Source organism: Pseudomonas sp. NFIX28 (assembly GCF_900107395.1).
GTDB lineage: Bacteria > Pseudomonadota > Gammaproteobacteria > Pseudomonadales > Pseudomonadaceae > Aquipseudomonas.
On record NZ_FNPW01000010.1, the window covers coordinates 1 to 228,914 of the forward strand.

Annotated in this window: 211 protein-coding genes, 1 tRNA gene and 2 pseudogenes (1 of these 214 running past the window's edge); 122 read left to right on the forward strand and 92 right to left on the reverse strand. The window is 62.2% G+C overall.

The window, feature by feature from the left end; all coding sequences use genetic code 11:
• On the forward strand, nt 1–248 hold a 248-nt coding region (locus BLV20_RS31585), incomplete at its 5' end, for a hypothetical protein (RefSeq protein ID WP_256577832.1).
• A gap of 87 nt (nt 249–335) precedes the next feature.
• Here BLV20_RS31585 and tyrS read toward each other — a convergent pair.
• Nucleotides 336–1,535: a tyrosine--tRNA ligase gene (gene tyrS, locus BLV20_RS19120; protein WP_092304058.1), complete on the reverse strand. Its 1,200-nt coding sequence runs from the start codon at nt 1,533–1,535 to the stop codon at nt 336–338.
• 211 nt (nt 1,536–1,746) lie between these two features.
• Here tyrS and BLV20_RS19125 point away from each other — a divergent pair, with 211 nt between their 5' ends.
• Nucleotides 1,747–3,177, forward strand: coding sequence for a peptidoglycan DD-metalloendopeptidase family protein (locus BLV20_RS19125; RefSeq protein WP_092304059.1), 1,431 nt, complete (start codon nt 1,747–1,749; stop codon nt 3,175–3,177).
• Between the two features lie 2 nt (nt 3,178–3,179).
• Nucleotides 3,180–4,271, forward strand: coding sequence for an anhydro-N-acetylmuramic acid kinase (locus BLV20_RS19130; protein WP_092304060.1), 1,092 nt, complete (start codon nt 3,180–3,182; stop codon nt 4,269–4,271).
• A 67-nt stretch (nt 4,272–4,338) separates the two neighbouring features.
• Here BLV20_RS19130 and erpA read toward each other — a convergent pair whose 3' ends face one another.
• Nucleotides 4,339–4,689 (reverse strand): iron-sulfur cluster insertion protein ErpA, encoded by a 351-nt coding sequence (gene erpA / locus BLV20_RS19135; RefSeq protein ID WP_007906865.1) that lies wholly within the window; start codon nt 4,687–4,689, stop codon nt 4,339–4,341.
• A 167-nt stretch (nt 4,690–4,856) separates the two neighbouring features.
• Entirely contained in the window at nt 4,857–5,891 is a 1,035-nt protein-coding gene (argC, locus tag BLV20_RS19140) for an N-acetyl-gamma-glutamyl-phosphate reductase (protein WP_092304061.1), read from the reverse strand.
• Nucleotides 5,892–6,025: 134 nt separating this feature from the next.
• On the opposite strand from argC, the gene hemJ reads away from it, so the two are divergent.
• From hemJ to coq7, 6 genes are all read left to right on the forward strand, one after another.
• Nucleotides 6,026–6,457: a protoporphyrinogen oxidase HemJ gene (hemJ, locus tag BLV20_RS19145; RefSeq protein WP_092304062.1), complete on the forward strand. Its 432-nt coding sequence runs from the start codon at nt 6,026–6,028 to the stop codon at nt 6,455–6,457.
• Between the two features lie 35 nt (nt 6,458–6,492).
• The gene (locus BLV20_RS19150; protein WP_092304063.1) at nt 6,493–7,461 is read left to right on the forward strand and encodes an NAD(P)H-dependent flavin oxidoreductase; all 969 of its coding nucleotides are present in this window, start codon (nt 6,493–6,495) and stop codon (nt 7,459–7,461) included.
• A 95-nt stretch (nt 7,462–7,556) separates the two neighbouring features.
• On the forward strand, nt 7,557–8,414 hold the full coding sequence (locus tag BLV20_RS19155; RefSeq protein ID WP_092304064.1) for a DUF805 domain-containing protein: 858 nt from the start codon (nt 7,557–7,559) through the stop codon (nt 8,412–8,414).
• A 127-nt stretch (nt 8,415–8,541) separates the two neighbouring features.
• A complete protein-coding gene (locus BLV20_RS19160) occupies nt 8,542–9,330 on the forward strand; it encodes an SDR family NAD(P)-dependent oxidoreductase (protein WP_092304065.1) in 789 nt (262 codons plus the stop codon).
• Nucleotides 9,331–9,408: 78 nt separating this feature from the next.
• Nucleotides 9,409–9,747 (forward strand): histidine triad nucleotide-binding protein, encoded by a 339-nt coding sequence (locus BLV20_RS19165; RefSeq protein WP_092304066.1) that lies wholly within the window; start codon nt 9,409–9,411, stop codon nt 9,745–9,747.
• 123 nt (nt 9,748–9,870) lie between these two features.
• Entirely contained in the window at nt 9,871–10,518 is a 648-nt protein-coding gene (gene coq7 / locus BLV20_RS19170) for a 2-polyprenyl-3-methyl-6-methoxy-1,4-benzoquinone monooxygenase (RefSeq protein WP_092304067.1), read from the forward strand.
• A gap of 81 nt (nt 10,519–10,599) precedes the next feature.
• Here coq7 and BLV20_RS19175 read toward each other — a convergent pair whose 3' ends face one another.
• Nucleotides 10,600–11,022, reverse strand: coding sequence for an OsmC family protein (locus tag BLV20_RS19175; RefSeq protein WP_092304068.1), 423 nt, complete (start codon nt 11,020–11,022; stop codon nt 10,600–10,602).
• A gap of 231 nt (nt 11,023–11,253) precedes the next feature.
• Here BLV20_RS19175 and crp point away from each other — a divergent pair, with 231 nt between their 5' ends.
• Entirely contained in the window at nt 11,254–11,898 is a 645-nt protein-coding gene (crp, locus tag BLV20_RS19180) for a cAMP-activated global transcriptional regulator CRP (RefSeq protein ID WP_092304069.1), read from the forward strand.
• On the opposite strand, the gene BLV20_RS19185 is transcribed toward crp, so the two are convergent.
• The 4 genes from BLV20_RS19185 to BLV20_RS19200 form a co-directional block, all read right to left on the reverse strand.
• Entirely contained in the window at nt 11,895–12,596 is a 702-nt protein-coding gene (locus tag BLV20_RS19185; protein ID WP_092304070.1) for a lipoate--protein ligase family protein, read from the reverse strand. The genes crp and BLV20_RS19185 overlap by 4 nt on opposite strands.
• A gap of 67 nt (nt 12,597–12,663) precedes the next feature.
• Nucleotides 12,664–13,500 carry an indole-3-glycerol phosphate synthase TrpC gene (gene trpC / locus BLV20_RS19190; protein ID WP_092304071.1) on the reverse strand — a complete coding sequence of 279 codons (837 nt, stop codon included), beginning with the start codon at nt 13,498–13,500 and terminating at the stop codon, nt 12,664–12,666.
• Complete coding sequence (trpD, locus tag BLV20_RS19195; protein ID WP_092304072.1) at nt 13,497–14,546, reverse strand: anthranilate phosphoribosyltransferase; 1,050 nt, start codon at nt 14,544–14,546, stop codon at nt 13,497–13,499. Before trpD ends, trpC begins: the two co-directional genes overlap by 4 nt.
• 9 nt (nt 14,547–14,555) lie before the next feature.
• Nucleotides 14,556–15,149, reverse strand: a complete 594-nt coding sequence (locus tag BLV20_RS19200; protein WP_092304073.1) for an aminodeoxychorismate/anthranilate synthase component II — start codon at nt 15,147–15,149, stop codon at nt 14,556–14,558.
• Between the two features lie 408 nt (nt 15,150–15,557).
• Here BLV20_RS19200 and estP point away from each other — a divergent pair, with 408 nt between their 5' ends.
• A complete protein-coding gene (gene estP / locus BLV20_RS19205) occupies nt 15,558–17,468 on the forward strand; it encodes an esterase EstP (RefSeq protein WP_092304074.1) in 1,911 nt (636 codons plus the stop codon).
• 66 nt (nt 17,469–17,534) lie between these two features.
• On the opposite strand, the gene trpE is transcribed toward estP, so the two are convergent.
• From trpE to BLV20_RS19255, 10 genes are all read right to left on the reverse strand, one after another.
• On the reverse strand, nt 17,535–19,016 hold the full coding sequence (gene trpE / locus BLV20_RS19210; RefSeq protein WP_092304075.1) for an anthranilate synthase component I: 1,482 nt from the start codon (nt 19,014–19,016) through the stop codon (nt 17,535–17,537).
• Nucleotides 19,017–19,087: 71 nt separating this feature from the next.
• Complete coding sequence (locus tag BLV20_RS19215; RefSeq protein WP_092304076.1) at nt 19,088–19,906, reverse strand: phosphoglycolate phosphatase; 819 nt, start codon at nt 19,904–19,906, stop codon at nt 19,088–19,090.
• Nucleotides 19,903–20,577, reverse strand: a complete 675-nt coding sequence (gene rpe, locus BLV20_RS19220) for a ribulose-phosphate 3-epimerase (RefSeq protein ID WP_092304077.1) — start codon at nt 20,575–20,577, stop codon at nt 19,903–19,905. Before rpe ends, BLV20_RS19215 begins: the two co-directional genes overlap by 4 nt.
• A 79-nt stretch (nt 20,578–20,656) precedes the next feature.
• Nucleotides 20,657–21,805, reverse strand: a complete 1,149-nt coding sequence (locus tag BLV20_RS19225) for an iron-containing alcohol dehydrogenase (protein ID WP_092304078.1) — start codon at nt 21,803–21,805, stop codon at nt 20,657–20,659.
• Between the two features lie 132 nt (nt 21,806–21,937).
• The gene (locus BLV20_RS19230; protein ID WP_092304079.1) at nt 21,938–22,762 is read right to left on the reverse strand and encodes an ABC transporter permease; all 825 of its coding nucleotides are present in this window, start codon (nt 22,760–22,762) and stop codon (nt 21,938–21,940) included.
• Nucleotides 22,763–22,775: 13 nt separating this feature from the next.
• Nucleotides 22,776–24,023, reverse strand: a complete 1,248-nt coding sequence (locus BLV20_RS19235) for an ABC transporter permease (protein ID WP_092304080.1) — start codon at nt 24,021–24,023, stop codon at nt 22,776–22,778.
• Between the two features lie 68 nt (nt 24,024–24,091).
• Nucleotides 24,092–25,153, reverse strand: coding sequence for an ABC transporter substrate-binding protein (locus tag BLV20_RS19240; RefSeq protein ID WP_092304081.1), 1,062 nt, complete (start codon nt 25,151–25,153; stop codon nt 24,092–24,094).
• 44 nt (nt 25,154–25,197) lie between these two features.
• Nucleotides 25,198–26,322 carry an ABC transporter ATP-binding protein gene (locus tag BLV20_RS19245; protein WP_092304082.1) on the reverse strand — a complete coding sequence of 375 codons (1,125 nt, stop codon included), beginning with the start codon at nt 26,320–26,322 and terminating at the stop codon, nt 25,198–25,200.
• Nucleotides 26,323–26,669: 347 nt separating this feature from the next.
• Nucleotides 26,670–27,299: a response regulator gene (locus BLV20_RS19250; protein ID WP_025807370.1), complete on the reverse strand. Its 630-nt coding sequence runs from the start codon at nt 27,297–27,299 to the stop codon at nt 26,670–26,672.
• Between the two features lie 53 nt (nt 27,300–27,352).
• The gene (locus tag BLV20_RS19255) at nt 27,353–29,746 is read right to left on the reverse strand and encodes a PAS domain-containing sensor histidine kinase (protein WP_092304083.1); all 2,394 of its coding nucleotides are present in this window, start codon (nt 29,744–29,746) and stop codon (nt 27,353–27,355) included.
• Between the two features lie 75 nt (nt 29,747–29,821).
• On the opposite strand from BLV20_RS19255, the gene BLV20_RS19260 reads away from it, so the two are divergent.
• A complete protein-coding gene (locus tag BLV20_RS19260) occupies nt 29,822–30,820 on the forward strand; it encodes an alpha/beta hydrolase family protein (RefSeq protein ID WP_092304084.1) in 999 nt (332 codons plus the stop codon).
• Nucleotides 30,821–30,954: 134 nt separating this feature from the next.
• Here BLV20_RS19260 and BLV20_RS19265 read toward each other — a convergent pair whose 3' ends face one another.
• From BLV20_RS19265 to BLV20_RS19275, 3 genes are read right to left on the reverse strand one after another with little or no spacing between them, the layout of a single operon-like run.
• Entirely contained in the window at nt 30,955–31,722 is a 768-nt protein-coding gene (locus BLV20_RS19265) for a TerB family tellurite resistance protein (RefSeq protein WP_092304085.1), read from the reverse strand.
• 1 nt (nt 31,723) lies between these two features.
• On the reverse strand, nt 31,724–32,395 hold the full coding sequence (gene murU, locus BLV20_RS19270; RefSeq protein ID WP_092304086.1) for an N-acetylmuramate alpha-1-phosphate uridylyltransferase MurU: 672 nt from the start codon (nt 32,393–32,395) through the stop codon (nt 31,724–31,726).
• Nucleotides 32,392–33,417, reverse strand: a complete 1,026-nt coding sequence (locus BLV20_RS19275; protein WP_092304087.1) for an aminoglycoside phosphotransferase family protein — start codon at nt 33,415–33,417, stop codon at nt 32,392–32,394. The genes murU and BLV20_RS19275 overlap by 4 nt, the downstream gene beginning before the upstream one ends.
• 130 nt (nt 33,418–33,547) lie before the next feature.
• Between BLV20_RS19275 and BLV20_RS19280 the strand changes: the two genes are divergently transcribed.
• From BLV20_RS19280 to BLV20_RS19330, 11 genes are all read left to right on the forward strand, one after another.
• Nucleotides 33,548–36,349, forward strand: coding sequence for an LPS-assembly protein LptD (locus BLV20_RS19280; RefSeq protein WP_092304088.1), 2,802 nt, complete (start codon nt 33,548–33,550; stop codon nt 36,347–36,349).
• Nucleotides 36,330–37,646: a peptidylprolyl isomerase SurA gene (gene surA, locus BLV20_RS19285; RefSeq protein ID WP_139192717.1), complete on the forward strand. Its 1,317-nt coding sequence runs from the start codon at nt 36,330–36,332 to the stop codon at nt 37,644–37,646. The genes BLV20_RS19280 and surA overlap by 20 nt, the downstream gene beginning before the upstream one ends.
• On the forward strand, nt 37,643–38,632 hold the full coding sequence (pdxA, locus tag BLV20_RS19290; protein WP_092304090.1) for a 4-hydroxythreonine-4-phosphate dehydrogenase PdxA: 990 nt from the start codon (nt 37,643–37,645) through the stop codon (nt 38,630–38,632). The genes surA and pdxA overlap by 4 nt, the downstream gene beginning before the upstream one ends.
• On the forward strand, nt 38,629–39,447 hold the full coding sequence (rsmA, locus tag BLV20_RS19295; RefSeq protein ID WP_092304091.1) for a 16S rRNA (adenine(1518)-N(6)/adenine(1519)-N(6))-dimethyltransferase RsmA: 819 nt from the start codon (nt 38,629–38,631) through the stop codon (nt 39,445–39,447). The genes pdxA and rsmA overlap by 4 nt, the downstream gene beginning before the upstream one ends.
• A 123-nt stretch (nt 39,448–39,570) precedes the next feature.
• Complete coding sequence (apaG, locus tag BLV20_RS19300) at nt 39,571–39,951, forward strand: Co2+/Mg2+ efflux protein ApaG (protein WP_092304092.1); 381 nt, start codon at nt 39,571–39,573, stop codon at nt 39,949–39,951.
• On the forward strand, nt 39,951–40,832 hold the full coding sequence (locus tag BLV20_RS19305) for a symmetrical bis(5'-nucleosyl)-tetraphosphatase (RefSeq protein WP_092304093.1): 882 nt from the start codon (nt 39,951–39,953) through the stop codon (nt 40,830–40,832). The genes apaG and BLV20_RS19305 overlap by 1 nt, the downstream gene beginning before the upstream one ends.
• A 32-nt stretch (nt 40,833–40,864) precedes the next feature.
• Nucleotides 40,865–41,194 (forward strand): thiosulfate sulfurtransferase GlpE, encoded by a 330-nt coding sequence (gene glpE / locus BLV20_RS19310; protein WP_092304094.1) that lies wholly within the window; start codon nt 40,865–40,867, stop codon nt 41,192–41,194.
• 296 nt (nt 41,195–41,490) lie between these two features.
• A complete protein-coding gene (locus tag BLV20_RS19315; RefSeq protein WP_025807357.1) occupies nt 41,491–43,413 on the forward strand; it encodes a PrkA family serine protein kinase in 1,923 nt (640 codons plus the stop codon).
• 185 nt (nt 43,414–43,598) lie between these two features.
• Nucleotides 43,599–44,870 carry a YeaH/YhbH family protein gene (locus tag BLV20_RS19320; RefSeq protein ID WP_092304095.1) on the forward strand — a complete coding sequence of 424 codons (1,272 nt, stop codon included), beginning with the start codon at nt 43,599–43,601 and terminating at the stop codon, nt 44,868–44,870.
• Nucleotides 44,867–46,429: a SpoVR family protein gene (locus tag BLV20_RS19325; protein WP_092304096.1), complete on the forward strand. Its 1,563-nt coding sequence runs from the start codon at nt 44,867–44,869 to the stop codon at nt 46,427–46,429. The genes BLV20_RS19320 and BLV20_RS19325 overlap by 4 nt, the downstream gene beginning before the upstream one ends.
• 64 nt (nt 46,430–46,493) lie before the next feature.
• On the forward strand, nt 46,494–47,723 hold the full coding sequence (locus tag BLV20_RS19330) for a multifunctional CCA addition/repair protein (protein ID WP_092304097.1): 1,230 nt from the start codon (nt 46,494–46,496) through the stop codon (nt 47,721–47,723).
• An 82-nt stretch (nt 47,724–47,805) separates the two neighbouring features.
• Here the strand turns inward: BLV20_RS19330 and folK are convergent, their stop codons facing one another.
• Nucleotides 47,806–48,324 (reverse strand): 2-amino-4-hydroxy-6-hydroxymethyldihydropteridine diphosphokinase, encoded by a 519-nt coding sequence (gene folK, locus BLV20_RS19335; protein ID WP_092304098.1) that lies wholly within the window; start codon nt 48,322–48,324, stop codon nt 47,806–47,808.
• The gene (folB, locus tag BLV20_RS19340) at nt 48,315–48,668 is read right to left on the reverse strand and encodes a dihydroneopterin aldolase (protein ID WP_007926118.1); all 354 of its coding nucleotides are present in this window, start codon (nt 48,666–48,668) and stop codon (nt 48,315–48,317) included. The genes folK and folB overlap by 10 nt, the downstream gene beginning before the upstream one ends.
• A gap of 74 nt (nt 48,669–48,742) precedes the next feature.
• On the opposite strand from folB, the gene plsY reads away from it, so the two are divergent.
• Nucleotides 48,743–49,312, forward strand: coding sequence for a glycerol-3-phosphate 1-O-acyltransferase PlsY (gene plsY, locus BLV20_RS19345; RefSeq protein ID WP_092304099.1), 570 nt, complete (start codon nt 48,743–48,745; stop codon nt 49,310–49,312).
• A 41-nt stretch (nt 49,313–49,353) separates the two neighbouring features.
• Here the strand turns inward: plsY and tsaD are convergent, their stop codons facing one another.
• Nucleotides 49,354–50,379 (reverse strand): tRNA (adenosine(37)-N6)-threonylcarbamoyltransferase complex transferase subunit TsaD, encoded by a 1,026-nt coding sequence (gene tsaD, locus BLV20_RS19350; protein WP_092304100.1) that lies wholly within the window; start codon nt 50,377–50,379, stop codon nt 49,354–49,356.
• Nucleotides 50,380–50,579: 200 nt separating this feature from the next.
• Here tsaD and rpsU point away from each other — a divergent pair, with 200 nt between their 5' ends.
• From rpsU to BLV20_RS19375, 5 genes are all read left to right on the forward strand, one after another.
• Entirely contained in the window at nt 50,580–50,795 is a 216-nt protein-coding gene (rpsU, locus tag BLV20_RS19355; protein WP_002551877.1) for a 30S ribosomal protein S21, read from the forward strand.
• Nucleotides 50,796–51,263: 468 nt separating this feature from the next.
• The gene (gene dnaG, locus BLV20_RS19360) at nt 51,264–53,228 is read left to right on the forward strand and encodes a DNA primase (protein ID WP_092304101.1); all 1,965 of its coding nucleotides are present in this window, start codon (nt 51,264–51,266) and stop codon (nt 53,226–53,228) included.
• 67 nt (nt 53,229–53,295) lie between these two features.
• Nucleotides 53,296–55,143 carry an RNA polymerase sigma factor RpoD gene (gene rpoD, locus BLV20_RS19365; protein ID WP_092304102.1) on the forward strand — a complete coding sequence of 616 codons (1,848 nt, stop codon included), beginning with the start codon at nt 53,296–53,298 and terminating at the stop codon, nt 55,141–55,143.
• Between the two features lie 122 nt (nt 55,144–55,265).
• Nucleotides 55,266–59,009, forward strand: a complete 3,744-nt coding sequence (locus BLV20_RS19370) for a bifunctional diguanylate cyclase/phosphodiesterase (RefSeq protein WP_092304103.1) — start codon at nt 55,266–55,268, stop codon at nt 59,007–59,009.
• A 15-nt stretch (nt 59,010–59,024) separates the two neighbouring features.
• Nucleotides 59,025–59,101, forward strand: a tRNA-Ile gene (locus tag BLV20_RS19375).
• A gap of 105 nt (nt 59,102–59,206) precedes the next feature.
• Here the strand turns inward: BLV20_RS19375 and BLV20_RS31060 are convergent.
• Genes BLV20_RS31060 through BLV20_RS19390 form a run of 3 tightly spaced genes read right to left on the reverse strand, consistent with a single transcriptional unit; the run spans nt 59,207 to nt 62,042 of the window.
• On the reverse strand, nt 59,207–60,766 hold the full coding sequence (locus tag BLV20_RS31060; protein WP_218190306.1) for a hypothetical protein: 1,560 nt from the start codon (nt 60,764–60,766) through the stop codon (nt 59,207–59,209).
• An 11-nt stretch (nt 60,767–60,777) separates the two neighbouring features.
• Nucleotides 60,778–61,803, reverse strand: coding sequence for a phage integrase (locus BLV20_RS19385; RefSeq protein WP_092304105.1), 1,026 nt, complete (start codon nt 61,801–61,803; stop codon nt 60,778–60,780).
• Nucleotides 61,804–61,805: 2 nt separating this feature from the next.
• Nucleotides 61,806–62,042, reverse strand: a complete 237-nt coding sequence (locus tag BLV20_RS19390) for a helix-turn-helix domain-containing protein (protein WP_092304106.1) — start codon at nt 62,040–62,042, stop codon at nt 61,806–61,808.
• A gap of 92 nt (nt 62,043–62,134) precedes the next feature.
• Between BLV20_RS19390 and BLV20_RS19395 the strand changes: the two genes are divergently transcribed.
• From BLV20_RS19395 to BLV20_RS19415, 5 genes are all read left to right on the forward strand, one after another.
• Nucleotides 62,135–62,371, forward strand: a complete 237-nt coding sequence (locus BLV20_RS19395; protein WP_092304107.1) for a hypothetical protein — start codon at nt 62,135–62,137, stop codon at nt 62,369–62,371.
• Entirely contained in the window at nt 62,372–65,062 is a 2,691-nt protein-coding gene (locus tag BLV20_RS19400; protein WP_256577835.1) for a bifunctional DNA primase/helicase, read from the forward strand.
• 468 nt (nt 65,063–65,530) lie between these two features.
• A complete protein-coding gene (locus BLV20_RS19405) occupies nt 65,531–65,824 on the forward strand; it encodes a hypothetical protein (RefSeq protein WP_092304108.1) in 294 nt (97 codons plus the stop codon).
• An 8-nt stretch (nt 65,825–65,832) separates the two neighbouring features.
• Entirely contained in the window at nt 65,833–66,084 is a 252-nt protein-coding gene (locus BLV20_RS19410) for a hypothetical protein (protein WP_092304109.1), read from the forward strand.
• 62 nt (nt 66,085–66,146) lie between these two features.
• Nucleotides 66,147–66,428, forward strand: a complete 282-nt coding sequence (locus tag BLV20_RS19415) for a hypothetical protein (RefSeq protein WP_092304110.1) — start codon at nt 66,147–66,149, stop codon at nt 66,426–66,428.
• A gap of 347 nt (nt 66,429–66,775) precedes the next feature.
• Here the strand turns inward: BLV20_RS19415 and BLV20_RS31065 are convergent, their stop codons facing one another.
• Nucleotides 66,776–67,843: a hypothetical protein gene (locus tag BLV20_RS31065; RefSeq protein WP_139192719.1), complete on the reverse strand. Its 1,068-nt coding sequence runs from the start codon at nt 67,841–67,843 to the stop codon at nt 66,776–66,778.
• Nucleotides 67,844–68,459: 616 nt separating this feature from the next.
• Between BLV20_RS31065 and BLV20_RS31460 the strand changes: the two genes are divergently transcribed.
• Nucleotides 68,460–68,675, forward strand: a complete 216-nt coding sequence (locus tag BLV20_RS31460) for a hypothetical protein (RefSeq protein ID WP_175540232.1) — start codon at nt 68,460–68,462, stop codon at nt 68,673–68,675.
• Here BLV20_RS31460 and BLV20_RS19420 read toward each other — a convergent pair.
• The 3 genes from BLV20_RS19420 to BLV20_RS31785 form a co-directional block, all read right to left on the reverse strand.
• Nucleotides 68,648–68,911 carry an ogr/Delta-like zinc finger family protein gene (locus tag BLV20_RS19420; RefSeq protein WP_092304111.1) on the reverse strand — a complete coding sequence of 88 codons (264 nt, stop codon included), beginning with the start codon at nt 68,909–68,911 and terminating at the stop codon, nt 68,648–68,650. The genes BLV20_RS31460 and BLV20_RS19420 overlap by 28 nt on opposite strands.
• A gap of 80 nt (nt 68,912–68,991) precedes the next feature.
• Nucleotides 68,992–69,858, reverse strand: coding sequence for a phage portal protein (locus BLV20_RS19425; RefSeq protein WP_256577841.1), 867 nt, complete (start codon nt 69,856–69,858; stop codon nt 68,992–68,994).
• Nucleotides 69,770–71,818 carry a terminase large subunit domain-containing protein gene (locus tag BLV20_RS31785; protein ID WP_092304113.1) on the reverse strand — a complete coding sequence of 683 codons (2,049 nt, stop codon included), beginning with the start codon at nt 71,816–71,818 and terminating at the stop codon, nt 69,770–69,772. Before BLV20_RS31785 ends, BLV20_RS19425 begins: the two co-directional genes overlap by 89 nt.
• A 163-nt stretch (nt 71,819–71,981) precedes the next feature.
• On the opposite strand from BLV20_RS31785, the gene BLV20_RS19435 reads away from it, so the two are divergent.
• The 25 genes from BLV20_RS19435 (at nt 71,982) to BLV20_RS19550 (ending at nt 91,339) form a co-directional block, all read left to right on the forward strand.
• Entirely contained in the window at nt 71,982–72,899 is a 918-nt protein-coding gene (locus BLV20_RS19435) for a GPO family capsid scaffolding protein (protein WP_092304114.1), read from the forward strand.
• A gap of 1 nt (nt 72,900) precedes the next feature.
• A complete protein-coding gene (locus tag BLV20_RS19440; RefSeq protein ID WP_092304115.1) occupies nt 72,901–73,920 on the forward strand; it encodes a phage major capsid protein, P2 family in 1,020 nt (339 codons plus the stop codon).
• Nucleotides 73,917–74,639: a phage terminase small subunit gene (gene gpM / locus BLV20_RS19445; protein ID WP_092304116.1), complete on the forward strand. Its 723-nt coding sequence runs from the start codon at nt 73,917–73,919 to the stop codon at nt 74,637–74,639. The genes BLV20_RS19440 and gpM overlap by 4 nt, the downstream gene beginning before the upstream one ends.
• A gap of 98 nt (nt 74,640–74,737) precedes the next feature.
• Nucleotides 74,738–75,199, forward strand: a complete 462-nt coding sequence (locus BLV20_RS19450) for a head completion/stabilization protein (RefSeq protein WP_092304117.1) — start codon at nt 74,738–74,740, stop codon at nt 75,197–75,199.
• Entirely contained in the window at nt 75,196–75,651 is a 456-nt protein-coding gene (locus BLV20_RS19455; protein WP_092304118.1) for a phage tail protein, read from the forward strand. The genes BLV20_RS19450 and BLV20_RS19455 overlap by 4 nt, the downstream gene beginning before the upstream one ends.
• Entirely contained in the window at nt 75,641–76,321 is a 681-nt protein-coding gene (locus BLV20_RS19460; protein WP_092304119.1) for a phage virion morphogenesis family protein, read from the forward strand. The genes BLV20_RS19455 and BLV20_RS19460 overlap by 11 nt, the downstream gene beginning before the upstream one ends.
• 11 nt (nt 76,322–76,332) lie before the next feature.
• Nucleotides 76,333–77,448, forward strand: a complete 1,116-nt coding sequence (locus BLV20_RS19465) for a DUF2586 domain-containing protein (RefSeq protein ID WP_092304120.1) — start codon at nt 76,333–76,335, stop codon at nt 77,446–77,448.
• 3 nt (nt 77,449–77,451) lie between these two features.
• Nucleotides 77,452–77,901: a phage protein gene (locus BLV20_RS19470; protein ID WP_092304121.1), complete on the forward strand. Its 450-nt coding sequence runs from the start codon at nt 77,452–77,454 to the stop codon at nt 77,899–77,901.
• A complete protein-coding gene (locus BLV20_RS19475) occupies nt 77,901–78,113 on the forward strand; it encodes a TraR/DksA C4-type zinc finger protein (RefSeq protein ID WP_092304122.1) in 213 nt (70 codons plus the stop codon). The genes BLV20_RS19470 and BLV20_RS19475 overlap by 1 nt, the downstream gene beginning before the upstream one ends.
• Nucleotides 78,110–78,316, forward strand: coding sequence for a hypothetical protein (locus BLV20_RS19480; protein ID WP_075117374.1), 207 nt, complete (start codon nt 78,110–78,112; stop codon nt 78,314–78,316). Before BLV20_RS19475 ends, BLV20_RS19480 begins: the two co-directional genes overlap by 4 nt.
• A complete protein-coding gene (locus tag BLV20_RS19485) occupies nt 78,313–78,846 on the forward strand; it encodes a lysozyme (protein WP_092304123.1) in 534 nt (177 codons plus the stop codon). The genes BLV20_RS19480 and BLV20_RS19485 overlap by 4 nt, the downstream gene beginning before the upstream one ends.
• Entirely contained in the window at nt 78,843–79,310 is a 468-nt protein-coding gene (locus BLV20_RS19490; RefSeq protein WP_092304124.1) for a lysis system i-spanin subunit Rz, read from the forward strand. The genes BLV20_RS19485 and BLV20_RS19490 overlap by 4 nt, the downstream gene beginning before the upstream one ends.
• A 33-nt stretch (nt 79,311–79,343) precedes the next feature.
• Nucleotides 79,344–79,631 carry a putative phage tail assembly chaperone gene (locus tag BLV20_RS19495; protein WP_092304125.1) on the forward strand — a complete coding sequence of 96 codons (288 nt, stop codon included), beginning with the start codon at nt 79,344–79,346 and terminating at the stop codon, nt 79,629–79,631.
• Between the two features lie 23 nt (nt 79,632–79,654).
• Entirely contained in the window at nt 79,655–79,798 is a 144-nt protein-coding gene (locus tag BLV20_RS32105) for a DUF6890 family protein (protein WP_371914329.1), read from the forward strand.
• A gap of 5 nt (nt 79,799–79,803) precedes the next feature.
• Nucleotides 79,804–82,164 (forward strand): phage tail tape measure protein, encoded by a 2,361-nt coding sequence (locus BLV20_RS19500; RefSeq protein ID WP_092304126.1) that lies wholly within the window; start codon nt 79,804–79,806, stop codon nt 82,162–82,164.
• Nucleotides 82,164–82,481 carry a DUF2590 family protein gene (locus tag BLV20_RS19505; RefSeq protein WP_045881029.1) on the forward strand — a complete coding sequence of 106 codons (318 nt, stop codon included), beginning with the start codon at nt 82,164–82,166 and terminating at the stop codon, nt 82,479–82,481. The genes BLV20_RS19500 and BLV20_RS19505 overlap by 1 nt, the downstream gene beginning before the upstream one ends.
• A complete protein-coding gene (locus BLV20_RS19510) occupies nt 82,478–83,650 on the forward strand; it encodes a baseplate J/gp47 family protein (RefSeq protein ID WP_092304127.1) in 1,173 nt (390 codons plus the stop codon). Before BLV20_RS19505 ends, BLV20_RS19510 begins: the two co-directional genes overlap by 4 nt.
• Complete coding sequence (locus BLV20_RS19515; RefSeq protein ID WP_092304128.1) at nt 83,647–84,171, forward strand: phage tail protein; 525 nt, start codon at nt 83,647–83,649, stop codon at nt 84,169–84,171. The genes BLV20_RS19510 and BLV20_RS19515 overlap by 4 nt, the downstream gene beginning before the upstream one ends.
• A gap of 9 nt (nt 84,172–84,180) precedes the next feature.
• Nucleotides 84,181–86,667 (forward strand): phage tail-collar fiber domain-containing protein, encoded by a 2,487-nt coding sequence (locus BLV20_RS19520; RefSeq protein WP_092304129.1) that lies wholly within the window; start codon nt 84,181–84,183, stop codon nt 86,665–86,667.
• Between the two features lie 8 nt (nt 86,668–86,675).
• Complete coding sequence (locus tag BLV20_RS19525) at nt 86,676–87,386, forward strand: DUF4376 domain-containing protein (protein ID WP_092304130.1); 711 nt, start codon at nt 86,676–86,678, stop codon at nt 87,384–87,386.
• Nucleotides 87,383–88,306: a hypothetical protein gene (locus BLV20_RS19530; RefSeq protein ID WP_092304263.1), complete on the forward strand. Its 924-nt coding sequence runs from the start codon at nt 87,383–87,385 to the stop codon at nt 88,304–88,306. The genes BLV20_RS19525 and BLV20_RS19530 overlap by 4 nt, the downstream gene beginning before the upstream one ends.
• Nucleotides 88,303–88,851 (forward strand): baseplate complex protein, encoded by a 549-nt coding sequence (locus BLV20_RS19535; protein WP_092304131.1) that lies wholly within the window; start codon nt 88,303–88,305, stop codon nt 88,849–88,851. Before BLV20_RS19530 ends, BLV20_RS19535 begins: the two co-directional genes overlap by 4 nt.
• Complete coding sequence (locus BLV20_RS19540; protein WP_092304132.1) at nt 88,848–89,552, forward strand: hypothetical protein; 705 nt, start codon at nt 88,848–88,850, stop codon at nt 89,550–89,552. Before BLV20_RS19535 ends, BLV20_RS19540 begins: the two co-directional genes overlap by 4 nt.
• On the forward strand, nt 89,525–90,502 hold the full coding sequence (locus tag BLV20_RS19545) for a hypothetical protein (protein WP_092304133.1): 978 nt from the start codon (nt 89,525–89,527) through the stop codon (nt 90,500–90,502). The genes BLV20_RS19540 and BLV20_RS19545 overlap by 28 nt, the downstream gene beginning before the upstream one ends.
• Before the next feature lie 405 nt (nt 90,503–90,907).
• Complete coding sequence (locus BLV20_RS19550) at nt 90,908–91,339, forward strand: DUF4760 domain-containing protein (protein WP_256577836.1); 432 nt, start codon at nt 90,908–90,910, stop codon at nt 91,337–91,339.
• Between the two features lie 70 nt (nt 91,340–91,409).
• Here the strand turns inward: BLV20_RS19550 and BLV20_RS31070 are convergent, their stop codons facing one another.
• Together BLV20_RS31070 and BLV20_RS19555 are read right to left on the reverse strand one after the other, a co-directional pair.
• Nucleotides 91,410–91,628 (reverse strand): hypothetical protein, encoded by a 219-nt coding sequence (locus tag BLV20_RS31070; protein WP_139192720.1) that lies wholly within the window; start codon nt 91,626–91,628, stop codon nt 91,410–91,412.
• 991 nt (nt 91,629–92,619) lie between these two features.
• Nucleotides 92,620–93,174 carry a serine acetyltransferase gene (locus BLV20_RS19555; protein ID WP_218190307.1) on the reverse strand — a complete coding sequence of 185 codons (555 nt, stop codon included), beginning with the start codon at nt 93,172–93,174 and terminating at the stop codon, nt 92,620–92,622.
• A 355-nt stretch (nt 93,175–93,529) separates the two neighbouring features.
• On the opposite strand from BLV20_RS19555, the gene BLV20_RS19560 reads away from it, so the two are divergent.
• The 11 genes from BLV20_RS19560 (at nt 93,530) to BLV20_RS19610 (ending at nt 105,585) form a co-directional block, all read left to right on the forward strand.
• The gene (locus tag BLV20_RS19560) at nt 93,530–94,309 is read left to right on the forward strand and encodes a lipopolysaccharide biosynthesis protein (RefSeq protein ID WP_256577837.1); all 780 of its coding nucleotides are present in this window, start codon (nt 93,530–93,532) and stop codon (nt 94,307–94,309) included.
• 188 nt (nt 94,310–94,497) lie between these two features.
• Nucleotides 94,498–94,959: an Lrp/AsnC family transcriptional regulator gene (locus BLV20_RS19565; protein WP_075122096.1), complete on the forward strand. Its 462-nt coding sequence runs from the start codon at nt 94,498–94,500 to the stop codon at nt 94,957–94,959.
• A gap of 232 nt (nt 94,960–95,191) precedes the next feature.
• Nucleotides 95,192–96,874 carry a flavin monoamine oxidase family protein gene (locus tag BLV20_RS19570; protein WP_092304137.1) on the forward strand — a complete coding sequence of 561 codons (1,683 nt, stop codon included), beginning with the start codon at nt 95,192–95,194 and terminating at the stop codon, nt 96,872–96,874.
• Between the two features lie 99 nt (nt 96,875–96,973).
• Nucleotides 96,974–97,768 carry a carbon-nitrogen hydrolase family protein gene (locus BLV20_RS19575; RefSeq protein WP_092304138.1) on the forward strand — a complete coding sequence of 265 codons (795 nt, stop codon included), beginning with the start codon at nt 96,974–96,976 and terminating at the stop codon, nt 97,766–97,768.
• Between the two features lie 48 nt (nt 97,769–97,816).
• Entirely contained in the window at nt 97,817–100,273 is a 2,457-nt protein-coding gene (gene pqqF / locus BLV20_RS19580) for a pyrroloquinoline quinone biosynthesis protein PqqF (RefSeq protein ID WP_092304139.1), read from the forward strand.
• A 156-nt stretch (nt 100,274–100,429) separates the two neighbouring features.
• Nucleotides 100,430–100,504, forward strand: a complete 75-nt coding sequence (gene pqqA / locus BLV20_RS19585) for a pyrroloquinoline quinone precursor peptide PqqA (protein WP_009045898.1) — start codon at nt 100,430–100,432, stop codon at nt 100,502–100,504.
• A 71-nt stretch (nt 100,505–100,575) separates the two neighbouring features.
• Nucleotides 100,576–101,487: a pyrroloquinoline quinone biosynthesis protein PqqB gene (gene pqqB / locus BLV20_RS19590; RefSeq protein ID WP_092304140.1), complete on the forward strand. Its 912-nt coding sequence runs from the start codon at nt 100,576–100,578 to the stop codon at nt 101,485–101,487.
• Nucleotides 101,488–101,609: 122 nt separating this feature from the next.
• A complete protein-coding gene (gene pqqC, locus BLV20_RS19595) occupies nt 101,610–102,362 on the forward strand; it encodes a pyrroloquinoline-quinone synthase PqqC (protein WP_092304141.1) in 753 nt (250 codons plus the stop codon).
• Nucleotides 102,359–102,634 carry a pyrroloquinoline quinone biosynthesis peptide chaperone PqqD gene (gene pqqD, locus BLV20_RS19600; protein ID WP_028684206.1) on the forward strand — a complete coding sequence of 92 codons (276 nt, stop codon included), beginning with the start codon at nt 102,359–102,361 and terminating at the stop codon, nt 102,632–102,634. The genes pqqC and pqqD overlap by 4 nt, the downstream gene beginning before the upstream one ends.
• Complete coding sequence (gene pqqE, locus BLV20_RS19605; RefSeq protein ID WP_092304142.1) at nt 102,606–103,778, forward strand: pyrroloquinoline quinone biosynthesis protein PqqE; 1,173 nt, start codon at nt 102,606–102,608, stop codon at nt 103,776–103,778. Before pqqD ends, pqqE begins: the two co-directional genes overlap by 29 nt.
• Nucleotides 103,744–105,585 (forward strand): S9 family peptidase, encoded by a 1,842-nt coding sequence (locus BLV20_RS19610; RefSeq protein ID WP_092304143.1) that lies wholly within the window; start codon nt 103,744–103,746, stop codon nt 105,583–105,585. The genes pqqE and BLV20_RS19610 overlap by 35 nt, the downstream gene beginning before the upstream one ends.
• 51 nt (nt 105,586–105,636) lie before the next feature.
• Here BLV20_RS19610 and BLV20_RS19615 read toward each other — a convergent pair whose 3' ends face one another.
• The 5 genes and pseudogenes from BLV20_RS19615 to BLV20_RS19635 all read right to left on the reverse strand — a co-directional run bounded on the left by BLV20_RS19615 (nt 105,637) and on the right by BLV20_RS19635 (nt 108,851).
• The gene (locus BLV20_RS19615; protein ID WP_003228885.1) at nt 105,637–105,795 is read right to left on the reverse strand and encodes a YqaE/Pmp3 family membrane protein; all 159 of its coding nucleotides are present in this window, start codon (nt 105,793–105,795) and stop codon (nt 105,637–105,639) included.
• A 131-nt stretch (nt 105,796–105,926) separates the two neighbouring features.
• Nucleotides 105,927–106,247, reverse strand: coding sequence for a helix-turn-helix domain-containing protein (locus BLV20_RS19620; RefSeq protein WP_092304144.1), 321 nt, complete (start codon nt 106,245–106,247; stop codon nt 105,927–105,929).
• Nucleotides 106,225–106,595: pseudogene (locus tag BLV20_RS19625) on the reverse strand (type II toxin-antitoxin system RelE/ParE family toxin). The gene BLV20_RS19620 and the pseudogene BLV20_RS19625 overlap by 23 nt, the downstream one beginning before the upstream one ends.
• A gap of 277 nt (nt 106,596–106,872) precedes the next feature.
• Entirely contained in the window at nt 106,873–108,156 is a 1,284-nt protein-coding gene (locus tag BLV20_RS19630) for an aspartate aminotransferase family protein (protein WP_092304145.1), read from the reverse strand.
• The gene (locus BLV20_RS19635) at nt 108,153–108,851 is read right to left on the reverse strand and encodes an MOSC domain-containing protein (protein ID WP_092304146.1); all 699 of its coding nucleotides are present in this window, start codon (nt 108,849–108,851) and stop codon (nt 108,153–108,155) included. The genes BLV20_RS19630 and BLV20_RS19635 overlap by 4 nt, the downstream gene beginning before the upstream one ends.
• Before the next feature lie 102 nt (nt 108,852–108,953).
• Here BLV20_RS19635 and BLV20_RS19640 point away from each other — a divergent pair, with 102 nt between their 5' ends.
• Nucleotides 108,954–109,862 carry a LysR family transcriptional regulator gene (locus BLV20_RS19640; protein ID WP_092304147.1) on the forward strand — a complete coding sequence of 303 codons (909 nt, stop codon included), beginning with the start codon at nt 108,954–108,956 and terminating at the stop codon, nt 109,860–109,862.
• 237 nt (nt 109,863–110,099) lie between these two features.
• On the opposite strand, the gene BLV20_RS19645 is transcribed toward BLV20_RS19640, so the two are convergent.
• The 10 genes from BLV20_RS19645 to bioB form a co-directional block, all read right to left on the reverse strand.
• A complete protein-coding gene (locus BLV20_RS19645) occupies nt 110,100–111,878 on the reverse strand; it encodes an acyl-CoA dehydrogenase C-terminal domain-containing protein (RefSeq protein ID WP_092304148.1) in 1,779 nt (592 codons plus the stop codon).
• Nucleotides 111,879–112,079: 201 nt separating this feature from the next.
• Complete coding sequence (locus tag BLV20_RS19650) at nt 112,080–113,876, reverse strand: acyl-CoA dehydrogenase C-terminal domain-containing protein (protein WP_092304149.1); 1,797 nt, start codon at nt 113,874–113,876, stop codon at nt 112,080–112,082.
• 90 nt (nt 113,877–113,966) lie between these two features.
• The gene (locus tag BLV20_RS19655; RefSeq protein WP_092304150.1) at nt 113,967–115,259 is read right to left on the reverse strand and encodes a GGDEF domain-containing protein; all 1,293 of its coding nucleotides are present in this window, start codon (nt 115,257–115,259) and stop codon (nt 113,967–113,969) included.
• 218 nt (nt 115,260–115,477) lie between these two features.
• Nucleotides 115,478–117,283 carry a phenylacyl-CoA dehydrogenase gene (locus tag BLV20_RS19660; RefSeq protein WP_092304151.1) on the reverse strand — a complete coding sequence of 602 codons (1,806 nt, stop codon included), beginning with the start codon at nt 117,281–117,283 and terminating at the stop codon, nt 115,478–115,480.
• Nucleotides 117,284–117,584: 301 nt separating this feature from the next.
• Nucleotides 117,585–117,881: a pyrroloquinoline quinone biosynthesis protein PqqE gene (locus BLV20_RS19665; protein WP_092304152.1), complete on the reverse strand. Its 297-nt coding sequence runs from the start codon at nt 117,879–117,881 to the stop codon at nt 117,585–117,587.
• 107 nt (nt 117,882–117,988) lie between these two features.
• Complete coding sequence (gene bioD, locus BLV20_RS19670) at nt 117,989–118,669, reverse strand: dethiobiotin synthase (protein WP_092304153.1); 681 nt, start codon at nt 118,667–118,669, stop codon at nt 117,989–117,991.
• On the reverse strand, nt 118,666–119,478 hold the full coding sequence (bioC, locus tag BLV20_RS19675) for a malonyl-ACP O-methyltransferase BioC (RefSeq protein ID WP_092304154.1): 813 nt from the start codon (nt 119,476–119,478) through the stop codon (nt 118,666–118,668). The genes bioD and bioC overlap by 4 nt, the downstream gene beginning before the upstream one ends.
• Nucleotides 119,471–120,202 (reverse strand): alpha/beta fold hydrolase, encoded by a 732-nt coding sequence (locus tag BLV20_RS19680; protein ID WP_092304155.1) that lies wholly within the window; start codon nt 120,200–120,202, stop codon nt 119,471–119,473. The genes bioC and BLV20_RS19680 overlap by 8 nt, the downstream gene beginning before the upstream one ends.
• Entirely contained in the window at nt 120,195–121,373 is a 1,179-nt protein-coding gene (gene bioF / locus BLV20_RS19685) for an 8-amino-7-oxononanoate synthase (protein WP_092304156.1), read from the reverse strand. Before bioF ends, BLV20_RS19680 begins: the two co-directional genes overlap by 8 nt.
• A gap of 133 nt (nt 121,374–121,506) precedes the next feature.
• The gene (bioB, locus tag BLV20_RS19690; protein WP_007926062.1) at nt 121,507–122,562 is read right to left on the reverse strand and encodes a biotin synthase BioB; all 1,056 of its coding nucleotides are present in this window, start codon (nt 122,560–122,562) and stop codon (nt 121,507–121,509) included.
• Nucleotides 122,563–122,653: 91 nt separating this feature from the next.
• Between bioB and BLV20_RS19695 the strand changes: the two genes are divergently transcribed.
• The 5 genes from BLV20_RS19695 to rarD all read left to right on the forward strand — a co-directional run bounded on the left by BLV20_RS19695 (nt 122,654) and on the right by rarD (nt 128,559).
• Nucleotides 122,654–123,394 carry a ComF family protein gene (locus BLV20_RS19695; protein WP_092304157.1) on the forward strand — a complete coding sequence of 247 codons (741 nt, stop codon included), beginning with the start codon at nt 122,654–122,656 and terminating at the stop codon, nt 123,392–123,394.
• A 64-nt stretch (nt 123,395–123,458) separates the two neighbouring features.
• Nucleotides 123,459–124,223 carry a TOBE domain-containing protein gene (locus BLV20_RS19700; RefSeq protein WP_092304158.1) on the forward strand — a complete coding sequence of 255 codons (765 nt, stop codon included), beginning with the start codon at nt 123,459–123,461 and terminating at the stop codon, nt 124,221–124,223.
• A gap of 202 nt (nt 124,224–124,425) precedes the next feature.
• The gene (locus BLV20_RS19705; protein WP_092304159.1) at nt 124,426–126,327 is read left to right on the forward strand and encodes a PhoX family protein; all 1,902 of its coding nucleotides are present in this window, start codon (nt 124,426–124,428) and stop codon (nt 126,325–126,327) included.
• Between the two features lie 149 nt (nt 126,328–126,476).
• Nucleotides 126,477–127,451, forward strand: coding sequence for a serine/threonine protein kinase (locus tag BLV20_RS19710; RefSeq protein ID WP_092304160.1), 975 nt, complete (start codon nt 126,477–126,479; stop codon nt 127,449–127,451).
• A 220-nt stretch (nt 127,452–127,671) separates the two neighbouring features.
• On the forward strand, nt 127,672–128,559 hold the full coding sequence (gene rarD, locus BLV20_RS19715) for an EamA family transporter RarD (RefSeq protein WP_092304161.1): 888 nt from the start codon (nt 127,672–127,674) through the stop codon (nt 128,557–128,559).
• A gap of 224 nt (nt 128,560–128,783) precedes the next feature.
• Here the strand turns inward: rarD and BLV20_RS19720 are convergent, their stop codons facing one another.
• Complete coding sequence (locus BLV20_RS19720) at nt 128,784–129,302, reverse strand: glycine cleavage system transcriptional repressor (RefSeq protein ID WP_092304162.1); 519 nt, start codon at nt 129,300–129,302, stop codon at nt 128,784–128,786.
• Nucleotides 129,303–129,852: 550 nt separating this feature from the next.
• Between BLV20_RS19720 and BLV20_RS19725 the strand changes: the two genes are divergently transcribed.
• Nucleotides 129,853–132,030 carry a malate synthase G gene (locus tag BLV20_RS19725; RefSeq protein WP_092304163.1) on the forward strand — a complete coding sequence of 726 codons (2,178 nt, stop codon included), beginning with the start codon at nt 129,853–129,855 and terminating at the stop codon, nt 132,028–132,030.
• A 112-nt stretch (nt 132,031–132,142) separates the two neighbouring features.
• On the opposite strand, the gene BLV20_RS19730 is transcribed toward BLV20_RS19725, so the two are convergent.
• A complete protein-coding gene (locus BLV20_RS19730; RefSeq protein ID WP_092304164.1) occupies nt 132,143–132,589 on the reverse strand; it encodes a response regulator in 447 nt (148 codons plus the stop codon).
• A 254-nt stretch (nt 132,590–132,843) separates the two neighbouring features.
• On the opposite strand from BLV20_RS19730, the gene BLV20_RS19735 reads away from it, so the two are divergent.
• The 7 genes from BLV20_RS19735 to BLV20_RS19765 all read left to right on the forward strand — a co-directional run bounded on the left by BLV20_RS19735 (nt 132,844) and on the right by BLV20_RS19765 (nt 141,259).
• Entirely contained in the window at nt 132,844–134,784 is a 1,941-nt protein-coding gene (locus tag BLV20_RS19735) for a putative nucleotidyltransferase substrate binding domain-containing protein (RefSeq protein WP_092304165.1), read from the forward strand.
• Nucleotides 134,781–135,488 (forward strand): 3'-5' exonuclease, encoded by a 708-nt coding sequence (locus tag BLV20_RS19740; RefSeq protein ID WP_092304166.1) that lies wholly within the window; start codon nt 134,781–134,783, stop codon nt 135,486–135,488. The genes BLV20_RS19735 and BLV20_RS19740 overlap by 4 nt, the downstream gene beginning before the upstream one ends.
• 276 nt (nt 135,489–135,764) lie before the next feature.
• On the forward strand, nt 135,765–136,283 hold the full coding sequence (locus tag BLV20_RS19745) for an RNA polymerase sigma factor (protein WP_092304167.1): 519 nt from the start codon (nt 135,765–135,767) through the stop codon (nt 136,281–136,283).
• A complete protein-coding gene (locus tag BLV20_RS19750) occupies nt 136,280–137,266 on the forward strand; it encodes a FecR domain-containing protein (RefSeq protein WP_092304168.1) in 987 nt (328 codons plus the stop codon). Before BLV20_RS19745 ends, BLV20_RS19750 begins: the two co-directional genes overlap by 4 nt.
• 180 nt (nt 137,267–137,446) lie before the next feature.
• Nucleotides 137,447–139,876: a TonB-dependent siderophore receptor gene (locus BLV20_RS19755; protein WP_092304169.1), complete on the forward strand. Its 2,430-nt coding sequence runs from the start codon at nt 137,447–137,449 to the stop codon at nt 139,874–139,876.
• 64 nt (nt 139,877–139,940) lie between these two features.
• Entirely contained in the window at nt 139,941–141,074 is a 1,134-nt protein-coding gene (locus BLV20_RS19760; protein ID WP_092304170.1) for a PepSY-associated TM helix domain-containing protein, read from the forward strand.
• Nucleotides 141,071–141,259, forward strand: coding sequence for a hypothetical protein (locus BLV20_RS19765; RefSeq protein WP_092304171.1), 189 nt, complete (start codon nt 141,071–141,073; stop codon nt 141,257–141,259). The genes BLV20_RS19760 and BLV20_RS19765 overlap by 4 nt, the downstream gene beginning before the upstream one ends.
• Here BLV20_RS19765 and BLV20_RS19770 read toward each other — a convergent pair.
• A complete protein-coding gene (locus tag BLV20_RS19770) occupies nt 141,237–141,659 on the reverse strand; it encodes a hypothetical protein (RefSeq protein ID WP_092304172.1) in 423 nt (140 codons plus the stop codon). The two genes, BLV20_RS19765 and BLV20_RS19770, sit on opposite strands and share 23 nt — an antisense overlap.
• Before the next feature lie 110 nt (nt 141,660–141,769).
• On the opposite strand from BLV20_RS19770, the gene BLV20_RS19775 reads away from it, so the two are divergent.
• On the forward strand, nt 141,770–142,399 hold the full coding sequence (locus BLV20_RS19775; RefSeq protein WP_092304173.1) for a glutathione S-transferase: 630 nt from the start codon (nt 141,770–141,772) through the stop codon (nt 142,397–142,399).
• Nucleotides 142,400–142,408: 9 nt separating this feature from the next.
• On the opposite strand, the gene BLV20_RS31075 is transcribed toward BLV20_RS19775, so the two are convergent.
• The 5 genes from BLV20_RS31075 to BLV20_RS19795 form a co-directional block, all read right to left on the reverse strand.
• Entirely contained in the window at nt 142,409–142,591 is a 183-nt protein-coding gene (locus BLV20_RS31075) for a hypothetical protein (protein ID WP_139192721.1), read from the reverse strand.
• Nucleotides 142,584–143,957, reverse strand: coding sequence for a cell envelope integrity protein CreD (gene creD / locus BLV20_RS19780; protein WP_092304174.1), 1,374 nt, complete (start codon nt 143,955–143,957; stop codon nt 142,584–142,586). Before creD ends, BLV20_RS31075 begins: the two co-directional genes overlap by 8 nt.
• 621 nt (nt 143,958–144,578) lie before the next feature.
• Complete coding sequence (gene creC / locus BLV20_RS19785; protein WP_092304175.1) at nt 144,579–146,000, reverse strand: two-component system sensor histidine kinase CreC; 1,422 nt, start codon at nt 145,998–146,000, stop codon at nt 144,579–144,581.
• The gene (gene creB / locus BLV20_RS19790; protein WP_092304176.1) at nt 146,000–146,680 is read right to left on the reverse strand and encodes a two-component system response regulator CreB; all 681 of its coding nucleotides are present in this window, start codon (nt 146,678–146,680) and stop codon (nt 146,000–146,002) included. Before creB ends, creC begins: the two co-directional genes overlap by 1 nt.
• Nucleotides 146,681–146,749: 69 nt before the next feature.
• Nucleotides 146,750–147,250: a retropepsin-like aspartic peptidase RloA2 gene (locus tag BLV20_RS19795; RefSeq protein WP_092304177.1), complete on the reverse strand. Its 501-nt coding sequence runs from the start codon at nt 147,248–147,250 to the stop codon at nt 146,750–146,752.
• Between the two features lie 330 nt (nt 147,251–147,580).
• On the opposite strand from BLV20_RS19795, the gene BLV20_RS19800 reads away from it, so the two are divergent.
• Nucleotides 147,581–148,468, forward strand: a complete 888-nt coding sequence (locus tag BLV20_RS19800; protein WP_092304178.1) for an acyltransferase — start codon at nt 147,581–147,583, stop codon at nt 148,466–148,468.
• On the opposite strand, the gene BLV20_RS19805 is transcribed toward BLV20_RS19800, so the two are convergent.
• Nucleotides 148,469–149,041, reverse strand: coding sequence for a DUF2780 domain-containing protein (locus BLV20_RS19805; RefSeq protein ID WP_092304179.1), 573 nt, complete (start codon nt 149,039–149,041; stop codon nt 148,469–148,471).
• 206 nt (nt 149,042–149,247) lie between these two features.
• Between BLV20_RS19805 and BLV20_RS19810 the strand changes: the two genes are divergently transcribed.
• On the forward strand, nt 149,248–149,814 hold the full coding sequence (locus tag BLV20_RS19810; RefSeq protein WP_092304180.1) for a hypothetical protein: 567 nt from the start codon (nt 149,248–149,250) through the stop codon (nt 149,812–149,814).
• Between the two features lie 61 nt (nt 149,815–149,875).
• Here BLV20_RS19810 and fdhA read toward each other — a convergent pair whose 3' ends face one another.
• The 8 genes from fdhA to BLV20_RS19850 form a co-directional block, all read right to left on the reverse strand.
• The gene (gene fdhA, locus BLV20_RS19815; protein WP_092304181.1) at nt 149,876–151,075 is read right to left on the reverse strand and encodes a formaldehyde dehydrogenase, glutathione-independent; all 1,200 of its coding nucleotides are present in this window, start codon (nt 151,073–151,075) and stop codon (nt 149,876–149,878) included.
• Nucleotides 151,076–151,256: 181 nt separating this feature from the next.
• Nucleotides 151,257–152,114, reverse strand: coding sequence for a formyltetrahydrofolate deformylase (purU, locus tag BLV20_RS19820; RefSeq protein ID WP_092304182.1), 858 nt, complete (start codon nt 152,112–152,114; stop codon nt 151,257–151,259).
• 114 nt (nt 152,115–152,228) lie between these two features.
• A complete protein-coding gene (locus BLV20_RS19825; RefSeq protein WP_092304183.1) occupies nt 152,229–152,861 on the reverse strand; it encodes a sarcosine oxidase subunit gamma in 633 nt (210 codons plus the stop codon).
• A 156-nt stretch (nt 152,862–153,017) separates the two neighbouring features.
• The gene (locus BLV20_RS19830; protein ID WP_092304184.1) at nt 153,018–156,035 is read right to left on the reverse strand and encodes a sarcosine oxidase subunit alpha; all 3,018 of its coding nucleotides are present in this window, start codon (nt 156,033–156,035) and stop codon (nt 153,018–153,020) included.
• Nucleotides 156,032–156,361, reverse strand: a complete 330-nt coding sequence (locus BLV20_RS19835; protein ID WP_092304185.1) for a sarcosine oxidase subunit delta — start codon at nt 156,359–156,361, stop codon at nt 156,032–156,034. Before BLV20_RS19835 ends, BLV20_RS19830 begins: the two co-directional genes overlap by 4 nt.
• A 15-nt stretch (nt 156,362–156,376) precedes the next feature.
• A complete protein-coding gene (locus tag BLV20_RS19840; RefSeq protein ID WP_007926378.1) occupies nt 156,377–157,627 on the reverse strand; it encodes a sarcosine oxidase subunit beta family protein in 1,251 nt (416 codons plus the stop codon).
• Nucleotides 157,628–157,650: 23 nt separating this feature from the next.
• Nucleotides 157,651–158,904 carry a serine hydroxymethyltransferase gene (gene glyA / locus BLV20_RS19845; RefSeq protein ID WP_009045942.1) on the reverse strand — a complete coding sequence of 418 codons (1,254 nt, stop codon included), beginning with the start codon at nt 158,902–158,904 and terminating at the stop codon, nt 157,651–157,653.
• A 461-nt stretch (nt 158,905–159,365) separates the two neighbouring features.
• Nucleotides 159,366–160,109, reverse strand: a complete 744-nt coding sequence (locus BLV20_RS19850; RefSeq protein WP_092304186.1) for a TraX family protein — start codon at nt 160,107–160,109, stop codon at nt 159,366–159,368.
• 223 nt (nt 160,110–160,332) lie between these two features.
• Between BLV20_RS19850 and BLV20_RS19855 the strand changes: the two genes are divergently transcribed.
• Both BLV20_RS19855 and BLV20_RS19860 read left to right on the forward strand, forming a co-directional pair.
• Complete coding sequence (locus BLV20_RS19855) at nt 160,333–161,373, forward strand: threonine aldolase family protein (RefSeq protein WP_092304187.1); 1,041 nt, start codon at nt 160,333–160,335, stop codon at nt 161,371–161,373.
• Between the two features lie 150 nt (nt 161,374–161,523).
• Nucleotides 161,524–162,348 carry an SDR family oxidoreductase gene (locus BLV20_RS19860; RefSeq protein WP_092304188.1) on the forward strand — a complete coding sequence of 275 codons (825 nt, stop codon included), beginning with the start codon at nt 161,524–161,526 and terminating at the stop codon, nt 162,346–162,348.
• A gap of 191 nt (nt 162,349–162,539) precedes the next feature.
• Here the strand turns inward: BLV20_RS19860 and gbcB are convergent, their stop codons facing one another.
• The gene (gbcB, locus tag BLV20_RS19865) at nt 162,540–163,640 is read right to left on the reverse strand and encodes a glycine-betaine demethylase subunit GbcB (protein ID WP_092304189.1); all 1,101 of its coding nucleotides are present in this window, start codon (nt 163,638–163,640) and stop codon (nt 162,540–162,542) included.
• Between the two features lie 282 nt (nt 163,641–163,922).
• Here gbcB and gbcA point away from each other — a divergent pair, with 282 nt between their 5' ends.
• Nucleotides 163,923–165,218 (forward strand): glycine-betaine demethylase subunit GbcA, encoded by a 1,296-nt coding sequence (gbcA, locus tag BLV20_RS19875; RefSeq protein ID WP_092304190.1) that lies wholly within the window; start codon nt 163,923–163,925, stop codon nt 165,216–165,218.
• Between the two features lie 851 nt (nt 165,219–166,069).
• Here gbcA and BLV20_RS19880 read toward each other — a convergent pair.
• From BLV20_RS19880 to BLV20_RS19905, 6 genes are all read right to left on the reverse strand, one after another.
• The gene (locus tag BLV20_RS19880) at nt 166,070–166,840 is read right to left on the reverse strand and encodes an electron transfer flavoprotein subunit beta (RefSeq protein WP_092304191.1); all 771 of its coding nucleotides are present in this window, start codon (nt 166,838–166,840) and stop codon (nt 166,070–166,072) included.
• A gap of 16 nt (nt 166,841–166,856) precedes the next feature.
• Nucleotides 166,857–168,077: an electron transfer flavoprotein subunit alpha gene (locus tag BLV20_RS19885; RefSeq protein WP_092304192.1), complete on the reverse strand. Its 1,221-nt coding sequence runs from the start codon at nt 168,075–168,077 to the stop codon at nt 166,857–166,859.
• Nucleotides 168,077–170,026: a dimethylglycine demethylation protein DgcB gene (dgcB, locus tag BLV20_RS19890; RefSeq protein ID WP_092304193.1), complete on the reverse strand. Its 1,950-nt coding sequence runs from the start codon at nt 170,024–170,026 to the stop codon at nt 168,077–168,079. The genes BLV20_RS19885 and dgcB overlap by 1 nt, the downstream gene beginning before the upstream one ends.
• Nucleotides 170,027–170,188: 162 nt before the next feature.
• On the reverse strand, nt 170,189–172,249 hold the full coding sequence (dgcA, locus tag BLV20_RS19895; RefSeq protein WP_092304194.1) for a dimethylglycine demethylation protein DgcA: 2,061 nt from the start codon (nt 172,247–172,249) through the stop codon (nt 170,189–170,191).
• 14 nt (nt 172,250–172,263) lie between these two features.
• Complete coding sequence (locus BLV20_RS19900; protein WP_003177589.1) at nt 172,264–172,794, reverse strand: 4-vinyl reductase; 531 nt, start codon at nt 172,792–172,794, stop codon at nt 172,264–172,266.
• Between the two features lie 156 nt (nt 172,795–172,950).
• On the reverse strand, nt 172,951–173,928 hold the full coding sequence (locus BLV20_RS19905; RefSeq protein ID WP_092304195.1) for a dipeptidase: 978 nt from the start codon (nt 173,926–173,928) through the stop codon (nt 172,951–172,953).
• A gap of 227 nt (nt 173,929–174,155) precedes the next feature.
• On the opposite strand from BLV20_RS19905, the gene BLV20_RS19915 reads away from it, so the two are divergent.
• From BLV20_RS19915 to BLV20_RS19930, 4 genes are all read left to right on the forward strand, one after another.
• On the forward strand, nt 174,156–174,557 hold the full coding sequence (locus BLV20_RS19915) for a lysozyme inhibitor LprI family protein (protein WP_092304197.1): 402 nt from the start codon (nt 174,156–174,158) through the stop codon (nt 174,555–174,557).
• Nucleotides 174,558–174,782: 225 nt separating this feature from the next.
• Nucleotides 174,783–175,037 carry a type II toxin-antitoxin system RelE family toxin gene (locus BLV20_RS19920; RefSeq protein ID WP_092304198.1) on the forward strand — a complete coding sequence of 85 codons (255 nt, stop codon included), beginning with the start codon at nt 174,783–174,785 and terminating at the stop codon, nt 175,035–175,037.
• Entirely contained in the window at nt 174,976–175,344 is a 369-nt protein-coding gene (locus BLV20_RS19925) for a helix-turn-helix domain-containing protein (RefSeq protein WP_092304199.1), read from the forward strand. The genes BLV20_RS19920 and BLV20_RS19925 overlap by 62 nt, the downstream gene beginning before the upstream one ends.
• A 33-nt stretch (nt 175,345–175,377) precedes the next feature.
• Nucleotides 175,378–175,794, forward strand: a complete 417-nt coding sequence (locus tag BLV20_RS19930) for a DUF3010 family protein (RefSeq protein WP_092304200.1) — start codon at nt 175,378–175,380, stop codon at nt 175,792–175,794.
• A 304-nt stretch (nt 175,795–176,098) separates the two neighbouring features.
• On the opposite strand, the gene BLV20_RS19935 is transcribed toward BLV20_RS19930, so the two are convergent.
• The gene (locus BLV20_RS19935; protein WP_092304201.1) at nt 176,099–177,046 is read right to left on the reverse strand and encodes a GlxA family transcriptional regulator; all 948 of its coding nucleotides are present in this window, start codon (nt 177,044–177,046) and stop codon (nt 176,099–176,101) included.
• Between the two features lie 194 nt (nt 177,047–177,240).
• Here BLV20_RS19935 and BLV20_RS19940 point away from each other — a divergent pair, with 194 nt between their 5' ends.
• The 7 genes from BLV20_RS19940 (at nt 177,241) to aac(6') (ending at nt 183,240) form a co-directional block, all read left to right on the forward strand.
• Nucleotides 177,241–178,185, forward strand: coding sequence for a choline ABC transporter substrate-binding protein (locus tag BLV20_RS19940; RefSeq protein WP_092304202.1), 945 nt, complete (start codon nt 177,241–177,243; stop codon nt 178,183–178,185).
• 73 nt (nt 178,186–178,258) lie between these two features.
• Nucleotides 178,259–179,146: a 3-dehydrocarnitine:acetyl-CoA trimethylamine transferase CdhC gene (locus tag BLV20_RS19945; protein WP_092304203.1), complete on the forward strand. Its 888-nt coding sequence runs from the start codon at nt 178,259–178,261 to the stop codon at nt 179,144–179,146.
• A gap of 199 nt (nt 179,147–179,345) precedes the next feature.
• Nucleotides 179,346–180,311: an L-carnitine dehydrogenase gene (locus tag BLV20_RS19950; protein ID WP_092304204.1), complete on the forward strand. Its 966-nt coding sequence runs from the start codon at nt 179,346–179,348 to the stop codon at nt 180,309–180,311.
• A gap of 146 nt (nt 180,312–180,457) precedes the next feature.
• Nucleotides 180,458–180,934 carry a thioesterase family protein gene (locus BLV20_RS19955; protein ID WP_092304205.1) on the forward strand — a complete coding sequence of 159 codons (477 nt, stop codon included), beginning with the start codon at nt 180,458–180,460 and terminating at the stop codon, nt 180,932–180,934.
• A gap of 24 nt (nt 180,935–180,958) precedes the next feature.
• Nucleotides 180,959–182,122 carry a gamma-butyrobetaine dioxygenase gene (locus tag BLV20_RS19960; protein WP_092304206.1) on the forward strand — a complete coding sequence of 388 codons (1,164 nt, stop codon included), beginning with the start codon at nt 180,959–180,961 and terminating at the stop codon, nt 182,120–182,122.
• Nucleotides 182,123–182,472: 350 nt separating this feature from the next.
• Nucleotides 182,473–182,733 carry a hypothetical protein gene (locus BLV20_RS19965; RefSeq protein WP_007925996.1) on the forward strand — a complete coding sequence of 87 codons (261 nt, stop codon included), beginning with the start codon at nt 182,473–182,475 and terminating at the stop codon, nt 182,731–182,733.
• A gap of 60 nt (nt 182,734–182,793) precedes the next feature.
• The gene (aac(6'), locus tag BLV20_RS19970) at nt 182,794–183,240 is read left to right on the forward strand and encodes an aminoglycoside 6'-N-acetyltransferase (protein WP_092304207.1); all 447 of its coding nucleotides are present in this window, start codon (nt 182,794–182,796) and stop codon (nt 183,238–183,240) included.
• Here the strand turns inward: aac(6') and BLV20_RS19975 are convergent, their stop codons facing one another.
• The gene (locus BLV20_RS19975) at nt 183,241–184,335 is read right to left on the reverse strand and encodes a choline metabolism transcriptional regulator GbdR (protein WP_092304208.1); all 1,095 of its coding nucleotides are present in this window, start codon (nt 184,333–184,335) and stop codon (nt 183,241–183,243) included.
• A gap of 539 nt (nt 184,336–184,874) precedes the next feature.
• The gene (locus BLV20_RS19980) at nt 184,875–186,251 is read right to left on the reverse strand and encodes an L-serine ammonia-lyase (RefSeq protein WP_092304209.1); all 1,377 of its coding nucleotides are present in this window, start codon (nt 186,249–186,251) and stop codon (nt 184,875–184,877) included.
• Nucleotides 186,252–186,678: 427 nt separating this feature from the next.
• On the opposite strand from BLV20_RS19980, the gene BLV20_RS19985 reads away from it, so the two are divergent.
• From BLV20_RS19985 to choV, 3 genes are all read left to right on the forward strand, one after another.
• On the forward strand, nt 186,679–187,626 hold the full coding sequence (locus tag BLV20_RS19985; RefSeq protein ID WP_092304210.1) for a choline ABC transporter substrate-binding protein: 948 nt from the start codon (nt 186,679–186,681) through the stop codon (nt 187,624–187,626).
• A gap of 70 nt (nt 187,627–187,696) precedes the next feature.
• Nucleotides 187,697–188,542 (forward strand): choline ABC transporter permease subunit, encoded by an 846-nt coding sequence (gene choW / locus BLV20_RS19990; protein ID WP_007925985.1) that lies wholly within the window; start codon nt 187,697–187,699, stop codon nt 188,540–188,542.
• A complete protein-coding gene (gene choV, locus BLV20_RS19995) occupies nt 188,539–189,717 on the forward strand; it encodes a choline ABC transporter ATP-binding protein (RefSeq protein ID WP_092304211.1) in 1,179 nt (392 codons plus the stop codon). The genes choW and choV overlap by 4 nt, the downstream gene beginning before the upstream one ends.
• Before the next feature lie 289 nt (nt 189,718–190,006).
• Here the strand turns inward: choV and BLV20_RS31465 are convergent, their stop codons facing one another.
• Together BLV20_RS31465 and BLV20_RS20000 are read right to left on the reverse strand one after the other, a co-directional pair.
• Nucleotides 190,007–190,357, reverse strand: a complete 351-nt coding sequence (locus tag BLV20_RS31465; RefSeq protein WP_175540233.1) for a hypothetical protein — start codon at nt 190,355–190,357, stop codon at nt 190,007–190,009.
• A 44-nt stretch (nt 190,358–190,401) separates the two neighbouring features.
• Nucleotides 190,402–191,947: pseudogene (locus BLV20_RS20000) on the reverse strand (BCCT family transporter).
• Nucleotides 191,948–192,429: 482 nt separating this feature from the next.
• Here BLV20_RS20000 and betI point away from each other — a divergent pair.
• From betI to yccS, 9 genes are all read left to right on the forward strand, one after another.
• Nucleotides 192,430–193,023, forward strand: coding sequence for a transcriptional regulator BetI (gene betI, locus BLV20_RS20005; RefSeq protein ID WP_092304265.1), 594 nt, complete (start codon nt 192,430–192,432; stop codon nt 193,021–193,023).
• Nucleotides 193,024–193,136: 113 nt separating this feature from the next.
• The gene (betB, locus tag BLV20_RS20010) at nt 193,137–194,609 is read left to right on the forward strand and encodes a betaine-aldehyde dehydrogenase (protein ID WP_092304213.1); all 1,473 of its coding nucleotides are present in this window, start codon (nt 193,137–193,139) and stop codon (nt 194,607–194,609) included.
• A 144-nt stretch (nt 194,610–194,753) separates the two neighbouring features.
• Entirely contained in the window at nt 194,754–196,457 is a 1,704-nt protein-coding gene (gene betA, locus BLV20_RS20015) for a choline dehydrogenase (protein WP_092304214.1), read from the forward strand.
• Nucleotides 196,458–196,853: 396 nt separating this feature from the next.
• Complete coding sequence (locus tag BLV20_RS20025; RefSeq protein WP_092304215.1) at nt 196,854–198,296, forward strand: TldD/PmbA family protein; 1,443 nt, start codon at nt 196,854–196,856, stop codon at nt 198,294–198,296.
• Entirely contained in the window at nt 198,296–199,633 is a 1,338-nt protein-coding gene (locus tag BLV20_RS20030) for a TldD/PmbA family protein (protein WP_092304216.1), read from the forward strand. Before BLV20_RS20025 ends, BLV20_RS20030 begins: the two co-directional genes overlap by 1 nt.
• A gap of 136 nt (nt 199,634–199,769) precedes the next feature.
• Nucleotides 199,770–201,257: a multidrug transporter subunit MdtD gene (mdtD, locus tag BLV20_RS20035; protein WP_139192726.1), complete on the forward strand. Its 1,488-nt coding sequence runs from the start codon at nt 199,770–199,772 to the stop codon at nt 201,255–201,257.
• Nucleotides 201,258–201,520: 263 nt separating this feature from the next.
• On the forward strand, nt 201,521–202,858 hold the full coding sequence (gene dbpA / locus BLV20_RS20040; RefSeq protein WP_238437657.1) for an ATP-dependent RNA helicase DbpA: 1,338 nt from the start codon (nt 201,521–201,523) through the stop codon (nt 202,856–202,858).
• Nucleotides 202,859–203,002: 144 nt separating this feature from the next.
• The gene (locus BLV20_RS20045; RefSeq protein WP_092304218.1) at nt 203,003–204,181 is read left to right on the forward strand and encodes a BaiN/RdsA family NAD(P)/FAD-dependent oxidoreductase; all 1,179 of its coding nucleotides are present in this window, start codon (nt 203,003–203,005) and stop codon (nt 204,179–204,181) included.
• A gap of 803 nt (nt 204,182–204,984) precedes the next feature.
• Nucleotides 204,985–207,177 carry a YccS family putative transporter gene (gene yccS, locus BLV20_RS20050; RefSeq protein WP_092304219.1) on the forward strand — a complete coding sequence of 731 codons (2,193 nt, stop codon included), beginning with the start codon at nt 204,985–204,987 and terminating at the stop codon, nt 207,175–207,177.
• A gap of 108 nt (nt 207,178–207,285) precedes the next feature.
• Here the strand turns inward: yccS and BLV20_RS20055 are convergent, their stop codons facing one another.
• On the reverse strand, nt 207,286–208,023 hold the full coding sequence (locus BLV20_RS20055) for a substrate-binding periplasmic protein (protein WP_092304220.1): 738 nt from the start codon (nt 208,021–208,023) through the stop codon (nt 207,286–207,288).
• A gap of 273 nt (nt 208,024–208,296) precedes the next feature.
• Here BLV20_RS20055 and BLV20_RS20060 point away from each other — a divergent pair, with 273 nt between their 5' ends.
• On the forward strand, nt 208,297–208,749 hold the full coding sequence (locus BLV20_RS20060) for a GNAT family N-acetyltransferase (protein ID WP_092304221.1): 453 nt from the start codon (nt 208,297–208,299) through the stop codon (nt 208,747–208,749).
• Nucleotides 208,750–208,815: 66 nt separating this feature from the next.
• On the opposite strand, the gene BLV20_RS20065 is transcribed toward BLV20_RS20060, so the two are convergent.
• From BLV20_RS20065 to BLV20_RS20075, 3 genes are read right to left on the reverse strand one after another with little or no spacing between them, the layout of a single operon-like run.
• Complete coding sequence (locus BLV20_RS20065; protein ID WP_092304222.1) at nt 208,816–209,112, reverse strand: winged helix-turn-helix domain-containing protein; 297 nt, start codon at nt 209,110–209,112, stop codon at nt 208,816–208,818.
• Nucleotides 209,113–209,132: 20 nt separating this feature from the next.
• The gene (locus BLV20_RS20070; protein WP_092304223.1) at nt 209,133–209,645 is read right to left on the reverse strand and encodes a M48 metallopeptidase family protein; all 513 of its coding nucleotides are present in this window, start codon (nt 209,643–209,645) and stop codon (nt 209,133–209,135) included.
• Between the two features lie 42 nt (nt 209,646–209,687).
• Nucleotides 209,688–211,811, reverse strand: coding sequence for a putative bifunctional diguanylate cyclase/phosphodiesterase (locus BLV20_RS20075; RefSeq protein WP_092304224.1), 2,124 nt, complete (start codon nt 211,809–211,811; stop codon nt 209,688–209,690).
• A 320-nt stretch (nt 211,812–212,131) separates the two neighbouring features.
• Here BLV20_RS20075 and BLV20_RS20080 point away from each other — a divergent pair, with 320 nt between their 5' ends.
• Entirely contained in the window at nt 212,132–212,803 is a 672-nt protein-coding gene (locus BLV20_RS20080) for a polysaccharide lyase family 7 protein (RefSeq protein WP_092304225.1), read from the forward strand.
• Nucleotides 212,804–212,880: 77 nt separating this feature from the next.
• Here the strand turns inward: BLV20_RS20080 and BLV20_RS20085 are convergent, their stop codons facing one another.
• From BLV20_RS20085 to BLV20_RS31085, 8 genes are all read right to left on the reverse strand, one after another.
• Complete coding sequence (locus BLV20_RS20085; protein ID WP_139192722.1) at nt 212,881–213,846, reverse strand: WaaS/CpsH family glycosyltransferase; 966 nt, start codon at nt 213,844–213,846, stop codon at nt 212,881–212,883.
• A 195-nt stretch (nt 213,847–214,041) separates the two neighbouring features.
• The gene (gene fba, locus BLV20_RS20090; RefSeq protein WP_003229012.1) at nt 214,042–215,106 is read right to left on the reverse strand and encodes a class II fructose-bisphosphate aldolase; all 1,065 of its coding nucleotides are present in this window, start codon (nt 215,104–215,106) and stop codon (nt 214,042–214,044) included.
• 255 nt (nt 215,107–215,361) lie between these two features.
• Nucleotides 215,362–215,691 (reverse strand): MliC family protein, encoded by a 330-nt coding sequence (locus BLV20_RS20095; RefSeq protein WP_092304227.1) that lies wholly within the window; start codon nt 215,689–215,691, stop codon nt 215,362–215,364.
• Nucleotides 215,692–215,751: 60 nt separating this feature from the next.
• On the reverse strand, nt 215,752–215,970 hold the full coding sequence (locus BLV20_RS20100) for a hypothetical protein (protein WP_092304228.1): 219 nt from the start codon (nt 215,968–215,970) through the stop codon (nt 215,752–215,754).
• Nucleotides 215,971–216,001: 31 nt separating this feature from the next.
• Entirely contained in the window at nt 216,002–217,165 is a 1,164-nt protein-coding gene (locus BLV20_RS20105; RefSeq protein WP_092304229.1) for a phosphoglycerate kinase, read from the reverse strand.
• A 42-nt stretch (nt 217,166–217,207) separates the two neighbouring features.
• Complete coding sequence (gene epd, locus BLV20_RS20110; protein WP_092304230.1) at nt 217,208–218,263, reverse strand: erythrose-4-phosphate dehydrogenase; 1,056 nt, start codon at nt 218,261–218,263, stop codon at nt 217,208–217,210.
• Nucleotides 218,264–218,424: 161 nt separating this feature from the next.
• Entirely contained in the window at nt 218,425–220,422 is a 1,998-nt protein-coding gene (gene tkt / locus BLV20_RS20115; protein WP_092304231.1) for a transketolase, read from the reverse strand.
• Nucleotides 220,406–220,600 (reverse strand): hypothetical protein, encoded by a 195-nt coding sequence (locus tag BLV20_RS31085; protein ID WP_139192723.1) that lies wholly within the window; start codon nt 220,598–220,600, stop codon nt 220,406–220,408. Before BLV20_RS31085 ends, tkt begins: the two co-directional genes overlap by 17 nt.
• Before the next feature lie 95 nt (nt 220,601–220,695).
• Here BLV20_RS31085 and BLV20_RS20120 point away from each other — a divergent pair, with 95 nt between their 5' ends.
• From BLV20_RS20120 to BLV20_RS20135, 4 genes are all read left to right on the forward strand, one after another.
• A complete protein-coding gene (locus BLV20_RS20120; protein WP_092304232.1) occupies nt 220,696–221,691 on the forward strand; it encodes an ArsR/SmtB family transcription factor in 996 nt (331 codons plus the stop codon).
• 19 nt (nt 221,692–221,710) lie between these two features.
• The gene (gene metK, locus BLV20_RS20125; protein ID WP_009045984.1) at nt 221,711–222,901 is read left to right on the forward strand and encodes a methionine adenosyltransferase; all 1,191 of its coding nucleotides are present in this window, start codon (nt 221,711–221,713) and stop codon (nt 222,899–222,901) included.
• A gap of 223 nt (nt 222,902–223,124) precedes the next feature.
• Nucleotides 223,125–224,810, forward strand: coding sequence for an NAD-dependent DNA ligase LigB (gene ligB / locus BLV20_RS20130; RefSeq protein ID WP_092304233.1), 1,686 nt, complete (start codon nt 223,125–223,127; stop codon nt 224,808–224,810).
• Nucleotides 224,811–224,906: 96 nt separating this feature from the next.
• Nucleotides 224,907–225,302, forward strand: a complete 396-nt coding sequence (locus tag BLV20_RS20135; protein WP_092304234.1) for a DUF1090 domain-containing protein — start codon at nt 224,907–224,909, stop codon at nt 225,300–225,302.
• A gap of 52 nt (nt 225,303–225,354) precedes the next feature.
• Here the strand turns inward: BLV20_RS20135 and BLV20_RS20140 are convergent, their stop codons facing one another.
• A complete protein-coding gene (locus BLV20_RS20140) occupies nt 225,355–225,804 on the reverse strand; it encodes a c-type cytochrome (protein ID WP_092304235.1) in 450 nt (149 codons plus the stop codon).
• A gap of 128 nt (nt 225,805–225,932) precedes the next feature.
• On the opposite strand from BLV20_RS20140, the gene BLV20_RS20145 reads away from it, so the two are divergent.
• Nucleotides 225,933–227,108, forward strand: coding sequence for a murein transglycosylase A (locus tag BLV20_RS20145; RefSeq protein WP_092304236.1), 1,176 nt, complete (start codon nt 225,933–225,935; stop codon nt 227,106–227,108).
• A gap of 44 nt (nt 227,109–227,152) precedes the next feature.
• On the opposite strand, the gene BLV20_RS20150 is transcribed toward BLV20_RS20145, so the two are convergent.
• Together BLV20_RS20150 and BLV20_RS20155 are read right to left on the reverse strand one after the other, a co-directional pair.
• Nucleotides 227,153–227,539 (reverse strand): MAPEG family protein, encoded by a 387-nt coding sequence (locus tag BLV20_RS20150; RefSeq protein ID WP_092304237.1) that lies wholly within the window; start codon nt 227,537–227,539, stop codon nt 227,153–227,155.
• 42 nt (nt 227,540–227,581) lie between these two features.
• Complete coding sequence (locus BLV20_RS20155; RefSeq protein ID WP_092304238.1) at nt 227,582–228,415, reverse strand: EamA family transporter; 834 nt, start codon at nt 228,413–228,415, stop codon at nt 227,582–227,584.
• Nucleotides 228,416–228,626: 211 nt separating this feature from the next.
• Here BLV20_RS20155 and BLV20_RS20160 point away from each other — a divergent pair, with 211 nt between their 5' ends.
• Nucleotides 228,627–228,914: the 5' portion of an MFS transporter gene (locus tag BLV20_RS20160; protein WP_092304239.1), read on the forward strand. 882 nt of this gene lie beyond the right edge of the window; the window shows 288 of its 1,170 coding nt (coding positions 1–288); its start codon is at nt 228,627–228,629; the stop codon falls past the right edge of the window.

Sequence of the window (228,914 nt, forward strand, 5' to 3'; positions counted from 1 at the left end):
ATCTGTCAAGCGGTTATTTTAAGAAGTTTTCAAAGTTTCCTTTGCAACTTCAACCACTTGCGCTTCCGATCTCTCGTCAGCGGGAGGCGAATTCTACAGCGTTACACGCTGCTGTCAACACCTCTTCTTCTCCGCTTTCGACCGAGAAGATCGAACCGTCAACAAGGCGAAAACACAACACCTTATCAACTCCTTCGGACCTCGATGAACTGAAGCGTACCGCTGTCGAAAACCGTGTAACTCGTTGAATCTCAAGGAGTTTTCCGTTTCGACTGCGCCGGAAGTGGGGCGAATTATAGAGAGATATAATTCGCCGTCAACACCTATTTTCAGTTTTATTCGGATTTAAGCGTAATACGTGCAAAAGCCTTCTTTCCGGCTTGGCAAACATGAGTCGAGCCCATTGCCCATATAAAGGAACGCTCAACCACTTCACCATCTACACGCACACCACCCGAGCCGAGCAGGTCACGCGCCATGGCCGAGTTCTTCACCAGGCCTGCCTTATTAAGAACAGCCGCGATCGGCATATCCTCAGTGGCCACAAGCTCGATTTCAGGCAGATCGTCCGGCAGCTCGCCATCCTTCATACGGTTGCCCGCTGCACGATGAGCATTCGCTGCCGCCTCTTCACCATGAAAACGCGCGACGATCTCTTCAGCCAGCTTGATCTTGATGTCGCGTGGATTCGCGCCCGCCTCGACATCCGCCTTAAAGGAAGCAATCTCCTCCATGGAACGGAAGCTCAGCAGCTCGAAATAGCGCCACATCAAGGCATCTGGAATGGAGACCAGCTTGCTGTACATGACACCCGGCGCTTCCTGGATACCTACATAGTTACCCAGCGACTTGGACATCTTCTTGACGCCATCCAATCCTTCAAGCAACGGCATCGTCAGAATGCACTGAGCCTCCTGACCATAACCGCGCTGCAGCTCGCGCCCCATCAGCAGGTTGAATTTCTGGTCGGTACCGCCCAATTCCACATCGGCACGCAGCGCCACCGAGTCGTAGCCCTGAACCAGCGGATAGAGAAACTCGTGGATGGCAATCGGCTGATTGGTGGAATAGCGCTTATCGAAGTCGTCACGCTCGAGCATGCGCGCAACGGTGTATTGGGAAGTCAGGCGAATGAAGTCTGCCGGCCCCATCTTATCCATCCAGGTGGAGTTGAAGGCCACCTCGGTTTTCGCCGGATCGAGAATCTTGAACACCTGGCTCTTATAAGTCTCGGCATTCTCGAGGACTTGCTCACGTGTCAGCGGCGGGCGGGTTGCACTCTTGCCACTCGGATCACCGATCATCCCGGTGAAGTCGCCAATCAGGAAGATGACCTGATGCCCCAGATCCTGGAACTGGCGCAGCTTATTAATAAGCACGGTATGACCCAGGTGCAAATCCGGTGCCGTTGGGTCGAAGCCTGCCTTAATACGCAACGGCTGGCCGCGCTTGAGCTTTTCGACCAGCTCGGACTCGACCAACAACTCTTCTGCACCACGTTTGATCAGCGCTAGCTGCTCTTCAACCGACTTCATAACAGACCCGCAAGGCTCAGATTCAAAGGGAACCAACCATACAAGATCAGCGCCCAAATACAAGTTTTGCCCGGCGTACGGATGGCTTTCCACGAGCAGGACGCCCGCAGACTTGCTTAACAGATGATTTGGTTATATTTTATACAGTTATTTCATCTTCATCATGTCATTCATCTTTTCCAATTCATCTTTTTCAAAGTCAAAATTACCTATGACCACAGAACCGCCTAAAGCCCCGCCGCTTTATCCGAAGACCCACCTGCTCGCCGCAAGTGGTATCGCCGCCCTCCTCAGCCTGGCGCTCCTGGTATTCCCTTCCAGTGATGTCGAAGCCAAAAGAACAACCCTGAGTCTTGATCTGGAAAGCCCGACCGAGCAACTGACACAAGATCAAGACGCTGCAGACGCCGTACAAGCCACAAACGAAGCCGTAGCATCCCCGTTCGCACAAATCGAAAATAGCCCCGAAGATTCTGCAAATACCGCTGAAACCGCTCAAGAACAGCCCACTCCGGCCGTCGCCGAAGAAAAACCTGCGCCGAATCACCGGGAAGTCGTTGTTGCCAAGGGCGACACCCTTTCCACGCTATTCGAGAAGGTCGGCCTGCCTGCCACCTCAGTGCATGATGTGCTCGCCAGCGACAAGCAAGCCAAGCAGTTCACTCAGCTGAAGCGTGGTCAGAAACTTGAGTTCGAACTAGGCCCTGACGGCCAGCTGAACAACCTGCATACCAAGCTCAATGACCTGGAAAGCATCACCCTTACCAAAGGTCCAAAAGGCTTCGCCTTCAGCCGTGTCACCACCAAACCGACGGTACGTACAGCCTATGTTCACGGCGTGATCAACAGCTCGCTGTCACAATCTGCAGCGCGGGCCGGCCTCTCTCACAGCCTGACAATGGATATGGCCAACGTCTTTGGCTATGACATCGACTTCGCCCAAGATATTCGCCCGGGTGACGAGTTTGACGTGATCTACGAGCAGACCGTCGTCAATGGCAAGGCCGTGGGTTCGCGCAATATTCTCTCGGCCCGTTTCACCAACCGCGGCAAGACCTACACCGCAGTGCGCTACACCAACAAACAAGGCTCGAGCAGCTACTACACCGCTGACGGCAATAGCATGCGCAAGGCCTTTATCCGCACCCCGGTGGACTTCGCACGCATTAGCTCGCGCTTCTCCATGGGCCGTAAGCACCCGATCCTGAACAAGATCCGCGCTCACAAAGGTGTCGACTATGCCGCGCCTCGCGGTACGCCAATCAAGGCTGCCGGCGATGGCAAGGTGCTTCTGGCCGGCCGCCGCGGCGGATACGGCAACACAGTGATCATCCAGCACGGCAATGCTTACCGCACGCTGTACGGCCACATGCAGGGCTTCGCCAAAGGCGTCAAGACTGGCGGTAGCGTCAAGCAGGGCCAGGTAATCGGCTATATCGGCACCACGGGTCTTTCCACCGGCCCGCATTTGCATTACGAATTCCAGGTCAATGGCGTACACGTCGATCCACTGGGCCAGAAGTTGCCAATGGCCGACCCGATCGCCAAAGCCGAACGCGCGCGTTTCCTGCAACAAAGCCAACCGCTGATGGCCCGGATGGATCAGGAAAAAGCCACCCTGCTCGCTTCGAACAAGCGTTAAGCATGGCGCTTTATATAGGTGTGATGTCCGGGACCAGCCTCGATGGCCTGGACATCGCACTCATCGAGCAAACATCGGCGATCAGGTTGATCGCCACGCACTACATTCCCATGCCCGAATCCCTGCGCGCCGAGCTGCTTGGCTTGTGCGCCAGCGGCCCCGATGAAATCGCCCGCTCCGCCATCGCCCAGCAGAACTGGGTAAGGCTGGCCGCCCAGGGCATTCATAGCCTCCTTGCCCAGCAGAAACTTGAGCCTGCGGACATTCGCGCCATCGGCAGTCATGGCCAGACCATCCGCCATGAGCCCGCCCGCGGCTTCACGGTCCAGATCGGCAACCCGGCACTGCTGACAGAACTGACCGGAATCACGGTCGTCAGCGACTTCCGTAGCCGCGATGTAGCCGCCGGCGGCCAGGGCGCGCCGCTGGTACCAGCCTTTCATGAAGCACTCTTTGATCGAAGCGCTGGTAAGCGTGCGGTCTTGAACGTCGGTGGCTTCAGCAACCTGAGCCTGATCGAAAGCGACAAGCCGGTGGCCGGCTTCGATTGTGGCCCGGGCAACGTCCTGCTGGACGCCTGGATTCATGCACAACGCGGGGAAAACTTCGACCGCGACGGTCAATGGGCCGCCAGTGGCCAGGTTGAGCCAACGCTGCTGAACGCGCTGCTCAGCGATCCGTTCTTTGCCACTCAAGGCCCAAAGAGTACCGGGCGCGAAGTATTCAACCTGGAATGGCTACAGGGACATCTGGCTCGCTTACCAGCCTTTGCCCCTGAGAACGTACAGGCAACGCTCCTGGAACTGACAGTATTGACCATCGTCGAGTCGCTGCAAGTCGCGCAAACCGGCACTGAGGAATTGCTGGTCTGCGGTGGCGGCGCCCACAACTCAGCCTTGATGAATCGCCTGTCCAGCCTGCTACCCAACACCAAGGTCAGCAGTACCGCCACCCACGGCGTCGATCCGGACTGGGTCGAAGCCATGGCATTTGCCTGGCTGGCCCATTGCTGCCTGGAAGGCATAGCGGCCAACCGCCCAAGCGTTACCGGTGCTCGCGGCCTGCGTATATTGGGCGCGATCTACCCCGCCTGACAGCCAGACAGCAAAACGCCGCAGAGTCCGAAAACCCTGCGGCGCCTGATAAAACCTGAAACAGCGATCAGATCGAGAACGAAGAGCCGCAACCACAGGTGGTCGTGGCATTCGGGTTCTTGATCACGAAACGCGAACCTTCCAGACCTTCCTGATAATCCACCTCTGCACCCGCCAGGTACTGGAAGCTCATCGGATCGACTACCAGGCTGACGCCCTCGCGCTCGACGATGGTGTCGTCATCCGCGACTTCTTCATCGAAAGTGAAGCCGTACTGAAACCCTGAACAACCGCCGCCCGTAACGAATACGCGCAGCTTCAAGCGATCATTACCCTCTTCATCGACCAGGCTCTTCACCTTGTGCGCGGCACCGTGGGTGAATTGCAAAGCCGTGGGGGTGAAGGATTCGACGCTCATGCTGACTATCTCCCGGCGTTACGCCGCCATAATGCGTGATGACGCGCATTATCCGCTTCTCCCAGAAAAGCGGTCAACTATTGTTACGGTATATCAATAAGCCCAGGCCCCACCGCAGAATGCAAAAAAGGCCCGTAAAGGGCCTTTTATCGAAGCGGGCAGACGCCTTAAGGCAGCATGCCGGCGTGGGACAGGCCCAGGCGCTCATCCAGCTCGAACAGAATGTTCAGGTTCTGTACGGCCTGGCCCGAAGCGCCCTTGACCAGGTTATCGATCACCGACAACACAACCACCAGGTCGCCATCCTGCGGACGGTGCACGGCAATCCGGCATACGTTGGCGCCCCGCACGCTGCGGGTTTCAGGGTGGCTGCCCGCCGGCATCACATCCACGAACGGCTCGTTGGCATAACGCTTCTCGAACAACGCCTGCAGATCCACCGACTTGTCCACGACAGTGGAATAGAGCGTCGAGTGAATGCCACGGATCATTGGCGTCAGGTGCGGCACGAACGTCAGGCCGACATCCTTACCCGCCGCGCGGCGCAGGCCCTGGCGGATCTCGGGTAAATGACGATGACCTTTGACCGCATAGGCCTTCATGCTTTCCGAAGTCTCGGAATACAGGGAGCCGACACTGGCCCCGCGACCAGCGCCGCTGACGCCCGACTTGCAGTCGGCGATCAATCGCGAAGTATCGGCCAGCCCTGCCTCGAGCAGCGGCAGGAAGCCAAGCTGGGTCGCCGTCGGGTAGCAGCCCGGAACAGCGATCAGGCGCGCCTTCTTGATCTGCTCGCGATTGACTTCCGGCAAGCCATAGACCGCTTCGTCGAGCAATTCAGGGGCGCCATGGGGCTGGCCGTACCACTTGGCCCACTCATCGGCGTCCTGCAGGCGGAAATCCGCCGACAGGTCGATAACCTTGGTACCCGCGGCCAGCAACTCACCCGCCAGCGCATGGGCAACGCCGTGCGGTGTCGCGAAGAACACCACATCGCAGGCGCCCAGGGTCTTGACGTCCGGAACACTGAACGCCAGGCCGTCATAGTGGCCGCGCAGGTTCGGGTACATATCGGCAACAGCAAGGCCTGCCTCGGATCGAGAAGTGATGACCACCACCTCAGCTTGCGGATGCTGTGCCAACAGACGCAGCAGTTCGACACCGGTGTAACCCGTGCCGCCGACGATACCGACCTTGACCATAAAACTGCCCTCAACGAACCCACTGGAAAGCCGTCGATAATAGGGGCCGCGCGCCCCTGCGACAACCGTCAAGGTGACGTGCGGACACTCCTGCCTCTACTATCTTCGCCACCGTGAACCTGGGAATAACCAAAATGCTCTATCTGTGGCTCAAAGCCTTTCACATTGTCAGTCTGGTCTGCTGGTTTGCCGGGCTGTTCTACTTGCCGCGCCTGTTCGTTTATCACGCGCAAAGCGAAGACACGATCAGCAAGGAACGCTTCAGCGTCATGGAGCGCAAGCTATACCGCGGGATCATGGGGCCGGCGATGATCGCCACGCTGGTTTTCGGTATCTGGCTGCTGAGCCTGAACCCCAGCGCCTACTTCGGCCAGGGTGGCTGGATGCATGCCAAGCTGACGCTGGTGGTCATCCTGATTGGCTATCACCACATGTGCGGCGCCCAGGTAAAACGTTTTGCCCGTGGCGAAAACACCCGCAGCCATGTCTTTTACCGCTGGTTCAATGAAGTGCCAGTTCTGGTATTGCTGGCTATCGTAATTCTGGTCGTCGTCCGGCCGTTCTAACTTCTACTGGCTGTCCATTATTCGGGGTACTTCCAATGTCGCTGCCCGCTCTGCTCGAACAACGCTTGCGCCTGCCCGTCGTGGCTGCGCCGATGTTCCTGATCTCCAACCCGCAATTGGTCCTGGCTTGCTGCCGCAACGGTGTAGTCGGCAGTTTCCCTGCTCTCAACCAGCGTGAAAGCAGTGGCTTCAAGGCCTGGCTGGAGGAAATCGAAGCCGGCCTGGCGCTCCTGGAGGACCCCGCGCCCTATGCCGTCAACCTGATCGTGCATCACAGCAACCCACGCCTGAATGCCGACCTGGAGATCTGCATCGAACACAAGGTGCCTATCGTCATTACCAGCCTGGGCGCGGTGAAGGAACTGGTCGATGCGGTGCATGGTTATGGAGGCCTGGTCTTCCATGACGTCACCACCCGGCGCCATGCGGAGAAAGCCGCCGAGGCTGGCGTCGACGGTTTGATCGCCGTGGCCGCCGGCGCCGGTGGCCACGCCGGGACGTGGAGCCCGTTCTCCCTGATCGCCGAAATCCGCCAGTTCTTCGACAAGACGCTGCTGCTCGCGGGCTGCCTGAACCACGGGCACGAGATTCTTGCCGCACAGTTGCTGGGGGCCGATCTGGCCTATTTCGGCACGCGCTTTATCGGCACCACGGAAAGCCACGCGCCGGAAGCCTATAAAGAGATGCTGCTGAGCGCCAAGGCCGCCGATATCGTGCACACCGCGGCAGTTTCCGGGGTTCCGGCAAGCTTCATGCGCCAAAGCCTGGAAAACGCCGGTTTCGACTCCGCCACCCTGCAAGGCAAAGGTGAAGTCAACTTCGGCTCGAAGCTCAAGCCCGTCAGCGACGAAGCCAAAGCCTGGAAAACCGTATGGTCCGCCGGACAAGGCGTGGGCGAAATCGATGATTTGCCGAGCGTCGATCAACTAATCGCCCGCCTCGACGCCGAATACCGCGCAGCCCTGGAAGTGGCCGCACAGCTGCCGAAACGCTGGCCACGCTGAATCGCTGATGTTTTTTGGCCAGCAACGGATGGCTGGCTTTAAACTGTCGCCCCGCAAAACCCTCTCTTTATATAAAGCCGACAAGGAAGCCCTGCATGAGCGAAGACCGTTTCAAGATCGTATTTGACGGGGCTCTGCTTCCAGGTGTCGACCTCGAACTGGCCAAGCAGAAAATCGCCAAACTGTTCAAAAGCGATATCGCCGCGATCGAGCCTCTGTTCAAAGGGCAAAACATCACCCTCAAGCGCGATCTCTCACAGCAGGATGCGAACATTTATCTCGCGGCGCTGAACCAGGCCGGGATCGATCCGCGTGTCGAACCGGACCTCGCCCCCGGCACCAGCCAGCCACCCGCTCAACCTGCTTCCATGACTCCGTCGCCTTCGGCCGACTCGTCTCCGGTAGAACCCGCCGCGGCCAATGACTGGCAACGTCAGGCAGCGATACCAGAACCTGTAGCCGATGCCGGCACTTCGCCCTATTCCCCGCCCCACGCAACAGTGGGCGATCCGCTTCCCGAGTTTGGCGAACTTAAGTTCTACAGCGTCGATGGTCGCATCGGACGCCTGCGTTACCTTGCCTGGACCCTGGCGCTGATCCTGCTGACCACCCTTGCGGGCGGCTTCCTGACCGCCGCACTGGTCGGCAATGGCCTGCAGGTTACGGGAATGATCTTCCTCGGCGCCGCGGCGGTGGTCTTCATGTATCTGAACATCACCATTTCTGTGCAGCGCCTGCATGACCTTGGCTGGTCGGGCTGGCTCTGGCTATTGAACTTGCTGCCTTTTGTGTACGCGGTGTTTCCACTGGTGCTGGCGGTCCTGCCAGGCAATACCGGCGCCAACCGCTACGGTGCGCCCCCACCGCCGAACACTGGAGCGGTCAAGGGATTCGCCGCGTTGTGGCTCATTATCCTGCTGCTGTCCTTTATCGGTGGGTTCAGCTCGATCTAGGAGCACCCTGTGCAGAAGCACTGAAAGCAGCAAGCCCACCCTGGCCACCTGTAGACTATCGGATTGAATTAACGCGCCGATGCCTGGACCGCCCTACAGGCGACCGGCCGTTGCAATGGAGAACCGCATGACCCGTTACGCTCTGATCACCGGCGCATCCAGCGGCATAGGCCTGGCCTTGGCCGAAGCGCTGGCCCGGCGCGGCCGTAGCCTGATTTTGGTGGCCCGTCAGCGTGATCAGCTGGAAAACATCGCCATCGAGTTGACCCAGCGCTTTGGCGTGGAAGTGCTGTTCCGCGCCTGCGATTTGTCCGAGCCTTTGCGGCTTTCGGGTTTTCTCCTGGAACTGGAAGAAGGCGACCGACAGATCGATCTGCTGGTGAACTGCGCCGGCATCGGCACCTGTGGCCCGTTCCTCGCCCAGGACTGGATGACCGAACAGGACCTGATCGAAGTGAACATTCTCGCCCTCACCCGGCTTTGCCATGCACTGGGCAACAGTATGGCCTTGCAGGGCGGCGGGCAGATTCTCAATGTCGCCTCGATTGCCGGTTTTTATCCCGGCCCCTGGATGAGCACTTACTACGCCAGCAAGGCCTATGTGCTGCACTTCTCCGAAGGGCTGCGAGAAGAACTGAAAAACAACGCGGTGAAGGTTTCCGTGCTCTGCCCCGGCCCGACCCGCACCGGTTTCTTTGATACCGCCCAGTTGAACACTGGCAAACTTAACGACAGCAAGCTGCTGATGAGCCCGGAAGAGGTCGCGCTGTACACCGTGCGCGCCCTGGAAAAGAATCGTGCCATCATCATTCCGGGCCGGCGCAACCGCTGGTTCGCGTTCAGCCCGCGGCTGGGTTCGCGCTGGCTGACCCGAAAGATTTCCGGTGCCGTCAACAAGGCCTACTGCCCGCGCTGACCGGCAACCATCTAAGGCTGGGCGCACTCGGCTTGCCTGAGTACACTCAGCCCGGACCAACACAACGGAGAAACAGCTGTGGATACTCTGTTCACCAAGATCATCAACCGGGAAATACCCGCGAAGATCATCTACGAGGACGACCAGGTTCTGGCCTTCCACGATATCGCCCCACAGGCGCCCGTGCATTTCCTGGTAGTCCCGAAAAAGCCGGTGCGCACCCTCAATGACCTGACCGAAGACGACAAGCTGCTGGCCGGGCACATCCTGTTCACCGCCCAGCGCCTGGCCAAGGAACTGGGTTGCGAAGAAGGCTTCCGCGTCGTCATGAACTGTAATGAATTGGGCGGCCAGACCGTTTATCACATTCATATGCACGTTCTGGGTCAGCGCCAGATGCACTGGCCTCCGGGCTGATTCCTGTCCAAAAGGCGCGACAGCACGCTTCTGGCCCGGTTGCCATGAGTGTGCTGATCCAGCGCAGGCCTCTGCCCATCGATTGGGGTAAACTGGCCGCCGTGATTCTTCCCGGAGGTAAGCATGACTACCCAACGTCACTACTCGCCGATTGACCGTCTACTGCTGCAGGCAGATGCGGCAATGCGTACCTTGCTGCCCTTCAGCGGCCAGCCTTATCGCCCTTCCCCTGCCATCGTGCAGCCGGACGCGCAGATGAGCGAAGAGGACACCAAGCATGTCGCCGGCCTGATGCGCATCAACCACACCGGCGAAGTCTGCGCCCAGGCGCTGTACCAGGGCCAGGCCCTGACCGCCAAGCTGCCGCATGTGCGCGCCGCCATGGAGCATGCCGCGGAAGAGGAAATCGATCATCTGGTCTGGTGCGAGCAGCGCATTCGTCAACTGGGCAGCCACACCAGCGTGCTCAACCCCCTGTTTTATGGCATGTCGTTCGGCATTGGCGCGGTGGCCGGGCTGATCAGCGACAAAGTCAGCCTGGGCTTCGTGGCCGCTACTGAAGATCAGGTGTGCAAACACCTCAACGAACACCTCGAGCAGTTGCCGGCCGAGGACGAAAAGTCCCGGGCGATTCTCGAGCAAATGCGCATCGACGAAGAGCAGCACGCCGAAAGCGCGCTGGATGCAGGCGGCTTCCGCTTTCCGGCGCCCGTGAAGTTCGGCATGAGCCTTTTGGCCAAAGTCATGACCAAGAGCACTTATCGGATCTGAGCAGCACACATCGCAGGCAAAAAAAGGGCGCTTTTCAGCGCCTTTTTTTGTGCCGCGAATCCAGGAAGATTGAAGGAAGCTTCAACCCAGCTCGACGATTTCGTAATCGTGGGTGATGGCAACCCCGGCCGCACCGAGCATGATCGATGCAGAGCAGTACTTTTCCGCCGACAGTTCGATGGCGCGCTTGACCTGGGCTTCCTTCAACCCACGGCCCTTGACCACGAAGTGCATGTGGATCTTGGTGAAGACCTTGGGATCCTCGGTGGCACGCTCGGCGTCGAGGAAGGCTTCGCAGCTTTCAACGGCCTGGCGGGACTTTTTCAGGATGCTGACTACGTCGAAGTTGCTGCAACCGCCCATACCGAGCAGGAGCATCTCCATCGGGCGCACGCCCAGGTTACGACCACCGGCTTCCGGCGGGCCATCCATTACCACCACATGACCGCTGCCCGATTCCCCGAGGAACATGGCTTCGCCAGCCCATTGGATGCGTGCCTTCATCGCCAAGACTCCACTGCTAAAAAAGGGTCGCCAGCTTAGCACAGGCCCTTGAATGGCAGCGTCCTAGCTGTTGAGGCACCCCACTCGCGATAGGAAAATTCTTAATTACCCAGAGGATGTGTCTGTTAAGCTGGCGCCAAATCGCTGGCGCATTGCCAGCTATCGGCGATCCTGATTGACCGCCCCATAAAAAAACCAAATCACACCGTGCTGTCTTTTCGGGATACAACCATGGTTGCTATTGCCCCTACACCCAAGATCAAGAACCTCGACAAGCTGTTGATGCATTGCCAGCGCCGCCGTTATCAGGCCAAGAGCAACATCATCTGCGCCGGCGACCAGTCGGACACGCTGTTCTTCATCATCAAAGGCTCGGTCACCATCCTGATCGAAGACGATGACGGTCGGGAAATGATCATCGCCTACCTCAATGCCGGGGACTTTTTCGGTGAGCTGGGCCTGTTCGAGCAGGCTGGACATGAACAGCAACGCAGCGCCTGGGTACGAGCCAAGGTCGAATGCGAAGTCGCGGAGATCAGCTATGCGAAATTCCGCGAGCTGTCCCAGCAGGACCCAGACATTCTGTATGTGCTCAGCGGCCAGATTGCCCAGCGCCTGCGCAACACCACGCGCAAGGTCGGCGACCTGGCGTTCTTCGACGTCACCGGGCGCGTGGCCCGCTGCCTGCTGGAATTGTGCAAGCAGCCGGACGCCATGACCCACCCGGACGGCATGCAGATCAAAGTGACTCGCCAGGAAATCGGGCGGATAGTCGGTTGCTCGCGCGAGATGGTCGGACGAGTGCTCAAGGACCTCGAAGAACGCAACCTGGTCCACGTCAGAGGCAAGACCATGGTGGTATTCGGCACTCGTTAGAGCACCAGGAACTGCGCCAGCATCTGCCGATACAAGGCATCCAGGCGCTCGATGGCATTCGGCGCGGCGAATGCCTCATGCAAGGCGATATGACTTTCGGCGCGGCAACGCTGCTCCAGGTCACAGGCCTGGTTGAAACGATTGACCGCCGCCACCATGGTTTCGCGCTCGTCATCGAGCAACAGCGCGCCATGCACCAGCCCGACCGGACGCGTCCCGCCCTTGCTCTGGCGCCAACGCTGGGCGGTGCCGACCATCTTGCGCCCGTTGAGATTGACGTTGAACCGACCGTCGCAGAAAGCCCCCTCGACCTCCCCCAAAGAAGGTTCGCCTCCCAGTTCGGACAGTAGGTCGCAGATCGGCTGGCACAAACGGCGATAGCCGGTTTCGATCCGATTCTGATCGCCTTCGCTACGAGGCGGCGCATAGACCAGCGCGATATTGACCGTCGCCGCCGACTGCGGCACCGGCTCCCCACCGGTTTCCCGCAGCAACACTGGCCAACCACTGGTCGCCAGCGCCTGGCAAGCCTGCTCGAAGCCCGGCAACCGACTCAACCGTCGCGGCATCACCAAGGCCCTGTCGCTCGGCTGCCAGAACAACAAGCCGTACTCCTGATCACCGCTGCATACCTGGGCGAGCAAATCCTGTTCGGCCTGCAGGCCGGCTTCGACGGTCAAGGAAAGGGGCTGGGTCATGGCAGTAAAAGTCCTTTGCGATAGGTATAAAAAAGCCGGCGGCGCCGGCTTCTTCATCAACTCAGGTTCAATCCAGGGTCGAGCCGCTCACCGGCACGCCGCGCTCCGGGAAGAACAGACGCTGCAGTTCCTGGCCCGGACTTTCCGCACGCATGAAGGCTTCACCTACCAGGAAGGAATAGACGTCGCTGATTTCCATCAGCTCGACATCGGCCCGGTTGAGGATGCCGCTCTCGGTAATCACCAGGCGATCGCGCGGAATACGCGGCAACAGATCGAGGGTGGTTTCCAGGTTGACCTCGAAGGTGTGCAGGTTGCGGTTGTTCACCCCGACCAATGGCGTGTCGAGGGTTTTCAACGCACGCTCCAGCTCATCGCCGTCATGCACCTCAACCAGCACATCCAGCCCCACGCCTTTGGCAACCGCCGCCAGTTCGGCCATCTTGGCATCATCCAGCGCAGCAACGATCAGCAACACACAGTCGGCGCCCAGGGCGCGAGCCTCGACGATCTGGTAAGGATCGATCATGAAGTCCTTGCGGATCACCGGCAGCGAACAGGCGGCCCTCGCCTCTTGCAGGTAGGCGTCGGCGCCCTGGAAATAATCGACATCGGTGAGTACCGAGAGGCAGGTCGCGCCGCCCTTCTCGTAACTCTTGGCGATCTCCGCCGGCACGAAATTCTCGCGAATCACGCCTTTGCTCGGCGAGGCTTTCTTGATTTCGGCAATCACCGCCGGCTGCTTGAGCTTGGCCTGGCCGAGCAATGCCTTGGCGAAGCCACGCGGTGCATCCGCGGAGCGGGCCAGGTTTTCAAGTTCGGCCAGGCTGACCCGTGCGCTACGCTCAGCCACCTCTTCGACCTTGCGGGCGAGGATCTTTTCCAGAACCGTCGGCACACTCATCCCTCATTCTCCTGCTTGAATACCGCGGTAAAGGCGCCCAATTCTTCTAATTTCTCGCGGGCCAGCCCAGTGTGCAAAGCATCGTGGGCCAGGGCCACGCCCTCTTTCAGGCTGCTGGCATGGTCCGCCGCATACAGCGCGGCACCGGCATTGAGCACGATCATCTCCGCGGCCTTCTGCCCATGTTCGGTCTTGCGCCGCCCCAGGGCATCGCGAATCAGCTCAAGCGATGCCGCCGGGCTTTCGACCACCAGCCCAAACAGACTCTGACTCTTCATGCCCAGGTCTTCCGGCTGCACCCAGTATTCAGTGATCTGGTCGTCCTTCAGTTCGGCGACAAAGGTCGGCGCGGCGAGACTGAACTCGTCCAGGCCATCCTGCGAATGCACCACCAGCACGTGCTTGCTACCCAGACGCTGCAAAACCTCGGCCAACGGCCGGCACAACGCTTGAGTGAATACACCCACCACCTGATGTTTCACGCCGGCCGGATTCGTAAGCGGGCCGAGCATATTGAACAGGGTGCGCAGGCCGAGATCGCGGCGCGGGCCAGCGGCGTACTTCATGGCCCCATGATGGGACTGGGCGAACATGAAGCCGATGCCGACGTTGTCGATGCAACGGGCGACCTGTACCGGCGTCAGGTTCAGGTAGATGCCGGCGGCTTCGAGCAGGTCGGCACTGCCGCTTTTGCCGGAGACAGCACGGTTGCCGTGCTTGGCTACGGTGCAACCGGCTGCGGCGACCACAAAGGAGGAAGCCGTGGACACGTTGAAGATGTTCGCCCCGTCACCGCCGGTGCCGACCACATCGACGACGCCATCGAGGGTTTTCAGCTCGACCTTGTCCGCCAGCTCGCGCATGACCGAAACAGCGCCGACGATTTCGTCGATGCTTTCGCTTTTCATGCGCATGGCCATCATGAAGGCGCCGATCTGCGCATCGGTGCACTGGCCGGTCATGATTTCACGCATGACCTGACGCATTTCATCGGTGCTCAGATCGAGATGGCCGACGATACGGCTCAGGGCAGTCTTGATATCCATGGAAAGTCCTTAGCGTGTGCCGCCGCTCTGTTTGAGGAAGTTGGCGAACAGCTCGTGACCCTGCTCGGTGAGAATAGATTCGGGGTGAAATTGCACACCCTCGATGTTCAGCGTCTTGTGGCGCAGCCCCATGATCTCGTCGACGGAGCCGTCTTCCAGCTGGGTCCAGGCGGTCAGTTCGAGGCAGTCCGGCAAAGTCTCGTGCTTGACCACCAGGGAATGGTAACGAGTCACGGTCAGCGGATGGTTCAGGCCGGCGAATACGCCCTTGTCCTGGTGAAATACCGGGCTAGTCTTACCGTGCATCACCTGCCGCGCACGCACTACATCGCCGCCAAAGGCCTGGCCAATGGACTGGTGGCCCAGGCAGACACCCAGGATCGGCAGCTTGCCGGCGAAATGCTTGATCGCTTCGATGGACACACCGGCTTCGGTCGGCGTGCAAGGACCGGGCGATACGACAATCCGCTCAGGGTTGAGCGCTTCGATTTCAGCCACGGTCAGTTCGTCGTTGCGCACCACCTTGACCTCGGCACCCAACTCGCCAAGGTATTGCACAACGTTATAGGTAAAAGAGTCGTAGTTATCGATCATCAGCAACATGGGAATTACAACCTCTTGAATTCACTGACTTTTAATACAGCCTTCAATGGATTGCCCGCTGGTAGGCCCGCCGGAGGTTGCAATCACTCAACCAGCACAAGCGGCATCGAACAGGGGTAAAGAAGGCAAAGCGGTACAGGTCCGGCCGGGCCGGCAGAGAAAAGTTAGGCGCGCCAACGCCAACGGGCGTGTGCCTTAACAACTCGCATCAAGAGTTTGCTGACGATCAACACGGGGAAGGTCTCATTCATACGTTCGGGCACAGTAACTTAGCTGAGCAGAGGGTGCAATATGGCGCGACCGCCCCCCATACAAACAAGCGACATAGCCTTTAGCCATAGCTAAAACGCAAAAGTTTTTGGTACTGTCATTTCGTTCTCTACAACAATAAATAAAGCGAACTTGCTCATGATCAAAAAGACGTTGTTCGTACCGCTCGCCAGCAGTCTTTTGTCCCTGGCCTGCGCTCAAGCGATCGCAGCCTCCTCCCCCTACTCCAGCTTTATCGTGTTCGGCGACAGCCTCAATGATGCCGGGCAGTTCGCCGATCCCGGCGGCCCCGCGGGAGCGACCCAGCGTTTCACCAACCGCACCGGGCCAGTCTACCTGGATGGCAGCGGCGAAGTCCGCTCCGCCAACTCCACGCAATTGCTGGGCGCCAGGCTGGGGTTTTCCGACGACCAGCTCGCCGCATCCACCTCGGCAACCCGCGCCAGCGAAGGCCTGCCCGATGGCAACAACTGGGCAGTTGGCGGTTATCGCACCGACCAGATTCTCGACTCGATTACCACCACGTCGACCGCCGGCAGCCGTAGCCGCCCCGGCTATCTGGTGGCCAACGATTTCCGCGCCGACCCGAATGCCTTGTATTACCTGTCGGGCGGCGGCAACGACTTCCTCCAGGGCCGCGTCACCAGCCTTGACCAGGCCAATGCTGCCGCCGGCCGGCTGGTGGACAGCGTGCAAACCCTGCAACAGGCCGGTGCTCGCTACATCATGGTCTGGCTGTTGCCGGATATCGGCCTGACGCCGGCGATCAACGGCAGCCCGCTGCAGGCGTTCACCTCCCAGCTCAGCGCCCAATTCAACTCAGAACTGGTTCGACAGCTGCAAACGGTCGATGCCGAAGTCATTCCCCTCAATATTCCGGTGCTGTTGAAGGAAAGCTTCGCCAACCCGGCGCAGTTCGGCCTGGCCACCGATCAAAACCTCACCGCCACCTGTTTCAGCGGCAACGGATGCACGGAAAACGCCCGCTACGGCATTAACAGCGCCACACCGGATCCGAGCAAGCTGATCTACAACGACTCGGTCCACCCCACCGAAGCCGGGCAACGGCTGATCGCCGATTACGCCTACTCCTTGCTGGCGGCCCCCTGGGAAATAACCCTGCTACCGGAAATGGCCCACGGCACCCTGCGTGCGCATCAGGATGAGCTGCGCAACCAATGGCAAGCCGACTGGGAAAACTGGCAGGGCGTTGGCCAATGGCGGGCGATTGTCGCCGCGGGCGGCCAGCATCAGGACTTCGACAGCCAGCGCAGCGGCGCCAGTGCCGACGGCAACGGTTTCAACCTGAATATCGGCGGCAGCTACCGGCTCGACGAGGCCTGGCGAGTCGGCGTGCTGGCCGGCGCCTATCAGCAGAAGCTCGAAGCGGGCAGTAACGATTCGGACTACAAGCTCAACACCTACCTGGGCACCGCCTTCGTCCAGTACCAGCAAAACCGCTGGTGGGCCGACGCCGCGGCTACCGCCGGGCACCTGGATTACGACAACCTCAAGCGCAAGTTCGACCTGGGCGCCAACGAGCGTGGGGAAAAAGGCGACACCAGCGGCGACGTCCTGGCCTTCAGCGCTCGCCTGGGCTACGACATCGCGCAGCAGGCCAGCAGCCCGTGGCACCTGTCGCCATTCATCAGCGCCGACTATGCGCGGGTCAAGGTCGATGGCTATTCCGAGGACAGCAACGACTCCACCGCACTGACCTTCGACGACCAGAAGCGCACCTCACGGCGCCTGGGCATCGGTTTGCAGGGCAAATACCAGATCACCCGGCAAACCCAGGTATTCGGCGAGATCGCCCACGAAAAGGAATACGAGGACGATACCCAGACGCTGACCATGGCCCTCAACAGCCTGCCGGATAACCACTACACTCTGGAAGGCTACACCCCACAGACCAACCTCAACCGCCTGAACCTCGGCGTCAGCCACAAGCTCACCCAGGACCTGGCCCTGCGCGCCAGCTACAACATTCGCAAGGACGATGACTTTACCCAGCAAGGCATCAACGTCGGGGTCAGCCTCGACTTCTAAACCGCAGGCCATAAAAAACGCTGCCCCCCGGCGAGGAGGCAGCGTTTTTTATGGGCCGCAGTCCACTCAGCTATCGGGCGTCTGCTCGGCCAGGGCCACCGCGCGGAACATGGCGCGACGCTTGTTCAGGGTTTCTTCCCATTCCAGCACCGGCACCGAATCGGCGACGATGCCGCCACCGGCTTGCACATGCAGCTCGCCGTCCTTGATCACCGCGGTACGAATGGCGATGGCCGTGTCCATGTTGCCGTTCCAGGCGAAGTAACCCACCGCCCCGCCATACACGCCACGCTTGACCGGCTCCAGCTCGTCGATGATTTCCATCGCGCGGATCTTCGGCGCGCCAGACAAGGTGCCCGCCGGCAGAATCGCCCGCAGCGCGTCCATCGCGGTCAGCCCGGCCTTCAATTGGCCAGTGACGTTGGAAACGATGTGCATCACGTTGGAATAACGCTCGATCACCATCTTCTCGGTGAGCTTTACCGAACCGATTTCGGAAACCCGCCCGGTGTCGTTGCGCCCCAGGTCGATCAGCATCAGGTGCTCGGCGATTTCCTTTTCATCCGACAGCAGGTCCACTTCCAGCGCCAGATCCGCCTCTTCGTTGGCGCCACGCGGGCGGGTACCGGCGATCGGGCGAACGGTGATCAGGTTGTCTTCGACCCGCACCAGCACTTCCGGCGAACTACCGACCACATGGAAGTCGCCGAAGTTGAAGAAATACATGTAAGGCGTCGGGTTGAAGCAACGCAGCGCGCGATACAGGTCGATCGGCGCCGCCTTGAAATCGATGGACATGCGTTGCGACGGCACCACCTGCATGCAGTCGCCCGCCAGGATGTACTCCTTGATGGTATCGACGGCACGCTCGTAGTCGCCCTGGGTGAAGCTGGAGCGGAACGCCAGGTCGCTCGCCTGCTGCTTGCTGAAGTCCAGGCCGGGACGCGGGGCGATGGGCTGGCGCAGCTTTTCCAGCAACGCCTGCAGGCGCGCCTGGCCTTGCTCGAAGGCGTCGTCCCGGGACGGGTCGGCGAGAACGATGGCGTGCATCTTGCCGGCGAGGTTATCGAACACCACCACGGCGTCGGAGACCATCAGCAGAATGTCCGGCACACCGATCGGATCCGGGTTCGGGCATTTGCCCAGGCGCTTTTCCACGTAACGCACACAGTCGTAGCCGAAGTAACCGACCAGGCCACCGTTGAAACGCGGCAGGCCGGCAATGGTCGGCACGTTGTAGCGGGCCTTGAAGGATTCGACGAAAGTCAGCGGGTCTTCCACGTCATGGCTTTCGGTCTCGACGCCATCGACGGTGATGCTGACGTGATGATCGTGCACCCGCAGCACGGTGCGGCAGGGCAAGCCGATGATCGAATAACGGCCCCACTTCTCGCCGCCCTGCACCGACTCCAGCAGATAGGAGTTGGGCTGGTCAGCCAGTTTCAGGTAGATCGACAGCGGCGTGTCGAAGTCGGCCAGGGTTTCGCAGGCAAGCGGGATGCGGTTGTAGCCGGCAGCGGCCAAACGCAGGAATTCTTCGCGGATCATGGGGTGCCTCGTGGCTTGAGGTTCTGACAGTCAGGTATGCAAACGCGCCGGGGGACCGGCGAGGGAACAAGTCAGGCGCGCCAACGCCAGCGGGCCAGGGCCTTGATGACTTTCATCCAGAGTTTGCGAGTGACCACCACGATGGCGTTTCCAGGAGGGGGTTGAACAGCGTCGGGCAACGTTATCTCAGCGGCCGGATCCAGGCAACCGGGAATTAACTGACGCAGATCGTCGATCACCAGGGCCGGCAATTCCTCGGCAATCGGCCGTCCGTGATTGTAGCCATAGCTCAATGCCACGCACTTCACGCCCGCGGCTTTTGCCGCTTGCACGTCGCTGCGCGAGTCACCGACAAACAGCGATTGCGAGGCCGGGATACTGGCCATTTTCATCACGAAGAACAGCGCGGCCGGGTCGGGCTTCTTCTGCGGCAGGGTATCGCCGCCGATGATCCAGCGGAAATAACGGCCGATCTTCATTTGATCCAGCAAGGGAGCGACGAAACGCTCCGGCTTGTTGGTGATCAGCGCCATTTCGACGCCCTGCTTGCGCAGCCACTTGAGGGTGTCACGCACGCCGGGGTAGACCACGGTCAGTTCGTGGCCATCTTCATAAGCGCTGTTGAACAGTTGCAGGGCATGTTCGGCCTCGACATCGTCGACGCCCTGCGCCGCGATGTCGTTGGCCAGGGCCCGGCGCACCAGCATCGGCGCGCCATTGCCGACCCATTCGCGCACCGCCTCGATACCGGCGGGCGGGCGCCCCAGCTTGAGCAGCATATTGTCCACGGCCGCGGCGAGGTCGGGAACCGAATCGACCAGGGTGCCATCCAGGTCGAACATCACCAGCCGCGGCAGACGCCCCGGGAACAGCTGCTCAAAACCGCTCATGGACGAGCCAGCGCCAGTTCGGAACGCATCTTCTCGATCACGTCCTTGTAGTTCGGCGCATTGAAGATCGCCGAGCCCGCGACGAAGGTATCGGCGCCCGCCGCGGCGATTTCGCGGATGTTGTTCACATTCACGCCACCGTCTATTTCCAGGCGGATATCGCGACCGGAAGCGTCGATCAGGGCACGGGCCTCACGCAGCTTGTCGAGGGTGCCAGGGATGAACTTCTGGCCGCCAAAGCCCGGGTTGACGCTCATCAGCAGGACCATGTCGACCTTGTCCATGACGTACTTGAGCACATCCAGCGGAGTGGCCGGGTTGAACACCAGGCCAGCCTTGCAGCCGCCTTCGCGGATCATTTGCAGGGAACGATCGACGTGCAGCGTGGCTTCCGGGTGGAAGGTGATGTAGGTTGCGCCGGCCTCGATGAAGTCGCCGATGATGCGGTCTACCGGGCTCACCATCAGGTGGGCGTCGATTGGCGCGGTGATGCCGTACTTACGCAGGGCGGCACAGACCATCGGACCGATGGTCAGGTTCGGCACGTAATGGTTGTCCATGACATCGAAGTGCACGATATCGGCGCCAGCGGCGAGAACATTGTCCACTTCCTCGCCCAGGCGGGCGAAATCGGCGGAGAGGATCGACGGAGCAATTGCGAAGGGCTGCATGACGCACCTTTTTGAGCGGAATCACGGTGGCGCGCATTGTATACCTCATGCTTTGGCGCGCGCACCGTGACCGCGATGATCAGTACGCCGCGCGATAGATCTTCTCAATATCGCCAGGGCTCAGTTTGCGCGGGTTGTTGCGCATCAGGCGCTCGATCCCCGCAGCCTCCACGGCCATGGACGGAATGGCCTCCTCCGGCACCCCGACACTGCGTAGCCCCGCTGGAATCTCCACCGCGGCGCAGAGTTGGCTCATGGCCTCGACGGCCTTGTCGGCGGCCTCGGACGCGCTCAGATGAGCGGTCTTGACCCCCATGGCCTCGGCTATATCGCGCATCCGCTCGACACAGGCCATCTTGTTCCAGGTCATGACGTACGGCAGCAGCAAGGCATTGCTGACGCCATGGGCGATGTTGAAACGCCCGCCCAGCGGATAGGCCAAAGCGTGCACCGCGCCGACCCCGGCATTGCCGAAGGCCATGCCGGCCATCAGGCTGGCGGTGGCCATGTCTTCGCGGGCCTGCAGGTGCGCGGGGTTGGCATAGGCCTTGGGCAGCGCCTGGGTAATCAGCCTGATCGCGCCGATGGCCAGCGAATCGGTGATGGGCGAGGCATTGAGCGACAGATACGACTCGATGGCGTGCACCAGGGCATCGACACCACTGGCGGCCGTCACGCTGCGCGGGCAGGTCAGGGTCATCTGCGGGCTGACCAGCGCCACATCGGGCAACAGGTAGTCGCTGACAATGCCCTTTTTCAGCTGCGCGACCTTGTCCGAGAGAATCGCCACATTGGTGACTTCGGAGCCGGTGCCCGCCGTGGTCGGAATGGCAATCAGCGGCGGCCCCTTGCGCGGCACCTGGTCGATCCCGAACAGGTCTTCCAGCGCCCCGTGATAACCGGCATAGGCCGCGACGCTTTTGGCGATGTCGATGGCGCTGCCGCCACCCAGGCCGATCAACCCGTCGTGCCCGCCTTCACGGTAAACCTGCATGCAGTCTTCGACGATGGCGATTTCCGGGTCAGGCAGCACCCGGTCGAAAATCTCGTAGTCGCGCCCGCCCAGTTGCGCCAGCGCCAGCTCCACGGTGCCGGACTTGACCAGCGCGGCATCGGTGACGATCAGCGGGTTATCGATATCCAGGCGGCTCAGTTCGGCGGACAGTTGCTCGATGGCGGCAGAACCGGTGAGCAGTTTGTGGGCGATCTTGAAAGAGGAAAGACTCATGTGCGCGGCCTCTTATAAAGGTGAGAGCTGGCACAAGAGTAGCTGGGGATTGGGTGTTGTCTGCTATTTGAGCGATGAATACCGCGACGAAGCGCTCCCGCAGCTGGCGCGGGAGCGCTCCGAACGTGGCGATCAGACCGGCGCGGTACGCAGTTTTTCGCTGCGGCCACGCAGCCATTCCAGGGTCAGCAGCAGAATCACCGAGAAGGCGATCAGCAGCGTCGCCGCGGCGGCGATGGTCGGGCTGAGGTTTTCGCGGATGCCGCTGAACATCTGGCGGGGCAAGGTGGCTTGCTCGGGGCCGGCGAGGAACAGCGTGACCACGACTTCATCGAACGAGGTGGCAAAGGCGAACAACGCCCCGCTGATGACCCCAGGGGCGATCAACGGCAGGGTCACCCGACGGAACGTCGTCAGCGGCGAAGCGCCCAGGCTGGCCGCCGCTCGCACCAGATTATGGTTGAACCCCTGCAAGGTGGCCGAGACCGTGATAATCACGAACGGCACGCCCAGCACGGCGTGGACGACGATCAGCGAGAAGAAGCTGTTACCCATGCCCAGGGGCGCGAAGAACAGGTAGCTGGCCACGCCGATGATCACCACCGGCACCACCATCGGCGAAATCACCAGCGCCATCACCAGCGCCTTGCCGGGAAAGTCGCCACGGGTCAGGCCGATGGCCGCCAGCGTGCCGAAGACCATCGCCAGCACGGTGGCCGCCGGGGCGACGATGATGCTGTTCTTCAGGGCGCGCATCCATTCCGCCGAGGCGAAGAAGTCGTGATACCACTGCAGCGAGAAGCCCTGCAGCGGATACACCAGGAAGCTGCCCGAGTTGAACGACAGCGGAACGATCACCAGCACCGGCAGGATCAGGAACAACAGGATCAAGCCGCAGAGAATCCGCAAGCTGTAGAACCAGACCCGCTCGACGGGCGACATGTAAGGGCTCAGCATTTCGATTCTCTCCTTAGCTCAGGCGCAGGCGGCTGGCGCCCACCAGCCAGCTGTAAATCAGATACAGCACGATGGTCGCCAACAGCAGCAGGCCGCCCAGCGCGGTCGCCATGCCCCAGTTGATGCTGGTGTTGGTGTAGAAGGCGACGAAGTAGCTGACCATCTGATCGTTCGGGCTGCCCAGCAGCGCCGGGGTGATGTAGTAGCCGATGGCGAGAATGAACACCAACAGGCAACCGGCGCCGACACCGGCATAGGTCTGCGGGAAATACACCCGCCAGAAACTGGCGAACGGATGGCAGCCCAGGGAAATCGCCGCGCGCATATAGGTCGGCGAGATGTTTTTCATCACGCTGTAGATCGGCAGGATCATGAACGGCAGCAGGATATGCACCATCGAGATGTAGACCCCGGTGCGGTTGAACACCAGCTCCAGCGGCTTGTCGATCACGCCCATGGCCATCAGCGCGCTGTTGATCAGGCCACCCGATTGCAGCAGCACGATCCACGCTGCCACGCGCACCAGGATCGAGGTCCAGAACGGCAGCAGCACCAGAATCATCAACAGGTTGCTCTGGCGGGCCGGCAGGTTGGCCAGCAGGTAGGCCAGGGGATAGGCCAGCACCAGGCAGATCGCGGTAATCACCAGGCCCATCCAGAATGTCCGGGCGAAGATATCCAGGTAGATGGCCTGGTCAGGGGTCGCCGGGGCGATTTCCCCGAGGTCGTCGATCCGATGGTCGACCGCGGCCAGCAGGTAGAACGGGGTCAGGTTGCTGGTGTTGCGGCGTACCGCCTGCCAGTAGGCGGGGTCGCCCCAACGCTCGTCGATGGCTTCCAGCGCTTCTTTATAAGAGGCCGGCTGCTCCTTGAATGGCAGGGCACGGGCGGTTTTGGTCAGCAGGCTGCGATAGCCGGCCAACTCCATGTTCAGTCGCTTGGACAGATCGCCCAAGGTTTGCTGCTTGCGCGCTTCGGCCAGGTCTTCGCTCAGCGCCTTGTACACCGGCTCGGCAGGCAGACCGCGTCCGTCCCAACCGGCGATGGCGACCACGGTGCGCGGCATGCCTTCGACCACCTCCGGGTTACCGACGCTCTTGTACAGCAGCGCTGCGATAGGCACGAGAAACACCAACAGCAGGAACAGCACCAGAGGCGCGATCAGCGCTTGTGCCTTCCAGCGGTTGACCCGCTCGGCACGCGCCAGGCGCTGCTTGAGGCTGGGGCTGGTGACCTCGTTCAGGGGAACGCTAATGGCCATGACGAACTCCGCAAATCTTTAAACGGTAGCGGCGTCACCCGCAGGTGACGCCGCCGATGCATGACGCCTTACTTGGCCGCCCACGAATTGAAACGCTGCTCCAGCTGCTCGCCGTTGTCAGCCCAGAAGCTGACGTCGATCTGCACCTGGTTGGCGATGTTTTCCGGGGTGGTCGGCATGTCTTTCAGGATGTCCTTGGCCAGCAGCGGAACGGCCTGGGTATTGGCCGGACCGTAGGCAATGTTTTCCGAGTAGGTCTTCTGCTGCTGCGGCTGCACGGTGAAGGCGATGAATTTCTTTGCCGCTTCGGCGCGGGTCTTGTCCAGGCCCTTCGGAATGGCCCAGGCATCGAAGTCGTAGATACCGCCGTTCCACACGACCTTCAGGTTGCTTTCCTTCTGTACCGCGGCGATCCGGCCGTTGTAAGCCGAGCTCATGACCACGTCGCCACTAGCCAGATACTGCGGCGGCTGGGCGCCGGCTTCCCACCACTGGATGCTTGGCTTGAGTTCGTCGAGCTTCTTGAAGGCGCGATCCTGGCCGTCCTTGCCGGCCAGCACCTTGTACACATCCTTGGGCGCCACGCCGTCCGCCATCAGGGCGAATTCCAGGGTGTACTTGGCGCCTTTGCGCAGGCCACGCTTGCCCGGGAATTTCTTGGTGTCCCAGAAATCCGCCCAGCTGGTCGGCGCGGTTTTCAGCTTGTCGGCGTTATAGGCCAGGACGGTCGACCAAACGAAGAAGCCCACGCCGCAAGGCTGGATCGCGCCCTTGACGTAATCATCTGGGTTGCCGAACAGCTCGGGATCGAGTTGCTCGAACATGTCTTCGTCACAACCGCGGGACAGCTCCGGCGACTCGACTTCCACCAGGTCCCAGGACACGCTCTTGGTGTCGACCATGGCTTTGACCTTGGCCATCTCGCCGTTGTATTCGCCAGCGATGATCTTGCCGTTGCCCGCCGCTTCCCACGGTGCGTAGAAGGCTTTGACCTGGGCCGCCTTGTTCGCCCCGCCAAAGGACACCACGGTCAGGTCCGGGCCCGCCGCCATCGCGTGCGATGCGCCCATCAAGCCTAATGCCACAGCGATAGCGCTAAGAGGAGCGGTGAATTTCAAGGATCTCAACATTTATTGTTCTCTCCACGTGCAGGGTTGGTGAAGCAAGGGGGCGATCAATGCGCCTCTAGAAGTGGGTCGAGCGCGCGAACGTGCTCGACCTGCCAGCCAAGCGGAACCACATCGCCCACCGCCAGCTCCGGATCGAGCTCGGCAATCGGCTGTTTCACGAAGAAGTCGGTCTTGCCACAGACTTCCAGGCGAACCCGGACGTGGTCGCCCAGATAGATGAATTCCGCCACCCTCCCTGAGAAGCGGTTGACACAACTTTCGCTGGAGCCGTTGAGGCTCACGCGTTCCGGACGAATCGACAGGGTCACCGGCTCGCCGGTCTTGCCGACATTGACCGCCAGCGCCTCGACCTTCTCGCCGCGCCCCAGCTCGACCACGCAGCGATCGCCGCTATGGCTGTGCAGGCGGCCGTTGAGACGGTTGTTCTCGCCGATGAAGTTGGCGACGAAGGTGTTCTTCGGTTCTTCGTAAAGGGTTCGTGGCGGGGCGATCTGCTGGATTTCGCCCTGGTGGAACACCGCGACCCGGTCAGACATGGTCAGGGCTTCGCCCTGGTCGTGAGTCACGTAGACCACGGTCACGCCGAGGCGTTGGTGCAAGTGCTTGATTTCCATCTGCATGTGCTCGCGCAGCTGTTTGTCCAGCGCGCCGAGGGGTTCGTCCATCAGCACCAGCTGCGGCTCGAATACCAATGCCCGGGCCAGCGCCACCCGCTGCTGCTGGCCACCGGACAGTTGCGCCGGATAACGCTGGGCGAAGGATTCGAGCTGGACCATGCTCAGCACGCGTTTGACCCGCTCGCTGATATCGGTCTTGCTCAAGCCGCGCACCGACAGCGGGAACGCCAGGTTCTCGGCCACGGTCATGTGCGGGAACAATGCATAGTTCTGGAACACCATGCCGATGTCGCGCTTGTGCGGCGGCACGTTGTTGATCGCCCGCCCGGCCAGCTGGATTTCCCCGGCAGTCGGGGTTTCGAAGCCGGCCAGCATCATCAGGCTGGTGGTCTTGCCGGAGCCGGACGGCCCGAGCAGGGTAAGGAATTCGCCTTTGCGAATGTCCAGGTTGAGGTCTTTGACGATCAGGTTTTCGCCGTCGTAGCTCTTTTGCACACCACGGAAACTGACCAGTACATCGTTCGCCCCAGCGCTTGAATCGACCTCGCTCATACCCACACCTTTTGTTTTTTGACGGCTGTGGACTAAGCCTAGTGGAGGCCACAAGCCGCGCAAATCGGGGGGTATGAGAGATTGGCCTCAGTCGGATGGAAGGTTCCTTGTAGGGATCGCCCTACAAGGATGGCGCGATTGGATAAGTCCTGACAGAAGCCCGGCGAAGATCATGGCCATAAGCCGGTTTTCGTGTCGCAAATGGGTATGTAGCCGCTGCCGCAGGCTGCGATCGAGGGCGAAGCACTCGTGATCCAGGCAGCTCGATTGAGCTGGAAATCCTCAGGACCAGGTTTAGCGACAGCTGCGCTGTCGATCGCAGCCTGCGGCAGCGGCTACAGGTCCATTCAGAGCAGCTTGTGCTCCATCGCGTACTTCACCAGTTCGGCCAGGGACGTGATGTTGAGTTTCTGCATCAGCCGCGCCTTGTGGGTACTGATGGTCTTGCTGCTCAGGGCCAGCTGCTGGGCGATGTCGTTGACGTTGGCGCCCTGGGCCAGGCGTTCGAACACGGAAAACTCACGTTCCGACAGCAGCGAATGCAGGGGCCGGGTATCCGTCAGGCCGACCTCGAAGACCATCCGGTCGGCCAGCTCCGGGTCGATATAACGCCCGCCCGCCGCCACCTTGCGGATCGCCGTCAGCAGCAATGCGGGGTCGCTGTCCTTGGTGGCATAACCGGCGGCGCCCACCTTCAGGGCACGGGCCGCCATCTGCGCCTCGTCGTGCATCGACAGCACCAGGATCGCCGGCGGATTGTTCAGCGCGCGGATCCGCGGAATCGCCTCCAGGCCGTTGACGCCAGGCATGGAGATATCCAGCAGCACCACCTCGCAAGGCACATGGCGCAGGGTTTCCAGCAACTGCTCGCCATTACTCGCCTCCCCCGCCACCGTCAGGTCCTTGGCCAGGCCGATCAATTGCTTGATGCCTTCGCGAACGATGGTGTGGTCTTCGGCTACCAGTACACGGATCACAGCTCGTACCTCTTGTTATGAGTGATATCTCTGCAGTGGCGAGTCGGCTCACGCTACAGGTCCAGCGGAACCGTCACGCTCAGGGTGGTGCCCTCGCCCAGCTGACTGTCCAGCGTCAGGCTGCCGCCCATGATCAACACCCGCTCGCGCATGCCCACCAGCCCGAAGGAAGTCGGCCGTCCGGTCTCGACTACAAACCCCTGGCCATCGTCGCTGATGGTCATGCACAGCTGGTCGCGCTCGAGGCTCAGGGTCAGTTCGACAGTATGCGCCTGCGCATGGCGCATCACGTTGGTCAGCGCCTCCTGGAGGATGCGGAACAGACCGATGGCCATGGCGTCGCTGAGCACCGGCAGGTTATCGGGCACTTGCACCAGGCAGGGAATCTGCGTGCGCGCTTCGAAGCGCCGCGCCTGCCATTCGATGGCCGACGCGATCCCGGCATCGAGAATCGGCGGGCGCAAGGCCGTGGCCACATCCCGCACCAGCTGGAACAGCTGGGCAATCAGGCGCTTCATGCTGTTCAAGCGTTCGTGCAGCCCCGGGTCGAGCTGTGCATACGCCAATTCGCACATCGAGGTTTCCAGTTTGAGCACCGTGAGCATCTGCCCCAGCTCGTCGTGCACTTCGCGGGCGATGCGGGCCTTTTCTTCCTCGCGCACGCTTTCCAGGTGCGCCGACAGCTCGCGCAACTGCTCCCGCGAGCTGGCCAGCTCCAGCTCGATGCGCTTGCTTTCGCTGATATCCCAGACGATGCCGTCCCAGACATAGGCGCCGTCGTCGAGCTGGCGGGTGATGGCCTTGATTTCCGCCCAACGCTGCTCGCCCTGACGGGTCAGGATCCGCCCCTGCCAAGACCAATCGCTGTCGGTGTCCAGGGCATGGTCCTGGGTCTGGTGGTAACTGGCCTTGTCTTCGGGGTGCACCAGGCTGCGCAGCCCGATGTCGCGATGGCTGAGGGTCGCCGGGGAATACCCCACCAGGCTCTCGCTGCCTTCGCTGATATAGGCGAAATCGATCTGCCCGGTCACCGGCGCCCGCTCCAGGCGGAACACCAGCCCCGGGACATTCGCCGCGATCCCCTGCAACCGCGCTTCGCTTTCCTGCAGGGCCGCCAGGGCGCGCCGGCGCTCGGTGACGTCATTGAGATAGACCACCAGGTATTCGCCATCGCGAAAGCGCAGAAAGCTCAGCGACACATCGGCCGGCAGGATGCTGCCGTCGGCGCGGACGCACTGGGTCTCGAACGTCGGAGGCGCATCCTCGCTGGCCCGGGCCCGCTTCCACAGGCCCAGCCAACGGTCCATGTGCAGGTTGGGTTCGAAGTCGCTCAACGGCCGATCGACCACCGCCCCCGGCGCATAGCCCAGCATGTTCTCGGCCGCGCGGTTGGCGTAGCGCACATGGCTGTCCCAATTGACCCAGAGGATGCCGACCGTGCTCTGGTCGATGGAAAACTGGGTCAGGCGCAAGGCCTCCTCACTGGCCTCGCGTCGTGCCAGGTCCTCGCGGGTCGTCAGCAGCCGCTGCTCGAGCGCCTGCTGCTGGCGCCGCTGCCAGATCACAATGGCCATGCTCGCCAACAGCAGCACGGCCAGCAGCAGGCTGAGGTTCTGCCAGAAACCGCGGGACTCGCTCAGCCGCGGATACTTGGGCTGTAGCCAGCGATTGTGCAGCTGCTCCAGGTCCTTGGCGGCGATACCGTGCAAGGCGCGCTGCACGATATCCGCCAACTCGGGCCAGTCGCGCCGGGTTGCCACCCGCAGCAGCTGTGGCAGGCCGATATCGCCCACCACCGTCAGGCCGGCAAATTCCGGCTCTGCTGACAGACGGCTGAGCTGCGCCGCGTCGATCACTGCATAACGCGCCTGCTGACTGAGCAACAGTTGCAAGGCCTGGCGCTCCTGGGGCACGCCCTGCAAGTTGAGGTTGGAATAGGTCGCACGCAGGTAATCCGCCACCGCACTGGGCATGCGCACCGCAACGCGGGTCTGGCTGTCGAGCTTTTCCAGTTCCACCGCGCCGGCGCCTTTCTGCTCGCCGACCACCAGCTGCGGGACGCGCATATAAGGATCGGAAAACTGCCAGAGCCGCAGGCCGGCCGGGGTCTGGCTCAGGCCTGGGGCCATGTCGACCTCACCGGCGCGCACCGCCGCTTCCAGCTGCGTCTGATCGGTAAAGTTGCGCCAGCTCAGCTCGACCTTCATCGCCCGGGCCAGCCATTGCATCAATTCGACATTGGCCCCGGACAACCGCTGCAACCGCCGGTCGTACTGGGCGTAAGGAGCCTGGAGCACCACGCCGACCCGCAACTCCCGGTGCTGCTCCAGCCACTGCTGCTGGGCAGGGCTGAACGGCGTCTGGGCGATATGCGGCGCAGGTACTGCCCAGGCCATCAAGGGAAGGCAGATACAGCCGATAACCAGCAGGCAGCGAAAACGCATCATCTGAAAATCTCGCACACTGACAAATACTGACCAACCCATTAGGCTGCCGGGATTAATTCTGGCCTGGAAAAACCGATGCCCCTTGTCCACCGCTCGGCACTGCCCGCATTGTGCCTGTCGCTGATCCTGCCTTGTGCTTTTTCGGTCGAGGCCGCCGATCCGCAACCCGCCCCGGCAGAACAGGCTGCCGCGGAAAAACCGCCTGAGCGCCAGCCGCTCCTTGAGCGTAGCCAGGAAGACGCCGCGGCCCTCGAACGTGTCCTGCCAGCCGGCGAACAACAATCACTGCAGGCCGGCAGCGAGAGCTTTCTGGCCTTGTGGAAACCGGCCAACACCAGCGATCCCCAGGGCGCGGTGATTATCATCCCCGGCGCAGGCGAAACCGCTGACTGGCCTCAAGCAATCGGCCCTTTGCGCAACAGATTGCCGGATGCCGACTGGAGCAGCCTGAGCCTGACCTTGCCCGACCTGCGGAGCGAGGCGGCGCAGCCCCGCGTCGTCGAGGCCGAGCCGGCGCCCGCGACCACCGACACTAGCAGCAAAGATGCGGCCACGGCAGCACCCAAGCCGATCGAACAGGCCGCCGGAGGCGAAGCCGAGATTGCCGATCGCGCGGTGGTCGAAAGTAGCGAAGAACAGGCCAAGGCCGATGCCGAGCGAATCTTTGCCCGTATCGATGCCGCGGTAACCTACACCCAGCAGCAGAACGCCCGCAGCATTGTGTTGCTCGGCCATGGCAGCGGCGCCTACTGGGCCACGCGCTACCTGAGCGAAAAACAACCGCCGGAGATTCAAAAGCTGGTGCTGGTGGCGGCCCAGACTCCGTCCATCGGCAAACCCGGGCTGGCGGAACTGACCCCGACCCTGAAGCTGGCGACTGCGGACTTTTTCTACAAGGACACCGCCCAAGCTCGCAAGAGTGCACTGGAGCGTTTGCAGGCGAGCAAGCGCCTGAAGAATGCCCACTTCACCCAGATATCGCTCAACGCCCTGCCGGGAAACAGCGCGGCTGAAAACGAACAGCTGTTCAGACGCGTACGCGGCTGGCTGAGCCCGCAACCGACACAAGACTGAACCCGTCGCACCCGGCCCCGTTCCTGTTTTGACAGGGTTTGGGGCCAGGCGCGGGGTACCTTGTTCTTCAGCGAAGCCCGCTAACGAAGCCTGTTAACGGGTCCTGCCAGCGACTCTTGATTAACGACTCTTGACTAACGAAAGTCCCGACGCTCGCGAATCAGTGCGTAAGCGCTGTGCAACTCGCGGGTTCTCTCCGTGGCTTCACGCACTTGCAACGGGCTTGCGCCGCTGCCGGCGATCTTGTCCGGATGATGGCGGCTGAGCAGGCGCCGATAGGCGCGCTTGATCTGCGAGGGCTCGCTGGTCGCCGAGACACCGAGCAGGCGCAACGCCTCCTGGTAGGTGCCACTGCTGTTGGCCAACGGCTTTTTGCTCGGCTCATAGTCTGCCGCCAACGCTTGCACCTGCTGTGGGGTCCAGCCCAGCCACTTGCCCCAGAGCTGGAGCAACTCCCGCTCGGCGGTGCTGGCCCGGCCATCGGCCCAGACCATTCGCCAGCACGCGCGCAATACCCCTTCGGCGGCATGCGGCTGCGCCGCCAGGCGTCGCAGATAGCCGCGCAAGCGGTCGTTGCCCGACTTGCCGCGATTGAAGGCGGCAATGGCGCGGCGCTGGGCGGCCTCGCTCATGTCCAGCGAGCGCATTTCCAGGCGTGCCTGCTGGATATGCCCATCGACCACCCGGCCATCGCTTTTCGCCAGCCGCCCCAGCAGCACAAACAGCAGTTCATCGTTGCGCAGCGCCGGCCGGCCGCCCAGGCGCTCTCGCACCTGGGCCCAGTTATGCAGCTGCAGGCGCCGGTCCAGCGCCTGCCCCAGCAACGCTCCCAGCATGGCCCCCGGAATACTGGCTATGGCAAAGCCAGCCCCGGCTCCGATCAGAGTCCCTGGCCACAACATATCAGCGACTCGCTTCTAGCAAGGTTTCGACTTCAGCCAGGCGCTCATGGGTGCCGACATCGACCCAGTGGCCCTGCAAACGCTCGCCGCTGACCTGTCCATCAGCCATCGCCTTGCGTAGCAAAGGCGCCAGCTTGAAGGCCCCCGGCGTGCAACCCTTGAACAGCAGCGGATGCAGCACGGCGATGCCGCTGTAGGTCAGGGTCTGTGCACCCGGCTCGGCGTCCCGCACCTGGGTATCGCTGAGGATGAAGTCCCCGGCGGTGTGGTGAGTCGGGTTTTCCACCAGCACCAGATGCGCCAGCGTATCCAGCGGACGCTTCAACAAGCGGAAGTCGTAATCGGTCCAGACATCGCCATTGACCACCAGAAAGGGCTCATCGCCCAGCAATGGCAAGGCGCGGAAAATACCGCCACCGGTTTCCAGCGGCTCGCCTTCGGGCGAATAGCGGATGCTCAAGCCAAAGCGCGAGCCATCGCCCAGGTGATCCTCGATCTGCTGTCCCAGCCAGGCGTGGTTGATGACGATCTCGGTAAAGCCCGCCCGGGCCAGTGCCTGCAGGTGATACTCGATCAGCGGCACACCGGCGGCGCGAATCAATGGTTTGGGCGTGGTCAGGGTCAAGGGGCGCATCCGTTCCCCCTTGCCCGCGGCCAGAATCATTGCCTTCATACACAGGCTCCGACTGGTTGCCGCAGGCTGGCCAACAGCTCGCCCAACTCCGCCAGTTCCGGCCGACGAGCCAGGACGGCTTCTATATAAGCAAAGAAACGCGGCACGTCGCCCAGGTAGCGCGGCTTGCCATCGCGGTGGCAGATGCGCGCAAAGATCCCGATCACCTTGAGGTGGCGCTGTACGCCCATCAGGTCGCTGGCACGCAGGAAATCCTCGAAATCGGGCTGTACCGCGATCCCGAGCCCGGACGCTTGCCGCCAGTAGTCTTCCAGCCAACCGCGCACCCGCGCCTCGGGCCAGCTGAGAAAGGCGTCCTTGAACAGGCACGTGACGTCATAAGTTACCGGGCCGTAGACCGCATCCTGGAAATCCAGCACGCCCGGGTTGGGCTCGCTGAGCATCAGGTTGCGCGGCATGTAGTCGCGGTGCACCAGCACCTTGGGCTGGGCCAGGGCACTTTCGATCAACAGGTCGCTGACCCGCTGCCATTGGCCGCGCTGGCGTTCATCCAACTCAAGGCCCAGCTCGCGCCCCACGTACCACTCGGGAAACAGTTCCAGCTCACGACGCAGCAAGGCGACGTCATAACTGGGCAGCGGCGCATCCATCGGCAGCTGCTGGAAAGCCAGCAAGGCTTGCAGTGCATCCTTGAACAGAGCGTCGGCATTTTCGCCGTCGATCACGTCCAGATAGGTCTGGTTGCCCAGATCGTTGAGCAGAAGAAAGCCGCGCGGCAAATCCTCTGCATAAATTTTCGGCACGTTAATCCCGGATTTCGCCAACAGATGAGCGATATCCACGAAGGGTTTGCAGTTTTCCCGTGGCGGCGGAGCGTCCATCACGACAAAGCTGCGGCCCTCGCCTTCCCAGCGGAAATACCGCCGGAAACTCGCGTCGCTGCTGGCCGCGGTCAACGTGGCGGGGGGCACGAGACCCCAACCGTTAGAGGCATAAACAATCGACAACTGCTCATCGAGCCAAACTTTCAGGTGTTGCAAGCGTACATCTTGGTCAGGCATTGCAAGGGTCTCCGACGGCGCTAGCCGTCAAGCGGGTCATGCTTTATTATCCAGCATCTTTTTCAGACCATCGAGAGGCGTGCGGCCCACACCGCGGGCAGATGGCACGCAGGAAGCCCGGACTAATAAGATGGCATTGAAATCCCCCGCGTTTCGTAAAAAATTTCCGTTGTTGGTTACCGGCAGTCTGCTGGCCCTGCAGCCCCTAGCCACTTCGTTCGTGGTCGCCGCAGAACAGTATGACTGCTCAGTCTCTGCTTCGGGTGGCTGGGACTGCGCGCCGAAAACCAGTGCCGCCCAACTGCCTCCGCGCCCCGTGCATGACGCCAGCGCGGTCAGTTCGAGCACCGCCACACAGGCCGAAGGCAGCGAAACCAGCGAAGACACCGGCGCCAAGCCGATGCTGGTTACCGAGTCCAAGGGCCGTGGCCTGAAGTCCCGCAGCGAAGACTACAGTCACCTCGACTGGGTTCCGCGCGAGAACCTCACCGCCGCCCAATTGGCCGAGACCGGCCCTTACTGTGCTGGTGCCTATATCGAACCCATTCGTCCTGGCATGAATGACAAGACGAATAAAAGTGACGCCCCGACCTTTATCGGCGCCAAGGCTTCGCGTTACCAGCAGGAGCAGCAGATCGCGACCCTGGCCGGTGATGTGGTCATGCGCCAGGGCAGCATGCAGGTCGAGGCCGACGAGGCCAACCTGTACCAGGCCGAGAATCGTGGCGAGCTGAGCGGCAACGTCCGCTTGCGCGACAACGGCGCCCTGCTGGTCGGCGACCATGCCGATGTGCAGTTGGACACCGGTGAGGCCAAGGTCGACAACGCCGAATACGTGATGCACAAGTCGCGCATCCGCGGTAATGCGCTGTACGCCAAGCGTGCCGAAAACGCGATCATCCGTCTCAAGGACGGTACGTACACCACGTGCGAACCAAGCAGCAACGCCTGGCAGCTCAAGGGCAACAACATCACCCTGAACCCGGCGACCGGCTTCGGTACCGCGACCAACGTGACGCTGCGCGTCAAGGACATTCCAGTCCTGTATACGCCTTACATCTACTTCCCGATCGACGACCGTCGCCAGTCCGGCTTCCTGCCGCCGACCATCGGCAGCGGCAGCGATACCGGCTTCATGCTGGTCACCCCGTACTACTTCAACCTGGCACCGAACTACGACGCCACGTTGTATCCGCGCTACATGAGCAAACGCGGCCTGTTGATGGAAGGCGAATTCCGCTACCTGACCAAGTCCAGCGAAGGCCAGTTCGGTGCGGCGTATCTCAACGACGACAACGATGACCGCAAACTGCAGTCGGACTACGAAAAAACCCGCTACATGTACAACTGGCAGCACAAGGGCGGGCTCGATTCGCGGGTAATGACCGAGGTCGACTACACCAAGATCAGCGATCCGTACTACTTCCAGGATCTGCAGAGCGACCAGATCGGCGTGGAAAGCCGTGACTACATCAACCAGCAGGGTGCGGTGACCTACCGCGGCGATACCTACACCGCGCGACTCAATGCCCAGGCTTATGAACTGGCCACGGTTTCCAACATCACGCCTTACAACCGCCTGCCGCAAATCACCTTGAATGGCTTCTTGCCGCAGCATCCGGGCGGGTTGGACTTCACGTATGAAACTGAAATTGTTCGTTTTGATCGCGACCTGCAGAACGGTACGTTCTTTGATGAGAATGGCGTTGGTGCGCCGCGACTCGATACTAACGTCGTAGGACTAGCTAGAGCGAACGGCAATCGCCTGAACCTTGCGCCGTCGGTAAGCCTACCGCTTAATTGGACCTATGGTTTCCTGAAGCCGTCCCTCAAGTACCAGTACACCCAATACGATCTGGATCTGGATAGCATCGGCAAGAGCCAGGTTGCCGCACAAACCGCAGAACAAGATCGTCTGAATGGCACTTACAGCAGCAATCAGAACCGCGGCGTGCCAATCGCCAGTATCGACAGCGGCCTGTACTTCGACCGCAACACCCAATGGTTCGGCAATAACTATCGTCAGACCCTGGAACCACGCCTCTACTATCTCTATGTACCGGAGAAAGACCAAAGTGACATTCCGGTATTCGACACCGGCGAAAGCACTTTCAACTACTCGTCGCTGTTTCGTGACAACCGCTTCACCGGCTCCGACCGTGTAGGCGACGAGAACAAACTGTCGCTGGGCGTCACCAACCGCTGGATTGAAGAAAACGGCTTTGAACGTCAGCGCATCAGCGTCGGCCAGGCTTTCTACTTCAAGGACCGCGAAGTCCAATTGCCCGGTATCGATGCAAAAACCCGCGATGACGCGCACTCCAGTGTTTCGCCTTATGCCCTGGAATACGAATATCGCTGGAACCGCGACTGGCGCACCACTGCCAACTACAACTGGGATCCGGATACCCGCAGCCCACGCTCCGGTAGCGCGATGTTCCACTACCAGCCGGAAGATAACCCGAACAAGGTCATCAACGCTGGCTACCGTTACCGCAACGATCTGGTTCGTTACGATCAGTCCACGGGTAAATGGTCGGTGGGTGGCGGTGACTATGGCACTCCAGGACAACCTGACTACGTGAAGGACTACTACAAGATCAAGCAGCACGACTTCTCGGTGATCTGGCCGATCGTGCCGCAGTTGAACCTGATCAGCCGCTGGCAGTATGACTACAACCGCAATCGTACCCTCGATGCCTTCGGCGGTTTCGAATACGACAACTGCTGCTGGAAACTGCGCCTGATCAACCGTTACTGGGTTGACTATGACGAAACCAGTCAGGACGCCCCGCAGAACGAGAAAGGCGACCATGGCATCTTCCTCCAAATCGTCCTGAAAGGACTCGGCGGCCTCACCGGCGCCAAGGTAGAGAGCTTCCTCGACAAAGGCATTCAAGGTTACCGTGAACGTGAAGACCAAGCTTTCTGATTGTCTGCGCCCGCTGATGCTGGGCGCGCTGTTCCTGGGTACCGCGGCGAGCGCCGCGGTACAACCCATCGACAAAGTGGTAGCCATCGTCGATAACGACGTGGTCATGCAGAGCCAGCTGGACCAACGGGTTCACGAAGTTCAGCAAACCATCGCCAAGCGCGGCGGCGGCACACCACCCGCCGAAGTCCTGAACCAGCAGGTGCTGGAACGCCTGATCGTCGAAAACCTGCAGCTGCAGATCGGCGAGCGCTCCGGCATTCGCATTACCGATGAAGAACTGAACCAGGCCGTCGGCACCATTGCCCAGCGCAACAACATGACGCCTGATCAATTCCGTGCGGCCCTGTCGCGCGATGGCCTGTCCTATCAGGACGCCCGTGAGCAGATTCGTCGCGAGATGATCATCAGCCGCGTGCGTCAGCGCCGCGTCGCCGAACGCATCCAGGTGTCCGAGCAAGAGGTGAAAAACTTCCTCGCCTCCGACCTGGGCAAGATGCAACTGTCCGAAGAGCTGCACCTGGCCAATATCCTGATTCCAACTCCGGAAAGCGCCAACTCCGAAGCCATTCAGAGCGCCGCTCGCCAGGCCATGGAGATCTATCAGCAGCTCAAGCAAGGCGCCGACTTCGCCCAGCTGGCAATCGCCCGCTCGGGCAGCGACAACGCCCTGGAAGGCGGTGATATGGGCTGGCGTAAAGCCGCTCAACTGCCTCCTCCGTTCGATCGCGAGCTAAGTGCCATGGCCGTCGGCGACATCACCCAGCCAGCCCGTACTCCAGGTGGTTTCATCATCCTGAAGCTGCTGGACAAACGTGGTGGCGGCAATCAGGTGCGCGACGAAGTGCATGTCCGTCATATCCTGATCAAGCCAAGCGAAATCCGCAGCGAAGCAGAAACCAAACGCCTGGCCCAGAAGCTCTACGAGCGTATCGAAGCCGGCGAAGACTTTGCCGAGCTGGCGAAAAGCTATTCGGAAGACCCGGGTTCCGCCCTCAACGGTGGCGACCTCAGCTGGATCGATCCGAACGCCCTGGTGCCCGAGTTCCGCGACGTCATGGCCAAGACCCCGCAAGGTCAACTGTCCAAGCCGTTCCAGAGCCCATATGGCTGGCACGTACTGGAAGTCCTTGGCCGCCGCGCCACTGACAGCACCTCCCAGGCTCGTGAACAGCAAGCGATGACCGTGCTGCGCAATCGCAAATACGACGAAGAGCTGCAAACCTGGCTGCGCCAGATTCGCGATGAAGCCTACGTCGAGATCAAACTTCCTGGCGCCGACCAGGCGGCACAGTGAAACCCAAGCGTTTCGCGCTCACCCCCGGCGAGCCAGCCGGCATAGGCCCCGACCTGTGCCTGTTCCTCGCCTCGCAACAACAGCCCCACCCCCTGATCGCCATTACCAGCCGCGACCTGCTTACCGAGCGGGCCGCGCAGTTGGGTGTGGCCGTCAACCTGATTGCAGTCGGCCCCGACAGCTGGCCAAACCAGCCTGCCGCTGCCGGAAGCCTCTACGTCTGGGATACCCCGCTGGCGACCAAGGTCGTCGCTGGTCAGTTGGACAAGGCCAACGCCGCGTTCGTCCTGGAAACCCTGACCCGGGCCGGCCAGGGCTGCCTGGACGGGCATTTCGACGGAATGATTACTGCCCCGGTGCACAAAGGCGTGATCAACGAATCCGGCATCGCCTTTTCCGGCCACACCGAGTTCCTGGCCGACCTGACGCATACCGATCAAGTCGTAATGATGCTGGCCACCCATGGCCTGCGCGTGGCACTGGTGACCACTCATCTGCCCCTGCGGGACATCGCCGACGCCATAACCCCGGAACGCCTGGAACGGGTCACACGCATCCTGCATGCCGACCTGCGCAACAAATTCGGCATCGCTCGGCCACGCATCCTGGTATGCGGGCTCAACCCGCATGCTGGCGAAGGCGGACACCTGGGCCATGAAGAAATCGACATCATCGAACCCACCCTGGAGCGTCTGCGCAACGAAGGCATGGACCTGCGTGGCCCTCTGCCCGCCGACACTCTGTTTACCCCCAAATATCTGGAGCACTGCGATGCAGTGCTGGCGATGTACCATGACCAGGGGCTGCCCGTGCTGAAATACAAAGGTTTCGGCGCTGCGGTCAACGTGACGCTGGGCTTGCCGATTATCCGCACTTCAGTCGACCACGGCACCGCCCTGGATCTGGCCGGCAGTGGCAAGATCGATACCGGCAGCCTGAAAGTCGCCCTGGAAACCGCCTACCAGATGGCCGAGACCCGTTTATGACCGAGCAATACCAGCACCGGGCGCGCAAGCGCTTCGGCCAGAACTTCCTGCATGACGCCGGCGTGATCGACCGCATCCTGCGCTCCATCAATGCCAAGTCCGGCGATCGCATGCTGGAAATCGGCCCGGGCCAGGGCGCACTGACCGAGGGCCTGCTCAACAGCGGCGCCCAACTGGATGTGGTCGAACTGGACAAGGACCTGGTGCCAATCCTCAACCAGCAGTTCGCGGGCCGGGACAATTTCAGCCTGCATCAGGGCGACGCCCTGAAGTTCGACTTCAACAGCCTGAATGCCGCCCCCGGCAGCCTGCGCGTAGTGGGCAACCTGCCCTACAACATCTCCACCCCGCTGATCTTTCACCTGCTGCAAAACGCCGGGCTGATCCGCGACATGCACTTCATGCTGCAGAAAGAAGTGGTCGAACGCCTCGCCGCGGGCCCGGGCGGTGGTGACTGGGGCCGTCTGTCGATCATGGTCCAGTACCACTGCCGCGTGGAGCATCTGTTCAATGTTGGCCCTGGCGCGTTCAATCCGCCACCGAAAGTCGACTCGGCGATCGTCCGACTGGTGCCACACACCGTGCTGCCGCATCCGGCCAAAGATCATCGCCTGCTGGAGCGCATCGTCCGCGAAGCCTTCAACCAGCGCCGCAAGACCCTGCGCAATACCCTCAAGGCCCTGCTCAGCAGCGCCGAGATCGAGGCCGCCGGCGTCGATGGCAGCCTGCGTCCGGAACAACTGGACCTGGCAGCCTTCGTTCGCCTGGCCGACAAGCTCAGCGAACAGGCCGCGGATAGCGCCAGCGCCAGCTGACACGCCACCAGCGTTATCGGGTAAGACGCCAGGCTCCATGTCTGGTTTACTACCCGATACTTGGCCTAGACTGACCTCCATCAGTTTTTGTCCCGCGTCCCGCTTTGTTTTAAGGCCTCTTGCATGTCCGATCCTCGCTACCAGATCGACGTCAGCGTCGTCACCCGCTTTCTCGCAGAACAGTCGCAACCCGAGCAGAACCGCTTTGCCTTTGCCTACACCATCACCGTACAGAACAATGGCCTGCTACCCGCCAAACTGCTCTCTCGGCACTGGGTGATTACCGATGGCGATGGGCATGTCGAGGAAGTTCGCGGCGCCGGCGTGGTCGGCCAGCAGCCATTGATCCCTGCGGGTAAAAGCCACACCTACAGCAGCGGCACGGTGATGACCACCCAGGTCGGCAATATGCAGGGCAGTTATCAGATGCTCGCCGAAGACGGCAAACACTTCGACGCCATCATCGCCCCCTTCCGCCTGGCCGTGCCCGGAGCCCTGCACTGATGACGACTTACGCCGTCGGCGACCTGCAGGGCTGCCTGGGGCCTTTGCAGTGCCTGCTTGAGAAGGTCGCCTTCGATCCGGCCAAGGATCGCCTGTGGCTGGTCGGCGACCTGGTCAACCGTGGGCCGCAGTCGCTGGAAACCCTGCGTTTTCTGTATGCCATGCGCGATTCCCTGGTGTGCGTGCTGGGCAATCATGACCTGCACTTGCTGGCCGCCTGGCGCAACATCGAACGCCTGAAGAAGGCCGACACCCTGAGCGAGATCCTCAACGCCCCGGATTGCGAGGAGTTGCTCCAATGGCTGCGCCAGCAAAAGCTGATGCACTACGACCAACAGCGCGACGTCGCCCTGGTGCATGCCGGGATACCGCCCCAGTGGTCGCTGAAAAAGGCCCTGAAATACGCCGCCGAAGTCGAAGAGGCGCTGCGTGACGACAACCGCTTCGAGCCTTACCTGGACGGCATGTACGGCAACGACCCGGTCAAATGGGACAGCGAGCTCAAAGGCGTGACCCGCCTGCGGGTGATCACCAACTACTTCACCCGCATGCGCTTTTGTACCAGCGACGGCAAGCTTGACCTCAAGGGCAAGGAAGGACCGGACACCGCCCCGCCAGGTTATGCCCCTTGGTTCGAGCACAAGGAGCGCAAGACCAAAGAGGTGAAAATCATCTTCGGCCACTGGGCCGCCCTCGACGGCAATTGCAACGAGCCCGGTGTCTTTGCCCTGGACACTGGCTGCGTCTGGGGAGGCGCCCTGACCTTGCTGAACGTCGATACCGGTCAACGCCTGGAATGTGAATGCGACGCCCACGGCCACATCAAGCCCCAGGCCAATCAACCTATCCCCGAACCCATGCCAGCCACAGCCAAGCGCTAGATCGCGCTTCCAACCTGGCCCAGGAGCCCGCCATGAGCGAATTCAAACGCATCCCCCCAGAACAGGCCCAGGCGCTGCGCGAGCAAGGCGCCGTGGTGGTCGACATCCGCGACCCGCAGACCTATGCCCTGAACCACATCAGCGGCTCCTTGCATCTGGACAACCACTCCATTTCCGATTTCATCCGCAATGCCGATCTAGACGCGCCGCTGGTGGTCGTCTGCTATCACGGCAACTCCAGCCAAAGCGCGGCGGCCTACCTGATCAGCCAAGGCTTTTCCGACGTCTACAGCCTGGACGGCGGTTTCGAACTGTGGCGGAACACCTATCCCACGGAAATTGCCCAGGGCGGCACCGAATAATTTTTTTTGGCGCTCTAGCCCGCGTCATTCGCGGGCTGGCGCCACGACCGACGAACGGTCACTTGAACAAATTGTGTATTCCACCTTTACCTCCCCGATTCCGAACTATCCTTAGCCTCAGGCCATCCAAACAGGGGAGAGCCGGTACACCGGCGTGCGGGTCATCGGTACTAGCTTTCAAGGTCGATAGCTTTGAAAGTGTTCTGGGGGGTAAACAGCAACCGGGCTCTCGGTTGCATGCCAGCACTTGACTGACTGATCCGGCGTCGGCTCCACGTATCGAGCGAGGTGACGTCATGAGTATTTTTAGCCACTTCCAACAACGCTTCGAATCCACACGCCAGGAAGAGTTCTCGCTACAGGAGTACCTGGAACTCTGCAAAAAGGATCGCAGCGCCTACGCGTCGGCTGCCGAGCGCCTGCTACTGGCTATCGGCGAACCGGAGCTGCTGGACACTTCGACCAATTCGAGACTGTCACGGATCTTCTCCAACAAGGTGATCCGTCGCTATCCGGCCTTTGAAGACTTCCATGGCATGGAAGAATGCATCGACCAGATCGTCTCCTATTTCCGTCATGCCGCTCAGGGCCTGGAAGAGAAGAAGCAAATCCTCTATCTCCTCGGCCCCGTCGGCGGCGGTAAATCGTCCCTGGCCGAAAAACTCAAGCAACTGATCGAGAAGGTGCCCTTCTACGCCATCAAGGGCTCTCCGGTATTCGAGTCGCCTCTGGGGTTGTTCAACGCCACGGAAGATGGCGCCATCCTCGAAGAAGACTTCGGCATTCCACGACGCTACCTGAACACCATCATGTCGCCCTGGGCCACCAAGCGCCTGTCCGAGTTCGGCGGCGACATCAGCCAGTTCCGGGTAGTGAAACTCTACCCCTCGATTCTCAACCAGATCGCCGTCGCCAAGACCGAACCGGGAGACGAGAACAACCAGGACATTTCTGCGCTGGTGGGCAAGGTCGATATTCGCAAGCTGGAGGAATTCCCGCAGAACGACGCCGACGCCTACAGCTACTCGGGCGCACTGTGCCGGGCCAACCAGGGCCTGATGGAGTTCGTCGAAATGTTCAAGGCACCGATCAAGGTGCTGCACCCGTTGCTGACCGCCACCCAGGAAGGTAACTACAACAGTACCGAGGGCCTGGGCGCGATCCCGTTCACGGGCATCCTGCTGGCCCACTCCAACGAGTCGGAATGGCACACCTTCCGCAACAACAAGAACAACGAAGCCTTCATCGACCGGATCTATATCGTCAAAGTCCCGTACTGCCTGCGGGTCAGCGACGAAGTCAAAATCTACGACAAGCTGCTGTTCAACAGCTCACTGTCGAGGGCGCATTGCGCTCCCGATACGCTGAAGATGCTTGCGCAGTTCACCGTGCTCTCGCGCCTCAAAGAGCCGGAGAACTCGAACATTTACTCGAAAATGCGCGTCTACGATGGCGAGAACCTCAAGGACACCGATCCTAAAGCCAAGTCGATCCAGGAATACCGCGACGCGGCCGGCGTGGATGAAGGCATGAATGGCCTCTCGACGCGCTTCGCCTTCAAGATCCTGTCGAAGGTCTTCAACTTCGACCCCCACGAGATCGCGGCCAACCCGGTGCACTTGCTCTATGTGCTCGAACAACAGATCGAGCAGGAACAATTCCAGGCGGAAACCCGCGAGCGTTACCTGCGCTTCCTGAAGGAATACCTGGCTCCGCGCTACATCGAGTTCATCGGCAAGGAAATCCAGACGGCGTACCTGGAGTCCTACAGCGAATACGGCCAGAACATCTTCGACCGCTATGTGCTCTATGCGGACTTCTGGATTCAGGATCAGGAATACCGCGATCCGGAAACCGGCGAGATCCTCAACCGGGTCGCGCTCAATGAAGAACTGGAGAAAATCGAGAAACCGGCCGGCATCAGCAATCCGAAGGATTTCCGTAACGAGATCGTCAACTTCGTACTGCGCGCCCGAGCCAACAACAACGGCAAGAACCCAACCTGGCTCAGCTACGAAAAGTTGCGGGTGGTCATCGAGAAGAAAATGTTCTCCAACACCGAGGACCTGCTTCCGGTCATCAGCTTCAACGCCAAGGCCAGCAAAGAGGATCAACAGAAACACAACGACTTTGTTACCCGAATGGTCGAGCGCGGCTACACCGACAAACAGGTACGACTGCTGTCCGAGTGGTACCTGCGGGTCAGAAAATCGCAGTAACCCGCCGGTTGCACCGGTTGTCGTTAGCCAGGAGCCTGTCTTAGCGATTTCTGCTACACAGGCTTCAGGAAGTGCGTTTGAACGTTCGCAGCGAGGTTCGGACAGAGCACCGGCGGTAAGGCCCTTACCGCCCCTCCCCCGTCCGGCCCGCTTGCGAGCTTCAAGACCGCTTCTAAGGAGCAGTCATGAGTTATGTGATCGACCGACGTCTCAATGGCAAGAACAAAAGCACGGTAAACCGCCAGCGTTTTCTGCGGCGCTATCGTGACCACATCAAGAAGGCTGTTGAAGAGGCCGTCAGCCGCCGCTCCATTACCGACATGGAGCATGGCGAACAAATCAGCATCCCAGGCCGGGATATCGACGAACCGGTGCTCCACCATGGGCGCGGCGGCAAGCAGACCGTCGTGCACCCAGGAAACAAGGAGTTCACAGCCGGTGAACACATCGCGCGCCCTCAAGGCGGGGGTGGCGGAGGTGGCCGAGGCAAGGCCGGCAACTCCGGCGAAGGCATGGATGAGTTCGTTTTCCAGATTACCCAGGAAGAGTTTCTCGAATTCATGTTCGAGGACCTGGAACTGCCGAACCTGGTCAAACGCAACCTGAGCGGAACCGACACCTTCAAGACCGTCCGGGCCGGGATCAGCAACGAAGGCAACCCTTCGCGTATAAACATCATCCGGACCCTGCGCTCAGCCCATGCCCGGCGCATCGCCCTGTCCGGCAGCAGCCGGGCAAAACTGCGTGAAGTCAAAGAGCAACTTGAGCGCCTGAAACGCGAAGAACCCGACAATTTCGGCGACATTCAGGAAATGGAAGCGGAAATCGAGCGTCTCAGCGCCCGCATCCATCGAGTGCCGTTTCTCGACACCTTCGACCTCAAGTACAACCTCCTGATCAAGCAGCCCAACCCCAGCTCGAAGGCCGTGATGTTCTGCCTGATGGACGTTTCCGGCTCCATGACCCAGGCCACCAAGGACATCGCCAAGCGCTTCTTCATCCTTCTGTACCTGTTCCTCAAGCGCAACTACGACAAGATCGACGTGGTGTTCATCCGCCACCACACCAGTGCGCGTGAAGTGGACGAGGAGGAGTTCTTCTATTCCCGGGAAACCGGCGGCACCATCGTCTCCAGCGCGTTGAAACTGATGCAGGAGATCATGGCCGAGCGCTATCCGAGCAATGAATGGAATATCTATGCCGCCCAGGCTTCCGATGGCGATAACTGGAACGACGACTCGCCAATCTGCCGCGACATCCTGATCAACCAGATCATGCCCTTTGTGCAGTACTACACTTACGTGGAGATTACCCCGCGCGAACATCAGGCCTTGTGGTTCGAATACGAGCGCATCGCCGAAGCCTTTTCCGATACTTTCGCCCAGCAGCAACTGGTCTCGGCCGGAGATATCTATCCGGTCTTCCGTGAACTCTTCCAGCGCAGGTTAGTGACATGACCGCCAGAGAGCAGAAACGCCAGCCTATCTCCACCGGTTCGGAATGGACGTTCGAGCTGATCCAGGCCTACGACCGCGAAATCAGCCGTATCGCAGCGCGTTACGCTCTGGATACCTACCCCAACCAGATTGAAGTGATCACCGCCGAACAGATGATGGATGCCTACGCCTCCGTCGGCATGCCCCTGGGTTATCACCATTGGTCCTATGGCAAGCACTTCCTCAGCACCGAAAAATCCTACAGCCGTGGCCAGATGGGGTTGGCCTACGAGATCGTGATCAACTCGGACCCATGCATCGCCTACCTGATGGAAGAAAACACCATCTGCATGCAGGCGTTGGTTGTGGCCCACGCCTGCTATGGCCACAACAGTTTTTTCAAGGGCAACTACCTGTTCCGCACCTGGACGGATGCCAGTTCGATCATCGATTACCTGGTGTTCGCCAAGCAGTACATCATGCAGTGCGAAGAACGCCACGGGATCGATGCGGTGGAAGACCTGCTGGACTCCTGCCACGCCTTGATGAACTACGGCGTTGACCGCTACAAACGCCCTTATCCGATTTCCGCGGAAGAAGAACGGCGCCGGCAAAAGGACCGTGAAGAACACCTGCAGAAACAGATCAACGATCTGTGGCGCACGATTCCCAAGGGCACGGACAAACTCAGCGACAAGGACAATGCGCGCTTTCCTGCCGAACCCCAGGAAAACATTCTGTATTTCATTGAGAAGCACGCGCCACTGCTGGAGCCGTGGCAGCGGGAAATCGTGCGCATCGTGCGCAAGATTGCCCAGTATTTTTACCCGCAACGCCAGACCCAGGTGATGAACGAAGGCTGGGCGACGTTCTGGCACTACACCCTGATGAACGACCTGTATGACGAAGGCCTGGTGACCGATGGGTTCATGATGGAATTCCTCGCCTCCCACACCAGCGTGGTGTTCCAGCCCGGCTTCGACAGCCCCTATTACAACGGCATCAACCCCTACACCCTGGGTTTCGCCATGTACCGCGATATCCGGCGTATTTGCGAAGAACCGACCGAAGAGGACCGCCGCTGGTTCCCCGAACTGGCCGGGACCGACTGGCTGCCCAGCATCAAGTTCGCCATGAGCAGCTTCAAGGACGAAAGCTTCATCCTGCAGTACCTGTCACCCAAGGTCATTCGCGATCTCAAGCTGTTCAGCATCCTGGACGATGACCAGAAAGACGACTTGCTGGTGCCTGCGATTCATGACGAAAGCGGCTACAGAATCATCCGTGAAACCCTCGCCGCCCAATACAACCTGGGCAATCGCGAGCCTAACGTGCAGATCTGGAGCATCGACCGAAGAGGGGACCGCTCGCTGACCCTGCGCCACCAACAGCACGATCGCAAGCCATTGGGCGACTCTACCGACGAGGTCCTCAAGCACCTGCATCGGCTATGGGGATTCGACATCCACCTGGAAACCCTGCAGGGCGACCAAGTGATGAAAACCCATCACGTACCGCCCAAAGGCGATCACAACGAAGGGGATTACGGTCGCCTGGACCTGGCTGTCATCCATCTCTGAGCGCATGACAAACCTCCGAAAGCTCGGCGCAAGAGTTATTCTGTCGGGCTAACGGAGGTTTTTTATGCAGATTTACAAGGTCGGCGGTGCGGTACGCGATCGCCTGCTGGGCAAACCGGTAACCGACATCGACTGGGTGGTAGTCGGCGCCACGGCTGAAGAAATGCTCGCCAAGGGGTTTCGCCCGGTCGGCTCGGATTTCCCGGTCTTTCTTCATCCCCGCAGCGGTGAGGAATATGCCCTGGCGCGCACCGAGCGCAAAAGCGGTCGTGGTTATGGCGGCTTCACCTTTCACGCCAGCCCCGAGGTCACTCTCGAAGAAGACCTGATCCGTCGCGACCTGACCATCAACGCCATGGCTGAAGACGAGCACGGCGTCCTCACGGACCCGTATCATGGCCAGCAAGACCTGGAAGACCGCCTGCTTCGCCACGTTTCGCCGGCGTTCGCCGAAGATCCCTTACGCGTCCTGCGCGTCGCCCGCTTCGCCGCTCGCTATGCAGGCCTCGGCTTCCAAGTAGCTGCGGACACCCTCGAACTGATGCGCCAGCTCAGCGATTCCGGCGAGCTGGAAGCCCTGACGCCGGAGCGCAGCTGGAAAGAAATCTCCCGCGCGCTAATGGAAGATCACCCCCAGGTATTCGTCCAGGTACTGCGTGACTGTGGCGCGCTCAAGGTCCTGCTGCCCGAGGTGGATGCGCTGTTCGGCGTCCCACAACCGGCCGCCCACCATCCGGAGATCGACAGCGGCGTGCACACCCTCAGCGTTCTCGAACAGGCGGCCCTGCACAAGCAGCCCTTGAGCGTGCGCTGGGCGTGCCTGTTGCACGATCTGGGCAAGGGCCTGACGCCACAAAGCGAATGGCCGCAGCACATCGCGCATGAACACAAAGGCCTGAAGCTGATCAAGCAGGTCAACGAGCGCTTCAAGGCACCGCGCGATTGCCAGGAACTGGCGCTCCTGGTGGGCCAGTATCACACCCACGGCCATCGGGCCCTCGAGCTGAAACCTTCGACATTGGCGGAGCTGCTGCAAAGCTTTGACGTGTATCGTCGGCCGCAGCGTTTCGAGGAATTTATCGCCGCCTGTGAAATGGATGCCCGTGGCCGGCTTGGGCTGGAAGAGCGCGCCTATCCCCAGGCGGACTATCTGCGCGGGGCGGCCGCCGCAGCGCGAACGGTCGCAGTCCAGCCACTGCTGGAGCGGGGACTCAAGGGGCCGGAGCTGGGAGAAGCACTGAAACAGGAGCGACTGAAGGCGCTGAAGGCCTACAAGGAACAGCAGTCGGCGTAAGGAACCTCACGGACAAGCTCTCCTGCAGAGGCGAGCTTGCTTGTGATCTGCCCGCAGCCGCCCCGAACGACACCAGTAGCGGCTAGCCCAGCTCCGGCGGCGTCAGTTGCCTGCCCTGCCACTCAAACGCCATAGGCGCCAGCACCTGATCGATCCGTGCCTCGCGCCAGAGGGTGGCGAAATCCTGCCCAGCCAACGGATGAACCCGCTCTGGAGCCATCAGCGACAAGGGCCAAAGTACAAAGGCATTCTTGAGAATTTCTGCGCGCGGCAGGATCAAACCGTCGAAATTGCCCACCAGATCACCATACAGCAGCACATCGATATCCAGCGGCAGGCCTTTGCGGTCCGGGGCATAACGACCGTTGTCCGCCTCGATGAACTTCAGTCGGCGGTCCAGCTCCATCAATGGCAAGTCGGTAAAAGCCGAAACTACCAGATTGAAAAATGGCCCACTCTTGATCCCCACCGGCTGGCTTTCAAATACCGGCGAGCAGCGCATGTCCTGCAGGAAGCCCGCCAGGGCATCGAGCCCGGCCAGCAAATGAGTTTCGCGCTCGATATTGCTGCCGAGCCCAAGAAATACCTGAGTTAGCGACATCCGCGCTCGATCTCCACGCCAACACCTTTGGCGGCCGCAACAGCACCGGGCTTGGTCAGCTTGAGGTGCAACCAGGGAATATGGAACTCGCTCATCAGAACCTCGGCCAGGCGCTCGGCAAACGTCTCGACCAGCTGGAACTGCGCCTGCTCGGCAAACGCCTGAATCCGCGAAGACACGCTGGCATAGTCGAGCGCCAAGGTCAGATCGTCGCCGGCAGCGGCTGGGCGATTGTCCCAGGCGAAGCTCAGGTCAAGGCGCAGGCACTGCCGGATGCCTCGCTCCCAGTCGTAGGCACCGATCACCGTGTCGACTTCCAGGCCCTCGATAAACACTCTGTCCAAGCACTCTTCTCCGCAGCACGACAAGGGCGCAATGCGCCGTTAGAATCAGGGCGTCCTCGCCCGGAATAGTTAGCATGTTTTGGTTACTGGCGATCTTCGCCTACCTGCTCGGCTCTCTGTCCTTCGCCATCTTGCTCAGCCGCCTGACCGGTAAACCCGACCCGCGAATGAGTGGCTCGGGCAATGCCGGCGCCACCAACATGCTGCGCCTGGCCGGCAAGAAACTGGCGATACTGACCTTGCTCGGCGACCTGCTCAAAGGGCTGTTGCCCGTACTGATCGCCAGTCTCGCAGGCCTTTCGCTCCAACAACAGGCCTGGATCGGGCTCTACGCCGTACTGGGCCACCTGTTCCCGGTGTATTTCCGTTTTCGCGGCGGCAAGGGTGTTGCCACCGCCGCCGGGATGCTGCTGGGGCTGTATCCGCCAGCCGCGCTCCTGGCCATAGCCGCCTGGCTCCTGACCTTCTACCTGACCCGCACCAGCTCGCTGGCAGCCTTGATCGCCACGCCCCTGACCTTGCCATTGCTGGCCTGGCAGGCACCGGCGGCGCTGCTGCCGATGAGCGTACTCACACTGCTCATCGTCTGGCGCCACCGCGGCAATCTACGCGACCTGTTTGCCGGGCGCGAACGGCATTTCTGAATCCTGAAGATGAACCCGGCTCAGGCCAGAGGGTTACCGACTCACAACGGCGACAGCTGCTCCATCGGCCAACGCGCCTGCACACTGATCGCCAGGCTCTCCTGCTGGCCTGCCTGCAAACGCTGGCAACCGGCAAACGCGATCATTGCGCCATTGTCGGTACAGAACTCAGGACGGGCGTAAAACACATTCCCTTTCATCTCGCCGAGCATTTTCTCCAGCGATGCGCGCAGAGCCTTGTTGGCACTCACGCCGCCAGCGATGACCAGACGCTTGAGTCCCGCTTGCTTCAAGGCGCGCTTGCATTTGATGGTCAGAGTTTCCACCACCGCCTGCTGGAAGGCGAGCGAGATGTCGCAACGGGTTTGCTCGCCGTCGTCTCCAGCGCTAACGCATTGTTGCCAGGTGTTCAGGGCGAAGGTTTTCAAGCCGCTGAAACTGAAATCCAGCCCCGGACGATCGGTCATCGGCCGCGGGAAGACAAAACGGCCAGGCACACCTTGCGCGGCCAGACGGGCGATTTCAGGGCCGCCCGGATAATTCAGGCCGATCATCTTCGCCGTCTTGTCGAAAGCTTCACCGGCAGCATCATCCAGGGTTTCCCCCATCAATTCGTACTGCCCGATGCCATCGACTCGTACCAGCTGTGTGTGGCCACCGGAAACCAACAAAGCGACGAACGGAAACTCCGGCGGTTGCTCTTCCAGCATCGGCGCCAGCAAGTGGCCTTCCATATGGTGCACACCCAGCGCCGGGATGCCCCAGGCGAAGGCCAGCGCCTGGGCGCAGGAAGCGCCCACCAGCAAGGCCCCGACCAGGCCAGGGCCCGCGGTATAGGCAATGGCGTCGATCTCGGTCGGCACGCAGTCCGCCTCGGCCAGGACCTGACGGATCAGCGGCAGCATGCGCTTGACATGATCGCGAGAGGCCAGCTCCGGCACCACGCCACCATAAGCCCGATGCAGGTCGATCTGACTGAACAGCGCATCGGCCAGCAGGCCACGTTCGCTGTCGTAAAGCGCGACGCCGGTTTCGTCGCAGGAAGTTTCTAATCCCAGTACTAGCATGGGTTTGCGCCTTGTAGAGGCTAAATTCGAAGGCGCGCATAATAGTCGCCACTCCTTCGCCCGACCAGCGGTTTTCGATCAGAGGCTTTGCATTCCGAGCGATGAGGGGTTAACATCCGCAACCCTTAAAAACCGACGACCTCAGCCGCGATTTTTGCGACGAGAACGTTGACCCCGGTAATGAATGAAGGTAGCTCTGGATGCCAGCCGTCAAAGTTAAAGAGAACGAACCCTTCGACGTAGCTCTGCGTCGTTTCAAGCGCTCCTGCGAAAAAGCCGGTGTTCTGGCTGAAGTTCGTAGCCGCGAATTTTACGAGAAGCCGACTTCTGAGCGTAAGCGCAAAGCAGCTGCTGCTGTTAAGCGTCACGCCAAGAAAGTTCAGCGCGAACAGCGCCGCGCCGTACGTCTGTACTAATACATAGACGTTCGCTGCAAGCTTCTGCCAAGCCCGGCCCTCAGCCGGGCTAATGGCATTTGCGGACAACGCTTGATGCTTCACCGTCAACGCCGCCCATGCGACCGAGACAATCCGCTTCACCACGTCAGACCTGGCTTCCTGCCAGCGGTGCACGTCTCTTCTGACGAGCCTTCCAAGGCTACTGACGAGCACACTTTATTCTGATTCCTCAACAGACTCAGCCCAAGGCGCCTTCTCCAACGCCCGCTTGTGAGCCATCCGAGACCTGTCGGACTCAGAGCAATATCTTCAAATAGTCGAAGACTGATCGAAGCTAACGTCAGTGGACTTTCGGCAGATACACTTCCCGATAGCGATCAAGCCGACGACAGATGGTCGAACGCACAGCCGTTGCGTCTCGAAACACCCCACTTTCGAAGCCTTCGCATTGATCCAATTCTTTCGCGCAGTGATGATGAGAACGCCATGGCCGGGCTGATTCCCCAGAGCTTTATTGACGACCTTCTGAACCGCACCGACATCGTCGATGTTGTCAGCTCGCGCCTGCAGATGAAAAAGGCCGGCAAGAACTACACCGCCTGCTGCCCGTTCCACAAGGAAAAAACCCCCTCTTTCAGCGTCAGCCCCGACAAGCAGTTCTATTACTGCTTCGGCTGTGGCGCGGGCGGCAATGCCCTCGGCTTCATCATGGACCACGACAACCTGGACTTCCCCCAGGCAGTCGAGGAACTGGCCAAAGCCGCCGGCATGGAAGTCCCGCGCGAAGAAAGCGGGCGCTCGCACAAGCCCCGGCAGCCGACCGATTCACCGCTTTACCCACTGCTTACAGCGGCCGCCGACTATTATCGCCAGGCCCTGAAAAGCCATCCGGCTCGCAAGGCGGCGGTCGATTATCTCAAGGGACGCGGCCTGACCGGCGAAATTGCCCGCGATTTCGGCCTCGGCTTCGCTCCACCCGGCTGGGACAACCTGTTCAAGCATTTGAGCAGCGACACCCTGCAGCAAAAAGCCATGATCGACGCCGGCCTGCTGATCGAAAACGCCGAAACCGGCAAACGCTACGACCGCTTCCGCGACCGGGTGATGTTTCCGATCCGCGACAGCCGTGGCCGCATCATCGCCTTTGGTGGCCGGGTACTGGGCGACGACAAACCGAAGTACCTGAACTCGCCGGAAACGCCGGTTTTTCACAAGGGCCAGGAGCTTTACGGCCTGTTCGAAGCCCGCAAGAACAACCGCAACCTCGACGAAATCATCGTCGTCGAAGGCTACATGGACGTGATTGCCCTCGCTCAACAGGGCTTGCGCAACGCCGTTGCGACCCTGGGCACAGCCACCAGCGAAGAACACCTCAAGCGCCTGTTTCGCATCGTGCCCAGCGTGCTGTTCTGCTTCGACGGCGACCAGGCCGGGCGCAAGGCCGCCTGGCGCGCGCTGGAGGCGACCCTGTCCAGCCTGCAGGACGGTCGCCGGGCGCGCTTTCTGTTTCTGCCCGAAGGGGAAGACCCGGATACCCTGGTCCGCTCCGAGGGCACAGACGCCTTTCGCGCCCGTATCAACCAACACGCCCAACCGCTGGCCGATTACTTCTTCCAGCAACTGACCGACGAAGCCGACCCGCGCTCGCTCGAGGGCAAGGCCCACCTGGCCACCCTGGCTGCGCCGCTGATCGACAAGGTCCCCGGGGCCAACCTGCGGACCCTGATGCGCCAGCGCCTCAGCGAAATTACCGGGCTCAACAACGAGGCCGTCAGCCAGTTGGTGCATAGCGCCCCACAAGAAGCGCCTCCAGCTTACGACGCCGGCATCGATTACGACGCCATGCCGGACTATGCCGACTACCACGAACCGCAAGAGGCCTACGTGCCGCAGCAGGAGTGGACGCCGAAGAAAAGCGGCGCCGGCGGCAAGAAGTGGGAAAACAAACCCTGGGACAAAAAGGGCAAGCGTAACGGTGATCGCGATCAGCCACGTGCCCCGCGCGTCCCGGCCGCCGTCGAACCACCAACACTGTCAGCCCTTCGAACATTGCTGCATCACCCGCAACTGGCCGAAAAAGTTGAAGACGCCGGGCATTTCGCCGCCGATGACAACACCAACACCCAGTTGCTGGTCGCCCTGATCGAAGCCGTGCAGAAAAATCCTAAGCTACGCTCTATTCATCAACTGATGGCGCGCTGGCACGGTACCGAACAAGGCCGCCTGATCAAGGCGCTGGCAGAAAAGGAGTGGTTGATTGAGGGCGATAACCTTGAACAACAGTTTTTCGACACCATTAAAAGCTTGTCCGCTCGTCAACGTGAGCGTGTTTTGGAACAACTTCTCAGGAAATCGCGTCAAAGCGAATTGAGTGGCGAAGAAAAAATTCAGCTACTTGAGCTTTTAAAACGCAATGTTCCCGCATCAAACCCGACCTCAACTGGCGCGTGAGGTCATAGCTCGGGTATAATCCTCGGCTTGTTTTTTGCCCGCCAAGACCTTCAGTGGATAGGGTGTTATGTCCGGAAAAGCGCAACAGCAGTCTCGCCTCAAAGAGTTGATCAGCCGTGGTCGTGAGCAGGGTTACCTGACTTACGCGGAGGTCAACGACCACCTGCCGGAGGATATTTCAGATCCGGAACAGGTGGAAGACATCATCCGCATGATCAACGACATGGGGATCAACGTATTCGAGAGTGCTCCGGATGCGGATGCCCTTTTGTTGGCCGAAGCCGATACCGACGAAGCAGCAGCTGAAGAAGCCGCCGCAGCGTTGGCGGCTGTGGAAACCGACATTGGTCGCACTACCGACCCAGTGCGTATGTATATGCGCGAAATGGGTACGGTAGAGCTGCTCACACGTGAAGGCGAAATCGAAATCGCCAAACGTATCGAAGAGGGCATCCGTGAAGTGATGGGCGCGATCGCGCACTTCCCTGGCACGGTTGAGCACATCCTCTCCGAATACACTCGCGTCACCACCGAAGGTGGCCGCCTGTCCGACGTCCTGAGCGGTTACATCGACCCGGACGACGGTATTGCGCCGCCTGCCGCCGAAGTACCACCGCCTGTCGATGCCAAGGCCGCAAAAGCGGACGACGACACCGACGACGATGACGCCGAAGCCAGTGACGACGAAGAAGAAGCCGAAAGCGGTCCGGATCCGGTCATCGCAGCCCAGCGCTTTGGCGCCGTTGCCGACCAGATGGAAATCACCCGCAAGGCGCTGAAAAAGCACGGTCGCGAGCACAAACAGGCCCTGGCAGAAATGCTGGCCCTGGCTGAACTGTTCATGCCGATCAAACTGGTTCCGAAGCAATTCGAAGGCCTGGTTGAACGTGTTCGTAGCGCCCTGGATCGCCTGCGTCAGCAAGAGCGCGCGATCATGCAGCTCTGTGTTCGTGACGCCCGCATGCCCCGCGCCGACTTCCTGCGCCAGTTCCCTGGCAATGAAGTAGACGAAAGCTGGTCCGACGCGCTGGCCAAAGGCAAGGCCAAGTACGCCGAAGCCATCGGCCGCCTGCAGCCGGATATCATCCGTTGCCAGCAGAAGCTGAGTGCACTCGAGGCCGAGACCGGCCTGACGATTGCCGAGATCAAGGACATCAACCGTCGCATGTCGATCGGCGAGGCCAAGGCCCGTCGCGCGAAGAAAGAGATGGTTGAAGCCAACTTGCGTCTGGTGATCTCCATCGCCAAGAAGTACACCAACCGTGGCCTGCAGTTCCTCGACCTGATCCAGGAAGGCAACATCGGCTTGATGAAAGCGGTAGACAAGTTCGAATACCGTCGCGGCTACAAATTCTCGACTTATGCCACCTGGTGGATCCGTCAGGCGATCACTCGCTCGATCGCCGACCAGGCCCGCACCATCCGTATTCCGGTGCACATGATCGAGACGATCAACAAGCTCAACCGTATTTCCCGGCAGATGCTGCAGGAAATGGGTCGTGAACCGACGCCGGAAGAGCTGGGCGAACGCATGGAAATGCCTGAGGACAAGATCCGCAAGGTATTGAAGATCGCTAAAGAGCCGATCTCCATGGAAACCCCGATCGGTGATGACGAAGACTCCCATCTGGGTGACTTCATCGAAGACTCGACCATGCAGTCGCCTATCGATGTCGCCACTGTTGAGAGCCTTAAGGAAGCGACTCGCGAAGTACTTTCCGGCCTTACCGCCCGTGAAGCCAAGGTACTGCGCATGCGCTTCGGCATCGACATGAATACCGACCACACCCTTGAGGAAGTCGGTAAGCAGTTCGACGTTACCCGCGAGCGGATTCGTCAGATCGAAGCCAAGGCGCTGCGCAAGCTGCGCCATCCGACGAGAAGCGAGCATCTGCGCTCCTTCCTCGACGAGTAAAACCAAAACCCCCAGCCCTGCTGGGGGTTTTGTTTTGTGCAGTTTAAAAACGCCATCACGCCTCCCCCCTCTGGATTGCCCGTCTACACTCGAAACATTCCCCGTGCCATAACGAGACCGTTATGCCCAGACTGCCGACCGTGCTGGTGCTGTCGCTGCTCGCCTGGGCCGCAACAGCTGGCGCGCTGCCCCTCACCGATGAAGAACGTGGCTGGCTTTCGGCTCATCCGGAACTGCGCCTGGGCGTCGATGCATCATGGCCTCCCTTCGAATATCGCGATGAAGAGGGCCGTTACCAGGGCCTTGCGGCGGATTACATCCATCTGATCCAGGATCGCCTGGCGATCACGCTCAAGCCGATAGAGCCCGCCAGTTGGAGCGAAGTGCTCGAGTCTGCGAAAAAAGGCAAGCTGGACCTGCTGCCAGGCATCATGTCGACCCCGGAACGGCAAAATTACCTGGCCTTCACCCGCCCGTACCTCGACTTCCCTATTGTGATCCTGGCCCATAAAGGTGGCGCACAGCCTCGCAAACTCGCGGATCTGTATGGCCTGAAGATCGCCGTCGTCGAAAACTACGCCCCCCACGAACTGCTGCGCACCCATCATCCGGATCTGAACCTGGTCGCCCTGCCCAACGTGAGCTCGGCCTTGCAGGCACTGGCCCTCAACCAGGTCGATGCCGTGGTCGGCGACCTGGCTTCCAGTGTGTGGAGCCTGCGACAGTTGAAGCTGGACGGGCTCTACGTCAGTGGCGAAACGCCTTACCGCTATCAATTGGCCATGGGCGTGCCCCGCGACAGCAAGATACTGGTCAGCATTCTCGACAAGGTACTGGCCGACATAAGCCCGGCGGAGGTCAGCGAAATCCAGCAGCGCTGGGTTGGCAATGTGCTCGACCATCGCTCGTTCTGGTCGGACCTGCTGTTCTACGGCCTGCCGGGGCTGCTACTGCTGTTTGCCGTGCTGGCGGCGGTGATCCGCATCAATCGCCGGCTGAGCTCCGAGATCGCCCGGCGCGTGGCCCTGGAACAGGAACTGCGTAGCAGCGAATACCATTACCGCGGCCTGGTCGAAAGCCTTTCGGCGATCGCCTGGGAGGCGCGTATCAGCGACTTCACCTACAGCTACGTGTCGCCCCATGCCGAACAGTTATTGGGCTATCCCCTTTCGCACTGGCTGATTCCAGGGTTCTGGCGAAACATCATCCACCCCGCCGATCTCATTCGCGCGCAGAACTTCTGCGACCACGAAGTGCTGGCCGGGCGCGATCACAGCCTGGATTACCGCGTGATCACCGCCGATGGCCGCTGCCTGTGGGTTCGCGACATCGTCAGCCTGATCGAGCATGGACATGAACCAATCATGCGCGGCCTGATGATCGACATCAGCGAAACGAAACGCACCGAAGAGGCCCTGCGGCTCTCGGAACAGAAATTCGCCTCGGTCTTCCAGCAATGCCCCGACATCCTGGTCATTGCCCGCCTGTCGGATGGCTGCCTACTGGAGGTCAACGAGGCGTTCGAAGAACAGATCGGCCTGAGCGCGGGGCAAGTCGTGGGGCAAACGGCCACCGAGCTGAATATCTGGGGCATCCAGGGCGTCGGCCCGGGGCTGCTGCAACGCTTGCAGGCCGGCAGTATCCGCAACCTGGAGATGCCTTTCCGCCGCAGCAATGGCCAGTTGTTCACCGGGCTGATCTCCGCCGAACCCTTCGACCTGGAAACCACGCCCGCCCTGGTCGTGGTGGTTCGCGACATCAGTCAACTGAAGGAAACCCAGCAGCAGCTGCAAACCTCCGAAGAGAAGTTCGCCAAGGCTTTTCATGCATCGCCCGACGGCCTGCTGCTGAGTCGCCAGCGCGACGGCCTGCTAATAGAGGTCAACGAGGGTTTCAGCCGCATCACCGGCTTCAACAGCGCCATGTCTGTCGACCGCTCGACACTGGACCTGGGCATCTGGGTCAACCTGAATGAACGCCGGCAGATGCTCGACCTGCTGCAGCGCGATGGCTTCGTACGCGACTTCAGCTGCCATATTCGCCGCAACGACGGCCAGATCCGCCTCTGTGAGCTCTCCAGCCGGCCGCTGCCGATCGGTGACGAAGATTGCATGCTGACCATTGCCCGCGACATTACCGAGCGCCACCTGATGCAAGAGAAACTGCAACAGGCCGCCACGGTGTTCGAGAGCACCGCCGAAGGCGTACTGATCACCGATACCCAGCAACACATCAGCGCGGTCAATCGGGCGTTCAGTGAAATCACCGGCTACAGCGAAACCGAAGCCCTGGGGCACACGCCGCGCCTGCTGGCTTCCGGCCTGCATGACAGCGCCTTCTACGCCGCCATGTGGCACCAACTGACCGCCGAGGGCCATTGGCAGGGAGAGATCTGCAATCGACGCAAAAATGGCGAGCTGTACCCCAGCTGGTTGACCATCAGCGCCGTGCGCAACAAAGACCGGTTCATCACCCATTTCGTCGCGGTGTTCGCCGATATTTCCAGCCTCAAGCACGCCCAGGCCAAGCTCGACTACCAGGCGCACCACGATCCGCTGACCGGCTTGCCCAACCGCACCCTGTTCGAAAGCCGCCTGCTGACCGCGCTCAACAGCCAGCAGGAGAATGGTGGCCAGGGTGCCGTGCTGTTTCTCGATCTGGACCGCTTCAAGCACATCAATGACAGTCTCGGCCACCCGGTCGGCGACTTGCTGCTCAAGGGCATCGCCGTGCGCCTGAAGGAGCAGCTGCGGGATATCGACACCGTGGCCCGCCTGGGCGGCGACGAATTCATCATCCTGCTGCCGGGGCTGCAGCAGCCCAGCGATGCCGACCACATCGCCAACAAGCTGCTGAACTGCTTCACCGCGCCATTCCAGGCGGGCGAGCATGAGTTTTTCATCAGCGCCAGCATCGGCACCAGCCTCTATCCCCGGGACGGCTGCGACGTGGCCACACTGGTCAAGAACGCCGATGCCGCCATGTACCGCTCCAAGGCCAAGGGCCGTAACCGGGTCGAAAGCTACACCCGCGACCTGACCGCCCAGGCCAGCGAGCGCGTGGCCCTGGAACATGAACTGCGGCGAGCCATCGAGCGTAACGAGCTGTATCTCTACTACCAGCCCAAGATCAGGCTCAAGGACCAGGAGCTGGTGGGCGCCGAAGCCTTGATTCGCTGGCATCACCCGACCTTTGGCGATGTCCCGCCCGAACACTTCATCCCCCTGGCCGAAGAGAACGGCATGATCTTGCAGATCGGCGACTGGGTGCTGGAGCAAGCCTGCCAGCAATTGCGCGCCTGGAACGAGTGCTACGAGAGCTTCGGCCCGCTCTCGGTCAACCTCGCCGGCGCCCAGTTGCGCCAGCCGAACCTGCTGGGACGAATTGAGCAATTGCTGAAGGAAAACCGCCTCAAACCCGGCCTATTGCAGCTGGAAATCACCGAAAACTTCATCATGAGCCAGGCCGAGGAAGCCCTGGAGGTCCTGCACCAGCTAAAGCACCTGGGCGTTCAGCTGGCCATCGACGACTTCGGTACCGGCTATTCCTCCCTCAGCTACCTCAAGCGTTTGCCGCTGGATTTCCTGAAGATCGATCAATCTTTCGTCCGCGGCCTGCCCGATGACCCCCACGATGTAGCCATTGTGCGAGCCATCATCGCCCTGGGCCGCAGCATGCAATTCACCGTGATCGCCGAAGGCGTGGAAACCCATGACCAGCAGGTATTCCTCGGCAACGAAGGCTGCGAACAGATCCAGGGCTACATCATCAGCCTGCCGCTGAGCGCCGACGAATTCGCCGCGACCTTTCTACGCTTTCCCGTTTCCGATTTTTCGGATAGCACAGCCGAGAAACCGTCGCTATAATCCGCCGCCTACTGAGGGCCTATAGCTCAGTCGGTTAGAGCAGAGGACTCATAATCCTTTGGTCCACGGTTCGAGTCCGTGTGGGCCCACCACCTTGAAAGCCGCGCATTGCGCGGCTTTCGCGTATCTGGCATGTGAACTCAAGCAGCCCAAACCGTTCTTGTTACGGCGGTAATGTCCACAAAACGTCCACATCCCTATTCAAAGCTCTGAAGCAGCTGGTCCCTAAACCTACTGAAAGCCCGCATGTAGGTGACTGGATGCTGGCTCGTCCAATAGCGTTTATTCCCCCCTAAAAGCTCCTGCATCTCGTCGTGGGTCTTCTCTAAGGTACTTCCTATCCCTACTGCTCCTATCACGTCAGGACCGACCTTCTCATTGATATGCTGCGAGAGACTGAACCTTGAGCCACCAGGTTGTTTTTCTGCCTCTTCAACATCACGAAAGAGAGCAGATAGTGAACCAATGGGCTTATCCTTTAACCACTCTGTAAGAGTATTGAGATCTTTCAGTGTCATATAGATCACATCTTGCATTGGCACCGGCAAACTTCCATATGTAACTTTGAGCTCCTTTTCTAAATCTGGCCTAATGTAACTCCCCAGATATTCACCACCATAAACAAAGAAATCTTCCAAAGTTACAACTACGATCCTAGCCTTCATCCCTTTAAACCTCTCAGAGGCTAAAAGCTTGAAAGCCGTCTCCTGACCTTGCTCAACTCCCTTTATGAAACATTCCTCTAAAAGCCTAGATAGCCAATCTGGATCATAGACGCACTTCATTAAGACAGTAGGTATTATCGCCTTCGACTCAAAGATAAATAATTCATCACCATCAACAACAACATAATCAGCAATCTGTCCTACTTTTACAGGAATAACCCCATTAAGATCCGACATAGAATAAACATCCATAGGAGTTATTCTTAACCGCTCACCTATATATGCCTCAACATCATGTCCGAATTTGACAGAGAACGGCTTACAGGCTTTCAAGGTTTCCATCGCAATACTTCTCAAACCGGAGATACATAAACCAGCATTGAAGATTACCAGACCTTCATTCTCTATTATTATCGGTTTATTTTTTAGAGGTGTTTCCTGATACAGCTCCACTGAGTTAGAGTCTTCAACTACAAAGCCCTGCATAAAGTCGTGAAGCTTAGGGAATGTAATTGATACCAATCTTAGAAATTTAATTAACACATCATCTGAAAGCGCAGGTGACAAGTGACTATAGAAGCATGACAGACTCCACTTAACCACACGATTAGATTCAGCTTTACCTGCAACAGTTAAAAGGTAAAACGATATCTTATAATAGTCATCTAGCCCAATACCTGTCTTTTCCAAAAACAGTTGATTATTAGTATCAAAGGAGCGCTCAAATAATGCTCTCTGTAAAATCACATGACGCAAAGAGTCAATAAAGCCTATTTGATACCAAAGCTGTTGGTTTAGCATAGACCGCACCATCAGCATAAAACTTCCATTATTAGGACCTAGCAACTTGCTGGAAAGATGATAAATCTTGTTGGCCACCGACCAAAACTCACGCGCCTCCATTTTTAGTGGTCCATCGCGCCCCTGCAAAGACAGCTTCAACAGGAACATAATTATCCACGGCATACCTTCAACCCCCTTAGTATTCTTATCCAAGTGAGTCAAAGCACAATTAAATGTGGAGATATGAGAATACCGGGAAAGCTCAGTCTTAATACTGGCCAGCTCTCTGGAATATGACTGAACTATCAACTGGCATCTCCTTACTTTTCATGTCCGATATTTGCGAGTGGGTTTAACCTCACTACCTCAGCCATGTGACCAGGACTGAAGTGAGCATACTTCTGTGTCATAGCCAAGGTCGCGTGGCCAAGCACTTTTTGAAGGGTGATTATGTCGCCGCCATTCATCATGTAATGGCTGGCGAAGGTATGTCGTAAAACGTGGGTCAGTTGTCCAGCTGGTAGATCTAGCTTTGCAATTTCGACAGCCCGCCGGAATATGTCATAGCAAGGCTTGAACGGTAGCGCCTTCAACAGACGCCGCTCCAGCGCCTTGGTGATTGGCACGGTGCGATTCTTGCTCGACTTCGTCTTGTGGTACTGAATACGCTGTTGGCGCACCTGGCGCGGCTGTAGCCCCTCTGCCTCGCCCCAACGGGCTCCGGTGGACAAACACACCTCGGCGATCAGCAGCGTGTCACTGTCCAAGGCTTGCACGCACTCCAGAAAGGGGCCGATCTGCTCAAGAAGCAGATACGCCATCTCAGTTTCATCAAACCGGAGCCCGCGAACATTGCCCAGCGGGTTGTCCCCATCCCATTCCCCTAAACGCTTCAGCTCGTTGAACAACGCACGCATGTAAGCCAGCTCATGGTTGAGCATGTTCGCGCTTACAGGCCTGCCTGGCTGCCCTTCCTTGGTGTACCTGGAGTGCTTACCCTCGGCACGCTCTGCACGGTATTGCGCAAAGTGCGAGGCGCTGAACTGCGAGGCCTTGGGGTTGCCCATACGCTCGGCCATCAGATCCAGCAGATCCCGACGCTGCTGCCCACTCTTTAACGTCTTGCCGTGGAGCGTGTACCAACGATCGATCAGGTCCGTCAGCCGGCGAGGGTCTGCCTTGGGCTTCTTCTCGAACTCCCCCCGCGCACCATCGCCCATAACGCGATTCTGGTAATGGAGCGCCTCGTTTTTGCTTCGGAACTTCTTACGAATGCGCGGCCCGTCTCGCCCGTCTGGCCTGCAATCCACCAGCCATTCGCCGTCCGCCAGTTTCTTTATAGACATGGTTAGATCGGGCTGACCTGGCCGGACTCTGGGGCAACATCACCAGTCACCAGCCATAGAGCGTATTTCTTGAAGCGTGGGTGGTTTGCGACCTTGAGGAATGGTGCAAGTCCCATATCTGTTATGCCCGCGTCGTACTTCTTCCAACTGCTGATGCTGATTTCCAGCATTTCGCAGAACTCACTCTGAGTGAGGCCTTCCTTAGCTCGTATGGCTTTCATTTTTGCCGGCAAATCCAATGTGCACCCCTCTTGACAGGTTCCAATCTTGGAACCATCATGGTTCCATTCTTGGAACTTTGATCCCCAATATCCCGACAGAGGTTAGCAGAATGCAGATCACCATCGACACGCCCTACGTCACTGTAGGCGAATATGCCAAGCGCTCAGGACAGTCAGATTCCGCCATCCGGCGCGAGATCGAGCTGGGCCGCTACATCATTCGCCCGAAGACCGAAGGGTCCAAATCCGCTGTGCTTATCAACATGGTGCATATTGCCCTGGAGGCAGCCGAGCAAGCCGAGCGCGCACGCGGCGGTAAGAGCAGCAAATCCGCGGGCGAGGTGTAAGTGGTCAACGTGACAAACCGCCGCCGGCCTGATTTCGACAGCATCTATAGCAACGAGGTTGTCGAGGCCCTGAAAAATGACCGGGAACTGGACTTCAAGAGCATCAGCGAAAAGTCCATGCAGAAAGGTATTTGCCCCAACTGCGGCGAGCGCCGGCTGTTCATCAGCGTCAAGAAACCATGGGTGCTGATGTGCAATCGGGAGAACGAATGCCGTTTTACTGAGAAGACCCGCGAGCGCTACAGCTACCTGTTCGAAAACCTCAGTGAGCGTTTCCCCAAGACACGGGAGAACCCCAACGCTACAGCCGATGCGTACCTGCAGCGCAACCGCGGCTTTGATATCAGCAAGCTGTCTGGCTGGTATGAGCAAGGCCGCCGCCAGTTGCCCAATGGCACCTGGGCCGACACGGTGCGATTCGCACTGTTCAATGGCCATTGGGAACGCCTGATCGACGCCAAGGCTGTAGAGCTGCACGAAGGCAAGAAAGCCCACGTCAAGTACGGCACCGACTACCAGGGCAAAGGCTGGATGCCGCCTGGCATGACCATCGAGAAAAGCGATCGAGTGTATGTCGTGGAGGGCTTCTTCCACGCTATCGCTCTGTACCTTGCCGGGTTTAAGGCCATCGCCTCGATCAGCTGCGTCAACTTCCCTTGGGAAGTAGTCGAGGCAAATAAAGGCAAGTCGGTCACCTGGGTAATCGGTCTGGATGATGACAAGGCCGGCCACAAGTACATTCCCAAGTACCTGCGCCAGCTCCGCGACATGCGCGAGATTGGCTGGGTTGCCCTGGCCGGCGAGCAAGATTGGGATGACGTGTACCGCGAAGGCAAGCTGGACGAGACTTTCATGGATGACGCCTGTTATCGCGGGCGCCTGTTCACTGCAGAGAGTTCCCGGAAACTTGCCTATCTGGTCTACCTCCGTCGCCCTTCCGGGTTCTACCTGGTGGAGTTTCGCAACCAGTTGTTCTCTGTTCGCGTCAACCAGGCCGAGCTGACTAAAGCGCTAGGCGATGACAAGTTGGAGGGCAATCGAGAGATTTTCTACAGCACGTCACGCATTGACCAAGTATCCAACTGCATTCCAGATCTGGACTACCTGGAAAAGGACAGCATCACTGGCGAGCAACGCTACCACTTCAGCTTTGCGTTTCCGGATCAGAGCAGGAACTGCCAGGCCGCCTTGTCGTCCGGAGCGATCGCGGATCCCCGCGGCTTCATCAAGGGCATGCTCGACTTCACACCAGGCGGAAACTTCGAAGGTGGCGCGCGCGAGTTGGCCATTCTCAAGGCGAAGTGGCTCAACGACGTGCGACGGCCTGTACGCACCGTTCGCAGCCTGCCTTTCCTGGGCTACGACGAGGACACCGGTACCTACTGTTTTCCTGAGTTTGGGTTCCAAGGCGGCCGCGAGTTGCCGGTGAACAACCATGGCTTTATCGAGGTAAAAGGCCGGGGCATCAAGACGGCGCTATCCACCATCAAGTTCGAACGGGGCGAAGACTTCGATCCGTCCTGGTTCCCTGACTTCCTGGCGGTGAACGGCATGAACGGCCTGGGCGCATTGTCCTGGTGGACGGCTTCCCTGTTCGTCCAGCAGATCGCCAGCGAACAAGCATCGTTCGGTTTCCTGGAGCTGACCGGCGAACCTGGCGCGGGTAAATCGTCCTTGCTGCGCTTCCTGTGGCGATTGCTGGGTCGCGAGAACATGGAAGGCACCAAGCCCAGCGGCTCAGGTGCAAGCGCGGTGGGTTTGCTCCGAGCGTTCGCCGAGGTGAGCAATCTACCCATGGTGCTGATCGAGTCTGACCGGACCTATACAGACGCCCAGGGCCGCACCGTGACAGTGCAATTCACCTGGGACGACGTAAAACCCATGTTCGACTATCACGCCCAACTGCGTGTGACCGGCGTAAAGACTGGAGGCAACGAGAAACGGGTGGACATATGGCGCGGTGCGCTGGCGATCTCGCAAAACGCGAGCGTGACGGGCGACGAAGCCACCCTGTCCCGCATCGTCCACTTCCATTGCACCAAGGAGGGACACAGCCTGGCCCTCAAACCTATGGCTGACCGCCTCAGGGCAATGAAAGCAAAGGAGCTGGGTGGCTACCTACGTCACTGCTTGACCAATGAAAAGCTGTGGCTGGAACGCTACTTCGACGCCTTCCCCCGGTATGAGAGTCGGCTGATGGCGAATCCAGCAATCAAGGAAATGAGGATCTATCAGTCTCATGCCCAGGTCATGGCGGCTGCCTACGCCACGCAGGCTTTCTTTCCGGACTGGACCGATCGGGACACCGACAACCTGGCCAAACACATTGAGGCGCGCGCCATCGATCGCCAGCAGCGATGCAAGTCCGAGGATCCCACGGCCGCGAAATTCTGGCAGATCTATCACTACCTCAATGAGGACCTGGTGGCGATCAGCGACCGCGACGGTGACCGCGAGGAGGTCCGCGAGACGTTGAATCACAGCATCGACAAAGAACTGATTGGCATCAACATCGAGCACTTCCAGCAGCGCTGCAAGCTGGCCGGCCAAGAAATCATTCCGGATGCCCTGCTACGTCGCGCCTTATCCAGCAGCACCACGCACAAATTCATTGAGATACGCAAAGCACGCTCTCGCATAGAAAAGCGGTCGCTGAACTTGTGGTTTTTCAGCAAGCGTGAGGGGGGCTGAAAAGTGTGGGTCAGCTATGGCCAGAGGGGGTCACTTAGGGATCCATGGTTTTTGTGCGAAGTCCCGAGTTCTGTCCGGAACATCCGGAACATTTCTAAATTAATAATAAAAATATCAATAAACACAGATAGTTAAGCAATAAAAAATGTTCCGGCAGTACCGGAACACACTGGAACACACCGGAACAAAATCCGTTCCGGCATGTTCCGGCAATGTTCCGGCTGGGACCTTTCACCAGAACATGGCTACAGCCCTTATTCCACGTGGCCTGCAGCCATTTTCAGCAAAAACCATGTTCCGGCATGTTCCGGTAGTACCGGAACATTTTGAATTCGCTGGAGGCCCCGTGAATCAAGGGCTCCAGCAAACCAACTTTCAGATGTTCCGGATGTTCCGGACGTAGGAAGGGACTACACACTTTTTTGTTTCCGCGGGACTTCCGCGTCACCACCAGAGAGAGGTAACACCATGCAAGTTCAAGTCATAAGCGGCCCGAGGATGACCGGGAAAACAACGCGGCTCCGTGCCATTCAGGCCGAGCTAAAACGCCAGGGCTTACCCGCTGAAATCCACGTCGGGGCGAACTGCACCACTCCCTACTTTGTGAACCTGGTCCGCAACAAGGCCATAGCCGGCGCCAAGCACTTCCTGGCCGACGACTGCACACAGTTTCAGATCAAGGCCGTTATGGAGCTGAAAACCCAGGGCCTGCACTCCGGCATTCCATCCGACTTTGTGCTGCACCTGGTGCGCCAGGCGTAGGGGGAGAAATGATTATTCGCTACAGCGCCAACGCACTGGTGGGCCAGCTTTCGTTGCCGTCGGGCTACGTCGATATGCGTACACCCGAGGACCTGGCGGAACTGGCCGCCGTGGCTCACTGGCAGGACCACCCCGAGGAAACCCCGACGTTCATAACCATCGTGCACCTGCAGGACGTGGACGGCCACGACTTGGGGCTGTTTGAAGTGCGCTGTGAACAGCGCCCGGTATTCACCGCCAGCCAGTTGCGGCAGGCGTGAAAAGAGACGGTGTCGAGGAGTTGCAGCTCCCCGACACCTACCACCACAAAAGGAGCAACACCATGCAAGCACAGCACCCAAGCAGCAGCGAATGCAAGGCTATCACAGCATCTGCTGGTGATCGCGGCTGCTTTAAACCAACCCGCCCAATGCTCGCCAATGCGTTGATAGGTGCCGCGCTAATTGGCTACCTAGTCCATAAAACCCCGGACGCTCGTGTTCGCCTTGAATGTCTGACCAATATGGCTCGAACAATGGGTGATTTGACTGAACGTGATGCAGAGTTAATTGCACAACAGATGCATCTTACAGATTTAAAATTGCAGGAGACGATCAGATGCTAATAGACGGCCGACTCATTACTATCAATGCCACCCAGCAACAGAGTGCCCGGCGGCAATTGGAACTACCCTGTGATTATATGTTGGTCGCGGCTACCGGCCTGCTTGTACACGATACTGGAAATGCTTGCATTCAGATCCCGCTACCAACAGGTTACGTGGTGGGAGCATTTGAAAACACGAGAGGGCATCGATGTTTTGGAGTGATATTTCTTAACTTTATCGAGGAGTAACCGATTTTGTAGTTAGCTGCAGGTATTTTTGTTGCAGTAGCTTTTTTAGCGAGATTTCTTTTAACCCCTGGTTATCCTCGGCTTAACCCAGGATAACCAGACAGGTATAGCCTGAATTTAATTTACTACAACCTCTTGGTGCACTCTTATTGAATCAAGAGCGGCTTGCTGCTTCTTTAGCAAGTCGCGGCGAGTTGCTTTATAAGCATCCAGCATTTTAGTTTTTGATGACTTGATCGAACTTAATGCAGTTTCAAAGGAAACCACCAAATCAGCGGCGTGGGTATTTTGCGCTTGATTGTACGAGGCGGCTATAGTCGACTCTATACCTTCGATTTTTGTATAGGCCTCGCGAATTTTTTCTCGCAGTTGATTTCTCTGACATGCAAAAGCACCGACTATCAGTCCTTTGCTTACAGATGAAACCTCTGCATTTAGGGCTTTTGATATTGCGTCAGAGCCAGACTTTGCCTTGTTACTGAGTTCTAGCGATTCTTGTTTTTGTGTGCTGGCAACAACCTCAATATTTTTAACGACTATATCTGGTATGTTGACTTTTACTGTCTCTGTTTTCATGGTTATTTCGGGGATATCAAGCACCCAGTCTGTACGAGCCAGCGTCACCTCTGGAACATGTAATTCAATTTCCTGACGGCGATTAACTGCCACGGGATTGCCATAGCAGACATCTTTTCCGCGCACAGTACGCCACTCATCACAAGGATAGTCGAAAGAGGGCCAGTCATTATGGCAAGTCTTACTTTCTCTCTTAAGTTCGTCGATCCCCCCATGGCACTCTTGTCTTATCTCAATTTCTGGAGCATCCCAAGACCATGCTTGGAGTCTCATAGTGACTTGAGGTAAGTCCATGGCCATTCTTTGGCTTTTCATGGTTATATTCGGCAAGTCCAACTTGAACTCTCGAATGTTATCACGAAGTTCAATATCCGCACCTACATAACTATCAGGTCCGGTTGTATCTGGCGACTCGTCCATTATTGACTTAGCTTGAGCCTTTATCGCTTGTTGTTGATCTGCAGCGATCTTGGAGTATTTCTCTTTTATAGCCTCAATCTGTGCAGCCGAGCTTGCTGTCGCGTTAGTACATGATGCCTCCTCTTCAGCATTAACCATGTGGGTAGTCAGCACAAGTAGAGTGGCAACCATCGCGTGTTTTATGTTCATATTCATCTCCAATGTTAAAAGCGGCTTTCTGCTCTTAACAGTACAGACCCAGCGGACAACCCTTGCCGCCCTCCAACTTCCAAGCAATGAAAGTGACCAGTCACCCAATACACAACATCACTTAATAGAGATACTCACTTAACGACGGCACCCTCAGGCTACATAATCTGTCTTGAGCAACAAATGAAGCATAGCTACGAATTAAGCGGGGAGATTTTTTTGTTTTTGAGACTTTCCCCACGCACTTCGCCCCATTGGCACATGGAAACAGATGATTGGTTATAAAAAATAGCGCGCCCACATTTCTTATAGATATTGGATATAGTAAGCATAGCGACCAAGCATAGAGGGTCTTGGAGAGCAGAATGAAAACATCTATACACAAGTGAGAAAGCGATGCTCCTTGATTATCTTTAAGCCCACCCCTCCAAAAGTATACATATCAAAATTAATACCCTGCTGCTTACTTTATAGAATTTCACTCTGCTTCCGGAGTGAAATAAATACAATTCGCATGTTTTATCGGGCATTTCAAGCAATAAAAAACAGCTTGACGCAGCAAAAAACCACTAACTAAAATTCTGGCCATTGAGATGTATTTGATATGGAGTTGTTAATGATTAATGCCAAGATTGAGCTGGACGAATTGATAGATGATCAGGAGAGACTCAGTCACAAGTTTTGCTTTCTAATTGGTGCGGCCACATCGGACTTGCCTCTATCTGAAAGCGCCAGAATAGGTCTTTTAGAATATGGGATTGAAAGTGTTCGTGACTTGAATTCCTTTGGCTTAAAATTGAAGACTTATAGGGAAAGCCGCGCGCCTAATTGATCGAAAAGTTCGCGTTGCTGAGCGCGGGGCATTTCTCGGAGGCGGTCGAACAGCAGCCGATCGACCGCCTGCGCCGAAGGGCTCAAGGTATGGGAGAAGGTAAGATTGGCTACCCAGGTATGCCCGCAGGTCGCGGCATTCGTGCACTGACAATAGAGCTTCGCAAACTCCTTCGACAGATCCTCACGTGACACAATCCGCCCCTTGCTCTGACACTCCTTGCAGTACACCCGCATTCTCTCCCCTCCCCAAGGTTCCGTTTAAGGCACCATTTTGGCACAATATCTTGTGTCTTCAGTAGGTTAAGCTCTCTAAATCAAGGATTCTCTCCGGACGCCGCGGGCTCTCTCCAAGCAATCCGACGATCCTCGTGCAGCCGCTCATTGAGCTGGTCGAACAGCTGGCAGATCGGCCGGATCTCGTTGTTTGTGTAGACCCGATCGATCTTTTCAATGTCGCCAAAGCCCCCGCTGTTCTCCGGGATGATTCCGGCCAGGGCCGGGTTCATGCGCCAGGCCGCAATCACGTCGTTGCGGGTGATGTTCTTCACCTTTTCCAGCTCGTCCTTCGCCTGGAAGTCCCCCACGGGGATGATCTGGATCGCATTTTCCTTGCCGTTGGGGATGTTCACGAACATTGAGCGGAAGTTGCCCACGCCCTTGCTTGCGCTGATCTGTGCGCGCAGGTTTTCTTCGTCTTCTTCGGTCAGGTCAGGGTCGTTGGTGTAGAAAATGTATCCAGCGTGCGCGCCGTTGCTGTAGTAGCGCCGGCGAAAGAGGGTCGCGGCTTCATTCAACAACAGCGCCTGCATGCCGCCCAGGTAGTCAGGCACGCCGTAGATGTTCTGTTCTACGTCGTAGTCCAGGACGTGCTCGATCTCGTCCTGGTCGAAGTCCTGATACTTGTTGTCGGGCAACAGCATCCTGAAACCACCGTCCACCTTTACCCGCATGTTGATCGCCGGCGTGTGCTGCAGCTCCAGGACCTGGCCAAAGGCATTGGGGACGCGATAGAAGTAGGCTTCGCCAAACACCATGTAATCCAGGCCGGCCCGGCCCATGGTCTGCGTGCTGCAGCCGGCCGACGGGATGAACTCACGCAACAGCAGGTTGCGCTTGAACTTCGGAATGGCGCCGTGGTGCGCGTTGGCACGCAGCAGCTTGGCCAGGCCCGGCCGCGACACCGGCGGTTTGTAGATCTCGCCGTCGTCGCTGGGAAACACCCCGAGGTATTCGCCGATGTTGCCGCTCAGCACCTGCTCCGGTTCCCCGAAGGTGAATGCCCGCATGGGTTGCTGCTGTCGCGCCTGCTGGGTTACCTGGTGCTTTCTGTGTCGCTTGGACATTGCTTCCGCTCGTGACGTAGCGGCTACGGCGCCGCTTGTTGGTGTTTAGGGGTTCGTGGGCCAAGGCATGCATGATTGCCCAGGCGATATCGGCGTGGCCGGTGGCGTCGGTGCGCGATGCGCTGTAGGTGACCTGGCCGCTGCCGGTCGTGCCGCGCTTGATTGTGAGGAATGCCTGGGCGATATCGGTCCAGCCGGCGTCCCATTCGATGCGGCTGCCCTGGATGGTGTCCTGGGCCTTGAGCACGAGGGTGTTCTTGGTTTCCAGGCTGTAATGGATCGAGGTCGCGCGTGGGTAGAAGTCGCGCACTAGGTCGAAAACCCCGTAGCCGATTCCCGTGGTGTCGATACCAATGTGCTGGACGTTGAAACGCTCTGTGAGCTTCTTGACTTGCTCGGCCTGGTACTTGAACGACTGCCCACGCCAACTGTGCTTTTCCAGAATCCGGAACTTGGCCCCAGGTTCGAGCGGCGGCGCTATAACCACACAGGTGGCGTCGTCGCGGGTCCGGCTCGGGTCGTACCCCAGCCACACCGGGCTGTTGCCGAAAGGTCGATCCAGCTCGGGGTCGTAGTCCTCCCACAACGTCAAGTCGGAGTAGCAGCGTTCCAGGTCTTTCAACCCGAACGCGCTCTGTGAGCTGTCGATGAACTTGCAGTAGAACAGCTGCTGGAACTTGTCCTCGTCGTACTCCAGTTGCAGCTGCTCCAGGTCGAACAGATCGCAGCCGCCGGCGATCGCGTCGTCCAGGGTGATGGTCTTGCGCCATTGGCCATCCGGGCACAGCGCGCCCTGCGTATAGGCCGCCTCGCTCGGCCAGGTGCCGCCAGCCTTCTTGCCGCGCTTGCTGTTGCGGAACTCTTCTCCGGACCAGAACGGGTACGCCTGGTGCGACACCGCGCTGGGCGTCGAGAAATAGGTTTTGCGCCATTTCTTATGCGTGCCCATGGCACTGGCCACGGTGCTGAGTTTGTCGAAGTCGCGGATCCAGAAATATTCGTCGACGTAGACATGGCCGTGATAGCCCTGGGCGGTGCTGCTGTTGGTGCTGAGAAAGCGCAGCTCGGCGCCGTTGCTCAGCACGATGGGGTTGCCGGTCAGCTCGATGCCGAACCACTGCTGGGCGAACTGGATGATGTAGCTACGGAAGATCTCCGACTGCGATCGGCTGGCCGACAGGAACACCTGGTTGTCGCCGCTCAACACGGCGTCCATGAAAGCCTCGCCGGCGAAGTAGTAAGTCAGGCCTACCTGGCGGCTTTTCAGAATGTTCCGGACCCGTCGCGTCAGCGGGTTTTGCTTGGCCTCGAACAGCTCCTGCTGGTAGCGGTACATTTTGGAGATGAACTTATCCAGGAAGTCCACTTCCGTGAGGCCGCTAATGTCGTTCTTGGCCTTCTTCTCGCGCTTCCTGCCGCCACCCTCGCCACGGCCCAAGCGTTCGCCTCGCGAGCCTGGGCGGCGCTCCTGGGGCTCGGCCGAGGATTCGCCGATCGGTGCCGGCGATGGCTTGGCCGCCTGCTTTAACAGCCGTTCGCGAACGGTGGTCAGCCGGTCCAGTTCGTTGAGCTCATCCTTGGTCAGGCTGGTGGCTTTGTCCAGGAGCAAGGTGATTCGCCGCCCTACGGCGGTCAGCGGTTCTTCATCCGACAGCATGTCTTCCCAGCCGCCCTGGCGGATCCAGTAATAGACAATCCGGATGTTCGGCAGGTTGAGCTGCGCCTGAATTTCCTTGGCCTTACAGCGGCGCAGAAATAGGCGTTTAGCGGCTTCTTTAACTTCGGTCGAGTAGTACATGGGCCGCAGTCTATGCGGCGAAAACGCTAGAAACGCGGGGTTAAATTCCGCGATCCACCTATATTTCGAATCTAGGAGGAACGCGCAGTGGAACCGTTTGTTCGGGGGCGAACGGCTCCCTATCGTGGCGGCTCATTCAACCGATTGAGCGCAGTTACCCCCTATGCCCCGTTCCCTTGTTTCGTATTGGAAACGTGTAGCCACCAGCGGCCCGACCGTCGATGGCCGCGAGATCCTGCCCCAGGAACTGCGCGACTGTGCCGAAACCTACGACCCCGCGCTGTACACCGCCGTTATCTGGTGTGAGCACGAGCGTTGGTTCGGTTCGTTCGGGACGGTGTATGCCCTTCGCTTGATTGAGGGCGCCGAGGACCTGGAAGCAGGCCAAGTCGCCCTGGAAGCGCAGTTGAAGCCCAACGACAAGCTGCTGCGCCTGAACGATGCCGGGGAAAAACTCTTTTCCAGCGTCGAGATCCTTCCGAACTTCCGCGGCCGTGGCAAAGCGTACATGACCGGCATGGCGGTAACCGATGAGCCCGCCAGCACGGGCACCCAGGAACTCTACTTTTCCAACAAGACCAACCGCGCCGCTTACTACGCCGCCTCGGTTGAGCTGGGTTCTTTCCACGACAACGAACCCAAGGGCGAGTTGGGCAAGCTCGCCGCGCTGCTCACCGGCTTTTTCAAGCGATTCAGCGTTGAAGCCCCCGCCACTGACACCCCCACCACACCAGAGAGCAAACCCCCAATGGATGAAGCTACCGCAACGGCTTTAAAAGCCCTGCTGGCCCAGCTGCTGGTCGTCGCTGCCGGCATTCAGGCCGTGATCGAGCCCGCCGCCGAAGATGCACCAGAACCCGACCAGGCCCCGATCGATGACGTGAGCGCCGCTGTAGACGAGATCGTCACCACGGCCGAAGAAGAGCGCGAATTCCGCCGCAAGGGCAGTTCTAACACTGCTGTACTGGCCGCGCTGTCGAGCCTGCAAAAGCAGTTCAGCGCGATTCAGAACACTCCTACCGGCCGCCAGTTGCCGCGCAATGCCGGCCCTGTAACCACCACCAAAAAGCGGGTGCTCTGACATGGCCCAGCCACTAAGCGCCCGGGGCGCCAAACAGTACGCCGAGCTGCAGGAAGCGATCGCCGAAGCATATGGCATCGACAACTCGACCCGCATGTTCAGTGTGGAGCCGACCATCGCCCAGGAACTGAACGACGCAATCACCGCCAAGGCCGACTTCCTGGAGCGTATCAACGTCGTCCCTGTCAGCGAGATCAAGGGTGAGAAGGTCTTCATTGGCGTGAACGGCCCGGTTACTGGCCGTACCAACACCAAGACCACCGATCGCGAAGCAAAGGACGCGTCGGCGTTGGACAACACCACCTACGAGCTGGCTGATACTCAGTCGGACGTAGGCCTGCCGTACGCCAAAATTGACGCCTGGGCGAAGTTTCCAGACTTCAAAGAGCGCTATTCCGCTGCCGTGCAAAAGCGCATTGCGCAGGATCGGATCGTTATTGGCTTCCACGGTAAGCAAGTGGCTGTGCAGACCGACCTGGCAGCGAATCCCAAGCTGCAGGACGTGAACAAGGGTTGGCTGCAGCAACTACGCGAGCAGGCCCCGCAGCAGGTGCTGAAAGAGGGCGCCGCCGCTGGCAAGGTCACGTTGGGCGCCGGTGGCGATTACGCCAACCTTGACGCCTTGGTGCACGACACCAAGCAGATGGTGGACGAGATCCTGCGCGAAGACGGCGACCTGGTCGCGATCATCGGCACCGACTTGCTCGCTTCTGACAAGGCCAAGCTGTACACGAAGCAAGGCGATACACCGACCGAAAAGGAGCGCATCGAAAACGCCCAGGTCATTGCCACCTACGGCGGCCTGCCGGCGTTCAGCGTACCGAACTTCCCGGTCAACGCGGTGCTGGTCACCAGTTGGGACAACCTTTCGATTTACTACCAGGACACCAGCTGGCGTAAGCAGACGATCGAGAACCCGAAACGCTCCCGCGTCGAGGACTACAACAGCCGGAACGAGGGCTATGTGATCGAGCAGCTGGAGAAAATCGCGCTGACCGAGAACGTGGAGCTGGTGGCATGAGCCTGGCCTTGGCGCACAAGCGCCGCATCCTGGCCCTGGGTAGCGCTGCAGTAGCCGCTGCCGCAGCTGCACCGGTGGCGTATTCGCCGGCGGAAGCCCTGAGCAGCCCGGCGAATGCCCGTAAGCACTTGCTGCTGCAGGAAGCCGCCCTGGACCAGGATCTGGAGCGCCTGAGCGCGCTCAAGAACCTGGCCAGCAAACAGGCACTCAAGCGCGATGAGCTGCTGCCCAAGTACCAGGACTTTATTCAGCGCTACATCGAGTCGGGCCTGGTGATGCCGAACCGTGTCCTGGTGCAGGTGATGGTTTGGCTGTTCGACACCGAGCAATTCGAGGACGGCCTGGAGCTGGCCGACTTCGCCATTGCCCAGGGCCAGGAAATGCCGGAGCGCTTCAAGCGCCGCGACATCCAGACCTTTGTCGCCGACGCGGTGATTGAGTGGGCCCTGGCCGAGTACACCGCCAAGCGCAGCCCGGAGCCGTACCTGTCCAACCTGTTGCCCCGCGTCGATGGTGAATGGCAGCAGCTGCCCGAGCAGATCCCGGCCAAGTACCACAAGTTGATCGGCATCCGCGCCCAGGAAGCCGAGCAGTGGGAAACGGCGATCCGGCACTTTGAACGTGCCACGGAGCTGTATTCCAAAGTCGGCGTGGAAACCCGCCTTGAGCGCTGCCGCAAGTCACTGAAAAAACAACAGCCCACCCCGGCTTCCGAATAACCCGACTACCCCCCCCAGCGGGGAACTGTGGACGTATGCCGACCATTTATGGCCCGACCTGCGAGAAACAGTCTCCCCGCCCTTTTCGAGTGGCCAGCATGAGTTTTTCAGGCAGAACCAACACCGTGGTGGACCAGACCATCGAGAACAACGGCTTCTGGCCGGACCTCTCGCTGGCTGAGTTCCAGAAGGCTTACCGCCTGCCCGGCGAGCTTCTGACTGAATTGCTTGTCACTCACCTAAACATGGCCATGTACGCCGTGAACCGCGACCTGCAGCGCTTGGCGGCCAGCTGGCAATCCCTGGGAGTCACCAACGTGGCCACCGCTGACCCGCTCTTGCTGCCCGAGCGTTCGCACCAGGTGAACCTGTACAAGCGCGCCACGTACTGCCGGGCAAAGGGCACCGTCCTGACTGACTTTGCCACCGTCACCCGCCGCGAGGTTGCGGAAAACACCGGCAAGGAAGCCCCTGAGCGTGCGGAGCAGTTCCTGGAGTTCAGCCAGCAGGCTGTCCGCGCCCTGCAGGGCCGCAGTCGCATCACGGCGGCCCTGCTGTGATCCAGTTGAAGAACCTGAGCGCGTTCTTGAAGGAACGCCTGCAGCTGATGCCCGACCAGTTCGACAGCTGGAGCGAGCAGGTGGACCTTGACCTGGTGTGGCGTGAGAGCGAGCGCGGCCTGCACATGAGCAATATGCGCTATCGCGCCGTGTTCAGTCTGGAGCGCTTCGACGGCTCGCCGCCGCGCCTGATGGCCCTGGTAGGCAGTTGGTTGGAAACCCACGACCCCGAGCGCGACCGGTACGGCCTGCAAGCCCCGGTTTTCAGCATCGAGCCGCTGGACCTGGACAACGATCTGTTCGACGTGGACCTGGTCCTGGAGTTCGTCGAACCGCAGTACCTGGCCGAAGATCCAGACGGCGAAATCGAGGCGTTCGGCAAGACCTGGTCGTTTATCCCGTTCGATCTGTGGATTGCCGAAGAGGGCGAGGTGGTCAGCCGTGACGCGTAGCGCTTTCGACCTCGACGCCCGGGGGCTGCTCGGCGTCCGCGAGCAACTGGCCCTGCTCAGCTTGCCACCGCAGCTGCGCCGGCGGCTGCTCAACAACGTGTCCAAGCGCGTGCGCACCATGAGCCGCAAGCGTATCCGCGAGCAGAAGAACCTCGACGGCTCGCCCTTTGCCCCTCGCAAAAGCGCCGACAAGGGCAAGAAAAAGATGGAGGCCGGCCTGGGCAAGCTGCTGCAGGTCACCAGCGTGTCACCCGATCAAGCCGTCCTGGGCTGGCGTAACGGGCTGACCAGTTGGGTAGCTGCCCAGCAACACAACGGAGCCAGCGAGCGCCGCACGGCCGCGCAGATGCGCCGCTGGAACAAGACGCCGCCCGGCCTGGCTTCCACCGAAAAACAGGCCAAGCGCCTGCGCCGGTTGGGCTTTCGCACCCGCCAGGCGGGGAAAAAGCGCCTCACCAGGCCATCCGTGGCGTGGATTCAAGAACACGTCAACTACGCCCAGGCCGGCTTGCTGATTCGCATCCTGGGCGAGCAACAGGCCGAGTCCACCGGTGCGCAGAGCTGGGAAATCACCCTGCCCAAACGCCAGTTTCTCGGGGTCAGTACCGACCGAGACACCAGCCTGCTGGTGAACCAGGTGCTGCAACAAATCCTCAACTCACCCCGCTAACGAGGCACCACATGGCACTCGGACAAGTCAGCGTAAACAATCTCAACCTTGGCCAAGGCGAAGTGACGGAGATCGAACGCTATTTCCTTTTCATCGGCCCCGCGGCCAAGAACGTCGGCAAGTTGCTGGCACTGAACACCGACAGCGACCTGGACGGCGAGCTGGGCCTGCCGGCCAGCGACCTGAAAACCCAAATCACTGCAGCCCGGGCCAATGGCGGCAACCGCTGGGCGTGCCTGGCCGCGCCGATCGGCCCCGAGGGCGAATGGGCCGCCGCGCTGAAAACTGCCCAGGAACAAGGCTTTTCGGTCGAGGGCATTTTCATCACCAAGCCAGTGACCACCGGCGCCGAGCTGGAGGCGATGCACGCTGCAGCCGAGGCGCTGAACAACAAGTACGGGCGCCGCGCCTTCGTCGTTGCAGCATCCGCGGGCCTGCATCCTGTTCAGACCTGGGACGAGTACCTGGTGGAGCAGAAAGCGATCCCCGCCGGCATCGCCGCCCCTCGGGTCGTGCTGGTGAACCAGTTGCACGGCAATGACCTGGGCGTTCTGGCCGGACGCCTGGCCAATGCTGCCTGGAGCATCGCCGATACCCCGATGCGCGTGGCCAGCGGGCCGCTGCTGGGTCTTGGGCCTGTGCCTGCAGACAAGGACGGCGTACCGCTGCCCTCGGCCATTCGCGCCGAGCTGGACAAGGCCCGTTTTTCCGTCTCGCAGACCTACCCGGACTATGAAGGCGTGTATTGGGGCGATGCCAACCTGCTGGACACCGCCGGTAGCGACTTCCAGGTCCTGGAGCATCTGCGCCTGGCGGACAAAGCCGCCCGCCAGATCCGCCCGTTGCTGATCCGTCGTATCGGTGACCGCCGCTTGAACAACAGCCCCAACAGCATGGCCGTCAACACCAATGCCCTGATGGCCCCGCTGCGCCGCATGGCCAAGGCCGCCAAGTTCGCCGGCGAAGTTTTCCCGGGCGAGATCGAGGCGCCGAAAGACGGCGACCTGGTGCTGGTCTGGAAGAGCCGCACCAAGGTTGAGGCCTACCTCAAGATCCGGCCGCTGAACTGCCCGAAAGACCTTACCGCAAACATCGCACTCGACCTTTCCCAGGACGACCAGGAGTAACCCATGGCCAAGATTGGCGGCATGAATTTCGACATCAACCTGGGCGACCTGAAAGTCCACGTTGAAACCGCAACCCTCGATATCACCGACAACAGCGCCGTGGCGCTCACCCGTGGCGTGCCTGACGGTTACGTCGCCGGCGACGTGGCAGCCAGCGGCGAGATGGAGCTGGACACCACCAATTTCAACTTGTTGATGGAGGCCGCCGGCCGCGCTGGCAGCTTCCGCAAGCTGGAGCCGTTCGACGTGCTGTTTTTCGCCAAGACCCCGACCGACGAAGTCCGAGTGGAGGCCTTCGGCTGCAAGGTGAAGATCTCCAGCCTGCTGAACATCGACTCCAAGGGTGGGGAGAAGTCCAAACACAAGGTGCCGTTCGACGTCACCAGTCCGGACTTTATCCACATCAACGGCGTGCCGTACCTGGATGCCACCGAGATCGAGGGCCTGAGCTGATGGTCTGCCCGTTCGACCGCGCCCAAGCCCTGGAACAGCGACAGCGTGACCAGGCGATCGCCGCCCAGCTCGCCCGGGCGCGCTCGACGGGCCCCAGCCTGACCCATTGCGAGGACTGCGACTGCGAGATCCCCCCAGCGCGCCGCGCCTTGGGTGGAATGACCCGGTGCGTACCTTGCCAGACCAGTTTCGAGAAAGGGGGGCAGCGATGAGTGCAAACCAAGCTGCCCAGGACACCGCAATCGCCGTAGCCAAGGCCGCGCCAGCCATAGGCGTGGCCGCCACCGGCGCTACAGGCGCCGTCGATTGGTCGGCGGTCGCCTACATGCTGACCGCACTGTACATGGTGCTGCAGATCGTTCTGCTGGCCCCCAAGTACCGTCAGATGCTGAGCGACTGGAAGGGAAAGCGATGAGCCTGCGTAACAAGATCCTGACGGGCTCAATCGCCTTGGTGCTGAGCAGTAGCACGCTGATGGCGTTCCTGGGCAAGTGGGAAGGCGAAGGCCAGAACGTTGTTTACGCGGACAAATTGGCCCGAGGCCTGCCGACCGTCTGCATGGGCATCACCCGGTACACCAGCCCCTATCCGGTGGTGGTCGGCGACTACTGGTCGCCGGAACGCTGCGCCGAAGTGGAGCAAATGGTGGTCGAGAAGGGCCAGTTGGCCCTGGCCGACTGCCTGGACAACCCACGGATCAGCCAGAACACCTTCGACGCCCTGAGCAGTCATGCCCACAACGTTGGCGTGGCCAACACCTGCGCGAGCCGGGCCGTAGGCCTGGTTAACGCCGGCCGCATCGCTGACGGCTGCAAGGCAATCGCCTGGGCTCCCGATGGGAAAACGCCGGTATGGGCCTTCATCACCGACGCCCAGGGCCACAAGCGGTTTATCCCGGGCCTGCACAACCGCCGGCTGGACGAGATGGGGCTGTGCCTGAAATGACCATTACCCCTTTCCGGTTCGTTCTGGCGGTCTGCCTCACCGCACTGATACCGCTTTTCTGGTTCGTCCAGGTTGTCCAGGAGCGCGACGACGCCCGGCATGAGCGCGACCTGGCGCAAGACGAGCGGGACGGCCTGCGTGAGGCGGCACGCATCAGCGCGGAACGACTGGCCGCCCGTGACGAAATAGACCTCCAACGAACCCAGGAACTGACACATGAACGCAATCAAAACCAGCTGCTGCGGCGTGCTGTTGATGCTGGCAATCAGCGGTTGCTCGTCAACGCCACCTGCGCAGCCAGCGCAACCGCCACTTCCGGAGCCAGCGGCGTGGCTGATGCAGGATCCGCCGAACTCTCTCCAGACGCTCGATCGGATTATTTCACCCTCCGCGATCAGCTCGCCCTCAGCCGGCAAATGATCCTCGGCCTGCAGGACCACGTCCGCCGTGTCTGCAGGCGCTGATTCACACCTTTCAATCCAATAGGAGCAACACCCATGACCGACCGCACCGAAATCACCCTGACCGTAGGCAACGACGACTTCGACTTTGTCGTGGGTCCGGCCGTAATGACCAAGTACATCAACAGCCTGACCCCCGCCAACAAGGTAGCCCCGGGCAACAACCTATTGGTCAACACCGTAGTGCCGGCACAGAAGGACAAGCTCAAGCCACTGTTGGCCAACCCTATGACCGTGCTGCAGATCGCCGGCGCCCTGGTGGAGGAATACGCCCCGACCGTTGAGGTCACCGTAAAAAAGCGCTCGGCCACGCTGAACGCCTGACTGAAGACGGCCTGGGCCAGTTACTGGCCCTCGCCGATCGCTGGCTGCCTGGTGCACCGCCTACGGCTGACACCCTGGGCACAGCCAAATGGCTGGAGGACGAGCACTGGCGGCGAATGGAAATCGCCATAGCCAACGGCATATCACGAGCATTCAACGGTAACTGACACCCATGAGCGCGAAAGCATCCAGCCACCTGGACTTTATCCTGAGCCTGACCGACAAGGTCAGCGCGCCCCTGGCCAAAGTTTCCAAGGGCTTCAACGACCTGGCCGAGCAGGGCGAGAACAACATTAAGCAAATGGGCCTTGGCCTGGGCGGCTTGATTGGTTCGGCCAAAGGCATCACCGAGTCGATGCAGCCTGCGCTGGAGATGAACCGCGCCCTGGGCGAAGTTCGCTCGCTGGGTGTTGCCGAGGACGCCCTGGACGCGCTCAACAGCAAGTCGCTGGAATTCTCGGTGGCCTATGGCGAGAACGCCCAGGAATTCGTCACCTCGGCCTACAAGATCGAGGGCGCGATTAAGGGCCTGGCCGGCTCGCAACTGGCCACCTTTACCAACACCAGCAGCGTGCTGGCCAAGGCCACCAAGTCCGACAAGGAGGTGATGAGCGAGTACGTCGGCACGCTGTACAACCTGCAGAAACAGCAGGCCGACGCCATGGGTAAAAGCCAGTGGGTCGAGAAACTGGGCGGGCAAACGGCCCTGGCCGTGCAGCTGTTCCGCACCAGTGGCGAGCAGATGAAAGAGGGCTTCAAGGAGGCCGGCGCGATCGCTACCGCCGCCGGCGTCGATCTGGCCGAACAGATGGCGGTGATTGGCAGCCTGTCCAGCACCATGGAAGGCGGCGATGCCGGCGGACGCTACAAAGCGTTTTTCGAGAACATCGAGAACGCATCCGAAAAGCTGGGGATGAAGTTCACCGACACCAACGGCAAGGTCATGCCGATGCTGGACATCCTGGCCAAGCTGCAGGGCAAGTTCGGTGATCTGCGCGGCGCTGCAGCCAATGCCAAGCTCATGGAGGCCTTCGGTGGTGAAGGCGCCCAGGTAATCGGCGCGCTGGCTCAGGATACCGACCGACTCAAGAACGGCATAGACAAGCTGGGCAAGGTCCGTGGCCTGGAGCAGGCCGAGAAGATGGCCAAGGCCATGGTGGATCCGTGGCAGCAGTTCGGCGCCGCTGTGCAAGCACTGCGTATTGCCTTCGGGCAAGCCCTGATCCCGATCCTGCAGCCACTGATGGATCGCCTGGTCGGCATCGGCAAAACGCTGGTGTACTGGACTCAGTTGTTTCCGAACATCACCCGCGTGATCGGTATCACCGTGCTTTCCGTCCTCGGCATCGTCGCCGCCATGAGCGCGCTTACCCTGGTTGTGGGCATCAGCAAGATGGTTTGGATGGCCGCGACCATCGCCTGGAACCTGTTCACCTGGGCAGGCTGGCGCAGCATCGCGATGTTCCTCTATCATGCTGTGATGGTGACCGCTTTCGTCGCGGGCCTGGTCCTCATGTACACCGTCATGGGCCTGGTTCGCGTGGCCATGCTGCTTTGGCAGGGCGCTATCTGGCTTGTGAACGCGGCCCTGATGGCCAACCCCATCGGCCTGGTCATTGTCGCCATCGTCGCCCTGGTCGCGGCCGTGGTTGCGATCGTTGCCTATTGGGACGAGTTGACCACCGCGCTGATGAAGACCGCCGCGTTTCAATGGGTCGCTGACCAGGTGCAGGCCCTGGGCGACTGGTTCAGCACCATGGGCGGCTGGACAGGCCTCGCCCGGGCCGCGTGGGACGGCATCGTCTCCGTCTTTCAGAAGGCCATCAATGGCCTGATCGAGATGCTGAACAAGATCCCCGGCGTGAACATCGAAACCCGGTTCGGCGACCTGCCGCAGCCGCCCGACGTGCCGGAGATCCCCGGCCAGGCCGTCCCGATCGGCGTCACTCCAATGAACCAGCAGGCGCTGCAGCCTGTGGCGAAAACCTTGCTGCAGGTACAGCCGCCGGCGCCCCTGGTCACGCCCATGGCTCGCTCGATCGTGCCACTGCCCCCGGTGGCCACGCACCTGGAACAGCCCAAGCCACCTCTGCAGCTGGTCGCACCAATGGCCAACGCGATGTTGCCGCCGGCGGTGGAACGCACAGCCGCCGCCCCAACTGCGCCGGCGCTGAAACTGGTCTCGCCGGTGGTACAGCCGCTGGCCCAGGCGCCGGCCTCGATGCCGGCCCAACCTGAGCCGATCGGCGCCACGCTCAAGACCCTGGCCGCGCTGCCTCAGACGCCCGTCAAGGTCGAGGTGGCCGGGCCGGTGGACCAGGTCGAGCGCAACCGCGAACGCCTGACCCAGGCCGCCCCGAGCCTATCGCCGGCACGCCCTGCAGCAGTGCCCCAGGGCGGACTGCTGAGCAGCATTCAGAGCCATACCCAGAACCAGAACCGAGGCATCCAGGTGCAAAAAGTAGAGATCCACACCAGCAAGCCTCTGACCCCGTTGGAGCTGGAAAACATGATCGACATGGCGGTGGGCTGATGAGCGATTACATAGACCTGCTGATCGTGGGCAACGACCTGGTGCTGGACCCTTCTCGACAGCCGCTGCTGATCGAGGACCGGGCCAGCATCGCCCAGGACATTGCGCACATGATCCGCGAAAGCGGCCTGCTGGTGACCCTGGTTGCCGAGCGCAGCCGCAACCGCCAGGCCGATTGCATCCTGCAGCTGGAGCTGCTGGTGGAGGCTGACGAACGCCTGGTGCCGGGCACAGCCAGGATTACCCAGGACAAGCCGGGCCAGTACCTGGTGACCGCCAAGACCCTGAAATATGGCGCTATCGAGGTGTTTTTGTGAGTAACGTAGATTTTCGCCAGACGCTGATCGATGCCGGCATACCGACTACCGAGAACGACCTGCGTAAGGCCTGGGAAAAGGAAGTGACCGCCCAGGGCAGCAAGCTGAGCAACACCAGCGCTTACTCGCCGTTCTGGCGCCTGGTCACCGCCCTGGTGACTAAGCCGGTCATGTGGCTGATCAATTTTGTCAGCGACACCGTCTTGCCCAACTTTTTTGTAAAGACCGCCGGCGGCCGCTGGCTGGAGATGCTGGCCTGGGCGGTGAACGTCGAGCGCAAGGGTGCGACCAAGACCCGCGGGGCCTTGCTTTTCACCCGAGAAACCACCGGTGGAGCGCTGGAGATGCCCGCCGGCGTGCTGGTGCAGTCCGCCGCAATCAACGGCCATATCTATCAACTGGTGACCACCGAGGACGCGGTTTTTGACGACGGCCTACTGCAGCTGTCGGTGCCGGTGGAAGCTCTAGAGGTCGGCAGCGGCTACAACCTGGCGCCCGGGTACTACGCCATTCTGCCGGAGCCGGTGCCCGGGGTCGCCCAGGTGGTGAACGCTGACGGCTGGATGACGGCACCGGGTGCAGATCCTGAGCCCGATGACCAGCTGCGCCTGCGCACCCGTAACCAGTTCAGCGCGGTGAATCAGTGGCACACCGACGCCGTATATCGGGCGATGATCTCGGCATTCCCCGGCGTGCGGCCGGATGGTGTGTACTTCTTGCACGGTGCGCCCCGAGGCCCAGGCAGCGCCAATGCCTATGTGCTGTTCGATGCCGACGTGCCGGCGCAAACGTTCCTGGAACAGATCAACGCCCATGTGCGCGACGGCGGCAACCATGGCCACGGCGACGATCTGCTGGTCATGGTGATGCCGGAGACACTGCACGCCCTGCGCGTGACCTTCTGGCCACGCCCCAACCTGACCGCCGAGAAGCGCGACGGCCTGCAGGCGGAAATTACTCTCTTCATCCGTGCTGCGTTCCGCGAGAGCACCGCCAGCGACTACCAACCGACGCTGACCTACCCGCAGTCGCGCTTCTCTTTCAGTCGCCTTGCTGAGGAACTGCACCAGGCCTTCCCCAGCATCGAGTCGCTGCACTTCGACAATGACGACATCGTTTCAGAGCTGACTATCCCGCGCATCCAGAGCCTGGAGGTGGTCGCCGCATGATCCGCTTGAGACTGCCGTTTTGGCTCGACGGGCCCGAGCTGGCCAAGCTCAAGGCCGCCGCGCAGACCTGGTGGGAAAAGATCGAGGGCTGGCTGCAGTGGCCGCTGCTGCAGATGGACGCTGAAACCTGCCATTTGACTGTGCTCGATCTGCTGGCCTGGCAACGGGATATCAACCGTTTCAAGGACGAGCCTGAGAGCCTTTACCGCCTGCGCGTGAAATTCGCCTTCATCAACGCCGTGGACGCCGGCAGCACCGCAGGACTCAAACGCATCCTGCACCGCCTCGGCGTGGGTTACGTCGAGATCGAGGAGCGCCTGGAAGGGCGGGATTGGGACGTGGTGCTGCTACGCCTCTCCGACTCGCAGTTGTCGGAAAACCCCGAGTTGCTGCGCGTGCTGATCCAGCAATACGGCCGCACCTGCCGCCGCTATGACTTCGTGACCATCACCCCTGTGACGCTGCGCATTGTCGCGGCTGACTTCAACGACGACCAGCAGACGCTGGTCGCCAGCTTGTAGGAGCCCTCTGTGGCCAGAATTACCCTTGCCGGCGAAAGCCTGATTGCCCAGAAACAGGGCACCCAACAAGTCTTGAACGTTGCCCGATTCATCTTTGCCAACGTCCCAGGGCTGGACCCGCAATCGCCGATCGATCGGGCGGCGCCCAAACCGCCGGCCAACCAGATCATGCACACCTACACGATCCCGCCAGGAAACAGCGGATACGTGAACCCTAACCAGGTGGTCTACAGCTCGATGCTCGGCAGCGATATCGGCGACTTCGACTGGAATTGGCTCGGCCTGGAAACCGCCGAAGACGTGCTGTTCGCCGTGGCCTACGTGCCCCTGCAGCAGAAGCGGCGCAATATTCCGCCGCTACAGCTGGGCAACAACGTCACGCGCAATATCCTGGTCGAGTTCACCGGCGCCCAGGAACTGACCGGCATCACGATTGACGCCAGCACCTGGCAGCATGACTTTACCGTTCGCCTCAAGGGCATAGACGAGCGCGAGCGCCTGAGCAATCGGGACGTGTACGGCCGCGCCTGCTTCTTCGACAGTGGGCTGCAGCTGGAGAAAGTCGGGCAGGTCTATCGGCTCAAGCCTGGCCAGGCGTATATCGAGGGCGTCCGGGTGTTGCTGCCGGCGGCGGTGAACATCACCCCGACCAGCCTGCCGAGCACCGCCTGGCTCGACGTTGCCCTACAGCGTCAATCCAACGACGTGGTGGCCAGCTGGCAGGTCGTGTTCGCGGCCAACAAGGCAGACTACGTGGACAGCGCCGGCGTCCAGCATTACTGCGTGGTCCTGGGCGACCTGACCACCGACGCCATCACCGATCGCCGGATAGTGGAGCCGATCAAGGGGCCGCTGCTGCAGCACCTGGCTGCCCGCGTCGGCACTTATCCAGAGCTGCGCGCCCAGGCCACCACCAAGGACGACGTGGACCTGGGTAACCTGCCCAACGCCAAGAGCGACGACGCATCGAGCAACAGCAGCGAGATCCTGGCCACGACGAAAGCGGTCAACAGTGTTCAGGTCAATGTCGCGGCCCTGGTCGATGGAACCATGCCGGCGGGCAAGGCCAAGCAGCTGGCCACCGCCCGCAAGATCGCGATCAGCGGGGCCGGTACAGGGAACACCAGCTTCGACGGTAGCCAAGACGTGACCCTGGCGCTGACCCTGGCGGACAGCGGCGCGACAACAGGGACGTACACGAAAGTTACGATCGACGCCAAGGGCCTGGTGACCGCTGGCGGGTCGCTTGCTGCTGCTGATATCCCGAACCTGGCCTGGAGCAAAATCACCACCGGCAAGCCTACGACGCTTGACGGCTACGGCATCACTGACGCGATCCCGACCGGTTACACCGACAAGCGCCCGCGACTTTATGCGCCGGCAGCGGGTCGGCAATACGACAAGGGCGCGCTGGAAATCCGCGAAGCAATGCTAGTTCAGGATGCCCAGAACCATATCGACTACGCCCCGCGCATCATGTTTCATTGGGGGACGGTTACCGCTGGCGACCTGGCGATGGATGCCACCGGCGCCCTACTTTGGAATGCCAACACCATCTGGCACAGCGCGAACTTCAACCCGGGGTACAAGGCCGACAAGGCCACGACGTTGGCTGGCTACGGCATCACGGACGGCCTGAAGATCGGCGATTGCGGTCTGGGTTCCAGTGATTCGCAAGTGCCCCCCGCACCCGATGCGTTCAGGCAAAAAGGCGGGTTCAGCACCATCTACGATGCGCCCACCAGTTTTGTCGGGCATGCCTCGGTCGTGACCATGCCCTACGTGGGTGGTGATTATTGCGGGCAAATCGCGATGCAGCAGGGGGTACCGGTACCGAAGATCTTTGCACGCTCAGTCGCGGAAGTAGGCAAGTGGACGCCAACCGTCCAGCTGTGGCACTCCGGCAATCTGGAACCGAATGACATTGTTCCCGCTGGAACGCTGGTCCAGTCCTTCTGCCGAACCGTACCCACCGGCACCTTGCGTTGTAACGGAGCGGCAGTGAGCCGGACCACCTTTGCAGCTCTGTTCGCAACGATCGGCACGCTGTACGGCGCAGGTGATGGGGCCACGACCTTCAACCTCCCAGACACACGAGGGCTGTTCATCCGGGACGTTGACGACGGCCGTGGATTTGACGCCGGCCGGGGTCAAGGAACTTTTCAGGACAGCCAGAACCGGTGGCACGCGCATGCCGCCTCGGCAAGCGAAGCGGGCTGGCACTACCACCCAGGCAGTTATGTCGCCGAAGCGGGTGCACACGTCCACACCGCGCCGCGAGCGCAGAACAACAACGTCGGCGGCGGCAGCCCCAACTTCACCACAGCAAATTATGAGGCCGGCACCACAGCGGCTACCCACGCTGCCGGTGCGCATACCCACGGGCTGGGAATCGTAGGAGATGGCGCGCACACCCACGCGATAGCTATCGCCGGTGACGGCAGCCATGAATCGCGGCCTGTAAACATGGCCTTGTACTCCTTCATCAAATACTGAGGTGCCCGATGGCAAAAACAAAGACGGTCTATCAAACCTCCCCATTGGGTCTATTCACCAGCATTAGCGAGGCCGACGAGTCGCCGCTGGAACCTGGGGTGTTTTTGATCCCTGCTGGCTGCGTAGAAACACCACCGCCACTGATCCCCGAGAATAAGGCTGCCCACTGGAACGGTCAGGCCTGGAGCTTGGTGGACTACTACCAGGGGCTAGTGGTCTACAGCATCACCACCGGCGAGCCACGAACGCTGAATGGTATAGAGCCGATTCCATCGGGCTACACGACAAAAAAACCCGGCCCCGACCAGGTCTGGAAAAACGGCGAGTGGGTGGACGATATTGGCGCGGTTCTGGATTCGCTCTACAGGCAGAAACTGCAGGCGATCAATAGCGGCTGCAGCCAGTACATCAAGAGCGGTTTTACTTCCAGCGCCCTGGGCGCGCCGTACCGCTACAGCAGTGCAATGGACGACCAGTTGAACCTTACCAGCCTGATTATCAGCGGCCTGGACTCCGAATACGCCTGTCTCGACGTTGACCAGGTGCGCGAATTCCGGCCGCACACGGCCCAGCAACTGCGCGAGGTCGGCCAGGACCAGGTGCGCTTTAAACAGGCCGCCCTGCAGCACGCCAACGACTTGAAACAGGCGCTGGAAATCGCTCTGAAAGATAAGAAATTGAAGGCCATGCAGGCGATCGAATGGACGCCGCCGGCATGACCTGGCCAGCCGTATCGATGCGCTGGCCCGAGCAGGCCACGCAATGGATGGGGCAGTTGTCCGCCGCCCAGGATCTGGCCGGTAGCGAGCTGGCCAGCACTGGTCTACGCCTGGCCGGTCTGCAGGGCCTGGCCAGCACCAACCCCGGGCCGGTGGGCAACGCCGCCCAAGGCGCGATCGCCGCCGGACGTGCTGCGCTGTCCGAACAGATGGGCGAGGCGCCGGCCTGCCTGGTAGTCACTCCTTTCCAAAGTGGAGTTGGCCAGGGTCGCGGCTACCAGCGTTTTCTGTCCGCGCCCAATTTGCTGCAGCAGCTGGGCAACAAACTGGTGGACGCGAGCGACCCCGGCCGGCCCGCCCAGGAACAGTACGCCTTGTGCCTGCTGTTCCTGGCCACGCGCTTCGACCAGCTCGCCGCGAGCCTGGCACGCTTCAATGCGCTGCTACCGATGCCGGACCTGGTGCGAACCGAGCGCCGCGCCCGTCACCTGTCGAAGCTGGAGGCTGAAAAGTGGGAGATCTCGACCCCAGGCACGCTGCCGCGCTGGCAGGCGCTGCCCCTGGAGCGCTGCACCGTGTTGAAAGCTGCTCAGCAGTCCATGGCCGGCCAGCTCGCCGTGCTTGAGAGCTACGCGGCCGATGGGTCACCGATGGGCGATCTGGCCGCGCTGGCCAGCCGTAAGACCGCACAGCAGAAGGGCCGCGATCAGCAGCTGAACGACCTGAAAGCCCTACTCACCGGCGGCAGCAGCGACAGCAGCATGCGTGCCCGCCTGATCGGTCCAGGGAATGCGGCCGAGCTGCGCCGCAGGCTTCTGGAGGGAGAGCCGCCCGGGCATGAATGGGTATTGAGTGCCGGCGCGCTGCTGGTGGGCTCTGAAAAGGGCCTGAGCTTCGTTCGTGAATTGGTGGGTCTATGACGCTGCTGCTCGATGGGGAACAGGTGCAGGGCAAGTTCCTGAAAATCACCGCCAACCTGCGCATAGAAAGCGACGACATGTCTGGGCAGACCAGCAACACCGAGAAGGCCCACAAGGGCTTCAAGCCCAAGACCCTGACCGTCTCGCTGACGATCCCGTTTGTCGATCACTCGCAGCTCAGCGACCTGATGCGCCTGGCCGAGGCCACCGCCGGCGGTGGCCAGCTCAAGACCTATAGGGTGGTGAACGACACCGCCGCCGCGTTCGGTATTCGCCAGGTGCAGTTCGCCGAAGGGGTCAGCGCCCGCGAGGACGACACACTCAGCGCCTGGCGGATTCAGTTCACGCTCACAGAGAAGGTATCGAACCCCGAGAAAGTCGAAGGCCGGCGCCCAGGGAACAAGGTCACGGCGCAATCGGGCCCAGGCGCAGCCGTCGGCAGCAGAGGCGGTGCCGAGGGCACCGGCGGCTCTCAAGAGCTTTCCGGCTTCGAAAAGACCCTGAAAAAGCTGGACGACTATATTGGCGGGGTGGGCACGCCATGAAATTGCATAAGGTGTTGGCCGTTGCCGGCCAGCGCTATGTCCTGGTCAAGGACGAGGTGCGCCTGGACCTGAAAAACCCGGGCCGCGCCACGTTCACAATCCAGGCCAGCGCCCCGGTCAAAGGGCTGGTAACGCTCGATATCGGGTACAACGAAAGCACCCTGCAGCGTCACTTTATCGGCTACGTGGAGCGCTGCACCGCCGCCAACAGCGTGCAGCAGGTGCTGTTCTGCAGAGAGGTGGCCGCGATCCTGGGCAACCCGCTGCCGCTGAACCTGCGCCACGTCGATTTACGCGCCGTCCTGGGCGAGATCAGCGAACAGACCGGGCTGCGCTTCCGTGTTCCGGAACGGCCCTATGCGAGCGTCAAGGCCCCGTTTTTCTACAGCCTGGCGGCCGGCTACCAGGCCATGGACAGCCTGGCCCGGGTGTTCAACATCCCCGACTTCATCTGGCAGCAGCAGGGCGACGGCGAAGTTTTCGTGGGCAGTTGGGCGGATAGCTTTTTCGGCGCCCGGCCGTCGCTGGAGCTGCCCGTTGAGCTGTTCGACGGCTACCAGGGCAACCAAAGTGCGATGGTCGCGGCCCTGCCGGGGTTGCGACCAGGTGCAACAATCAACCAGGGCGAGCGCATCACCAACGTGACGCTGGTTCACAGTCAAATGGCGATCAAATGGACGACGCAATCCGTCGCAGCGTAGAGCGGCAATTTCCAGAACTGACCGGCGGCTACCACCTGCCGCGCTTTGCCCGGGTGGTCGGCGTTGCCGATGCGCCGGCGGCTGCGGGGATCTGCGACGACTTCCGGCCGCGCTATGCGGTGGATATCCAGGTCCTGGGCCCGGATGGCGAGCCCGACACGTCGTTGCCAACACTCGCCGGCGTACCGCTGCCATTGCCCACGGGCGGCGAGGAAATGGGCATCTATGCCTTCCCCGAGGAAAACACCACGGTGGTGGTGTGCTTCGCCTACGGGCTGCCGCACAAGCCCTACATACAGACGATTTTGCCGCACGGGCTGAGCATGCCCCGGGTTCCGAAAGGCGACCAGGTCTGGCAGCACAGTGAGGCCTGCCAGCAGCGCGTCGATGCGGATGGCAACTGGTTACGCCAGACCGATGGCAAGATTCAGGACAAGGCGATCGAGCGCGAAGTGGAAGCCCTGGGCAACACTGAGCGCTACCAGAACCACGCGCAGACAATCGACGACCATTCGACCGAGTCAGTAGGTGGGATTAAGACGATCGAGGCGCTGGGCGCGCTCAAGCTGCTGTCGGGCGGATCCGCGAGCCTCGCGGCCGTGGACGATCTGCACCAGGCGACGGGCCGGGATCTCAACTTGGTGGTGGGGCAGAAGCATAACGCCGCGATCGGCGGCGACATGCAGGAACAGATCCAGGGTCTGCGCCGGAGCGTGGCGAATGTTAGCCAGCGCCTGCAGGCGCCAAAAACGTGGATAGGGTCAGAAGGCGTGAATCTGTTTCAGGTGGTGTGCGAAACGCTAGACTTGCTGCAGCAGATGAACACCCAACTGGCAATGCACACACACGTACCGGGTCCTACCCCCAGTTCTGCTGATGCGAAGACATTTGTGGGCAACGCAGCGAAAGCAACAATGCTCTATGGACAACTGAAAACAATAACCCTATGAAATCAAAAAGCTTTCATGCCGAGCAAATTCCCATTCGGCCCCTATCGCTCGCTATCGAAAACTGGGAACGATTTCTCTGAAAAACCGTCTACTCTATGGAAACGGGGATTTGGGGGCTCAGTAAGCCTCGGAGGAAAGAGGCTAAGGGCTTGTTGACTGGCATCAAGCCAGTGCTATATAACGCACGCTCAAATTCGAAACCTCAGAAAAGCACAAGGAGAGGGATAAATATGAACGTATTGTCCGTACGAGCCAACGAAGAGTACGAAGGCTTCTAAACCGCTGCTTACAGATTCTGAATGGAGACCATTGGTCTCCATTTTTTATGGGTAAATCAAAAAAATGGATATTTGTACGTCGGTTACCTCACAGCTTGCGTCTGAGGCCTTTCGAAATTTACTGCTCATGACCGGCGTGCTGGTTGCTATTATTTCAGTCATCAAGGTGCAGTCGACTGCCAAGAAGAAACAAACAGCTGACCTGATGTTTGGATGTCGAATGGATGAGCAGCTGCGCCTGGGCAATGAGATGGTCGCTGCAATGCATGACCCGGCTGGATCAATCAAAGACTTGCTGCAGCCTGAAAAGGCGGATGGCGATGAAGCCCGCTCAGTAAAGTACGTCCTGAATCATTGGGAACGAATCTGTGTCGGCATCAACGAAGGTATTTATCACGAAGAAATGCTTCGTCAGGCAAATCGGACGAACGTTGTGACTTTATATCGAAAGGCCAAACCATTTATCGACGCAGTCCGACACCAGACCGGAAAGCAGACGTTCTACAAAGACTTCGAAAAGCTTGCATTGAAGTGGGAAAAAAAACCTCTCAAGGTTTAAGTACTTTTGCCCTACTGAAAAGCCCCGCCATAACTGGGGGGCTTTTTTTCAGCTACAGACCGCTTTCGTATCAGGAACGACTGTTGGCCAACGCCCTTCCGAGAGCCTCTGCAGCAGCGGTACGCTCTTCCGCTGTCCGGCCCTCTATCAGCGCTTCACGTAAGGCAACGATTGCTTCGGCACCAGTTGCATAGCCAAGACCACGAGCCGCACCTGATCGCTCCTCAGCCGTTCGACCATCTTTCAGGACACTAATCAAGGTCGCGATAAGTCCTCTTTCATCAATCATCGTTACATCCTCTTGTCTAATGGGTAGATGCTACGGCATCCATCAGCCGTGCGGCAAAGACCACTGCGCTTTAGAAACTCTCGATCAAAGAAAAATAGAGCAGAAATGCACTTATCCCCCTCCCGCCGGCGGGCTTTGTGTCCCTTTTTTGTGCAAACCAGTGGGGTGGTGCAAACCAAGCCCTAGCCCAGGCCCGCCACGGGGTCTGTAAGGCGTTTGGCAACTGCATGGCGTGTAAGGTTGTGCAAAGAAATGTCATGCGCTTTCACAGCGTGCTGTGGCGTCCTGGGTCAGCCTGAGAAATCCCCGGGCACCGGCCCGCCTGGGCGGGAGTCTGGAAAACAGAAGTAGACCGCAGTTTTCAAAATCAGCGCGGCTCTAGAAGTTGTGTATCAGGTCGGGTTCGGTCAGCCCTCGACGAGGAGCTGAAAGCCAGGCAGGCTGGGGACTGCAGCCCAATTATTGAGCCGGCGAGAATTGCACAGCACGTCATCGGGCTCAGAAGGCATGAGACAACGGGACGGACAAACAATCCTGGATCGGGTGAACAACACTCTAACCGCCTGCCAATGTCCACAAAGTGTCCACACCCGTTCGACATACCCACCGCCAATAAACCCAAATATCCCTTTAAACATTGGCCATAACCGCAACACCCAATGATTACAGGTGTTTTATTAGGGCTCATAATCCTTTGGTCCACGGTTCGAGTCCGTGTGGGCCCACCACCTTGAAAGCCGCGCATTGCGCGGCTTTTGCGTATCTGGCAGATGGGCTCCGTTCATCCAGGTTTCGATCAAAACTGCTGAAGCGCGTACAAAATGTCCACGTTGAAATATTCAGGGCTGGAATTGACGGCATCCGGGCCTGAAACGAGCCTGATCCTGCGCCAGGATCGAATCCCATAGCCTGGCATTTTTTATATCCAGGCCGTGATTGCTTAAGTTTGAAGTTGTCGTATTAACAACCTAACAAAGCCCGTTGAAGTTCTTTACTTCTGATTGATTATCGCTACGTGCCGGGTATAGCAAGTGCTGTTATCGGGAATGTCCTTATTGATAAAGGCCATTGCGCCGATGGTTACATTGTCCCCAATGCGTATGTTGTCGCCGATGATGCAAACGTTGGCGCCCAACTCAACATTGTTACCCACATAGATCAGCCCTTTCTGGCCACTGGCTCGCACGCCGATAGTCGTGTTTTGGCGAATAAACAGGTTTTCGCCTATTCGCGCCGCATCCGCGATGACTATTCCGACGCGGTGAGCGAAGCTCAGGCCGGGGCCAATCTCTGCCGCCAGCATGATATCGATCCCATGGGTACGAACTAAGCTGGCGTGAATTCGCCGGGCCATCTTGGGGTAGTTAAAAATTCCTTTCGGACGTCGATGAAGATGCTGTGCCAGTCTGAACCAGAACAAATAATGCTCTTGTTCTTTCTGACGAAGGCGCCGATACATCCTTTTGAAGTTGAAGTTCTTTTCCTCACCGCCCATGACTTCGATGCGCCAGAATCTCTTGAGACTCTCCCAATCCATGTATTCCACTTGCAACTCTCTCCGGGATAGACCCGCGAATTGTAACGCACCTGAAATAATGCCGACGAATCGGCAGAGGCCAGGCGCCGCATGAGAAATCGGCGCTGCATCAGCCGCTGGGAGATGACATCATTGTCGTCTGGGATCAGCCATCTGGCGGTCGACAAGGCGGCAGAGCCTCCAAAATCGACGCGTTGCACAACTATTAAAACCGCTGATGGTCATAGCTGCGCGGAAGTCGTGCGTGATGCCTGTTTGGCCCTAGACTGCGTTTTAAATTGCGGGAGGTTGTTCTTCCCCCGTCATGTACAGCACCTAAGCCACCCCCTAATAATCAGAGTGGCCTGATGATTCGGACAAGCACATGGAAGTAGTACCCACGGCGCCTTCGCCTGGCCAGGTAACGGGGTTCGCCCGTTGCCGAAATATTCAGCAAGGCCCTGTTTTCATCATTGCATCCGGTAGTTCCGCAAAGGACTTTCCCATCGAAGCCTTTGCGAACATCCCGATGATCACCATGAACGGGGCCATCTCGATGTTCCGGGGGACCGCTATACGGCCCTTTTTCTATGCCTGCACCGACTCCAGCTTCCCCCTCCAGCAACCCGAACTCTTCGCCCAGGCGATGGCTGTCAGTCAGCGGGTGGCGCTTTGGGAAGAAAATGCGCGGACCAGCCAGCCCAGCGGCGAGCTGTATCTGCTGAAGAAAGTACCGCGACAGACCTGGAAGGAACGCTTGTTCGGGAGCCACCGCGATCTGGTTCGCCCTCCCCTGCTCAGTGGTAACAGGAGCCGGACCATCGGTTTCAGCAAGAACCTCGAGCTGGGTTATTTCGACGCCCGCACGGTGGCTTATCTGGCGCTTCAGCTGGCCTATCACGCCGGTTTCAACACAGCGATCCTGGTGGGAGTCGACCTGACTCCTGCCATGGGGCGTTTTTATGAAACAACGGATGCCTTCAAGTCGCCTTGCGGCCTGGACCAGCATCTGCAATCGCGGATCCTGCCGTCCTTGAAGCTGATGTCGGACAAGGTCATGGGCAAGGATTTCGCGGTGTACAACCTGTCCCCCACGTCGAGCATCCCGACCTCGATCATTCCCAAGATCAGCCTCGACGAACTCGACAAGCTGGTTAATCGCTGAGCTTTCCATGCTCGGACAGGCGGTATGCGCCCACAAGAAAACCGCGCCCTGCGCGGTTTTTCTGTAAGGCCGGGATCAGCCTGGCCGTCGTGGCGCCGCCGCAGCCAACAGCCGACGCCATGCCACAAGCATCGCCTGGAGCAAGCCTGTAACATGCTCGGCCACCGTTGCCCGCGCCGGAGCTCACCTTGTCTGACAGCCGCCCTCCCGTCCTCGACGAAATCGACCGCCAATTGATCGCGGCCCTGCAGATCAATGCCCGCGAAAGCGTGGCCATGCTCGCCCGGCAGCTGGGGATCGCCCGCACCACCGTGACCTCGCGCCTGGCGCGGCTGGAAAAGGCCCGGGTGATTACCGGTTACGGCGTGCGGCTGGGCCAGCGGGTCATCGATGGCGGTTTGCAGGCTTACGTGGGAATCAAGGTGCAGCCGCGCTCCGGCAAGGAGGTGCTGCGGCGCCTGAGCGCCATGGCCCAGGTCCAGCAGCTCTGCGCGGTGAGTGGCGAATTCGATTATGTCGCCTGGCTGCGCACCGACTCGCCGGAACAACTCGACCAGTTGCTCGACCAGATCGGCAGCGTCGACGGCGTGGACAAGACCACCACCTCGATCATCCTCAGCAGCAAGATCGACCGCGGACAGCCCGTCTGAAGCTTCTCCAGGCGCGGTAACCCGATTGCGGGCGCTTCGCGCTCGATCGCAGCCTTTTGGCAGCGGCTACAGAAAGCCGCTCGTCAGTTAGTAAAAAAACATCGTCAGATTGAACCAAAATCATCCAGATCGACGACACTTTGCGTCTTATTAACGTGCGCAACGCTCCCTAAAATGGCTGCCATCTTTTCCTATACTCAGCGCTCTGCTCGAGTTGCCAGCAAGGTCAGCCATGAACAAGAACAATCGCCATCCTGCAGACGGTAAAAAACCCATCACCATTTTCGGCCCGGACTTCCCGTTCGCCTTCGACGACTGGATCGAGCACCCAGCCGGCCTGGGCAGCATCCCCGAGGCCAACCATGGCGCTGAAGTGGCGATTGTCGGCGCCGGTATCGCCGGGCTGGTGGCGGCCTACGAGTTGATGAAGCTGGGCCTCAAGCCGGTGGTGTACGAAGCCTCGAAAATGGGCGGACGGCTGCGCTCCCAGGCGTTCGAAGGCGCCGAAGGAGTCATTGCCGAGCTGGGCGGCATGCGCTTCCCGGTGTCCTCCACGGCCTTCTATCACTACGTCGACAAGCTCGGCCTTGAGACCAAACCCTTTCCCAACCCGCTGACCCCGGCTTCCGGCAGCACCGTGATCGACCTCGAAGGCCAGACGCACTACGCCCAGAAACTCGCCGACCTGCCGGCGCTGTTCCAGGAAGTGGCCGACGCCTGGGCCGATGCCCTGGAGGACGGTTCGCGCTTCAGCGAAATCCAGCAGGCCATTCGCGAGCGCGATGTGCCGCGTCTCAAGGAACTGTGGAACACCCTGGTGCCGCTGTGGGACGACCGCACCTTCTACGACTTCGTCGCCACCTCGAAAGCGTTCGCCAAACTGTCGTTCCATCACCGCGAAGTGTTCGGCCAGGTCGGCTTCGGCACTGGCGGCTGGGATTCGGACTTCCCCAACTCGATGCTGGAAATCTTCCGCGTGGTGATGACCAATTGCGACGATCACCAGCACCTGGTGGTCGGCGGCGTGGAACAGGTGCCGCTGGGCATCTGGCGCCATGTACCGGAGCGTTGCGCCCACTGGCCGCAAGGCACCAGCCTCAGCTCGCTGCACCATGGCGCGCCGCGTCCCGGGGTAAAACGTATCGCCCGGGCCGCCGATGGCCGTTTCAGCGTCACCGACAACTGGGGCGACACCCGCGAATACGCGGCGGTGCTGACCACCTGCCAGAGCTGGCTGCTGACCACCCAGATCGAGTGCGAAGAATCGCTGTTCTCGCAGAAGATGTGGATGGCCCTGGACCGCACCCGCTACATGCAGTCGTCGAAGACCTTCGTCATGGTCGACCGGCCGTTCTGGAAGGACAAGGATCCGGAAACCGGTCGCGACCTGATGAGCATGACCCTCACCGATCGCCTGACTCGCGGCACGTACCTGTTTGACAATGGCGACGACAAGCCGGGGGTTATCTGCCTGTCCTATTCGTGGATGAGCGACGCCCTGAAGATGCTGCCGCACCCGGTGGAAAAACGGGTCAAGCTGGCCCTCGACGCCCTGAAGAAGATCTACCCGAAAGTCGATATCGCCGGGCGCATCATCGGCGATCCGATCACCGTGTCCTGGGAAGCCGACCCGCACTTCCTCGGTGCATTCAAGGGCGCGCTGCCCGGCCACTACCGCTACAACCAGCGCATGTACGCGCACTTCATGCAGGATGACCTGCCTGCCGAACAGCGCGGGATCTTCATCGCCGGCGACGATGTGTCCTGGACTCCGGCCTGGGTCGAGGGCGCCGTACAGACCTCCCTCAATGCGGTCTGGGGCATCATGAAGCACTTCGGCGGGCGGACTTACGCCGAGAACCCGGGGCCGGGCGACGTGTTCCACGACATCGGCCCGATCGCCCTGGCCGACTGAACCTGAGCCTCTGCCGCAGGCTGCGATCGAGCGCGACGCTCTTGAGCCGCCCGCGGCAACGGCTACAGTGACAGCCCAGTGCACAGAGGAGTCATCACCATGCGTGTCGCGCTTTATCAATGCCGCCCTTTACCGCTGGATGTCGCCGGCAACCTGCAGCGCCTGCAGAAAGTCGCCATGGAAGCTTCCGGCGCCGACCTGCTGGTGCTGCCGGAGATGTTCCTCAGCGGCTACAACATCGGTGTCGAAGCCGTGGGCGCCCTGGCCGAGGCCCAGGACGGACCGTCGGCGCAACATATCGCCAACCTCGCCCGGTCGGCAGGCATCGCAATCCTGTACGGCTACCCGGAGCGCGCCGACGACGGCCAGATCTACAACGCCGTGCAACTGATCGACCGCAACGGCCAGCGCCTGTGCAACTACCGCAAGACCCACCTGTTCGGCGATCTCGACCGCTCGATGTTCAGCGCAGGTCCGGACGATTTCCCCCTGGTGGAACTCAACGGCTGGAAGCTCGGTTTCCTGATCTGCTACGACATCGAATTTCCGGAGAACGCCAGGCGCCTGGCGCTGGCCGGGGCCGAGTTGATCCTGGTGCCCACCGCCAACATGCTGCCTTACGACTTTGTCGCCGATGTCACCGTGCGTTCGCGCGCCTTCGAAAACCAATGTTATGTGGCCTATGCCAACTACTGCGGTCATGAAGACGATATCCACTACTGCGGCCAGAGCAGCATCGCCGCCCCCGACGGCCAGCGGATCGCCCTCGCCGGGCTGGATGAGGCCTTGATAAGCGGCACGCTGGACCGCCAGTTGATGCTCGAGTCGCGCGCGGCCAACCGCTATTTCCATGACCGGCGTCCGGAGCTTTACGACGACCTGAACAAGCGCTGATCCAGGGTTATCCGCTAGCATGGGCGCTTCACTGTTCTGGAAGTGCTCATGCCCGCGCTGAACCATCCCTTGCCTCATCAAGAAACCCTGGCCAACGGCCTGCGGGTTTCACTGTTCCACGCCCCTCGATTGACGCGCTGCGCGGCGGCCTTGCGAGTCTCGGCCGGCAGTCACGATGTACCGCTGGCCTGGCCCGGGCTGGCGCACTTTCTCGAACATCTGTTGTTTCTCGGCACCGAGCGTTTTCCCGCGGAGCAGGGCCTGATGGCCTATGTGCAACGCCACGGCGGCCAGGTGAACGCCAGCACCGGCGAACGCCACACCGACTTTTTCTTCGAGCTGCCCCCTGCCGACTTCGCTGCCGGCCTGGAGCGCCTGGCCGACATGCTTGCCCACCCGCGCATGAGCCAGGAAGACCAGCTGCGCGAGCGCGAAGTGCTGCACGCGGAGTTCATCGCCTGGTCGCGCGATGCCACGGCACAAAGGCAGTTCGCCTTGTTCGACGGCCTGTCGGCGGAGCATCCGCTGCGGGCATTCCACGCCGGCAACCGCTACAGCCTGAACGTGCCGCGTCCGGCATTCCAACAGGCGCTGCAGGATTTTTATCAAGCGCATTACCACAGCGGGCAGATGAGCCTGAGCCTGGCCGGGCCACAGCCTCTGGACGAGCTGAAAGCCCTGGCACAGGGTTTCGGCGCCGTCCTGGCCGTGGGTAAAACGCAACCGCAAGCCGCGCCCGTGCCCTTGCTGGCCTCTGCGCCGCAGCATTATCAGCAGCTCGAGGGTCGCCACCTGAGCCTGTTGTTCGCCTGCGAGCAATTGCCCGCGGCCACACGCCAAGCCCTGGATTTTCTCTGCACCTGGCTGGCCTCCGGCAAGCCCGGCGGGCTGCTGGCCACGCTCCAGGCACGCACGTTGGTCGAAGGCTTGAAGGCCGCGCCGCTGTATCAATTTGCCGGCCAGGCGCTGCTGCATATCCAGTTCGACTTGACCGAGCAAGGCGCCCAACAGCCGGAGCAGGTCAGCGAGTTGCTCTTCGATTGGCTGGCCTTTTTCCGCAACCAGGACGATTGGCCGACGTTGCGCGACGAATATGCCCTGCTACAACAGCGCCAATGCCAGGTGGCCGGCGCGCTGGCGTTGGCACGACTGGCCAACGAACAGTTGGAGCCGTACCTGTCCGAGCGCGGTGTCACGGCTCTCAAGGCGCTGCTGGCGCAACTTCAACCCTCGACGGCAACCGGCAGCGCTATCCCCTGGCAACTGCCTGCGTCCAATCCATTCCTGCGCAGCGCGACGCCAGCCGCCCGGGCCGGCTTGATTCGCGGGCAAACCAGCGCTCACCGTGGCTTGCGGACCTTCGCCCAGGATCGCTTGCGACAGCGTCGCGAATCGTCGGCCATGACCTTCAGCCAGGCTATCGCCGACGACTCCGGCGAGGCCGCCCTGTACCTGCGCTGGCGCCTGCCAAGTGCAGTGCCGCAGGCTCTGCGTGGCCGCTTGCAGAACCGTCTGCGCAACCTGCGGGAGGACGGGCTGCAGGCGGGGGTCGAGCTGTCTTTGGCTGCGCTGGGCAACCAATGCCTGTTGACGTTGAAGGGACTTGCCGACCCCATCCCGGCGATGCTCCAACAGGCATTGCTGGAACTGGGCCAAGCCGGCGCGGAGCCTGGGCCGGTGTCGCCGGAGGCTGCCGCGCCGTTGTCGCCGATCCGGCAATTGCTCGAGGAACTGCCCGAACGTTGCCTGGACATACCTGCGTTGCATCCGTTGGATGAGCAAGGCTGGCAAACGCCATGGGATGACGCCCATTGGGACGGCCTGGCCATCGGCCTGGGCCAGGCCCAGAGTGCAATCAGCACTGCATTGGGCAAAGCCCCGGGAACCGCCGACAGCCAGCTGTCTGCGCCACCCTCGATAGCCGCGCAGCAGCATTGGCATGAGATCGCCACCGGCCCCGGCGAGCAGGCCTTGCTGCTGTTTTGCCCGGCACCGGGCGCCGCCCTTCAGCAGGAAGCCGCCTGGCGGCTGCTGGGGCAGCTCGGCCAGATGCCGTTCTATCAGCGCCTGCGGGTCGAGTTGCAGCTGGGCTACGCGGTGTTCAGCGGCGTGCGGCAGATCAATGGCCAGGCCGGCCTGCTGTTCGGCGTGCAATCGCCCAGCGCTTCGCTGAACGAGATTCTCGAACATATCCGGGCGTTTCTTGCGCAACTGCCAGAGCTGGTCGGGGCGCTGGATGAGGCCTCGCTGGACGACCTGAAAACCAATCTCGCCGCCCAGTTCGACGCCCGTGCGTTGCCCGTGGCACAGCTGGCCGAACTGCTCTGGCAGGGCCGGCTGGCCGGCCATCCGTCGGATTACCTGGCGCAATTGCAAGGGCAGATCATGGCATTGACCCGGCCACAGCTATTGCTCGCGGCCGAACAATTGCAGCAGGCACAAGGCGGCTGGCGCTGCCTGGCCAACGGCGCATGCCCGGGCGAACCCTGGCAAGCGGCCGAATGATCTTTACCCCGGCTGCAATGAGCTTTCTTCAACAATTGCGGTCATTCCCCGGGGGGAATTTAGTAAGATAGCCCCCTAAGCATCTGAACATCTCCGGTTGGAGGTGGACTATATGTATAGATCTCAACCGTCCCACCCACCTGAAGGAGCATCTCCATGTCCTGGTCCAAACCTGCCTACACCGACCTGCGTATCGGCTTTGAAGTCACCATGTACTTCGCCAGCCGTTGATTGCTCGCGCAGTGCAACGCCTCGGCTCGCCGGGGCGTTTTTATTTTCAGCCTTAACCTGATGGAGCGGCCATGTTTGTCCAGATTCTAGGTTCCGCCGCCGGTGGCGGTTTTCCGCAGTGGAACTGCAACTGCGCGAACTGCGCGGGTTTTCGCGACGGCAGCCTGCGGGCCCAGGCTCGCACCCAATCGTCGATCGCCATTTCCGATGACGGCGTGAACTGGGTCCTGTGCAACGCCTCGCCGGACATCCGCGCCCAGCTCCAGGGCTTCGCTCCGATGCAGCCGGGCCGCGCCCTGCGCGACACCGGGATCAGCGCGATCATCCTGATGGACAGCCAGATCGACCACACCACCGGCCTGCTCAGCCTGCGCGAAGGCTGCCCGCATCAAGTCTGGTGCACCGACATGGTCCATGAAGACCTCAGCACCGGCTTCCCGCTGTTCACCATGCTTACCCACTGGAACGGCGGGCTGAACTGGAACCGCATCGAGCTCGACCAGAGCTTCACCATCCCCGCCTGCCCGAACCTGCGTTTCAGCCCGCTGCCGTTGCGCAGCGCCGCGCCGCCCTATTCGCCGCACCGCTTCGACCCGCACCCGGGCGATAACATCGGCCTGATCGTCGAGGACCTGCGTACCGGCGGCAAACTGTTCTACGCCCCCGGGCTGGGCAAGGTCGATGATGCGCTGCTGGAAATCATGCGCGGCAGCGACTGCCTGCTGGTGGACGGCACCCTGTGGGAAGACGACGAGATGCAGCGCCGCGGCGTCGGTACCCGGACCGGGCGGGAGATGGGCCACTTGGCGCAGAACGGCCCTGGCGGCATGCTGCAAGTGCTGGAGCAACTGCCAGAGCAGCGCAAGGTGCTTATCCACATCAACAACACCAACCCGATCCTCGACGAGGACTCCGCGGAACGCGCGGAACTGGCGCGGCGTAACGTTGAAGTGGCTTACGACGGCATGAGCATCGAGCTGTAACCACAGCAGCTATCGCGGGCAAGCCGCGCTCCTACGGACAGCGCTACCCGCAGGAGCGAGGCTTGCCCGCGATGAGGCCCGATCAGGCAACACTATCCACGGTTGTTCCCCGGAGAACCGCAATGACTGACACAGCAATGTCCCCCGTCGAATTCGAGCAGGCCCTTCGGGCCAAGGGCGCCTATTACCACATCCACCACCCGTACCACGTGGCGATGTACGAAGGGCGGGCGACCCGCGAGCAGATCCAGGGCTGGGTCGCCAACCGCTTCTACTATCAGGTGAATATCCCGCTCAAGGACGCGGCGATTCTCGCCAACTGCCCGGATCGGGAAATTCGCCGGGAATGGATTCAGCGCCTGCTGGACCACGACGGCGCCCCCGGCGAAGACGGTGGCATCGAAGCCTGGTTGCGCCTGGGGCAAGCGGTCGGTCTCGACCCGGACCAACTGCGCTCACAAGAACTGGTGCTGCCGGGGGTGCGTTTCGCCGTCGACGCCTACGTCAACTTCGCCCGTCGCGCCAGTTGGCAGGAAGCCGCCAGCAGCTCGCTGACCGAACTGTTCGCGCCGCAGATCCACCAATCGCGCCTCGACAGCTGGCCCCAGCATTACCCCTGGATCGACCCGGCCGGCTACCAATACTTCCGCACCCGCCTGGGCCAGGCGCGGCGCGATGTCGAGCACGGCCTGGCGATCACCCTGCAGCACTACACCACTCGCGCCGGCCAGGAGCGCATGCTGGAAATTCTCCAGTTCAAACTGGACATTCTTTGGAGCATGCTCGACGCCATGAGCATGGCCTACGAACTCAATCGCCCGCCGTATCACAGCGTCACCGCAGAACGGGTCTGGCACAAAGGAATCACGCTATGAGCTTCGATCGCAGCAAGACCCCGACCTGGCGTCCCGGCTACCGCTTCCAGTACGAACCGGCGCAGAAAGGCCATGTACTGCTCTACCCTGAAGGCATGATCAAGCTCAACGAGAGCGCCGCACTGATCGGCGGATTGATCGACGGCGAACGGGATGTCGCGGCGATCATCCAGGCACTGGAAGTGCAGTTCCCCGACGTGCCCGAGCTCGGTGACGACATCGAGCAATTCATGGAGGTCGCCCGTGCACAGCACTGGATCGAACTTGGCTGACTCGCCAGCGCCGATACCGCCCAAGCCCGAAGTCGGCCTGCCGCTGTGGCTGCTGGCCGAGCTGACGTACCGCTGCCCGCTGCAATGCCCGTACTGCTCCAACCCGCTGGATTTCGCCGAGCAGGGCAAGGAGCTGAGCACCGAGCAGTGGCTCAAGGTGTTTCGCGAGGCGCGGGAAATGGGCGCCGCGCAGCTGGGCTTTTCCGGTGGCGAGCCGCTGGTGCGCCAGGACCTTGCCGAGCTGATTGGCGAGGCGCGCAAGCTGGGGTTCTATACCAACCTGATCACCTCCGGCATCGGCCTGACCGAACAGAAGATCAGCGACTTCAAGAAAGCCGGGCTCGACCATATCCAGATCAGCTTCCAGGCCAGCGACGAACAGGTGAACAACCTGCTGGCCGGCTCGAAGAAGGCTTTCGCCCAGAAGCTGGAAATGGCCCGGGCGGTGAAAGCCCACGGCTACCCGATGGTGCTGAATTTCGTCACCCATCGGCACAATATCGACAAGATCGACCGCATCATCGAGCTGTGCATTGCCCTGGAAGCCGACTTCGTCGAACTCGCCACCTGCCAGTTCTACGGCTGGGCCCAGCTCAACCGCGTCGGCCTGCTGCCGACCCAGGAACAACTGCTGCGCGCCGAACGCATCACCAACGAATACCGTGCCAGGCTGGAAGCCCAAGGGCATCCGTGCAAACTGATTTTCGTCACTCCGGATTACTACGAAGAACGCCCGAAAGCCTGCATGAACGGCTGGGGCAGTCTCTTCCTCACCGTCACGCCGGACGGCACCGCCCTGCCCTGCCACGGCGCCCGGCAATTGCCCGTGCAGTTCCCCAATGTGCGCGAGCACAGCATGCAGCACATCTGGTATGACTCCTTCGGCTTCAACCGCTTCCGTGGTTATGACTGGATGCCTGAGCCCTGCCGCTCCTGCGATGAAAAGGAACAGGACTTCGGCGGCTGTCGCTGCCAGGCCTTCATGCTCACGGGCGATGCCAGCAATGCCGACCCGGTGTGCAGCAAGTCGCACCATCACGGCGTGATTCTCAAGGCCCGCGAAGAAGCCGAGCACGCTACCCAGACCATCGAGCAACTGGCCTTCCGTAATGAACGAAACTCACGCCTCATCGCCAAGGGCTGAATCTTTCAGCGCCGCCAAAGCCGTCGCCGCCGGTATCGATTTCGCCGAGCTACGGCTCGGCGCCAACGGCCTGTTCTGGAACGAATACCGCCCCGAAGACGCCGCCTGCCGGATCTGGCACTGGCGCGACCACCAGGCCCGCTGCCTGACGCCACAAGGTTTCAGCGTGCGCAGCCGGGTCTATGAATACGGCGGCGGCGCCTTTTGCCTGAGCGAAGATGGCTTGGTATTCGTCAACGAAGCGGACCAGCAGCTCTACCGGCAATCGCTGCTGGGCGAAACGCCGGTAGCCCTGACATCGGGCGATTGCCGTTATGGCGACCTGCAATTCGCCGCCGGCCAGGTGCTGGCGGTGGAGGAATACGACAACCAGCATCGCCTGGTGGCCATCGACCTCGCCGATGGCAAACGCCAGCTGCTGGCCGAAGGGGCGGACTTCTACGCCGCCCCTACCTTGAGCCCGGACGGTCAGCGCCTGGCATGGATCGAATGGGACCGCCCCCACCAGCCCTGGACCTCGACCCGCCTGATGGTCGCCGAACGCCTGGCCGATGACCGTTGGGCTAAGCCACGGTGCCTGGCCGGTGACGGCGCAGAAGAGTCGCTGCAACAACCCCGCTTCGATGAAGCCGGGCTCCTGTATTGCCTGACCGACCGCGCCGGCTTCTGGCAACCCTGGGGGGAAGCGCCGGGCGGCCTGCACATGCTGCCTTGCGCCGCTGCCGATCACGCCCCGGCGCCCTGGCAACTGGGCGGCTGCACCTGGTTGCCGCTGGGCGGCGACAGCTGGCTGGGTACCTGGACGCAAGCCGGCTTTGGCCGCTTGGGGCTGCGCCCGGCCGAGGGCTCGCAACAGGACTTCAGCGGCGACTACAGCCGCTTCCGCAACCTGGCGCTGGATGAACGGTTTATCTACTGCATCGCGGCCTCCCCTGTGAGCCCATCCGCGGTAATCGCCATTGACCGCCAATCGCAGCAGGCCAAGGTCCTGGCTGGCGGCGTGGCGCCCCTGCCGCCCGAGCAGATCAGCCGCCCGCAAACCCTGCGCTACCCCAGCGGCCAGGGCGAGGCCCACGGCTTTTTCTACCCGGCCATGAGCGACGACGCCCGCCCGCCACTGGTGGTGTTTATCCATGGCGGCCCGACCTCGGCCTGCTATCCGATACTCGACCCGCGCATCCAGTACTGGGCGCAGCGGGGTTTTGCCGTGGCCGACCTGAACTATCGCGGCAGCACCGGCTATGGCCGCGAGTACCGGCAAGCCCTGCACCTGAGCTGGGGCGAAGTGGATGTGGAGGACGCCTGTGCGGTGGTCGCCTATCTGGCCCGGCAGGGCCTGGTCGACGGCGAGCGGGCGTTCATTCGCGGCGGCAGTGCCGGCGGCTACACCACGCTCTGCGCGCTGGCCTTCGCCGATGTATTCCGTGCCGGCGCCAGCCTGTATGGCGTCAGCGACCCGGTGGCCCTGGCGCGAGCGACCCACAAGTTCGAGGGCGACTATCTGGACTGGCTGATCGGCGACCCCGAGCAGGATGCCGAACGCTACAAGGCGCGCACCCCGCTGCTGCATGCCGGGAATATTCGCGTGCCGGTGATTTTCTTCCAGGGCGAACTTGATGCCGTGGTGGTGCCCCAGCAGACCCGGGACATGCTCAAGGCCTTGCAGGACAACGGCATTGCGGCCCAGGCGCACTATTACCCGGAAGAGCGCCACGGTTTTCGCAAGGCCGCCAATCAGGCGCACGCCCTGGAACAGGAATGGCTGTTTTATCGGCAGGTAATGGAACAGGCGGGCGCGCCGGAGTAGCCGGCGCCCAAGGGAGGCAAGCCCGCTCCTGCACGAGAGCGGGCGCCAGGCTCAGCGCTTGGCGATGATGTACACCGCATGCACGATGCCCGGGATGTAGCCGCACAGGGTCAGCAGGATGTTCAACCAGAACGCACCGCCGAACCCCACTTGCAGGAACACTCCCAGTGGCGGCAACAGAATGGCGATGATGATGCGGATAAAGTCCATGGAGCAGCTCCTGATAGAAATCGACTCGTACGAGCCTCACAGCTAGTCGACCCGTGGCGCTCGGCAGGGTTCAGTCGATTCCGGCCAAGGGCCAGTTTTATCCAGGGACCGGCAGGCGTTTCCGGGCCGGCTCAAGCCAGTATTTCGAGGCCGTGCTTTTGCACGATGCTCAGGAGTTTCAACGCCATGCCGCTCGGGTGCTTCTCGCCGGACTCCCACTGTTTCACCGTGGACGCGCTGGTGTTCAGGTAGCGGGCGAAAACCGGTTGGCTGACGTTATTGCGCTCGCGCAGCAGCTTGATCTGCTCCGCGGGAATGTTCGCCGGCACGGGCGCGATACACGCCTCATCGAACTGGCGCATGGTGGTTTTGCCGATGGCGCCGATGGCGTGCAGGGCACTGGCCGACTCGTGTATCGATTCAAGGGCTTCAGTCTTGAATGGCTTGCTCATGTCTGATCTCCACAAACGCGTTCATCTCGAGTAGCTGCTGGACCTGCCAACCATCCAGCCCTTCGTAGGCCTTGGCCAGCGCGCGGAATGCCTGCAGTTCCTGGTGGCTGATATTGCTCTGGTCCTGTTTGGCGAACAGGAACTGGAACACCCAGTAGCGCCGGCCCCTGGCCAGGACAATCGAACGATGGCGGTTGGCGTTCAGGCGTTTTTCCAGACCCCGCCACCCAGGTCATCAGCCTGGCCTTTGCACAACTCACTGAATGCGGCCAGCAACTGGTCGTCATGGATCAAGGCTTTTTTAGCCGCGACAGCAAAACCTTTGGTTTTGAACAACCTGATGCTCATGGCTTCCCTTCCCAAAAACATACCACTCAGTGGTATATGAGTTCAACCCAAGCTGCCCGGTGGTCTTACGCCCCAACAGCCCCCCGCCGTCCTGGCGGATGAGCCTAAGGAACCTTGCCTGGATGATGGCCTTCAAGGCCTGATGACGGTTTTGCAAAAGCCCGAGACAAAAAAACGCCCCGTGCGAAAAATCGGACACGGGGCGATGCGTTATACCGCGAGACGGTTCGGGAATTCTGTCAGGCCTGGATGGGATAAGACGGGACCAGGGCCGGCTTCAAACCACCAGCCCCTTGCGGCATTGCAGCTGCGCGGTGCGTACCCGCGAAAAGGCCCGCGCCAGGCGCAGCAGCATTTCATCGATGTTGGCCTTGCTCACCGTCAGCGCCGGGGTAAAGCGCAGGCAGTCCGGTTGGATCGCGGCCAGCAACAGGCCTTCGTAGCGGGCAGCCTTGACCACGGCCTCGGCCGAGTCGTCGGCCAGGCTCAGCCCCCAGAACAAGCCCTGCCCACGCAGTTCTCCCTGGGCATAACGATTCGCCAGGCGGGCCAGCCCTTCGCGCAAATACTGGCCGTGGTCCCGCACATGTTCGAGGAAGCTGTGGTCCAGCACGCTGTCGAGCACCGCCAGGCCCGCCGCGGTCATCAGCGCATTGCCATGATGGGTGCCGTCCAGCTCGCCGACCTCGAAGCAGCAGGCGCTGCCGCGCGCCAGCAAAGCCGCCAGCGGCACACCACCGCCGAGGCCTTTGCCCAGGGTCACGATGTCGGCGCGCACGCCGTAGAGCTGTTCGGCCAGCACAGTGCCGCAGCGACCAATGCCGGTCTGCACTTCGTCCAGGATCAAGAGAATGCCCAGCTCGCGACACAGGCGCTCGACTCCCTTGAGGTAATGCTCGGTCGCCGGTATCACCCCGGCCTCACCCTGGATCGGCTCGAGCATGATCGCCACGGTCTGCGCGTCGACGGCCGCATGCAATGCCGGCAAGTCATTGAAGGGAACATGGCTGAAACCCGCCAGCTGAGGCTCGAAACGATTGCCGATGCTGGTGCTGGCCGATGCCGACATGGCCGCGAAGCTGCGACCGTGACAGCTGCCACTGGCGGTGATGATCTTCGCGGCCCCGCCGCGATGCAGCTGCCCCCATTTGCGGGCCAGCTTGATTGCCGCCTCGCAGGCCTCGCTGCCGCTACTCAGCAGATAGGCCTGGTCGCTGCCGGTGCTTTGGCACAAGCGCTCACTGAGGTTGAGCATGCCACGGTTGTAAAAACCCGAACCCGGGTTGATCAGCGACTGGGCCTGGGCCGTCAGCGCCTTGACCAGCGCTGATGGGCTATGGCCGAGGCTGTTGGCGGCATTGCCCTGGACGAAATCGAGATACGCACGGTCATCGCTGTCCCACAGCCATGAGCCCTGGCCACGCACAAAGACTGGTTGGGGTCGCAGGACGCTGGGCATCAGGCACTCGCTGGAAAGGGTATCGCTCATCGGCGACAGGCAGGGTTCGAGCGTCAGATCGTCGAGGCTCGGTTGTGGGCGACGCAGGCTGAACAGATTCATGCGCTCAACCCCTCCAGCGGCAGCCCCAACAGGCGCGCGGACCAATCCTCTACCAGGCCGGTACGCATGCGTTTGTTCGCAATGTCGCGCCAACGCGATGCCAGGGCCGGACAGCCCACCAGTTTCTTCAAACCCGCATGCTCCAGAGGTTCTCGATAAAAACAGCGCAAGGCCCAGGCCACGGTCAGCCCCGGGTAGCTGCGCTGGATCAGTTCGAAGGGCTGATCGGCACTGACGAAGCCGGGTTTGAGCACCCGGTAGAACCAGCCGCAGCGACCGCTGTTTTGCGCCTGTTGCGGCAGGTCGGGAAGGCCCCAGCGATGGCTCAGGCGATAACAGGGCGAACGCGGCTGGCTGACCTGCAGCAGCGCCCCGCCCCAGCGGAACATGTCGCCCAGGCACACCTGTTCCTCGGTCAGGCCGTGGGTGGACAGGTTCTCGCCAAAGGCCGGGGCACACCAGTCGATCTGTGGATAACGCTTGCGCCAGTAGCTGTAGTGCTCGGCGGGATAATGGTGCAGCGCCCGCTCCGGACCGGTATGAAAGCGTGGGTCGCCGTGTTCGTCGCTGCCCAGGCCCTGAGGCCACAACCAGAGTCGGTTTGCAACCGGACGTTTGTCCGTATCGCTGATCAAACCCTGTCCGAGGTTTTTTGCCTTGCCTATGTAAACACCATCCACGTCAACGGTATTCATCGCGCCTTCTGGCCCTGTAAGCCCTGTGAATAGGGGTTAGACTAGGCCTCTTCGGGATATCGGGCCATTTCGATTTTCCAGCTTTTTCGATAAGAAGAACTTATGGATTTTAAACAACTGCGTTATTTCGTCGCGGTGTATGAAGAGGGGCACGTGGGACGTGCCGCCGAACGCTTGTCGATCTCCCAACCCGCGCTCTCGCAACAGATCCGTCAGCTGGAACAGAACCTCGACGTCAGCCTGTTCGAACGCAGCAGCAAGCGCCTGCTTCCGACCCTGGCGGCCCACACTTTGTACAACCATGCCCTGCCCTTGCTCGACGGCATGCAGCGGGCTCGTGAAGCGCTGGGCAACTTCAAGGGCCAGGCCCTGCGCACGCTGGCGATCGGCGTACTGCAAACCGTGCACAGCAGCCTGGTGCCGCAAATGCTCGAACGGGTGCGCAAGGCCCAGCCGCACCTGGTGGTGCAGATCTACGAACTGACCGGCCTGGAAATCGAACGGCGTCTGCTCAACGGCTCGCTGGATATCGGTATCAGTTATCTGCCGCCGCGCCAGCCGGGGTTGCATGGCGTGCAGCTCTACGAAGACGAGCTGACCCTGGTGATTCCCGCCGAACATCCCCTGCGCGAATTCAAGAAGGTCTCCATGAGCCAGGCGGCGGAGCTGCCCATGCTGTTGCTGGGCGAGGAATTCCAGATACGCCAGATCTGGCAGGCGCAACTGGCCAATCTCGGACGGCGGCCCCAGGTGCAGGCGGAACTGAACAACATGGCGGGGATTCTCGACAGCCTGCCCAATACACGCCTGGCGACTGTGCTGCCAGGGCGTTCGCGGCAGACCCACAGCCACCCGGACCTGCTATGGAAACCGCTGAGCGAACCGAGGGTGCCCTTGAAAGTGGGGCTGGTATGTCGCGATGTACAACGTCAGCAGGCAACCCTGGAGTTGCTGCGAACCTTGCTGGAAGAGCAGATGAGTGGCCCGATGCCTCTGGAGGGGCTGGGCTGAAGCTGCGCGGATAAAAAACGCGGGCAAAAGAAAACCCCGCCGAAGCGGGGCTTTGCAGACTGTTTCCCTGACATCCTTTTCACTCCGCCGTCCTGGCGGAATCCTACGTGTCCGTGTTATTGCTTTGCGCTTCCTGCGCGACGTCCATGTGAAGTAGATTAGCCCTGGATCCAATCTGCCGATATGGGTGATTAGCAGCACGTCATGTAAGAGAAAGCTTACATAACATGCTCGGGTTCAGAACTGCGCCGCATCCAGCAAGAACAGCGATTCACTACCCGCTTTCACCGATGCGCTCAGCGAGTGAATACGCGGCAGCAGACGGGCGAAATAGAAGCGCGCGGTGCCCAGCTTGCCGGCGTAGAAATCGTCTTGCGACTCCTTGCCCAGGGCCGCTTTGGCCATCAATGCCCACATGTAGGCATACGCTGTGTATCCGAATGCTTGCAGGTATTCGACCGAGGCGGCGCCGATTTCGTTCGGATTGTTCTTGGCCCGATCCAGCAACCAGCTCGTCAGTTCGTCCAGGCTGTCCAGCGCCTCGTTCAACGGTTTGGTGAACTCGGCCAGATCGGCACTGGCAGTGGCGGTGAAATGACGAATCTCGTCAGCGAACAGCTTGTAGAACGCCCCGCCGCTACCGACGATCTTGCGCCCGACCAGGTCCAGCGCCTGGATGCCGTTGGTGCCTTCGTAAATCTGGGTAATGCGCACATCGCGCACCAACTGCTCCTGGCCCCACTCGCGGATGTAGCCGTGGCCGCCGAAAATCTGCTGGCCGTGAACCGTGGTTTCCAACCCCAGGTCGGTGAGGAAAGCCTTGGCCACCGGCGTCAGCAGTGCCACCAGGTCTTCCGCGCGCTTACGCACGGCAGCGTCTTCGCTGAACTTGGCGGTGTCCAGCTGCATCGCTACGTAGGTGGAGAACGCGCGGCCGCCTTCGTTCGCGGCTTTCATGGTCAGCAGCATGCGACGCACGTCGGGATGCACGATGATCGGGTCGGCGATCTTGTCCTTGGCTTGCGGGCCAGTCGGCGAGCGGCTTTGCAGGCGATCGCGGGCGTACTCCACGGCGTTCTGGTAGGAACGCTCGCCCGAGGCCAGGCCTTGGATACCAACGCCCAGGCGCTCGTAGTTCATCATGGTGAACATCGCCGCCAGGCCCTTGTTCGGCTCGCCGACGATGTAACCGACGGCTTCGTCGAAGTTCATTACGCAGGTGGCCGAGGCCTGGATGCCCATCTTGTGCTCGATCGAACCGCAATTCGCCGGGTTGCGCGCGCCCAGGCTGCCGTCGGCATTGACCAGGAACTTCGGTACCAGGAACAACGAGATGCCCTTCGGCCCCGCCGGCGCATCCGGCAGCTTGGCCAGCACCAGGTGAATGATGTTCTCGGTCAGGTCGTGCTCACCGCCGGTGATGAAGATCTTGGTGCCGCTGATCTTGTAGGAGCCATTGGCCTGCGGTTCGGCCTTGGTGCGGATGATGCCCAGGTCGGTGCCGGCATGCGGTTCGGTGAGGCACATGGAGCCGGCCCAGACGCCCGCATACATGTTTGGCAGGTAAGCCGCCTTCAACTCTTCGCTGGCGTGGGCATTGATCGACAGGCAGGCACCGGCGGTCAGCATTGGATACAGGCCGAACGACAGGCTGGCCGAGTTGACCATTTCCTCGACCTGGGCCGATACCGCCTTGGGCATGCCCATGCCGCCGTAGGCCGGATCGCCGCCGACGCCGACCCAGCCGCCTTCGGCATAGGTCTGATAGGCCTCTGGAAAACCTGCTGGCGTGGTGACCGCGCCGTTGCTCCAGTGACAGCCTTCTTCGTCGGCGCCGCGGCTCAGCGGGGCGATACTCTTGCCGGTGACTTTGCCGGCTTCCTCAAGAATCGCTTCGACGGTTTCAGCGTCGACGGTGTCGGCCAGAGCAGGCAATTGGGCCCAGAGTTTGGCGACCTCGAAAACTTCATTGAGGACGAAGCGCATATCGCGCAGGGGCGCTTTGTAGTCAGCCATGGCAAACCTCGCAAGATCTAAACAAGTGGAGCCAAACGGCCCCATTCACGAAACCTCGAGTGTACCCGAACAACTTTTGCGACACATAGGGTCAACTAGTGACCTTTATGTAATTTTTAGTCACCGAAATCACCCGCACGCCCGCACCTGCAAAAATCCGCAGGGGCAGGCCTGCCCGTGTGTGGCGGACGCCCCTAAAAACTAGAGCGCAAACAGCTCCGCCGGCAACTTCATCAAGCAGTCGCTGCCTGCCTCGATCGCCGCCTGATGACTCGCGGTGCGTGGCAGCAAGCGCTTGAAGTAGAACTCGCAGGTCGCCAGCTTGGCCTGGCAGTAATCGGCGTCTTCTGCACCGGCATCGAGCCGGGCCTGAGCCACCAGCGCCATGCGCAGCCACAGGTAGGCAAGAATGATGTAACCGCTGTACATCAAGTAGTCCAGTGCCGCGGCCCCGACTTCGTCGGGTTTTTTCAGCGCCGCCATCCCGACCTTGGTCGTCAGCGCGCCCCACTGCTGGTTGAGCCCGTCGAGCTGGGCCACATAGCCCTTGAGCTGTGGATGCTCGGCATGGGCCGCACAGAATTTATGGACGATCCTGGTGAAGCCCATCAACAGCTTGCCCTGGCTGCCGAGCACCTTGCGCCCCAGCAGGTCCAGGGCCTGGATGCCGTTGGTTCCTTCATAGATCGGCGCGATGCGGCAGTCGCGCACCAGTTGCTCCATGCCCCATTCACGGATGAAACCATGACCGCCAAACACCTGCATGCCGTGGTTGGTCACCTCCAGCCCGGTTTCGGTCATGAAGGCCTTGCAGATCGGTGTCAGGAACGCCAACAGGTTCTCGGCATCCTGGCGCTGGGCTTCGTCGGCGGCCAGGTGCGCCACATCCAGCAACTGCGCGGTGAAATAAGCCAGGGCACGATTGCCTTCGTTGAAGGCTTTCATGGTCAGCAACATGCGCCGCACATCGGGGTGGACAATGATCGGGTCGGCGGCTTTGTCCGGCGCCTTCGGCCCGGTCAGCGAGCGCATCTGCAGACGGTCGTTGGCGTATTTGATCGCCCCCTGGAAACTTGCCTCGCCCAGGCACAGCCCCTGCATGCCGGTACCGAGGCGCGCGTGGTTCATCATGGTGAACATGCAGTTCAGGCCCTTGTTGGCCTCACCGATGAGGAACCCCTTGGCGCCATCGAAGTTCAGCACGCAAGTGGCCGAGGCCTTGATACCCATCTTGTGTTCGATGGAGCCGCAACTCACGCCGTTGCGCTCGCCCGCCTGGCCTTCGGCGTCAGGCAGGAACTTGGGCACGATAAACAGCGAAATGCCCTTGGTGCCCGCCGGCGCGTCCGGCAGCTTGGCCAGCACCAGGTGAATGATGTTTTCGCTCATGTCGTGCTCGCCGGCCGAAATGAAAATCTTGCTGCCGGAGACCGCATAGCTGCCGTCGGCCTGGGGCACGGCGCGGGTCTTGATGATGCCCAGGTCGGTGCCGCAATGGGCTTCGGTCAGGCACATGGTGCCGGTCCATTGGCCGGCGGTGAGCTTGCTCAGGTAGGTGTGTTTCTGTTCTTCGCTGCCGTGGGCATGAACCGCCGACATGGCGCCGTGGGTCAGGCCCGGGTACATGCCCCAGGAGGTGTTGCTGGAGCCGACCATCTCGCTGATCACCAGCCCCAGCGAATGCGGCAGGCCCTGGCCGCCGTAGCTCGGGTCCGCCGCCAGGCCATGCCAGCCGCCCTCCACATATTGGGCGAAAGCCTGCTTGAAGCCCTTAGGCGTAGTGACCACGCCATTGTCGAAATGACAGCCCTCTTCATCGCCCGAGCGATTCAGCGGCGCCAACACGTTTTCACAAAACTTCGCCCCCTCCTCGAGGATCGCGGCGACCATGTCCGGGCTGGCATCGCTGGCCCCCAGGGCGGCGTAGGCGGTGTGAAAGTCAAAGACGTGGTCGATCAGAAAGCGCATGTCGCGCAGGGGAGCTTTGTACTCAGGCATGGTCGTTTCTCCGGCAGCAGATCGATCCAACCTACTGCCGCGCTTGCGGCCTGCCAATCACAGTCCAGACGCTGAATGCGCCGTTATCACTCAACCCGCTGCCGTGTCCATGCGCACCGCGCCACGGCGGTTCTGACCGAAGGCCATGACGCAGTTACGCCCCGCGCCCTTGGCGCTGTACAGCGCCTGGTCGGCGGATTTGAGCACTTCCTCCGGCGAACGGTGCTCCATCTGCCGCTCGGCGACGCCGATACTGACGGTCACCGACACGCTGGACGCCGCGGCGCCCCCTCGGCGCTGGCGTCCCTGCTGATCGTCCTGGGGGCGGTTTTCCTGATTGCGCAACTGGATGCTGTAGTTGGCGATGGTCTCGCGAATGACCTCCAAATGCGGCATGCATTCTTCGAGGGTCTTGCCGGCGAACACCACCGCAAATTCCTCGCCGCCATAACGGTAGGCACGACCGCCGCCGCTGACCTTCGACAGCTTGCTGGCTACCAGGCGCAGCACCTGATCGCCGACATCGTGGCCGTGGGTGTCGTTGAATTTCTTGAAGTGATCGACATCGCTCATCGCCAGCACATAGTTGCGCCCCAGGCGTTGCATGCGCTCGTTCAAGGCCCGGCGGCCGGGCAAGCCGGTCAACTCGTCGCGAAAGGCCATTTGATACGCCTCATGGGCAACGGCCGAGGCGATCATCAGCATCACCTGGCTGCACATGATGTTCAGGGTGAACGGCAGGATGAACGTCTTGGGCAGCATCCAGAACAGGCCCAGCAAACCGACCAACTGCGCCGCATGCAGCGGGCGCGGGTTGCGCCAGTACTGGATCGCCAGCAACAGGAAGGCCGCGATAAACACCGGGTACGACAGCTGGATCAGGCTCATCCAGGCGCCATGCAGGGCCGGCCAACGGATTTCCGCCAGCCAGGCCAGCAGCGCCTGGGGATAACTTTGCTCCAGACCCAGCGCCACGCTGCCGAAAGCGAGCAAGACGGCAAACCGCGCCACCATGTCCTGGAACAGATGGGTGCGCTCCTGCCAGGCCGCAAACAGGCCAAACAGCAGCGGTAACAGCAAGCAGACCAGGTGGAACACCACGGCCGCATCCTCGCGGACCTTGCCGTTGTCGCGGTAGTAATCGGTCTGGGTATCGAGCAGGAAATAGGCGATGTACACTGTGACCATCAGGAACAGTTCACGCTGGCGCCGGTACACCGCGCAATAAGCCCCGCCGAGCAGCAGCACCAGGGTCGGCAAGACGTTGAACAGCGAGGTGAAGAAGACGTTGAGGTCCTTGACGTAGGCAGCCGCGAGCCCCGCAAGCAAGAGTAACAATGACGGCAAAAAATGGCTGAAACGTACAGCAGAAGAACGCGGCAAGGTAAAGCTCCGACGCGGTTAAACAGTAGATGGCACTATGCCTTCACCGGGTATGGTTAAACAGCCCGAGTGTGATGCATGTCACATTGCCACTTCTGTAACGGCAGGGATCGGCTTCTTCTTAGCGTTTTAGTCGGATTATTTTCAGATTTATCCCGCGCACAAAAAAGCCGCCTCCCCCGAAGGAAAGGCGGCTTCTGAAGAGATGTCGCTAGGGCTTAGTAAGCCAGGCCGAAATCTTCTTCTTTCATGTCCATCAGGTTGTTGGCACCCGACAGCATGGTCGCAACGTGAGTGCGGGTACGCGGCAGGATGCGCTGGAAGTAGAAGCGCGCAGTCTGCAGCTTGGCGGTGTAGAACGCCTCTTCGGTGGTGCCGGCGGCCAGTTTCTCGGCAGCCAGGCGCGCCATGTCGGCCCAGAAGTACGCCAGGCAGGCATAACCGGAGTACATCAGGTAGTCCACGGACGCGGCACCGACTTCCTCACGGTCTTTCATGGCAGCCATACCGACCTTCATGGTCAGCTCGCCCCATTCCTTGTTCAGTGCAGCCAGCGGCGCGACGAACTCTTTGACCGACTCGTTGCCTTCGTTGTTCTGGCAGAACTTGTGGACGATCTTGGTGAAGCCTTTCAGGGCTTCGCCTTGGGTCATCAGCACTTTACGGCCCAGCAGGTCCAGCGCCTGGATGCCGGTGGTGCCTTCGTACAGCATGGAAATGCGGCTGTCGCGGACGTTCTGCTCCATGCCCCACTCGGCGATGAAGCCGTGGCCACCGTAGATCTGCACGCCATGGTTGGCGGCCTCGAAGCCGACTTCAGTCATAAAGGCCTTGGCGATCGGAGTCATGAAGGCCAGCAGTGCGTCGGCTTTCTTCTTCTCTTCTTCGTCCACGCCGTACTTGACGATGTCGACCTGCTTGGCGGTGAAGTACACCATGGCACGGTTGCCTTCGGCGAAAGCCTTCATGGTCAACAGCATGCGACGTACGTCAGGGTGCACGATGATCGGGTCGGCGGCCTTGTCCGGCGCTTTCGGGCCAGTCAGGGAACGCATTTGCAGACGATCGCGAGCGTATTTCAGGCCGCCCTGGAAACCGATCTCGGCGTGGGCCAGGCCTTGCAGCGCGGTACCCAGGCGAGCGGTGTTCATGAAGGTGAACATGCAGTTCAGGCCTTTGTTCGCCGGGCCGATCAGGAAACCGGTGGCCGCGTCGAAGTTCATCACGCAGGTGGCGTTGCCGTGGATACCCATCTTGTGTTCCAGGGAACCGCAGCTCACGGCGTTGCGCTGACCCACAGTGCCATCGGCGTTCGGCAGGAACTTCGGCACGATGAACAGCGAGATGCCTTTGGTACCAGCCGGTGCATCCGGCAGGCGGGCCAGAACGATGTGGACGATGTTGTCGGCCATGTCGTGTTCACCGGCCGAGATGAAGATCTTGGTGCCGGTGACTTTGTAGGAACCGTCGGCCTGAGGTTCGGCCTTGGTGCGCAGCATGCCCAGGTCGGTGCCGCAGTGCGGTTCGGTCAGGCACATGGTGCCGGTCCATTCGCCGGATACCAGCTTGGTCAGGTAAGCCTCTTGCTGCTCGGGCGTACCGTGTTCGGAAATAGTGTTCATCGCGCCATGGGACAGGCCTGGGTACATGCCCCACGACCAGTTGGCTTCGCCGACCATTTCGCTCACAGCCAGGCCCAGGGATTCCGGCAGGCCTTGGCCGCCATGCTCGACATCGTGAGCCAGGCTTGGCCAGCCGCCTTCGACGAATTGCTTGTACGCCTCTTTGAAGCCAGTCGGGGTCTTAACGCCAGACTCGCTCCAGGTGCAGCCTTCCAGGTCACCCACACGGTTCAGAGGGGCCAGTACCTGCTCACAAAACTTCGCGCCTTCCTCGAGGATGGCGTCAACCATGTCTGGAGTAGCGTCCTGGCAAGCCGGCAGGCTCTGATAGTGCGCTTCATAGCCGAGCAGCTCGTCACGAACGAAGCGAATATCACGCAAGGGGGCCTTGTAGTCAGGCATAGCGATAAACCTCTGCTGATGTAACCGGGAATGAACGACCGCGTTGATTTATTGTGGCGGTCAAACAGTTGTTTGAAACATACGTTTACGCCGAAATCTTGTCAAGCATCATGCAAACACCGTTCGTCATCACTCCTCTGCAAGCCGCGCGCGCAAAGGCCCACAGCGAATGCCGTGAAATATTTCAGGAACTAGACAGAGGGAAGGAGCCGGTTGGCCAGCGAGGCGGAAGACGGGTTGCGCAGAAGAGGGGTGCGCGGCTCACCCTGCCCGCAAAACGGGCAGGATGACCGACGGAGGGTCAAGCGTAAGTGTCGATCAACGTACCGAGCACTTCATCGGCGGCCTTGGCGATTTTCACACCCAGTTCCGCCTGGACCTTGCCCATGGCCATCTCGACCATGTTGCTCGCCAGGTCCGATTGCTGGCTGCGGTCGACAGAGCGCAGGCGCTCGACCTGGACCTCGGAAGACTGGCTGGTGACAGAACGCTCGATGGTCGTGTTGGCGATCTGGCTGGCCGCCTGATCGACACGGTTCTGCCCGGTCTGCACGGTGCTCAGGCCGGCGTAGAAAGCGGTATTCCCGGAAATTTCCATGGGAGGACTCGACCCTGCAAAGAATGAACAGCGGCTATTGAACCAGACGCGTCAAAAAAAGACCCGTCAAAAACACTAATGGCACAGTGCCTCATCATAGGCAAAATCTAGTCAAGCAAGTCCAGTTGCAAATGCTCGGCCACCGCTTCGGCGCTGATCGTCTTCAATCTCGGTACTCGACCCAGGCAAGGCGCGGGCAGGCGCTCCGCCAGCGTGGCGAGGTTTTCCTCGAGCCGCGAAGTCTTCGGCTCAATGATGTTGGCCACCCAGCCCGCCAGCTGCAAACCGTCCTGGGCAATCGCCTCGGCCGTCAGCAGGGCATGGTTGATACAGCCCAGGCGCACGCCCACCACCAGGATCACCGGCAGGTCCAGGGCCATGGCCAGGTCGGACAGGTTGTCCTGGTCGGCCAGCGGCACACGCCAGCCACCGGCCCCTTCGATCAGGGTGAAATCCGCGCCCTTGGCCAGCACCTGACGCATGGGTGCCAGCAAGGCCTGCACCGTCAACGCCACGCCAGCCTCGCGGGCCGCAAGATGGGGAGCGATGGCTGGTTCAAAGGCCAGTGGATTGACCTCGTCGTAGGTCAGCGGCAATGAACATTCAGCCAACAGAGCCAAGGCATCGGCGTTACGCAACCCCTTGGGGGTCAGCTCACAGCCCGAAGCCACCGGCTTCCCGGCCGCGGTGCTCAACCCCGAGAGCCGCGCGGCATGCAGCAAGCCAGCGGCGACGGTGGTCTTGCCAACATCGGTGTCTGTTCCGGTAACGAAATAGGCTCGGCTCATAGCGGCTTCTCCAATACGGCGTAGACCACCTGGTAGGTCGCGGGCAATCCCTGCGCTTGACGGAACTGTTCGTAGGCGTCGATCAGGCCCTTGATCCGCGCCCGCCCTGTCAGCCCGCCGGGCCGTCCAGGGTTGAGGTTGTGCGCCCCCAGGGCCTTCAACTCATGGGTCAGGCTGCGCACATCCGGGTAGTGCAGCACATGCGGACGGGTTTCCAGGCTCAGCACCCGCAAGCCGCTCGCCGCACACAGCTGTTGATACGTACCGAACTCACGGAAGCGATTGACATGCACCATGCCGTCGACCTGACGCCAACTGTCGCGCAATTCGTACAGCGTACCGACGCACAGGCTGGCGAACGCCAGCACGCCGCCCGGCTTCAGCACTCGATGCGCCTCGCTGAGGACCGAACGGAAGTCCGCACACCATTGCACCGCCAGGCTGGAGAAAATCAGTTCGCAACTCTGCCCCTGCAACGGCAAACGCTCGGCATCGCCGGCAATGAAATACCGCGCTCCACCCAACGGACGGGCGTGCTCGAGCATGCCTTCGGCGATGTCCAGCGCCAGCCCTTCGCTGGCCTGGAAACGCTCGTCCAGCAGGCGGCTGAAATACCCGGTGCCACAACCCATGTCCAGCCAGCGAGCGGGCTCGCGGTCTTGCGGCAAGCGGCTCAGCAACTCACAACCGACGTCGCGCTGCAGCTGCGCCACGCTGTCGTAACTGGACGCCGCACGGGAAAAGGAAGCCGCCACCTGGCGCTTGTCGGGCAAGCTGCCGGGCAATTTGGGAAGGGACAGATCAGTCATCGCCGGACTCATGCAAAAAAGCCTGGATCGCCCCCGCCACACCGTGGGGATCCTCCAGAAGAAACGCGTGGCTGGCCTGCTCAATCAGGCCAACTTCAACATCGGGTAACAACGCCAGCAATTCACCTGCGGCTTCGGCCGGCACCAGGCCATCAAGCCCGGCGAACAGATGCAACTGCGGCCCACGAAACGCCTGCAAGGCATTGCGCGTGTCCAACTGCGCGAGCAACTCCAGGCCGGCCATCAATACCGGCGCCGAGGTATGTGGCGCGCCGCCCGCCAACAGGCGCGACAGGCCGCGCGGATCTTCCGCGCCCTGGGCGCACAACAGACTGAAACGCTTTAACGTGGTGCGCGGATCGGCATTGCAGCCGGCCAGAAAGCCGTCGAAAGTCTCCCCCGGCATCGCGCTCGCCCACTCGGCATGGGCGACGAAACTGGGGTTGCTGGCCAAGGTCAGCAGCCCGCAGCAGCGTTCGCCACGACGCGCCGCCAGCTCGGAAGCCAGCATGCCGCCCAGCGACCAGCCACCGAGCCAGGCGTTGTCCGGGACGCTGGCGTCCAGTTCGTCGAGCCAGTCGTTCAGGTCGCTCGATTCCAGCTCCGGCAATGGCTCGATCTCGACCCGCAGACGCTCGTCCAGCCCCTGCAGGGCTGCCGCCAAAGGCTCCAGCGGCGATACGCCGAGGCCCCAACCGGGCAGCAGAATCAGTCGATCACGCATGGCTTGGCTCCGCTCCCAGTTCGCTAAAACAATCCGCTAATGCATTCAACAATAGCTGGACCTGAGCCTCGCTGTGGGCGGCGGACAGGGTCACGCGCAAGCGGGCGCTGCCCGCGGGCACGGTGGGTGGGCGGATCGCAGTGACCATCAAGCCGCGCTCGCGGAGCATTTGCGACAAACGAACCGCTCGCGCACTGTCGCCGATCAGGATCGGCTGGATCGGCGTGAAGCTGTCCATCAGCGTCAGCCCGATCTGCCCGGCGCCCTGGCGGAACTGGCGGATCAGCGTGTCCAGGTGCTCACGGCGCCAGTGTTCGCTGCGCAGCAATTCCAGGCTTTTCAACGTGGCGCAGGCCAGGGCCGGCGGCTGGCTGGTGGTGTAGATATAGGGGCGAGCGAACTGGATCAGGCTTTCGATCAACTCCTCGCTGCCGGCGACGAAGGCACCGGCCGTGCCGAACGCCTTGCCAAGAGTGCCGACCAGGACCGGCACATCCTCCTGGCTCAAGCCGAAGTGCTCGACGATGCCCCCGCCGTTGGCCCCCAGCGGCCCGAAACCATGGGCGTCGTCGACCATCAGCCAGGCGCCTTTGGCCCGGGTTTCGCGCGCCAGGGCCGGCAAGTCGGCCACGTCGCCATCCATGCTGAACACGCCATCGGTGACCACCAGGGTATTACCGGTGGCTTTCTCCAGGCGCTTGGCCAGGCTGTCGGCGTCGTTGTGCAGGTAACGATTGAAGCGCGCACCGGAAAGCAGGCCGGCATCGAGCAACGAGGCGTGGTTGAGGCGGTCTTCCAGCACGGTGTCACCCTGCCCCACCAGTGCTGTGACCGCACCGAGATTGGCCATGTAGCCGGTGGTGAACAGCAGTGCCCGCGGGCGGCCGGTGAACTCGGCCAAGGCTTCTTCCAACTGGTGATGGGGCGTGCTGTGGCCGATCACCAGATGCGAGGCGCCACCGCCCACGCCCCAGCGGGACGCACCGGCGCGCCAGGCCTCGATCACTTGCGGGTGATTGGCCAGGCCCAGGTAATCGTTGTTGCAGAACGCCAGCAATGGCTGGCCGTCGACCACCACCTGGGGCCCTTGCGGGGTTTCCAGCAGTGGGCGCTGGCGATAGAGGTTTTCGGCACGACGGGCAGCGAGACGCGCGCGGAGATCGAAAGACATGCAGGCCTCGCAGGCAAGAAAAGAAACATCATCCTTGTAGGAGCGAGGCTACCCGCGATCCAGACACCTCTGTGTCCCTGGCTCACGCGGTGAACCATTCGCGGGCAAGCCTCGCTCCTACAGAGGCGGCAGATCAGACGGCGGCGTTGTAGAACTGCTCGCTGCTCTTCTGCTCCACCAGCGCCTGCTCGATGGCGGCCTGGTGCACCTCGTCGGCGTGCTCTTCGCGGGCTTCGGGCTGGATGCCCAGGCGCGCGAACAGTTGCATGTCCTTGTCGGCCTGCGGGTTGGCGGTGGTCAGCAGTTTCTCGCCGTAGAAAATCGAGTTGGCACCGGCGAAGAACGCCAGGGCCTGCATCTGCTCGTTCATCGCTTCACGGCCGGCGGACAGCCGCACATGGGATTTCGGCATCAGGATGCGCGCCACGGCGAGCATGCGGATGAAATCGAACGGGTCGACATCCTCGGAGTTCTCCAGAGGCGTGCCAGCCACTTTCACCAGCATGTTGATCGGCACCGACTCCGGGTGCTCCGGCAGGTTGGCCAGCTGGATCAGCAGGCCGGCGCGGTCGTCGAGGGACTCGCCCATGCCGAGGATGCCGCCGGAGCAGATCTTCATCCCCGCGTCGCGCACGTAGGCCAGGGTTTGCAGGCGCTCGCTGTAGGTGCGGGTGGTGATGATGCTGCCGTAGAACTCCGGCGAGGTATCGAGGTTGTGGTTGTAGTAGTCCAGGCCGGCCTTGGCCAGCGCTTCGGTCTGGTCCTGGTCCAGGCGCCCGAGGGTCATGCAGGTTTCCAGGCCCATGGCCTTCACGCCCTTGACCATCTCCAACACGTACGGCATGTCTTTGGCCGACGGGTGTTTCCAGGCCGCGCCCATGCAGAAACGGGTCGAACCGATGGCCTTGGCGCGCGCGGCCTCTTCGAGGACCTTTTGCACTTCCATCAGCTTTTCTTTTTCCAGGCCGGTGTTGTAGTGGCCGGACTGCGGACAATATTTGCAATCTTCCGGGCAGGCGCCGGTCTTGATCGACAACAGGGTAGAAACCTGGACGCGGTTGGCGTCGAAATGCGCGCGGTGCACCGTCTGCGCCTGGAACAGCAAGTCATTGAACGGCTGGACGAAGAGGGCTTTGACTTCAGCCAAAGTCCAGTCGTGACGCAGATTGGCGGTGGTGCTGGCGCTCATGGGCGATTCCTTGATTATGCTTGGCAAGCAGCGGCGGGAAGGCAATACCCACAGCCGCGACACGGATGTTGGGCATATTTAAGGAAGCGCCATGCAGTGTCAACCACATTACCAAGGACCGGTTTACATCTGGTTAAAAAACAAACAGACCTGTTTGCTCTGTGATGAACCGACCGATACGTCCCAGCCTATTTGCACCGCCTGTGAAACCGAATTGCCGTGGCTCGGCGATCATTGCCAGGTGTGCGCCCTGCCCTTGCCCGCGGCGGGCCTGACGTGCGGCCAGTGCCTCAAGCAGCCGCCCGCCTTCGCCCAAGTCGTGGCGCCCTGGCGTTATAGCTTCCCCGTCGACAGCCTGGTGAGCCGTTTCAAGCACAACGGAAAATGGCCCTTTGGCCGCCTTTTGGCCGAACTTCTCGCGCAATCGCTGCAACATCGCTTTGCCGAAGACCTGGCGCAACCCGATGCCCTGCTACCGGTGCCCCTGGCTCGCAAGCGCCTGCGCCTGCGCGGCTACAACCAGGCGGCGATGCTCGCGCGCTGGCTGGGCGAGATCCTGCAGATTGCTTGTGACGAAACCGTCTTGCAACGCACCCAGGACACGCCAGCGCAGCAAGGCCTGGATGCCAGGGCGCGACAACGCAACCTGCGCCACGCCTTCGCCCTGATGCCCGAGGCGTCGGTGCGTGGCCGGCACCTGGCGCTGGTGGACGACGTGCTCACCACCGGCGCGACCGCCCACGCCCTGGCACGGCTGCTGCTCACGGCCGGGGCGCGGCGGGTGGATGTGTATTGCCTGGCACGCACACCGAAACCCGGTGAACCCGACTGAACTTGACTCTCGGCACTCAAGCCGCACACTCACTTTCCACTCCCAGCGTTCAAAGCGTTCAGCCATGCCCCTGCCCACCTTGTTGACCCAGCACATCGTCCGCCGCCCGCAGCGCATTGCGCTGCTGCAGCACATCGCCGAACAGGGCTCGATCACCCGCGCCGCAAAAAGCGCCGGCCTGAGCTACAAGGCCGCCTGGGATGCCATCGACGAGCTGAACAACCTGGCGCAGAAGCCGCTGGTGGAACGCAGCGTCGGCGGCAAAGGCGGCGGCGGTGCCAGGCTCTCGGCCGAAGGCGAACGAGTGTTGCGTCTTTACCAGCGTTTGCAGGCCTTGCAGGCCCAGGTCCTGGACGCCGCCGAAGATGCCGCCGACCTCGACCTGCTGGGACGCCTGATGCTCCGGACCAGCGCCCGCAACCAGCTGCACGGCACCGTGCTGGCCATCGAAGCCCAGGGACGCAATGACCTGGTGCGCCTGGCCCTGGCCGAAGGCCTGGCGATCCAGGCACAAATCACCCACGACAGCACCCTGCACCTGGAGTTGGAGCTCGGCACGGAAGTGGTGGCGTTGATCAAGGCCGGATGGCTGGAACTGCTGGCCATCGACCAGCCCGCAACGCCCGGACACAACTGCCTGCAAGGCACCCTGGAAGCGATCCTCGACGCCGACGACGGCCCCAGCGAAATCAGGATCGCCCTGCCCAGCGGCCAGACGCTGTGCGCCCTGGCCGAACCGCTGCACCTGCGACATCTTGGCTTGAGCGCCGGCCAGCCGGTACGGGTGCAGTTCTCGCCATCCAACGTGCTGCTCGGCACGCCGCTCTAGTTTTTTTTTGCCGCTGCCGCAGGCTGCGATAGTCCGGGCCACGCTGGTCGCAGGACCTCGATGGACTCAAGGTCCTCGCGCCCCTTCGGGTCGATCGCAGCCTTCGGCAGCGGCTACACATGCGGCGAAATGCTTTCGTCGCTGCAACATGTTCGTCATCGACGCTGATTAAGGTGGCTGCAAAATCCCGCAGGAGCCTGTGATGAGCCTATTAGAAGAAGACCAACCCACCGACCTCGAGAAGATGGTCGGCCTTAGCCGCCGTGGTTTCATCAGCGCCGGCGCCCTGTGCGGCGCGGCCATGTTCCTGGGTGGCAACCTGCTGAGCCGCAGCGTGCTGGCCGCCAGTGTCAGCGCCGGCTCCAGCAAGCTGCTGGGCTTTGAAGGCATTGCCGCCGCCACCAGCGACACCGTCAGCCTGCCGCCAGGCTACAAGTCCTCGGTGCTGATCAGCTGGGGCCAGCCCCTGCAGAAGAACGGCCCGGCCTTCGACCCAAGCGGCAATGGCACTGCCGCGGCCCAGGAAGTCCAGTTCGGCGACAACAACGACGGCATGAGCCTGTTCGCCTTCCCGGACGACAAGAATCGCGCACTGCTGGCGATCAACAACGAATACACCAACTATCGCTACCTCTACCCTCACGGCGGCATGCCGCAGTCGGCGGAAGACGTGCGCAAGGCCCTGGCCAGCGAAGGCGTGTCGGTGATCGAAGTGCAGCGTCGCAGCGGCCAGTGGCAGTTCGTCCAGGGCTCGCGCTACAACCGGCGCATCCACGGCAACGCGCCGATCCGCCTGAGCGGCCCGGCCGCCGGCCACGCGTTGATGAAAACCAGCGCCGACAAGAGCGGCCGCAAGGTCCTCGGCACCTTCCAGAACTGCGCCAACGGCATGACGCCTTGGGGCACCTACCTGACCTGTGAAGAGAACTTCACCGACTGCTTCGGCAGCAGCAACGCCCAGCAAACGTTCAATGCCGCGCAGAAACGTTATGGCGCCTCGGCCAGCAGCCGCGACATCAACTGGCATCAATTCGACCCGCGCTTCGACCTGGCGAAAAACCCCAACGAACTCAACCGTCACGGCTGGGTCGTGGAAATCGACCCGTTCGACCCGCAGTCCAAACCGATCAAGCGCACCGCCCTGGGCCGCTTCAAGCATGAAAACGCCGCCCTGGCCGAAACCCGCGACGGGCGCGCCGTGGTCTACATGGGCGACGACGAGCGTGGCGAGTTCATCTACAAGTTCGTCAGCCGCGACCGCATCAACCATCGCAACCCCAAGGCCAACCGTGACCTGCTGGACCACGGCACGCTGTATGTGGCGATCTTCGACAACGGCGACGGCAACCCGGACCACCCGAAAGGCCAGGGCAAGTGGGTCGAGCTGACCCATGGCAAGAACGGCATCGATGCCAGCAGCGGTTTCGCCGACCAGGCCGAAGTGTTGATCCACGCCCGCCTCGCGGCCAGCGCGGTCAAGGCCACACGCATGGACCGCCCGGAATGGATCGTGGTCAGCCCGAAGGATGGCCAGGTCTACTGCACCCTGACCAACAACTCCAAACGCGGCGAAGACGGCCAGCCGGCAGGCGGCCCGAACCCACGGGAGAAAAACGTCTACGGGCAGATCCTGCGCTGGCAGACCGGCCGTGGCGACCACGGCTCGCTGGACTTCACCTGGGACCTGTTCGTGGTGGCCGGCAACCCGGTCGTGCATGCCGGCCAGCCCAAGGGCGGTTCGTCGAACATCACCCCGCAGAACATGTTCAACAGCCCCGACGGCCTGGGTTTCGACAAGGCCGGCCGACTGTGGATCCTCACCGACGGCGACTCCAGCAACACCGGCGACTTCGCCGGCATGGGCAACAACCAGATGCTCTGTGCCGACCCGGACAGCGGTGAGATCCGCCGTTTCATGGTCGGGCCGGTGGGTTGCGAAGTCACCGGCATCACCTTCTCGCCGGATCAGCGAACCATGTTCGTGGGCATCCAGCATCCGGGCGAAAACGGCGGTTCGACCTTCCCCGAGCACCTGCCCAACGGCAAGCCGCGTTCCTCGGTCATGGTGATCACCCGGGAAGACGGCGGCATCGTCGGCGCCTGATCGACCGCTTCGCGGGCAAGCCTCGCTCCTGCACCGACCTGTAGGAGCGAGGCTTGCCCGCGATAGCGCCCTCACAGTCACCACCTGCCATCCTTCGTGCGCTACCATGCTTGGCCGGACGCAGCAGCCTGCTGCGCGCAGGAGTCAGCATGTCTCACCCGTTCGAAACCCTTACCCCTGATCTCGTCCTCGATGCCGTCGAAAGCATCGGTTTCCTCAGCGACGCCCGCGTGCTGGCACTCAACAGTTACGAAAACCGTGTGTACCAGGTCGGCATCGAAGACGGCGAGCCGCTGATCGCCAAGTTCTATCGCCCGCAGCGCTGGAGCAACGAAGCGATCCTCGAAGAACACCGCTTCACCTTCGAACTCGCCGAATGCGAAGTGCCGGTGGTGGCGCCGTTGATTCACCAGGGCGAAAGCCTGTTCGAGCATGAAGGCTTTCGCTTTACCCTGTTCCCACGCCGTGGCGGCCGGGCACCGGAACCCGGCAATCTCGACCAGCTGTATCGCCTGGGGCAACTGCTCGGCCGCCTGCATGCGGTCGGCGCCACCCACCCGTTCGAGCATCGCGAAGCGCTGGGCGTGAAGAACTTCGGCCATGATTCGCTGACCACGCTGCTGGAAGGCAACTTCGTGCCCAAGAGCCTGCTGCCGGCCTACGAGTCGGTGGCCCGCGACCTGCTCAAGCGCGTGGAAGAGGTCTACCAGGCCACGCCGCACCAGAACATCCGCATGCACGGCGACTGCCACCCCGGCAACATGATGTGCCGCGACGAGGTGTTCCATATCGTCGACCTCGACGACTGCCGCATGGGCCCGGCGGTGCAGGACCTGTGGATGATGCTCGCCGGCGATCGCCAGGAATGCCTCGGGCAGCTGTCGGAGCTGATGGATGGCTACAGCGAATTCCATGACTTCGACCCGCGCGAGCTGGCGCTGATCGAACCGCTGCGCGCCCTGCGCCTGATGCACTACAGCGCCTGGCTGGCGCGGCGCTGGGACGACCCGGCGTTCCCCCGCAGCTTCCCCTGGTTCGGCAGCGAGCGTTATTGGGGCGACCAGGTGCTGGCGTTGCGCGAACAACTTTCGGCGCTCAACGAAGAACCACTGAAACTGTTCTGACCCCCATCCCTGACCCGCCCCGTAGGAGCGAGGCTTGCCCGCGATAGCCTCGCCGCGGTAGTTCTGATGCACCGTGGTGTATTGATCGCGGGCAAGCCTCGCTCCTACAGGACCCGATTGATCACAAAAGCCGGCAACCAGGATGACGCCGACAAAGACACGGCCTGACAAACCTCCTTACAATCACCCACTTTGTTAGCTGCCTAAGCAAGGATTCTGCATGCAAGCCGCCAACCCGCGCCGCGGGTACATCCTGGGCCTGAGCGCCTACATCATCTGGGGCCTGTTCCCGCTCTACTTCAAAGCCATCGCCAGCGTGCCCGCCGTGGAAATCATCATCCACCGGGTGCTCTGGTCCGCGCTGTTCGGCGCCCTGCTGCTGATGGTCTGGAAGCATCCCGGCTGGTGGCGCGAACTGCGGGAAAACCCCAGGCGCCTGGCGATCCTGGCCCTGAGCGGCACCCTGATCGCGGCCAACTGGCTAACCTATGTATGGTCGGTGAACAACGGGCGCATGCTCGAAGCCAGCCTGGGTTACTACATCAACCCGCTGGTGAACGTGCTGCTGGGCATGCTGATCCTCGGCGAGCGGCTGCGGCGCATGCAATGGCTGGCGGTGGGCCTGGCGGCGGTCGGCGTGGCGCAACAGGTGTGGCAGGTCGGCAGCCTGCCGTGGGTCTCGCTGATGCTGGCGCTGACCTTCGGTTTCTACGGGCTGATCCGCAAGCAGGCGCCGGTCAAGGCGCTGCCGGGGCTGGTGGTGGAAACCTGGATGCTGGTGCCGATCGCCCTCGCCTGGCTGTTGTTCAACCCCAGCGCCAGCAGTGCCCAGGCGGCATTCTGGACCAGCTCCGAAGCCTGGTGGCTGGTGGCGGCCGGCCCCGTCACCCTGGTGCCGCTGGTGTGCTTCAACGCCGCGGCCCGCCACCTGCCCTACACCACCCTGGGCTTTTTGCAGTACCTGGCACCGACCCTGGTGCTGCTGCAGGCGGTACTGCTGTTCGACGAGCACCTGTCGTCGAGCACCCTGGTGGCGTTCATGTTTATCTGGGCGGGCCTGGCGGTGTACAGCGTGGATGCCTGGATAAGCCTGCGCAAACGCAGCTGATCAATAAACGTACAAACCTCTACAGGCCACGGCTACCGTGGCCTGCGCCTATCCTTCCCAAGGTTATCCACAGCGTGATCCCCGGCGTTTGTGCACAAGCCCTTGAAATTGCCGGTTTTTTGATCAGATCCTGACAAGCCACGGCCGGCCTGGGCTGGCGGCGGGTCTCTACAGGTTATCCACAGGCGCATGCACGCTAAAACTGGATAACCCGGTTCTACGGTCTACACCTCGCTGCGCAGCACCAATTCCACCATCAGGTCATCGGCCAGGGTTTCCAGGCGCGACTGCAGCACGTCGAGGGACAAGGTCAGTGGCACCGCCAGCACCGCTTCGGCGTGGAACAGCGGCTCGCTGCTCATGGGCGCCGGGCGCACTTCGGTCACCAGCCGCTCCAGGTTCACCCCCTGCTCGCTCAACAGACGAGTGATATCGCGCACGATGCCCGGCCGGTCATTGCCCACCAGTTCCATGGCGATCGGCTTCCAGGTGCAGGACTGTTCGATGCCGCTCTCGGCAATCAGCACCCGAATGCCCTGGGCCGACAAGCCCTGCAAGGCGTCCACCAGCTCGTCATAGGCTTCCGCCGGCACGCCGACCCGCAAGATGCCGGCGAACTGCCCGGCCATGCGCGACATGCGGCTCTCCAGCCAGTTGCCGCCGTGCTCGGCGATGCATTGGGCGATGCGCTCGACCTGTCCAGGCTTGTCCGGGGCGAATACGGTGAGTACGAGGTGGTCCATGGCGCAACCCTCTGTCAGGACTTTAGTTGTAGAAGGTCAAGTATAGGCAAGCCGCCGGGCGCCGCGGCCCGCTAGGAGCGAAGCTTGCTCGCGATGGCGTCCTGGCGATCGCCAACGATGTCGACCGAACGATCCTTATCGCGAACAAGCTTCGCTCCTGCGAGGAAAATCGGGGCCTGCGACAAATCGTGTACATGTTTTTAGAATTCTATGGAACAATCTGCGAGTTTTTTGAGAACATCCTGTTCCCCAGCGTGACCGCTCCGTGAACTTGAGTCGCGGAACGACGTATTTAGTCTAATTTTCACAACCGCAATTCATCATGTAGTATGCCGCAGCGCGCACTACATAACGTTGGATCGATGTCTGCCAAGGCGCAGTCGCAACCCTGAAAGCCCCGTCAGCAAAGCTCCGAGCCGTTGATTGGAACCATCCCAGCCGCCAGCGATGGCATGTACTGGTAGAAGGGTTTGTGGTTTAAATGGCCAGAGGCTTCATTGTTAATTTGAAGAGCTGAAAAGCGAAATAGCTGAGCAGAGTGAGGCAAGCAATGACTGAACACGTTCAAGTCGGTGGCCTGCAGGTCGCCAAAGTCCTGTTCGACTTCGTGAACAACGAAGCCATTCCCGGTACCGGCCTCACCGCCGACACGTTCTGGGCCGGCGCCGACAAGGTCATCCACGACCTGGCACCGAAGAACAAAGCCCTACTCGCCAAACGCGACGATTTCCAGGCGCGTATCGATGCCTGGCACCAAGCCCGTGCCGGCCAGGCTCATGACGCCGTGGCCTACAAAGCCTTCCTGCAAGACATCGGTTATCTGCTGCCAGAAGCGGCGGACTTCCAGGCAACGACGCAAAACGTCGATGACGAGATCGCCCGCATGGCCGGTCCGCAGCTGGTGGTCCCGGTGATGAACGCCCGCTTCGCCCTCAACGCCTCCAACGCCCGCTGGGGCTCGCTGTACGACGCGCTCTACGGCACCGACGCCATCAGCGAAGCCGACGGCGCGGAAAAAGGCAAAGGCTACAACAAGGTGCGCGGCGACAAGGTCATCGCCTTCGCCCGCGCCTTCCTCGACGAGGCCGCGCCATTGGCTGCCGGCTCCCATGTCGACTCCACCGGCTACAAGATCGTCGATGGCAAGCTGGTGGTCGCCCTCAAGGGTGGCAGCAACAGCGGCCTGCGCGACGACGCCCAGCTGATCGGCTACCAGGGCGATGCCGCGGCACCGACTGCGGTCCTGCTGAAACACAACGGCCTGCATTTCGAGATCCAGATCGACGCCAACAGCCCGGTCGGCCAGACCGACGCCGCCGGCGTAAAAGACGTGCTGATGGAGGCGGCCCTGACCACCATCATGGACTGCGAAGACTCGGTCGCCGCCGTCGACGCCGACGACAAGGTGGTGATCTACCGCAACTGGCTCGGCCTGATGAAGGGCGACCTGGCCGAAGAAGTGGCCAAGGGCGGCAAGAGCTTCACCCGCACCATGAACGCCGACCGCGAATACACCGCGCCCAACGGCGGCAGCGTCAAGCTGCACGGTCGCTCGCTGCTGTTCGTGCGCAACGTGGGCCACCTGATGACCATCGACGCGATCCTCGACAACCAGGGCAACGAAGTGCCGGAAGGCATCCTCGACGGCCTGGTCACCAGCCTCGCGGCGATCCACAACCTCAATGGCAACACCTCGCGCACCAACAGCCGCACCGGCTCGGTGTACATCGTGAAGCCGAAGATGCACGGCCCGGAAGAAGCCGCCTTCACCAACGAGCTGTTCGGGCGCATCGAAGAGGTGCTGGAACTGCCGCGCAACACCCTCAAAGTCGGGATCATGGACGAGGAGCGCCGCACCACGGTCAACCTCAAGGCCTGCATCAAGGCCGCCAGCGAGCGCGTGGTGTTTATCAACACCGGCTTCCTCGACCGCACAGGCGATGAAATCCACACCTCCATGGAAGCCGGCGCCGTGGTGCGCAAGGCCGAGATGAAGGCCGCCAAGTGGATCGGCGCCTACGAGAACTGGAACGTCGACATCGGCCTGAGCACCGGCCTGCAAGGTCGCGCGCAGATCGGCAAAGGCATGTGGGCCATGCCCGACCTGATGGCCGCCATGCTCGAACAGAAAATCGCCCACCCGCTGGCCGGCGCCAACACCGCCTGGGTGCCGTCGCCTACCGCCGCGGCCCTGCATGCCCTGCATTACCACAAGGTCGACGTGTTCGCCCGCCAGGCCGAACTGGCCAAGCGTGCCCGCGCCTCGGTAGACGACATCCTGACCATCCCGCTGGCCAGCAACACCAACTGGTCGGCCGAAGAGATCAAGAACGAACTGGACAACAACGCCCAGGGCATTCTCGGTTACGTGGTGCGCTGGATCGACCAGGGCGTCGGCTGTTCCAAGGTGCCGGACATCAACGACGTGGGCCTGATGGAAGACCGCGCCACCCTGCGTATTTCCAGCCAGCACATCGCCAACTGGCTGCGCCACGGCGTGGTTACCGAAGCCCAGGTCATGGAAAGCCTCAAGCGCATGGCGCCGGTGGTGGACCGGCAGAACGCCGGCGACACCCTGTACCGTCCGCTGGCACCGAACTTCGACAGCAACATCGCCTTCCAGGCGGCGGTCGAACTGGTGATCGAAGGCACCAAGCAGCCCAACGGCTACACCGAGCCGGTGCTGCACCGTCGTCGTCGCGAGTTCAAGGCGCGCAACGGCCTGTGATCCTGCGTTAACGCGGTAAAAGAAAAGCCCCGATCCTGCGATCGGGGCTTTTTTGTGGGTTCTGCGAAACCGTATCGCCGGCAAGCGCGCTCCCGCACATCGCCGCACCGGCCTAGCGCGCCACTCCCAGCTCGTGCTTGACCAGCGCCAGCAGCTTGCCGGTGTCGATGGGCTTGAGCAGGAAATCCACCACGCTCAGGTGCATAGCGGCGATGGCGTCGCGTACATCGGCATCGCCGGAAATGATAATGATCGGCAGCGCCGCGCGCTCCGATTCTCGCACCTGGCGTATCAGGTCCAGGCCGTTGCAGGGGGCCATGCGCAGGTCGGTGATCAGCAAGCCGATCGACTTGTTCGAGTTCAACAGTTCAAGCGCTGCCTTGCCACTGGCTGCGGTCATGCAGCGAATGCCATCCAGCCCCAGGATCTCCGACAGCAATTCACGGGCGTCCTTGTCATCATCGGCGATCAACACGCGCTGGGGCGGCAGATCAGGCTCGAGCATCACGGCGTTCAACGCCTCGCGCTCGGCATCACTCAAAATATCGTGGTCGGACATGGCGTTCTCTACATATTCAAATCGATCCCCTAGCACAGTGGTCAGACATCGCTAAGCAGGCCTCCAATGTGCACTTCGTCGGATTTTTTTCCAAGAGGCCGGATAAGTACTTTTTTCGCAGTTTTGACACCTGCTTGAAGCCAATTAACAGGTGAAAAACCGCTACCTAGACTTACGTCCAATGGGCACCTTCGAGCGTGGGGCCGACCATGGCCCGCAGACCCGACCACGACAAATCCAAAAAGACTGCGGTAATGGTTATGAGTAAAGCGGATGCCTTCACCCAGGCAGGGAAAACCGCGGTGTTGCAGAACATCCACGGCACGATGCAGTTTCTCCAGCGGTTCCCCCCTTTCAATCAGATGGAAAACGCTCACCTGGCCTACCTGGTCGAGCAATGCCAACTGCGTTTCTACGGCCCCGGCGAAAGCATCATCAAACCCGCCGACGGGCCGGTCGAGCACTTCTATATCGTCAAGCAGGGGCGAGTGGTCGGCGAGCGCCAGCACGCGATCAAGGGCGGCACCGAAACCACTTTCGAGATCACCGCTGGCGAGTGTTTCCCCCTCGCCGCGCTGCTCGGCGAGCGCGCCACCCGAACCGAGCACCTGGCCGCCGAAGACACCTTCTGCCTGCAATTGAACAAGCCGGCCTTCATCAAGCTGTTCGCCCTCTGCGCGGTGTTTCGCGATTTCGCCCTGCGCGGCGTCAGCAGCCTGCTGGACCAGGTCAACCAGCAAGTCCAGCAGAAAGCCGTGGAAACCCTCGGCACCCAATATTCCCTCAACACCCGGCTGGGCGAACTGGCGATGCGTCACCCAGTGACGTGCAGCCCGGCCACCCCGCTGCGCGAGGCCGTGAGCCTGATGCACGAGCAGCAGGTTGGCAGCATCGTAGTCGTAGATGAACACAAGGCGCCGCTGGGCATCTTCACCCTGCGCGACCTGCGCCAGGTGGTGGCCGACGGCACCAGCGACTTCAACCAAGGCATCGAGCGGCACATGACCCAGGCGCCGTTCGCCCTCTCGCCGGACCACAGCGCATTCGACGCCGCCATCGCCATGACCGAGCGGCACATCGCCCACGTCTGCCTGGTCAAAGACCAGCGCCTGTGCGGCGTGGTGTCCGAACGCGATCTGTTTTCCCTGCAACGGGTCGACCTGGTGCACCTGGCGCGGACCATCCGCAATGCGCCGCGCATCGACAACCTGGTGGCGATTCGCGGCGAGATCGGCCAACTGGTGGAGCGCATGCTCGCCCACGGCGCGTCCTCGACCCAGATTACCCACATCATCACCCTGCTCAACGACCACACCGTGTGCCGGGTCATCGAACTGACCCTGGCCGACAAGGGCGACCCGGGCGTGCCATTCAGCTGGCTGTGTTTCGGCAGCGAAGGCCGGCGCGAGCAGACCCTGCACACCGACCAGGACAACGGCATCCTGTTCGAAGCGCGCGACGCCGCTCATGCGGCAGAGATCCGCGGCAAGCTGCTGCCCCTGGCGCAGCAGATCAACCAGAGCCTGGCGCTGTGCGGCTTCAGCCTGTGCAAAGGCAACATCATGGCCGGCAACCCCGAGCTGTGCCTGTCCCGCGCCGAATGGGCACGGCGCTTCGCCGCCTTCATTCGCGAGGCCACGCCGGAGAACCTGCTGGGCTCAAGCATCTATTTCGACCTGCGGGTGGTCTGGGGCGACGAGCAGGGCTGTGCGCAACTGCGCCGCGGCATCCTCGACCAGGTCGGCGACAACCGTCTGTTCCAGCGCATGATGGCCGAGAACGCCCTGCGCCAGCGCCCGCCGGTCGGGCGTTTCCGCGAGTTCGTGCTGGCCCGCAAAAATGGCGAGAAAGCCACGCTCGACCTCAAGGTGCAGGGGCTTACCCCCTTCGTCGACGGTGCGCGCCTGCTGGCCCTGGCCAACGGCATCGACGCCAACAACACCCTGGAACGCCTGCGCCAACTGGTGGCCAGGGAAGTCATCGATCCCCTCGACGGCGCCGCCTATGAAGAGGCCTATCACTTCATCCAGCAGACCCGCATGCAGCAACACCAATTGCAGACCCGGCAGAACCTGCCTTACTCCAACCGCGTCGACCCGGACAGCCTCAACCACCTCGACCGGCGGATCCTGCGCGAATCGCTGCGCCAGGCCCAGCGCCTGCAAAGCAGCCTGGCGCTGAGGTACCAGCTATGAGCCTGTTCGCCTGGTTGCGCCCGGCCAACGCGGCGCTCAGCGCCGAACAGCAACGCCGCCGCGAGCGCCTGCCCGTCGCCCCGCCGCTGGGCGAATGCAGCCTGCGCGAACAGCGCTGGGTGGTGGTGGACCTGGAAACCACCGGGCTCAACCTCAACCGCGACCAGGTGCTGTCCATTGGCGCGGTGGTGATAGAAGACGGCGCCATCGATTTGGGCCAGCAGTTCGAGCGCACCTTGCAGCGCACCGATCACAAGCTCAGCCCCAGCGTACTGATTCACGGCCTCGGGCCCAGTGCGATTGCCGCCGGCTGCGATCCGGCGCAAGCCTTGCTGGACTTCATGGACTTCGTCGGCGACAGCCCGCTGCTGGCCTTCCACGCACCGTTCGACCAGCACATGCTCGGCCGGGCCCTGAAGGACAGCCTGGGTTATCGCTTGCAGCATCCGTTCCTCGACGTCGCCGACATGGCCCCGCTGCTCTGCCCGCAGGCGCATATCCGCCAAGCCGGGCTGGACGACTGGATGGGCTACTTCAAGCTGCAGGCCGGCGAACGCCACAACGCCGCCGCCGATGCCCTGGCCACAGCCGAATTGGCGCTGATCCTGTTCAGCCGCGCCCGCCAGCAGCAGATCCACAGCCCGCTGAACCTGCAGCAACGGCTCAACCAATGGAAGCGTAGGCAACAGAGCCACTCCTTCTGACCCTGTAGCCGCTGCCGAGCCATGGCGAGGCCGCGATCGAGCGCATAGCGGGCGCCGGCCGGCGGCGGCGCGTTCTGCCTGGCACACTGCAAGCCCAGGCTTTGCGGCAACTGCGTTGCCGGTCGCAGCCTCGCGTCGCTCGGCAGCGGCTACAGAAATCGGCCCGAAACATGGGCTACGCCCCCAGCCGACCGGCGCCCATTGCGCGGCTCTGTGCGCCCTGCCACAATCGCGAATAATTCTCGTTAGTTTAAACTTCTCGATTGGTGATGCCCGGTGTCGTCAGCCCAAAGCCCTCACAGTGACCTCGTTGGTGCGTTGTATCGCGACCATCGCGGCTGGCTGCTGGCCTGGCTGCGACGCAACGTGGCCTGCCCGCAACGGGCCGAGGACCTGAGCCAGGACACCTTCGTCCGCCTGCTGGGCCGCGGCGAACTGAGCGCCCCGCGCGAGCCGCGGGCGTTCCTGGTGGCCATCGCCAAGGGCCTGCTGTTCGATTACTTCCGCCGCGCCGCGCTGGAACAGGCCTACCTCGCCGAACTGATGCTGGTCCCGGAAGAGGAACAGCCCTCCCCGGAAGAACAGCAACTGATCCTCGAAGACCTCAAGGCCATCGACCGCCTGCTGGGCAAGCTGTCGAGCAAGGCCCGCGCCGCCTTCCTCTATAACCGCCTCGACGGCCTCGGCCATGCCGAAATCGCCGAACGCCTCGGCGTATCGGTGCCGCGCGTCAGGCAGTACCTGGCCCAGGGCATTCGCCAGTGCTACATCGCCCTGTACGGTGAGCCGACATGAGCCCGCTCAACGCCAAGCCGGTCTCCGCCCGGGTATTGGACGCCGCCATCGCCTGGCAGCTGTCGCTGGACTCCGGCGAGGGCAACCCGATGGCCCGCGAGGAATTCGCCAAATGGCACGCCGCCGATGAAGAACACGCCCGCGCCTGGCGCCAACTGGGCATGCTCGACCAACGTTTCAGCGTGGCCAGCGGCCCGGCCCGCAGCGCCCTGCTGCAATCGCGGGACAGCATCCGCCGTCGCGTGCGCAAGCTCGGCAGCGGGCTGGCCAGCGTCGCCCTGCTGCTGGGCCTGGCCTGGTTCGCCGGCGACCGTTACGGCCAGCTGGATTACTGGCTCGCCGACCAGCGCACCGCCACCGGCGAGCAGCGCACCCTGCGCCTGGCCGACGGCACGCTGATCAACCTCAATACCCACAGCGCCGTGGATGTGCGTTTCGACGAAAAACAGCGGCGCATCGTGTTGCAGGAAGGCGAGATCCTGATCGAGACCGGCCATGGCGACGCCCGGCCGTTTATCGTCGAGACCCGCGAAGGCCACATGCGCGCGCTGGGTACGCGGTTCCTGGTCAAGCGCGAGGAACAGGGCACGCGCCTGAGCGTGCTGCAATCGGCCGTGGCCGCGCGGCCGGAGTCGGGCCAGGGCGAGCAGATCCTCAAGGAAGGCCAGCAGGTGCTGATACGCCGCGACGGCCTCGGCCCGCTGCTGGCCCTGAACCCCGGCGCCGACGCCTGGACCCGCGGCATGCTGGTGGTGGACAACGCGCGCCTGGCGGATCTGGTCAGCGAACTGGGGCGCTATCGCCGTGGCCATCTGGGCGTGGCCGACGAGGTGGCCGACCTGCGCATCACCGGCAGCTTCCCGCTGCACGACACCGACCTGGCCCTGAGCGCGCTGCTGCCGACCCTGCCCGTGGCCATCGAGCGCCATACGCCGTGGTGGGTGACGCTGGTGGCGCGGGGCGAAAACAAGGCCAAGCCCTAGGCGCTGGTCGCGAGCCTGCACACTCCGCAGGAGCGAAGCTTGCTCGCGATCACCGCGCCACACCCACCTGAAACGCCCCGGCTTTTGCTGAATCGAAATTATTTTCAATCCGCCCTATCACTTTTTGCATCTCGTCCGGCACATAGGCAATTGAGAAATATTTTCATCAGGAGCCGCCGTATGTCCCGCATGCTAGACACCCTGTTGCGCCCCAGCCTGTTGGCCGTGGCCATTGCCTTTTGCGTCCCGCTGGCCAGCACCGCATCGGTCGCCGCCGAACAGGTGTCCAGCGTGCGCGCCTACAATCTGCCGGCCGCGCCCCTGGCCACCACCTTGAACCAGATCGCCAGCCAGGCCGGCCTGGCCCTGAGCCTCAACCCGAGCCTGGCCGCCGGCAAGACCTCGTCCCCGGTCAAGGGCCAGTTCGATGCCGCCGGCGCCCTGCGCGAGGCCCTGCGCGGCACCGGCCTGCAACTGGAACAAAGCAGCGCCGGCACCTACAGCCTGGTGGCAATTCCCGACGGCGTGGTGGCCTTGCCGGAAACCAGCATCACCGGCCAGCAAGCCTATGAAAGTGCCTGGGGCCCCGTGGACGGCTACCTCGCCACACGCACCGCCGCCGGCACCAAGACCGACACCTCGCTGGTCGAAGCGCCGCGTTCGATTTCCGTCGCCACCCGCCAGCAGATGGAAGACCGCAACGTGCAGAACCTGGACGATGCCGTGCGCTACATGCCCGGTATCGTTTCCGCCAGCTACGGCAGTGACACCCGCTATGACTGGATGCGCGTGCGCGGCTTCGAGCCCACGCAATTCCTCGACGGCCTGCCCCTGCCCCGCGGCGTGTACGCCAACCCGAAGGCGGAAACCTGGAACCTCGACCGCCTGGCCCTGCTGCGCGGCCCGGCCTCGTCGGTCTATGGCCAGACCCCGCCGGGCGGCTTGCTGGACATGGTCAGCAGGCGCCCCAGCGCTGAAGCCAGCCATGCCGTGCAGATCCAGTACGGCAGCGACAACTATCGCCAGATCAACTTCGCCAGCACCGGCAAGATCGACGAGGAAGGCCAGTTCCTCTACGGGCTCAGCGGCGTGGTGCGAGATGCCGGCACCCAGGTCGACCACATCGACAACAAGCGCTACAACATCGCCCCCAGCCTGACCTGGAACATCGACCCCGACACCAAGCTGACCCTGCTCTCGCAATTCACCCGCGACGATACCGGGGCGACCAGCCAGTTCCTGCCGATCCAGGGCACCAAGATCGACTCGCCGCTCGGCGACATCTCCCATCACAAGAACCTGGGCGACCCGGACTACGAGTTCTACGACCGCACCTACTACGCCCTGGGCTACGCCTTCGAGCATCGTTTCAACGATGTCTGGCAGTTCCGCCAGAACCTGCGCTACACCAAATCGGAGCTGTCCTTCCAGCAGTTGACCGTGGGTTCCTACGCCTACGCCCCGGCCGACGAGCAAGGCAATATCAGCCGCACCTCGACCAATGTCGACGAGGACATCAGCCAGTTCGCGGTCGACAACAACTTCCAGGCCGACTTCGCCACCGGCGACATCAGCCACACCGTGCTGATCGGCCTGGATCACCAACGCACCGACACTTCCTACCTGTCGATCTACGGTGACGGCGGGACCACCAATATCTTCAACCCGATCTATGGCCAGCCGATCGTCCGTCCGCCGCGCTCCAGCGCCTACTACGACTACAACCAGAAAACCGTGCAGACCGGCTTCTACGTGCAGGACCAGATGGCCCTGGATAAATGGCGCCTGACCGTGGGCGGCCGCGAGGACTGGGTGCACCAGGGCACCACCTACTTCAACCAGAACGACGCGACCAACACCGACCGCAGCAAGAACTTCAGTGGCAACGCGGCGCTGAGCTATGTGTTCGACTCGGGTTTTGTGCCGTACCTGTCCTACGCCGAATCGTTCCAGCCCGCCAGCAACGCCAGCGTCTCCCCGACCGAGTCGTATAAACCCACCGAAGGCAAGCAATGGGAGCTGGGCATCAAGTACCAGCCGCCCGGTTCAAACACCCTGCTGAGCGCGGCGGTGTATGACCTGACGCAGAAAAACGTCCTGGTGACCAGCATCGGCCCAGGCGGCGAGTCGATCACCAACCAGACCGGCGAAGTGAAGGTCAAGGGCCTGGAACTGGAAGCGGTGTCGGACGTGACCGAGAACCTCAAGGTCATCGCCGCCTACACCCTGGCCAAGTCCGAGATCCAGAAAGGCATCTACAAAGGCAACCGCCTGCAGCTGATGCCGAACCAGCAAGCCTCCCTGTGGACCGACTACACCTGGCACTCTGGCGTGCTCGACGGTTTCGGCATCGGTGCCGGCGCCCGCTATACCGGCAATACCTATGGCGACCAGGCCAATACCTGGCTGGGCAAGGCCGACGCCTACACGGTGTTCGATGCCTCCGTGCATTACGACCTCGGCCGCCTGGACAACAGCCTCAAAGGGGCGTCGCTGAAACTCAACGCCACCAATTTGTTCGACAAGGAATACATTTCCACCTGCGATGGTTCCTACTGCTACTACGGCGATCAACGTAGCGTGATCGCCAGTGCCACCTACCAATGGTAATCGGCTGAGTTAAACAACCAGGCCGTCCAGCAAGGACGGCCTTGGCGTGTCTGAAGGCTAAGAAATGAAAAGCAAAACCATCCGCCGCTGGTCCTTTATCCACACCTGGACCAGCCTGATCTGCACGGTATTCCTGCTGATGCTGGCCCTGACCGGGCTGCCGCTGATCTTTCACCATGAGATCGACCACCTGCTGGGCGACGCGCCCGAGCTGCGGGAAATGCCCGCCGACACCCCGCAACTGGACCTGCAGCAACTGGTGCGCGCCGCCGAGGCCCACCGGCCGGGCGAGGTCATGCAGTATTTCGGCTGGGACGAGGAAGACCCCAACGGCGTGCTCACCATCATGGCCAGGACCGCCGGCACCGAACCCAACTCGTCCCACACCTTCATGCTCGATGCGCGCACCGGCGAAGCGGTGGAAACGCCTTCGGCCAACGGCGGGCTGATGATGGTCATGCTGCGCCTGCATGTGGACATGTTCGCCGGCTTGCCGGGCAAGCTGCTGCTGGCCTTCATGGGGCTGCTGTTCGTGCTGGCGATCATTTCCGGCGTGGTGCTGTACCTGCCGTTCATGCGCCGGCTGGACTTCGCCACGGTGCGCCAGGACAAGTCCACCCGCCTGCGCTGGCTGGACCTGCATAACCTGATCGGCGTGGTGACCCTGACCTGGGCCCTGGTGGTCGGCGTCACCGGGGTCATCAGCGCCTGCGCCGACCTGCTGATCGCCGCCTGGCGCAACGACAGCCTCAGCGCGATGGTCGAGCCTTACCGCGATGCGCCGCCGCTGACCCGACTGGCCCCGGCCAGCCGCCTGCTGGAGATCGCCAAGGAAGTGGCGCCGGGCATGCAGCCAGACTTCATCGCCTTCCCCGGCACGCGTTTCTCCAGCGAACACCATTACGCGGTGTTCATGAAAGGTAGCACTCACCTGACCTCGCACCTGCTGACCCCGGTGCTGATCGACGCCAGCACCCTGCAGGTCACGGCCGTGGCCGAACGTCCCTGGTACATGGACGCCATGGGCATGTCGCAACCGCTGCATTTCGGCGACTACGGCGGCATGCCGATGAAGATCCTCTGGGCGACCCTGGATGTGCTGACCATCATCGTCCTGGGCAGCGGCCTGTATTTGTGGATCGTCCGGCGCCGCACGGCCAGGCCGGCCCTGGGCGAACCTGCCGGGGTGGCGCCATGAGGCCGCGGCAATCGAACTTCTGGAAGGTCTTCGGCGCGCCGCTGTTCCTGGCCGTGCTCAGTGCCGCGGGGCTGTTCTCCGCGCTGCTCGGCGACGGCATCTGGGACGCCCTGAGCTGGCTCGGCCTCGGCGCCCCGGCCTTTATCGCCCTGCGGGGCTTGTTCAACCGCCCGCCTGCGGCCTGAGCCCGGCGGCGGGGAAACCGCGCCACAGGTACAGCGCCAGCCCCAGGCCGATCGGCAATACCGGGATGAACACGCGGTTTTCCTGCTGCGCCTCGGCGGCCACCAGCACGCAGAACAGCGCCAGCCCCAACAACGGCACATAACTCGCCGCCAGGCCCCAACGCCAGGGCCGGGTCACCGGTTCGGGGCCGCGCAGGCCCAGCAGGGCACAGCCCAGGGCTGGCAGGGCCAGCGCCGGCAGCGCCCAGTACCAGGCCATCCAGGCGAATGCCCCGATCAACTCCGGCGCCCCCTCGCCATGGCGGCGAAACTCGTACTGCAAGGCCAGGTACACCGCCAGCCCGCCCGCAAGGGTCAGGGCCAGGCTGTACAAGCCGTGTCGAAGATAAGACCTGCGCATTCATCACTCCTTGTCTGTGCCGCATGCGCCTCTGTGGCCGGGGCCAGAGGCTGCGCTAAGATCCCCGGGATGGCGAGCCTGTGCTCCCCTTCCATCCACGAGGAATATTCATGTCCACCCCCAGCATGACGCTGTTCCACAACCCCGCATCACCTTACGTGCGCAAAGTCATGGTGCTGCTGCACGAGACCGGCCAGCTGGATCGCGTGGCCCTGCAAGCCAGCCAGCTGACCCCGGTGAGCCCGGACGCCGCGCTCAACCAGGACAACCCGCTGGGCAAGATTCCCGCCCTGCGCCTGGCCGACGGCAGCGTGCTGTACGACAGCCGGGTGATTCTCGATTACCTCGACCAGCAGCACGTCGGCAACCCGCTGATCCCTCGCGAGGGCTCGGCCCGCTGGCGGCGCCTGACCCTGGCGGCCCTGGCCGACGGGATCATGGACGCCTCGGTGCTGATCCGTTACGAACTGGCCCTGCGCGCCCCCGAGAAACACTGGGAGCAGTGGCTCGACGGCCAGCGCGACAAGATCCGCCGCGCCCTGGCCGTGCTCGAGGCCGATGCGATCGCCGAACTGGCCAGCCACTTCGACATCGCCGCCATCAGCGTCGCCTGCGCCCTGGGCTACCTCGACTTCCGCCACCCCGACCTGCAGTGGCGTGATGCCCAGCCGCAACTGGCGGCCTGGTACGCCGAGGTCAGTCAGCGCCCATCGATGCTGGCGACCCAGCCGCCGGTCTGAGCCAAACGATTAGCTGGTCCAGCGCGCCCTATCGCGGGCAAGCCCGCTGCTGCAAGGGCTGGCAGCGCTTGGGTAGGGGCGAGCCAGCTCGCGATGGCCGCCCCCGGGTTGTTCAGGCAACAACCCGACTATCCACGCCAGCAGGGCCTGCGCCGCCTGCTGCTCCTCGCGCAAACCCAGCGACCTACTCATGGGCCACCTGCGTCTCGAACGTCAGCGGCTGGGCCGGTTTGGCCTGGCTCACGCCGTACCAGTCGAGCTTGCGGGTCAGCACCATGAACACACCCAGCAGGCCGAACAGCAGCAGCGAGCCCATCAGCAGCGCATAGTCCTCGGCGCTCAGCAAGCCGTACAACAGGCCGTAGAGGGCAGCCAGGCCGGCGGCGAAACTCAGGCCGTGGCCCAGGCTGCGCAGCACATGGCAGACGTAGAAGCCGATCAGCATCACACAGGCACCGGCCGACAGCAGGTAGGCCAGGGCGAAGCCGATGTGTTCCGAAAGCGACAGCAGCAACAGATAGAAGAACGCCAGGGCCACGCCCACCAGGGCGTATTGCACCGGGTGCACGGCCAGGTTCTTGAGCACTTCGAAAAGGAAGAAGCCGGCAAAGGTCAGGGCGATGAACAGCAGCGCATATTTGATCGCCCGATCGCTCTTGAGGTACTGGTCCACCGGGTCGATGAAACTCACGCCGAAGGAACGGTTCTTGAATTCCTTGCACGCACCACCCAGGCAATGGCTCAGCGCGCTTTCCAGGTTGGTGGAGAAGAACGAAGTCTGCCAGTTGGCGGCAAAACCCAAGTCGGAAATTTCACGCTGGGCCGGCAGGTAATTGCCGATAAAGCTCGGGTGAGGCCAGTCGGCGCGCAGGCGCACCTTGCTGGTCCGGCCCACCGGCAATACTCGCAGCTGCTCGGTACCTTGCAGTTGCAGGTTAAAGGCGAAGTCCAGGTCGGTGCTGCGCTTGCCGTCCAGCAGCGGCAGGTTGACGTGCACCCCTTCCCCCAGCCAGTCGAGCTGGGTGCCGGGCACGAACGCCAGGTTCTGCCCGTTCAGCTCCAGGGCCATGGCCTGCTCGATGCCACGAATGTCGCTGATGCCCACGGCGAGATACGGCTGCTCGAACTTGTAGTCGGCGAAGTCTTCCTTGATCCCCAACTGCTCGGGCACCACAAACTGCCCGCTGATGCGGTTATTGGCGTGGAACAGCCGGGCCTCGTAGATGCCCCGGGCGCGTAGCTCGGTCTTCACCTGGCCATCGAGCTCGAAGCGCTCCGGCAGGAAATACAGCTGCCCGCGCTCTTCTCCCTGTTCCTGGTAGCGCGTGTTGGTCTTCTCGTTGGTTTTCCAGGTGCGCACCACCTTGCGATAGGGCACCACCAGCAGCGGGCCGCTCAGTTGCTGGCTGGAGCTGGAGCTGCGGGCGATATCGGCCAGCACACCGTCGCGCAGCTCCTGGCGCTCCTGGATCAGCCCGTCGATCATCAACAGCGGCACCAGCAGCCCCAGGATCAACAGGGCTATGGCCCCAAGTTTCATGGTCAGATTGCGGTTCATGGGTTCTCTCCCTGTTCGAATGAGGAAGAGTCTGGGCAGCCCATGTGGGGGTTTTATGGGGGCTGTGTGGAGAGTGTGTGGAGATTGCCGCTGGGCCTTTTATGGACGCGTCTATCCCTTGAAGATGAGGCGGCTGGCAGCCCCTGCGGCCGCTGCGCGCCCGATCGCAGCCTTCGGCAGCGGCTACAGGTTGTGGGGCGTTTTTTGCGGCTATCCCTTGAGGGAGGGGTGGCTGGCAGATCTTGCGGCCGCTTCGCGCCCGATCGCAGGCTGCGCCAGCGGCTACAGGTTGTGGGGCGTTTTCTGCGGTGATCCCTTGAAGGTGGGCGGCTGGCAGATCTTGCGGCCGCTGCGCGCCCGGGCGCAGGCTGCGCCAGCGGCTACAGGTTGTGGGGCGTTTTCTGTGGTTATCCCTTGAGGGTGGGGTGGCTGGCAGATCTTGCGGCCGCTTCGCGCCCGATCGCAGGCTGCGCCAGCGGCTACAGGGGCGGCGGGGTGTTTTTTGCGGTTATCCCTTGAAGGTGGGCGGCTGGCAGATTTGGCGGCTGCGACGGTTTTGTAGCCGCTGCCGAAGGCTGCGATCGGTCTGCGAAGCAGCCGCAAAACGGTAGACGCAGGGCGTCAGACCGGAAACTGCAAGGTCGCTTCAACGCCCCCGGGCACGTTGCCGATGTGCATCTGGCCGCCGTGCAGCTGCACCACTTCTTCGACGAAGTTCAGCCCCAGGCCGGTGCTTTTGCGTCCGCTGTCGGGCCGTGGCAGCGAGTAGAAACGCTCGGTCAGGCGCGCCAGGGCGTACTCCGGAATGGGCTCGGCCTGGTTGAACAGGCTGACCCGCAACCAGTCGCCCGTTCTGCTGGCCGTGAAACGCAACACACCGCCAGCAGGGGTGAAATCCAGGGCGTTCTCCAGCAGGTTGCCCAATGCCTGGCGCAGCAGGAACGCCTCGCCGGACAACTTCAGCCCCGGGTCGATACGCTGCTCGACCTGCAAGCCCTTGCCCTCGATCCGCGCCTTCTGGCTGTCGAGCAACTGCTTCACCAGATCCGCCAGCGGCACCGCCACCCGCTCCTCCAGGCCATGGCGCTGCTCGACTTGCGCCAGGTTCAGCAAACGCTCGATCAACTGCTGCATGCGCGCGCTTTCGCTGTCGATATTGCCGACGAAACGCGCGCGCTGCTCGCCGGGCATGTCGCCCTGCAACAGCTCCGCCGCGCCGCGAATCGCCGCCAGCGGGCTTTTCAGCTCGTGGGTCAGGGTGTGCACATAGCGCTCGACATAGGCCTTGCCCTCCAGCTGGGTGCGCATGTGCTCCACCGCCGTGGCCAGTTGCTCCAGCTCGCCGCCGCGATAGTGCGGCAGCTCGGCGCGGCGCCCCTCGCTGACCGCCTGGGCGTAGCCGGTCAGGCGGCGCAGGGCCGCGCTCAGCCACCACGACAGCAAGGCGCCGAACAGCAGGCCCAGGCCGATCAGCCCGGCGCCGTACCACAGCAGGCGCCGCTCCGTGCGGTCGACGTAGGGCTGCAGGGAACTGTTGGGCTTGGCCACGGTGACCACGCCGATGATCCGGCCGTTATCGCGAATCGGCGCGCCGACATGCATCACCGAGGAATTCGGGTCATCGGCCACGCTGCGCGAGGAGCGTGCACCGTATTGGCCGCGCAGGGTCAGGTACACATCGTTCCAGCGCGAATAGTCCTGGCCGACCGCCAGGCCGCTGGAGTCCAGCACCACCTTGCCCTGGGCGTCGGTGACGTAGATGCGGTGGTTGACCTGGTTTTTCGGCAGGCCCCAGATGGTCGCCGCCGGCTGCCGCTCGCCATAGGCATTGAGTAGCTGCGGCCAGCGGTTCTCGCTGAGGGTCCCGGCCTTGAAATCGTCACGCAGGATTTCCGCCATCAGGTTGGCGGTGTCCACCAGGGTTTCCTCGGTGGATTGGCGCACGCCCGGGCGGATTTCCTCCATCACGGTACTGAGCACGAAATAGCCGGTCAGGCCGACGAACAGCACATAGACCAGGAAAATCCGGATTCCCAACGGCATCAGCTGTGCCCCGGGCTGTAGCTGTAGCCCAGGCCGCGATGGGTCTGGATCGGCTCGGCGGTGGCCGCCACCAGGCGCAGCTTGGCCCGCAGGCTCTTGATATGGCTGTCGATGCTGCGTTCGTAGCCGGCGTCCGCCGCCACGCCCAGGGCATCGAGCAACTGTTCGCGGCTGAACACCCGTTCGGGTTGCTCCAGCAGGCAGTGCAGCAGGCGGAATTCATGCCGGGTCAGGCTCAGGGGCTGGCCGCGGTAGCTGATCTGGAACTTGTCGATATCGACCTGGAACAGCGCGGCCGGTGCCTCGACCGGCGCCCGCGGCGCCATGCGCTTGAGGATGGCCTTGACCCTTGCGGCGACCTCGCGTGGGCTGAAAGGCTTGACCACATAATCGTCGGCGCCGATTTCCAGGCCCACCACGCGGTCGATTTCACCGTCCCGGGCGCTGAGGAACATCACCGGCACCTCGCTGAAACGCCGCAGCTGCTTGCAGGTTTCGAAGCCGCTGATGTCAGGCAGGCCGATATCGAGAATCAGCAGGTCCGCCGGCGTGCTGCGCTGATAGTCCAGCGCGGCTTGCCCGAGGCTCAGCCAGGTGGTGCTGAAACCTTCGCCCTGCAGGGCAAAAATCAGCGTATCGGCTATCGCCGCTTCGTCTTCGACAATCAGGATATGAGGCATGGCGTCCGAGCACGGAAAGTAAGTGCCCGAACGGTGCCGGATGCCTCCTGCGCCGTCAATCAGGTCTGATCAGCAGTCGGGTTTGTCCGCGGTGTAGCGCCGGGCCGGGTTCACCGCGGCGTTGAACTCGCGCAGGGCCTTGGCGCCGATCAACAACGGATAGTTGAAGCTGCTGCGGTCGGTCAGGTTGACCTCGACCGTGCGCTTGACATTGCCCAGGCACATTTCCAGGTCGACCACCGGCCGCTTGGCCGACTGCGCCTCTTCGTTGTCTTCGTCTTCATCGGCGCGGCTCTTGATCTTGCTGATCCGCGCCACCTTGTGTTCGTAGACCTTGCCGTCGGCGTCCTTGGTCGCCAGGCGGAAACGCACCCACTCCTCGCCATCGCGGGTGAAGGTCTCGATATCCTTGGCCGACAGCGACGCGGTCAGGGCGCCAGTGTCCATCTTGGCCTTGAGGGTTTCGCCGATTTCCGGCAGTTGGATGTATTCGTAGCGCCCGTAGAGGGTCGGCTCGGCGGCCATGACCGGCAGCGCCAGCAGGGACAGGAGTGCAAGGACGGATTTCACGTGAGCAGGTTCCTTGGAAAGTGGGCAGCAGGATTTTAGACCGTGGCCGGGCGATTGGTTCGCTCGCAACGATCGATCACCCTGTAGGAGCGAGGCTTGCCCGCGATGGCGCCCTGACGCCCGGTCAGGCAATGCGCAGTATCGGCAATGCGCGGATCGCGCGGTGTCGGCATTCGCGGGCAAGCCTCGCTCCTACAGCACGGGTTATGGCGGTGTGGCTGGGCGCAAGGATAACCGGGGACAGGTGAAACATTCGTCAGCACATGCGGATTTGGCCTGCCCGTCGAAGGTGCTTATCATGGCGCGCCCAGACGCCTTCAAGAGTTCCTTATGCGCCGCCTGCTCACCGGCTGTTTCGTCACCTTGCTGCTGTTGCTCAACACCCTGGTCCTGTTCGGACCGCTGATGGTGTTCGCCCTGCTCAAGCTGGTCCTGCCGGGGCGCCTGCGCGACGGCGCGTCGAAAGCGGTGATGTGGATTGCCGAGACCTGGGCCGAAATCGACAAGCTGATCTTCGCCCTGTGCATTCCCACCCAGTGGGACATCCGCGGCGGCGACAACCTGCGGGGCGACACTTCGTACCTGGTGATCAGCAACCATCAGTCCTGGGTCGATATCCCGGCGCTGATCCAGACCCTCAACCGCCGCACGCCCTTCTTCAAGTTCTTCCTGAAGAAAGAGCTGATCTGGGTGCCTTTCCTCGGCCTCGCCTGGTGGGCCCTGGACTACCCCTTCATGAAGCGCTACAGCAAGGCCTTCCTGGCCAAGAACCCGGAGCTGCAAGGCAAGGACCTGGAAATCACCAAGGCCGCCTGCGAGCTGTTCAAGCGCCAGCCGGTCACCGTGGTCAATTACCTGGAAGGCACCCGCTTCACACCGGTCAAGCGGGAGCAACAGCAATCCCCCTTCAACCAGCTGCTCAAGCCGAAGGCCGGCGGCGTGGCGTTCGTGCTGGCGGCCATGGGCGAACAGCTCGACGCCATCCTCGATGTGACGGTGGTCTATCCGCAGCAGAAGATCCCCGGTTTCTGGGATTTGATCAGCGGCAGCGTGCCGCGAGTGATCGTCGATATCCAGACCCGTGAGCTGGACCCGGCGTTGTGGCAGGGGGATTACGAAAACGATCCGGCGTTTCGCCAGACCGTCCAGAACTGGGTTAACCAGCTCTGGACCGAAAAGGACCGGCGCATCGACGCCTTGCGCGCCGAGCGCCGTTGATCAGATACCGCTGCCTGCGCCCCAGATCCCGCCCAGGCTGCTGAGCAGCGAACCGCCCACGCCCTGCTGGCCGAGGAACTGCAGGAGCACCGGGGCGAACTGGCCAATCATGCCGCTGTCCATGCCCAGGGCGCTGAACGCCGTGTTCAGGTCATTAGTGTTCTTCACGTCGCCCAGGGCGCTCTCGAGCCCCGAGAACTTGGTGCCACCGCTCTGCCCCAGCAAGCCGCTCAGAGCGCCCAGGCTGGCCAGCGCATTGCCGCCGGCAAGCTTGTCCAACCCCGGCACGCTTTGGCTCAGTTGCGAATAGTCGGTGCTGCTCAACTGGTTCTTCGCCAGGCCCAGCATCGCGCCGGTACCGCCGATGGCCTGCTCCGGGGTGACATCCAGTTGCGCCAGCGCACTGAGCAGGTTGGCGGTCTGCGAGGTTGGAGCGGCAGCGGTAGCCTTGTCGCCACCCTGCATGCTGGAAACCGCATTGGCGGCATCGCTCAGGCTGAAGCCTGCAGCAAAAACCGGGCTGGCTCCCAGGGTCAGCAACGTAGCCAGTGCAACACTGCGGGAAATTTTCATCGAGACAACCTCTTGAGCATGAAAACCACCCGAGATTGGGTGGGAAAAAACAGCCATTTGACTGATGGCCAATAGAAATTGTTCCCGGCCCTCCTCACGGAACACCGGCTGGGCCGACAAGATAAAGATGTTTCTTAAAAGCCGCATGCTTCCCATGCGACCGCGTCTATGATTTCGCTGTTTTCGTCAGAACCGCCAGCCCCCCAATGAAAAGAATCCTCTCCGCACTTTTGGCCATTGCGCTCATCTCCATCGTCGCCTGGCGCCTCGGGTCGCCGGTCGATGATTCGGCATGTGCGGGCGAAACCGCAGCCAACGGCCCGCTGAGCCGTTTCGTTAGCGACTACTTCAAGCAAGGTAATGAAAGAGCCTGGCAGGAAGACACCAACGTCTTCGACATCCTCGCCGAACCCACGGCCAGCAGCATCACCCAGCAACCGCAAGCGTATTACTGCGAAGCGCTCAGCCTGCTTGAAAGCCCGACACGCACACAATCGGAGAAGGTCTATACCTCGATCCTGATGCTGAAGCTGCCCATCGACTATTACCTGAGCCTCATGGATCACAGCCACAGGTTTTATAAAGAGGGGCGGATCGATGACACGGTACTTGGGTTTGTCCTTAAACCCAGAGGAACCGCGCTCAACTATTGGTGGCTTCCGCAATGGCGCTCCCGCTTCAACCGAGATGCGCCATCTGTGTTCCCGCCACCCGACATTGCAGAAATACTGTCCGGGAAGTACTGGCTCCGCTATCCGGGCGCAGGTTTCTGAGCATCGAACAGCCATAAAAAAGGGCGACCCGAGGGTCGCCCTTTTTACTGCGTCAAAGCCTTTAGGCCGCGCTGAACAGCTTGTGCGGGTCGATGACGAATTTCTTCGGCACGCCGGCGTCGAACTCGCCGTAGCCACGCGGGGCGTCGTCCAGGCTGATGACCTGCACGCCGACCACTTCGGCAATGTTGATGCGGTCCCACATGATGGCTTGCATCAGTTGGCGGTTGTACTTCATCACCGGGGTCTGGCCGGTGTGGAAGCTGTGGGACTTGGCCCAGCCGAGGCCGAAGCGGATGCTCAGGCTGCCCATCTTGGCCGCGGCGTCCACGGCGCCCGGGTCTTCGGTGACATAGAGGCCGGGAATGCCGATCTTGCCGGCAACCCGCACCACGCCCATCAGCGAGTTGAGCACCGTGGCCGGCGCTTCGTGCTGGACGCCGGCATGGCCGTGGCCGCGGGCTTCGAAGCCCACCGCGTCGACCGCGCAATCGACTTCCGGCTCGCCGAGCAGCGCGGCGATCTGTTCGTGCAGCGGGGTGTCCTGGGACAGGTCGGCGATTTCAAAACCCTGGGCCTTGGCGTGGGCCAGGCGCACCGGGTTGACGTCGCCGACGATCACCACCGCCGCGCCCAGCAGGCGGGCGGACGCGGCAGCGGCCAGGCCTACCGGGCCGGCACCGGCGATATAGACGGTGCTGCCCGGGCCAACGCCGGCCGTCACCGCGCCGTGGTAGCCGGTGGGCAGGATGTCGGAGAGGCAAGTCAGGTCGCGGATTTTCTCCATGGCCTTGTCGCGGTCCGGCAGTTTCAGCAGGTTGAAGTCGGCGTAAGGCACCAGCACGTATTCGGCCTGGCCGCCGGTCCAGTCGCCCATGTCGACGTAGCCGTAGGCGCCGCCGGCGCGGGCCGGGTTGACGGTCAGGCAGACCCCGGTGTGTTGCTCCTTGCAGGAACGGCAGCGCCCGCAAGCCACGTTGAACGGCACCGAGACCAGATCGCCGAGCTTCAGGTTCTCGACGCCGCTGCCCTTCTCCACCACCTCGCCGGTGATTTCGTGACCCAGGACCAGGCCGACCTGGGCGGTGGTACGACCGCGCACCATGTGCTGGTCGGAACCGCAGATATTGGTGGATACCACGCGCAGGATGACGCCGTGCTCAATCTTCCTGCCGCGCGGGTCCTGCATTTTTGGATAGTCGATTTTCTGTACTTCGACCTTGCCGTTGCCGAGATACACGACACCACGATTACCAGACATGCTTTCACCTCGCTGTTGTTTTTATGAAACCGCGCCGCCGGAAAAAGGCAGCACGCAGAGTGCTCGGGTACAGATGCTGTTTCGTCTTCAAAATCGTTTTGCGAGCAAGCTCGCTCCTACAGAGGATTGCGTGCGTCTGTAGGAGCGAGGCTTGCCCGCGATGGCCGCAAAGCGACCTGTGTTAAAGCACCACCGTCCGGTTAGCGTTGAGGAACACCCGCCGTTCGATGTGGTAACCCACGGCCCGCGCCAGGGTCAGGCCTTCGATATCGCGCCCCTTGGCAATCAGGTCCTCGGGATAATGGCTGTGGTCCACCACTTCCACGCCCTGGGCGATGATCGGGCCTTCGTCCAGGTCGTTGTTGATGTAGTGCGCGGTGGCGCCCACCAGCTTCACGCCCTTGTTGTAGGCCTGGTGATAAGGCTTGGCGCCCTTGAAACCGGGCAGCAGGGAGTGGTGGATGTTGATCGCCTTGCCATCGAGCTTGCGGCACAGCTCCGGCGACAGCACTTGCATGTAGCGCGCAAGGATCACCAGTTCCGCGCCGGACTCCTCGATCACCTGCCACACCTGGCGCTCCTGGGACGGTTTGTCGTTGGGGTCCAGCGGGAAGTGGTAATACGGGATCTGGTGCCAGTCGGCCAACGGCTTGAGGTCCGGGTGGTTGGACACCACCGCCACCACGTCCATCGCCAGCTGGCCGATGCGCTGGCGGTACAGCAGGTCGTTGAGGCAGTGATCGGCCTTGGAAACCATGATCACCACTTTCGGCCGGTGCTGCGGCGGGGTCAGCTCGACATTCATGTCGAAGGCCCGGGCACGCTCGGCCAAACCGTCGCGTAGGCCCTGCTCGTTGAAGTCGTCGGGCTGGCGGAATTCCACGCGAATGAAAAAACGCCCCGAAAGCCGGTCATCGAAGGAATGGTGCTCGGTGACATAGCAGCCCTGCTCGAACAGAAAGCGGGTCACCGCGTCCACCGTGCCAAGCACGCTGGGGCAGTCGGCGGTCAAAATCCATGTGTCGGGGGCGCGGCTCATAATGCGGTGGCTCCTTTTGTTATGGGTAACCGCTTCGCGGTTGTTCGCGGGCAAGCCTCGCTCCTACGGTTCGTTGCGGACCTGTAGGAGCGAGGCTTGCCCGCGAAGGCAATCTCAGGCCTGGACGCTGAGGCCGTATTCGGCGGCGGCATCCTGCAGCCACAACCACCAGTAATCGGAGAAGCTGCGGCGGATCACCAGTTCCCAGGTGTCTTCGCCCATGCGGCGGATCACCAGTTGCGACTTGGCGAACACCGTGCCGACGGCCTTGCCCACCGGGAAATTGTTCGGGTGCACGTCGTAGCTGGTGGACTTCATCAGCACTTCGCGCACCTTCGGGCCGGACAGCTCGAGGATCTGCTGGCCACCACTGACGTTGACGATCTGGATGTGCAGGTCGCCCAGCGCTTCGCGCAGTTTCTTCTCGGCGGCGAACTCTTCACCGCTCGGCACCACCAGCAGCCATTCGTCCGGCCCCATCCACTGCAGGCTGGTTTCGCCCTTGGCGACCACGGTCAGGGCCACTGGCAGCTCCAGGCCCAGGGCCTTGTGCACGCCGGCAGCGAAGGCCGGGTCATGAGCATCGCCACGGATGGTCAGGTGACCGAGGAGTTTTTTCTCGCGCAGGGTCACGCCTGCGTTCTTGCGGCCCTTGCCCACCAGGCTGGCGAGGTCGGCATGGTGCAGCGACGACTCGGCTTTGGCGCCAGTGGTCGGGCGCTGTTGGTAAACGTTGACTGCGGTCATAGAGCACCTGTCTTGAAATTCTGTTGTGCGAAAACCACCGATCCTGTAGCCGCTGCCGCAGGCTGCGAACGACTGCGAAGCAGGCGCCGCTCTTGATGGCGCCGGAAGGTTCTTCGAACCTTATCGCAGCCTTCGGCAGCGGCTACAGGACCTTTGTTAAACGTTCTGGCGATCGCCTTTCGGATCGAAGAACACCGAAGAAACGATTTCCGCCTCGATCACCGTGCCGTCGGCCAATGGCGCGAACACCCGCTCGCCCATCCGCTTCAGGCCGCCCTTGACCACGCCCATGGCAAACGAATAACCCAGGGAGTTGTGGGCATAGCTGGAGGTCACGTGACCGACCATGCTCATCGGGATCGCCTGTTTGGTGTTGAACACCAGTTGCGCGCCTTCCGGCAGCCACTGGTTCGGGTCGATCGGTTTCAGGCCCACCAGTTGCTTGCGCTGGTCACGCACGCAGTCTTCGCGGTTCATGCCACGCCAGCCGATCCACGAGAACGGTTTGGTGCGACCGACACACCAGCCCATGTTCAGGTCGTCCGGGGTCATCGAGCCGTCGGTGTCCTGGCCGACGATGATGAAGCCCTTCTCGGCCCGCAGTACGTGCATGGTTTCCGTGCCGTACGGGGTCAGGTTGTACTTCTTGCCGGCCTCGACGATCTGCTCCAGTACGCCCATGGCGTAATCGGCCTGGACGTTGACTTCGTACGACAGCTCGCCGGTGAAGGAAATGCGGAACACCCGCGCCGGCACGCCGCCCACCAGGCCTTCCTTCCAGGTCATGAACGGGAAGCCGTCCTTGTCCAGGTCGATGTCGGTGACTTCGCTGAGCAGCTTGCGGCTGTTCGGCCCGGACAGGGTCATGGTCGCCCAGTGGTCGGTGACCGAGGTGAAGTACACCTTGAGGTCCGGCCATTCGGTCTGCTGATAGATCTCCAGCCATTGCAGGACGCGCGCCGCGCCGCCCGTGGTGGTGGTCATGATGAAGTGGTTTTCGCCGACGCAGGCGGTCACGCCGTCGTCGAAGACCATGCCGTCTTCCTTGCACATCAGGCCGTAGCGCGCCTTGCCCACGTCGAGCTTGGTCCAGGCGTTGGTGTAGATGCGGTTGAGGAACTCACGGGCGTCCGGGCCCTGGATATCGATCTTGCCCAGGGTCGAGGCGTCGAGCAGGCCGACGCTGTCGCGCACCGCCTTGCACTCGCGCTTGACCGCGGCGTGCAGGTCTTCGCCGTTCTTCGGGAAGTACCAGGGGCGCTTCCATTGGCCGACGTCCTCGAATTCGGCGCCGTTCTTCACATGCCACGAATGCAGGGCGGTGAAACGCACCGGCTCGAAGATGTGCCCGCAGTGACGGCCGGCCACGGCGCCGAAAGTCACCGGCGTGTAGTTCGGACGGAACATCGTGGTGCCCATCTGCGGGATGCTCACGTTCAGCGAACGGGCCGCGATGGCCAGGCCGTTGACGTTGCCGAGCTTGCCCTGGTCGGTACCGAAGCCCAGCGCGGTGTAGCGCTTGACGTGCTCGACCGACTCGAAGCCCTCGCGGGTCGCCAGTTCGATGGCGGCGGCGGTGACGTCGTTCTGCAGATCGACGAATTGCTTGGGCGCGCGCGCGGTGCCTTTTTCATGGGGCACCTGGAACAGCGCCAGGGTCGGCTCTTCCACGCGGCTCAGGGCCTTGGGCAGTACCGCTTCCACGGCCTTGAAACCCGCTTCGCTGGCAGCGCGCACGCCACCTTCAAAACCGTCGGCCAGGGAGTCGCCGAGGCCGTAGACGCCGTTGATGCCGCCGACGCACACGCGTTTCTGCGGTGCTTCGCCCGGCACGAAGCCGAGGATGTCTTCACGCCAGATCGGCTTGCCGCCCAGGTGCGACGCCAAGTGCACCACCGGGCTGTAGCCGCCGGAGCTGGCAATCAGGTCGCAGTCCAGCCACTCGCCGGGGCTGGTGACTTTGTGGGCCTTGACGTCGATCGCCGCGACGCGGGCGCCGGTCACATGCTTGCTGCCACGGGCTTCGATCACCGCACTGGAGGTGAGGATGCGAATGCCCTTGGCGCGGGCTTCTTCCACCAGCGCGCCGCGTGGGTTGTGACGGGCATCGGCGATGGCCACCACTTGCAGGCTGGCGTCGAGCCAGTCCAGGGCCACACGGTAGGCATGGTCGTTGTTGGTGCTCAGCACCAGCTTCTTGCCCGGCGCCACGCCGTAGCGGCGCACGTAGACCGAGACCGCGCCGGCCAGCATGTTGCCCGGCACGTCGTTGTTGCCGTAGACCAGCGGACGCTCGCAGGCGCCGGTGGCCAGCACCACGCGCTTGGCGCGCACCCGGTGGATGCGCTGGCGCACCTGGCCGATCGGTGCACGGTCGCCGAGGTGGTCGGTCAGGCGCTCGTGAATGGTCAGGAAGTTATGGTCGTGGTAGCCGTTCACGGTGGCCCGTGGCAGCAGGGTCACGTCCGGCAGTGACTTCAGCTCGGCAACCACGGTGGCGACCCACTCGGCCGCCGGCTTGCCGTCCAGGCTTTCGCGGCTGTCCAGCAGGCTGCCGCCGAATTCTTCCTGCTCGTCGGCGAGGATCACCCGCGCACCGCTGCGCGCAGCCGCCAGGGCCGCGGCCAGGCCGGCAGGGCCGGCGCCGACGATCAGCACGTCGCAGTGCTGGTTCATGTAGTCGTAGGTGTCCGGATCGTTCTCGGTCGGCGAGCGGCCAAGACCGGCAGCCTTGCGGATGTACTTCTCGTAGGTCATCCAGAACGATTGCGGATACATGAAGGTTTTGTAGTAGAAGCCCGGCGGCATCAGCTTGCCGCCGACCTTGCCGAGAATCCCCATCATGTCGTTGTTCACGCTCGGCCAGCCGTTGGTGCTGGTGGCGACCAGGCCCTGGTACAGCGCCTGTTGGGTAGCGCGCACGTTGGGGATCTGGGTGGCTTCGGTGGCGCCGATCTGCAGCACCGCGTTCGGCTCTTCGGCACCGGCGGCGAAAATGCCGCGCGGCCGGGAATACTTGAAGCTGCGACCGATGATGTCCACGCCGTTGGCCAGCAGGGCAGCGGCCAGGGTGTCGCCTTCGAAGCCTTTATAAGTCTGGCCGTTGAAGGTGAAGCTGAGGACTTTGTTGCGGTCGATGCGTCCGCCGTTGGACAGGCGATTGGACTGGCTCATACCTTCTCTCCCAGAGCCTGCGTGGCCGCTTTCGGGCTATCGGTCTTGTCGGTGAATTGCGGCTTGGTACCGATCTTGTAGGTTTCGAGAATCTCGTAGGTCACGGTGTCGCGGGTCGCGTTGAAGTACTGGCGGCAGCCGGCGGCATGGATCCACAGCTCGTGGTGCAGGCCGCGAGGGTTGTCGCGGAAGAACATGTAGTCGCCCCACTCCTCGTCGGTGCAGCTGTTCGGGTCCAGCGGACGCGGGATATGCGCCTGGCCGGACGAATGGAATTCCTCTTCGGAGCGCAGTTCGCCGCAGTGAGGACAGAAGATATGCAACATGTGGGATTTCTCCTGTTAGTGGGCGACGGCAGCAGCGCCGTGTTCGTCGATCAATGCACCGTTGTGGAAACGGTCGATGGAAAACGGCGCGGCCAGCGGGTGCATCTCACCCTTGGCCAGGCTCGCGGCGAATACGTTGCCCGAGCCCGGGGTGGCCTTGAAGCCGCCGGTGCCCCAACCGCAGTTGAAGAACATGTTCGGTACCGGCGTCTTGGAGATGATCGGGCAGGCGTCCGGCGTGGTGTCGACGATGCCGCCCCATTGGCGGTTCATGCGTACCCGCGAAAGGATCGGGAACATCTCGACGATGGCCTGGATGGTGTGCTCGATCACCGGGTACGAACCGCGCTGGCCGTAGCCGACCCAGCCATCGATACCGGCGCCGATCACCAGATCGCCCTTGTCGGACTGGCTGATGTAACCGTGCACCGCGTTGGACATGATCACGCTGTCGATGATCGGCTTGATCGGCTCGGACACCAGCGCTTGCAGCGGGTGCGATTCGATCGGCAGGCGGAAGCCCGCGAGCTTGGCCATGTGCCCGGAGTTACCGGCGGTGACCACGCCGACGCGCTTGGCGCCGATGAAGCCCTTGTTGGTCTCGACGCCGATGCACACGCCGTTTTCCTTGCGGAAACCGATGACTTCGGTCTGCTGGATCAGGTCCACACCCAGGGCGTCGGCGGCACGGGCAAAGCCCCAGGCCACGGCGTCGTGACGGGCCACGCCGCCACGGCGCTGGACGGTGGCGCCCAGCACTGGGTAGCGGGTGTTTTTCGAGCAGTCCAGGTACGGAATCTCGTCGGCCACTTGCTTGGCGTTGAGCAGCTCGCCGTCCACGCCGTTAAGGCGGTTGGCGCTGACCCGACGCTCGGAATCGCGGATGTCCTGCAGGGTGTGGCACAGGTTGTAGACGCCGCGCTGGGAGAACATCACGTTGTAGTTGAGGTCCTGGGACAGGCCTTCCCACAGTTTCATCGCGTGTTCGTACAGGTGCGCCGACTCGTCCCACAGGTAATTGGAACGCACGATGGTGGTGTTGCGCGCGGTGTTGCCGCCGCCCAGCCAGCCTTTCTCGACCACGGCGACGTTGGTGATGCCGTGCTCCTTGGCCAGGTAGTAGGCGGTCGCCAGACCGTGCCCGCCGCCGCCGACGATGACCACGTCGTAGACCTTTTTCGGGGTCGGCGTGCGCCACATGCGCTGCCAGTTTTCATGGTGGCTGAGGGAGTGCTTGAAGAGGCCGAAGCCCGAATAGCGTTGCATAGTCATTTACTCCAAAACCGCACTCAGCGATAAACCGGGAAGTCCGCGCACAGGGCCGATACCTGACGAGCGACATTGGCCTCGACATCGGCATCGCCGAGGTGGTCGAGGATGTCGCAGATCCAGCCGGCCAGCTCCACGCACTGGGTAACCTTGAAGCCGCGGGTGGTCACCGCCGGGGTGCCGATACGCAGGCCGGAGGTCACGAACGGCGACTGTGGATCGTTCGGCACGGCGTTCTTGTTCACGGTGATGTGCGCGCGACCGAGGGCGGCGTCCGCATCCTTGCCGGTCAGGCCCTGGCGGATCAGGCTGACCAGGAACAGGTGGTTGTCGGTGCCGCCGGACACTACATCGTAGCCGCGTTTGATAAATACGCCGGCCATGGCCTGGGCGTTGTCGATCACTTGCTGCTGGTAGGCCTTGAAGCCAGGCTCCAGCGCTTCCTTGAAGCACACCGCCTTGCCGGCGATCACGTGCATCAGCGGGCCGCCCTGGGCGCCCGGGAACACCGCGGCGTTGAGCTTCTTCTCGATTTCTTCGTTGGCCTTGGCCAGGATCAGGCCGCCACGCGGACCGCGCAGGGTCTTGTGGGTGGTGGTGGTGACCACGTCGGCGTAAGGCAGCGGGTTGGGGTACAGGCCAGCGGCGACCAGGCCGGCGACGTGGGCCATGTCGACGAACAGCAGCGCGCCGACCTTATCGGCGATCTGGCGGAAGCGTGGGAAGTCCAGGGTCTTGGAGTAGGCCGAGAAGCCGGCAACGATCATCTTCGGCTTGCACTCGACGGCCAGGCGCTCGACTTCGTCGTAGTCGATCAGCCCGGTGTTGGTGTCGATGCCGTACTGCACGGCGTTGTACAGCTTGCCCGAGGACGACACCTTGGCGCCGTGGGTCAGGTGGCCGCCGTGGGCCAGGCTCATGCCCAGGATGGTGTCGCCGGCTTGCAGCAGGGCCAGGTACACGGCGCTGTTGGCCGAGGAACCGGAGTGCGGCTGGACGTTGGCGTAGTCGGCGCCGAACAGTTGCTTGGCGCGCTCGATGGCCAGGGCCTCGACCTTGTCCACGTGTTCGCAGCCACCGTAGTAGCGCTTGCCGGGGTAGCCCTCGGCGTATTTGTTGGTCAGGCCGCTGCCCTGGGCCTGCATCACCCGCTTGCTGGTGTAGTTCTCCGACGCGATCAGCTCGATGTGATCTTCCTGACGTTGCTCCTCGGCATTCATGGCCGCCAGCAGTGCATCGTCATAACCCTGGATTTGGTCTTGCTTGCTGAACATCGCGTCTCTCCCAGCGGCGGCGGTGCGCCTTTCGTCTCGGTGAGGCACGTACCATGCGGCAGTGCCCTTTGGATGCGATGGTATGGCCGGCGCTGACCGGTCAAATGCCTATGGACGCCACGCAAAGGTGCGTTTACGACATGGCCTGGCGCAGAGAGACCCAGACCCGTGCACGCCACGCCCCGAAGGCTCTATGTCGGTGGCTTGCCCGCGACCGCCAGCGACCAGTGGCGCGACAACTTTCGGGTTGGCGTGTCGCATCTGTAGCCGCTGCCGAGCCCGCGAGGCTGCGCTCGAGGACGCAGTCCTCGCAAAACCTGCACGCGGTTTGCCAGGAAGGACAGGTTGTCCGTTTTACGACCGCTTCGCGGCCGAGCGCAGCCTCGCAGGCTCGGCAGCGGCTACGAGCGTTCGTGCCTACAACGGTTCGGCGCAAATCGCGTGCGATGACGGCGCAGCCATCAGGCCAGCAGGTTGCGCAGCATCAGCAGCAGGAGGAAATGCCCGGGGTACAGCAGGTAGGCCCAGCGCCGCATCGGCGGCGGCGAGACATTGCGCATCCGCCGCAGGATCGCCAGCCCCAGCCACGGCGCCAGCGCACAGACGAGCAGCGCCCAGGCCGCCACCGCGTTGCCCTGGCGCGCCGCCGGCAGCAGGTTTTCCCATTGGTTGGCCGCCAGGCACAGCAGCCCCGGCAGCAGCGCCCAATATCCACGGCGCTGCAGCACCAGCAACAGCGCCAGCGGCAGCAAGACGCCGAACAGGCCGAACATCAGGTGCCGGTCGAACAGCCCGCCCAGAAACGCCGCGACGACTCCCAGCCACAACGCCAGCCCGCCGCCCTGCTGCCAGGCGCGGGCCACCAGCAGGCCCAGGACCAGGGTCGGCAGCACATTCAAAGTATCCGGGAACGGGATATACAACCGGTACGGCACCTCGCTGAGCAGGCTGAACAGCAGCAGCCAGCCCAGGTAGCGCCATTGCCCGGCGCCCTGCTGACTGGCCGTGCCGGCGCGCGCTACATTCACCGCCAGCGCCAGGCAAAACCAGGGAAACGCCAGGCGCCCCGGCACATACAGCAGGTCCAGGCTCCAGCCGACATAGCGCAGGTGATCGAGCAGCATGCTCAGCAACGCCAGCCATTTGAGCAGGTCCAGGGCGCCGTCGCGCCGGGCGGCGGCCGGGGTCAGCATCGGGTCTCGCATAATTGCTCATGGCCTGTGGTTTTTTTGCACATAAACAGAGCGTGTGCGCCCTCCTCAATCTTGGGTAAAGTGACGCACCACGATCTCTGCAGGGCCCGTGCGGCGCCCTTGGACCAGACTTCGTTGCGCACGCTTCACCCAAGGGTTCCTTACCCAGGAGCACCTTATCCGGAGCCCTTTATCGAAAGACTCCCCTCTCGGACCTTTAGCACGGAAGACGGCCATGACCGACAAGAGCCAACAATTCGCCAGCGACAACTATTCCGGCATCTGCCCCGAGGCCTGGGCGGCCATGGAACAAGCCAATCGCGGCCACGAACGCGCCTATGGCGACGACCAGTGGACCGCACGCGCCGCCGATTATTTCCGCAAGCTGTTCGAGACCGACTGCGAGGTGTTCTTCGCCTTCAACGGCACCGCCGCCAACTCCCTGGCGCTGTCGTCGCTGTGCCAGAGTTACCACAGCGTCATCTGCTCGGAAACCGCCCACGTCGAAACCGACGAATGCGGCGCGCCGGAATTCTTCTCCAACGGCTCCAAGCTGCTGATCGCCGGCACCGAGAACGGCAAGCTGACGCCGGACTCGATCCGCGAAATCGCCCTCAAGCGCCAGGACATCCACTACCCCAAGCCGCGGGTGGTGACCCTGACCCAGGCCACCGAGGTCGGCAGCGTCTACACCCCGGCGGAAATCCGCGCCATCAGCGCCACCTGCAAGGAGCTGGGGCTGAACCTGCACATGGACGGCGCGCGCTTCTCCAACGCCTGCGCCTTCCTCGGCTGCTCGCCCGCCGACCTGACCTGGAAAGCCGGGGTCGACGTGCTGTGCTTCGGCGGTACGAAAAACGGCATGGCGGTGGGTGAGGCGATCCTGTTCTTCAACCACAAGCTGGCCGAAGACTTCGACTACCGCTGCAAGCAGGCCGGCCAGCTGGCCTCGAAGATGCGCTTCCTGTCCGCGCCCTGGGTCGGCCTGCTGGAAAACGACGCCTGGCTCAAATACGCCCGCCACGCCAACCATTGCGCGCAATTGCTGGCCGAGCTGGTGGCGGACATTCCAGGGGTGGAACTGATGTTCCCGGTGCAGGCCAACGGCGTGTTCCTGCAACTCTCGGAACCGGCCATCGCCGCGCTGACCGCCCGGGGCTGGCGCTTCTACACCTTCATCGGCAAAGGCGGCGCGCGCTTCATGTGCTCATGGGACACCGAAGAAGCCCGGGTACGCGAACTGGCCGCGGACATTCGCCAGGTCATGGCCGGCTAAGCGCCCTCGCCAGCCGCTCCCGCCCGGCTCGGTGACGGGAGCGGCCCCGCGCCTTTTTGTTGCTGATCCGCGCGCGTCGCCAGACATGAACTAGATTGACTGGCGAGCCGCTGTACCGCTCGGATAACGACAATAATCAGGAGCGTCTCCATGTCCCTACAAGGCAAGACCCTGTTCATCACCGGCGCCAGTCGCGGCATCGGTCGCGAAATCGCCCTGCGGGCGGCGCGGGACGGGGCCAATATCGTGATCGCGGCGAAAAGCGCCGACCCCCATCCCAAGCTGCCCGGGACCATCTTCAGCGTGGCCCGCGAGGTCGAGGCGGCGGGCGGCAAGGCCCTGGCGTTGCAGGTGGATGTGCGTGACGAAGAGGCGGTGCGCCAGGCGCTGGCCAAGGCCGCCGGGCATTTCGGCGGCATCGATGCGCTGGTCAACAATGCCGGGGCGATCAAGCTGACCGGGGTGCAGCACATCGAGCTCAAGCGCTTCGACCTGATGCACCAGATCAACACCCGCGCCGTGCTGCTGTGCAGCCAGGCGGCCCTGCCCTACCTGAAAAGCAGCGCCGGGCACATTCTCAACCTGTCGCCGCCGCTGAACCTGGCGAGCAAGTGGTTCGCCCAGTACAGCCCCTACACCGTGACCAAATACGGCATGAGCATGCTGACCCTGGGCATGAGCGAGGAATTCCAGCATTACGGCATCAGCGTCAACTCGCTTTGGCCGCAGACCATGATCGCCACCGCCGCCATCGAGTTCCAGCTGGGTTCGCGCGAATCGTTCAAGCATGCGCGCACGCCTGCGATCATGGCCGATGCGGCCCATGCGATTCTCTCCAGCAGCCAGCGTCGCATTACCGGGCGGCTACTGATCGACGAGGAAATCCTGCGCGAACAAGGGGTGAGCGACTTCGCCCATTACCGCTTCGACCCCGACTGCCGCGAAGCGCTGATGACGGACCTGTTCATCGATTGAACGAGCGGATCAATCTGTAGCCGCTGCCAAGGCACGAAGCTGCGATCGACTGCAAAGCAGTCGTAAAACCGGATAGCCCGTTCTTTCTGGAACACCGCGTGCTCAGGTTTTGCGAGGACTGCGTCCTCGTTCGCAGCCTCGCGGGCTCGGCAGCGGCTACGGGTTATGGGTTATCGGTATGGGTCCGCCGCTCAATACTCGACCCGCACATCGCCCTTCGGCACGCTGCAGCAGGACAGGATGTAGCCTTCGGCTTCGTCTTCCTCGGTGATGCCGCCGTTGTGGTCCATCTCCACTTCCCCGCCCAGCTTGAGCACTTTGCAGGTGCCGCAGATGCCCATGCCGCAGGCCTTGGGGATCATCAGGCCAAGCTTGGCCGCAGCGGCGTGGACGGTTTCGCCCGGCGCCACGCGGATGCTCTTGCCGGAAGCGGTGAATTCCACCTGATGCAGGTCGGCGACGTCGATCTCCGGGGCCTCGGCCGCTTGCTCGGCCTGTTCCACCGCGTCGGCCCGGGCTTCCGCCGGCGTCGCGCCGAAGGACTCTTCGTGGTAACGCGACATGTCGAAGCCGCTGGCCTCGAGCAGGCGCTTGACCGCGTTCATGTAGGGGGTCGGGCCGCAGCAGAACACTTCACGCTCGAGGAAGTCCGGCGCCATCAGCTCCAGCATCTTGTGGTTCAGGTAGCCGCGATAACCGGCCCAGGGCTCGCCCAGGCCGTGCTTCTCGCAGATCAGGTGCAGGCTGAAGTTGTCGATCCGCGACGCCATGTGCTCCAGCTCGCGGTGATAAATGATGTCCTTGGGCGAGCGCGCGCTGTGGATAAACACCATGTCGACATTGCCGTTGGTGTCGTAGAACCAGCGCGCCATGGACATCACCGGGGTGATGCCGACGCCGCCGCTGAGGTACAGGACTTTCGGGCTCGGGAAGTCGATGGCGTTGAACAGCCCCACCGGCCCGTGCACCGCCAGATCCTGGCCTTCGTGCAGGGTGTCGTGCAGCCAGTTGGAAACCTTGCCGCCAGGGACGCGCTTGATGGTCACCGAGAAGCTGTACGGCACCGAGGGCGAGCTGGAAATGGTGTAGGAACGCATGATCGGCTGGCCTTCGATCTCCAGCTCCAGGGTGACGAACTGCCCCGGCTTGAAGAAGAACATGATCGGCTGGTCGGCCATGAAGCAGAAGGTGCGCACGTCCCAGGTTTCCTGGATGACTTTGACGCAACGGACGATGTGTCGGCCATTGGCCCAGGTCTGGGTGGTTACCGGGTTCAGGAAGTTATTGGACATGCTGATCTCCACGGCCGACTGCCGGCCTCTATGGTGGCGATTGTGCGCAGGCCCATAAACGCCCATTTACCTATCTGCGACATTCACATGCTTATCGCGACCAGCCCCCAACCACCGGGGCTTGCGCGTCGGGAACAGATTGGGCCATGTCGCCCATGGATAAGGTTCGGCGCCGCGCCGGCCCCACACTCGCCTCAACTGAGAACCGCTGATTTTTCAGCCTTGCGTCGTAACCGTAGATAAATTTCGCCGGCCACACAGATGGCCATGAGGACCAAAACGATGGACGTCACCGCAACCCTGAGCCTGGGCGATCCGCTGGAACCCGCACGCAAGGCCACCGCACAAATGCTCCAAGAACGCGAGCGGACCTTTTCCCTGCCGCAGCCGTTCTACTGCGACGAACGCCTGTTCGATATCGACATGCAGGAGATCTTCCAGAAGGAATGGCTGATCGCCGGCATGACCTGCGAGATTCCGACCAAGGGCAACTACATGACCCTGCAGGTCGGCAAGAACCCGATCATCGTGATCCGCGGCGCCGACGGCGTGGTCCACGCCTTCCATAACGTCTGCCGCCACCGCGGTTCGCGCCTGTGCACCAGCGACAAAGGCAAGGTCGCCAAGCTGGTCTGCCACTACCACCAGTGGACCTACGAGCTGGACGGCCGCCTGCTGTTCGCCGGCACCGAGATGGGTGCCGACTTCGACATGAAGCAGTACGGCCTCAAGCCGGTGAACGTGAAGACCGCCGGTGGCTACATCTTCATCTCGCTGGCCGAGAACCCGCCGGCCATCGATGACTTCCTGGCGACCCTGACGCACTACATGGAACCCTACGACATGGAGAACACCAAGGTGGCGGTGCAAACCACCTTGATGGAAAAGGCCAACTGGAAGCTGGTGCTGGAAAACAACCGCGAGTGCTACCACTGCGGCGGTTCGCACCCGGAGCTGTTGAAAACCCTGTTGGAGTGGGACGACGTCACCGACCCGCGCGCCGACCAGGCGTTCAAGGACCACGTGGCTGCCTCCGCCGCCGCCTGGGAAGCCGAGAAGATCCCTTATGCCCACGCCAGCTTCGGTCTGCGCAACCGCATCGTGCGCATGCCGCTGCTCAAGGGCACCGTGTCCATGACCATGGACGGCAAGCAGGGCTGCGCCAAGCTGATGGGCCGGATCAAGAACCCGGATCTGGGCTCGATGCGCATCCTGCACCTGCCGCACTCTTGGAACCACTGCATGGGCGACCACATCATCGTGTTCACCGTGTGGCCGATCAGCGCCCAGGAAACCATGGTCACCACCAAGTGGCTGGTGCACAAGGACGCGGTCGAAGGCGTGGACTATGACGTGGAGCGCATGCGCCAGGTGTGGGACGCGACCAACGACCAGGACCGTCGCCTGGCCGAAGAGAACCAGCGCGGCATCAACTCCACCGCCTACCAGCCCGGCCCGTACTCCAAGACCTACGAGTTCGGCGTGGTCAACTTCGTCGACTGGTACAGCGAGCGCATGCTGAGCAACCTCGGTGCCGAACCGGCGCCGTACCTCAAGGGCGTGCCGGTCCACGGCTGATCCCGGGCTGGGCTTCTGTAGGAGCGAGGCTTGCCCGCGAAGGCCGCGACACGGTGTACCCGAACCACCGCGTTAGCGTTCATCGCGAGCAAGCTTCGCTCCTTACGGGGGCAAGCTTGCTGTACGTTTTTTGATCTGAACCCTTCCCGGCCATGGCCGACAAGGCTCCCAGCCTTCCGCGAACAAGTTATCCACATCTCCACCCACAGCAAATGTGGGCAACTCGGCTTTCAGCCGGCGGATTCGTCGAGAGAAACCGAAGAAAATCCGTGACTTATCCAGAAAGGGCTTTTTCGCAGGCTCTTGATCATTTTTTGTACGAAGCCCTGTAAGCCACGTATTCAAAGGCCTGTAGACGAAGGCGAACACCTTATCCACAGAAGCGCCAACAGACTTTGGGGGCAACTTCGCCACAACGGTCCCTGCGCTGTGGAAAACCGCTGCACAGCGCGAAATATCGAGGTTCCAGGGCTGCCGCAAGGGTAAAAGCCTACTTTTGCCTATTTTTTGACCAGACCTCTACAAGCAGCTTTTTATAAGGCTCTCAGCGGACAGCGAACATCTTATCCACAAAGAGGCCAACAGACTTTGGGGGCAACTGGTCGGCGGGCGATGGTCGTGGAAATTCCTTATCCACAGAAAAACCTGCGTAAAAACCTCGACTTAGCCTGGTCGTTTTTCGTACAACGCGCTGTAGCGCTTGATTGGCGAGGCCTGCAGAGAGGGACGAACATATTATCCACAGAGGCGCGCACAGCGATTGTGGGTAAAGGCGGGGAAATCAGTGGCGGGCAAGCCTCGCCCCCGTAGGAGCGAAGCTTGCTCGCGATAACGAAATACGAGGCCAAGCCCTAGCGGACCACGCCCTCTTCGATCAGCAGCTTGAGGATGGCCTCGGCACCGGCTTCGGCGCTGACGCCCTTGAGCACCTGGCCGCCACCGCCGCTGGCCTTGGCGGTCGCGGCTTTCATGCGGTCGGCGCCGCTCTTGGCCTTGATCACTTTCAGACGCTTGGGCCGCGGCTTGGCGGGTTGCAGGGTGGCGCTGGTGAATAACTCATCGTCGAGCACCTCCACCTGCCGCGCCTGCAATACCCCGCGCCGGGCCGGGCCATAGGCGCTCTGCCGTGGCTTGGGCGCGGCGTTATCCACAGTGGCGAGGAACGGCAGGCGTACCTTCAACCGGCGGCGCTGGCCACGCGGCAGGGCTTGCAGCACCAGGGCCACGCCAGCGTCGATGGATTCCACCTGAGCCAGGCCCACCACCAGCGGCCAGCCAAGGTTTTCCGCCAGCAGGAATGGCAGCATGCCCGAGCCTTCGCCGGTTTCCGCCTGGCTGCCGGTGAGCACCACTTGCGCCCCGGCATCGCGCAGGTAATCGGTCAGTACCGGCAGCGCATCGGCACCGGCCGACTGCTCCAGCACGTGCATCTGTTCCAGACCCATGCCCAGGTAGGCGCGCAGGGCCGGCTCGGCGATATCACCGGCATGCAGCACTTGCAGCTTGTCCCCGGCCAGTTGCAGCCCCAGCTCGACCGCCCGCGCATCCTGCTCGGCGCGCCGTGGCCGGCCGGAAGTCGGGTGGGCGCCGATGGACACCAGGCTGATCACATTGGTACTCATAAGCTCTGTCCTTCCCTTAAGCCGCATCACGCTTGGCGCCATTGCGGTAGGCCTCTACCGCCGCGGTCAAGGCTTGAAGAATCTCGGCGCTCTCGCCAATCACCGACAGGTCGGCGCGTTTGATCATGTCGCAGCCCGGATCGAGGTTGATCGCCACCACCTTGTCGCAGGCGCCGATGCCCTGCAGGTGCTGGATCGCCCCGGAAATACCCACCGCCACATAGACCCGCGCGGTGACCCAGGTGCCCGAGGCGCCGACCTGGCGGTCGCGGGCCATGAAGCCGTCGTCCACCGCGACGCGCGACGCGCCTTCGGTGGCGCCCAGGGCCTCGGCGGTCCGGTGGAACAGCGCCCAGTCCTTGACCCCGTTGCCGCCGGAGAAAATGAATTCGGCCTCGGCCATGGGAATCGCCGCCGGGTCCACCGCCACCGCGCCCAGGTCCTCGATCCGCGCCAGGCTGCGCGCCACCGTTGTGGATAACTCCACCGGCAGGGCTTCGTGACGGGTTTCGCTGACCGGCTCGGCGCATTCGGCGGCGGCCAGGATCAGCCGCGCCAACGGTCGCGCCAGGTCCTGCAGGCCGGCACCGGCACGGCCGATGCACTGCTCGTCCTTGACCTGCCAGACCCGCGTGGCCGGGCGTTCGCCCAGGGCCGCGGCAAAACGCCGGCCCAGTTCGCCGCCACCGGTGCGGCTGTCGGGCAGCAACCAGTGGCGCGGGCTGAACTGGTTATCCACAGCCCGCAGGCCCTGGACCCGTTGTTCCGGTGCATAACCGCTGAATTCGTTGCCTTCGAGCACCAGCAGGCGGTCGACGCCGGCCGTGGCGAAGGCGTTTTCCTTGTGCTCGCCAAACACCACCGCCAGTACCGCGCCGTCCTTGCCGGCCAACTGGTGGGCCAGGCCCAGAAGATCGCGGTCGTGGCTGCTCAGGCGGCCGCCGACCATGTCCGGCACCACGCTGATGTAGAACGCCGGCTGCGCCACCTGATGCAGCGGCAGCTGGACTTCGACCGCGGCGCTGCGCTTGACCGCCCCGCCCTGCTGGGCGCCGCTGCGGTCGATGCGCTTGATGCCGTTGGGGCCGATGAAACCGACCCCGTGGGGGTTCTTGCGGAGGATGCCGTTGGGCCCCATCCAGCTGTGCTGCGCCGGCTGCATGGCCGCGTGCAGCGGGTGCAGGCGGTTGCGGGCGATCCATTCGGCCCGCGGGTCGCGGCGGATAATGTCGCTCATCAGTGGGCCTCCGCAGGTTCACGTTTGGCCGGGGTCACCGGCTTGCCAGGCGCGGCGTCTTCGAGCAACGCATCGGCCACCAGTTCGGCGATGTCCTTGATCAGCGGCCGTGGTTCGACCACGCCTTCGAGCATCGCGGTGCACTGTGGACAACCCACGGCCACCAGCTCGGCGCCGGTTTCGCGGATGTCGTCCATGCGCATGTCGGGGATCCGCTGCTTGCCCGGGATGTCGGTGATCGGCGCGCCGCCGCCACCGCCGCAGCAGCGCGAGCGGAAACCGGAGCGTTGCATTTCCTTGACCTCAATCCCCAGGGCGCGCAGGACCTCGCGCGGCGCCTCGTACTCGCCGTTGTAGCGGCCCAGGTAGCACGGGTCGTGATAGGTCACGCTGTTGCCTTTGTGCTGGCCCAGACTCAGGGCGCCGCCGGCGATCAGCTCGGCCATGTAGGTGCTGTGGTGCTGCACCACGTACTCGCCGCCGAGGGCGCCGTATTCGTTTTTCAGCACATGGAAACTGTGCGGGTCGCAGGTGACGATGCGCTTGAAGCTGTACTTGGCCAGGGTCTGGATATTGCGCTTGGCCAGCAGCTGGAAGGTCGCCTCGTCGCCCAGGCGCCGGGCCACGTCGCCGCTGTCGCGTTCTTCCAGGCCCAGCACCGCGAAGTCGACCTTGGCCGCCTTCAGCACTTTGACGAAGGCGCGCAGGGTGCGCTGGTTGCGCATGTCGAAGGCGCCGTCACCGACCCAGAACAGCACGTCGGTGGTTTTCTTCTCGCCCAGCAGCGCCAGGTTGAGGTCCGCCGCCCAGTTCATCCGCCCGCCCGGGGCAAAGCCGCCCGGGTTGTCGGTGGCGATCAGGTTTTCCAGGACTTCGGCGCCCTTGTTCGGGGTCGCGCCTTTTTCCAGGGTCAGGTGACGGCGCATGTCGACGATGGCATCGACGTGCTCGATCATCATCGGGCATTCCTCGACGCAGGCACGGCAGGTGGTGCACGACCACAGGGTCTCGGCGTCCACCAGGCCGTTGACGATCGGCTGGTGCGGGTTGCCGCTGTGTTCGCCAATGGCCTTGCCGGGATACGGGCTGCCAGCGAACTTGGCATCAGTGCCGCCAGCCAGGCCGACGACCATGTCCTGGATCAGTTTCTTCGGGTTCAGCGGTTGGCCGGCAGCGAAGGCCGGGCACGCCGCTTCACATTTGCCGCACTGCACGCAGGCGTCGAAGCCCAGCAGCTGGTTCCAGGTGAAATCCTTGGGTTTTTCCACGCCCAGCGGCGCGTTCGGGTCTTCCAGGTCCAGCGGCTTGAGGCCGGTGGAACGGCCGCCACCAAAACGCTCGGCGCGGCGGTGCCAGGCCAGGTGCAGGGCACCGGCGAAGGCGTGCTTCATCGGGCCGCCCCAGGTCATGCCGAAGAACAATTCGGACACGCCCCACAACACACCGACGCCAAGGATCGCGGCCAGTACCCAGCCGCCGAAGTTTTCCGGAAGGATCCCGGCCACCGGCAGGGTCACCAGGAAGAACGACACCGAGAACGCCAGCAGGCTTTTCGGCAGGCGCATCCACGGGCCCTTGGACAAGCGCGACGGCGGGTTGCGGCGGCGCAGGTAGACGAAGATCGCGCCGACGAACATCACCGCCGACATCAGCAGCAACGCATAGCCGAGGATGCGGTTATGCAGGCCGAAACCGTGCACCAGGATCGCCAGCACGATGGACGCCACCGCGCCGCCAGCCGTGGCCACGTGGGTGTTGGCGATGTATTTGTCCCGCGCCACCACGTGGTGCAGGTCGACCATGTAGCGCTTGGGCATGGCCAGCAGGCCGCCGATCAGGTCGACCTTGGACGCACGGCCCCGGCGCCACATGGCCACCCGCCGCAACGCGCCCAGAACAGCCAGGCCGATGGCTGCGAACAGCAAGATGGGAAGAAGGGTGTTCAACATGGTGGAGCTCCCAAAGACCTCGGGCTTAACTACCTGGATGACTTGCTAGCCCCCGTAGGAGCGAGGCTTGCCCGCGAAGACGTGCCGACATTCAACAGAGATGTCGGCTGATCCATGGTCTTCGCGGGCGAGCCTCGCTCCTACGGGGTTATCCACAAGCGCTTAGAAATCCTTGCAGATCCGCAGGGCGTCATAGATGGCCGCGTGGGTGTTGCGCTGGGCCACGCAGTCACCGATGCGGAACAACAGATAACCGTCGCCCGCCTGGCTCAACGAAGGCTGTGGCTTGATCGCGAACAGGGCTTCGACGTCGATCTGGCCCTTGTTGCGCGAACCTTCCTTGAGCGCGTAGTAGATCGCTTCGTCAGGCCGCACGCCGTTCTCCACCACCACCTGGTCGACCACCCGCTCCTCTTTGGCGCCGGTGTATTCGTTCTCCAGCACCGCCACCAGCTTGTCGCCTTCGCGGTAGACCTTTTCCAGCATCATGTCGCCGGTCATGATCACTTCCTTCGGGTACATGCTGCGGTAGTAGGTCGGGAACGACGTACCGCCGATGGCCACGCCCGGCTTGATGTCGTCGGTGACGATCTCGACCTGGCTGCCCTTGTCGGCGAGGAAGTCGGCCACCGACATGCCGGTGAACTCGCAGATGGTGTCGTAGACCAGCACGTTCTTGCCCGGCGCGACCTTGCCGTCGAGCACGTCCCAGCTGCTGACCACCAACCCTTCGGCGGCGCCCCAGTGTTCGTTCTGCTCGAGGAACGGATGCCCGCCGACGGCCAGCACCACGATGTCCGGACGCAGGTCGAGAATGGTCTCGGCATCGGCCGCGGTGCCCAGGCGCAGGTCGACCTTCAGGCGAGCCAGCTCCAGCTGATACCAGCGGGTGATACCGGCGATCTGGTCGCGCTGCGGCGCTTTCGCGGCCGTGGTGATCTGCCCGCCGATGGCGTCCTTCTTCTCGAACAGGGTCACGTCGTGGCCCCGTTCGGCCGCCACCCGCGCCGACTCCATGCCGGCCGGGCCGGCACCGACCACTACCACCTTGCGCTTGGGCCCGGTGGACTTCTCGATGATGTGCGGCACGCCCATGTATTCACGGGAGGTCGCGGCGTTCTGGATGCACAGCACGTCCAGGCCCTGGTACTGGCGGTCGATGCAATAGTTGGCGCCCACGCACTGCTTGATCTGGTCGATCTGGCCCATCTTGATCTTGGCGATCAGGTGCGGGTCGGCGATGTGCGCGCGGGTCATGCCGACCATGTCGACGTAACCGCCTTCGAGAATGCGCGTGGCCTGGTTCGGGTCCTTGATGTTCTGCGCGTGCAGCACCGGGACCTTGACCACTTCCTTGATGCCGGCGGCCAGGTGCAGGAACGGCTCCGGTGGATAACTCATGTTCGGAATCACGTTGGCCAGGGTGTTGTGGGTGTCGCAACCCGAGCCCACGACGCCGATGAAATCGAGCATGCCGGTGTCGTCGTAATACTTGGCGATCTGCTTCATGTCCTCGTGGGACAGGCCGTCCGGGTGGAACTCGTCACCACAGATACGCATGCCCACGCAGAAATCGTCGCCGACCTCGGCGCGCACCGCCTTGAGCACTTCCAGGCCGAACTTCATCCGGCCTTCGAAGCTGCCGCCCCATTCGTCGGTCCGCTTGTTGACCCGCGGGCTCCAGAACTGGTCGATCATGTGCTGGTGCACGGCGGACAGTTCGACGCCGTCCAGGCCACCGGCCTTGGCCCGGCGCGCGGCCTGGGCGTAGTTGCCGATCACCCGCCAGATCTCTTCCACCTCGATGGTCTTGCAGGTGGCGCGGTGCACCGGTTCGCGGATGCCCGACGGCGACATCAGGGTCGGCCAGTTGAACCCGTCCCAGCGCGAGCGGCGGCCCATGTGGGTAATCTGGATCATGATCTTGGCGCCGTGCTTGTGCATGGCGTCGGCCAGGTTCTGGAAGTGCGGGATGATCCGGTCGGTGGACAGGTTCACCGAGCTCCACCACTCCTGCGGGCTGTCGATGGCCACCACGGACGAGCCGCCGCAGATCGCCAGGCCGATCCCGCCCTTGGCTTTCTCTTCGTAATATTTCACATAGCGGTCGGTGGTCATGCCGCCGTCGGTGGCGTAGACCTCGGCGTGCGCGGTGCTGAGCACGCGGTTACGGATGGTCAGTTTGCCGATCTGGATCGGCTGGAACATCGCTTCGAAAGCCATTTTCTTAACTCCGCTTACAACGGCTTGACGATGAACAGGCCGTCGTCGTGGCCTTCTTCGGAACCGCCGTAGACCTGTTCGGCGACGGTGCGGATCTTGCTGCCGCGGGCGGCCAGGATCTGGTCCATGGCGCCGGCGAACCAGCCGGTGAACATGTAGTCGACCTTGCGTCCGACCTTGCCGTACACGTAGACGAAGGCCGAGTGTTCGAGCTTGACGCTGGCGGTGCCCTTGTCGAGGTCGATGTCCTGGATCTTGAACAGGCCCCAGCCGCGCTGCGACAGGCGCTTCATGTAGTGCTCGAACACCGCGACGCCTTCCAGGCCGTGGCATTCGGCTTCTTTTTCACACCAGTGCCAGGCGGATTTGTAGCCGGCCTTGTAGAGGATCTCGGCGTAGGCGTCGGCGCCCAGCACTTCCTCGATGCCCATGTGGTTGTTGACGAAGAAGTGACGCGGTACGTACAGCATCGGCAGGGCGTCGGAGGTCCAGACACCGGTTTCGCTGTCGACTTCGATGGGCAGTTGCGGGGCGATCTTGGCCATGTTTCAAAACTCCGGAATTCTTTGTATGGATGCGTTTGTAGCCGCTGCGAAGGCTGCGATCGGCGCCGAAGGAGACGCGCTCTTGAGGGCCTCGGAAGGCTCTTCGAGCCTTATCGCAGCCTGCGGCAGCGGCTACAGGTGTTCAGTGAAATGGCGTTATTCGCCCCAGACGTCCTTGAGCACGTTCACCCAGTTCTCGCCCATGATCTTGCGCACCACCCGCTCGGAATGGCCGCGCTTGAGCAGGGTTTCGGTGAGGTTGGGGAACTCGCCCACGGTGCGGATGCCCAGCGGGTTGATGATCTTGCCGAAGTTGGTCAGGCGACGGGCGTAGCCCTTGTCGTGGGTCAGGTATTCGAAGAAGTCCTGGCCATGGCCCTGGGTGAAGTCGGTGCCGATGCCGATGGCGTCTTCGCCGACGATGTTCATGGTGTATTCGATGGCTTCGGCGTAGTCGTCGATGGTCGAATCGATGCCCTTGGCCAGGAATGGCGCGAACATGGTCACGCCGACGAAGCCGCCGTGGTCGGCGATGAACTTCAGTTCTTCATCGGACTTGTTGCGCGGGTGTTCCTTGAGGCCAGACGGCAGGCAGTGGGAGTAGCAGACCGGCTTCTTCGACTCGAGGATGACTTCCTCGGAGGTCTTGGAGCCGACGTGGGACAGGTCGCACATCACGCCCACGCGGTTCATCTCGGCGACGATTTCGCGACCGAAGCCCGACAGGCCGCCGTCGCGCTCGTAGCAGCCGGTGCCCACCAGGTTCTGGGTGTTGTAGCACATCTGCACGATACCCACGCCCAGCTGCTTGAACACCTCGACATAGCCGATCTGGTCTTCGAAGGCGTGGGCATTCTGGAAGCCGAACAGGATGCCGGTCTTGCCCAGCTCCTTGGCCTTGCGGATGTCGGCGGTGGTGCGCACCGGCATCACCAGGTCGCTGTTCTCGCGGATCAGTTTCTGGCTGGACGCGATGTTGTTGATCGTGGCCTGGAAGCCTTCCCACACCGACACGGTGCAGTTGGCCGCGGTCAGGCCACCCTTGCGCATGTCTTCGAACAGTTCACGGTTCCACTTGGCAATGATCAGCCCGTCGATAACGATGCTGTCGGCGTGTAATTCGGCTGGGCTCATCAGGCAGTCCCCTTATTGGCGATTCATGCGCCGAATCGTCTGCCGGCGCTTTGGGGTCAGCATATGCCTCGGTGCCCGGGCAGCCGGGTGCAAAAACGACAGGGGAATTGCCGAAAGCGTCAAGGAGCGACAAAGGGTCTGCCGCGCGCCCCTTGCGCCATCTGTTCTTTGTCCTGCGCATGGGCCAGAATCCGCCGCATCACTGGATTTGAGGGGGCTGCGACGCAATGAAATCGATCTTCCTGGCTTTGGCACTGCTGGCGACTGGCATACAGGCGGCTGAAGAAGCCGACAACACTCCGTGCGACAGCGTCGAGCAGGACCAGCAGACCCTGGAATGCGCCACCTTCAACAAAACCACCGCCGAGCAACTGCTGAACGACAACCAGCAGAGCCTGCTCGAGCGCCTCGGCACGCTGTACGGCAGCGACAAGGCGCAACTCGACGAGATCACCGCCAAGGTCCGCAGCGCCCAGCAGCTGTGGCAGAAACAGCGCGACGCCGATTGCGCCATCGACACCTTCCCGAGCAAATCCGGGAGCAAGGCCTACGCCATTGCCCAGGCCGATTGCCTGGCGCGCATGAGCGATGAACGGTCGGAATTTCTTGAGTCGATCGGGCAGGAGTAACCGCCCTGGCCGCAGGCTTTATCTGCGACAACAACACCGCCATCGCGGGCAAGCCTCGCTCCTACGCCGGTAGGGGCGACCGGCGACACTCGATCCCCCCTGAGTACCCTCCTCCTTTCACGGCTGTAACAAGCCATGAGCAATACCCGGACAAGGTTCTCGCCTTGGCCCGCAAGCGAATATAAGCAAAGATTGCCTAATCTTATAAAAGGCTTATATTCGTTCATGAACAGCATCCTGTGGACCCGTAAGGCCGTCAAACAACTGCTGCGATTGCACAGCGCCCATCAGGTACAGATCCGTGACGCAGTGACCTTGCTCGGCGACATGCCCGACACCGGCAACGTCAAGGCACTCAGCGGCCACGCCTGTGCCTACCGCCTGCGAGTGGGCAACTATCGAATCCTGTTCGACTGGGATGGCGCTATCAGAGTGGTCAGTATTCAAGAGGTCAAGAAACGTGACGAACGCACCTACTGACATCCAGATCATCCATGGCACGGACGGCAAGCCGGCGTTCGTGGTGATCCCTTATGCGCACTATGTGACGCAACGCCAAGAGCCGGACCTGATCCCCCATGACGTGGTCAGCCGCATGGTCGACGGCGCCACGCCGATCCGCGCCTGGCGCGAGCACCTGCACCTGACCCAGGACGAGGTCGCCAAGCGCCTGGGCATTTCCCAGCCGGCCTTCGCCCAGCAGGAAAGCGTCGCCAGGCCCCGGCGCGCCACCCGCGAGAAGATCGCCGCGGCCTTCGGCATTCGCGCCGACCAGCTGGAACTGTAAGCTGCACGCCATTCACCGAGAAAAGGTCTTTTCATGAGCATCTGCGGCATCGAAATCAAAGGCAGCGAAGCCATCTTCGCCATCGCCACCCTGCAAGACGGCACCCCGCAACACCTGGCCAACACCTGCAAGAAAATCGCCCTGGACGACGATGACGAGGCCGCCAACGTCAAAGCCTTCGCCGCCCAGGTGACAGCCTTCGTGCGCGACAACGGCATCAGCCGCATCGCCATCAAGAAGCGCAGCAAGAAAGGCGAATTCGCCGGCGGCCCGACCACCTTCAAGATCGAAGGCGTGTTCCAGCTGCTGGACAACTGCGAAGTGACCCTGCTGTCGCCGCAGACCATCAACGCGCAGAACAAGAAGCACAACTTCGACCTGCCGACCGCGCTGAACAAATATCAGCACGAAGCCTACAAGACCGCCTGTGCGGCGCTGCTGAAGAAGTGACCCTGCGTAGGAGCGAGGCTTGCCCGCGATGGCGGTGTGTCTGACGCTGCGCGTTGTGCGCATCGCGAGCAAGCTTCGCTCCTACGGAATCCGGAAGAAGTGACCCCGCGTAGGAGCAAGGCTTGCCCGCGATGGCGGTGTGTCTGACGCTGCGCGTTGTGCGCATCGCGAGCAAGCTTCGCTCCTACGGAATCCGGAAGAAGTGACCCCGCGTAGGAGCGAGGCTTGCCCGCGATGGCGGTGTGTCTGACGCTGCGCGTTGTGCGCATCGCGAGCAAGCTGCGCTCCTACGGAATCGGGTGGCTCAGGCCTTGAGGGTTTGCCGGCGGTCTTCGCGCGGGCACTGGGCAAAGCGCGCGCGATAGCTGCGGGTGAAATACGAAGGCGATTCGAAACCGCAGGCGATGCTGACTTCCAGCACGCTCATGTCGGTCTGGCGCAGCAGCTGCCGGGCCTTTTCCAGGCGCAGCCCCAGGTAGAAATTGCTCGGCGTGTCGTTCAGGTGCAGGCGGAACAGGCGCTCGAGCTGGCGCCGGGTGACCTTGATCGACTCGGCCAGTTGCAGGGTGCTCAGGGGCGGCTCGCTGTGCTGCTCCATATCGCCGATCACCTGCACCAGCTTCTTGTTGCGGATGCCGTAGCGGGTAGCGACCTCCATGCGCTGGTGGTCCTTGCGCGGGCGGATGCGCCCGAGCACGAATTGCTCGCTGACCTGGATCGCCAGCTCCGCGCCGTGGGCCTGGCCGATCAGGTCGAGCATCATGTCGATGGACGCGGTGCCGCCGGCCGAGGTGATGCGCCGCCGGTCGATCTCGAACAGTTCCTGGGTCACGCTGAGCTGCGGATAGGACTCCTTGAACGCCTCGATCGCCTCCCAGTGCAGGGTCACGCGGTGGCCTTCGAGCAGCCCGGCGTGCGCCAGGACCACGCTGCCGGTGTCGATGCCGCCCAGGGTCACGCCTTCCACGTCCAGGCGGCGCAGCCAGTGCTCCAGGGCCGGGGTGGCGAATTTCAGCGGCTCGAAGCCGGCCACCACCAGCAGGGTCGCGCCCTTCTTCAATGGCTCCAGCGCCGCATCGGCGTTGACCGACATGCCGTTGCTCGCCAATACCGCGCCGCCGTCGGCGCTCAGCACATGCCAGCGGTACAGCTCGCCGCGAAAGCGATTGGCCACGCGCAGCGGCTCGATGGCCGAAATGAAACCGATGGCCGAGAAGCCCGGCATCAGCAAGAAGTAGAAATCCTGGGACATGGGACGCACTCGGATGACGGGCAGCGTGGGCACTGTGATACGCCGTTTCCCCGCCACGTTCAAGACGCAAGGTCGCTGCAGTGCAAGAGCCGGTCGCCGCTGTGCGCTTTCGCCGCTCGCCAGCTGCGTAACGTGGCATCACCGGCGCACAAAGACGCCGGAACCGACAATAACGACCTGCCGAGGAACCCCTCATGAAACGACTGATCAGCAGTTGCGTCCTTGCACTCAGCGGTACCGTCTTTCTCAGCTCCGGCGCCATGGCCGCCGACGCCGCCAGCTGCCAGAACGTGCGCCTCGGCGTGGTCAACTGGACCGACGTGATCGCCACCAGCGCCATGGCCCAGGTGCTGCTCGACGGCCTCGGCTACAAGACCAAGCAGACCAGCGCCTCGCAGCAGATCATCTTCGCCGGCATCCGCGACCAGCGCCTGGACCTGTTCCTGGGCTACTGGAACCCGCTGATGACCCAGACCATCACCCCCTTCGTCGAAGCCAAGCAGGTCAAGGTGCTGGCCGAGCCCAGCCTCAAGGACGCCCGCGCGACCCTCGCCGTGCCCACCTACCTGGCGGACAAGGGCCTGAAGACCTTCGCCGACATCGCCAGGTTCGAGAAGGAGCTGGGCGGCAAGATCTACGGCATCGAGCCCGGCTCGGGCGCCAACACCCAGATCAAGGCGATGATCGCCAAGAACCAGTTCGGCCTGGGCAAGTTCCAGCTGGTCGAGTCCAGCGAGGCCGGCATGCTCGCGGCGGTGGATCGCGCCGTGCGGCGCAAGGAGGCCGTGGTGTTCTTCGGCTGGGCGCCGCACCCGATGAACGTCAACGTGCAGATGACCTACCTCACCGGCAGCGACGACGCCCTGGGCCCGAATGAAGGCATGGCCACGGTGTGGACCGTCACCGCGCCGAGCTACGCCGAACAATGCCCGAATGTCAGCCGGCTGCTGAGCAACCTGACCTTCAGCGCCGAGGACGAGAGCCGGATGATGCAGCCGCTGCTCGACCACAAGGACGCCCTGGAATCGGCCAGGCAATGGCTGGCCGAGCATCCGCAGGACAAGGCGCGCTGGCTCGAAGGGGTCACCACCTTCGATGGCAAGCCCGCCGCCGACAACCTGAAGCTGACCAGCCAATAACCACCCCCAACGCCATCTGCGCAGCGCCAAACGGCTGCGCAGCGACTCACCACGCCTGTAAGGAACCCGCACCATGAACCACGACGTCATCATCACCTGCGCACTCACCGGTGCTGGCGACACGACCGCCAAGAGCCCCCACGTGCCGGTCACCCCGAAACAGATTGCCGCCGCCGCGGTGGAAGCGGCCAAGGCCGGCGCCACCGTGGTCCACTGCCACGTGCGCAACCCGGATACCGGTAAGTTCAGCCGCGACGTAGCGCTGTACCGCGAAGTGATGGAGCGCATCCGCGAGGCGGACGTCGACATCATCGTCAACCTTACCGCCGGGATGGGCGGCGACCTGGAGATCGGCGCCGGCGAAAACCCCATGGAGTTCGGCCCCAACACCGACCTGGTCGGCCCGCTGACCCGCCTGGCCCACGTCGAGGAGCTGCTGCCGGAAATCTGCACCCTGGACTGCGGCACCCTGAACTTCGGCGACGGCGACACCATTTATGTCTCCACCCCGGCGCAACTGCGCGCCGGCGCCAAGCGCATCCAGGAACTGGGGGTGAAGGCCGAGCTGGAAATCTTCGACACCGGCCACCTGTGGTTCGCCAAACAGATGATCAAGGAAGGCTTGCTGGACGACCCGCTGTTCCAGCTGTGCCTGGGCATCCCGTGGGGCGCGCCGGCCGATACCACCACCATGAAGGCCATGGTCGACAACCTGCCGGCGGATGCGGTCTGGGCCGGCTTCGGTATCGGCCGCATGCAGATGCCGATGGCCGCGCAGGCAGTGCTGCTGGGCGGCAACGTGCGGGTCGGCCTGGAAGACAACCTGTGGCTGGACAAAGGCGTACTGGCGACCAACGGCCAATTGGTGGAGCGCGCCAGCGAGATCCTCAGCCGCCTCGGCGCCCGCGTCCTGACCCCGGCCGAGGGCCGGGCCAAGATGGGCCTGCGCAAGCGCGGCTGACCCGGAAGGCGATTACCTGTAGCCGCTGCCGAGCCCGCGAGGCTGCGCACGGCTGCAACGCAGCCGCCACAAGGGCCACCACGAGTTACCTGATGTACCGCGCCGTCCGGCCTTACGACTGCTGCGCAGCCGCACGCAGCCTCGCGTTGCTCGGCAGCGGCTACAGATGCATTCACTTTTGACTTTCAGGAAACCTGTCATGAGCTTTATCACCGAGATCAAAACCTTCGCCGCCCTGGGCAGCGGTGTCATCGGCAGCGGCTGGGTAGCGCGCGCCCTCGCCCACGGCCTGGACGTGGTGGCCTGGGACCCGGCGCCCGGCGCCGAGGCGGCGCTGCGCAGGCGCGTGGCCAATGCCTGGGGCGCCCTGGAGAAACAGGGCCTGGCGCCGGGCGCCTCGCAGGAGCGCCTGCGCTTTGTCGCGACCATCGAGGAATGCGTGAAAGACGCCGACTTCATCCAGGAAAGCGCCCCGGAACGCCTGGAACTGAAACTCGAGCTGCACGCCAAGATCAGCGCCGCGGCCAAGCCCAATGCACTGATCGGCTCCAGCACTTCCGGCCTGCTGCCGAGCGAGTTCTACGAGAGCTCGACCCACCCGGAGCGTTGCGTGGTCGGCCACCCGTTCAACCCGGTGTACCTGCTGCCGCTGGTGGAGGTGGTCGGCGGCAAGAACACCGCGCCGGAAGCCGTGCAGGCGGCGATCAAGGTCTATGAATCCCTCGGCATGCGCCCGCTGCATGTGCGCAAGGAAGTCCCGGGGTTCATCGCCGACCGTCTTTTGGAGGCGCTGTGGCGCGAGGCCCTGCACCTGGTCAACGACGGCGTCGCGACCACTGGCGAGATCGACGACGCGATCCGCTTCGGCGCCGGCCTGCGCTGGTCGTTCATGGGCACCTTCCTGACCTACACCCTGGCCGGGGGCGATGCCGGCATGCGCCACTTCATGGCCCAGTTCGGCCCGGCGCTGCAACTGCCGTGGACCTACCTGCCGGCCCCGGAACTGACCGACAAGCTGATCGACGACGTGGTCGACGGCACCGCCGAACAGCTCGGCACCCACAGCATTTCGGCGCTGGAGCGCTATCGTGATGACTGCCTGCTCGCCGTGCTCGAAGCGGTGAAAACCACCAAGGCCAGGCACGGCATGAGCTTCAGCGAGTAACCCTGACACCCTGTAGCCGCTGCCGCAGGCTGCGACAAGGCTCGACGAGCCTTCCGAGGGCCGCAAGAGCGCGTCTCCTGCGGAGCCCGATCGCAGCCTGCGGCAGCGGCTACAGGTTCAGCCCGCCATTTTCGTGAGCCTATGACATGCCCGCACTCACCACCTACACCACCCGCATCAGCGCCGATTGGGTCGATTACAACGGCCACCTGCGGGACGCCTTCTACCTGCTGATTTTCAGCTATGCCACCGACGCCCTGATGGACCGGCTGGGCATGGACAGCAACCACCGCGAAGCCAGCGGCCACTCGCTGTTCACCCTGGAACTGCACCTCAATTACCTGCATGAAGTGAAGCTCGACACCGAGGTCGAGGTGCGCACGCAGATCATCGGCCACGACCGCAAGCGCCTGCATCTGTACCACAGCCTGCACAAGGTCGGTGACGACCTGGAACTGGCCGGCAACGAGCAGATGCTGCTCCACGTCGACCTCGCCGGCCCGCGTTCGGCGCCGTTCAGCGAGCCGGTGCGGCAGCGCCTGCAAGCCATCGCCGCCGAGCAGGCCGACCTCCCCGCCCCCGCCTGGATCGGCCGGGTGATTGCCCTGCCGGCGGAAAAATAACCACTCCTGGAAGAGGACCGCACCGTGAATACCGCCACCGCTTTTGCCGATTTCCGCAGTTACCCGTTGATCAGCGCGTTGACCGCCGTACAAGCCCTGGCGGACCGTGTTCAGGTGCAGTGGGCCGACGGTCGCTCAAGCCCCTTTCATCATCAGTGGCTGCGCGACAACTGCCCCTGCCCGCACTGCGTGTACAGCGTGACCCGCGAGCAGGTGCTGGAAATCGTCGACGTCGCCGCGGACCTGGCCCCGGCCTCCAGCCACATCGACGCCCAGGGCTGCCTGAATATCGAGTGGCAGGACGGCCACGCCAGCCGCTTCGACCCGGGCTGGCTGCGGGCCCACGCCTATGACGACGAAAGCCGTGCCGAACGCCATGCCCGGCGGCCGCAAAGCCAGCTATGGGACAGCCGGCTGCAACTGCCGGTGTTCGAATACCCGGCGCTGATGGACGACCCGCAAGCGCTGTTGCAATGGCTGCTGGCGGTGCGCGATATCGGCCTTACGCAGATGCGCGGCGTGCCCACCGAACCGGGCTCGCTGGCCCAGGTCGCCAAGCGCATTTCGTTTATCCGCGAGAGCAATTTCGGCGTGCTGTTCAACGTGCAATCCAAGGCCGATGCCGACAGCAACGCCTACACCGCCTTCAACCTGCCGCTGCACACCGACCTGCCGACCCGCGAGCTGCAACCTGGCTTGCAGTTCCTGCATTGCCTGGTGAACGACGCCGAAGGTGGCGAAAGCATTTTTGTCGACGGTTTTGCCATCGCCGACGCCTTGCGCCGCGAAGACCCCGAGGCGTTTCGCGTGCTGTGCGAGATCCCCGTGGAGTTTCGCAACAAGGACCGCCACAGCGACTACCGCTGCCTGGCGCCGGTGATTGCGCTGAATGCGCTGGGCGAGGTCACGGAGATCCGCATGGCCAACTTCCTGCGCGGGCCGTTCGAAGCCTCGGTGGACGACATGCCCCGGCTGTACCGCGCTTATCGACGTTTTATCGCCATGAGCCGCGAGCCGCGCTTTCGCCTGGTCCAGCGCCTCAACCCGGGCGAGCTGTGGTGCTTCGACAACCGCCGCACCCTGCACGCGCGCAACGCCTTCGACCCCGCCACCGGCGCGCGGCATTTCCAGGGCTGCTACATCGATCGCGACGAGCTGCTGTCGCGGATCCTGGTGTTGCAGCGCTAGACCGCGTCGCCTTCATTTCGCGGGCGAGCCTCGCTCCTACCACAGAGCATGATGTGCCGCCCCCCCCGTAGGAGCGAGGCTTGCCCGCGAAAAACCCCAGGCAAAAAAATCCCCGATCAAGCCGTGACAGGACCGGGGCAGAGGAGGTTTTCTGAGGAGCCGACACGAGGGTGACCAAACCTTCGATGACCGAGCTGGAATCCAGTGTGCCCAGTCGCCCTCATCGTAAGTTAGCCGAAAACGACCTGTTCATAGGCAATCCGGCCATTGCGACAATTCGCCCTTGCCGACCGTCCGGACGGCTACCAGAATCGACTCACGACCACGCTCCCTGAACAAGGATAAGAGTCATGATGCACGCGGATCTGATTGACCAGGACGACCTGCTCGGCCAACTGAGGGCCCTGGGTTTTGAAATGCCGGCCGGCGCCACGGCCGACCAGGCCTGCGAGTGTGCGGTGCGCGGCTTGAGCGATGCCCGGGCCAAGGCCCTCAAGGGCATGGTCGAGCAGATGCTCACCGGCAATGCGACCATCCTGCCGGCCGTGCGCCAGGCCATCGACAAACAGCTGCTGCCGGCCCTGGCCCAATTCCAGAACAGCCGCGCCTGAGCCTTCGCCGGGCACGAGCCCCGGAGTAAAGTGCGGTTCTGTGGACCAAGGAGCCGCCCCATGATTCGAATCGAACCCTGCCAGCCCGCCCATCAAGCGGGCTGGCTGTCGTTGCGCCAGGCGCTGTGGCCGGACTGTCCGGCCGAGGAACACCGGGACGAAATCGCCAGCTTGCTGGACGACCCGCAGCGCTATCTCAACCTGCTCGCCTATACCGCCGATGGCCAGCCCGTGGGCCTGGCCGAGGCCTCGTTGCGCCACGACTACGTGAACGGCACCGAGCATTCGCCGGTGGTGTTCCTGGAGGGGTTGTATGTCTGCGCCGAACAGCGGCGCCAGGGCATTGCCGAGCAGTTGATCGAGGCCGTCGCCCAATGGGGACGGGAGCGCGGCTGTGTGGAAATGGCTTCGGATACCGGCCTGGAAAACCTGGTGAGCCAGGCGGTGCACCAGGCGCTCGGTTTCGAGGAAACCGAGCGCGTCGTGTACTTCAAGAGGAGCCTGTGATTACAGCCTGACGCTGGCGAAAGTCGATTCGTTGCGCGCCTGGCTCAGCGAGGACATCGGGCCGGCCAGCACCAGCGCCTGCGGAATCGGCATCATCGCCACCTGCTGCGCGGTGTTGGAGCCTACGCGCTCGTCGCGCGGTGGAATGCCGAAGTACTCGCGGTAGCACTTGGAGAAGTGCGGCGTGGAGACAAAACCGCAGACCGACGCCACTTCGATGATCGACATCGGCGTCTGCTTGAGCAGTTGCCGGGCGCGGATCAGCCGCAGCTTCAGGTAGTAGCGCGATGGCGAGCAGTGCAGGTATTTCTGGAACAGCCGCTCCAGCTGCCGACGGGATACCGAAACGTAGACCGCCAGCTCGTCGAGGTCGATCGGCTCTTCCAGGTTGGCTTCCATCAGCGCGACGATTTCCTGCAGTTTCGGCTGGTTGGTGCCGAGCATGTGCTTGAGCGGCACGCGCTGGTGATCCTGCTCGTTGCGGATACGTTCATAGACGAACATTTCCGAGATCGCCGCCGACAGTTCCCGGCCGTGATCGCGGCTGATCAGGTGCAGCATCATGTCCAGCGGCGCGGTGCCGCCGGAACTGGTGAAGCGGTTGCGGTCGAGGGTGAACAGGCGGGTGCTCATGGCCACCCGCGGGAAGGCTTCCTGCATCGAGGCCAGGCATTCCCAGTGCACGCTGCAATCGAAGCCGTCGAGCAGGCCGGCGCAGGCCAGGGCCCAGCTGCCGGTGCAGACCGCGCCGAGGCGACGGGACTGGCGCGCCTGGCTTTGCAGCCACGACACATGTTCGCGGGTCACGGTGCGTTGAATGCCGATGCCGCCGCAGACGATCACCGTGTCCAGGGCCGGTGCCTTGTGCATGGCGGCGTCGGGGGTGATCTGCAGGCCATCGCTGGCCCAGACCTGGCCGCCATCGACGCTGAGGGTGGTCCAGCGATACAGCTCACGACCGGACAACTGGTTGGCCATGCGTAGCGGTTCCACCGCGGACGCCAGGGAAATCAGCGTGAAATTGTCCAGCAGCAAAAAGCCGATGGATTGAGGCGCACGGTTCTGGGGTTGAGCCCCGGAGTTGAACGACGTCATCGCGGTATCTCCTCACACAAAGCAGGTGATGGCCTCAGGCGGAGGCTCTTGTTATTGCCATCATTCTCACGCGGGAGACGGGCTTTGTAATGACAGAGCAATTGCCATGCCTAAAATTGAATGGCTATTCAATAACTCCTGAAAACGACGTCGCGATGCGTCTATTTAAGCCGCGCGCAATGTGCGGGTTATCCGTGTCGAATCGGTCGCGAAGCGCCCTGGCCCGGTGGCTGTGAGCAAATCGGTAGCACTTGTGGGAATGGCGAGAAACGTCCCGGGAAAAGAGTGTCACCGCAAGCACAGGTGGGCGTTCAGCCCAGGCCAGGGAAAAACCTGACCGATGAGCCTGTGGACTTACCTGTTTGCGACGCTCCAAAAGGTGGCGAGGGCGTCGCGGGGTGTTCAATTTATGAGCAGCGGGTTGGAAATGGCGGTGGATGATCTGGCGTCATCGCGGGCAAGCCTCGCTCCTACGGAATGCGTTCGTAGGAGCGAGGCTTGCCCGCGATGGACTGCGCAGCAGTCCCGCTGTTAAAGCATCAACACTCCACGGCGCTGACCGCCAGCCCACCACGCGATGTCTCTTTATATTTGTCATGCATATCGGCCCCGGTATCGCGCATGGTGCGGATCACCCGGTCCAGGGAAATGAAATGCTGGCCGTCGCCACGCAGGGCCATTTGCGCGGCGTTGATGGCTTTCACCGCGGCGATCGCGTTGCGCTCGATGCACGGCACCTGCACCAGGCCGCCGACCGGGTCGCAGGTCAGGCCGAGGTTATGCTCCAGGCCGATTTCCGCGGCGTTGCACAGCTGCTCCGGCGAGGCCCCGAGAATCTCCGCCAGGCCGGCGGCGGCCATGGCGCAGGCCGAACCCACCTCGCCCTGGCAGCCGACTTCAGCGCCGGAGATCGACGCGTTCTTTTTACAGAGGATGCCCACCGCCGCCGCACCGAGGAAAAAGTCCACGACGTTGGCGTCGGTGACGTCCTCGCTGAAGCGCATGAAGTAATGCAGCACCGCCGGGATGATCCCCGCCGCGCCGTTGGTCGGCGCCGTCACCATGCGCCCGCCGGCGGCGTTTTCCTCGTTCACCGCCAGGGCGAACAGGTTGACCCACTCCATGGCCGACAGGGTCGAGCCGATCACGTTGGGTTTGTTCAGCTCTTGCAGGCTGCGGTGCAACTTGGCCGCGCGGCGGCGCACATTGAGCCCGCCGGGCAGGATGCCTTCGTGCTTCAGGCCCTGCTCGACGCAATCCTGCATGGCCTGCCAGAGCTTCATCAGGCCGGCGCGGATTTCCTCTTCGGAGCGCCAGACCTTTTCGTTGGCCATCATCAGTTCGGCCACCCGCAGGTTGTGCTGGCGGCACAGGCTCAGCAGCTCCACGGCGCTGGAAAAGTCGTAAGGCAATTCGGTGCGGTCCAGGTCCACCACGCCGCTGCTGGCCTGGGCCTGGTCGACGACAAAACCGCCGCCCACCGAATAGTAGGTATCGCGGTGCAGCTCCCCGCCTTCGCCTTCGGCCACCAGGGTCATGGCGTTGGGGTGGAACGGCAGGTTCTCGTCGATCAGCAGCATGTCGCGCGCCCAGACGAAGGGGACCGGCAGGCGGTTGTCCAGCAGCAAGGTATTGGTTTCGCGCAGGGTCTCGATGCGGCGGCCGATCTGCGATGGATCGATCGCATCCGGCCATTCGCCCATCAGCCCCATGATGACCGCGTTGTCGCTGCCGTGGCCGATGCCGGTGGCCGACAGCGAACCGTACAGCCGGACCTCGACGCGACGCACCTGGCCCAGCTGGTCTTTCTCGCGCAGGGCCTGGACGAACAGCGCCGCGGCGCGCATGGGGCCGACGGTGTGTGAACTGGAGGGGCCGATGCCGATTTTGAACAGGTCGAAAACACTGATTGCCATGACTGCGAAACTCCTCGATGAGCACACGCCGGGCGCTAAAAACGCCCGGTGGCGAAGCTGCTACGCTCAAGCAGTAATCCGCCGAGATAAGCGCATCATCAGGCTTTTGCAGTGTCGCTCGACGTCTCACACCGACTCACTCATGCCCACCAACGCCGTGGCCCGCCGACCTGCGGTTGTGGCCGTTTTTTTGCGGTTCAGACGGGCAGAAAGTGCTGAAAAAAGCTGTAAGCGACCTCACCGACACTGGATGCGACCCTCCCTGTACTGGATACGACGCACCCTGTAGGCGTCAGATTTTCACTGGTACATGATCAGTCTCGACTCGATTGCAAGGCACTGTGGTAGAGCTGTCCCACTCGCCCCAACCGCAACACTTATAAGTGCGGTCAGACACACCGCCAGAAAACATCCAGGAGTCCACCCCATGAAAGGTTCCCCGTCGTTGTTGTTGGCCGCCATGCTGAGTCTGCCGCTTCTGGCGCACGCCGCAGAACCGGCGCAATGCAGCACCGTAAACTTCTCCGATGTCGGCTGGACCGACATCACCGTCACCACCGCAACCACCAGCGTCGTGCTCGACGCACTGGGCTACAAGACCAAGACCACGATGATTTCCGTGCCGGTGACCTACAAGTCGCTGGCCGATGGCAAGAACATGGACGTGTTCCTCGGCAACTGGATGCCGACCATGGAAAACGACATCAAGCCCTACCGCGATGCCGGCACCGTGGAAACCATCCGCGCCAACCTGGAGAACGCCAAGTACACCCTGGCGGTCCCGGAAGAGCTGTACAACAAGGGCCTGAAGGATTTCGCCGACATCGCCAAGTTCAAGAAGGAACTGGACGGCAAGATCTACGGCATCGAGCCGGGTAACGACGGCAACCGCATGATCCAGAGCATGATCGACAAGAACGCCTTCGGCCTGAAAGACGCCGGCTTCAAGGTGGTCGAGTCCAGCGAGGCGGGCATGCTGTCGCAGGTCGAGCGCGCGCAACGGCGCAGCAGCGCGGTGGTATTCCTGGGCTGGGAACCGCACCCGATGAACACCCGTTTCAAGATGAAGTACCTGACCGGCGGCGACGAGTTCTTCGGCCCCAACTACGGCCAGGCGACCATCTACACCAACACCCGCAAGGGCTACGCCGAGGAATGCAGCAACGTCGGTCAGTTGCTGAAGAATCTGTCGTTCACCTTGAACATGGAAAGCACCCTGATGGGGAATGTCCTGGACGACAAGATGAAGCCCGAGGCGGCCGCCAAGGCCTGGCTGAAGAAAAACCCCGAGGTACTCGCTACCTGGCTCGCTGGCGTGACCACCATTGACGGTAAACCTGGCCTGGAGGCCGTGAAAGCCAAGCTGGCCAATTAAGTAACTCGCTTACGCCGGGCGGGCTCGCCTGCCCGGGCTGTTCATTCCTTGCATGCGGACGTTCAATACCATGCTTATCGATCAGAAAATCCCTTTAGGCCAGTACATCGCTGCCTTCGTTGAATGGTTGACGCAACACGGCGCCAACACATTCGATGCGATCGCATCGACCCTGGAAACGATGATCCACGGCGTGACGTTTGCGCTGACCTGGTTCAACCCGCTGGCCTTGATCGGCCTGATTGCCCTGCTGGCGCACATCATTCAACGCAAATGGGGCCTGACGGCCTTTGTCGTGCTGTCCTTCCTGCTGATCCTCAACCTGGGCTACTGGCAGGAAACCATGGAAACCCTGGCCCAGGTGCTGTTCGCCACCCTGGTCTGCGTGCTCATTGGCGTGCCGCTGGGCATCGTCGCCGCGCACAAGCCGATGTTCTACACCATGATGCGTCCGGTGCTCGATCTGATGCAGACCGTACCGACCTTCGTATACCTCATTCCTACCCTGACCCTGTTCGGCCTGGGTGTGGTACCCGGCCTGATCTCCACGGTGGTGTTCGCGATTGCCGCGCCTATCCGCCTGACCTACCTGGGCATCCGCGATGTACCACAAGAGTTGATGGACGCCGGCAAGGCCTTTGGCTGCTCGCGCCGTCAACTGTTGTCGCGTATCGAGCTGCCCCATGCCATGCCGAGCATCGCCGCCGGCATCACCCAGTGCATCATGCTGTCGTTGTCGATGGTGGTGATCGCGGCCCTGGTGGGCGCCGATGGCCTGGGCAAACCCGTGGTCAACGCACTGAACACCGCCGATATCGCCCTGGGCTTCGAAGCAGGCCTGGCAATCGTACTGCTGGCGATCATGCTCGACCGTATCTGCAAACAACCCGAAGCCAAAGTAGGGGGTGACGCATGAGCATAATCCGCTTCGATAACGTCGACGTTATCTTCTCCAAGGATCCTCGCGAGGCGCTCAAGCTGCTGGACCAGGGCATGACCCGCAACGAGATCCTGAAAAAGACCGGCCAGATCGTCGGTGTGGAAAAAGCCAGCCTGGACATCGAGAAAGGCGAAATCTGCGTGCTGATGGGCCTCTCCGGCTCCGGCAAGTCGAGCCTGCTGCGCTGCATCAACGGCCTCAACACCGTCAGCCGCGGCAAGCTGTTCGTCGAGCATGACGGCAAGCAGATCGACATTGCCTCCTGCACCCCGGCGGAATTGAAGATGATGCGCACCAAGCGCATCGCCATGGTGTTCCAGAAGTTCGCCCTGATGCCCTGGCTGACCGTTCGCGAGAACATCAGCTTCGGCCTGGAAATGCAGGGACGACCGGAAAAGGAACGGCGCAAGCTGGTGGACGAGAAACTCGAGCTGGTGGGCCTGACCCAGTGGCGCAACAAGAAGCCCGACGAACTGTCCGGCGGCATGCAGCAGCGGGTCGGCCTGGCCCGCGCCCTGGCGATGGATGCCGACATCCTGCTGATGGACGAACCCTTCTCCGCGCTCGACCCGCTGATCCGCCAGGGCCTGCAGGACGAACTGCTGGAACTGCAACGCAAGCTGAGCAAGACCATCGTGTTCGTTAGCCACGACCTCGATGAAGCGCTGAAGCTGGGTAGCCGCATCGCCATCATGAAAGACGGCCGGATCATCCAGTACAGCAAGCCGGAAGAAATCGTGCTGAACCCGGCGGACGACTATGTGCGCACCTTCGTCGCCCATACCAACCCGCTCAATGTGCTCTGCGGCCGCAGCCTGATGCGCACCCTGGACAACTGCAAACGCATCAACGGCTCCGTGTGCCTGGACCCGGGCGGCGACTCCTGGCTGGACCTGGCCGAGGGCAACACCATCAAGGGCGCCCGCCAGAACGGTTCCAGCCTCGACCTGCAGAACTGGATTCCAGGCCAGGCGGTGGAAGGCCTGGGGCGCAAGCCAACCCTGGTCGACTCCAGCATCGGCATGCGCGACGCGCTGCAGATCCGCTACCAGACCGGCAACAAGTTGGTGCTGCATGACAACAACAAGGTGGTGGGGATCCTTGGCGACAGCGAGCTTTACCACGCGCTGCTCGGCAAGAACCTGGGGTAACAGCGCCACAGACACAAAAACGCCGCGATAGGATCGCGGCGTTTTTGTTTTATCGGGAAAGGCTTCAGCAGATCGCCCCCTGTTGCAGGAGCCAGCTTGCTGGCGAGGGGGACGTTGCTGATGTTGCTGATGTTGCGGTGAGCCAGATAGATCGCTTCGCGGGCAAGCCTCGCTCCTACAGAGGCACGCGCGTGCGTCTTCTGTAGGAGCGAGCGGGCGGCGATCCGGCTTGCCCGCGATGAATGCGACGCGGTACCCGGTGAACCCGGGCCCGCGTCTTTTTCAGACCTTAGCTGTAGACCCGGCCAAGGAGCTGCCGATGGCTTTCGAACTGATCGAGCACGTCACGGGTGATCTGCTCTTGAGTGAAGCCCATCAAGTCGTATTCCTGGCTGCCGTTGTGCAGGTAGACCTCGGCGCGGTAGTAGCGCGCACGCTCCTCGGGCGCATCGGCCGATTCGCTCGGCGCCGCCAGATAGCCGTCCAGGCTCACTTCGTAGACAAAAGGGTTGCCCTCTTCCATCTCGATCCGCACGCCCATGCAGCGCTTGGACTTGCCCAGCAGGGTTTGCACATCCAGGCCCTGGTTGCGCAGCTGGGCCGCGGCCTCTTCCAGTGCCGGCGTGACGTGCTTGTCCATGAAACGCTGGACCACCGCCTGGGTCGGCTGCAGGTCAAGCTGGGTCAGGCGCTCGCTGAAACCGCGACGGCCACGGGCCGCCAGCTCCGCCTGTTCCTGTTCGATCTGCGTGTCCTGGCGCATGGCCTTGTGCAGGCCGAACATGAAGCACACCAGCACCACCGAGAACGGCAGGCCGGCCAGCACCACCATGGTCTGCATGGCTGCGAAGTTACCGGCGAACAGCAGGCCGACGGTCACCAGGGTAATCACCACCGACCAGAAGATCCGCAGCCAGTGCGGGGCGTCTTCGTCGACGTTGCCGCCTTTGCAGGACAGGTTGGCCATCATCACCGCGCCGGAGTCGGCCGGGGTCAGGAACAGCACGAAGCCGACGAAAATCGACACGCCGATGACAATCTTCGACGCCGGGTAATGATCCAGCAGCTGGTAGATCGCCATGGACGGCTGTTCCAGCGCCGTCTTGCCGAGCTCCACCGCCCCGTGGTTCATCACCAGGTCCAGGGCCGAGTTGCCGAACACCGACAGCCAGGCCAGGGTGAAGCCCAGCGGAATCAGCAGCACGCCCGCCACCAGCTCGCGCACGGTACGGCCACGGGAAATACGCGCGATGAACATGCCTACGAATGGTGCCCAGGAAATCCACCAGGCCCAGTAGAACAGGGTCCACAGGCCCAGCCAGCGGTCGGACTTGGCACTGTCGCCTTCGTACACATAGAGGTCGAAAGTCTTGAGCACCACACCGTTGAGGTAATCGCCAACGTTTTGCACGAAACCGTTGAGCAGGTGCAGGGTCGGACCAAACAGCAGCACGAAGATCAGCAGGCCGCTGAACAGCACGATGTTCAGGTTGGACAGGCGGCGGATGCCGTTTTCCACACCGGAGACCGCGGCGATGGTGGCCACGGTGCTCATGACGATAATCACGATCAGCAGGTTGGTGTTGCTGTGTTCCATGCCGAACAGGCTTTCCAGGCCGGAAGACACCTGCATCGAGCCGATGCCCAGGTTGGTCACCAGGCCCAGCAGGGTCACGAACATGCCAAAACCGTCCACCGCGTGGCCGGCCGCGCCCTTGACCCAGCGCTCGCCCACCAGCGGGTACAACGCCGAACGCAGGGCCAGCGGCTGGTTGTGGCGGTAGGCAAAGTAGGCCACGGCCAGGCCGACCAGGGCGTAGATCGCCCAGCCGTGCAGGCCCCAGTGCAGGAACGTCAGTTGCAGCGCCGAACGCGCGGCCTGGTTGCTGCCCGGCACGCCTTCAGGCGGGTTGAAATAGTGGTCCAGCGGTTCGGATGCACCGAAATACAGCAGCGAGATACCGATACCGGACGAGAACAGCATGCCGGCCCAGGCGCCATAGCTGAAATCCGGGGTGTCTTGCTTGGTCCCAAGCTTGAGCTTGCCGTAGGAGGAAAACGCCAGCCCGACGACGAATACCAGGTAGGCGGCGATGACCACCATGTAGTACCAGCCGAAGCTGCGGGACAACCAGGCCTGGGCGATGCCGAGCAGTCTGCCGGCCTCTTGCGGGGCGATGATCAGAATGGCGGTCAGCAGCAGGATCAACGCGGTAGAGGTGTAGAACACCCAACCGTTGACCCGCACCTTTTCCGGTGGGGTCTTTATAAGAGAGGCAGAACTCATGGCACAGATGCTCCAGGCAGTGCGAGAGAAGAACACAAGGCAACACGGAACCCGACCAATCGGTTAGTTGGCAGCCGACTGACGGGTGATATAAAGACACCCCGAAAAAAGCCAGAACCTGCAGGAGTTGCGTTGAGAACCCGCGTCGAAGGCCTTGCACAAACGTGCAGTTCGTCACCTGGCCTTAAGCGTCTTGCCCATTCAACACATCCGTCCTCACGGGGTCACGCCATGCCCTGCTTGGGTTTCAGGCTTTTTCGGAGGTCGCTTTTCCGCCATCTACATGCAGGAAGGACCTGGCAGCAGCGACGATTTGTCGCAGATCTTATTCTTTGTTGATTGAACGTTCAATCAAAACAAAATAGACTGGCCCTAACGCCGGTAGCCGTTTCACGACTGCCAGCAGGCCTAAGGAGATGTGCAAGATGCCCAAGGTCGGTATGCAACCCATACGCCGCCAGCAGTTGATCGAAGCCACGTTGCTGGCGGTCGATCAGGTCGGAATGGGGGACGCCAGCATTGCGCTGATCGCCCGTTTGGCAGGTGTCTCGAACGGCATCATCAGTCACTACTTTCAGGACAAGAACGGCCTGATCGCCGCCACGGCGCAGTATCTGATGAGCGTCCTCAGCGAGAACGTCACCGCGCGCCGTCAGGCGCTGGAGGACAACAGCCCGCGGGCGCACCTCCAGGTGATCATCGAAGGCAACTTCGACGCCAGCCAGGTCAATGGCCCGGCAATGAAAACCTGGCTGGCCTTCTGGGCTACCAGCATGCACCACCCGTCTTTGCACAGGTTGCAGCGGATCAACGATCACCGCCTGTATTCCAACCTGTGCTGCCAGTTCCGCCGCGTCCTGCCGCTGGATGATGCACGCAGCGCAGCGCGAGGCCTGGCAGCCCTGATCGACGGTTTGTGGTTGCGCGGCGCGCTGTCGGGAGACTCTTTCGACACCGAGCAGGCGCACCGGATCGCTTACGAATACATGGATTTCCAACTGGCTAAGCAGGAGCGCTAGAGCACATTACAAGACGCTCGGCCCCCTGAACTGCCACTGACCAGCGCGCCCAGGCTACACGGCACGTCCAGTGGTGAACGCCAACCACTCATGCACTTGCGAGGACTATCAACATGGCCCGTTTCGAACTGCAAAAACTCTACATTGACGGCGGCTACACCGACGCCGGCAGCGACGCCACCTTCGACGCCATCAACCCGGCCAACGGTGAAGTCCTCGCTCAAGTGCAACGTGCGACCAAGGATGACGTGGAACGCGCCGTCGTCAGCGCCGAAAAGGGCCAGAAAATCTGGGCCGCCATGACCGCCATGGAGCGTTCGCGCATCCTGCGTCGCGCCGTGGACATCCTGCGCGAGCGCAACGATGAACTGGCCGCCCTGGAAACCCTGGACACCGGCAAGGCCTACTCCGAAACCAAGTATGTCGACATCGTCACCGGCGCCGACGTGCTGGAATACTACGCGGGCCTGGTACCGGCCATCGAAGGCGAGCAGATCCCGCTGCGCACCACTTCGTTCGTCTACACCCGTCGCGAGCCGCTGGGCGTCGTGGCCGGTATCGGCGCGTGGAACTACCCGATCCAGATCGCCCTGTGGAAATCCGCGCCAGCCCTGGCGGCCGGCAACGCGATGATCTTCAAGCCAAGCGAAGTCACGTCGCTGACCACCCTGAAACTGGCCGAGATCTACACCGAAGCCGGCGTTCCGGCTGGCGTGTTCAACGTCCTGACCGGCAGCGGCCGCGAAGTCGGCACCTGGCTGACCGAACACCCGCGCATCGAGAAGGTTTCCTTCACCGGCGGCACCGACACCGGCAAGAAAGTCATGGCCAGCGCTTCCAGCTCCTCGCTGAAAGACGTGACCATGGAACTGGGCGGCAAGTCGCCGCTGATCATTTTCGACGACGCCGACCTGGATCGCGCCGCCGACACCGCGATGATGGCCAACTTCTACAGCTCCGGCCAGGTCTGCACCAACGGCACCCGCGTCTTCGTCCCGAGCCACCTGAAGGCCGCTTTCGAAGCCAAGATCGTCGAGCGCGTGGCACGCATTCGCGTTGGTAACCCGGAAGACGAAAACACCAACTTCGGCCCGCTGGTCAGCTTCGCCCACATGGAAAGCGTGCTGGGCTACATCGCCAAGGGCAAGGAAGAAGGCGCCCGCCTGCTGTGCGGCGGCGAACGCCTGACCGACGGCGCATTCGCCAAAGGTGCCTTCGTGGCGCCGACCGTGTTCACCGACTGCACCGACGAGATGACCATCGTCCGCGAAGAAATCTTCGGCCCGGTGATGAGCATCCTGACCTACGAAACCGAAGAAGAAGTGATCCGCCGCGCCAACGACACCGACTTCGGCCTGGCCGCCGGTGTGGTGACCCGTGACCTGAACCGCGCGCACCGCGTGATTCATCAACTCGAAGCCGGTATCTGCTGGATCAACGCCTGGGGCGAATCCGACGCCAAGATGCCGGTCGGCGGCTACAAGCAGTCGGGTGTTGGCCGTGAGAACGGCATCAGCTCGCTGAACAACTTCACCCGCATCAAATCGGTACAGGTCGAGCTGGGCGACTACGCCTCGGTGTTCTAAGGCGAAATTCGCTTCGCCCGCGAGGCCGCCTTCGCGGGCAAGCCGCGCTCCTACAGAAGCGCTGTAGGAGCGGAGCTTGCCCGCGATCGAGTGCGCAGCACTCGCCATGGCCAGACCTGACCAACTCCAAAGAGGGTGCATTCAATGTCCCAAGAATACGATTACATCATCATCGGTGCCGGCTCCGCCGGTAACACCCTGGCGACCCGTCTGACTGAAGACGAAGGCGTCACCGTGCTGCTGCTCGAAGCGGGCGGCCCGGACTACCGTTTCGACTTCCGCACGCAGATGCCAGCCGCGCTGGCGTTCCCGCTGCAAGGCCGCCGCTACAACTGGGCCTACGAAACCGATCCAGAGCCGCACATGAACGGTCGCCGGATGGAATGCGGTCGCGGCAAGGGCCTGGGTGGCTCCTCGCTGATCAACGGCATGTGCTACATCCGCGGTAACGCCATGGACTACGACGGCTGGGCAAAACTGCCGGGCCTGGAAGACTGGACCTACCTGGACTGCCTGCCGTACTTCCGCAAGGCGGAAACCCGCGACATCGGCCCGAACGACTACCACGGCGGCGAAGGCCCGGTCAGCGTGACCACGCCGAAAGCCGGCAACAACCCGCTGTTCCACGCCATGGTCGAAGCCGGCGTGCAGGCCGGTTACCCGCGTACCGAAGACCTCAACGGCTACCAGCAGGAAGGTTTCGGCCCGATGGACCGTACCGTGACGCCTAAAGGCCGTCGCGCCAGTACCGCTCGCGGCTACCTCGACGTGGCGAAAAAGCGTTCGACCCTGAGCATCGTCACCCACGCCCTGACCGACAAGATCCTGTTCGAAGGCAAGCGTGCCGTTGGCGTGCGTTACCTGGTCGGCTCCGCCGAAGAGCGTGTCGAAGCCCGTGCCCGCAAGGAAGTGCTGCTGTGCTCCGGCGCCATCGCCTCGCCACAGATCCTGCAACGTTCCGGCGTCGGCCCGGCCAAGCTCCTGGAGAGCCTGGACATCCCGGTGGTCCACGACCTGCCGGGCGTCGGTGAAAACCTGCAAGACCACCTGGAGCTGTACCTGCAATACGCCTGCACCCAGCCGGTCTCGCTGTACCCGTCGCTGCTCTGGTACAACCAGCCGGCCATCGGCGCCGAGTGGCTGTTCAATGGCACCGGCATCGGCGCCAGCAACCAGTTCGAAGCGGGCGGTTTCATCCGCACTCGCGAAGAGTTCGAATGGCCGAACATCCAGTACCACTTCCTGCCGGTGGCGATTAACTACAACGGCAGCAACGGCGTACAGGAACACGGCTTCCAGGCACACATGGGCTCCATGCGCTCGCCAAGCCGCGGCCGGATCCAGCTCAAGTCGAAGAACCCACGCGACTACCCGAGCATCCTGTTCAACTACATGGCCACCGAGCAGGACTGGCAGGAATTCCGCGACGGCATCCGCCTGACCCGCGAAATCATGCAACAGCCAGCGCTGGATGCCTTCCGCGGCCGCGAAATCAGCCCGGGCATCGAGGTGCAAACCGACGAGCAGCTGGATAAATTCATCCGCGAGCACGCCGAGACCGCGTTCCACCCATCCTGCTCGTGCAAGATGGGCACCGACGAAATGGCCGTGGTCGATGGCCAGGGTCGCGTGCACGGCATGCAGGGCCTGCGCGTGGTCGATGCGTCGATCATGCCGATCATCACCACCGGCAACCTGAACGCGCCGACGATCATGATGGCCGAGAAAATCGCCGACAAGATCCGTGGTCGCCAGCCACTGCCGCGCAGCAAGGCCGCCTACTACGTAGCGGGCGACGCCCCGGTACGCGGCAAGCCGCTACGTGAAGTGAACGCTACCGCGCAGTAACGCCCAACGGCGCCGATCGCAACGATCGGCGCCGTTTTGCTGTATCCGGCCTGTAGCCGCTGCCGCAGGCTGCGATCGGCGGCGCAGCCGACGTAAACCAGCCACCACGATTCACCAGGCAAGAACCCGATTGCCGAATCACAGCCCTTGGCCACGACTACAGTTCTCCAACATTTCCCTGTGCCTCCCTGCTTGATACCGCCCACCGCACGGGCCTAATCTAGGCGCTCGCAGCATTCCCCAGCACCTTTCAAACCTGGCTTAAAGCCCCCTTCGGGCTTTATCGCGAGCAATCGAGCGTCGACCGGCTGCTCCTGCAAAAAAACACTGGCCCGGCGCCCGCTTGTTCTCGATAAGGCCTGCAACAGCCAGACTGTTCACATGGAGGTTCCTCACATGTTCGATTTCCACCCCCAGCTCAAGCAGCGCTTCGCTGCCTTGCGCACGGGCGCCGAATTCTTTTCCCTGCGCTATGTGCGCGAGTCCGGCCAGTACCTGTCAGTGCGCAAGAACGTCGCGGAGCCGCCGAGCCTGAGCCGCGACGAAGGCGCGATGCTCACCGTGCGGGTCAATGGCGTCGAGGCTTACGCCGCCACCAACGACCTGTCGCAAAACGGCTTGCAGGCCGCGCTGCAACGTGCCGAACAGCAAGCCCGGCTGATCGCCGCCCACGCCCTGCTCGACCTGCGCGAGCACGCGGTATCCAGCGACCGCGCCGATTACTTCTCGCCAGACCTCGACCAGCCCTTTGCCTCGCTGAGCGACTGCTACCAACTGCTGGGCGACGAGTCTGCGGCCGTGCCCAGGGACGAGCGCCTGGTGAACTGGCAGGTCAGCCTGGGCATCACCCAGGTCGAGCAGATCTACCTCAACAGCGCCGGCGCCGAACTGCGCCAGGCCCAGCGCTTCGTCTACCCGGGCATGGATGTCACCGCCTACGACGGCCATGACAGCCAGACCCGCAGCCTGGGCCGCGAGAACTTCGGCCAGCAGGGCGGCACAGACGTGATCGGCCGCTGCGGGCTGATCGGCGCCGGGCCCAAGGTCGCCGACCAGGCGCTGCAACTGCTGCTGGCGCCCAATACGCCACAGGGCCCGCGCGACCTGTTGCTGATGCCGGACCAGATGATCCTGCAGATCCACGAATCCATCGGCCACCCGCTGGAACTGGACCGCATCCTCGGCGACGAGCGCAACTACGCCGGCACCAGCTTCGTGAAAAGCAGCGACTTCGGCAGCCTGCAATATGGCTCCAGCCTGCTCAACGTGACCTTCGACCCGGAGATTCCCGAGCAACTGGCCAGCTACGGCCATGACGACGACGGCACGCCCGCCAGCAAGCAGTTCCTGATCAGGCAAGGCCTGCTGCTGCGCCCGCTGGGCGGCGCGCTCTCGCAATTTCGCGCCGGCCTCGACGGCGTCGCCAACAGCCGCGCCTGCAGCTGGAACCGCCCGCCCATCGACCGCATGGCCAACCTCAATATCGAACCCGGCGACCAGCCGCTGGAACAACTGATCGGCGGCATCGAAAACGGCATCCTGATGGCTACCAACCGCTCCTGGTCCATCGACGATGCGCGCAACAAGTTCCAGTTCGGCTGCGAATGGGGCCAGTTGATCGAGAACGGCGAGCTCAAGGGCGTGGTGAAAAACCCGAACTACCGGGCGATTTCCGCGCACTTCTGGAAAAACCTCAGCGCCGTCGGCGACGCCAGCACCTTCAAGGTCCTGGGCACGCCGAACTGTGGCAAGGGCGAACCGAACCAGGTGATCCGCGTCGGCCATGCCTCGCCGGCCTGCGTGTTCAGCAATGTCGATGTATTTGGAGGAGACGCCTGATGAGTACGTCCCTGAACCAGGCCGAGCAGTTCCAGGCGTTGGTGCAATGGCTGCGCGATGCCGTGCGCGGGCCCGAGCAGTTCACCCTGAGCTACGCCGCCGAGTCTTCGCAGTTCATCCGTTTCAACCACGCCAAGGTGCGCCAGGCCGGGCAAGTGCAGCAGGCCAGCCTCGGCTTCAAGCTGATCGATGACGGGCGCCACGCCGACCTCGAGATCACCCTTGCCGGCGATCCGCAGGTCGACATCCAGCGCCTGGCCGAAGGCCTGCAACAGTTGCGCGAAACCCTGCCGCTGCTGCCCCGGGACCCGTATCTGCTGCTCAACCCCGACGCCTGGAACACCCACAACGTGCAGCAGCAGCCGCTGCCCAGCAGCGAGCAGGTGGTGGCCGAAATCGGCCAGGCCGCCGCCGGGCTGGACCTGGTGGGGTTCTATGCGGCAGGTCCGATCAGCCGTGGTTTTGCCAGCTCCTCGGGAGCCTTTGGCTGGCACCAGGCCAACAGCTTCAACTTCGACTTCAGCCTGTTCCACGAAAACGGCCAGGCCGTCAAAGCCAGCTACGCCGGGCACGAATGGAGCAGCCAAGGCTTCGCCCAGCGCTTCCAGCAGGCCCGGGAACAACTGGAATTTCTCGGGCGGCCGCTGCGCACCCTGGCGCCCGGGCAATACCGCGCCTACCTGGCGCCGGCGGCGCTGGAGGAAATCATGGGCATGCTGTGCTGGGGCGGGTTTTCCGCGCAGTCCATCGCCAGCAAGCACAGCCCGCTGCAGAAGCTCTATGCCGGCGATGCCAGCCTGAGCCCCCTGGTGTCGCTGGACGAGCGGGTGACCGGCTCGTTGAGCCCGGCGTTTTCCGACGAGGGTTACCCGCGCAGCGACCTGTCGCTGATCGCCGGCGGCCTTGCCCGGGGGCAGTTGATCAACTCGCGCAGCGCCGCCGAATACCGCCTGGCCGCCAATGGCGCCAGCAGCGGCGAATACCCCAGCGCACTGAACATGGCGCCCGGGCAGTTGTCGCAGCATCAGATTCTCCAGCAACTGGGCACCGGCCTGTACATCAGCAACCTGTGGTACCTGAACTACTCGGACCAGCCGGCCGCGCGCCTGACCGGCATGACCCGCTTCGCCACCTTCTGGGTGGAGAACGGCGAGATCCAGGCGCCGGTCAGCACCATGCGTTTCGATGACAGCGTCTACAGCCTGCTGGGTTCGCACCTGGAAGGCCTGACCCGGGAGCGCGAGCTGCTGCTGTCGGCCAGTACCTACAGCCAGCGCCAGACCGCCTCGGCGCAATTGCCCGGCGCGCTGGTGAGCCGGCTGACGTTGACCTTGTAACCGCTGTCACGGGCAAACTTCGCGCTTCTGTAGGAGCGAGGCTTGCCCGCGATGCGGTCGCTTGGGCAACCGGTCGATGCTCGATTGCTCGCGATAGCGGTTGGTCTTTGGCATCGATGTCGAATGTCACACCGTTATCGCGAGCAAGCTTCGCTCCTACAGAGGACGTGCTCACCACAAAAAAAGAGGTCCCATGCCCAACCGTGCCGAACTTGACGCCACCACCGCCCGCTGGCTGCCCTGGGTGGTGGCCATCGCCTTCTTCATGCAATCCCTCGACGGGACCATCCTCAACACCGCCCTGCCGGCCATGGCCCGCGACCTGGCGGAAGATCCGTTGCGCATGCAGGGCGTGGTCATCGCCTACATGCTCACCGTGGCGCTGCTGATCCCGGCTTCCGGCTGGATCGCCGACCGTTTCGGCACCAAGAAGATCTTCTTCGGCGCCATCCTGCTGTTCAGCATCGGCTCGTTGCTCTGTGCCCTGTCCAACTCCCTGAGCATGCTGGTCGGCGCCCGGGTGATCCAGGGCCTGGGCGGCGCCCTGATGCTGCCCGTCGGCCGGCTGGTGGTGCTGCGCGCCTACCCGCGCTCGGAACTGGTGCGGATCATGGGCTTCATCACCATTCCCGGGCTGCTCGGCCCGTTGCTCGGCCCGACCATGGGCGGCTGGATGGTGCAGTACCTGACCTGGCACTGGATCTTCCTGATCAACCTGCCGGTGGGCGCGATCGGTTGCTATGCCGTCTGGCGCTTCATTCCCGACTTGCGCGGCAGCGAGCGCACCCGTTTCGACGGCCTGGGCTTTTTGCTGTTCGGCGCGGCGATGGTGCTGATCACCATCGCCATGGAAGGCCTGGGCGAACTGCACCTGCCGCACCTGCGGGTGATGCTGCTGCTGTTCGGCGGCCTGGCCTGCCTCACGGCCTATTGGCTGCGGGCCGGGCACATCGACAATCCGCTGTTCGCGCCTTCGCTGTTCAAGGTGCGGACCTTTGCCGTGGGCATCCTCGGCAACCTGTTCGCCCGCCTCGGCAGCGGCGCCCTGCCGTTCCTGGTGCCGCTGCTGCTGCAAGTGGCCCTCGGCTATTCGCCGTCCCAGGCCGGGATGAGCATGCTGCCGCTGGCTGCCGCGGCGATGCTGGCCAAGTCCATCGCCCGTCCGCTGATCGAACGTCTGGGCTACCGCATCGTCCTCACCGGCAACACCCTGGCGCTGGGGGCCATGCTCGCCAGCATGGGCCTGGTCACGCAGCAGACGCCCTACCCGCTGCTGCTGGGCATGCTGGCAGTGCTGGGGGCGATCAACTCGCTGCAGTTCACGGCGATGAACACCGTGACCCTGATCGACCTCGACGATGCCGCCGCCAGCAGCGGCAACAGCCTGCTGTCGGTGGTGGCGCAACTGTCCCTGAGCCTGGGCGTGGCCTGCGCCGGCGCGCTGCTCGGCGGCTTTACCGCCGAGTTGGGCAACGACGGCGTGAACACGGTGCTCGGCGCCTTCCAGCTGACCTTCCTCACGGTGGGCGTCATGGCGATGCTGGCGGCGGCGATCTTCCTGCAGCTGTCGCCCAGGGATGGCCGGCGGGCAAGAAAGGTCCAGGAGCAGCACATCGAACACTGACGCCCACAAATACGCACGACACCTGTAGGAGCGAAGCTTGCTCGCGATAGCGATTCGTCAGTCGACATCTGCATCGACTGATTGGGCCTCATCGCGAGCAAGCTTCGCTCCTACAGGGGACCTGTGACGCTTCTGGCTACTTTTCGTCCAGAAATTGCAGGTAAAGGGAGCGGGACTGATACACTGCGCGACATTTTGTTTTGCAGGCCCGTCCCGTGACCACCATTGCCACCGCTTTTAATACTTTGCCGCTGTCCGCCGCCATGCTGGCTAACCTCGACTCACTCGGTTATGCCCAGATGACACCGGTCCAGGCGCAAAGCTTGCCGGTGATCCTCAAGGGGATGGACCTGATCGCCCAGGCCAAGACCGGCAGCGGCAAGACCGCCGCGTTCGGCATCGGCCTGCTGAACCCGATCAATCCGCGCTATTTCGGCTGCCAGGCCCTGGTGATCTGCCCGACCCGCGAGCTGGCCGACCAGGTGGCCAAGGAAATCCGTCGCCTGGCCCGCGCCGAAGACAACATCAAGGTCCTGACCCTGTGCGGCGGCGTGTCCTTCGGCCCGCAGATCGCCTCGCTGGAACACGGCGCGCACATCATCGTCGGCACCCCGGGCCGCCTCTCGCAACACCTGCGCAAGGGCTCGCTGAAACTCGACGGCCTCAACACCCTGGTCCTCGACGAAGCCGACCGCATGCTGGACATGGGCTTCTACGACCCGATCGAAGAAATCATCGCCTACACCCCCGAGCGCCGGCAGACCCTGCTGTTCTCCGCCACTTACCCGGTGGGCATCAAGCAGTTGGCCTCGAAGTTCATGCGCGACCCGCAGCAGGTCAAAGCCGAGGCCCTGCACGCCGACAGCCAGATCGAGCAGCGTTTCTACGAGATCTCGCCGGAAGAGCGCATCGACGCGGTGGTCAAAGTGCTGAACCACTTCCGTCCAGAGTCCTGCGTGGCCTTCTGCTTCACCAAGCAGCAGGTCCAGGAAACCGTCGACCATCTGACCGCCAAGGGCATGTCTGCGGTGGGCCTGCACGGCGACCTGGAACAGCGCGACCGCGACCAGGTGCTGGCGATGTTCGCCAACCGCAGCACCTCGGTGCTGGTAGCCACCGACGTGGCCGCCCGCGGCCTGGATATCGATGCGCTGGACATGGTGATCAACGTCGAACTGGCGCGTGACTCGGAAATCCATATCCACCGCGTCGGCCGCACCGGCCGCGCCGGCGAGAAAGGCCTGGCCGTCAGCCTGGTGGCGCCGTCCGAAGCGCACCGCGCCCAGGCCATCGAGCAATTGCAGAAGTCGCCCTTGAACTGGGAACAGATCGACAGCCTGAAGTCCCAGGGCGGTGGCCCGCTGCTGCCAGCCATGAGCACCCTATGCATCGGTGCCGGGCGCAAGGACAAAGTGCGCCCGGGCGACATCCTCGGCGCCCTGACTGGCGAAGCCGGCATTCCCGGCACCCAGGTCGGCAAGATCGCGATCTTCGATTTCCAGGCCTATGTCGCCGTGGACCGCGGCATTGCCAAGCAGGCCCTGCAACGCCTGAACAGCGGCAAGATCAAGGGCCGCTCGCTGCGCGTGCGCATCCTGTAATACCACCACGCTCTTGTAGGAGCGAGGCTTGCCCGCGATCAGGGCACCGCGGTCCGCCAGGTACAACCGCGTTATCGTTCATCGCGGGCAAGCCTCGCTCCTACGGGAACGGGGTTGCCGCGACACTTGTGTGAGGACACCGTTTTGCGCTCTACCGAAGTCGTGATCATTGGCGCCGGCGCCGCAGGGTTGATGTGCGCGCTGACCGCGGCCGGTCGTGGCCGCGAGGTGCTGCTGCTGGACCACGCCAACAAGGCCGGCAAGAAGATCCTCATGTCCGGCGGCGGACGCTGCAATTTCACCAATATGTACACCGAGCCGGGCAATTTCCTCTCGCACAACCCGCATTTCTGCAAGTCGGCCCTGGCCCGCTATACCCAGTGGGATTTCATCGGCCTGGTGGCCAAGCACGGCGTGCCGTATCACGAGAAAAAACTCGGCCAGCTGTTCTGCGACAACAAGTCCAGCGACATCCTCGGCATGCTGCTCGACGAGTGCGACCAGGTCGGCGTCCAGCTGCACCTGGACACCTCGATCCAGCAGATCGAGAAGCTCGAAAGCGGCTACCTGCTGGAAACCACCCTCGGCCAGCTCCAGTGCCAATCCCTGGTGATCGCCACCGGCGGCCTGTCGATTCCGACCCTGGGCGCCACCGGTTTCGGCTACCAGGTGGCCAAACAGTTCGGCCACGAGCTGCTGCCGACCCGCGCCGGCCTGGTGCCGTTCACCATCACCGACCAGCTCAAGGAGCTGTGCGGCGAGCTGTCCGGCACTTCGGTGGACTGCCTGGTGAGCTGCAACGGCATGAGTTTTCGCGAGAACATACTGTTTACCCATCGCGGCCTGAGCGGCCCGGCGGTCCTGCAGATTTCCTCGTTCTGGGAACCCGGCGACACGGTGGAGATCAACCTGCTGCCCGATCACGACGCCGCAAGCTGGCTGCAACAGCAGCAGGCCGAACGTCCGAATAGCGAGCTGAAGACCCTGCTTGGCGAGATCTTCACCAAGAAGATGGCCGGCCTGCTGGCGGACAGCTGGTTCGTTTCCAAACCGATGAAACAGTACACCCACGCCGAACTGGCGCAGATCGCCGAGCAGCTGGCGTGCTGGAAAGTGGTCCCGGCCGGCACCGAAGGCTACCGCACCGCCGAAGTGACCCTGGGCGGCGTCGACACCCGCGAAGTGTCGTCCAAGACCATGGAATCGCTGAAAAGCCCGGGGCTGTATTTCATCGGCGAGGTGCTGGACGTCACCGGCCATTTGGGCGGCTTCAACTTCCAGTGGGCCTGGGCCTCCGGCTACGCGGCGGCGCAGTACGTCTGAGGCGTTTCCTGGCGCTCACCCGATCCCTGTAGCCGCTGGCGCAGCCTGCGATCGGTTCCGCAGGAGCCGCAAGACCGGCCGTTGCGGTGGGACAGGCTGAACACGGTCGCCTGTTATGCGGCCGCTGCGCGCCCGATCACAGCCTCGCGGGGCTCGACAGCGGCTACAAGGTTTCCCTGTTTCCCTGCTTGCGCGTTTCCTGTAGCCGCTGGCGCAGCCTGCGATCGGCTCCGCAGGAGCCGCAAGACCGGCCGTGGCGGTGGAACAGGCTGAACACGGTCGCCTGTTATGCGGCCGCTGCGCGCCCGATCGCAACCTCGCGGGGCTCGACAGCGGCTACAAGGTATCCCTGTTTCCCTGCTTGCGCGCTTCCTGTAGCCGCTGGCGCAGCCTGCGATCGGCTCCGCAGGAGCCGCAAGACCGGCCGCTGCGGGTGGGACAGGCTGAACACGGTCGCCTGTTATACGGCCGCTGCGCGCCCGATCGCAGCCTCGCGGGGCTCGGCAGCGGCTACAAGGTTTCCCTGTTTCCCTGCTTGCGCGCTTCCTGTAGCCGCTGCCGAAGGCTGCGATCGGCTCCGCAGGAGCCGCAAGACCGGCCGTTGCGGTGGGACAGGCTGAACACAGTCGCCTGTTATGCGGCCGCTGCGCGCCCGATTGCAGCCTCGCGGGGCTCGACAGCGGCTACAAGGACCGATGAACATCAGCGGGAACAGAATTTGCTATCGGATGTGACGAGCCCATTGCGCGGTCGTCAATACTGGCTCAATTTAGCGGCATCGCCCCGAAAGGCCTTCTCTCTTCATGTCATCGACCAGCTTTCGCCAGTCCCTGCGGCGCCTTTGGGCGCTGGATAAATTCAGCTACAGCGTGCGGGTGTTCATCGCCCTGACCGGAAGCATGGCGCTGTGCTGGTACCAGGACGAAATGGCCTTGCTGATCCCGTTGTTCCTGGGGATCATCGCCAGCGCCCTGGCCGAGACCGACGACAGCTGGCAAGGCCGGCTCAATGCCCTGGCCGTGACCCTGGTGTGCTTCAGCGTCGCCGCCCTTTCCGTCGAACTGTTGTTCCCCTACCCCTGGATCTTCGTCATCGCCCTGGCGCTGGCCAGCTTTGGCCTGACCATGCTCGGCGCACTGGGCGAACGTTACGGGGCGATTGCCTCGGCGACCCTGATCCTGTCGGTCTACACCATGATCGGCGTGGACCAGCGCGGCGGCGCCGTCACCGACTTCTGGCACGAACCGCTGCTGCTGGTGGCCGGCGCCGCCTGGTACGGCCTGTTGTCGGTGCTGTGGCAGGCGATGTTTTCCAACCAGCCGGTGCAGCAGAGCCTGGCGCGCCTGTTCCGCGAGCTGGGGCGTTACCTGAAACTGAAATCCTCGCTGTTCGAGCCAATCCGCCAGCTGGACGTGGAAGCGCGCCGCCTGGAACTGGCGCAGCAGAACGGCCGAGTGGTGGCGGCGCTGAACGCGGCCAAGGAAATCATCCTGCACCGGGTCGGCAACGGCCGGCCGGGCTCGAAAGTCAGCCGCTACCTGAAGCTGTACTTCCTCGCCCAGGACATTCACGAGCGCGCCAGCTCGTCGCACTACCCCTACAACGCGCTGGCCGATGCGTTCTTTCACAGCGACGTGTTGTTCCGTTGCCAGCGCCTGCTGCGCCAGCAAGGCAAGGCCTGCCAGGCCCTGGGCGAGTCCATCCAGCTGCGCCAGCCCTTCGTCTATGACGCCAGCTTCGCCGAGACCCTGAGTGACCTGCACGCCTCTCTGGAGCACCTGCGCATCCAGAGCAACCCGGCCTGGCGCGGCCTGCTGCGCTCGCTGCGGGCGCTGGCCGCCAACCTCGGCACCCTCGACCGCCTGCTCAGTGACGCCAGCAACCCCGACGCCCTCGCCGATGCCACCGACAGCAGCCTGCTGGACCGCTCGCCGCGCAACCTCAAGGACGTCTGGACCCGCTTGCGCACTCAGCTGACCCCGACGTCGCTGCTGTTTCGCCACGCCCTGCGCCTGCCCCTGGCGCTGAGCGTCGGCTACGGCATGGTGCATCTGATCCACCCGTCCCAGGGTTACTGGATCATCCTCACCACCCTGTTCGTCTGCCAGCCGAACTACGGCGCCACGCGGCGCAAGCTGGGGCAGCGGATCATCGGCACCGCCATCGGCCTGGTGGTCGCCTGGGCGCTGTTCGACCTGTTCCCCAGCCCGCTGGTGCAGTCGCTGTTCGCCATCGCCGCCGGGGTGGTGTTCTTTACCAACCGCACCACCCGCTACACCCTGGCCACCGCCGCCATCACCATCATGGTGCTGTTCTGCTTCAACCAGGTGGGCGATGGCTACGGGCTGTTGCTGCCGCGGCTGTTCGATACCCTGCTGGGCAGCCTGATCGCCGGCCTGGCGGTGTTCCTGTTCCTGCCGGACTGGCAGGGCCGGCGCCTGAACAAGGTGCTGGCCAATACCCTGACCTGCAACAGCATCTACCTGCGGCAGATCATGCAGCAGTACGCAGCCGGCAAGAGCGACGACCTGGCTTACCGCCTGGCCCGGCGCAACGCCCACAACGCCGACGCGGCGCTGTCCACCACGCTGGCCAATATGCTGATGGAGCCCGGGCATTTCCGTAAGGAAGCGGACGTGGGCTTTCGCTTCCTGGTGCTGTCGCACACCCTGCTCAGCTACCTCTCCGGCCTCGGCGCGCATCGGGAAACCCCGCTGCCGACGGAAGTCCGCGAACATTTGATCGACGGGGCCGGGGTCAGCCTGGCCAGCAGCATCGACGAAATCGCCCAGGGCCTGGCGAGCAAGCAGCCGGTGGCGATCCAGAGCGACGCCGAAGAAGCGCTGGCCAACGAATTGGAACAGATGCCGGACGAGATCGATGAAGGCCAGCGCCTGGTGCAGACCCAGCTGGCGCTGATCTGCCGCCAGTTAGGCCCCCTGCGCACCCTGGCGGCGCACCTGATCAAGGACACCGGCGAAGAACAGGTCGCGTAGCCGCTGCCGCAGGCTGCGATCGCCTCCGCAGAAGGCGCAAACTTTCAGCAGCGCCGCAGGTTTTGGCCTCGGCTCCCAACCTGCGACAGCGGTTTTAATGGCGCCGTTTCACATCCCGTGCTGGCGCAGCAAGCGGTCGTAGCTGCCGTCGGCCTTCATTGCCTCGATCTCCCGATCGAACCCCGCCACGATCTGCGCATGCGCGGGGTTCTTCAGGCTGACCAGGATATGCAGGCCGTTCTCGCTCAGGGAATTGGGCAGGAACTCCACCGCGTTGCGCACCCGCGGCGACTCGCGCGCCAGGTAATAGCGGGCGACGTATTCGTCTTCCAGAGTCAGCTTGACCCGGTCGGCCGCGAGCATGCGCACCCCCATCGCAAAGTTGTGCACCGGGACCTTCTGCAGGCCCGGGTCGCTGTCGAAGTCGGGGGAATAGGCATAACCGCGCACCACCGCGATGGGGTACTGGTGCAGTTGCTTGAGGGTGGTGTATTCGATGGGCGCATCCTTGCGCCGCAGGAAGCGCACCCGGTTGACCAGGTATTCCGAGGAGAATTGCCCCAACTGCGTGCGGGCCTCATTGAACCAGGCATTCACCAGCACGTCGTAGCGCCCCTCGCCGACGCCGAGCAAGGCCCGGGCCCAGGGCACCTGCTCGAACTCGCTGGCGTAACCGGCCCGGGCCAGCGCGGTGCTGACAATGTCGGTGGCCAGCCCGCCGTTGACCAGCGTCGCATCGGTGAACGGCGGCCAGACGTCGGCCACCAATCGCAGTTTTTCCGCATAAGCGCCCTGGCCCAGCAACAGCAATCCGATCAAAGCCAAAGCTCGATGCAATCGCAGCATGCTAAAAGATCCTTAGCGGGCGGACAGCCCTGCGTGTGTTTTGCCCAGACTCGAGGTTCCCGGCCGGTGGATGGCCGCGATCCAGCCCCTAACAGTAGCTGATGGGCGCCGCTGCACAGCGCTTCAGCGCAGATTACACAAAGAAGACAGCCGCGAACCAACACGATGATGGCATTTTGACCCACCTCACAGAATCACCACTCCGCTGCCAGGCAAGACAAGCCACCCGCCAGGCGCTTACCATCCGGGCAACGCTTTCCAAAGGATGAAACGATGACAATCGAATGGGTCTGCAAACACCACACTGATCTGGGCAAGGAACAGCTGTACGCGATCTTTCAGTTGCGCACCGAAGTCTTCGTGGTCGAGCAGAAATGCGCCTACCAGGAAGTCGACGGCCAGGACCTGGAAGGCGATACCTGCCACCTGATGGCCTGGGAAAATGACCGGCTGGTGGCCTACCTGCGCCTGCTCGACCCAATCTCCCAGGGTGGCGACGTGGTCATCGGTCGCGTGGTGATCGCCCCGCAAGCCCGGGGCAAGGGCCTGGGCCACGAACTGATGGAGCAGGGCCTGAAGCAGGCGCAGAAATACTGGCCACAAACGCCGATCTACCTATCGGCCCAGGCTCATTTGCAAGGCTATTACGGGCGCTACGGCTTCACCGTCGTGGGCGAGGAGTACCTGGAAGACGATATCCCGCACATCGGCATGCGCCGCAGCTGATATCGCCATCGCGAGCCTGCCGGGGCCGGCAGGTTCGCATTCACATCGGCGGGCTGGCGCGGGCCCTCAGGGATACTCCAGCACCGTCTTGATCCGCGACAGATTCGCCTCGATCCAGCCCTTGTCGATCGCGCCCCAGCTTTTGATCCGATAGCTGCCGGCATGATTGCGCGCGCCGTCCTGCTGCTCGAATTCACAAATGATGTCCAGGTCCGCCAGGGCGGCAATGGTGTCCTGCGCCGTGCGCCGCGGCATGCCGGTGGCCTCGGTCAAGGCCGGGACGTTGCTGGCCAGGCCGCTGTCGATCAGGTAGGCCACGTACAACCGGCGGTAGAAACTGCTCTTGGTCTTGCTCACGTCCATCGCTCGCTCCTTGTGCAGGGTTACTCGGCTCCGCCCGGGCGCGCTTGCAGGTCGCGCCAGGTCAGGTAGACCCGCAGATCGAATTCCAGCTGGTGATAGCCCGGCAGCATGTGCTCGCAGAGCTTGTAGAAGGCTTTGTTGTGATCGCTTTCCTTGAAGTGCGCCAGCTCGTGGACCACGATCATGCGCAGGAACTCCGGCGCCGCCTCCTTGAACAGCGAGGCGATGCGGATTTCCTTCTTGGCCTTGAGCTTGCCGCCCTGGACCCGCGAGATCGTGGTGTGCAGCCCCAGGGCGCGGTGCGTCAGGTCCAGGCGATTGTCGAACAGCACCTTGTCGATGGCCGGCGCATTGCGCAGGTATTCCTGCTTCAACTCCAGGGCATAGCCGTACAGCGCCTTGTCGCTCTGTACGTCGTGCCTGCCGGGGTAACGCTGGCTCAGGTAGTCGCCCAGCCGCCCTTGCGCGATTAGCTGGCGCACTTGCTCTTGCAGGGTGGCGGGATAGGCCTGGAGGTATTTCAACGCGGTCATGGGGCGGCAACGCAATCACGAAAGGCCGCCAGTGTAGCGAATTCAACCCGGCAACGCGCTCCAGTCGAAAGGCTCGGCAAAGCGCTCGGCATCCGCGGCGATCAACGGCCGCGCCACCAGGAAGCCCTGCACGTACTCGCAGCCGTTGGCCTGTAGCCAGCGGTACTGCTCCAGGGTTTCCACGCCCTCGGCGATCACCAGCACGCCGAACGCCTTGCACAGGTCGATCACGCAACGCGCCAGCGCCGCGTCCCGGGCCGAGCCCGGCAACTTGGCGATCAGGTGGCGGTCGAGCTTGAGGGTATCGAGCTGCAGGTCGCGCAGGTGCGCCAGCGAACAGGCCCCCGAACCGAAGTCGTCCAGCGCCACCCGCACCCCGAGGCTGCGCAACAGCCGCAGCTGCTTGCGCGACTCGTCGAGGTTCTGGGTCAAGGCGTCTTCGGTGATCTCGACCTCCAGCTGCCAGGGCTCCAGGCCATGACGCTCCAGGACCTGGCGCAATTCGGTGGCCAGGTTCGGCATGGCGAACTGGGTGCCGCTCAAGCTCACGCCCAGCACGGTCTGCTCGGCGAACAGGTTTTTCCACGACGCACGCTGGCTCGCGCTTTGCTGGTAGATCCAGCTGCCCAGGCGGCTGATCAGCCGCGCTTCCTCGAGCAATGGGAGAAACAACCCCGGCGGCACATCGCCAACGCTCGGATGCCGCCAGCGCAACAAGGCTTCGAAACCGCGCAAGCGCCCATCGGCGATCGCCACCTGGGGCTGATACACCAGGTTGAATTCCTTGCGCTCCACCGCGCTGCGCACGCTTTCCTCGAGCATCAGCCGCGACCGCGCACGACCGTTCATTTCGTGGTCGTAGTAACGGTATTGCTGACGCCCGGCACGCTTGGACTCGTACATGGCGATGTCGGCCGCACGCATCAGGCCATCCAGATTGGAACCGCAATCGGGATAAATGGCGATGCCGATGCTGGCCCCCAGGGCGACCTCCAGGCCGTCGATCTGCTGGCAGATCGAGATCCGCTCGATGAGCTTCTCGGAAATTTTTGCCGCCTGCTCCGGAAACTCCAGCTCCAGCAGGGCGGTGAATTCATCGCCGCCCATGCGCGCCAGGATGTCGAAGGAACGCAGGCAGGCTTTCATCTGTTCGGAGACCCAGCGCAGCACCCGGTCTCCGGCGTCGTGCCCGAGGGAGTCGTTGACCCGCTTGAAGCCATCCAGGTCCAGATACAGCAGCACCAGCGACTTGTCCGAGCGCTCGCTGCGCAACAGCAGGCTTTCCACGGTCTGATAGAAGCCGCGACGGTTGAGCAGACCGGTCAGCGGGTCGGTCACCGCCTGGTATTCCAGTTGCTGATGCAGATGCCGGACTTCCGACATGTCGAGCAGCGTCACCACCATGGCCCGCTGCTCGCTCGGCAGCGGCGCACAGGACAACGCCACCGACACCTGCTGGCCGGCCACGGTACGCAGCGCGGCGTCGTGCAGGCGGTAGGTCTCGCCCTTGCGGTAGCTGGCATACAGCTCGGATTCGGCCCACAGCGGCACATGGGGCTTTTGCAGATAGTCGAGCAGTGCCGAACCTTCCAGCTCGCTCACCGGCGCGTTGAGCAAACGCGAGATCGCCGGGTTGGCGAAACGAATGGTCCCGCCTTCATCCACCACCAGAATCCCTTCCGCGGCGTTGTCCAGCACCGAGGCGTTGAAGGCCCGGGCATTCTCCAGGTCGTGGCTCAGGCGCTGCAGCGCGCGGCGGTTGCGCTGCTGCTCCAGCAGGGCCTGCACCTTGGGCTTGAGGATCTGTGGGTCGAACGGCTTGAACAGGTAATCCACCGCACCGCTGGCATAGCCCTTGATCACCGCGTCCTTGGACTGCTCGTTGGCGGTCAGGAAGATGATCGGCGTCAGGCGGGTTCGCTGGCTGCCGCGCATCAGGCGGGCAACCTCGAAACCGTCCATCTCCGGCATCTGCACGTCCAGCAACACCAAGTCGATGTCGTGTTCCAGCAACAGGCTCAGGGCCTCGACGCCCGAGGCGGCGGTGATGACCTGCCAGTCTTTGCGCTGCAGGAGCGCGCGCATGCTGAGCAGGTTTTCGGGGTAATCATCAACAATCAGTAAGACCGAGCTGGCTTCACCTGGCCGAGGTTGCGCGCATTCCATGCTGCTTCTCTTGTCTGTGTAGGATCGTCCTGCGAACAAGACCGGACAAAAACTGAGACTTCACTCTAGACCTGGATCCAATAAAGCAGAAGCTGTCACCGCGCCATCATTTAGCCAAAGCTCAAGGCACCCGACTAACGGTCAAGGCCGGAGGCCGCTGAAACCGGCAGAAGTGGCAAATCGACAGATGGTTGACGTCAATTGTCCGCCGGACGGGCATTAACAAAAGCGCCTTCTACGCTTATAAAGACCGCCCTCAAAAGCGCAGGCTAAAGCCTTTTGCCAGCTTTCATCCGGCATCAAATCGGGAAGCTTTGACTATGATCGACCTCGCAACCTGGAATCTGAGCATTCCCGTCGGCAGCCCTCCGACAACCATCGACACCCCGCAACTGGTGGACGGCTTCAAGGCCGAGTACTTCCATTCCGACACGGGCACCCTGTTCTTCTGGTCGCCTGTCACCGGCTCCCGCACCGCCAACGCCATCTACCCGCGCAGCGAGTTGCGTGAAACCTACTCCGACGGCACCCTCAAGAACTGGACCTACCCACAGGCCGACAACCTGCTCTACGCCACCCTGGCGGTGAACCAGGTGCCGTCCACGGGCAAGATCGTCATCGGCCAGATCCACGCCTACAACAGCACCAAGCCGCTGGTGAAGGTCGAGTACCAATACAAGACCACCAGCCAGAGCGGCAACATAGTCGCCAAGGTGCGCATGCACCCGGACGACGCCGAAAGCCGGGTAATCATCGTCGCCGAGAATGTGCCGCTGAACCGGGAGTTTTCCTACCTGATCCACCTGAGCCCGGGCGGCGCCCTGGGCGTCAGCGCCGCGGGCTACCAATGGAACACCCAGCTCAGCTCCACCTGGCGCGACAAGCCGCTGTACTTCAAGGCCGGGGTGTACGTCCAGGACAATACCGGCTACACCACCGAAGGCGGCAAGGTGACCTTCTACAAGCTGGATATCGATCACAACCCGACCTGACGGGCAGATACCTGGGGCATGCCGCACAGGCACAAAAAAACCGCATCGCTGCGGTTTTTTTGCCAATGGCCAACGCCTTAGCGAGCCTCGCGCATGGCGCCCACATCTTCGATGATGCGTTCGAGCATACGGTCGGGCGTGTATCGGTATAAGACGTCCCGATCCACCTTGACCGATTCCGTCCTCAGAAAGCTGCCGATGCCCGGGAGCGAACCATCCACGGTGACGTAGATGTTTTCCGGCCGGTAGAAATCCAGGGCCTTGATCGACTCATTGGTGGTAATCAGTTTCTTGTTGAAGAAGGCTGCTTCGAGCGCCCTCAGCGTCAGGCCCGACTGGCCGGCCTGATTGACTTCCAGCAGCACATCCGCGGCGAGCGATCGGCGAATGTTGTCGTCATATGTCAGGACCTTGTCGATATGGAACCTGGAACGGTCCTTCGAGGTGCTGTCCCGGACGATGGCGAAATCGACGTTCGCGCCTTCATCCTCAAGCGCCTGGGCCATGGCCTCGATCGTCGTGACACGCCCCTTGTCCTGGCCGAGGAAGAAGCATTTTGGCGCGTATTCGTTCGCCGTCGCGGCGTCGGCCAGCCCTTGCGTTTCGTGGAATCCGAAGGGGAAAAACTGCTCCATGTATTCCATGCCAAAAGCCGCGCACTGGTCTTTGTCGAAGCTATAGATGCGGTCGAAGTGCCGATGCATTTCCCGGACAAAGTCCGCGTCCACCAGGTCGCGCATCAGCAACACTTTCTTGCCGGGGAAGGTGGCGATGACGCTTGGAATCAAGCACCGCTTCACCTGCCCCTCGTTGCAAACCAGGATGTCGTCGTGCCCCACCCCGTTGACCGAGAGCACCAGCTTTCCCAGCCAGCCGCTGCCCACTCTTGGATGGCGCAGTCTTTTGTTGATCGATTTGATGTAGCGACCCATTCGCTTGGCCGCCGACGGGAAGACCATCAGCCTCACGCTGTGTCGGGTGGACAGATAATCAATCATTCGACGCTCGTATTGAGCCGTCCAGCCCAGGAAAAAAATCTTCATGTACTACCTGACACGACTACATCCGATTCTAAGAAAGCAGGATTTCTGTAACGTCCAGCCCGCATCAAAACAGCGTCGATACTAACATGAAGGCCCTGCGCAGAGCCGGTCAAATAATGGCGCAAGGCCACTCAAGCCGACTGACAGGCACAAAAAAGCCCGCATCGCGGCGGGCTTTTTCGTTGTTGTCGCGGCTTAGTTGACCTTGGCGTTCAACTCGCCCTTGAGGTAACGCTGGAACATCGCTTCCAGGGAGATCGGCTTGATCTTCGAAGCGTTGCCCGCGGTACCGAAGGCTTCGTAACGGGCGATGCACACGTCGCGCATGGCAGTCACGGTGGCGCCGAAGAATTTGCGCGGGTCGAACTCGCTCGGGTTGGTGGCCATCAGGCGACGCATCGCACCGGTGGACGCCAGGCGCAGGTCGGTGTCGATGTTGACCTTGCGCACGCCGTACTTGATGCCTTCGACGATTTCTTCAACCGGTACGCCGTAGGTTTCCTTAATGTCGCCGCCGTACTGGTTGATGATCGCCAGCCACTCTTGCGGAACCGAAGACGAACCGTGCATCACCAGGTGGGTGTTCGGGATGCGCTTGTGGATTTCCTTGATGCGGTCGATGGCCAGCACGTCGCCGGTAGGCGGCTTGGTGAACTTGTAGGCGCCGTGGCTGGTGCCGATGGCGATGGCCAGGGCGTCGACCTGGGTCTTCTTGACGAAGTCCGCGGCTTCTTCCGGGTCGGTCAGCATCTGGCTGTGATCCAGCACGCCTTCGGCGCCGATGCCGTCTTCTTCACCGGCCATGCCGGTTTCCAGGGAACCCAGGCAGCCCAGCTCGCCTTCTACCGAAACGCCGCAGGCGTGAGCCATGGCCACGGTCTGCTGGGTCACGCGAACGTTGTATTCGTAGTCGGTCGGGGTCTTGCCGTCTTCGCCGAGGGAGCCGTCCATCATGACCGAGGAGAAGCCCAGCTGGATCGAGCGCTGGCAGACGTCAGGGCTGGTGCCGTGGTCCTGGTGCATGCACACCGGGATATGCGGGAATTCTTCGATCGCCGCCAGGATCAGGTGGCGCAGGAAAGGCGCGCCGGCGTATTTGCGGGCACCGGCCGAAGCCTGGACGATCACCGGAGAGTCAGTCTTGTCAGCCGCTTCCATGATGGCGCGCATCTGCTCAAGGTTGTTGACGTTGAAAGCTGGAACGCCGTAGCCGAATTCGGCTGCGTGGTCCAGCATCTGGCGCATGCTGATGAGTGCCATTGTGTGTATCTCTCCCGGTCGAGGGTCGTTAATCGTGCAAGCCTGCCGTAGCGGCAGCTGCTATTCAAGTGATTGCAGATCGGGGGTCAACCCGGCCTGCCAATTCGTTACTGCATCAATCTTGCGAGCCACGCCTATCTCTGTAGGAGCGAAGCTTGCTCGCGATCAGGGTCATCACATTCAACATTCCTGTTGACGGTTGGATCGCTATCGCGAGCAAGCTTCGCTCCTACAGGTTCAGCATCGGCTCCCGGCCTACGGCGCTTTACAGCCGCGGCCAATCAAATCGTTGGTGGCGACCCAGTAAACCAGGCCTTCGTCACCTTTTTCGTGAAACACCAGCATGTCGTTGCTGTACAGCGAACCGGAACCGCTCGGCTCCAGCTTCAGGCGATAGACCTGATCGGCCCCGCCCAGCCGCACATCGACTGCCTTGCGGCTGCTGTCGGTGTAGCGCCAGACCACTTGCGCCTGGCTGTCGCACACCCAGGTCGTCCAGTTGTTCGTCTCGGCCGGCTTGAGCAGGTCGAGGTTGGCGCAACCTGCCAGCAAGCCCAGCGCAGCCACGGCAATAAAGCCTTTCATCGGTGTTCCTCGGCTGACGGCCAAGGGCCGCCAGCACAACGCGTTATCCAATCAGACCCGTCAAGGGCAACCATGTTCCTTGGCCTTGGCTGGAGTCTCGTACTTATCCAGACCGTCCGGGCCCATGCGCTTGTTGATCACGGGCGCGGTCTCGGCCTGCCAGTCGGCCTGATAGCAGCCTTGCTCCGGCTCTCCCGGCTCAGGCTCCGACTGGGCGGGCTGGCTGCCGCAACCGGCCAGCAGGCCCGCGACGATCAGCAGCGGTAACGTCTTGACCATATGAACACTCCTTTGCCTGGCCATTGGGACTTCAGCCTTTGGCCCGGCTTTCCAGGACTTCGACCGCTGGCAGCACTTTGCCCTCGACGAATTCGAGGAAGGCGCCACCGCCGGTAGAAATGTAGGAGATTTGCTCGGCTACGCCATATTTGTCGATGGCCGCCAGGGTGTCGCCGCCGCCGGCGATGGAGAATGCCGCACTTTCCGCGATGGCCTGGGCCAGCACCTTGGTGCCGTTACCGAACTGGTCGAACTCGAACACGCCCACCGGACCGTTCCACAGGATGGTCTTGGACGATTTCAGCAATTCGGCGAAATTCGCCGCGGTTTGCGGGCCGATGTCCAGGATCATGTCATCGGCGGCCACCTCGGCAATCAGTTTGACGGTGGCGGTAGCGCTTTCGGCGAACTCCTTGGCCACCACCACGTCCACCGGCAGCGGCACGCTGACCTTGGCGGCGATGGCGCGGGCGGTATCCAGCAGATCCGGCTCGTACAGCGACTTGCCGACCGGGTGACCGGCAGCGGCGAGGAAGGTGTTGGCGATGCCGCCGCCGACGATCAGCTGGTCGCAGATCTGGCTCAGGCTGTTGAGCACGTCGAGCTTGGTCGACACCTTGGAGCCGGCAACGATGGCGGCCATCGGCTTGGCTGGTGCGCCCAGGGCCTTGCCCAGCGCATCCAGTTCGGCGGCCAGCAGCGGGCCGGCAGCGGCGAACTTGGCGAACTTGGCCACGCCGTGGGTCGAACCCTCGGCGCGGTGCGCGGTACCGAAGGCGTCCATCACGAACACGTCGCACAGCGCGGCGTATTGCTGGGCCAGTTCGTCGGCGTTCTTTTTCTCGCCCTTGTTGAAGCGCACGTTCTCGAACAGCACGATGTCGCCGGCCTTGACGTCGACGCCGCCCAGGTAGTCGGCCACCAGCGGCACTTCACGACCCAGGGCACGGCTCAGGTAGTCGGCCACTGGCTTGAGGCTGTTCTCGGCGGAGAATTCGCCTTCGGTCGGACGACCGAGGTGCGAGCAGACCATCACCGCCGCGCCTTTTTCCAGGGCCAGCTTGATGGTCGGCAGCGAAGCCAGGATACGCGCATCGCTGGTGACAACACCGTCCTTGACTGGGACGTTGAGGTCTTCGCGGATCAGTACGCGCTTACCTTGCAGATCGAGGTCGGACATCTTCAACACGGTCATGGGTCGCAATTCCTGGGTTACTGTTTTTTTGGAAACGGAGAGTTAAGAGACAGCCTGGGGTGCAGCTGTTTGCAGGTAATGCCCTGCCACATCCAGCATTCGGTTGGCAAAACCCCATTCGTTGTCGAACCAGGCCAGGATGTTCACCAGCCGCGGGCCGGAAACACGGGTCTGGCTGGCATCGACGATCGCCGAATGTGGATCATGGTTGAAATCGCAGCTGGCATGCGGCAGCTCGGTGTAGGCCAACAGGCCCTTGAGCGGACCGCTGGTGGCGGCCTCGCGCAGGATCCGGTTGACTTCGCCGGTGTCGGTATCGCTTACGGTCTGCATCGTGATGTCGAGGCAGGACACGTTGACGGTCGGCACGCGCACAGCTTTGGCCTGAATTCGCCCGGCAAGTTCCGGCAGCAGCCGTTCGATGCCGCGCGCCAGACCAGTGGACACCGGGATCACCGACTGGAACGCCGAACGGGTGCGGCGCAGGTCCTCATGATGGTAGGCATCGATCACCGGCTGGTCGTTCATCGCCGAGTGGATGGTGGTGATCGACACATATTCCAGACCAATGGCCTGGTCCAGCAGGCGCAACAGCGGCACGCCGCAATTGGTGGTGCAGGATGCGTTGGACACCAGCAGCTCGTCGCCGGTCAGGCAGTGCTGGTTGACGCCGTAGACGATGGTGGCGTCGACATCCGCCTCGCTGGCCATCGGCTGGGAAAACAGCACCCGCGGCGCGCCGGCATCGAGGAAACGCTGGCCATCTTCACGGGTGTGATAGGCGCCGGAGCATTCGAGCACCAGATCGACGTCCAGGGACGCCCAATCGATGCCTTCGGGGGTGGCACTGCGCAGGACTTTCACGCAGTTGCCATTGATATGCAGACAGTCGCCGTCGACCTTCACTTCGCCGGGGAACCGGCCGTGGGTGGAGTCGAAGCGCGTCAGGTATTCCACGCTGGCCATGTCGGCCAGATCGTTGATGGCGACAATCTCGAACCCGGCCGCAGCCCCCCGTTCGAACAGGGCACGCAAGACACAACGACCGATCCGGCCGTAGCCGTTGAGTGCAACTTTGTAGGGACGCGGTTGAGGCATGGGGTTCTCGATTACCGGGGTGAATCCGTCAATGTCGCATTGCCTGTTCGATTGTCATCATCGGATCGCCGCCCGGACCAAGCCTCACTCCTACGGGATCGCGATGATCCGTAGGAGCGAGGCTTGCCCGCGAAGAACAACAGGCAACGCGGCTGGCGGACTTAGTCTTCCAGCAGCTCTTCAGCCTGGCCCAGGATGTTTTCCAGGGTGAAGCCGAACTCTTCGAACAAGGCCGGCGCAGGAGCCGACTCGCCGTAGGTGGTCATGCCGATGACACGACCTTCCAGGCCGACGTACTTGTACCAGTAGTCCGCGTGAGCGGCTTCGATGGCGATACGCGCGCTGACCTGCAGCGGCAGGACCGACTGCTTGTAACCGGCGTCCTGGGCATCGAACACGCTGGTGCATGGCATGGACACCACGCGCACCTTGCGGCCCTGCTCGGTCAGCTTGTCGAAGGCCTGCACCGCCAGGCCGACTTCGGAACCGGTGGCGATCAGGATCAGTTCAGGCTCGCCTGCGCAATCCTTGAGCACATAGCCGCCGCGGCTGATCTCGGCGACCTGCATGGCATTGCGGGTCTGATGCTGCAGGTTCTGGCGGGAGAAGATCAGCGCCGAAGGACCGTCCTTGCGCTCGATCGCGCTTTTCCAGGCCACCGCCGATTCCACGGCATCGGCTGGACGCCAAGTGTCGAGGTTCGGGGTGCAGCGCAGGCTGGCGATCTGCTCGATCGGCTGGTGCGTCGGGCCGTCTTCGCCCAGACCGATGGAGTCGTGGGTGTAGACGTGGATCACGCGCTGCTTCATCAGGGCCGACATGCGTACCGCGTTGCGCGCGTATTCCATGAACATCAGGAAGGTCGCGCCGTAAGGCACCAGGCCGCCGTGCAGGGCGACGCCGTTCATGATGGCGGTCATGCCGAACTCGCGAACGCCGTAATACATGTAGTTGCCGCTGGCGTCTTCGGCGCTGACGCCCTTGCAGCCTTTCCACAGGGTCAGGTTGGAACCGGCCAGGTCGGCCGAACCACCAAGGAACTCCGGCAGCAGCGGGCCGAACGCGTTCAGGGCGTTCTGGCTGGCTTTACGGCTGGCGATGGTTTCGCCCTTGGCCGCGACTTCGGCGATATAGGCATCGGCCTTCTCGGAGAAATCGGCCGGCAGGTCGCCGCTCAGGCGACGCACCAGTTCGTTGGCCAGCTCGGGGAATGCGGCGGAGTAGGCGGAGAAACGCTGGTCCCAGTCGGCTTCGACCGCGCGACCGGCTTCCTTGGCGTCCCACTCGGCGTAGATGTCGGCCGGGATTTCGAACGGACCGTGGTTCCACTTCAGCGCAGCGCGGGTCAGGGCGATTTCCTCGGCGCCCAGTGGCGCGCCGTGGCAGTCTTCCTTGCCTTGCTTGTTCGGCGAACCGAAACCGATGGTGGTCTTGCAGCAGATCAGGGTCGGCTGCTCGCTTTTGCGTGCGGTGTCGATCGCGGTCTTGATCTCTTCCGGGTCGTGACCGTCGACGTTGCGGATCACCTGCCAGTTGTAGGCTTCGAAACGTTTTGGCGTGTCGTCGGTGAACCAGCCTTCGACTTCGCCGTCGATGGAGATGCCGTTGTCATCGTAGAAAGCGATCAGCTTGCCCAGGCCCAGGGTGCCGGCCAGGGAAGCGACTTCGTGGGAAATGCCTTCCATCATGCAGCCATCGCCCAGGAACACGTAGGTGTGGTGGTCGACGACGTTGTGGCCTGGACGGTTGAACTGCGCCGCCAGGACTTTTTCCGCCAGGGCGAAGCCCACGGCATTGGCCAGGCCCTGGCCCAGCGGGCCGGTGGTGGTCTCGACACCCGGGGTGTAGCCGAATTCCGGGTGGCCCGGGGTGCGGCTGTGCAACTGGCGGAAGCTCTTCAGGTCGTCAATGGTGACGTCGTAGCCGGTCAGGTGCAGCAGCGAGTAGATCAACATCGAGCCGTGGCCGTTGGACAGCACGAAGCGGTCGCGGTCGGCGAAGGATGGATTGCTCGGGTTGTGCTTCAGGTAGTCACGCCAAAGTACTTCGGCGATATCCGCCATACCCATAGGGGCACCGGGATGGCCGCTGTTGGCTTTTTGCACGGCATCCATGCTGAGGGCACGAATGGCGTTGGCACGCTCACGACGGCTTGGCATCGCTGATCTCCTGGGGGTTATCTAGATCGAGTTGAATAAAACGAATCGGAAAAAGGCGTGCATTTTCCCTCAGCCGGTAGGCCGGGGGCAATGACAGATAGCGACTCTGGCGCGTTTTTCCAGTCGATAACGGCGCAATCGGTTGATGAAACCATTCCGCAGTTCGTCTGTAGAACATGGCGACCTCCGCCAAGTGCCATCTATCGAGCAATATCAAAACTTTTTGATATTGCTCTTGCGAGGCCGGGGGTGCGTCACTAGACTGCTGGCCTTATGAATTTACGCGCGCCCTCCATAAGCCATGATGACTGCGACGAGCTGGCGGCCCTGTGCAAGGCCGGCGGCGATCCGCTGCGGCTGAATGTATTGCGCGCGCTGGCCAACGATTCGTTCGGCGTCCTGGAACTGGCGCAGATTTTCGCCATTGGCCAGTCCGGCATGAGCCACCACTTGAAGGTCCTGGCCCAGGCCGACCTGGTGGCGACCCGCCGCGAAGGCAACGCAATTTTCTACCGCCGCGCCCTACCCCACACCGAACTGCTGGGCGGCAGGCTGCACGCCGCCTTGCTGGATGAAGTGGACAACCTGGCGCTGCCCGGCGACGTCCAGGCGCGTATCGGCCTGGTGCACCGCCAGCGGGCGGCCGCCAGCCAGGACTTCTTCTCCCGGGTCGCGGAAAAGTTTCGCGCCCAGCAGGACCTGATCGCCGGACTGCCCCAGTACCGCGAAAGCGTGCTGGCACTGCTCGACAAACTGAACTTCACGGACACCGCCACGGCGATTGAAGTCGGCCCCGGGGATGGCAGTTTCCTGCCGGAACTGGCCCACCGCTTCACCGAGGTGATCGCGCTGGACAACAGCCCGGCCATGCTCGAGCTGGCACGCCAGGTCTGTGAACGCGAAGCGCTGGCTAACGTCAGCCTGCAACTGGCCGATGCATTGAATGGCGTGAGCCTGGCGGCCGATTGCGTGGTGCTGAACATGGTCCTGCACCATTTCGCCGCGCCGGCCGATGCGCTCAAGCGCCTCGCCGGCCTGCTGCAACCGGGCGGCAGCCTGTTAGTGACAGAGTTGTGCAGCCACAACCAGAGTTGGGCCAGGGAGGCCTGCGGTGATCTCTGGCTGGGGTTTGACCAGGACGACCTGGCCCGCTGGGCCACCGCTGCGGGACTGGTTCCCGGAGAAAGTCTGTATGTAGGTTTACGTAATGGTTTCCAGATCCAGGTCCGCCACTTTCAGCGACCGGCTGGCGACACTCACCATCGGTAAATTTTAGGAAACCGTCGAGATGAGCGAATACTCCCTTTTCACCTCCGAGTCCGTGTCTGAAGGGCATCCGGACAAAATCGCCGACCAGATTTCCGATGCGGTGCTGGACGCCATCATTGCCCAGGACAAGCACGCCCGCGTAGCGGTGGAAACCCTGGTCAAGACCGGTGTCGCCATCGTCGCCGGCGAAGTCACCACTTCGGCCTGGGTCGACCTGGAGCAGATTGTTCGCGATGTCATCACCGACATCGGCTACACCAGCTCCGACGTCGGTTTCGACGGCGCGACCTGCGGCGTGATGAACATCATTGGCAAGCAGTCCCCGGACATCAACCAGGGCGTCGACCGTGCCAAGCCTGAAGACCAGGGCGCCGGCGACCAGGGCCTGATGTTCGGCTACGCCAGCAACGAAACCGACGTGCTGATGCCGGCCCCGATCACCTTCTCGCACCAACTGGTGCAGCGCCAGGCCGAAGCCCGCAAGTCCGGCCTGCTGCCGTGGCTGCGCCCGGACGCCAAGTCCCAGGTCACTTGCCGCTACGAAGGCGGCAAGGTGGTCGGCATCGACGCCGTCGTGCTGTCGACCCAGCACAACCCTGACGTGTCGTACAAAGACCTGCGCGAAGGCGTGATGGAGCTGATCGTCAAGCACGTGCTGCCGGCCGAACTGCTGTCCAAGGACACCCAGTTCCACATCAACCCGACTGGCCAGTTCATCATCGGCGGCCCGGTCGGCGACTGCGGCCTGACCGGCCGCAAGATCATCGTCGACAGCTACGGCGGCATGGCCCGTCACGGCGGCGGCGCGTTCTCCGGCAAGGACCCATCGAAAGTCGACCGTTCGGCAGCCTATGCCGGCCGCTACGTGGCCAAGAACATCGTCGCCGCCGGCCTGGCCGAGCGCTGCGAGATCCAGGTGTCCTACGCCATCGGCGTGGCGCAACCGACTTCGATCTCGCTGAACACCTTCGGCACCGGCAAGATCAGCGACGACAAGATCATCAAGCTGGTGCGCGAAGTGTTCGACCTGCGCCCATACGCGATCACCACCATGCTCGACCTGCTGCACCCGATGTACCGCGAAACCGCGGCCTACGGCCACTTCGGCCGCACCCCGCAAACCAAGACCGTGGGTGACGACACCTTCACCACCTTCACTTGGGAAAAGACCGACCGCGCCGAAACCCTGCGCGCCGCTGCCAACCTGTAATCGCCGCAGCGACAAGCCAAGCCCCGCCAGGTTCGCCTCGCGGGGCTTTTTTGTGGCTGCAGGTTTCATGGTTTGCAGCACCAATCCGCTCAACGCCTGCCAGGGCCTGCCTCTGCGCCGCCAAGCCACTTCCCCCGAAATACCCGGCAACCGATACGCCCTTTCTCCCCGCGGCCCACCCTTCTAGCCTGCAAACTGACTCCCTCGAGCAAGGATGCTCCCCATGCCCTACAGAGCAATGCCATTGGCCGGCCTCCTGCTGAGCGCCCTCGCCCTGCCGAGCGCCGCCAGCCCATGCCCGGACTGGACGCCTGCCCAGGCGCAAACCGCAACGGCCAGCCTGCGCCAGCAAATCGACCGCTGGGACGACAGCTACCACCGCGAAGGCCAATCGCTGGTGGCCGATGAACTCTACGACCAGTCCCGCGCCCGGCTCGAACATTGGCAAAGCTGCTTCCCCGCCGTTGCCGCAAGCGCCACCGACCCACTGCGCACCGCTCGCGGCACCATGGCCCATCCCATTCCCCATACCGGCGTGGAGAAACTGGCCGATGAAAACGCCGTGCGCCACTGGCTCGCCGGGCGCGAAGAGGTCTGGGGACAACCCAAGATCGACGGCGTGGCCGTGACCCTGATCTATCGCCAGGGACGGTTCCAGCAAGCCATCAGCCGCGGCGACGGCGTTCGGGGCCAGGACTGGACCCGGCCCGCACTGCTGATAGGCGCCATCCCCAAACGCCTGCCCGAACCTCGGGACCTGCTGTTGCAGGGCGAGCTCTATTGGCGCCAGGACAATCACATACAGGCCAGGGCCGGCAGCCTGAATGCCCGCAGCCAGGTCGCCGGCCTATTGGCCCGCAACCAGCTGGACGCCGGACAAGCCGGCCAGATCGGCCTGTTCGTCTGGGACTGGCCACAAGGCCCGAGCACCCTGGAGCAGCGCATGGCCGGACTCAAGGCGCTGGGCTTTCCCCACAGCAGCGAATACAGCCAGCCCATCGCCACGCTCGCCGAGGCCCGGCGCTGGCGAGAGCACTGGTATCGCGCAGCCCTGCCCTTCGCCAGCGATGGCATCATTTTGCGCCAAAGCCAGCGCCCGCCGGCGCAGCGCTGGCAGGCCAAGGCGCCCTACTGGATCGCTGCGTGGAAATACCCGTTCGCCCAGGCCCTGGCCGTGGTGCGCAAGGTCGAGTTCAGGGTCGGCCGCACAGGCCGGATCACTCCGTTGCTCGAGCTGGAGCCGATCCAGCTGGACGACCGGCAGATCAGGCGGGTCAGCGTCGGCTCGCTGCCACGCTGGCGGGAACTGGATATCCGCCCCGGCGACCAGGTATCGATCAGCCTCGCCGGCCTGACCATCCCGCGCCTGGATACCGTAGTGCTGCGGGCGCCCGAGCGTGCCCCGGTGCAGGCTCCGGACGCCTCGGCCTTCCATGCGCTCAGTTGCTGGCAACCCCTGCCTGGCTGCGAGAGCCAGTTCCTCGCCCGGCTGACCTGGCTGAGCGGAAAGTCCGGGCTGGACCTGCCCCATGTCGGCGCCGGCACCTGGCAAAAGCTGCTGGACGCAGGGCTTATCAACGGCCTGGTCGATTGGTTGACCCTCGAGCCTGCAGAGCTTGCTAACATTACCGGCCTTGGCGAACGCAGTATCAAGCGTTTGCTGGACAGCCTGCACAGCGCCCGCCAGCAACCGTTTCATCGCTGGCTCAAAGCCCTTGGACTACCGCCAATCGGCAACGCCACGCTCGAGAATGACTGGGCGGTGCTGGCCGCCAGAACCACCGAACAATGGCAGACCCAAAGCGCTATCGGCCCGGGACGCGCCGCTCAACTGAGCGCCTTTTTCCGCGATCCAGAGGTCCTGGCCTTGATTGAGAAATTACGTGCCGCCGGCATCGAGGGCTTCTGAAACCTTTACCGCCGGCGGTGTTGAACCCCAGGGGCGCAGGCGGCTCAAACAGCCCATCGCCCCACTCCTCTATTCATCTTTTCACATGGAGTCTTTATGAAATTTCTTGCACCGCTCACCCTCTTCGCCGCACTCAGCCTCGCAGCCCCGGCCCTGACGGCCGCCGAACAGCCCCCGGAACTCACGGGCTGCGCCGCCAAGCGCCAGGCCATCAGCACCCAGATCGAACAGGCCAAAGCCCACGGCAACAGCGAGCAACAGGCCGGCCTGGAAAAAGCCCTGAGCGAAACCACCGCCCACTGCACCGACGCCTCATTGAAAAAGGAGCGCGAAAACAAAGTGCTGGAAGCCAAGCATGAAGTCAGCCGGCGCCAGACCGACCTGGACAAGGCGATGAAAAAAGGCGACGCCGAGAAGATCAACAAGCGCAAGGACAAGCTGGCCGAGTCCCGCAAGGAGTTGCAGGAAGCCCTCGACGAGCTGGACAAGTAAGTTCGAAGCGCTGCGGCAGGTATGCCTGCCGCAGAGACTTCAGGCAGCGGGATCAGTGATCGCGAAACTCTTTATGGCAGGCGCTGCAGGCATCTTCGACCTTTTGCACCGCCGGCCCCAGGTTGCTGGCCTTGTACGGCTGGACCTTGCTGGCGATCACCAATTCACCGGTGGCCGCCTCGAGCGTGCGCGCCAGTTCCTGGAAACGAGCCTGCTTCTGCCAGACATCGTCGGTCGCGCTGGTGTGCTCCTGCTCCCTGACCTGCGGGAAATGCTTCCAGGGTTCATGGGAGAGGCTGTCCAGCTTGATCGCGCCCTCGGTAAAACGCGGGCCGTCGAACGGGATACGCCCACGGAGCATGCCGCCCAGGTCTTCACCGGTCTTGAGCATCTGTTTGAAGATCGCCTTGCGCTGGCCCAGCGGGGAATTCGGATCGACACCGCCACAAGCGGACAACGCCAGGCAGGCCAGCAATACAACAGAGAGTCTTTTAAGAGTCATGGTGGCTTCGGGTCACGGAAAACGGCCGCCAGTATCCTCGCCTGCCCGGCAAAGACCAATAGCCCTATTAACAATACGGATTGCCTGACACGGCCCTGCGCCCAGGCAAACCACAAAGGAACTAGCCAATGAACACCCGTTTCAAGCTGTGGCGTCGACACCTGGCCTGGGCCTTGCCGACCGCGATTCTACTGGCCGGATGCAATGGCGGCGAAGTCGGCAAGCCACCCCAGCCCCACGCCATCGCCACTTACACCAGCGCCAGCTGGGAAGCCTTGCCCACGGTGTCCGACGCCGATCTGCTGGCCGGTTTTGGCTCCTGGCGCAGTGCCTGCACCCGCCTGAAGGCCGACCCGGTGTGGGGCCCGACCTGTGCATCGGCGGCCAATGTGCCGCTGACCGCCCTCGATGTCCGCGGTTTCCTCAAGCAACACCTGGACGTCTACGGCCTGCGCTCGGCCAGTGGCAGCAGCAACGGCCTGATCACCGGCTACTACGAACCGGTCTATCCCGGCAGCCTGACCCAGACCCAGGTCGCCTCGGTGCCGGTCTATGGCGTGCCGGAAGACATGATCGTCGTCGCCCTCGACAGCATTTACCCCGAACTCAAGGGCAAGCGCCTGCGCGGCCGCCTCGAAGGCCGGGTGCTGAAACCCTATGACGATGCCGCGACCATCGAGACCAAGGGCGTCAAGGCGCCGGTGATCGCCTGGCTGACCGACCCGATGAACCTGCAATTCCTGCAAATCCAGGGTTCGGGCCGCATCCAGCTGGAAGACGGGCGCCAGCTGCGCATTGGCTATGCCGACCAGAACGGCCATCCATACCGCCCCATCGGGCGCTGGCTGGTGGATCAGGGCGAGCTGAAAAAAGAAGAGGTGACCATGGGCACCATCGCGGCCTGGGCCAAGGCCAACCCCAATCGCATCCCGGAACTGCTGGGCAGCAACCCCAGCTACGTGTTCTTCAACCGCAACCCGGACAGCAACGAAGGCCCGCGCGGTTCGCTGAACGTACCCTTGACCTCCGGCTACAGCGTGGCAGTGGATCGCAAGGTGATACCGCTGGGTAGCCTGCTGTGGCTCTCCACCACCCGGCCGGATGGCAGCAGCCTGATTCGCCCGGTGGCGGCACAGGACACCGGCGGCGCGATCACCGGCGAAGTTCGTGCCGATCTGTTCTGGGGCACCGGCGACGCGGCCGGGCAACTGGCGGGAGACATGAAACAGCAGGGCCAGATCTGGATGCTCTGGCCCAAGGGCGCCACGCTGCCGAAAGTGCCTGAAGTCACCGACAGCAAATAGCGGGTCGCTGCTGCCACCTTATCGAGAGGCGGCAGCGGCGAGGCTCAGATCGAGACGAAGAAGAAGCTGGCAATCAGCGCGAAGCCGACGAACCACACCAGCGAACGCAGGATCGCCCAGTCCGCCAGGTAGCAGATGATGTACAGCAGGCGGCTGGTGATGAACAGCACCGCCAGCACATCGATGGTCACCAACTCGGCGACGTTGGCGATGTGGGCAATGATCACCCCTGCCGCGAAAGCCGGGGTCACTTCGAAACTGTTGAGCTGCGCGGCATGTGCCCGTCGGGCGAAACCCTCGACGCTCTCGAGATAGGCCCGGGGGTCGTGGTTGTGTCGCATGCCAAAGTCGCCTCCGCTGAACTTGGCCAGGCCGTTACACAGATAAGGCAGGAGGATGGCGATCAATACGCACCAGAAAGCGACAGTCATGGCAGAGTCCTTTTTCTTAAAGTCATGAGAGGGGGAGCGTGGTCAGAACTTCATCACCAGCATGCCGATCAGCACCAGCCCACATGCTAAGAGCCGAGGCCGCCCGAAAGGTTCTTTCAGGTAACGCATGCCGAACAGCACCACCAGGATCACACTGACTTCCCGTAGCGCCGCAGCCTCGGCGATCGATCCCAGCTGCATCGCCCACAGCACCAGAGCGTAGCTGAACAATACGCAGAACCCGACACTCAGCCCCAGCCGCCATTGCTCGCGCCAGAACAGGGTGAAGGCCGCCCGCTTGCGCAGCAGCGCCAGCAACGGAAAGGGCCAGGCGCTGAGCAGCGTCACCCACACCAGGTAGTCCAGCGGGTGGGACCAGCGGCGCAAGGCCTGGCCGTCGATAAAGGTGTAGCAACCGATGCACAGGCCGATCAGCGCCACCACCGGCAACATCGACCACGGCAGGCGGTCGCCGCCACCGCCCTGCCAGAGCAGGCACAGCATGCCGAACGGAATCAGCAAAATGCCGAGGATCTGCTGGGGGCTGAGCACCTCGCCGGCGAAGATCAGCGTCAGGGCCAGCACCACCAGGGGCGAAAGGCCGCGCATCAGCGGATAGACCAGGCCCAGGTCGCCGACCCGATAAGCCTGGATCAGCAGGTAGCGGTAGAGCAGTTCGAAAACCGCCGACGCCAGGATCCACGGCCAGATCTCCAACGGTGGCCAATCGACGAACCCCAGCATCAGCGCCACGAACAGCAAGGCGACGCTGTCCATGCAGGCCACCACCAGCAACCGTTCGCCGCTGAACTTGATCAGGGTATTCCACGCTGCATGCAGCAGCGCCGCAACCAGAACCAGAGTTGTCGCCAGCACTTCACACTCCCTGTTTGCTTGAAGAGAATCGATTCACCTGAGCACAGCGTCTGTCTATACTGACGCCGACCACGCCGCACTCAGTTGCGCATATGTCTATTCCAATAATTCCTGCCGCTGCCCGATCCGCTGGACCTGATCCACTGGAGGGGGAAAGCCGGCATGCGTATGCCTGATCAGAGCGTCAAGACTACAGACAGAGAATCCTCGCATGCCACTCGCCTTGCTCGCACTGGCCGTTGCCGCCTTCGGCATCGGAACCACTGAATTCGTCATCATGGGCCTGCTGCCCGATGTCGCCCGCGACCTGTCCGTCAGCATTCCCCACGCGGGCCTGCTGATTACCGGTTACGCCCTCGGCGTGGTATTCGGCGCGCCGATCCTCGCCGTCGGCACCGCCAACATGCCCCGCAAGGCTACGTTGCTGGGCATGACCTTGATGTTCATCCTCGGCAATGTGCTCTGCGCGCTGGCGCCGAACTACGTCACGCTGATGGCG

What these genes read in the sequence shown, in the direction of transcription:
- BLV20_RS19470 (WP_092304121.1), top strand. Translation starts at nt 77,452, where the DNA reads ATGGCCAAGATTGGCGGCATGAATTTCGACATCAACCTGGGCGACCTG.
- BLV20_RS19505 (WP_045881029.1), top strand. Translation starts at nt 82,164, where the DNA reads ATGAGCGATTACATAGACCTGCTGATCGTGGGCAACGACCTGGTGCTG.
- BLV20_RS20095 (WP_092304227.1), bottom strand. Translation starts at nt 215,691, where the DNA reads ATGAAAGGCTTTATTGCCGTGGCTGCGCTGGGCTTGCTGGCAGGTTGC.
- BLV20_RS19825 (WP_092304183.1), bottom strand. Translation starts at nt 152,861, where the DNA reads ATGACCGCAGTCAACGTTTACCAACAGCGCCCGACCACTGGCGCCAAA.
- BLV20_RS19650 (WP_092304149.1), bottom strand. Translation starts at nt 113,876, where the DNA reads ATGCCTGAGTACAAAGCTCCCCTGCGCGACATGCGCTTTCTGATCGAC.
- BLV20_RS19725 (WP_092304163.1), top strand. Translation starts at nt 129,853, where the DNA reads ATGACTGAACACGTTCAAGTCGGTGGCCTGCAGGTCGCCAAAGTCCTG.
- BLV20_RS19955 (WP_092304205.1), top strand. Translation starts at nt 180,458, where the DNA reads ATGCCCGCACTCACCACCTACACCACCCGCATCAGCGCCGATTGGGTC.
- BLV20_RS19920 (WP_092304198.1), top strand. Translation starts at nt 174,783, where the DNA reads ATGAACAGCATCCTGTGGACCCGTAAGGCCGTCAAACAACTGCTGCGA.
- BLV20_RS19840 (WP_007926378.1), bottom strand. Translation starts at nt 157,627, where the DNA reads ATGCAACGCTATTCGGGCTTCGGCCTCTTCAAGCACTCCCTCAGCCAC.
- BLV20_RS19735 (WP_092304165.1), top strand. Translation starts at nt 132,844, where the DNA reads ATGGTTATGAGTAAAGCGGATGCCTTCACCCAGGCAGGGAAAACCGCG.
- BLV20_RS19755 (WP_092304169.1), top strand. Translation starts at nt 137,447, where the DNA reads ATGTCCCGCATGCTAGACACCCTGTTGCGCCCCAGCCTGTTGGCCGTG.
- BLV20_RS19185 (WP_092304070.1), bottom strand. Translation starts at nt 12,596, where the DNA reads ATGACCCAGCCCCTTTCCTTGACCGTCGAAGCCGGCCTGCAGGCCGAA.
- BLV20_RS19480 (WP_075117374.1), top strand. Translation starts at nt 78,110, where the DNA reads ATGAGTGCAAACCAAGCTGCCCAGGACACCGCAATCGCCGTAGCCAAG.
- BLV20_RS19490 (WP_092304124.1), top strand. Translation starts at nt 78,843, where the DNA reads ATGACCATTACCCCTTTCCGGTTCGTTCTGGCGGTCTGCCTCACCGCA.
- BLV20_RS19160 (WP_092304065.1), top strand. Translation starts at nt 8,542, where the DNA reads ATGACCCGTTACGCTCTGATCACCGGCGCATCCAGCGGCATAGGCCTG.
- BLV20_RS19155 (WP_092304064.1), top strand. Translation starts at nt 7,557, where the DNA reads ATGAGCGAAGACCGTTTCAAGATCGTATTTGACGGGGCTCTGCTTCCA.
- BLV20_RS31785 (WP_092304113.1), bottom strand. Translation starts at nt 71,818, where the DNA reads ATGTACTACTCGACCGAAGTTAAAGAAGCCGCTAAACGCCTATTTCTG.
- bioB (WP_007926062.1), bottom strand. Translation starts at nt 122,562, where the DNA reads ATGAGCGCCAGCACCACCGCCAATCTGCGTCACGACTGGACTTTGGCT.
- BLV20_RS19635 (WP_092304146.1), bottom strand. Translation starts at nt 108,851, where the DNA reads ATGAATACCGTTGACGTGGATGGTGTTTACATAGGCAAGGCAAAAAAC.
- BLV20_RS19315 (WP_025807357.1), top strand. Translation starts at nt 41,491, where the DNA reads ATGAGTATTTTTAGCCACTTCCAACAACGCTTCGAATCCACACGCCAG.
- BLV20_RS19475 (WP_092304122.1), top strand. Translation starts at nt 77,901, where the DNA reads ATGGTCTGCCCGTTCGACCGCGCCCAAGCCCTGGAACAGCGACAGCGT.
- BLV20_RS19720 (WP_092304162.1), bottom strand. Translation starts at nt 129,302, where the DNA reads ATGGACCACCTCGTACTCACCGTATTCGCCCCGGACAAGCCTGGACAG.
- BLV20_RS19575 (WP_092304138.1), top strand. Translation starts at nt 96,974, where the DNA reads ATGCGTGTCGCGCTTTATCAATGCCGCCCTTTACCGCTGGATGTCGCC.
- choV (WP_092304211.1), top strand. Translation starts at nt 188,539, where the DNA reads ATGAGCATAATCCGCTTCGATAACGTCGACGTTATCTTCTCCAAGGAT.
- rsmA (WP_092304091.1), top strand. Translation starts at nt 38,629, where the DNA reads ATGACCGAGCAATACCAGCACCGGGCGCGCAAGCGCTTCGGCCAGAAC.
- BLV20_RS19640 (WP_092304147.1), top strand. Translation starts at nt 108,954, where the DNA reads ATGGATTTTAAACAACTGCGTTATTTCGTCGCGGTGTATGAAGAGGGG.
- BLV20_RS19240 (WP_092304081.1), bottom strand. Translation starts at nt 25,153, where the DNA reads ATGTTGAGATCCTTGAAATTCACCGCTCCTCTTAGCGCTATCGCTGTG.
- BLV20_RS20145 (WP_092304236.1), top strand. Translation starts at nt 225,933, where the DNA reads ATGAACACCCGTTTCAAGCTGTGGCGTCGACACCTGGCCTGGGCCTTG.
- BLV20_RS19540 (WP_092304132.1), top strand. Translation starts at nt 88,848, where the DNA reads ATGAAATTGCATAAGGTGTTGGCCGTTGCCGGCCAGCGCTATGTCCTG.
- BLV20_RS20120 (WP_092304232.1), top strand. Translation starts at nt 220,696, where the DNA reads ATGAATTTACGCGCGCCCTCCATAAGCCATGATGACTGCGACGAGCTG.
- BLV20_RS19500 (WP_092304126.1), top strand. Translation starts at nt 79,804, where the DNA reads ATGAGCGCGAAAGCATCCAGCCACCTGGACTTTATCCTGAGCCTGACC.
- plsY (WP_092304099.1), top strand. Translation starts at nt 48,743, where the DNA reads ATGTTTTGGTTACTGGCGATCTTCGCCTACCTGCTCGGCTCTCTGTCC.
- BLV20_RS19235 (WP_092304080.1), bottom strand. Translation starts at nt 24,023, where the DNA reads ATGGCCATTAGCGTTCCCCTGAACGAGGTCACCAGCCCCAGCCTCAAG.
- BLV20_RS19410 (WP_092304109.1), top strand. Translation starts at nt 65,833, where the DNA reads ATGATTATTCGCTACAGCGCCAACGCACTGGTGGGCCAGCTTTCGTTG.
- gpM (WP_092304116.1), top strand. Translation starts at nt 73,917, where the DNA reads ATGAGCCTGGCCTTGGCGCACAAGCGCCGCATCCTGGCCCTGGGTAGC.
- BLV20_RS19255 (WP_092304083.1), bottom strand. Translation starts at nt 29,746, where the DNA reads ATGATGCGTTTTCGCTGCCTGCTGGTTATCGGCTGTATCTGCCTTCCC.
- BLV20_RS19850 (WP_092304186.1), bottom strand. Translation starts at nt 160,109, where the DNA reads ATGCGAGACCCGATGCTGACCCCGGCCGCCGCCCGGCGCGACGGCGCC.
- BLV20_RS20085 (WP_139192722.1), bottom strand. Translation starts at nt 213,846, where the DNA reads ATGAAGATTTTTTTCCTGGGCTGGACGGCTCAATACGAGCGTCGAATG.
- dgcB (WP_092304193.1), bottom strand. Translation starts at nt 170,026, where the DNA reads ATGTTGAACACCCTTCTTCCCATCTTGCTGTTCGCAGCCATCGGCCTG.
- creD (WP_092304174.1), bottom strand. Translation starts at nt 143,957, where the DNA reads ATGAACCGCAATCTGACCATGAAACTTGGGGCCATAGCCCTGTTGATC.
- pqqF (WP_092304139.1), top strand. Translation starts at nt 97,817, where the DNA reads ATGCCCGCGCTGAACCATCCCTTGCCTCATCAAGAAACCCTGGCCAAC.
- BLV20_RS19385 (WP_092304105.1), bottom strand. Translation starts at nt 61,803, where the DNA reads ATGTCTATAAAGAAACTGGCGGACGGCGAATGGCTGGTGGATTGCAGG.
- dgcA (WP_092304194.1), bottom strand. Translation starts at nt 172,249, where the DNA reads ATGGCTTTCGAAGCGATGTTCCAGCCGATCCAGATCGGCAAACTGACC.
- tyrS (WP_092304058.1), bottom strand. Translation starts at nt 1,535, where the DNA reads ATGAAGTCGGTTGAAGAGCAGCTAGCGCTGATCAAACGTGGTGCAGAA.
- glpE (WP_092304094.1), top strand. Translation starts at nt 40,865, where the DNA reads ATGAGCGAATTCAAACGCATCCCCCCAGAACAGGCCCAGGCGCTGCGC.
- BLV20_RS19150 (WP_092304063.1), top strand. Translation starts at nt 6,493, where the DNA reads ATGTCGCTGCCCGCTCTGCTCGAACAACGCTTGCGCCTGCCCGTCGTG.
- BLV20_RS20060 (WP_092304221.1), top strand. Translation starts at nt 208,297, where the DNA reads ATGACAATCGAATGGGTCTGCAAACACCACACTGATCTGGGCAAGGAA.
- tsaD (WP_092304100.1), bottom strand. Translation starts at nt 50,379, where the DNA reads ATGCTAGTACTGGGATTAGAAACTTCCTGCGACGAAACCGGCGTCGCG.
- BLV20_RS19450 (WP_092304117.1), top strand. Translation starts at nt 74,738, where the DNA reads ATGAGTTTTTCAGGCAGAACCAACACCGTGGTGGACCAGACCATCGAG.
- BLV20_RS19660 (WP_092304151.1), bottom strand. Translation starts at nt 117,283, where the DNA reads ATGCCTGACTACAAGGCCCCCTTGCGTGATATTCGCTTCGTTCGTGAC.
- BLV20_RS31075 (WP_139192721.1), bottom strand. Translation starts at nt 142,591, where the DNA reads ATGAGTAGGTCGCTGGGTTTGCGCGAGGAGCAGCAGGCGGCGCAGGCC.
- BLV20_RS19940 (WP_092304202.1), top strand. Translation starts at nt 177,241, where the DNA reads ATGAAACGACTGATCAGCAGTTGCGTCCTTGCACTCAGCGGTACCGTC.
- BLV20_RS19695 (WP_092304157.1), top strand. Translation starts at nt 122,654, where the DNA reads ATGCAGTGTCAACCACATTACCAAGGACCGGTTTACATCTGGTTAAAA.
- BLV20_RS19225 (WP_092304078.1), bottom strand. Translation starts at nt 21,805, where the DNA reads ATGAGTCTTTCCTCTTTCAAGATCGCCCACAAACTGCTCACCGGTTCT.
- gbcA (WP_092304190.1), top strand. Translation starts at nt 163,923, where the DNA reads ATGGACGTCACCGCAACCCTGAGCCTGGGCGATCCGCTGGAACCCGCA.
- BLV20_RS19730 (WP_092304164.1), bottom strand. Translation starts at nt 132,589, where the DNA reads ATGTCCGACCACGATATTTTGAGTGATGCCGAGCGCGAGGCGTTGAAC.
- argC (WP_092304061.1), bottom strand. Translation starts at nt 5,891, where the DNA reads ATGGTCAAGGTCGGTATCGTCGGCGGCACGGGTTACACCGGTGTCGAA.
- BLV20_RS20105 (WP_092304229.1), bottom strand. Translation starts at nt 217,165, where the DNA reads ATGACCGTGTTGAAGATGTCCGACCTCGATCTGCAAGGTAAGCGCGTA.
- BLV20_RS19125 (WP_092304059.1), top strand. Translation starts at nt 1,747, where the DNA reads ATGACCACAGAACCGCCTAAAGCCCCGCCGCTTTATCCGAAGACCCAC.
- BLV20_RS19770 (WP_092304172.1), bottom strand. Translation starts at nt 141,659, where the DNA reads ATGCGCAGGTCTTATCTTCGACACGGCTTGTACAGCCTGGCCCTGACC.
- fdhA (WP_092304181.1), bottom strand. Translation starts at nt 151,075, where the DNA reads ATGTCTGGTAATCGTGGTGTCGTGTATCTCGGCAACGGCAAGGTCGAA.
- estP (WP_092304074.1), top strand. Translation starts at nt 15,558, where the DNA reads ATGATCAAAAAGACGTTGTTCGTACCGCTCGCCAGCAGTCTTTTGTCC.
- rpoD (WP_092304102.1), top strand. Translation starts at nt 53,296, where the DNA reads ATGTCCGGAAAAGCGCAACAGCAGTCTCGCCTCAAAGAGTTGATCAGC.
- BLV20_RS19915 (WP_092304197.1), top strand. Translation starts at nt 174,156, where the DNA reads ATGAAATCGATCTTCCTGGCTTTGGCACTGCTGGCGACTGGCATACAG.
- gbcB (WP_092304189.1), bottom strand. Translation starts at nt 163,640, where the DNA reads ATGTCCAATAACTTCCTGAACCCGGTAACCACCCAGACCTGGGCCAAT.
- bioF (WP_092304156.1), bottom strand. Translation starts at nt 121,373, where the DNA reads ATGTCTTTCGATCTCCGCGCGCGTCTCGCTGCCCGTCGTGCCGAAAAC.
- ligB (WP_092304233.1), top strand. Translation starts at nt 223,125, where the DNA reads ATGCCCTACAGAGCAATGCCATTGGCCGGCCTCCTGCTGAGCGCCCTC.
- BLV20_RS19645 (WP_092304148.1), bottom strand. Translation starts at nt 111,878, where the DNA reads ATGGCTGACTACAAAGCGCCCCTGCGCGATATGCGCTTCGTCCTCAAT.
- BLV20_RS19610 (WP_092304143.1), top strand. Translation starts at nt 103,744, where the DNA reads ATGAACGAAACTCACGCCTCATCGCCAAGGGCTGAATCTTTCAGCGCC.
- BLV20_RS31465 (WP_175540233.1), bottom strand. Translation starts at nt 190,357, where the DNA reads ATGGACAAGCACGTCACGCCGGCACTGGAAGAGGCCGCGGCCCAGCTG.
- BLV20_RS19525 (WP_092304130.1), top strand. Translation starts at nt 86,676, where the DNA reads ATGGCAAAAACAAAGACGGTCTATCAAACCTCCCCATTGGGTCTATTC.
- BLV20_RS19965 (WP_007925996.1), top strand. Translation starts at nt 182,473, where the DNA reads ATGATGCACGCGGATCTGATTGACCAGGACGACCTGCTCGGCCAACTG.
- BLV20_RS19765 (WP_092304171.1), top strand. Translation starts at nt 141,071, where the DNA reads ATGAGGCCGCGGCAATCGAACTTCTGGAAGGTCTTCGGCGCGCCGCTG.
- BLV20_RS19700 (WP_092304158.1), top strand. Translation starts at nt 123,459, where the DNA reads ATGCCCCTGCCCACCTTGTTGACCCAGCACATCGTCCGCCGCCCGCAG.
- BLV20_RS19705 (WP_092304159.1), top strand. Translation starts at nt 124,426, where the DNA reads ATGAGCCTATTAGAAGAAGACCAACCCACCGACCTCGAGAAGATGGTC.
- BLV20_RS19805 (WP_092304179.1), bottom strand. Translation starts at nt 149,041, where the DNA reads ATGAAAATTTCCCGCAGTGTTGCACTGGCTACGTTGCTGACCCTGGGA.
- BLV20_RS19985 (WP_092304210.1), top strand. Translation starts at nt 186,679, where the DNA reads ATGAAAGGTTCCCCGTCGTTGTTGTTGGCCGCCATGCTGAGTCTGCCG.
- BLV20_RS19175 (WP_092304068.1), bottom strand. Translation starts at nt 11,022, where the DNA reads ATGAAGGCACGCATCCAATGGGCTGGCGAAGCCATGTTCCTCGGGGAA.
- BLV20_RS19320 (WP_092304095.1), top strand. Translation starts at nt 43,599, where the DNA reads ATGAGTTATGTGATCGACCGACGTCTCAATGGCAAGAACAAAAGCACG.
- BLV20_RS19130 (WP_092304060.1), top strand. Translation starts at nt 3,180, where the DNA reads ATGGCGCTTTATATAGGTGTGATGTCCGGGACCAGCCTCGATGGCCTG.
- betI (WP_092304265.1), top strand. Translation starts at nt 192,430, where the DNA reads ATGCCCAAGGTCGGTATGCAACCCATACGCCGCCAGCAGTTGATCGAA.
- BLV20_RS19860 (WP_092304188.1), top strand. Translation starts at nt 161,524, where the DNA reads ATGTCCCTACAAGGCAAGACCCTGTTCATCACCGGCGCCAGTCGCGGC.
- BLV20_RS19265 (WP_092304085.1), bottom strand. Translation starts at nt 31,722, where the DNA reads ATGTTGTGGCCAGGGACTCTGATCGGAGCCGGGGCTGGCTTTGCCATA.
- purU (WP_092304182.1), bottom strand. Translation starts at nt 152,114, where the DNA reads ATGAGCCGCGCCCCCGACACATGGATTTTGACCGCCGACTGCCCCAGC.
- BLV20_RS20080 (WP_092304225.1), top strand. Translation starts at nt 212,132, where the DNA reads ATGATCGACCTCGCAACCTGGAATCTGAGCATTCCCGTCGGCAGCCCT.
- BLV20_RS19925 (WP_092304199.1), top strand. Translation starts at nt 174,976, where the DNA reads ATGGCGCTATCAGAGTGGTCAGTATTCAAGAGGTCAAGAAACGTGACG.
- BLV20_RS19810 (WP_092304180.1), top strand. Translation starts at nt 149,248, where the DNA reads ATGAAAAGAATCCTCTCCGCACTTTTGGCCATTGCGCTCATCTCCATC.
- BLV20_RS20140 (WP_092304235.1), bottom strand. Translation starts at nt 225,804, where the DNA reads ATGACTCTTAAAAGACTCTCTGTTGTATTGCTGGCCTGCCTGGCGTTG.
- BLV20_RS20135 (WP_092304234.1), top strand. Translation starts at nt 224,907, where the DNA reads ATGAAATTTCTTGCACCGCTCACCCTCTTCGCCGCACTCAGCCTCGCA.
- BLV20_RS19900 (WP_003177589.1), bottom strand. Translation starts at nt 172,794, where the DNA reads ATGGCCAAGATCGCCCCGCAACTGCCCATCGAAGTCGACAGCGAAACC.
- trpE (WP_092304075.1), bottom strand. Translation starts at nt 19,016, where the DNA reads ATGATCCGCGAAGAATTCCTGCGTTTGGCCGCTGCCGGCTACAACCGC.
- BLV20_RS19280 (WP_092304088.1), top strand. Translation starts at nt 33,548, where the DNA reads ATGGCATTGAAATCCCCCGCGTTTCGTAAAAAATTTCCGTTGTTGGTT.
- metK (WP_009045984.1), top strand. Translation starts at nt 221,711, where the DNA reads ATGAGCGAATACTCCCTTTTCACCTCCGAGTCCGTGTCTGAAGGGCAT.
- BLV20_RS19415 (WP_092304110.1), top strand. Translation starts at nt 66,147, where the DNA reads ATGCAAGCACAGCACCCAAGCAGCAGCGAATGCAAGGCTATCACAGCA.
- BLV20_RS19440 (WP_092304115.1), top strand. Translation starts at nt 72,901, where the DNA reads ATGGCCCAGCCACTAAGCGCCCGGGGCGCCAAACAGTACGCCGAGCTG.
- BLV20_RS20030 (WP_092304216.1), top strand. Translation starts at nt 198,296, where the DNA reads ATGAGTACGTCCCTGAACCAGGCCGAGCAGTTCCAGGCGTTGGTGCAA.
- folK (WP_092304098.1), bottom strand. Translation starts at nt 48,324, where the DNA reads ATGTCGCTAACTCAGGTATTTCTTGGGCTCGGCAGCAATATCGAGCGC.
- BLV20_RS19530 (WP_092304263.1), top strand. Translation starts at nt 87,383, where the DNA reads ATGACCTGGCCAGCCGTATCGATGCGCTGGCCCGAGCAGGCCACGCAA.
- yccS (WP_092304219.1), top strand. Translation starts at nt 204,985, where the DNA reads ATGTCATCGACCAGCTTTCGCCAGTCCCTGCGGCGCCTTTGGGCGCTG.
- dnaG (WP_092304101.1), top strand. Translation starts at nt 51,264, where the DNA reads ATGGCCGGGCTGATTCCCCAGAGCTTTATTGACGACCTTCTGAACCGC.
- pqqD (WP_028684206.1), top strand. Translation starts at nt 102,359, where the DNA reads ATGAGCTTCGATCGCAGCAAGACCCCGACCTGGCGTCCCGGCTACCGC.
- BLV20_RS19835 (WP_092304185.1), bottom strand. Translation starts at nt 156,361, where the DNA reads ATGTTGCATATCTTCTGTCCTCACTGCGGCGAACTGCGCTCCGAAGAG.
- BLV20_RS20100 (WP_092304228.1), bottom strand. Translation starts at nt 215,970, where the DNA reads ATGGTCAAGACGTTACCGCTGCTGATCGTCGCGGGCCTGCTGGCCGGT.
- BLV20_RS19465 (WP_092304120.1), top strand. Translation starts at nt 76,333, where the DNA reads ATGGCACTCGGACAAGTCAGCGTAAACAATCTCAACCTTGGCCAAGGC.
- rpe (WP_092304077.1), bottom strand. Translation starts at nt 20,577, where the DNA reads ATGCAGCCCTTCGCAATTGCTCCGTCGATCCTCTCCGCCGATTTCGCC.
- BLV20_RS19230 (WP_092304079.1), bottom strand. Translation starts at nt 22,762, where the DNA reads ATGCTGAGCCCTTACATGTCGCCCGTCGAGCGGGTCTGGTTCTACAGC.
- apaG (WP_092304092.1), top strand. Translation starts at nt 39,571, where the DNA reads ATGTCCGATCCTCGCTACCAGATCGACGTCAGCGTCGTCACCCGCTTT.
- creB (WP_092304176.1), bottom strand. Translation starts at nt 146,680, where the DNA reads ATGCCTCATATCCTGATTGTCGAAGACGAAGCGGCGATAGCCGATACG.
- BLV20_RS19550 (WP_256577836.1), top strand. Translation starts at nt 90,908, where the DNA reads ATGACCGGCGTGCTGGTTGCTATTATTTCAGTCATCAAGGTGCAGTCG.
- pqqB (WP_092304140.1), top strand. Translation starts at nt 100,576, where the DNA reads ATGTTTGTCCAGATTCTAGGTTCCGCCGCCGGTGGCGGTTTTCCGCAG.
- BLV20_RS19395 (WP_092304107.1), top strand. Translation starts at nt 62,135, where the DNA reads ATGCAGATCACCATCGACACGCCCTACGTCACTGTAGGCGAATATGCC.
- BLV20_RS19535 (WP_092304131.1), top strand. Translation starts at nt 88,303, where the DNA reads ATGACGCTGCTGCTCGATGGGGAACAGGTGCAGGGCAAGTTCCTGAAA.
- BLV20_RS19435 (WP_092304114.1), top strand. Translation starts at nt 71,982, where the DNA reads ATGCCCCGTTCCCTTGTTTCGTATTGGAAACGTGTAGCCACCAGCGGC.
- BLV20_RS19245 (WP_092304082.1), bottom strand. Translation starts at nt 26,322, where the DNA reads ATGAGCGAGGTCGATTCAAGCGCTGGGGCGAACGATGTACTGGTCAGT.
- BLV20_RS19260 (WP_092304084.1), top strand. Translation starts at nt 29,822, where the DNA reads ATGCCCCTTGTCCACCGCTCGGCACTGCCCGCATTGTGCCTGTCGCTG.
- BLV20_RS19980 (WP_092304209.1), bottom strand. Translation starts at nt 186,251, where the DNA reads ATGGCAATCAGTGTTTTCGACCTGTTCAAAATCGGCATCGGCCCCTCC.
- bioD (WP_092304153.1), bottom strand. Translation starts at nt 118,669, where the DNA reads ATGAGCCGAGCCTATTTCGTTACCGGAACAGACACCGATGTTGGCAAG.
- dbpA (WP_238437657.1), top strand. Translation starts at nt 201,521, where the DNA reads ATGCTGGCTAACCTCGACTCACTCGGTTATGCCCAGATGACACCGGTC.
- glyA (WP_009045942.1), bottom strand. Translation starts at nt 158,904, where the DNA reads ATGTTCAGCAAGCAAGACCAAATCCAGGGTTATGACGATGCACTGCTG.
- BLV20_RS20075 (WP_092304224.1), bottom strand. Translation starts at nt 211,811, where the DNA reads ATGGAATGCGCGCAACCTCGGCCAGGTGAAGCCAGCTCGGTCTTACTG.
- epd (WP_092304230.1), bottom strand. Translation starts at nt 218,263, where the DNA reads ATGCCTCAACCGCGTCCCTACAAAGTTGCACTCAACGGCTACGGCCGG.
- creC (WP_092304175.1), bottom strand. Translation starts at nt 146,000, where the DNA reads ATGCCGTTGGGAATCCGGATTTTCCTGGTCTATGTGCTGTTCGTCGGC.
- BLV20_RS19405 (WP_092304108.1), top strand. Translation starts at nt 65,531, where the DNA reads ATGCAAGTTCAAGTCATAAGCGGCCCGAGGATGACCGGGAAAACAACG.
- BLV20_RS20025 (WP_092304215.1), top strand. Translation starts at nt 196,854, where the DNA reads ATGTTCGATTTCCACCCCCAGCTCAAGCAGCGCTTCGCTGCCTTGCGC.
- BLV20_RS31085 (WP_139192723.1), bottom strand. Translation starts at nt 220,600, where the DNA reads ATGTTCTACAGACGAACTGCGGAATGGTTTCATCAACCGATTGCGCCG.
- fba (WP_003229012.1), bottom strand. Translation starts at nt 215,106, where the DNA reads ATGGCACTCATCAGCATGCGCCAGATGCTGGACCACGCAGCCGAATTC.
- BLV20_RS19615 (WP_003228885.1), bottom strand. Translation starts at nt 105,795, where the DNA reads ATGGACTTTATCCGCATCATCATCGCCATTCTGTTGCCGCCACTGGGA.
- BLV20_RS19485 (WP_092304123.1), top strand. Translation starts at nt 78,313, where the DNA reads ATGAGCCTGCGTAACAAGATCCTGACGGGCTCAATCGCCTTGGTGCTG.
- BLV20_RS19830 (WP_092304184.1), bottom strand. Translation starts at nt 156,035, where the DNA reads ATGAGCCAGTCCAATCGCCTGTCCAACGGCGGACGCATCGACCGCAAC.
- tkt (WP_092304231.1), bottom strand. Translation starts at nt 220,422, where the DNA reads ATGCCAAGCCGTCGTGAGCGTGCCAACGCCATTCGTGCCCTCAGCATG.
- crp (WP_092304069.1), top strand. Translation starts at nt 11,254, where the DNA reads ATGGTTGCTATTGCCCCTACACCCAAGATCAAGAACCTCGACAAGCTG.
- erpA (WP_007906865.1), bottom strand. Translation starts at nt 4,689, where the DNA reads ATGAGCGTCGAATCCTTCACCCCCACGGCTTTGCAATTCACCCACGGT.
- BLV20_RS20055 (WP_092304220.1), bottom strand. Translation starts at nt 208,023, where the DNA reads ATGCTGCGATTGCATCGAGCTTTGGCTTTGATCGGATTGCTGTTGCTG.
- BLV20_RS19305 (WP_092304093.1), top strand. Translation starts at nt 39,951, where the DNA reads ATGACGACTTACGCCGTCGGCGACCTGCAGGGCTGCCTGGGGCCTTTG.
- BLV20_RS20150 (WP_092304237.1), bottom strand. Translation starts at nt 227,539, where the DNA reads ATGACTGTCGCTTTCTGGTGCGTATTGATCGCCATCCTCCTGCCTTAT.
- BLV20_RS31070 (WP_139192720.1), bottom strand. Translation starts at nt 91,628, where the DNA reads ATGATTGATGAAAGAGGACTTATCGCGACCTTGATTAGTGTCCTGAAA.
- BLV20_RS19570 (WP_092304137.1), top strand. Translation starts at nt 95,192, where the DNA reads ATGAACAAGAACAATCGCCATCCTGCAGACGGTAAAAAACCCATCACC.
- BLV20_RS19325 (WP_092304096.1), top strand. Translation starts at nt 44,867, where the DNA reads ATGACCGCCAGAGAGCAGAAACGCCAGCCTATCTCCACCGGTTCGGAA.
- BLV20_RS19495 (WP_092304125.1), top strand. Translation starts at nt 79,344, where the DNA reads ATGACCGACCGCACCGAAATCACCCTGACCGTAGGCAACGACGACTTC.
- BLV20_RS31065 (WP_139192719.1), bottom strand. Translation starts at nt 67,843, where the DNA reads ATGAACATAAAACACGCGATGGTTGCCACTCTACTTGTGCTGACTACC.
- BLV20_RS19740 (WP_092304166.1), top strand. Translation starts at nt 134,781, where the DNA reads ATGAGCCTGTTCGCCTGGTTGCGCCCGGCCAACGCGGCGCTCAGCGCC.
- BLV20_RS19200 (WP_092304073.1), bottom strand. Translation starts at nt 15,149, where the DNA reads ATGTTGCTGATGATCGATAACTACGACTCTTTTACCTATAACGTTGTG.
- BLV20_RS19275 (WP_092304087.1), bottom strand. Translation starts at nt 33,417, where the DNA reads ATGCCTGACCAAGATGTACGCTTGCAACACCTGAAAGTTTGGCTCGAT.
- BLV20_RS19950 (WP_092304204.1), top strand. Translation starts at nt 179,346, where the DNA reads ATGAGCTTTATCACCGAGATCAAAACCTTCGCCGCCCTGGGCAGCGGT.
- BLV20_RS19215 (WP_092304076.1), bottom strand. Translation starts at nt 19,906, where the DNA reads ATGAGCGGTTTTGAGCAGCTGTTCCCGGGGCGTCTGCCGCGGCTGGTG.
- bioC (WP_092304154.1), bottom strand. Translation starts at nt 119,478, where the DNA reads ATGACTGATCTGTCCCTTCCCAAATTGCCCGGCAGCTTGCCCGACAAG.
- BLV20_RS19560 (WP_256577837.1), top strand. Translation starts at nt 93,530, where the DNA reads ATGGAAGTAGTACCCACGGCGCCTTCGCCTGGCCAGGTAACGGGGTTC.
- BLV20_RS19620 (WP_092304144.1), bottom strand. Translation starts at nt 106,247, where the DNA reads ATGAGCAAGCCATTCAAGACTGAAGCCCTTGAATCGATACACGAGTCG.
- rarD (WP_092304161.1), top strand. Translation starts at nt 127,672, where the DNA reads ATGCAAGCCGCCAACCCGCGCCGCGGGTACATCCTGGGCCTGAGCGCC.
- choW (WP_007925985.1), top strand. Translation starts at nt 187,697, where the DNA reads ATGCTTATCGATCAGAAAATCCCTTTAGGCCAGTACATCGCTGCCTTC.
- BLV20_RS20070 (WP_092304223.1), bottom strand. Translation starts at nt 209,645, where the DNA reads ATGACCGCGTTGAAATACCTCCAGGCCTATCCCGCCACCCTGCAAGAG.
- BLV20_RS19630 (WP_092304145.1), bottom strand. Translation starts at nt 108,156, where the DNA reads ATGAATCTGTTCAGCCTGCGTCGCCCACAACCGAGCCTCGACGATCTG.
- BLV20_RS20065 (WP_092304222.1), bottom strand. Translation starts at nt 209,112, where the DNA reads ATGGACGTGAGCAAGACCAAGAGCAGTTTCTACCGCCGGTTGTACGTG.
- BLV20_RS19905 (WP_092304195.1), bottom strand. Translation starts at nt 173,928, where the DNA reads ATGAGCCCAGCCGAATTACACGCCGACAGCATCGTTATCGACGGGCTG.
- BLV20_RS31460 (WP_175540232.1), top strand. Translation starts at nt 68,460, where the DNA reads ATGATTAATGCCAAGATTGAGCTGGACGAATTGATAGATGATCAGGAG.
- BLV20_RS19935 (WP_092304201.1), bottom strand. Translation starts at nt 177,046, where the DNA reads ATGTCCCAGGATTTCTACTTCTTGCTGATGCCGGGCTTCTCGGCCATC.
- BLV20_RS19330 (WP_092304097.1), top strand. Translation starts at nt 46,494, where the DNA reads ATGCAGATTTACAAGGTCGGCGGTGCGGTACGCGATCGCCTGCTGGGC.
- BLV20_RS19775 (WP_092304173.1), top strand. Translation starts at nt 141,770, where the DNA reads ATGTCCACCCCCAGCATGACGCTGTTCCACAACCCCGCATCACCTTAC.
- murU (WP_092304086.1), bottom strand. Translation starts at nt 32,395, where the DNA reads ATGAAGGCAATGATTCTGGCCGCGGGCAAGGGGGAACGGATGCGCCCC.
- BLV20_RS19750 (WP_092304168.1), top strand. Translation starts at nt 136,280, where the DNA reads ATGAGCCCGCTCAACGCCAAGCCGGTCTCCGCCCGGGTATTGGACGCC.
- BLV20_RS19665 (WP_092304152.1), bottom strand. Translation starts at nt 117,881, where the DNA reads ATGGAAATTTCCGGGAATACCGCTTTCTACGCCGGCCTGAGCACCGTG.
- hemJ (WP_092304062.1), top strand. Translation starts at nt 6,026, where the DNA reads ATGCTCTATCTGTGGCTCAAAGCCTTTCACATTGTCAGTCTGGTCTGC.
- pqqC (WP_092304141.1), top strand. Translation starts at nt 101,610, where the DNA reads ATGACTGACACAGCAATGTCCCCCGTCGAATTCGAGCAGGCCCTTCGG.
- betB (WP_092304213.1), top strand. Translation starts at nt 193,137, where the DNA reads ATGGCCCGTTTCGAACTGCAAAAACTCTACATTGACGGCGGCTACACC.
- BLV20_RS19880 (WP_092304191.1), bottom strand. Translation starts at nt 166,840, where the DNA reads ATGAGTACCAATGTGATCAGCCTGGTGTCCATCGGCGCCCACCCGACT.
- BLV20_RS19760 (WP_092304170.1), top strand. Translation starts at nt 139,941, where the DNA reads ATGAAAAGCAAAACCATCCGCCGCTGGTCCTTTATCCACACCTGGACC.
- BLV20_RS19800 (WP_092304178.1), top strand. Translation starts at nt 147,581, where the DNA reads ATGCGCCGCCTGCTCACCGGCTGTTTCGTCACCTTGCTGCTGTTGCTC.
- BLV20_RS19710 (WP_092304160.1), top strand. Translation starts at nt 126,477, where the DNA reads ATGTCTCACCCGTTCGAAACCCTTACCCCTGATCTCGTCCTCGATGCC.
- BLV20_RS19420 (WP_092304111.1), bottom strand. Translation starts at nt 68,911, where the DNA reads ATGCGGGTGTACTGCAAGGAGTGTCAGAGCAAGGGGCGGATTGTGTCA.
- rpsU (WP_002551877.1), top strand. Translation starts at nt 50,580, where the DNA reads ATGCCAGCCGTCAAAGTTAAAGAGAACGAACCCTTCGACGTAGCTCTG.
- BLV20_RS19885 (WP_092304192.1), bottom strand. Translation starts at nt 168,077, where the DNA reads ATGAGCGACATTATCCGCCGCGACCCGCGGGCCGAATGGATCGCCCGC.
- BLV20_RS19370 (WP_092304103.1), top strand. Translation starts at nt 55,266, where the DNA reads ATGCCCAGACTGCCGACCGTGCTGGTGCTGTCGCTGCTCGCCTGGGCC.
- BLV20_RS19545 (WP_092304133.1), top strand. Translation starts at nt 89,525, where the DNA reads ATGGACGACGCAATCCGTCGCAGCGTAGAGCGGCAATTTCCAGAACTG.
- BLV20_RS19930 (WP_092304200.1), top strand. Translation starts at nt 175,378, where the DNA reads ATGAGCATCTGCGGCATCGAAATCAAAGGCAGCGAAGCCATCTTCGCC.
- BLV20_RS19975 (WP_092304208.1), bottom strand. Translation starts at nt 184,335, where the DNA reads ATGACGTCGTTCAACTCCGGGGCTCAACCCCAGAACCGTGCGCCTCAA.
- trpC (WP_092304071.1), bottom strand. Translation starts at nt 13,500, where the DNA reads ATGAGTGTGCCGACGGTTCTGGAAAAGATCCTCGCCCGCAAGGTCGAA.
- coq7 (WP_092304067.1), top strand. Translation starts at nt 9,871, where the DNA reads ATGACTACCCAACGTCACTACTCGCCGATTGACCGTCTACTGCTGCAG.
- betA (WP_092304214.1), top strand. Translation starts at nt 194,754, where the DNA reads ATGTCCCAAGAATACGATTACATCATCATCGGTGCCGGCTCCGCCGGT.
- BLV20_RS19680 (WP_092304155.1), bottom strand. Translation starts at nt 120,202, where the DNA reads ATGCGTGATCGACTGATTCTGCTGCCCGGTTGGGGCCTCGGCGTATCG.
- BLV20_RS19945 (WP_092304203.1), top strand. Translation starts at nt 178,259, where the DNA reads ATGAACCACGACGTCATCATCACCTGCGCACTCACCGGTGCTGGCGAC.
- BLV20_RS19855 (WP_092304187.1), top strand. Translation starts at nt 160,333, where the DNA reads ATGACCGACAAGAGCCAACAATTCGCCAGCGACAACTATTCCGGCATC.
- trpD (WP_092304072.1), bottom strand. Translation starts at nt 14,546, where the DNA reads ATGGATATCAAGACTGCCCTGAGCCGTATCGTCGGCCATCTCGATCTG.
- BLV20_RS19515 (WP_092304128.1), top strand. Translation starts at nt 83,647, where the DNA reads ATGATCCGCTTGAGACTGCCGTTTTGGCTCGACGGGCCCGAGCTGGCC.